Annotated in this window: 167 protein-coding genes, 5 tRNA genes and 5 pseudogenes; 92 read left to right on the top strand and 85 right to left on the bottom strand. The window is 65.8% G+C overall.

Annotated features, from left to right (window positions below; all coding sequences use genetic code 11):
• Positions 1 to 417: 417 nt before the first annotated feature.
• From GOSPT_RS05915 to GOSPT_RS05960, 10 genes are all read left to right on the top strand, one after another.
• Positions 418 to 1,476, top strand: coding sequence for an alpha/beta hydrolase (locus GOSPT_RS05915; protein WP_005204054.1), 1,059 nt, complete (start codon positions 418 to 420; stop codon positions 1,474 to 1,476).
• Positions 1,477 to 1,743: 267 nt separating this feature from the next.
• Positions 1,744 to 3,201 (top strand): nitrate/nitrite transporter, encoded by a 1,458-nt coding sequence (locus GOSPT_RS05920; RefSeq protein WP_005204056.1) that lies wholly within the window; start codon positions 1,744 to 1,746, stop codon positions 3,199 to 3,201.
• A gap of 8 nt (positions 3,202 to 3,209) precedes the next feature.
• Positions 3,210 to 5,753 carry a nitrite reductase large subunit NirB gene (gene nirB / locus GOSPT_RS05925; RefSeq protein ID WP_039854994.1) on the top strand — a complete coding sequence of 848 codons (2,544 nt, stop codon included), beginning with the start codon at positions 3,210 to 3,212 and terminating at the stop codon, positions 5,751 to 5,753.
• Positions 5,750 to 6,121, top strand: coding sequence for a nitrite reductase small subunit NirD (gene nirD / locus GOSPT_RS05930; RefSeq protein ID WP_005204060.1), 372 nt, complete (start codon positions 5,750 to 5,752; stop codon positions 6,119 to 6,121). The genes nirB (GOSPT_RS05925) and nirD overlap by 4 nt, the downstream gene beginning before the upstream one ends.
• Positions 6,118 to 7,299 carry a uroporphyrinogen-III synthase gene (locus tag GOSPT_RS05935; RefSeq protein WP_005204062.1) on the top strand — a complete coding sequence of 394 codons (1,182 nt, stop codon included), beginning with the start codon at positions 6,118 to 6,120 and terminating at the stop codon, positions 7,297 to 7,299. Before nirD ends, GOSPT_RS05935 begins: the two co-directional genes overlap by 4 nt.
• On the top strand, positions 7,289 to 8,023 hold the full coding sequence (locus GOSPT_RS05940; protein ID WP_005204064.1) for a sirohydrochlorin chelatase: 735 nt from the start codon (positions 7,289 to 7,291) through the stop codon (positions 8,021 to 8,023). Before GOSPT_RS05935 ends, GOSPT_RS05940 begins: the two co-directional genes overlap by 11 nt.
• A gap of 20 nt (positions 8,024 to 8,043) precedes the next feature.
• Positions 8,044 to 12,180 (top strand): bifunctional nitrate reductase/sulfite reductase flavoprotein subunit alpha, encoded by a 4,137-nt coding sequence (locus tag GOSPT_RS05945; protein ID WP_005204067.1) that lies wholly within the window; start codon positions 8,044 to 8,046, stop codon positions 12,178 to 12,180.
• 18 nt (positions 12,181 to 12,198) lie between these two features.
• The gene (locus GOSPT_RS05950; protein WP_005204068.1) at positions 12,199 to 12,552 is read left to right on the top strand and encodes a hypothetical protein; all 354 of its coding nucleotides are present in this window, start codon (positions 12,199 to 12,201) and stop codon (positions 12,550 to 12,552) included.
• 17 nt (positions 12,553 to 12,569) lie between these two features.
• Positions 12,570 to 15,041 (top strand): nitrite reductase large subunit NirB, encoded by a 2,472-nt coding sequence (nirB, locus tag GOSPT_RS05955; RefSeq protein WP_039855013.1) that lies wholly within the window; start codon positions 12,570 to 12,572, stop codon positions 15,039 to 15,041.
• A complete protein-coding gene (locus GOSPT_RS05960; protein ID WP_005204072.1) occupies positions 15,038 to 15,349 on the top strand; it encodes a Rieske (2Fe-2S) protein in 312 nt (103 codons plus the stop codon). Before nirB (GOSPT_RS05955) ends, GOSPT_RS05960 begins: the two co-directional genes overlap by 4 nt.
• A 27-nt stretch (positions 15,350 to 15,376) precedes the next feature.
• Here GOSPT_RS05960 and kstR read toward each other — a convergent pair whose 3' ends face one another.
• Positions 15,377 to 16,138: a cholesterol catabolism transcriptional regulator KstR gene (gene kstR, locus GOSPT_RS05965; RefSeq protein WP_005204074.1), complete on the bottom strand. Its 762-nt coding sequence runs from the start codon at positions 16,136 to 16,138 to the stop codon at positions 15,377 to 15,379.
• Between the two features lie 132 nt (positions 16,139 to 16,270).
• Here kstR and GOSPT_RS05970 point away from each other — a divergent pair, with 132 nt between their 5' ends.
• From GOSPT_RS05970 to GOSPT_RS06005, 8 genes are all read left to right on the top strand, one after another.
• Complete coding sequence (locus GOSPT_RS05970) at positions 16,271 to 18,463, top strand: acyl-CoA dehydrogenase family protein (protein ID WP_005204075.1); 2,193 nt, start codon at positions 16,271 to 16,273, stop codon at positions 18,461 to 18,463.
• A gap of 116 nt (positions 18,464 to 18,579) precedes the next feature.
• On the top strand, positions 18,580 to 19,677 hold the full coding sequence (locus GOSPT_RS05975; RefSeq protein ID WP_005204077.1) for an acyl-CoA dehydrogenase family protein: 1,098 nt from the start codon (positions 18,580 to 18,582) through the stop codon (positions 19,675 to 19,677).
• A 57-nt stretch (positions 19,678 to 19,734) separates the two neighbouring features.
• Positions 19,735 to 20,898: an acyl-CoA dehydrogenase family protein gene (locus tag GOSPT_RS05980; protein ID WP_005204078.1), complete on the top strand. Its 1,164-nt coding sequence runs from the start codon at positions 19,735 to 19,737 to the stop codon at positions 20,896 to 20,898.
• Complete coding sequence (locus GOSPT_RS05985) at positions 20,895 to 21,971, top strand: bifunctional MaoC family dehydratase N-terminal/OB-fold nucleic acid binding domain-containing protein (protein ID WP_005204080.1); 1,077 nt, start codon at positions 20,895 to 20,897, stop codon at positions 21,969 to 21,971. The genes GOSPT_RS05980 and GOSPT_RS05985 overlap by 4 nt, the downstream gene beginning before the upstream one ends.
• Positions 21,972 to 21,987: 16 nt before the next feature.
• Positions 21,988 to 22,398 (top strand): MaoC family dehydratase, encoded by a 411-nt coding sequence (locus tag GOSPT_RS05990; protein ID WP_005204085.1) that lies wholly within the window; start codon positions 21,988 to 21,990, stop codon positions 22,396 to 22,398.
• On the top strand, positions 22,398 to 23,573 hold the full coding sequence (locus GOSPT_RS05995; protein WP_005204087.1) for a lipid-transfer protein: 1,176 nt from the start codon (positions 22,398 to 22,400) through the stop codon (positions 23,571 to 23,573). The genes GOSPT_RS05990 and GOSPT_RS05995 overlap by 1 nt, the downstream gene beginning before the upstream one ends.
• 63 nt (positions 23,574 to 23,636) lie before the next feature.
• Positions 23,637 to 25,283, top strand: a complete 1,647-nt coding sequence (locus GOSPT_RS06000) for an AMP-binding protein (protein WP_005204089.1) — start codon at positions 23,637 to 23,639, stop codon at positions 25,281 to 25,283.
• A gap of 83 nt (positions 25,284 to 25,366) precedes the next feature.
• Entirely contained in the window at positions 25,367 to 26,572 is a 1,206-nt protein-coding gene (locus GOSPT_RS06005) for an alpha/beta hydrolase family protein (RefSeq protein ID WP_005204091.1), read from the top strand.
• A 17-nt stretch (positions 26,573 to 26,589) separates the two neighbouring features.
• On the opposite strand, the gene GOSPT_RS06010 is transcribed toward GOSPT_RS06005, so the two are convergent.
• Positions 26,590 to 27,903, bottom strand: coding sequence for an SLC13 family permease (locus GOSPT_RS06010; protein ID WP_005204093.1), 1,314 nt, complete (start codon positions 27,901 to 27,903; stop codon positions 26,590 to 26,592).
• A 19-nt stretch (positions 27,904 to 27,922) separates the two neighbouring features.
• On the bottom strand, positions 27,923 to 29,635 hold the full coding sequence (locus GOSPT_RS06015; RefSeq protein ID WP_005204094.1) for an MFS transporter: 1,713 nt from the start codon (positions 29,633 to 29,635) through the stop codon (positions 27,923 to 27,925).
• A gap of 159 nt (positions 29,636 to 29,794) precedes the next feature.
• On the opposite strand from GOSPT_RS06015, the gene GOSPT_RS23815 reads away from it, so the two are divergent.
• Positions 29,795 to 29,935, top strand: coding sequence for a hypothetical protein (locus GOSPT_RS23815; protein ID WP_168431241.1), 141 nt, complete (start codon positions 29,795 to 29,797; stop codon positions 29,933 to 29,935).
• A 23-nt stretch (positions 29,936 to 29,958) separates the two neighbouring features.
• Here the strand turns inward: GOSPT_RS23815 and GOSPT_RS06020 are convergent, their stop codons facing one another.
• From GOSPT_RS06020 to kstD, 3 genes are all read right to left on the bottom strand, one after another.
• On the bottom strand, positions 29,959 to 30,390 hold the full coding sequence (locus tag GOSPT_RS06020; RefSeq protein WP_005204096.1) for a DUF6918 family protein: 432 nt from the start codon (positions 30,388 to 30,390) through the stop codon (positions 29,959 to 29,961).
• A 141-nt stretch (positions 30,391 to 30,531) separates the two neighbouring features.
• On the bottom strand, positions 30,532 to 31,395 hold the full coding sequence (chsH3, locus tag GOSPT_RS06025; RefSeq protein WP_005204098.1) for an enoyl-CoA hydratase ChsH3: 864 nt from the start codon (positions 31,393 to 31,395) through the stop codon (positions 30,532 to 30,534).
• 3 nt (positions 31,396 to 31,398) lie between these two features.
• Positions 31,399 to 33,123 (bottom strand): 3-oxosteroid 1-dehydrogenase, encoded by a 1,725-nt coding sequence (gene kstD, locus GOSPT_RS06030; protein ID WP_005204113.1) that lies wholly within the window; start codon positions 33,121 to 33,123, stop codon positions 31,399 to 31,401.
• A gap of 96 nt (positions 33,124 to 33,219) precedes the next feature.
• Between kstD and GOSPT_RS06035 the strand changes: the two genes are divergently transcribed.
• The 4 genes from GOSPT_RS06035 to dmpG all read left to right on the top strand — a co-directional run bounded on the left by GOSPT_RS06035 (position 33,220) and on the right by dmpG (position 37,045).
• Complete coding sequence (locus GOSPT_RS06035; RefSeq protein WP_141630818.1) at positions 33,220 to 34,080, top strand: SDR family NAD(P)-dependent oxidoreductase; 861 nt, start codon at positions 33,220 to 33,222, stop codon at positions 34,078 to 34,080.
• Between the two features lie 146 nt (positions 34,081 to 34,226).
• Positions 34,227 to 35,015 carry a 2-keto-4-pentenoate hydratase gene (locus GOSPT_RS06040; protein ID WP_005204118.1) on the top strand — a complete coding sequence of 263 codons (789 nt, stop codon included), beginning with the start codon at positions 34,227 to 34,229 and terminating at the stop codon, positions 35,013 to 35,015.
• A gap of 51 nt (positions 35,016 to 35,066) precedes the next feature.
• Positions 35,067 to 35,972: an acetaldehyde dehydrogenase (acetylating) gene (locus tag GOSPT_RS06045; RefSeq protein ID WP_005204120.1), complete on the top strand. Its 906-nt coding sequence runs from the start codon at positions 35,067 to 35,069 to the stop codon at positions 35,970 to 35,972.
• Positions 35,969 to 37,045, top strand: a complete 1,077-nt coding sequence (dmpG, locus tag GOSPT_RS06050; protein ID WP_005204121.1) for a 4-hydroxy-2-oxovalerate aldolase — start codon at positions 35,969 to 35,971, stop codon at positions 37,043 to 37,045. The genes GOSPT_RS06045 and dmpG overlap by 4 nt, the downstream gene beginning before the upstream one ends.
• Positions 37,046 to 37,146: 101 nt before the next feature.
• Here dmpG and GOSPT_RS06055 read toward each other — a convergent pair whose 3' ends face one another.
• Together GOSPT_RS06055 and GOSPT_RS06060 are read right to left on the bottom strand one after the other, a co-directional pair.
• The gene (locus tag GOSPT_RS06055; protein WP_039855016.1) at positions 37,147 to 38,070 is read right to left on the bottom strand and encodes a type IV toxin-antitoxin system AbiEi family antitoxin domain-containing protein; all 924 of its coding nucleotides are present in this window, start codon (positions 38,068 to 38,070) and stop codon (positions 37,147 to 37,149) included.
• 120 nt (positions 38,071 to 38,190) lie between these two features.
• Positions 38,191 to 38,994 (bottom strand): VOC family protein, encoded by an 804-nt coding sequence (locus GOSPT_RS06060; protein WP_005204126.1) that lies wholly within the window; start codon positions 38,992 to 38,994, stop codon positions 38,191 to 38,193.
• Positions 38,995 to 39,129: 135 nt separating this feature from the next.
• Here GOSPT_RS06060 and GOSPT_RS06065 point away from each other — a divergent pair, with 135 nt between their 5' ends.
• A complete protein-coding gene (locus GOSPT_RS06065; RefSeq protein ID WP_005204128.1) occupies positions 39,130 to 39,687 on the top strand; it encodes a hypothetical protein in 558 nt (185 codons plus the stop codon).
• On the opposite strand, the gene GOSPT_RS06070 is transcribed toward GOSPT_RS06065, so the two are convergent.
• Together GOSPT_RS06070 and GOSPT_RS06075 are read right to left on the bottom strand one after the other, a co-directional pair.
• Entirely contained in the window at positions 39,641 to 40,057 is a 417-nt protein-coding gene (locus GOSPT_RS06070; RefSeq protein WP_005204130.1) for a hypothetical protein, read from the bottom strand. The two genes, GOSPT_RS06065 and GOSPT_RS06070, sit on opposite strands and share 47 nt — an antisense overlap.
• A 2-nt stretch (positions 40,058 to 40,059) precedes the next feature.
• Complete coding sequence (locus GOSPT_RS06075) at positions 40,060 to 41,295, bottom strand: 3-ketosteroid-9-alpha-monooxygenase, oxygenase component (protein WP_005204132.1); 1,236 nt, start codon at positions 41,293 to 41,295, stop codon at positions 40,060 to 40,062.
• Positions 41,296 to 41,545: 250 nt separating this feature from the next.
• On the opposite strand from GOSPT_RS06075, the gene hsaA reads away from it, so the two are divergent.
• From hsaA to GOSPT_RS06110, 7 genes are read left to right on the top strand one after another with little or no spacing between them, the layout of a single operon-like run.
• Positions 41,546 to 42,748 (top strand): 3-hydroxy-9,10-secoandrosta-1,3,5(10)-triene-9,17-dione monooxygenase oxygenase subunit, encoded by a 1,203-nt coding sequence (gene hsaA, locus GOSPT_RS06080; RefSeq protein WP_039855017.1) that lies wholly within the window; start codon positions 41,546 to 41,548, stop codon positions 42,746 to 42,748.
• Between the two features lie 17 nt (positions 42,749 to 42,765).
• Complete coding sequence (gene hsaC, locus GOSPT_RS06085; protein WP_005204141.1) at positions 42,766 to 43,680, top strand: iron-dependent extradiol dioxygenase HsaC; 915 nt, start codon at positions 42,766 to 42,768, stop codon at positions 43,678 to 43,680.
• Positions 43,681 to 43,700: 20 nt separating this feature from the next.
• Complete coding sequence (gene hsaB / locus GOSPT_RS06090) at positions 43,701 to 44,273, top strand: 3-hydroxy-9,10-secoandrosta-1,3,5(10)-triene-9,17-dione monooxygenase reductase subunit (RefSeq protein WP_005204144.1); 573 nt, start codon at positions 43,701 to 43,703, stop codon at positions 44,271 to 44,273.
• Positions 44,270 to 45,472, top strand: coding sequence for a hypothetical protein (locus GOSPT_RS06095; protein WP_005204146.1), 1,203 nt, complete (start codon positions 44,270 to 44,272; stop codon positions 45,470 to 45,472). The genes hsaB and GOSPT_RS06095 overlap by 4 nt, the downstream gene beginning before the upstream one ends.
• Before the next feature lie 5 nt (positions 45,473 to 45,477).
• Positions 45,478 to 46,293, top strand: coding sequence for an SDR family oxidoreductase (locus GOSPT_RS06100; protein ID WP_039854998.1), 816 nt, complete (start codon positions 45,478 to 45,480; stop codon positions 46,291 to 46,293).
• Positions 46,286 to 47,425: a sulfotransferase family protein gene (locus GOSPT_RS06105; RefSeq protein ID WP_005204149.1), complete on the top strand. Its 1,140-nt coding sequence runs from the start codon at positions 46,286 to 46,288 to the stop codon at positions 47,423 to 47,425. The genes GOSPT_RS06100 and GOSPT_RS06105 overlap by 8 nt, the downstream gene beginning before the upstream one ends.
• 9 nt (positions 47,426 to 47,434) lie before the next feature.
• Positions 47,435 to 48,061: a TMEM175 family protein gene (locus tag GOSPT_RS06110; RefSeq protein ID WP_005204158.1), complete on the top strand. Its 627-nt coding sequence runs from the start codon at positions 47,435 to 47,437 to the stop codon at positions 48,059 to 48,061.
• A 401-nt stretch (positions 48,062 to 48,462) separates the two neighbouring features.
• Here the strand turns inward: GOSPT_RS06110 and GOSPT_RS06115 are convergent, their stop codons facing one another.
• The 5 genes from GOSPT_RS06115 to GOSPT_RS06135 form a co-directional block, all read right to left on the bottom strand.
• Complete coding sequence (locus GOSPT_RS06115; RefSeq protein ID WP_051993762.1) at positions 48,463 to 49,605, bottom strand: acyl-CoA dehydrogenase family protein; 1,143 nt, start codon at positions 49,603 to 49,605, stop codon at positions 48,463 to 48,465.
• Complete coding sequence (locus GOSPT_RS06120) at positions 49,602 to 50,573, bottom strand: acyl-CoA dehydrogenase family protein (protein ID WP_005204160.1); 972 nt, start codon at positions 50,571 to 50,573, stop codon at positions 49,602 to 49,604. The genes GOSPT_RS06115 and GOSPT_RS06120 overlap by 4 nt, the downstream gene beginning before the upstream one ends.
• Before the next feature lie 3 nt (positions 50,574 to 50,576).
• A complete protein-coding gene (locus GOSPT_RS06125; RefSeq protein WP_005204162.1) occupies positions 50,577 to 51,743 on the bottom strand; it encodes an acyl-CoA dehydrogenase family protein in 1,167 nt (388 codons plus the stop codon).
• Between the two features lie 3 nt (positions 51,744 to 51,746).
• Positions 51,747 to 52,664, bottom strand: a complete 918-nt coding sequence (locus GOSPT_RS06130; RefSeq protein ID WP_005204164.1) for an enoyl-CoA hydratase — start codon at positions 52,662 to 52,664, stop codon at positions 51,747 to 51,749.
• A gap of 72 nt (positions 52,665 to 52,736) precedes the next feature.
• Positions 52,737 to 53,219 (bottom strand): hypothetical protein, encoded by a 483-nt coding sequence (locus tag GOSPT_RS06135; protein WP_005204166.1) that lies wholly within the window; start codon positions 53,217 to 53,219, stop codon positions 52,737 to 52,739.
• 254 nt (positions 53,220 to 53,473) lie between these two features.
• On the opposite strand from GOSPT_RS06135, the pseudogene cysC reads away from it, so the two are divergent.
• Positions 53,474 to 54,040: pseudogene (gene cysC, locus GOSPT_RS06140) on the top strand (adenylyl-sulfate kinase); the annotation flags it as partial.
• Positions 54,041 to 54,134: 94 nt separating this feature from the next.
• The gene (locus GOSPT_RS06145) at positions 54,135 to 54,935 is read left to right on the top strand and encodes a 3'(2'),5'-bisphosphate nucleotidase CysQ (RefSeq protein WP_005204171.1); all 801 of its coding nucleotides are present in this window, start codon (positions 54,135 to 54,137) and stop codon (positions 54,933 to 54,935) included.
• On the opposite strand, the gene eccA is transcribed toward GOSPT_RS06145, so the two are convergent.
• Entirely contained in the window at positions 54,895 to 56,685 is a 1,791-nt protein-coding gene (gene eccA, locus GOSPT_RS06150; protein WP_039855020.1) for a type VII secretion AAA-ATPase EccA, read from the bottom strand. The two genes, GOSPT_RS06145 and eccA, sit on opposite strands and share 41 nt — an antisense overlap.
• Before the next feature lie 138 nt (positions 56,686 to 56,823).
• Here eccA and purL point away from each other — a divergent pair, with 138 nt between their 5' ends.
• The 3 genes from purL to GOSPT_RS06165 all read left to right on the top strand — a co-directional run bounded on the left by purL (position 56,824) and on the right by GOSPT_RS06165 (position 60,258).
• Positions 56,824 to 59,127: a phosphoribosylformylglycinamidine synthase subunit PurL gene (gene purL / locus GOSPT_RS06155; RefSeq protein WP_005204175.1), complete on the top strand. Its 2,304-nt coding sequence runs from the start codon at positions 56,824 to 56,826 to the stop codon at positions 59,125 to 59,127.
• A 118-nt stretch (positions 59,128 to 59,245) separates the two neighbouring features.
• Complete coding sequence (locus GOSPT_RS06160) at positions 59,246 to 59,719, top strand: CD225/dispanin family protein (protein WP_005204177.1); 474 nt, start codon at positions 59,246 to 59,248, stop codon at positions 59,717 to 59,719.
• A gap of 23 nt (positions 59,720 to 59,742) precedes the next feature.
• Positions 59,743 to 60,258, top strand: coding sequence for a DUF2752 domain-containing protein (locus tag GOSPT_RS06165; RefSeq protein ID WP_005204179.1), 516 nt, complete (start codon positions 59,743 to 59,745; stop codon positions 60,256 to 60,258).
• Between the two features lie 12 nt (positions 60,259 to 60,270).
• Here the strand turns inward: GOSPT_RS06165 and GOSPT_RS06170 are convergent, their stop codons facing one another.
• The gene (locus GOSPT_RS06170) at positions 60,271 to 61,167 is read right to left on the bottom strand and encodes a glycerophosphodiester phosphodiesterase (protein WP_051993764.1); all 897 of its coding nucleotides are present in this window, start codon (positions 61,165 to 61,167) and stop codon (positions 60,271 to 60,273) included.
• A gap of 76 nt (positions 61,168 to 61,243) precedes the next feature.
• On the opposite strand from GOSPT_RS06170, the gene GOSPT_RS06175 reads away from it, so the two are divergent.
• Complete coding sequence (locus GOSPT_RS06175; RefSeq protein WP_005204184.1) at positions 61,244 to 62,353, top strand: NAD(P)H-dependent amine dehydrogenase family protein; 1,110 nt, start codon at positions 61,244 to 61,246, stop codon at positions 62,351 to 62,353.
• 4 nt (positions 62,354 to 62,357) lie between these two features.
• Here GOSPT_RS06175 and GOSPT_RS06180 read toward each other — a convergent pair whose 3' ends face one another.
• Positions 62,358 to 63,869 (bottom strand): glutamate-cysteine ligase family protein, encoded by a 1,512-nt coding sequence (locus tag GOSPT_RS06180; RefSeq protein ID WP_039855024.1) that lies wholly within the window; start codon positions 63,867 to 63,869, stop codon positions 62,358 to 62,360.
• 103 nt (positions 63,870 to 63,972) lie between these two features.
• Here GOSPT_RS06180 and GOSPT_RS06185 point away from each other — a divergent pair, with 103 nt between their 5' ends.
• The 3 genes from GOSPT_RS06185 to purM all read left to right on the top strand — a co-directional run bounded on the left by GOSPT_RS06185 (position 63,973) and on the right by purM (position 67,353).
• On the top strand, positions 63,973 to 64,359 hold the full coding sequence (locus GOSPT_RS06185; RefSeq protein WP_005204186.1) for a sterol carrier family protein: 387 nt from the start codon (positions 63,973 to 63,975) through the stop codon (positions 64,357 to 64,359).
• 154 nt (positions 64,360 to 64,513) lie between these two features.
• Positions 64,514 to 66,097, top strand: coding sequence for an amidophosphoribosyltransferase (purF, locus tag GOSPT_RS06190; RefSeq protein ID WP_005204188.1), 1,584 nt, complete (start codon positions 64,514 to 64,516; stop codon positions 66,095 to 66,097).
• 131 nt (positions 66,098 to 66,228) lie between these two features.
• Positions 66,229 to 67,353, top strand: coding sequence for a phosphoribosylformylglycinamidine cyclo-ligase (gene purM, locus GOSPT_RS06195; protein ID WP_039855026.1), 1,125 nt, complete (start codon positions 66,229 to 66,231; stop codon positions 67,351 to 67,353).
• Positions 67,354 to 67,456: 103 nt separating this feature from the next.
• On the opposite strand, the gene GOSPT_RS23060 is transcribed toward purM, so the two are convergent.
• From GOSPT_RS23060 to ygfZ, 3 genes are all read right to left on the bottom strand, one after another.
• Positions 67,457 to 67,633 carry a DUF3073 domain-containing protein gene (locus GOSPT_RS23060; protein ID WP_005204191.1) on the bottom strand — a complete coding sequence of 59 codons (177 nt, stop codon included), beginning with the start codon at positions 67,631 to 67,633 and terminating at the stop codon, positions 67,457 to 67,459.
• A gap of 120 nt (positions 67,634 to 67,753) precedes the next feature.
• A complete protein-coding gene (locus tag GOSPT_RS06200; protein ID WP_005204194.1) occupies positions 67,754 to 68,416 on the bottom strand; it encodes an MOSC domain-containing protein in 663 nt (220 codons plus the stop codon).
• A complete protein-coding gene (ygfZ, locus tag GOSPT_RS06205) occupies positions 68,413 to 69,588 on the bottom strand; it encodes a CAF17-like 4Fe-4S cluster assembly/insertion protein YgfZ (RefSeq protein ID WP_005204196.1) in 1,176 nt (391 codons plus the stop codon). Before ygfZ ends, GOSPT_RS06200 begins: the two co-directional genes overlap by 4 nt.
• A 39-nt stretch (positions 69,589 to 69,627) precedes the next feature.
• Between ygfZ and GOSPT_RS06210 the strand changes: the two genes are divergently transcribed.
• The 5 genes from GOSPT_RS06210 (at position 69,628) to cydC (ending at position 76,907) form a co-directional block, all read left to right on the top strand.
• Positions 69,628 to 70,506 carry an aminodeoxychorismate lyase gene (locus GOSPT_RS06210; protein ID WP_005204198.1) on the top strand — a complete coding sequence of 293 codons (879 nt, stop codon included), beginning with the start codon at positions 69,628 to 69,630 and terminating at the stop codon, positions 70,504 to 70,506.
• Positions 70,507 to 70,736: 230 nt separating this feature from the next.
• The gene (locus GOSPT_RS06215; RefSeq protein ID WP_005204199.1) at positions 70,737 to 72,323 is read left to right on the top strand and encodes a cytochrome ubiquinol oxidase subunit I; all 1,587 of its coding nucleotides are present in this window, start codon (positions 70,737 to 70,739) and stop codon (positions 72,321 to 72,323) included.
• A 12-nt stretch (positions 72,324 to 72,335) separates the two neighbouring features.
• The gene (cydB, locus tag GOSPT_RS06220) at positions 72,336 to 73,412 is read left to right on the top strand and encodes a cytochrome d ubiquinol oxidase subunit II (protein ID WP_005204202.1); all 1,077 of its coding nucleotides are present in this window, start codon (positions 72,336 to 72,338) and stop codon (positions 73,410 to 73,412) included.
• A 5-nt stretch (positions 73,413 to 73,417) separates the two neighbouring features.
• A complete protein-coding gene (gene cydD, locus GOSPT_RS06225; protein ID WP_005204203.1) occupies positions 73,418 to 75,148 on the top strand; it encodes a thiol reductant ABC exporter subunit CydD in 1,731 nt (576 codons plus the stop codon).
• Positions 75,141 to 76,907, top strand: coding sequence for a thiol reductant ABC exporter subunit CydC (gene cydC, locus GOSPT_RS06230; RefSeq protein ID WP_005204205.1), 1,767 nt, complete (start codon positions 75,141 to 75,143; stop codon positions 76,905 to 76,907). The genes cydD and cydC overlap by 8 nt, the downstream gene beginning before the upstream one ends.
• Positions 76,908 to 76,949: 42 nt before the next feature.
• Here cydC and GOSPT_RS06235 read toward each other — a convergent pair whose 3' ends face one another.
• A complete protein-coding gene (locus tag GOSPT_RS06235) occupies positions 76,950 to 78,575 on the bottom strand; it encodes an HNH endonuclease signature motif containing protein (protein ID WP_005204207.1) in 1,626 nt (541 codons plus the stop codon).
• A 488-nt stretch (positions 78,576 to 79,063) separates the two neighbouring features.
• Between GOSPT_RS06235 and GOSPT_RS06240 the strand changes: the two genes are divergently transcribed.
• Positions 79,064 to 79,513, top strand: a complete 450-nt coding sequence (locus GOSPT_RS06240) for a hypothetical protein (RefSeq protein WP_245548694.1) — start codon at positions 79,064 to 79,066, stop codon at positions 79,511 to 79,513.
• Positions 79,514 to 79,562: 49 nt separating this feature from the next.
• Here GOSPT_RS06240 and GOSPT_RS06245 read toward each other — a convergent pair whose 3' ends face one another.
• The 3 genes from GOSPT_RS06245 to GOSPT_RS06260 form a co-directional block, all read right to left on the bottom strand.
• Positions 79,563 to 80,228, bottom strand: a complete 666-nt coding sequence (locus GOSPT_RS06245) for a heme-binding beta-barrel domain-containing protein (protein ID WP_005204210.1) — start codon at positions 80,226 to 80,228, stop codon at positions 79,563 to 79,565.
• Positions 80,229 to 80,465: 237 nt separating this feature from the next.
• A complete protein-coding gene (locus tag GOSPT_RS06255; RefSeq protein ID WP_039855000.1) occupies positions 80,466 to 80,936 on the bottom strand; it encodes a hypothetical protein in 471 nt (156 codons plus the stop codon).
• Between the two features lie 119 nt (positions 80,937 to 81,055).
• Entirely contained in the window at positions 81,056 to 81,997 is a 942-nt protein-coding gene (locus GOSPT_RS06260; RefSeq protein ID WP_005204214.1) for an alpha/beta fold hydrolase, read from the bottom strand.
• A gap of 57 nt (positions 81,998 to 82,054) precedes the next feature.
• Between GOSPT_RS06260 and GOSPT_RS06265 the strand changes: the two genes are divergently transcribed.
• Positions 82,055 to 82,456: a helix-turn-helix domain-containing protein gene (locus GOSPT_RS06265; protein ID WP_005204215.1), complete on the top strand. Its 402-nt coding sequence runs from the start codon at positions 82,055 to 82,057 to the stop codon at positions 82,454 to 82,456.
• Between the two features lie 67 nt (positions 82,457 to 82,523).
• Here GOSPT_RS06265 and GOSPT_RS06270 read toward each other — a convergent pair whose 3' ends face one another.
• From GOSPT_RS06270 to GOSPT_RS06280, 3 genes are all read right to left on the bottom strand, one after another.
• Entirely contained in the window at positions 82,524 to 82,829 is a 306-nt protein-coding gene (locus tag GOSPT_RS06270; RefSeq protein ID WP_005204217.1) for a DUF1416 domain-containing protein, read from the bottom strand.
• 2 nt (positions 82,830 to 82,831) lie between these two features.
• A complete protein-coding gene (locus GOSPT_RS06275; RefSeq protein WP_005204219.1) occupies positions 82,832 to 83,671 on the bottom strand; it encodes a sulfurtransferase in 840 nt (279 codons plus the stop codon).
• 410 nt (positions 83,672 to 84,081) lie between these two features.
• Positions 84,082 to 85,053, bottom strand: coding sequence for an LmeA family phospholipid-binding protein (locus tag GOSPT_RS06280; RefSeq protein ID WP_005204221.1), 972 nt, complete (start codon positions 85,051 to 85,053; stop codon positions 84,082 to 84,084).
• A gap of 156 nt (positions 85,054 to 85,209) precedes the next feature.
• On the opposite strand from GOSPT_RS06280, the gene GOSPT_RS06285 reads away from it, so the two are divergent.
• From GOSPT_RS06285 to GOSPT_RS06300, 4 genes are all read left to right on the top strand, one after another.
• Positions 85,210 to 86,100 carry a winged helix-turn-helix transcriptional regulator gene (locus tag GOSPT_RS06285; protein ID WP_005204223.1) on the top strand — a complete coding sequence of 297 codons (891 nt, stop codon included), beginning with the start codon at positions 85,210 to 85,212 and terminating at the stop codon, positions 86,098 to 86,100.
• A complete protein-coding gene (mshD, locus tag GOSPT_RS06290; RefSeq protein WP_005204225.1) occupies positions 86,084 to 87,022 on the top strand; it encodes a mycothiol synthase in 939 nt (312 codons plus the stop codon). Before GOSPT_RS06285 ends, mshD begins: the two co-directional genes overlap by 17 nt.
• Positions 86,988 to 87,986 (top strand): endonuclease/exonuclease/phosphatase family protein, encoded by a 999-nt coding sequence (locus GOSPT_RS06295; protein ID WP_005204227.1) that lies wholly within the window; start codon positions 86,988 to 86,990, stop codon positions 87,984 to 87,986. The genes mshD and GOSPT_RS06295 overlap by 35 nt, the downstream gene beginning before the upstream one ends.
• Before the next feature lie 88 nt (positions 87,987 to 88,074).
• Positions 88,075 to 89,097 carry a glycosyltransferase family 2 protein gene (locus GOSPT_RS06300; protein WP_051993756.1) on the top strand — a complete coding sequence of 341 codons (1,023 nt, stop codon included), beginning with the start codon at positions 88,075 to 88,077 and terminating at the stop codon, positions 89,095 to 89,097.
• 4 nt (positions 89,098 to 89,101) lie between these two features.
• Here the strand turns inward: GOSPT_RS06300 and GOSPT_RS06305 are convergent, their stop codons facing one another.
• From GOSPT_RS06305 to GOSPT_RS06325, 5 genes are read right to left on the bottom strand one after another with little or no spacing between them, the layout of a single operon-like run.
• Positions 89,102 to 91,687 carry an AMP-binding protein gene (locus tag GOSPT_RS06305; RefSeq protein ID WP_005204231.1) on the bottom strand — a complete coding sequence of 862 codons (2,586 nt, stop codon included), beginning with the start codon at positions 91,685 to 91,687 and terminating at the stop codon, positions 89,102 to 89,104.
• Positions 91,684 to 93,000, bottom strand: a complete 1,317-nt coding sequence (locus GOSPT_RS06310; RefSeq protein WP_005204233.1) for a lipopolysaccharide biosynthesis protein — start codon at positions 92,998 to 93,000, stop codon at positions 91,684 to 91,686. The genes GOSPT_RS06305 and GOSPT_RS06310 overlap by 4 nt, the downstream gene beginning before the upstream one ends.
• Positions 92,997 to 94,148 (bottom strand): LLM class flavin-dependent oxidoreductase, encoded by a 1,152-nt coding sequence (locus GOSPT_RS06315; RefSeq protein ID WP_005204237.1) that lies wholly within the window; start codon positions 94,146 to 94,148, stop codon positions 92,997 to 92,999. Before GOSPT_RS06315 ends, GOSPT_RS06310 begins: the two co-directional genes overlap by 4 nt.
• On the bottom strand, positions 94,145 to 95,338 hold the full coding sequence (locus GOSPT_RS06320) for a 3-dehydroquinate synthase II family protein (RefSeq protein WP_005204239.1): 1,194 nt from the start codon (positions 95,336 to 95,338) through the stop codon (positions 94,145 to 94,147). Before GOSPT_RS06320 ends, GOSPT_RS06315 begins: the two co-directional genes overlap by 4 nt.
• Before the next feature lie 43 nt (positions 95,339 to 95,381).
• Positions 95,382 to 96,200, bottom strand: coding sequence for a 2-amino-3,7-dideoxy-D-threo-hept-6-ulosonate synthase (locus GOSPT_RS06325; RefSeq protein WP_005204240.1), 819 nt, complete (start codon positions 96,198 to 96,200; stop codon positions 95,382 to 95,384).
• 89 nt (positions 96,201 to 96,289) lie between these two features.
• On the opposite strand from GOSPT_RS06325, the gene GOSPT_RS24525 reads away from it, so the two are divergent.
• Both GOSPT_RS24525 and GOSPT_RS24530 read left to right on the top strand, forming a co-directional pair.
• Entirely contained in the window at positions 96,290 to 96,805 is a 516-nt protein-coding gene (locus GOSPT_RS24525; RefSeq protein WP_005204242.1) for an arylamine N-acetyltransferase family protein, read from the top strand.
• A complete protein-coding gene (locus tag GOSPT_RS24530) occupies positions 96,783 to 97,115 on the top strand; it encodes an arylamine N-acetyltransferase (RefSeq protein ID WP_005204243.1) in 333 nt (110 codons plus the stop codon). The genes GOSPT_RS24525 and GOSPT_RS24530 overlap by 23 nt, the downstream gene beginning before the upstream one ends.
• Here GOSPT_RS24530 and GOSPT_RS06335 read toward each other — a convergent pair.
• On the bottom strand, positions 97,073 to 98,287 hold the full coding sequence (locus GOSPT_RS06335) for a 4-hydroxybenzoate 3-monooxygenase (protein WP_005204246.1): 1,215 nt from the start codon (positions 98,285 to 98,287) through the stop codon (positions 97,073 to 97,075). The two genes, GOSPT_RS24530 and GOSPT_RS06335, sit on opposite strands and share 43 nt — an antisense overlap.
• A 246-nt stretch (positions 98,288 to 98,533) precedes the next feature.
• Between GOSPT_RS06335 and GOSPT_RS23070 the strand changes: the two genes are divergently transcribed.
• Positions 98,534 to 99,472 (top strand): glycosyltransferase family 2 protein, encoded by a 939-nt coding sequence (locus GOSPT_RS23070; RefSeq protein ID WP_082933763.1) that lies wholly within the window; start codon positions 98,534 to 98,536, stop codon positions 99,470 to 99,472.
• A 1,595-nt stretch (positions 99,473 to 101,067) separates the two neighbouring features.
• Here GOSPT_RS23070 and GOSPT_RS24265 read toward each other — a convergent pair.
• From GOSPT_RS24265 to GOSPT_RS06370, 6 genes are all read right to left on the bottom strand, one after another.
• A complete protein-coding gene (locus GOSPT_RS24265; RefSeq protein WP_231894621.1) occupies positions 101,068 to 101,490 on the bottom strand; it encodes a hypothetical protein in 423 nt (140 codons plus the stop codon).
• Positions 101,417 to 102,808 (bottom strand): glycosyltransferase family 2 protein, encoded by a 1,392-nt coding sequence (locus tag GOSPT_RS06350; protein WP_005204254.1) that lies wholly within the window; start codon positions 102,806 to 102,808, stop codon positions 101,417 to 101,419. The genes GOSPT_RS24265 and GOSPT_RS06350 overlap by 74 nt, the downstream gene beginning before the upstream one ends.
• Positions 102,805 to 103,629 (bottom strand): glycoside hydrolase family 16 protein, encoded by an 825-nt coding sequence (locus GOSPT_RS06355; RefSeq protein ID WP_005204255.1) that lies wholly within the window; start codon positions 103,627 to 103,629, stop codon positions 102,805 to 102,807. Before GOSPT_RS06355 ends, GOSPT_RS06350 begins: the two co-directional genes overlap by 4 nt.
• Positions 103,626 to 104,342, bottom strand: coding sequence for a DUF998 domain-containing protein (locus tag GOSPT_RS06360; RefSeq protein ID WP_005204258.1), 717 nt, complete (start codon positions 104,340 to 104,342; stop codon positions 103,626 to 103,628). The genes GOSPT_RS06355 and GOSPT_RS06360 overlap by 4 nt, the downstream gene beginning before the upstream one ends.
• Positions 104,339 to 105,328, bottom strand: a complete 990-nt coding sequence (locus tag GOSPT_RS06365) for a glycosyltransferase family 2 protein (protein ID WP_039855003.1) — start codon at positions 105,326 to 105,328, stop codon at positions 104,339 to 104,341. Before GOSPT_RS06365 ends, GOSPT_RS06360 begins: the two co-directional genes overlap by 4 nt.
• A 97-nt stretch (positions 105,329 to 105,425) precedes the next feature.
• Positions 105,426 to 106,715, bottom strand: a complete 1,290-nt coding sequence (locus tag GOSPT_RS06370; protein WP_005204263.1) for a hypothetical protein — start codon at positions 106,713 to 106,715, stop codon at positions 105,426 to 105,428.
• A gap of 179 nt (positions 106,716 to 106,894) precedes the next feature.
• Here GOSPT_RS06370 and pstS point away from each other — a divergent pair, with 179 nt between their 5' ends.
• Genes pstS through pstB form a run of 4 tightly spaced genes read left to right on the top strand, consistent with a single transcriptional unit; the run spans position 106,895 to position 110,896 of the window.
• Positions 106,895 to 108,016, top strand: a complete 1,122-nt coding sequence (pstS, locus tag GOSPT_RS06375; protein WP_039855004.1) for a phosphate ABC transporter substrate-binding protein PstS — start codon at positions 106,895 to 106,897, stop codon at positions 108,014 to 108,016.
• A gap of 35 nt (positions 108,017 to 108,051) precedes the next feature.
• Positions 108,052 to 109,140: a phosphate ABC transporter permease subunit PstC gene (gene pstC / locus GOSPT_RS06380; RefSeq protein ID WP_005204267.1), complete on the top strand. Its 1,089-nt coding sequence runs from the start codon at positions 108,052 to 108,054 to the stop codon at positions 109,138 to 109,140.
• Complete coding sequence (pstA, locus tag GOSPT_RS06385; protein WP_005204269.1) at positions 109,137 to 110,066, top strand: phosphate ABC transporter permease PstA; 930 nt, start codon at positions 109,137 to 109,139, stop codon at positions 110,064 to 110,066. Before pstC ends, pstA begins: the two co-directional genes overlap by 4 nt.
• A 53-nt stretch (positions 110,067 to 110,119) precedes the next feature.
• The gene (gene pstB / locus GOSPT_RS06390) at positions 110,120 to 110,896 is read left to right on the top strand and encodes a phosphate ABC transporter ATP-binding protein PstB (RefSeq protein WP_005204271.1); all 777 of its coding nucleotides are present in this window, start codon (positions 110,120 to 110,122) and stop codon (positions 110,894 to 110,896) included.
• A gap of 90 nt (positions 110,897 to 110,986) precedes the next feature.
• Here the strand turns inward: pstB and GOSPT_RS23820 are convergent, their stop codons facing one another.
• The 6 genes from GOSPT_RS23820 to GOSPT_RS06415 form a co-directional block, all read right to left on the bottom strand.
• The gene (locus GOSPT_RS23820) at positions 110,987 to 111,136 is read right to left on the bottom strand and encodes a hypothetical protein (protein WP_168431243.1); all 150 of its coding nucleotides are present in this window, start codon (positions 111,134 to 111,136) and stop codon (positions 110,987 to 110,989) included.
• 140 nt (positions 111,137 to 111,276) lie between these two features.
• Positions 111,277 to 111,939, bottom strand: coding sequence for a phosphate signaling complex protein PhoU (gene phoU, locus GOSPT_RS06395; protein ID WP_039855035.1), 663 nt, complete (start codon positions 111,937 to 111,939; stop codon positions 111,277 to 111,279).
• Between the two features lie 99 nt (positions 111,940 to 112,038).
• The gene (locus GOSPT_RS06400; protein WP_039855005.1) at positions 112,039 to 114,297 is read right to left on the bottom strand and encodes an LCP family protein; all 2,259 of its coding nucleotides are present in this window, start codon (positions 114,295 to 114,297) and stop codon (positions 112,039 to 112,041) included.
• A gap of 127 nt (positions 114,298 to 114,424) precedes the next feature.
• Positions 114,425 to 115,573, bottom strand: a complete 1,149-nt coding sequence (dusB, locus tag GOSPT_RS06405; protein ID WP_083837456.1) for a tRNA dihydrouridine synthase DusB — start codon at positions 115,571 to 115,573, stop codon at positions 114,425 to 114,427.
• A gap of 133 nt (positions 115,574 to 115,706) precedes the next feature.
• On the bottom strand, positions 115,707 to 116,699 hold the full coding sequence (locus tag GOSPT_RS06410) for an acyl-ACP desaturase (RefSeq protein ID WP_005204280.1): 993 nt from the start codon (positions 116,697 to 116,699) through the stop codon (positions 115,707 to 115,709).
• Between the two features lie 183 nt (positions 116,700 to 116,882).
• The gene (locus GOSPT_RS06415; protein ID WP_005204283.1) at positions 116,883 to 117,461 is read right to left on the bottom strand and encodes a nuclear transport factor 2 family protein; all 579 of its coding nucleotides are present in this window, start codon (positions 117,459 to 117,461) and stop codon (positions 116,883 to 116,885) included.
• Between the two features lie 151 nt (positions 117,462 to 117,612).
• On the opposite strand from GOSPT_RS06415, the gene GOSPT_RS06420 reads away from it, so the two are divergent.
• Both GOSPT_RS06420 and GOSPT_RS06425 read left to right on the top strand, forming a co-directional pair.
• Positions 117,613 to 119,016 carry a WS/DGAT/MGAT family O-acyltransferase gene (locus GOSPT_RS06420; protein WP_039855006.1) on the top strand — a complete coding sequence of 468 codons (1,404 nt, stop codon included), beginning with the start codon at positions 117,613 to 117,615 and terminating at the stop codon, positions 119,014 to 119,016.
• A 59-nt stretch (positions 119,017 to 119,075) separates the two neighbouring features.
• The gene (locus GOSPT_RS06425; protein ID WP_005204287.1) at positions 119,076 to 121,103 is read left to right on the top strand and encodes an NAD(+) synthase; all 2,028 of its coding nucleotides are present in this window, start codon (positions 119,076 to 119,078) and stop codon (positions 121,101 to 121,103) included.
• Between the two features lie 13 nt (positions 121,104 to 121,116).
• Here the strand turns inward: GOSPT_RS06425 and GOSPT_RS06430 are convergent, their stop codons facing one another.
• Positions 121,117 to 122,274 carry an acyl-CoA dehydrogenase family protein gene (locus tag GOSPT_RS06430; RefSeq protein ID WP_005204289.1) on the bottom strand — a complete coding sequence of 386 codons (1,158 nt, stop codon included), beginning with the start codon at positions 122,272 to 122,274 and terminating at the stop codon, positions 121,117 to 121,119.
• A gap of 34 nt (positions 122,275 to 122,308) precedes the next feature.
• On the bottom strand, positions 122,309 to 123,505 hold the full coding sequence (locus GOSPT_RS06435) for an acyl-CoA dehydrogenase family protein (RefSeq protein WP_174273024.1): 1,197 nt from the start codon (positions 123,503 to 123,505) through the stop codon (positions 122,309 to 122,311).
• A gap of 152 nt (positions 123,506 to 123,657) precedes the next feature.
• Between GOSPT_RS06435 and GOSPT_RS06440 the strand changes: the two genes are divergently transcribed.
• Genes GOSPT_RS06440 through GOSPT_RS06450 form a run of 3 tightly spaced genes read left to right on the top strand, consistent with a single transcriptional unit; the run spans position 123,658 to position 127,704 of the window.
• On the top strand, positions 123,658 to 124,794 hold the full coding sequence (locus GOSPT_RS06440) for a thiolase family protein (protein ID WP_039855007.1): 1,137 nt from the start codon (positions 123,658 to 123,660) through the stop codon (positions 124,792 to 124,794).
• A 5-nt stretch (positions 124,795 to 124,799) separates the two neighbouring features.
• Positions 124,800 to 126,485: a class I adenylate-forming enzyme family protein gene (locus GOSPT_RS06445; protein ID WP_005204294.1), complete on the top strand. Its 1,686-nt coding sequence runs from the start codon at positions 124,800 to 124,802 to the stop codon at positions 126,483 to 126,485.
• On the top strand, positions 126,478 to 127,704 hold the full coding sequence (locus tag GOSPT_RS06450; protein WP_005204296.1) for an acetyl-CoA C-acetyltransferase: 1,227 nt from the start codon (positions 126,478 to 126,480) through the stop codon (positions 127,702 to 127,704). The genes GOSPT_RS06445 and GOSPT_RS06450 overlap by 8 nt, the downstream gene beginning before the upstream one ends.
• A gap of 21 nt (positions 127,705 to 127,725) precedes the next feature.
• Here the strand turns inward: GOSPT_RS06450 and GOSPT_RS06455 are convergent, their stop codons facing one another.
• The 5 genes and pseudogenes from GOSPT_RS06455 to GOSPT_RS06475 all read right to left on the bottom strand — a co-directional run bounded on the left by GOSPT_RS06455 (position 127,726) and on the right by GOSPT_RS06475 (position 132,532).
• The gene (locus tag GOSPT_RS06455) at positions 127,726 to 128,616 is read right to left on the bottom strand and encodes a LysR family transcriptional regulator (RefSeq protein ID WP_005204298.1); all 891 of its coding nucleotides are present in this window, start codon (positions 128,614 to 128,616) and stop codon (positions 127,726 to 127,728) included.
• A 3-nt stretch (positions 128,617 to 128,619) separates the two neighbouring features.
• Positions 128,620 to 129,525: a LysR family transcriptional regulator gene (locus GOSPT_RS06460; RefSeq protein WP_005204300.1), complete on the bottom strand. Its 906-nt coding sequence runs from the start codon at positions 129,523 to 129,525 to the stop codon at positions 128,620 to 128,622.
• A 30-nt stretch (positions 129,526 to 129,555) separates the two neighbouring features.
• Positions 129,556 to 130,297, bottom strand: a pseudogene (locus tag GOSPT_RS06465) (crotonase/enoyl-CoA hydratase family protein).
• On the bottom strand, positions 130,294 to 131,412 hold the full coding sequence (locus GOSPT_RS06470; protein WP_039855038.1) for an MBL fold metallo-hydrolase: 1,119 nt from the start codon (positions 131,410 to 131,412) through the stop codon (positions 130,294 to 130,296). The pseudogene GOSPT_RS06465 and the gene GOSPT_RS06470 overlap by 4 nt, the downstream one beginning before the upstream one ends.
• Positions 131,413 to 131,581: 169 nt before the next feature.
• Complete coding sequence (locus tag GOSPT_RS06475) at positions 131,582 to 132,532, bottom strand: alpha/beta fold hydrolase (protein WP_005204305.1); 951 nt, start codon at positions 132,530 to 132,532, stop codon at positions 131,582 to 131,584.
• A gap of 53 nt (positions 132,533 to 132,585) precedes the next feature.
• Between GOSPT_RS06475 and GOSPT_RS24600 the strand changes: the two are divergent.
• From GOSPT_RS24600 to nrfD, 7 genes and pseudogenes are all read left to right on the top strand, one after another.
• Positions 132,586 to 132,768 (top strand): annotated as a pseudogene (locus tag GOSPT_RS24600) (MFS transporter); the annotation flags it as partial.
• A gap of 61 nt (positions 132,769 to 132,829) precedes the next feature.
• Positions 132,830 to 134,161 carry an MFS transporter gene (locus tag GOSPT_RS06480; protein WP_306302056.1) on the top strand — a complete coding sequence of 444 codons (1,332 nt, stop codon included), beginning with the start codon at positions 132,830 to 132,832 and terminating at the stop codon, positions 134,159 to 134,161.
• Between the two features lie 108 nt (positions 134,162 to 134,269).
• Entirely contained in the window at positions 134,270 to 135,139 is an 870-nt protein-coding gene (locus GOSPT_RS06485) for an alpha/beta fold hydrolase (RefSeq protein ID WP_005204309.1), read from the top strand.
• A 95-nt stretch (positions 135,140 to 135,234) separates the two neighbouring features.
• Positions 135,235 to 135,555, top strand: coding sequence for a putative quinol monooxygenase (locus tag GOSPT_RS06490; RefSeq protein ID WP_005204311.1), 321 nt, complete (start codon positions 135,235 to 135,237; stop codon positions 135,553 to 135,555).
• A gap of 15 nt (positions 135,556 to 135,570) precedes the next feature.
• Positions 135,571 to 138,924 (top strand): formate dehydrogenase, encoded by a 3,354-nt coding sequence (gene fdh, locus GOSPT_RS06500; RefSeq protein ID WP_197501432.1) that lies wholly within the window; start codon positions 135,571 to 135,573, stop codon positions 138,922 to 138,924.
• Between the two features lie 10 nt (positions 138,925 to 138,934).
• Positions 138,935 to 139,960, top strand: coding sequence for a 4Fe-4S dicluster domain-containing protein (locus tag GOSPT_RS06505; protein ID WP_005204316.1), 1,026 nt, complete (start codon positions 138,935 to 138,937; stop codon positions 139,958 to 139,960).
• The gene (gene nrfD, locus GOSPT_RS06510) at positions 139,957 to 141,060 is read left to right on the top strand and encodes an NrfD/PsrC family molybdoenzyme membrane anchor subunit (protein ID WP_005204318.1); all 1,104 of its coding nucleotides are present in this window, start codon (positions 139,957 to 139,959) and stop codon (positions 141,058 to 141,060) included. Before GOSPT_RS06505 ends, nrfD begins: the two co-directional genes overlap by 4 nt.
• On the opposite strand, the gene GOSPT_RS06515 is transcribed toward nrfD, so the two are convergent.
• Together GOSPT_RS06515 and selD are read right to left on the bottom strand one after the other, a co-directional pair.
• Positions 141,044 to 142,198 (bottom strand): GGDEF domain-containing protein, encoded by a 1,155-nt coding sequence (locus tag GOSPT_RS06515; RefSeq protein ID WP_005204319.1) that lies wholly within the window; start codon positions 142,196 to 142,198, stop codon positions 141,044 to 141,046. The two genes, nrfD and GOSPT_RS06515, sit on opposite strands and share 17 nt — an antisense overlap.
• A 58-nt stretch (positions 142,199 to 142,256) precedes the next feature.
• Entirely contained in the window at positions 142,257 to 143,270 is a 1,014-nt protein-coding gene (gene selD, locus GOSPT_RS06520) for a selenide, water dikinase SelD (protein WP_005204321.1), read from the bottom strand.
• 52 nt (positions 143,271 to 143,322) lie between these two features.
• Between selD and GOSPT_RS06525 the strand changes: the two genes are divergently transcribed.
• The 8 genes from GOSPT_RS06525 (at position 143,323) to GOSPT_RS06560 (ending at position 150,109) form a co-directional block, all read left to right on the top strand.
• A tRNA-Sec gene (locus GOSPT_RS06525) sits at positions 143,323 to 143,418 on the top strand.
• Positions 143,419 to 143,442: 24 nt separating this feature from the next.
• On the top strand, positions 143,443 to 144,771 hold the full coding sequence (gene selA, locus GOSPT_RS06530; RefSeq protein WP_005204323.1) for an L-seryl-tRNA(Sec) selenium transferase: 1,329 nt from the start codon (positions 143,443 to 143,445) through the stop codon (positions 144,769 to 144,771).
• Position 144,772: 1 nt separating this feature from the next.
• Positions 144,773 to 146,563, top strand: a complete 1,791-nt coding sequence (gene selB, locus GOSPT_RS06535; protein ID WP_039855008.1) for a selenocysteine-specific translation elongation factor — start codon at positions 144,773 to 144,775, stop codon at positions 146,561 to 146,563.
• Between the two features lie 72 nt (positions 146,564 to 146,635).
• On the top strand, positions 146,636 to 146,785 hold the full coding sequence (locus GOSPT_RS06540) for a hypothetical protein (protein WP_174273025.1): 150 nt from the start codon (positions 146,636 to 146,638) through the stop codon (positions 146,783 to 146,785).
• 10 nt (positions 146,786 to 146,795) lie between these two features.
• Positions 146,796 to 147,344 carry a dihydrofolate reductase family protein gene (locus GOSPT_RS06545; protein ID WP_005204328.1) on the top strand — a complete coding sequence of 183 codons (549 nt, stop codon included), beginning with the start codon at positions 146,796 to 146,798 and terminating at the stop codon, positions 147,342 to 147,344.
• A 91-nt stretch (positions 147,345 to 147,435) separates the two neighbouring features.
• On the top strand, positions 147,436 to 147,936 hold the full coding sequence (locus GOSPT_RS06550) for a MarR family winged helix-turn-helix transcriptional regulator (protein ID WP_005204330.1): 501 nt from the start codon (positions 147,436 to 147,438) through the stop codon (positions 147,934 to 147,936).
• Positions 147,937 to 147,953: 17 nt separating this feature from the next.
• Positions 147,954 to 148,376 (top strand): organic hydroperoxide resistance protein, encoded by a 423-nt coding sequence (locus tag GOSPT_RS06555; protein ID WP_005204332.1) that lies wholly within the window; start codon positions 147,954 to 147,956, stop codon positions 148,374 to 148,376.
• Positions 148,377 to 148,534: 158 nt separating this feature from the next.
• Positions 148,535 to 150,109: an HNH endonuclease signature motif containing protein gene (locus tag GOSPT_RS06560; protein ID WP_005204334.1), complete on the top strand. Its 1,575-nt coding sequence runs from the start codon at positions 148,535 to 148,537 to the stop codon at positions 150,107 to 150,109.
• Between the two features lie 102 nt (positions 150,110 to 150,211).
• On the opposite strand, the gene GOSPT_RS06570 is transcribed toward GOSPT_RS06560, so the two are convergent.
• Positions 150,212 to 150,427 carry a hypothetical protein gene (locus GOSPT_RS06570; protein ID WP_005204335.1) on the bottom strand — a complete coding sequence of 72 codons (216 nt, stop codon included), beginning with the start codon at positions 150,425 to 150,427 and terminating at the stop codon, positions 150,212 to 150,214.
• Positions 150,428 to 150,536: 109 nt separating this feature from the next.
• On the opposite strand from GOSPT_RS06570, the gene GOSPT_RS06575 reads away from it, so the two are divergent.
• Complete coding sequence (locus tag GOSPT_RS06575) at positions 150,537 to 150,779, top strand: helix-turn-helix domain-containing protein (RefSeq protein ID WP_005204337.1); 243 nt, start codon at positions 150,537 to 150,539, stop codon at positions 150,777 to 150,779.
• On the opposite strand, the gene GOSPT_RS06580 is transcribed toward GOSPT_RS06575, so the two are convergent.
• The 13 genes from GOSPT_RS06580 to GOSPT_RS06640 form a co-directional block, all read right to left on the bottom strand.
• On the bottom strand, positions 150,776 to 151,294 hold the full coding sequence (locus GOSPT_RS06580; RefSeq protein WP_005204339.1) for a GNAT family N-acetyltransferase: 519 nt from the start codon (positions 151,292 to 151,294) through the stop codon (positions 150,776 to 150,778). The genes GOSPT_RS06575 and GOSPT_RS06580 overlap by 4 nt on opposite strands.
• Positions 151,291 to 151,563: a type II toxin-antitoxin system TacA family antitoxin gene (locus GOSPT_RS06585; RefSeq protein ID WP_005204340.1), complete on the bottom strand. Its 273-nt coding sequence runs from the start codon at positions 151,561 to 151,563 to the stop codon at positions 151,291 to 151,293. The genes GOSPT_RS06580 and GOSPT_RS06585 overlap by 4 nt, the downstream gene beginning before the upstream one ends.
• A gap of 89 nt (positions 151,564 to 151,652) precedes the next feature.
• The gene (locus GOSPT_RS22795; RefSeq protein WP_005204342.1) at positions 151,653 to 156,263 is read right to left on the bottom strand and encodes a phage tail tape measure protein; all 4,611 of its coding nucleotides are present in this window, start codon (positions 156,261 to 156,263) and stop codon (positions 151,653 to 151,655) included.
• Positions 156,256 to 156,627, bottom strand: a complete 372-nt coding sequence (locus GOSPT_RS06595; RefSeq protein ID WP_005204343.1) for a hypothetical protein — start codon at positions 156,625 to 156,627, stop codon at positions 156,256 to 156,258. Before GOSPT_RS06595 ends, GOSPT_RS22795 begins: the two co-directional genes overlap by 8 nt.
• Positions 156,628 to 156,857: 230 nt before the next feature.
• Positions 156,858 to 158,318, bottom strand: coding sequence for a terminase large subunit domain-containing protein (locus GOSPT_RS06605; RefSeq protein ID WP_005204345.1), 1,461 nt, complete (start codon positions 158,316 to 158,318; stop codon positions 156,858 to 156,860).
• Positions 158,315 to 158,824, bottom strand: coding sequence for a hypothetical protein (locus GOSPT_RS06610; RefSeq protein WP_005204346.1), 510 nt, complete (start codon positions 158,822 to 158,824; stop codon positions 158,315 to 158,317). The genes GOSPT_RS06605 and GOSPT_RS06610 overlap by 4 nt, the downstream gene beginning before the upstream one ends.
• On the bottom strand, positions 158,811 to 159,098 hold the full coding sequence (locus GOSPT_RS06615) for a hypothetical protein (protein WP_005204347.1): 288 nt from the start codon (positions 159,096 to 159,098) through the stop codon (positions 158,811 to 158,813). Before GOSPT_RS06615 ends, GOSPT_RS06610 begins: the two co-directional genes overlap by 14 nt.
• Complete coding sequence (locus GOSPT_RS06620; RefSeq protein ID WP_005204351.1) at positions 159,085 to 159,717, bottom strand: hypothetical protein; 633 nt, start codon at positions 159,715 to 159,717, stop codon at positions 159,085 to 159,087. Before GOSPT_RS06620 ends, GOSPT_RS06615 begins: the two co-directional genes overlap by 14 nt.
• Complete coding sequence (locus GOSPT_RS23825) at positions 159,698 to 159,874, bottom strand: hypothetical protein (RefSeq protein WP_005204353.1); 177 nt, start codon at positions 159,872 to 159,874, stop codon at positions 159,698 to 159,700. The genes GOSPT_RS06620 and GOSPT_RS23825 overlap by 20 nt, the downstream gene beginning before the upstream one ends.
• Positions 159,874 to 160,239: a hypothetical protein gene (locus GOSPT_RS06625; protein ID WP_005204354.1), complete on the bottom strand. Its 366-nt coding sequence runs from the start codon at positions 160,237 to 160,239 to the stop codon at positions 159,874 to 159,876. Before GOSPT_RS06625 ends, GOSPT_RS23825 begins: the two co-directional genes overlap by 1 nt.
• A 518-nt stretch (positions 160,240 to 160,757) precedes the next feature.
• Positions 160,758 to 160,952 (bottom strand): hypothetical protein, encoded by a 195-nt coding sequence (locus GOSPT_RS06630; RefSeq protein ID WP_005204355.1) that lies wholly within the window; start codon positions 160,950 to 160,952, stop codon positions 160,758 to 160,760.
• A gap of 232 nt (positions 160,953 to 161,184) precedes the next feature.
• Positions 161,185 to 162,222, bottom strand: a complete 1,038-nt coding sequence (locus GOSPT_RS06635) for an AAA family ATPase (protein WP_005204362.1) — start codon at positions 162,220 to 162,222, stop codon at positions 161,185 to 161,187.
• Entirely contained in the window at positions 162,219 to 162,626 is a 408-nt protein-coding gene (locus GOSPT_RS06640) for a DUF2742 domain-containing protein (RefSeq protein WP_005204364.1), read from the bottom strand. Before GOSPT_RS06640 ends, GOSPT_RS06635 begins: the two co-directional genes overlap by 4 nt.
• A gap of 20 nt (positions 162,627 to 162,646) precedes the next feature.
• Between GOSPT_RS06640 and GOSPT_RS23575 the strand changes: the two genes are divergently transcribed.
• Positions 162,647 to 162,901 carry a hypothetical protein gene (locus GOSPT_RS23575; RefSeq protein ID WP_141630820.1) on the top strand — a complete coding sequence of 85 codons (255 nt, stop codon included), beginning with the start codon at positions 162,647 to 162,649 and terminating at the stop codon, positions 162,899 to 162,901.
• 2 nt (positions 162,902 to 162,903) lie between these two features.
• On the opposite strand, the gene GOSPT_RS06645 is transcribed toward GOSPT_RS23575, so the two are convergent.
• The 5 genes from GOSPT_RS06645 to GOSPT_RS24095 all read right to left on the bottom strand — a co-directional run bounded on the left by GOSPT_RS06645 (position 162,904) and on the right by GOSPT_RS24095 (position 164,241).
• Positions 162,904 to 163,374 carry a hypothetical protein gene (locus GOSPT_RS06645; RefSeq protein WP_005204373.1) on the bottom strand — a complete coding sequence of 157 codons (471 nt, stop codon included), beginning with the start codon at positions 163,372 to 163,374 and terminating at the stop codon, positions 162,904 to 162,906.
• Complete coding sequence (locus GOSPT_RS23830) at positions 163,371 to 163,538, bottom strand: hypothetical protein (RefSeq protein WP_005204375.1); 168 nt, start codon at positions 163,536 to 163,538, stop codon at positions 163,371 to 163,373. The genes GOSPT_RS06645 and GOSPT_RS23830 overlap by 4 nt, the downstream gene beginning before the upstream one ends.
• A complete protein-coding gene (locus tag GOSPT_RS06650) occupies positions 163,535 to 163,816 on the bottom strand; it encodes a hypothetical protein (protein WP_005204378.1) in 282 nt (93 codons plus the stop codon). Before GOSPT_RS06650 ends, GOSPT_RS23830 begins: the two co-directional genes overlap by 4 nt.
• A 63-nt stretch (positions 163,817 to 163,879) precedes the next feature.
• Positions 163,880 to 164,008: a hypothetical protein gene (locus tag GOSPT_RS24535; protein WP_269449448.1), complete on the bottom strand. Its 129-nt coding sequence runs from the start codon at positions 164,006 to 164,008 to the stop codon at positions 163,880 to 163,882.
• A complete protein-coding gene (locus GOSPT_RS24095) occupies positions 164,008 to 164,241 on the bottom strand; it encodes a hypothetical protein (RefSeq protein WP_005204379.1) in 234 nt (77 codons plus the stop codon). Before GOSPT_RS24095 ends, GOSPT_RS24535 begins: the two co-directional genes overlap by 1 nt.
• A gap of 111 nt (positions 164,242 to 164,352) precedes the next feature.
• On the opposite strand from GOSPT_RS24095, the gene GOSPT_RS22800 reads away from it, so the two are divergent.
• Together GOSPT_RS22800 and GOSPT_RS23075 are read left to right on the top strand one after the other, a co-directional pair.
• Positions 164,353 to 164,976, top strand: coding sequence for a helix-turn-helix transcriptional regulator (locus GOSPT_RS22800; protein ID WP_005204380.1), 624 nt, complete (start codon positions 164,353 to 164,355; stop codon positions 164,974 to 164,976).
• 10 nt (positions 164,977 to 164,986) lie between these two features.
• Positions 164,987 to 166,081, top strand: a pseudogene (locus GOSPT_RS23075) (site-specific integrase); the annotation flags it as partial.
• 230 nt (positions 166,082 to 166,311) lie between these two features.
• On the opposite strand, the gene GOSPT_RS06670 reads toward GOSPT_RS23075, so the two are convergent.
• A tRNA-Lys gene (locus tag GOSPT_RS06670) sits at positions 166,312 to 166,384 on the bottom strand.
• A 216-nt stretch (positions 166,385 to 166,600) separates the two neighbouring features.
• On the opposite strand from GOSPT_RS06670, the gene GOSPT_RS06675 reads away from it, so the two are divergent.
• The 3 genes from GOSPT_RS06675 to GOSPT_RS06685 all read left to right on the top strand — a co-directional run bounded on the left by GOSPT_RS06675 (position 166,601) and on the right by GOSPT_RS06685 (position 166,894).
• Positions 166,601 to 166,673, top strand: a tRNA-Glu gene (locus tag GOSPT_RS06675).
• 38 nt (positions 166,674 to 166,711) lie between these two features.
• Positions 166,712 to 166,788: transfer RNA gene (locus GOSPT_RS06680), tRNA-Asp, on the top strand.
• A gap of 29 nt (positions 166,789 to 166,817) precedes the next feature.
• Positions 166,818 to 166,894, top strand: a tRNA-Phe gene (locus GOSPT_RS06685).
• 118 nt (positions 166,895 to 167,012) lie between these two features.
• Here the strand turns inward: GOSPT_RS06685 and GOSPT_RS06690 are convergent.
• From GOSPT_RS06690 to GOSPT_RS06710, 5 genes are all read right to left on the bottom strand, one after another.
• On the bottom strand, positions 167,013 to 167,426 hold the full coding sequence (locus GOSPT_RS06690) for an ankyrin repeat domain-containing protein (RefSeq protein WP_005204382.1): 414 nt from the start codon (positions 167,424 to 167,426) through the stop codon (positions 167,013 to 167,015).
• On the bottom strand, positions 167,423 to 167,719 hold the full coding sequence (locus tag GOSPT_RS06695; RefSeq protein ID WP_005204383.1) for a WXG100 family type VII secretion target: 297 nt from the start codon (positions 167,717 to 167,719) through the stop codon (positions 167,423 to 167,425). Before GOSPT_RS06695 ends, GOSPT_RS06690 begins: the two co-directional genes overlap by 4 nt.
• On the bottom strand, positions 167,716 to 168,027 hold the full coding sequence (locus GOSPT_RS06700) for a WXG100 family type VII secretion target (protein WP_005204384.1): 312 nt from the start codon (positions 168,025 to 168,027) through the stop codon (positions 167,716 to 167,718). Before GOSPT_RS06700 ends, GOSPT_RS06695 begins: the two co-directional genes overlap by 4 nt.
• Positions 168,024 to 168,902 (bottom strand): YbaB/EbfC family nucleoid-associated protein, encoded by an 879-nt coding sequence (locus tag GOSPT_RS22805; RefSeq protein WP_005204386.1) that lies wholly within the window; start codon positions 168,900 to 168,902, stop codon positions 168,024 to 168,026. The genes GOSPT_RS06700 and GOSPT_RS22805 overlap by 4 nt, the downstream gene beginning before the upstream one ends.
• Before the next feature lie 200 nt (positions 168,903 to 169,102).
• A complete protein-coding gene (locus GOSPT_RS06710; RefSeq protein WP_005204391.1) occupies positions 169,103 to 169,642 on the bottom strand; it encodes a DUF1990 domain-containing protein in 540 nt (179 codons plus the stop codon).
• Positions 169,643 to 169,709: 67 nt separating this feature from the next.
• On the opposite strand from GOSPT_RS06710, the gene GOSPT_RS06715 reads away from it, so the two are divergent.
• Positions 169,710 to 170,771: a hypothetical protein gene (locus GOSPT_RS06715; RefSeq protein ID WP_039855010.1), complete on the top strand. Its 1,062-nt coding sequence runs from the start codon at positions 169,710 to 169,712 to the stop codon at positions 170,769 to 170,771.
• A 271-nt stretch (positions 170,772 to 171,042) separates the two neighbouring features.
• Here the strand turns inward: GOSPT_RS06715 and GOSPT_RS06725 are convergent, their stop codons facing one another.
• Complete coding sequence (locus GOSPT_RS06725; protein ID WP_005204403.1) at positions 171,043 to 171,765, bottom strand: alpha-ketoglutarate-dependent dioxygenase AlkB; 723 nt, start codon at positions 171,763 to 171,765, stop codon at positions 171,043 to 171,045.
• 163 nt (positions 171,766 to 171,928) lie between these two features.
• On the opposite strand from GOSPT_RS06725, the gene GOSPT_RS06730 reads away from it, so the two are divergent.
• Complete coding sequence (locus GOSPT_RS06730) at positions 171,929 to 174,166, top strand: MMPL family transporter (RefSeq protein ID WP_005204405.1); 2,238 nt, start codon at positions 171,929 to 171,931, stop codon at positions 174,164 to 174,166.
• Positions 174,167 to 174,203: 37 nt separating this feature from the next.
• Positions 174,204 to 174,860, top strand: coding sequence for a TetR family transcriptional regulator (locus tag GOSPT_RS06735; protein WP_005204407.1), 657 nt, complete (start codon positions 174,204 to 174,206; stop codon positions 174,858 to 174,860).
• Here GOSPT_RS06735 and GOSPT_RS06740 read toward each other — a convergent pair.
• Complete coding sequence (locus GOSPT_RS06740; protein WP_005204408.1) at positions 174,849 to 175,448, bottom strand: TetR/AcrR family transcriptional regulator; 600 nt, start codon at positions 175,446 to 175,448, stop codon at positions 174,849 to 174,851. The genes GOSPT_RS06735 and GOSPT_RS06740 overlap by 12 nt on opposite strands.
• A 93-nt stretch (positions 175,449 to 175,541) precedes the next feature.
• Here GOSPT_RS06740 and GOSPT_RS06745 point away from each other — a divergent pair, with 93 nt between their 5' ends.
• Positions 175,542 to 175,925 (top strand): DUF1304 domain-containing protein, encoded by a 384-nt coding sequence (locus GOSPT_RS06745; protein WP_005204409.1) that lies wholly within the window; start codon positions 175,542 to 175,544, stop codon positions 175,923 to 175,925.
• 67 nt (positions 175,926 to 175,992) lie between these two features.
• The gene (locus tag GOSPT_RS06750; RefSeq protein WP_005204410.1) at positions 175,993 to 177,021 is read left to right on the top strand and encodes an NADP-dependent oxidoreductase; all 1,029 of its coding nucleotides are present in this window, start codon (positions 175,993 to 175,995) and stop codon (positions 177,019 to 177,021) included.
• A 23-nt stretch (positions 177,022 to 177,044) separates the two neighbouring features.
• Here GOSPT_RS06750 and GOSPT_RS06755 read toward each other — a convergent pair whose 3' ends face one another.
• On the bottom strand, positions 177,045 to 178,196 hold the full coding sequence (locus GOSPT_RS06755; protein ID WP_005204411.1) for a pyridoxal phosphate-dependent aminotransferase: 1,152 nt from the start codon (positions 178,194 to 178,196) through the stop codon (positions 177,045 to 177,047).
• A gap of 139 nt (positions 178,197 to 178,335) precedes the next feature.
• Between GOSPT_RS06755 and GOSPT_RS06760 the strand changes: the two genes are divergently transcribed.
• Entirely contained in the window at positions 178,336 to 178,899 is a 564-nt protein-coding gene (locus tag GOSPT_RS06760; protein WP_005204412.1) for a hypothetical protein, read from the top strand.
• Positions 178,900 to 178,935: 36 nt separating this feature from the next.
• Here the strand turns inward: GOSPT_RS06760 and GOSPT_RS06765 are convergent, their stop codons facing one another.
• A complete protein-coding gene (locus GOSPT_RS06765) occupies positions 178,936 to 180,603 on the bottom strand; it encodes a DNA repair helicase XPB (protein WP_174273026.1) in 1,668 nt (555 codons plus the stop codon).
• A gap of 177 nt (positions 180,604 to 180,780) precedes the next feature.
• Here GOSPT_RS06765 and GOSPT_RS06770 point away from each other — a divergent pair, with 177 nt between their 5' ends.
• Positions 180,781 to 182,328: an MFS transporter gene (locus tag GOSPT_RS06770; RefSeq protein ID WP_051993768.1), complete on the top strand. Its 1,548-nt coding sequence runs from the start codon at positions 180,781 to 180,783 to the stop codon at positions 182,326 to 182,328.
• A 13-nt stretch (positions 182,329 to 182,341) separates the two neighbouring features.
• Here GOSPT_RS06770 and GOSPT_RS06775 read toward each other — a convergent pair.
• Positions 182,342 to 182,875: pseudogene (locus tag GOSPT_RS06775) on the bottom strand (helicase-associated domain-containing protein); the annotation flags it as partial.

Raw genomic sequence — 182,875 nt, forward strand, 5'->3', positions numbered from 1 at the left:
TCTGTTGCTGGCGCCGTCGGGCCGGTCGGTGTGGGCCGCGCGGGGCGCAGGAAGTAGGGGAAAGAATCCTTCCGCGGGTTTCGTGCCCTTTCTCGAGAAGTTGCGCGGGGAAGCGTCGACAAGTCGGGGAAGAGTTCGACGGCGCGTGGGGAGCGTCGAGGAGGGGTTGCTGGCGCCGCCGGGCCGGTCGGCGCCGCCTTCGCGGGGTGCAGGAACTAGGGGAAAGAATCCTTCCCCTACTTTCGGCCGCGGCGGATGAGGCTGTCGCCGAAGTTCGATGAGTAACGACGCCGGATAGGGCGCGATCGGCGTATGCCGTGGTCACAACTGCCTAACGACCCCACTGAGCATTTGGCGACGCTCGGCGCACGGCAGTAGCATTTGAGGCTGTTGTTATTGATGTGACTAAAGGGGCTGATGGTGCGACTTCGTGGAGTTCGGTGTGCGACGGCTCTGACCGCGCTCGCGGCTGTGATCGTCGGTGCCGCCACGATGAGCGGCATTGCCGCAGCCGACCCGACGCCCGTTCCGCCCCCGTCGAGCATCCAGACCGTCGTGCATGACACGCCGCTGCAGTCGACGCTGATCGTCTACTCGGCGTCGATGAACAAGGCGATCCCGGTCACGGTGCTGCATCCGAAGGACACCAGTAAGCCGGTAGCCACCCTCTACCTGCTCAATGGCGCAGGCGGAGGCGAGGATTCGGCAACCTGGGCCGCCAAGACGTCGTATGCACAGTTCTTCGCCGACAAGAACGTCAACGTGGTCACCCCGATCGGCGGTGCATTCTCGTATTACACCGACTGGCAGCGCGATGATCCGGTCCTCGGCCGCAACAAGTGGCAGACATTCCTGACCAAAGAACTTCCGCCGTTGATCGACAAGGAGTTCAAGACCACCAAGGCCAACGCGATCGCCGGCATCTCGATGGCCGGCACATCGGTGCTCAATCTCGCAATCGCGGACCCCAAGCTCTACAAGGCTGTCGCGGCCTACAGTGGATGTGCGCGAACCAGCGATCCGCTTGGGCTGCAATACATTCGGATGGTCGTGGGTGATCGCGGACGCGGAAACATCGTGAACATGTGGGGCGTCCCGGGTGGCCCGGGGTGGCAAGCGAACGACCCCTACCTGAACGCGGCCAAGCTGCGCGGCACCAAGGTGTACATGACAAGCGGCACGGGACTGCCCGGCCAATACGATCGGCTCGACTCGCCGCTGATCAACGGTGACCCGGTCACTCTCGCCAACCAGGTCCTGCTCGGCGGGGTCATCGAGGCGGCGGTCAACAACTGCACCCAGCAGATGGTTGCGCGCATGAAGCAGCTCCACGTTCCCAACAAGGTCCTGACCCGATCGGGCGGGACGCACTCCTGGGCCTACTGGGAACAGGACCTCCACGACACCTGGCCGATGATCGAGGCCGATCTCAACGCCAAGCCCGCACCCGCTGCAAAGGCCGCACCGAAGAAGTAAGGTCTGCGCTACGACGCCGGGCGGACAGCCCGGCTGTCGACGCTGCGCCCAACTGCTCGAGTTGGTCGTCTCGCTGCTTCTCACAGCCCGCTTCTCGTACCCCGCAGAGTTCTCACATCTCGCTGCGTCGAAAGGTGAGCAGACTGTGACGGCGGGGTCACGCACGGAAAACTTTCTGCAACAGCCGCTTCCTATCGTCGTAGACACATCACGTCGCGCCGCCGATTGTCGCGACACCTCAGCCCCATCGCAGGAAGCGGCACCCCCATGAGTTATGCGTACACCCGTAAACACCACATCACCGGATGGGACCCGGAAGACCGGCAGGCCTGGGACGCCGGCGGCGCGCAGATCGCCAAGCGCAACCTCGTCTGGTCGATCATCTGCGAGCACATCGGCTTCTCGATCTGGTCGCTGTTCTCGGTGATGGTGCTGTTCATGTCGCCGAAGTACGGCATCAGCCTCGACCAGAAGTTCGCCATCACGGCAACGGCCACCCTCGTCGGTGCCTGCCTTCGCATTCCGTATACCCAGGCAACTGCCAAGTTCGGCGGCCGCAACTGGGCCATCTTCTCCGCGATCGTGCTGCTGATCCCGACCACCCTCGTGTTGATCCTGATGATGAACCCGGGCAAGTTCGGGTTCGGCTGGTTCCTCTTCGCCGCAGCGCTCACCGGCCTCGGCGGCGGCAACTTCGCGTCGTCGATGACCAACATCAACGCGTTCTTCCCGCACCGCCTCAAGGGCTGGGCACTGGGGCTCAACGCAGGCGGCGGCAACATCGGCGTCCCGGTGATCCAGTTGATCGGGCTATTGGTCATCTGGTTGGCGTCCGACGAGCCGGAGATCGTGTGTGCCATCTACCTCGTCGCCCTCGCATTCGCCGCCATCGGTGCCGCGATCTACATGGACAACCTCGACCACCAGACCTCGAGCTACCGCTCCATGGTCGATTGCCTGAAGTACCGCGACACGTGGTTGATCTCGCTCCTCTACATCGGCACGTTCGGCTCGTTCATCGGCTTCAGCTTTGCCTTCTCGCAGGTGCTGCAGATCAGCTTCAAGTCGTCCGGCGTCGGCAATGCCGCACTCGCCGCAGCCCAAATCGCTTGGATCGGACCGCTTCTCGGTTCCATCGCGCGTCCCTACGGCGGCAAGCTCGCCGACCGCTTCGGTGGTGGCCGCATCACCTTCGTGTGCTTCCTCGCGATGATCGCGTCGGCGGCGGTGCTGGTGATCTCCGGAATGGCCGCCGACTCACACGCCCACCACAAGATCGGCACCGCTCAGCTGATCGGCTTCATCATCGGCTTCATCCTGCTGTTCCTGATCTCGGGAATCGCCAATGGTTCGGTCTACAAGATCATTCCGACCGTCTTCGAACACAAGGCTCGCAACCTCACCGGCCTCGACACGATGGGCCGTGTGGTCTGGTCGCGTAAGATGTCCGGTGCGCTCATCGGTATCGCGGGTGCGGTCGGTGCGCTCGGCGGCGTCGGCATCAACCTGGTGCTGCGTTCGAGCTACAAGGCCAATCAGTCTGCGACGGTTGCCTTCTGGGTGTTCCTCGGCTTCTATGTGATCGCCGCGATCATCACCTGGGTCTTCTACGCCCGACGCGAGATCGTGCTCGAGGAGCGCGAGACCACCGACATCGCGGTCGATTCGACGGTCGTCGACGACGCTCCCGCGGCCACCATCCCGGCAGCGGAACCCGCGAAGTGACCCCCGACATGGATTCGGCGCCAACGATGGACACGCGCACCTGTGTGGTCGTCGGCCACGGCATGGTCGGCCACCGATTCGTACAGGAACTCCGCGAACGCGACACCGCGAACCAGTACCGGGTGATCGTGCTGAGCGAAGAGCCGGTCGCCGCCTATGACCGGGTCGGGCTGTCGAGCTACGTCGGCTCCTGGGACCCGACGACGATGGCCCTGGCCGGCAACGCCTACCCCGACGACGATCTTGTGGAGGTACGCCTCGGCGAATCGGCCACCGATATCGACCGCGACGGCAAACGGATCGTCACCTCGTCGGGCAACGAGATCAGCTACGACACGCTGGTGTTGGCCACCGGCTCGTATCCGTTCGTGCCGCCGGTCGAGGGTAAGGACAATCCGCGGAGCTTTGTGTACCGCACCCTCGCCGATCTCGACTCGATCCGCGCGACCGCCGAGTCCGCGGGCTCGGGCGCACCTGGTGTCGTTGTCGGCGGCGGGCTGCTGGGACTCGAGGCAGCCAACGCACTCCGGTTGCTCGGAATGACGCCGCACATCGTCGAATTCGCGCCCCGCCTGATGCCACTGCAGGTCGACGAGGGCGGCGGTGCGTTGCTGGCATCGCTCGTCGGCGACCTCGGTCTGCATGTGCACACAGGGGTGTCGACGACGGCCATCGCCGACGCCGATGACGGTTCTCTGGCGGTCACCCTGTCGGACGGGACCGTCCTCGACGCCGCGCTCGTGGTGTTCTCCGCTGGTGTCCGACCACAGGACGCGCTCGGTCGACAGGCGGGCCTCGACGTCGGTGAGCGCGGCGGAATCATCACCGATACCGGCTGTCGCACAAGCGATTCGTCGATCTGGGCGATCGGTGAGGTCGCCGCGGTCGAGGGTCGCTGCTACGGCCTGGTCGCTCCCGGCTACACGATGGCCGAGATCGCGGCGGACGGCATCCTCGGTGCCGCCGAGGCGACGTTCCCCGGCGCCGACATGTCGACGAAGCTGAAACTGCTCGACGTCGACGTCGCGAGCTTCGGCGACGCGATGGGTGTCACCGAGAACGCACTCGAGATCGTCTACTCCGATCCCGTCGCGGGTACGTACAAGAAGCTCGTGCTCTCCGACGACGCGTCGACCCTGCTCGGCGGCATCCTCGTCGGTGATGCCGACGCCTACGCGATGCTGAAACCGATGGTGGGGCGCGAGATTCCGGGCGATCCGTCGTCGCTGATCGCGCCGGCGGCAGGTGAAGGCGGCGGGATCGGATTGTCGGCACTGCCCGACGACGCCGAGATCTGTTCGTGCAACGGCGTTTCCAAGGGAGCGATCTGCTCGGCCATCGCCGACGGTGCGTGCTCGGTCGCCGACATCAAGGGGTGCACGTCGGCGGGCACCACGTGTGGTGGTTGCGTGCCGTCGATCACCAGACTCCTCGCCGACTCCGGCGTCGAGTTGTCCAAGGCGCTGTGTGCTCACTTCACACAGTCGCGTGCCGAACTGTTCTCGATCGTGGCGGCAACCGGAATCCGCACCTTCTCCGAGTTGATCGCCCGCTTCGGGACCGGGAGTGGCTGCGAGATCTGCAAGCCGACCGTCGCGTCGATCCTGGCCTCGACGTCGAGCGATCACATCCTCGACGGCGAGCAGGCCGCGCTGCAGGACACCAACGACCACTTCCTGGCCAATCTGCAGAAGAACGGCACCTATTCGGTCGTTCCGCGGATGCCCGGTGGCGAGGTGACCGCGGATCAGCTGATCACGATCGGTCAGATCGCCAAGGATTTCGGCCTCTACACCAAGGTCACCGGTGGTCAGCGCATCGATATGTTCGGTGCGCGCGTCGAGCAGCTTCCCGAGATCTGGCGTCGGCTCGTCGACGCCGGGATGGAATCGGGCCACGCCTACGGCAAGAGCCTGCGGACGGTGAAGAGCTGCGTCGGTTCGAGCTGGTGTCGCTACGGCGTGCAGGATTCGGTGGCGATGGCGGTCCGTCTCGAACATCGCTATCGCGGGTTGCGCTCACCACACAAGATCAAGCTCGGTGTGTCGGGGTGTGCCCGCGAGTGCGCTGAGGCACGCGGCAAGGACGTCGGCGTGATCGCGACCGAGAATGGTTGGAACCTCTACGTCGGCGGAAATGGCGGCCAGAGTCCAGCGCATGCAAAGCTTCTCGCCTCCGGACTCGACGACGAGACGCTGGTGCGCTACATCGACCGCTACCTGATGTTCTACGTCAGGACCGCCGACCGGTTGCAGCGCACCGCGCCGTGGCAGGAGAGCTTCGACGGAGGGCTCGATCGGTTGCGGGAGATCGTCTGCGACGACATCCTGGGTATCGGAGGCGACCTCGAGGATGCGGTCGCCAGGCACGTTGACGGCTACCGCGACGAATGGGCCGCAGTGCTCGACGATGAGGACAAACTGCGTCGCTTCGTGTCCTTTGTCAACGCCCCGGAGACTCCCGACCCGACCATCGCCTTCGACGACTCGTCGGGCCGCAAGGTCCCGGTGCTGCTCGGAACGCCCACACGATTCAAGGAGACACCACCATGACCGCGTTGGACGACGCCGTAAGCACCTGGGTGCCGGTGTGCGCCCTCGACCAATTGACCGTCGGCCGTGGTGTCGCTGCACTCGTCGGCGGCACGCAGGTCGCGGTGTTCCGCCTGTCCGATGGTGAGGACACACTGCGCGTCGTCGACAACATCGACCCCTTCGGTCGGGCTGCGGTGATGTCGCGCGGGCTCATCGGCGACAGGAACGGCGAGCCCACCGTCGCATCGCCGCTGCTCAAGCAGGTGTTCTCGCTCGATACCGGTGCGTGCCTCGACGATGAGTCACAGGCCCTGCAGACGTATCCGGTGCGGGTGGTCGACGGCACGGTCGAGATCGGGATCATCGAGATCAGCGATACCCGATGACACCCTCCGACTCACCCACTGTCACGGCGACTCCGGACAAGACCCTGACCGGCTTCACCGTCGGCATCACAGCGGCGCGGCGAGCCGACGAGTTCGCCGCTCTGCTCACACGTCGTGGCGCCGAGGTCATCCATGCCCCTGCCATTCGCATCATCCCGCTCATCGACGACGACGAGCTTGAGCGTGCCACCGAGTCGATCCTCAAAGAACCGCCAGACGTCATGGTGGCGACCACCGGAATCGGATTCCGGGGTTGGGTCGAGGCGGCTGACGGGTGGGGACTCGCCGACGACCTCGTGGACACACTCGGTGGGGTTCGGCTGCTCGCGAGAGGTCCCAAGGCCAAGGGCGCCATTCGTGCGGCCGGCCTGCGTGAGCAGTGGTCGCCACCCAGCGAGTCGTCGAGCGAGCTCATTCGCGAGCTACTCGACGAGGGAGTCGCGGGACTGCGGGTCGCCGTACAGCTCCACGGTGCGACGACGAGTTGGGAGCCGCTACCCGACCTGTGCGACGTGCTGCGCGAGGCGGGTGCCGAGGTCGTCCCGGTTCCGGTCTACCGCTGGACTCCGCCGGACGACACCGACCCGATGGCTCGGATGATCGACGCCGTCATCAACCGCGACCTCGACGCCGTGACGTTCACCAGCGCGCCTGCGGTGGCGTCGATGCTCGGTCAGGCGCATCGCACCGGTGCACTCGAACCATTGCTGCACGCCATGCGCACCGCGGTACCTGCGATGTGCGTCGGCAATGTGACTGCGGGGCCCCTGCATGCGCTGCAGGTTCCCACGGTGCAGCCCGCCCGCTTTCGTCTCGGTGCGCTCGTCAGACTGATCGCCGAGGAACTGCCGCGTCGTGCGAGTGTGCTCCGCGTCGCCGGGCACGACCTGAGCCTTCGGGCGTCGGGCGTCGTCGTCGACGGCTGCTTTCACTCGGTGACGGGTTCGAGCATGGCGCTACTGCGCGTGCTGCATCGTGTTCCGGGACAAGTCATCTCGCGCAAGGCGATGCTCGACGAACTCCCCGGCGGAGGCACCGACACCCACGCCGTCGAGATGGCGGTCACCAGACTGCGCTCGGCGCTGGGCGATTCGAAAATGATCCAGACGGTGGTCAAGCGTGGATACCGCTTGGCTGTCGACCTCGAATATGACGAGAACGATTCCGATGAAGCCTGAACACACCGCTGCCACCCGTCCGCAACCCATCCTCGTGGCACACGGCACCCGCTCGGTTGCGGGAGTCTCGACCGTCGGACGCATCGCCGAACTCGTGGGGGAGCGCGTGGGGACGACCCGCGTGGCTTTCGTCGACGTTCTCGGTCCGTCACCGTCGGAACTGCTCGCGCAGACCCCGGGACCGGCGATCATCGTGCCTGCCTTTCTTGCCGCCGGATACCACGTCCGACGCGACATCCCGGAGCACATCGAGGCCAGTGGCCATCAGCGGGTCACATTGTGCGACAACATGGGCCCCGACCCGATGCTCGCGGTGCTGATGCTCGAGCGACTGCGCGCCGCAGGCTGGCGCGATGGTGACGCCGTGGTCATGGCCGCCGCCGGATCGTCGGACCCGCTCGCGCTGGCCGACGTCGAGACCGCCGCTCGTCAGCTCGGAGAGCTGATCGACGACGACGTGTCGGTCGGCTATGTCGCCACCGCGACCCCGCGCGTCCCCGACGTGGTGTCGGCGACGCGCAGGTCACGGCGGCGTCGGGTCTTCATCGCCGCATACCTGTTGGCGCCCGGGTTGTTTCACTCCCGCCTGAGCGAGTATGGCGCCGACGGCGTTGCCGCACCGATCGGCGCGGACCCGCGGGTGGCCGATCTGATCGTCGCGCGGCTCACCTCCGCGGGTCTGCGCGACTCACAGTCGCGACCAGCCCGTGTGAGAACCATGTGATCGACCGGTAACGCGCATTCATGGCATCGGAAACAATCGGCTCCAACCATGGAGTCATGCCCGCGACCTCCACCGTCGACTCGCTCTGTGCTTACTGCGGGGTGGGGTGCGGGATGGTGCTGCACGTGTCGACGCCCGACGGCGCAGGACTTCCGCTGGTCACCAAGACCACCGGACGTAAGGACCATCCGACGAACTTCGGGCGGTTGTGCACCAAGGGATCGACCACGTCGGACATGCTGGCCGCGCCGGGACGGATGGAGAAGGCGTCGATCCGGACCAGCCGGGACACCGACCGGGAGTCGGTCGGAATCGACGAGGCGATCTCCTTCGCCGCACGCCGGATGCGGGCGATAGCCGACGAGCACGGCCCGGATTCGGTTGCGGTGTACGTGTCGGGCCAGATGTCGACCGAGGCACAGTACCTGTCGAACAAGTTCACCAAGGGCTATTTGCGCGGCATCAACATCGAATCCAACTCGCGACTGTGCATGGCCAGCGCAGGCACCGGCTACAAGCAGTCCCTCGGCGCCGACGGCCCACCCGGCTCCTATCAGGACTTCGAACACGCCGACCTGTTCTTCGTGATCGGCTCCAACATGGCCGACTGTCATCCGATCCTGTTCCTGCGCATGATGGAACGGGTCAAGGCAGGCGCGAAGCTGGTCGTCATCGATCCACGACGCACCGCCACCGCGGCCAAGGCCGACCTCTACCTGCAGGTCAAACCCGGCACCGACCTCGCCCTGCTGAACGGTCTGCTGCACCTGTTGATCGAGGCCGACAACGTCGATCACGACTTCGTCGAGAGCTACACCGAGGGTTTCACCGCGACCAAGGAGTTCGTCTCCGAGTACACGCCAGCATTCGTCAGCGAGACCACCGGCATCCCCGAGGCCGACATCCGCACGGCCGCAACGTGGATCGGCGAATCCACGAACTGGATGAGTTGCTGGACAATGGGACTCAACCAGTCGATCCACGGCACCTGGCATACCAACGCGCTGATCAATCTGCACCTGGCCACCGGCGCGATCTGCCGCCTCGGCAGTGGCCCCTTCTCGCTCACCGGACAGCCCAACGCGATGGGCGGACGCGAAATGGGTTACATGGGGCCGGGTTTGCCCGGCCAGCGGGCGGTGATCTCCGAGGCCGACCGTGACTTCTGCGAGGACACCTGGGAGGTGCCACGCGGCACCCTGCGCAGTGAGGTCGGGACCGGCACCATCGACATGTTCGACCAGATGGCCGACGGCAAGATCAAGGCCTGCTGGATCATCTGCACCAATCCCATTGCCAGCGTGTCCAATCGGTCGCGGGTCATCGACGCATTGCAGCGCTGTGAGCTGGTGGTGGTGCAGGATGTGTTCGCCGAGAACGAGACCCTGCCATACGCCGACGTCGCACTGCCTGCCACCCTGTGGACCGAGTCCGACGGGGTGATGATCAACTCCGAACGCAACCTCACCCTCTTCCAGCCCGCCGTCGCGCCACCCGGCGACGCGCTACCCGACTGGCAACTGATCTGCCGGATCGCCACCGAGATGGGATACGGCGAAGGATTCTCCTTCGGATCGGCCGAAGAGGTGTTCGAGGAGATCAAGCGTTTCTGGAATCCCAAGACCGGGTGGGACATTCGCGGTGCCAGCTATGCGCGTCTCCGCGAGACCCCGCTGCAGTGGCCGTGCCCGCCCGACGACGACGCCGACCGCCACCCGATCCGCTACCTCAACGACGGCCGTAGCCAGACCAAGGTGGTGCGGGCCGACGGCACCACACCGGAGTTCGTCTTCCCCACCCCGAGCGGGCGGGCGATCTTCCACGCCCGACCATGCCTTCCGCCCGCCGAGATGCCCGACGACGAGTTCCCCCTGGTCCTCAACACCGGACGGCTGCCGCACCAGTGGCACACCATGACCAAGACCGGGCGGGTGGCCAAACTCAACAAACTCAACCCGTCACCGTTCGTCGAGATCCACCCCGACGATGCGGCCGCTCTCGATGTGGCCGAAGGGGATTCGGTGCGCGTCCGCTCGCGGCGTGGTGCCGCGGTGCTGCCTGCAGTCCTCACCGACCGCGTACGCCCCGGCAACTGCTTTGCCCCGTTTCACTGGAGCGACATGTTCGGTGCTGACGTCACCATCAACGCCGTCACCAACGACGCCGTCGACCCGGCGTCGCTGCAACCGGAGTTCAAGGTCAGTGCCGTGGCATTGGAGAAGGTCGCCGCAGCGCCGACCTCTGATACACCCGCATCGGCGCAGGCCCGGGCCGATGTCCCGGCGTCGTCTCTTGCTGTGACCCTGGGGCTTTCGGCCATCACGCCGCCTGCACTATCGAGCACCGAACAAGCCTATGTGGCAGGCGTGCTGGCCGGTCTGCAGAGCGAGGCGTCGGTCGCAGGCGTACCGCTGCTGCCGCCGGAGGCGCCGCTGTCCGAACAGAATCGCGCCTGGGTGAATGGTGTTCTCGCCGGGGCATTCTCACGATCGACGTCCACCACGGGCGGGCCGCTGACAGCAGCGCCGGAGGAACAGGCTTCCGCACCGACCGTCGAGGTGCTCTGGGCATCGCAGACCGGTACCGTCGAGGACTACGCGCCGACGGTCGCGCAATCGCTGGCCGCGCAGGGTTATTCGGCCGCCACCAAAACTCTCGACGAGGCCGGACTGGCGTCCCTCACCCCGGAGAGCACGGTACTGATCGTCACCTCCACCACCGGAGACGGCGATCCCCCGGACAATGCCACATCCTTCTGGGACCAACTGTCCGGCGACGATGTCCCACCGTTGAGCGGCGTGCGGTACGGGGTGCTGGCCTTCGGCGATCCCAGCTACGACGAATTCTGCGGCTTCGGACGCAAACTCGACGACCGGCTGGCCGAACTGGGAGCCACTCGTCTCCTCGACCGGGTCGACTGCGAACCCGATTTCGAGTCGACGGCACAGGGCTGGCTCGACGCCGTGTCCGGTGAACTGGCCACCGCGCTGCCGTCGGCGAGCGCCCCTGCGGAAGCTCCGCCGGCGCCGGCCGCGCCGATCTCCTACGGTCGTAAGAACCCGCTGGTGACCTCGCTGGTCCGGAACACCCGCCTCAGTGGCGACGGATCAGCAAAGGATGTGCGGCAGTTCGGTTTCGCGCTGCCCGAGAACACTCTGACCTACGATGCCGGCGATGCCCTCGGGGTGTGGCCGCGCAACAGCCCACCACTTGTCGAGGCGTTCCTGGAGACCTCGGGGCTCGACGCCGACACGGTGGTCACCGTCGGCGGGGACGACATGCCGTTGGGTATTGCCCTGCGTGAGCGTCTCGAGATCGCGAAGATCAGCCCCGGTGTCCTCGAATTCGTCTGCGACCGGGCAGCATCGGCGGATCTGCGGTCGATGCTGGCGCCGGAGAACAAGTCCGATCTCGACGACTGGCTGTGGGGCAGGCAGATCGCCGACCTGCTCACCACGTTCCCGATGCGTGCTTCGGCGACCGACTGGCTGTCGAAGCTGGCACCGATGACTCCCCGGCAGTACTCGATCTCGTCGAGTCCGCTGGAGAGCCCCGACGAGGTCCAATTGACCGTGTCGGCAGTGCGCTACAACCTGCACGGCGTCCCGCGCCACGGCGTCTGCTCGACCTACCTCGCCGACCACGCCGCCGACGATGACATCCGAATCTGGGTGCAGCGCAATGCCGGCTTCTCGCCGCCCGAGGATCCGGACGCCCCGATGATCATGGTCGGCCCGGGTACCGGCATCGCTCCGTTCCGCGGGTTCCTGCATCACCGTCGGCTACTGGGTCATCGTGGGCCGAACTGGTTGTTCTTCGGGGAGCAGCACGCGGCCACCGACTTCTACTACCGCGACGAACTCGAGACGATGCTCGCCGACGGGTCGTTGGACCGGCTCGACGTCGCATTCTCCCGCGATCAGAAGTCGAAAGTCTATGTGCAGGACCGGATGATTGAGCACGGTGAGCAGCTCTGGCGATGGCTGTCCGACGGTGCGCACTTCTACGTGTGCGGCGATCGGACACGCATGGCCCGCGATGTCGACGACGCGCTGACCCGGGTCGTCGCCGAACACGGTAAGTTGTCCGGCCCCAGCGCCGAGGCATATGTGAAAGCCCTTGCCGCCGATAAACGTTACGTGCGTGACGTCTACTGAAAGGTGCCCTGAGACCTCATGAGTGACAGCAGCACACCGCGATTTCTGCAAGGCCTGTTCGCGTTCAAGGGAGCCGGATTCGAGACCCTCGTGGTCATCGACGACTCGCTCACCCTGACCGTGCCCGACGGCTCGACGCTGCAGGCGGTCTACTTCCGTGGCGGCAACAGCAGCGATGAGATGATCACGATCGCGTTGATGCATGACGGGAAGCCGGTGCGCTACTTCCCGATTGCCGCCCAGGGCGGTACCCACGTGCCGCTACGGCTGGTGGAGGATTTTCTGGAGGGCGCGGAGATATCCCTGGCGCTGGCCGCACCCACCTCCGCGTCGGGCACCGTGGTCATCGACCTCGGCGTGGTGGAGTTCTGATGGCGCAGGAGTCTGCGATGACCCGACAATCGCTGGTGGTGGTGGGCAATGGCATGGCAGGCGCCCGCGCCATCGAGGAGATCCTGGCGCGTGGCGGAGCAGATCAGTTCGCCATCACCGTCTTCGGTGACGAACCGTATGGAAACTACAACCGCATCGCGCTGTCCCACGTGCTCGCCGGCTCCGATGCGCCCGACGACATCTACCTGAACGCCGTCGATTGGTACGGCGACAACGGAATCGATCTGCGGGCCGGGGTGCGGGTGGTCCGCATCGACCCGTACGCGAAAGTCGTGCTCGCCGATGACGGTTCGCGGGTGGCCTACGACAAGTTGATCATCGCCACCGGCAGCCGTGCCTTCTTCCCGCCCATCGAGGGGCTGTGGGTCGACGACACCACGCAGCTGAGCGGCGTATTCGGCTTTCGCAGCCTCGACGACACCACGGCGATCATCGCCCACGCCGACGACGCCCAGCATGCGGTGGTCATCGGCGGCGGACTACTCGGACTCGAAGCGGCACACGGTCTTTACGGCCGCGGTGTGGCGTCGACGGTGGTGCATTCCGGCCCCATTCTGATGAACGCCCAGCTCGACGAAACCGGTGGTGCGGTGTTGCGCAGCGCGATCGAGTCGACCGGCGTCACCGTGGTCACCGGTAAACGCACCGTCACAGCCTTCGCCGATGACGAGAATGCCATCACCGGAATCGGATTCGCCGATGGCGAGCAGATGGAGTGCGATCTGCTGGTGCTGGCCACCGGCATCCGACCCAACGTGGGGCTGGCCCGCGGTGCCGGACTGACCGTCGAACGCGCCATCGTCGTCGACGACCACATGCGCTCGATCGACGACGACGACATCTACGTGGTCGGCGAATGCGCGCAGCACCGTGGCCAGGTATACGGACTCGTCGCACCCCTGTGGGAGCAGGCCAAGGTCCTGGCCGATCACCTCACCGCAGCCAATTCGACTGCCGCATATCATGGTTCGCGGACCTCGACGAAACTCAAGGTCGCCGGCGTCGACGTCGCCCAGATGGGCGTCAAGGCACCCGAACATGCCGACGACGAGTACCTGCAGTTCTACGAGCCCCGGCACGGCGTCTACAAGACGGTGGTGATCCGGGAGAACAAGCTCGTCGGCGCCACCCTCGTCGGCGACGTCAGCAAGGTCTCGTTCCTGATGCAGGCCTTCGATCAGGGAACCGAACTCCCCGACGAACGCATCTCGCTGATGTTCGACATCGGAACACCCGACGCCGCAACGGGTGTCGAGGAACTCTCCGACGATGCCCAGGTGTGCAACTGCAACGGTGTCGACAAGGCGACCATCGTCGGGTGTGTCGCGGGCGGCACCACCTCGGTGGCAGGCGTGATGGCCGCGACCCGCGCCGGAAAGGGCTGCGGCTCATGTAAGGGTTTGGTGGCGCAGGTCGTCGAATGGGCCGCAGGCGACGCGGTCACCGAGGACCCGTCGGCCAACTGGTACGTTCCCGCAATCCCGTACGAGAAGCCAGAACTCATGCGGCTGATCCGCGAACTCAAGCTCTACTCGGTGCGTTCGGTGTTCGCTGCCCTCGCGCCGGACGGCAAGGAGGATGCGAACTCCAAGATGGGGTTGTCATCGCTGCTGGAGATGATGTGGGGTTCCGACTTCATCGACGAACGCGCCGAACGTTTCATCAACGACCGTGTCCACGCGAATATCCAGCGCGACGGTACGTTTTCCGTTGTGCCGCAGATGAAAGGCGGCGTGACCAACGTCGAGCAGTTGCGCAAGATCGCCGACGTCGCGGAGAAGTACGACGTTCCGCTCATCAAACTGACCGGAGGCCAGCGCATCGACCTGCTCGGCCTGCGCAAGGAGGATCTGCCCAACGTGTGGGCCGATCTCGACATGCCGTCGGGGTATGCGTACGGCAAGAGTTTCCGCACGGTGAAAACCTGTGTGGGAAGCGACTTCTGCCGGTTCGGGGTGGGCGACTCGACGGCGCTGGGCATTGCTCTCGAGGAGCGGTATCAGGGCATAGCGGGTCCCGCGAAGATGAAACTCGCGGTCACCGGCTGCCCGCGCAATTGTGCTGAAGCGCTGTGCAAGGACTTCGGCGTCGTCGCGATCGACGGCGGCAAGTGGGAGATCTACGTCGGCGGTGCCGCAGGCGCACACATCCGCAAGGGCGATCTCTTGGCGACCGTCGACAGTGCCGACGAGGTCATGACACTGGCCGGCCGCTTCCTGCAGTACTACCGCGAGAGCGCGAAATGGCTCGAACGCACCTACGCCTGGGTTCCGCGCTACGGCATCGAGAAGATCAGGGCCGTCGTCGTCGACGACGCGGAAGGCATTGCGCAACAACTCGATTCCAACATGCAGCGCTCCGTCGACGCCTATCGGGATCCTTGGCAGGACGGCAAACAGCCTGCAACTCCCGGGCAGTTCCGTTCGGCGCTACCGCTGCTGCCGCTCCCGCAGGTGCCGGTCCGATGAGCGAGATAGCAGTCGGCAACATCGCCGACATCCCGCAGGGCGAGGGACGGGCATTCGGTATCGACGGTGCGCAGATCGCGGTCTTCCGACTGCGCGACGATTCGCTGCGCGCACTCGACGCCGTCTGCCCGCACCGCGGCGGGCCACTGGCCGACGCACTGATCGACGACTGTGTCGTGGTGTGCCCGTTGCACAATCACACCTACGACCTGGGGACCGGTGACGAGATCGCCTTCGGCGGCAGCGGAGTCCGTGCGTACGCGGTGCGCGCCGACGAGTCGGGCACGATCACCGTCGACCTGGGCTGATCCGGTAGGTCCGCGCCGGCGGTTCGGTTACGCCTGTGCTGCGACCCTGCCCTTGAGGAGCAGTCGGACTGTGAGCTCGAGCCGGTTGGTGACGTCGGTGGCCGAGGCGCGGCGGGTGAGCCACTGCACCAGGTTCGACATCCACACATCCGACAGCACGCGTGCGATCGCGAGTTCTTCGTCGCTTGGCTCGCCCTCGTCGACGATCGCGCCTGCGAACAGTCGGTCGATGATCCCGGCGACCTGATCGACCTCGGCGGTCGCGGACGCGTCGGCGAACATGAAGGCTCTTGTCATGGCCTCGGTCAACAGCGGATCGCGCTGCATCGCGAAGGTGATCATGTCGAGGACGTGGCGCAGTCGCTCAATGGCGTTCTCGCCCTGCAATTGGGAGCGGTCGACGCGGGTCTCGACGCGCTCGAACTCACGCGCAAGCGCGGTGACCAGCAGGTGCACCTTCGACGGGAAGTAGCGGTAGAGGGTTCCCACCGCGACGTCGGCCTTCTCTGCGACGGTGCGCATCTGCACGGCGTCGTAGCCGCCCTTGGAGGCGAGGGCGAGCGTCGCGTCGAGGATGCGGCGTCGACGGTCGCGTTGCGCTGCGGAACCGCTTTCGGTCGTCGAATTGGCTGTCGTGGATGTCGCTGCGATTGACGCGGCTGTGGCTGCGGTTGATGCGGCGTCGGGCTGGGCGGGAGAGCCCTTGTCGGCGACCGACTTCGACGAGGCTCCCTTGTTCGGACTCGGTGCCGACTTCTGTGGCACGGCATCTTCAGACGACCGGGTCATGTGTAGGCGACATCCTCATCTCGTGACCGTCGACGTCGCTGGGACGTCGACAGGTCTGGTGGACAAAATCCCTTCGGACTATTAGAACAGGTTCTAATTCTTCGTCACAACCGAAATGCAGAGGATTTCAGCGTGAGCCTTGCCACGTCGGCCGAACAGATCGCCGTCTGCGAAGCCATTTCCGCGTGGGCGACGCGCCGTCGCACCACCGATATCGTACGGGCTGAACTGGAGAAACCGCGCGATCACTGGCGCCACCTGTTTCCAGAACTGGCCGAGTTGGGCGTGTTCGCTGCGCTGGTCGACGAGGCACAGGGCGGCGTCGGAGCCTCGTTCGCCGACGTCGCAGCGATGATCGAGCAGTGTGGGGCCAGCCTGGTGCCGGGTCCGATCGGCGAGACCGTCGTGGCGACCCTGGCGCTATCGGTGTCGATCGACCCCCGTGCCGCGGCGGTGCGCGACACGTTGGTGTCGGGAGAAGTCTCCGCGACGGTGCCCACCCTTACGCGGGCAGGTGGCGAGGCGGTGCTGGTCGACGGATCAGTCGATCTCGGCAGCATCGTCGGATATGTCGACAGCAGCGTAATCCTCACAAAAATTGCAGGTCAGGGTATTGATGCCAGGTGGTTTGTGATTCCTGCCGATGCGGGCGTACGCGATGTGGAGCCTGCGGCGAGCCTCGATGGCAGAGGATCGGTCGGTCGGCTGCGCATCACCGATCTGAGAGTCGACGACCTGCTCGCCGTCGACGATGGTGATCTCATTGCGGGCGCGCTGTCGGCCGCCTTCGCCGCATACGCATCCGGCGTGACGCGCTGGGCGCTCGACACCGCGGTCGACTACGCCAAGGTGCGCACTCAGTTCGGAGCGCCGATCGGCTCGTTCCAAGCCGTGAAGCACATCTGCGCCGACATGCTCTGTCGCAGCGAACAGGTCACCGCGGCGGCATGGGATCTCGCGGTCGCCGTCGACGCTGCGATTGCCGCACCCGTGGGCGACGACGACGCGGAGACCGCGCGCGAACAACTCGCGTTCTCCAGGCTCGCCGCCGATGTGCTCATCGCATCGCTGCCCGTCGCGACCACCGAGGACTGCATCCAGGTGCTCGGGGGCATCGGGTTCACATTCGAGCACGACGCACATCTCTACCTGCGGACGGCATTGGCACTGCGCGCCGCGACAGCGGCCGCGTCGACGCAGCGTGAGCAACTCGGTCGCCTCGGCATCCTCGGTGGGCGTCGACGCTTTGAGCTCGACCTGACCTCCGTCGAACATTGTCGCGCGGCGATCAGGGCCGACATCGCCGCGATCGCGGCAGCAGCACCGGATGCGCAGCGGGCTGCGATGGCCGAATCCGGTTATCTCACACCGCATTGGCCGCCGCCGCACGGTCTCGGTGCCGACCCGGCGCTGCAGTTGCTCATCGACTCCGAGTTCGAACGCGCGGACGTCGAACGTCCCGACCTCGTGATCGGGGCATGGGCGATCCCGACGATCCTCGAGCACGGAACCGCCAAGCAGCACACACGTTTCGTGCATCCGACCCTCGTCGGCGACATCATCTGGTGCCAGTTGTTCAGCGAACCCGAGGCAGGCTCCGACCTTGCGTCGTTGCGCACCAGGGCTATTCGCGTCGATGGCGGTTGGAGTCTGACCGGGCAGAAGATCTGGATCTCTCAGGCGCACAACGCGCAGTGGGGGATCTGTCTCGCCCGAACGAATCCCGAGGTGCCGAAACACAAGGGGATCACCTACTTCCTGATCGACATGGCTTCGTCCGGCATCGACATCCGACCGCTTCGGGAGTTGTCCGGGCAGGCCAACTTCAACGAGGTCTTCCTCGACGACGTGTTCGTGCCCGACGAGTGCGTGGTCGGTGAGGTCGACGGTGGCTGGCGCCTGGCCCGTACGACGCTTGCCAACGAACGTGTGGCCATGGGTGGTTCGGGACTCGGCAAGGAGATGGACGCGCTGCTGGGGCAGATCGATTCGTTGGGTCGGGAGCTGTCCGCAGGCGAGTTGGCACGGTTGGGTGAGCTCGTCGCCGATGCTCACGTCGGACGTGTTCTCGACGCCCTCGCGGTGTCGCGTCGGCTGGCGGGCCACGATCCGGGTGCGGTGTCGAGCGTGCGCAAGCTGATCGGCGTCGCGCACCGGCAATCGGTGCCGGAGTTCGGTCTCGACCTGCTCGGCGTCGACGGTGCTGGTGCCGGTGAGGCGTCGGATCAGCTCCTGCAGAACAGGTGTCTGTCCATTGCAGGCGGCACCACCCAGATACTGCGGACCGCCGCAGCCGAACGGATTCTCGGTCTGCCGCGCGGCTGACGCGTGACGAGACCCGAGAATCAGCAGATCAACCGCCAATTCGCCCACCGAGGGCGCGAAGTCTGATACAACTAGAACGAGTTCTAGTTTTGGTGTTGGCGAGAAGGGGACCGTCGGTGGATTTCGGCATGGACAGCTCCGCGGAAGCGGTCGCCGATGTGGCGCGGGATGTATTCACCCGCCACGAGTCCGACTGGACGTCGCTGTTCGGCGGACGGGTCAGGGCAGGCGAGTCGCAAGAGGATTCCGCGGCGTCGTACGACGGCTTTGATCACAACCTCTGGACGGCATTGACCGACGCCGGACTGCTCGCCCTGCCACTACCGGAAGCGCTCGGGGGTGACGATCTCGGAGTCCTCGGCGTGCTACCGCTGCTGCGGCAGCTGGGTTCGGCCGCCGCGGTGACCCCGGCACTCGGCGCACTGGTGTCCGCACTCTTCCTGCAGACCGTCGACCACGCCGCGCGCGATCGGTGGGCCGCGACGCTCACCGACGGCGGATGGCACGCGATCGCGATCGGCGAACCCGGCGATCCGTTGACGTCGACGCCGCGCACCACGTTGCGTGACGGGCGGTTGTCGGGCACCAAGAGTGGGGTGTTGCACGCCGACGGCGCGTCGACGCTACTCGTCGCCAGCGATGCCGGGGTGGTCGCCGTGGCAACCGCCGCCGACGGTGTGTCGATCACGCGAACCCCGACGTCGAGTGGTTGGGGCGAGTTCACGGTGCGGTTCGACGACGTGATCGTCGACGACGCCGACGTTCTCGCCGCCGAGATCTCGGGATTGCGAAACCTGTACCGACTCGCGGTGAGTGCGTACGCCGACGGCCTTGTCGCGGGGGCTACGCGCCTCACCGCCGATCACGTGTCCAACCGTACGCAGTTCGGCAAACCGATCGCGCTGTTCCAGGCTGTCGGGCAGCAGTTGGCCGACATCTACGTCGTCGGACGGTCGCTGAACCTCTCGACCACGGCTGCCGCGTGGCGACTCTCCGAAGGTCTTGATGCACAACAGGATCTGGGCATCGCGTCGTATTGGACGGCAGCCGAGATCCCCGCGGCGATGCGGACCATGACCCACCTCCACGGGGGCGTCGGTGTCGACCTGACGTATCCGTTGCATCGTTACTTCTCGATCGCCAAGGATCTCGCGCGACTCGTCGGAGGGGCCAACGCCCGACTCGACGAGCTCGCCGACGCGTCGAATCCATAGCGGCACCAACCTGATTCACCCGACAGCTCATACCGAATCCGCAGGGGAAGTACACCGATGTTCATAGACCTCACGCCGCAGCAGCAGCAGTTGCGCGCCGATCTGCGTGAGTATTTCGCCGATCTGGTCGACCCCACGGCAGCACACACCATGCTCACCGAGCGCCACGGCCCCACCTATCGGGATGTGATCCGACAGATGGGGCGCGACGGGTGGCTCGGGGTCGGGTGGCCGAAGGAATACGGCGGCAAGGGATTCGGAGAGATCGAACAGCAGATCTTCACCAACGAGGCGGTGCGCGCCGACGTTCCGCTTCCCGCGGTGACCCTCCAAACGGTCGGGCCCACCCTCCAGGTACACGGAACCGACGAACAGAAGAAGCTCTTCCTTCCCAGAATCCTCGCCGGCGACGTCCATTTCGCGATCGGCTACACCGAACCCGACGCCGGGACCGACCTCGCATCACTGACCACGACGGCGGTCCGCGACGGTGATCACTACGTGGTCAACGGGCAGAAGATCTTCACCACAGGCGGCCACGACGCCGACTACATCTGGCTGGCGGTCCGCACCGACAAGGACGCCCCCAAGCACAAGGGCATCTCGATCCTCATCGTCGACACCTCCGATCCGGGATTCAGTTGGACGCCGATCATCACCGCCGACGGCGCTCATCACGTGAATGCCACGTACTACAACGATGTTCGCGTTCCGGTATCGATGCGCGTCGGCGACGAGGGTGGCGGGTGGAGACTGATCACCACGCAGCTCAACCACGAGCGGGTGATGCTCGGACCCGCCGGACGTATCGAGGGACTGGCGTCGCGTGTCCGTGCGTGGGCATCGCGTCCCGGCCCCGACGGCACCGTGATCGCCAAGCATCCCGACGTCGCGCGGGCGCTCGCCCAGATCGACGCATACGCGCGGATCAACGAACTACTCAACTGGCAGGTGGCGTCGACGGGAGAGGCCATTTCGATGGCCGATGCCGCGGCGACGAAGGTGTTCGCGACAGAGCGCGTGCAGGTGGTGTGTCGCATGATCGACGAGATCATCGGCCGTTACGGGGATTTCACCGATCCCGAGACCGCAGCCCTGGTGGATTGGCTCGACGTTCAGGAGAAGAGAAACGTGGTGATCACCTTCGGAGGTGGCGTCAACGAGGTGATGCGCGACATGATCGCCACCGCCGGACTGGGACTACCGAGGGCCAAGCGATGAGCGACATCCGCACCGCCGCGCAGGCGATCATCGACGCCGGGCCGAGCGCGCCGACGCTCGGGCGCGACCCGGTGAACACCCCGATGATCAACAACTGGGTCGAGGCCATCGGCGACACGAACCCTGTCTACGTCGACGCCGAAGCTGCTCGTGCAGCGGGACATTCGGGAGTCGTCGCACCGCCCGCGATGGCGCAGGTGTGGACGATGCGCGGGCTGAACGGGCGGCGTACCGCCGACGATCCGCTCGGCAGGGCGTCGGAGCTCTTCGATGAGGCGGGGTACACCTCCGTCGTGGCGACCAACTGCGACACCACCTATCATCGCTATCTCGATGTGGGAGAGCAGGTCTCGCTCTCGGCTGAACTTCTCGACGTCGTCGGACCCAAGCAGACGGCACTGGGGGAGGGTTGGTTCTTCACCACGCGCAACACCTGGTCGGTCGACGACGAGGTGGTCGCCGAGATGGACTTCCGCATCCTGAAGTTCCGGCCGCACGACGACGCCGCCACGACCCGCGACATCGGGACCGCCGACACCGGGACCGCCGACACCGAGGCCGGTGGCGTACCCTCCGATCTCGACCCCTCACGAATGTTGCGTCCCAGCGCATCTCGCGACACCGAGTTCTTCTGGGAGGGCGTCGCAGCCCACGAACTGCGCATCCAGAAACTCGACGACGGAACGCTACGTCATCCGCCGATACCCGCGACCTGGAAGCCGCGACGACCCGACGGAACGGTGCCGGTCACCGACTACGTCGTCGCGGCAGGCACGGGGACGGTCTACAGCTACGTGGTGCACCGCGCACCCAAAGTGCCAGGGCGCGAGCTGCCTTTCGTGGTCGCCCTCGTAGAACTCGACGGACTCGACGCGGTAGAGAGCGGCGGCGACGGTGTACCGCTCTCCGCGCCCGTCCGCATGCTCGCCGAGTTGCGCGACGTCGACCCTGCCGACGTGCACATCGGACAGCGCGTCGAGGCGATGTTCGTCGACTTTCCCGCCGACGAGGAGTCGGGCACCGACGCCTGGACGTTGTACGCGTGGCGCCCTACCGCACAGGAGGCACAGTGACCACACAGGAGGCCCAGTGACCACCAGCGCGATTCCCGCTGTCGAAGTAGGAACGACGTTGCCGCCGTTGACAATCGAAGCGACACCAACGTTCATCGTGTCGACGGCGCTGGCAACCCGTGACTTCCAGGACGTGCATCACGACCGCGATCTCGCTCAGGCCAAGGGGTCCAAGGACATCTTTGTCAACATCCTCACCGACACCGGACTCGTCGAGCGATTCGTCACCGACTGGGCCGGTCCCTCGTCGCGGATTCGTTCGATCAAGCTCAAACTCGGTGTGCCGTGGTACGCCTACGACTCGTTGACCTTCACCGGCGACGTGACCGGCGTCGACGACGATCTCATCACCGTTGCCGTCACGGGAACCAATGCGCTTGGTAAGCATGTGATCTCGACGGTCACGCTCACGTGGGGAGATCGCTGATGGGGCAGCTGTCGGGGGCAGCCGCGATCGCAGGCATCGGTGCCACCGAGTTCTCCAAGAACTCCGGGCGCAGCGAACTGCGATTGGCAACCGAGGCGGTGCAGGCAGCGCTCGCCGATGCCGGCCTGACTCCCGCCGATGTCGACGGGCTGGTCAGTTTCACCATGGACACCAACTCGGAGATCGCCGTCGCCCGCGCGGTGGGAATCCCCGAGCTCACGTACTTCTCGCGCATCCACTATGGCGGAGGTGCGGCATGTTCGACGGTCCAGCAGGCGGCGATGGCTGTGGCCACGGGTGTCGCCGACGTCGTCGTGGCGTATCGGGCGTTCAACGAGCGGTCCGGTTTGCGCTTCGGACAGGTGAATTCGGCTGTGGCCAACCAGGAGAACTCGTCGGGTACCGACAACGCGTTCAGCTATCCGCACGGGTTGTCGACCCCGGCAGCGTTCGTCGCCATGGTCGCGCAGCGGTATCTGCACGAGTTCGGCGCCACGAGTGAGGATTTCGGACGCATTGCCGTCGTCGACCGCAAGCACGCGGCAACCAATCCCGAGGCGTTCTTCTACGGCAAGCCCATCACGTTGGACGACCATCAGCAGTCGCGCTACATCGCCGAGCCGTTGCATCTGCTCGATTGCTGTCAGGAGTCGGACGGTGGCGTTGCGATCGTCGTCGTGTCGGCTGACCGCGCGCGCGATCTACCGAATCCGCCTGCCGTGATCTCGGGGGCGGCGTCGGGCAGCGGCGTCGACCAGTTCATCATGACGAGCTATTACCGGGACGAACTCGCCGCGCTGCCCGAGATGGGCCTGGTCGGTCGGCAGCTCTGGGAGCAGTCGGGTTTGCGGCCCGACGACATGGACGCCGCGATCCTCTACGACCACTTCACGCCGTACACCCTGTTGCAGTTGGAGGAGTTGGGGTTCTGCGGCCGTGGCGAGGCAAAGGATTTCGTGCGAGAGCCGGGCGCGTTGGAAGTCGGTGGTCGGCTCCCGTTGAACACACACGGAGGTCAGTTGGGGGAGGCCTACATCCACGGGATGAACGGGATCGCCGAAGCGGTCCGGCAACTGCGCGGTACGTCGGTGAATCAGGTGCCGGGGGCGGAGCGGGTGGTGGTCACAGCAGGAACGGGAGTTCCGACAAGCGGTTTGGTGCTGACGGCGGCGTAGGCGCCGCGCAGGACGGATAGAGATGACGGGTCACAAGCAGTGCAGCAAGAGGAGCCAGCAGCAATGAAATTCAACCTCGCCGACGTCTTCGAGACAGTCGCCGATTCGGTCCCCGACCGCATAGCCCTCAGCTACGGCGGACGGCAGATCAGCTATGCCGAGCTCGATCGACTTTCGAGCCAGGTCGCGCACATGTTCGCCGCGCAGGGCATCGGACTCGACGACAACGTGTCACTGTTTCTCAAGAACAGCGTCGAACACGTCACCAGTCTGCTCGGCCTGCTGAAGGTCCGCGCGGTGCCGGTCAACGTCAACTATCGCTATACCAATGCCGAGCTGGGATACATCTTCGACAATTCCGACTCGCGGGGAATCGTCGTCGAAGAGCCGGAGCATCAGCGCAGCGTCGCCGCCCTGCTGTCCGAATTACCGCTCGTGAGAACGGTATTCGTCATCGGCGAGATCGTCGACGAACTGCGCGCGGCGGCCGACGATCTGCCCGACGGACGCACTGTGCAGATCGTGCCGTTCTCTGATTCGGAGAAAATGTCCGACGCAAAGGATTTCGAGCAGCGGACCGGCGACGAGCACTATCTCCTGTACACGGGCGGCACCACCGGCTATCCGAAGGGCGTGATCTGGCGCCACGACGACTTCTTCCGCAAGCCGATCTCCGGTGGCAACCCGTATGGCGAGGCGCGCAAGGATCTTGCCGAAGTCGGTGCGGCGGTGAAGGATTTCCCGTCGATCGCCTTCAATATCGCCGCACCGCTGATGCACGGCGCGGCGTCGTATTCGTTGTTCACCTTCCTCACGCTTGGCGGTCGGTTGGTGCTGATGCGCGACTTCGATCCGGCCGCAATCGTGTCGGGCATCGAGGATGAGCAGATCCAGATCATCCTCATCGTCGGCGACGCGATGGGAATGCCGCTCGTCGAGGAACTCGAGCGTCGCAAGGGCGACGTCGATCTGTCGTCGCTGTTCTCGATCACCTCCGGCGGTGCGATCTGGTCGCAGCACGTCCGTGAGCGGATGGCGGCGGTCAAGCCGGATCTGGTGCTGCGTGACAATTTCGGCGCGTCGGAGTCGGGCAACGACGGCGAGATCATGATGGACGACAACGGCAACCTTCGGGTGCAGCCGACGGACAAGATGATGGTGGTCGACGAGTCGCTCAACGAGATCACCCCTGGCTCAGGCGATGTCGGATACATCGCGCGAATCGGCAATGTGCCCCTCGGCTATTACAAGGACGAGGCCAAGTCGGCCAAGACATTTCCGACACTTCCCGACGGTCGACGCATCTCGGTGCTCGGCGACATGGGGACAGTGGAAGCCGACGGCACCATCGTGTTTCTCGGGCGTGGTTCGCAATGCATCAACACCGGCGGCGAGAAGGTCTACGCCGAGGAGGTCGAGGCGACGCTGCACGCGCACCCGGCCGTGGCCGACGCTCTCGTCGTCCCGGTTCCTGATCCCAAATACGGGCAGCGGGTCGGTGCGGTGGTCGCGGTGGCGCAGGGCGAATCGGAGCCGACTCTCGAAGACTTGCAGACGCATTGCCGCGAATCGCTGGCGGGCTACAAGGTGCCGCGCCTCGTCGTCTTCGTCGACGAGGTCAAGCGGACGCCCGCGGGCAAGGCCGACTACAAGTGGGCGAAAGCCACCGCTGCCCAGGCGCCTGCTGCCCCGGAGTCGGCAGGCGTCTGAGCACACTCGGCCCGACAGAGCGCCCGCTCGGCGTAACGCGACGCCCACTCGATCGGCCGTTTGCCGCGCGAAGGGGGCGCCGAATGTATACGGTGTTCATCGTGAGTAAGCGAAGCAGGGTCGGGCGTCGGGTTGGCGTGATGGTGTCGGCGATGGCAGTGGCCGTTGCGACGGTGTCGGCGGTGGCCGGCGCCTCGCCCGCACATGCGGCCCCGAGCGGTGCGTCGGGCACTGTGGTGTCCACCGAGCCGCTCCCGGCGCGCATCACCGTCCCCGGTGCGGTCGATGCAAAGCGAATCACCTACTGGACCAAGGGCGTTCGCGATGTGCCTGCGCTGTCGAGCGGTGCTGTCTATCTCCCGCCGGGTACTCCTCCCAAGGGTGGCTGGCCGGTGATCGCGTGGGCGCACGGTACTACCGGGCTCGCCGATCACTGTGCCTACTCCATCGGCGGTCCGGTCGCCGTCGAGCGTGACTGGGACTACCTCGGCTCGTGGATGTCCAAGGGATACGCGGTGGTCGCCTCGGATTATGTGGGGCTCGGTACGCCGGGTAACCATCCGTATCTGAACGGTCGGGTCGAGGCGCACAGCATCGTCGACAGCGTGAAGGCGGCACGGCAGGTGTATCCGCAGTTGTCGCGCAAGTGGGCGGTCGTCGGGCAGTCGCAGGGTGGCGGAGCCGCGATCACGACGGCTCGCTACGCAACCCAGTTCGGTGGCAAGGATCTGGACTATCGGGGCGCCGTCGGGACCGGCGTTCCGGCATACATCGAGAATCTCGTTGCGGCGCTTGGTCGTCCGTCGCCGGTCCGACTAGGCGGGTTCTCGCCCAACACGACGATCTACGTGATGTACATCCTCTCCGGACTGCGCACGTCGTTCCCGGAATGGAACATCAACTCGTTCCTGACCCCGTACGGGCGCTACTGGGTCGACAAGGCCGAGACCCTGTGCGACTCCGACAACGAACTCGGCGGTCTGGTCCGGTCGCAGAAGGTCGATCCCGGAAAACTGTTGAGCCGCCCGCTGTCGGACATTCCCGGATTCCAGGCGAAACTCACCGACTACATGGGCATCCCCGAATCCGGCTACGACCGACCGTTCTTCATCGGACAGGGCGGCCTCGACACCGATGTGAACACTCCCGGAGTGTTGCTCCTCGTGTCGCGACTCAAGGCGAACAACCAGCCGGTCACGTTTCGGTTCTATCCGAACCAAGACCACAGTGGCACGGTCAATGCGTCGAAGGGTGACTCGATCCCGTTCGTGGCCAAGCTCTTCGGCTGACCCGCACAGCCGAAAGCTCAGCCGAACGCTCGCAGCCCGACCCAGAGTGCGAGCACGGCTGCTACCAGTGTCAGCGGCACCGACACCAGTCCGAGTGACAGGTAGACACGCGACGACGTCGACGCCGAGTGCCGACGCATGACGTCACGCCACAGCAGATTGGCCAGCGACCCGAACACGGCCAGGTTGGGGCCGATGTTCACACCGAGCAGTATCGCGAGCACCAGCGCCGGTTGACCCGCCACGAGCGGGACGAGCAGCAGCGTCGCAGGGAGATTGTTGAACAGGTTGGCGGCGATCGCTGCGATCACCGCGGCACCCAGCAGCGCGAGAAGTCCTGCCCCGGAGGGCATCAGCGTCGAGAAGAGATCACCCACGGGGCCGTTGCGCACGGGCAGGATGATCACACCCAGCGCGGCAACGAAGATCAGGAATGGGACTCCTGCGGCGCGGACGGCGTCGACGCATGTTGCGGCCGGTGCCCGCCACAGCGACGGCAACGCCATGACCAGCGCCCCGATGCCCGCCACGGCGGCCAGCGGGACACCGAGAGGTTCTGCGACGACGAATCCCACGAGAAGCACGCCGAGCGCGGCCAACGTCAGCAGCGGCGCTCGTGGCGACTCGCCTCCTCCTGAATGGTCGTGCGCCACATCGGGTACGTCTGGTTCGGGAGGGTCGTCGACCTCACGTTGTCCACGGGGAGACCGCAGGTCTACGGCGAAGAACCACCGAAAGACGAGATATTCGACGACGATCGCCGCGACCCACGGCCACGCCATGATCGCGGCGAAGCGCGTGAACGACAGCCCGGCCGCGCCGAAGGCGAGCAGATTGGTCAGGTTGGAGACGGGCAGAAGCGTCGAGGCGCTGTTGGCCAGATGGTTGCTCGCGAAGGCGATGGGTGTGACCCGCGCGCCGATGTGTCGTGCGGTCAGCACCGCCACCGGGGTCAGCAGGACGATCGTGGTGTCGAGGGACAGTACAGCGGTCGTGATGGCTGCCACCACGAACACGATGCGCAGCAATCCGATCGCCGAACCGCGACTCCACCTGGCCAGTACCACCCCGACCCAGACGAAAACGCCTGCGCGTGCGCAGATCTCGGCGACGACGAGCATCGCCGCGAGAAACCCGATCGTCGGCAGCATGAACCGCACCTCTGCCAGGGCGGTGTGCCAGTCGACGAGACCTAGCGCGACGACGAGCACAGCCGCCGGAACGGCGACAACTGCGGCGGGGACGCGTGTGACCGATACGGTGGCGACGATGGTCACGACCATCACGACGACCGCGACCACGGTGCCGAACGCGCTGCTCGCCTCGATCACCGGAGCGAGCCTACGCTGCTCACCTTTCCGTGGAGCGTTGCCTGTCGCCGTCGGCCCAGCCGAACTCGTTGCTCCCTGTCACAGGTTCCCCCTCGCCGGTTCCGGTACCGATGTCGGTATCGGTGACCGCGACGACACGACGAGGAGCGAGCCACAGCAACACGGCTGCGCCCGCGAGGAGGACCGCTCCGAGGACGACGCACGCCTGATTCATCGGCGTGACGAACGCGTCTTGCGCGCCATCGAGGATGGCGCGTGCCAGACCGCTCGCCTGCGCGGGAAGTCTGTGTGCCACCTCGGTGGCCTCCGCCAGTGACTTGCCGATGCGAGTCGACGCCTCGTCGGCCTGGGCGAGAAGCGCCTGGCCACCCGCCGTGTCGCCGGCGGCGATGCGTTGGCGTCCGGCGGCGTCGAGTTGGTCGTGAGCGAGTGCGCTCGTCGGCCCGATTCGGGCGGAGTACCCGGCCGCGAGCAGCGACCCGGCGATGGCGATCCCGATGGCCGCACCGAGTTCGCGCGCTGTGTCGTTGACCGCCGACCCGACGCCCTGGTTGTCCAGCGGTGTATTCGACATGATGGCCGTGGTCGACGGTGCGGTCGCGAGTCCGATACCGGTCGCGATGACTCCTGTCATCGCCGCGAACACCGGGTAACTGTCGTAGTCGACGAGCCCTAGGAGCAGCATGCCGATGCCTGCGACGAGGATTCCGCCCGCGAGAACGAAACGCAGCGAGTGGAACCGCACGGCGACCCAGTTGCCCACGAGCGCGAAAGCGCTGACGCCGACGACCATGGGCATCAGTGCGAAAGCCGATTGCAGCGGGGAGTAGCCCATCACCAGTTGCAGTCGCTGCAACATCAGATAGAAGGCGCCGAAGGACGCGAAGAATTGCAATGCCACCGAGAGTGCGCCGGAACCGAAGGCGCGGTTGGTGAACAGTCGGACGTCGAGCAGCGGGTCGGTGATGCGTAGTTCCACCACGCAGAACGCGGCCAACAGCACCAGTCCGCCGATCAGGGTGAACAGTACGAGCGCGTCACCCCAACCCCGGTGCGGTGCTTCGAGAAGACCGAAGACGATTCCGGTCACGCCGAGGACCGAGAGGGCGGTACCGCCGAAGTCGAAGCGTCCGGGGTTGCTGTCGCGGGAGGTTCCGATCGTCAGGCACAGCAGAGCGGTCACGAGGGCCGATGCCGCGAAGGTGATGAAAATCGAGTGCCACGAGAAGAATTCGAGCAGCACACCGGTGACGAAGAATCCCGCGATCGCTCCCGCACCTGCCACCGCAGCCCAAATGCTCACGGCGATACTGCGCTTGTCCGTGGGCACGCCGGAGGTGATCAGCGACAGCGTGGTGGGCATGATGAGCGCCGCAGCGGCGCCTGCCAGGATTCGGGTGCAGATCAACTGGGTGGGATTGGTGGTCCAGATCGCCAGCAGCGAGGCGACGGCAAAAATGACGAGACCGACGATCAGGACCTCGCGCCGACCGAACCGGTCGCCGATGGCGCCTGCCGGAAGTAGAAGTGCCGCAAGGGCTAACGTGTAGCCGTCGACGATCCACGTCATCTCGCTCGAGTCGGCGCCGATGTCGACGGCGATGTCGGCCAGAGCGGTGTTCAGTGCGGCCATCGCCGCGACCACCATGCTGACCGCAGCGCAGGCGATCAGAATCAGCCATGCCGCACGTGTGTTCTCGCGGGTCAGTCTCGTGCGTGTCAGCCCGGCCATTTCGTCCCCGTGGGTATCGTGTCGAGGTTATTCGCGACACGCTGCCGGGAAACACCCCAAACTCCTGCACCATGTGACACATTTATCACTGTAGTAACACACCGGGAGTATTCGACAAGGTAGTTGGCGGGTGTCCCGGACGATCGAAAGTGAGAGATCATGGCCTCATCCCAGGTCGCATCTTCACGAGCAACCGACACGACGCCGGTCCGCCTGCACATCTGGCGGGTGTTGTCGATGCTGGCCGCGCTGATCGCGGTCGGTGTGGTGTTGGTTCTCATCCTCACCTCCGCGGCCTAGCGCGACCAGCCGACACGTCGGACTCAGCCCGCGTACTTCTCGACGACTGCGCCGACTCGCGGAAGTGCCGCGGCCACATAGTTTTTCGCCTTGCCGCGCAGCGAGTTGTATGCCTTCGCCAGTGCAGGCTTGGCATTCGATACCTGATCGTCGGTCACCTGAAGCAGTGCTTCGGAGGCCGCGTCGGAATTGTTCGCGAGATGATCGCCGAACGCGACTCCCGCGGGCTTGCTGTCCCAGAACGGTTGCAGCGCAGCGAGAAAGTCGGGCAGCAACTGATCGGTGGCCCGAGTCACGATGTCCGGCTTGATCTTCTGGACTGCGCCGTATGCCGCTTTGACAGCGGCTCCGCTGAGGCCCTTCTGCTCCGACACCTCGGCGTCGATCACGCCGACGAAATCGTTGACCACTGCCGGACGGTTGGCTCCGAGCAGTGACTGCAGCGAATCGCTCATCGAATCTCCTTCTTGGTCCGTGGCACGGCCACGGCAGGTTGCGGGAATGACCGTCAGTGACCTTATCGGTTCCGTCTGCGATGGTGCGCGCTGGCGGCATCCGGTCTTCGACGTCGAATTTCCGCGACTCCCGTCGACTGCTCAGCGGCGTTTGTCCACGACCACGTTCGCCAGCGCCGGGGCGTTCTCGCGGTCGATCACCGAGGCGGTCACCAGGAGCCTGTCGGCCTCGTCCCACACCGCAACGTCGAGAGTCTCACCCGGGAACACCACGCCCGCGAAGGTTGCCGAGAAGTCGGCCACCGCGATGACATCGCCGTCGAGGAGTTCGTCGACGACGGCCCGGCACACCGATCCATACGTGCACAGGCCGTGCAGGATGGGACGCGGAAAGCCGGCGGCCGCGGCGAATGCCGGGTCGGAGTGCAGGGGATTGCGGTCGCCGCACAACCGGTAGAGCAGCGCCTGGTTCGGCAGCGTGGGGACCTGCAGGGTGACATCGGGTGCTCGGTCGGGATAAGCGACTTTGCTCGACGCTCCGCGTTCGCCTCCGAAACCGCCCTCGCCCTTGGCGAAGATCGACGACCGCTCGGTCCACAGCGGTTCGCCCGTCTCGTCGACGGTGACGCCCTCGGAGATGATGACCGCCGCGGACCCCTTGTCCTGGACCTCGACAATCCGCTTGCGCGTCGTCGCCTTGCCCTCCGGCGGCAGTGGTCGGTGCGCGGTGATCTGCTGGCTGCCGTGGACGACCTTCGCCAGATCGATGTCGATGCCGGGGAAGGAGACCGTGGGAGCCTGCGTCGCGTGGAACGTCGCGGCGACCGTCGCGAACGTCGGTAGCACCTTGGGAGCGGCGTCGTCGACGTAGCGCAGGCCGGCGGCGTCGAGCGGATCACGGGCTGCTCCGACGGCGAGGTGGTAGAGCGCAACGTCGGATGCCGTCCACGAGAAGGTGACCTCGGGCAACTCTGCCCCGACTGCGACCGATGGATCGATGGGCACGGCTTACGCTCCTGCCGTCGTCGACGTCGGGGTTGCCTGCCCGGTGCGTGCGGCGGCGTCGAGCGCGGCGAGGTAGCCGAAGACGAGCGCGGGGCCGATGGTGGCGCCGGGGCCGGCATAGGTGTGGCCCATGACCGGTGCGCTGGTGTTGCCCGCGGCGTAGAGGCCCTCGATGACCGAGCCGTCCGGTCGCAGCGCGCGGCCCGACGCGTCGGTGTCGATGCCGCCCTTGGTGCCGAGGTCTCCCGGCACCATCTTGACCGCGTAGAACGGCGCCTTGCGGACCGGCCCGAGGCTCGGGTTGGGCTTGTTGGTGATGTCGCCGTAGTAGTGGTCGTAGCCGCTCTCGCCGCGATGGAAGTCGGCGTCGACGCCGGACTTCGCGAATCCGTTGAAGCGTTCGGTTGTCGTGGTCAGCGCGTCGGCAGGGACGCCGATCTTGTCGGCGAGCTCGGAGATCGTGTCGGCTTTGACGACGACCCCGGAATCAAACCACTTCTTGGGCAACGGTTGTCGCGCGTTGATCCCCGCGAAGAGGTATCGGTTGCGGCACGTCTGGTCGAAGATCAGCCAGCCGGGTACGTTCTCTCCCGGGCCGTCGCCCTGGCCGAACTCGCCGCCATACATCTGGTGCACGGCCTCCACGTAGGGCAGTGATTCGTTCATGAATCGCTCGCCGCGCATGTTGACGATGAACGTGCCGGGGACGGAGCGTTCGGAGAGTGCGAACCACGGCCCGCGCGGCAGGGGAATGGTCGGTCCCCACCAGGCGTCGTCCATCAGCGACACCGCGGCGCCGATCTTGATGCCCGCGTTGATCCCGTCACCGGTGTTCGACGGCGCGCCCGTCGTCCAGTCCGCCCCGATCGGTTCGCGCTGATATTTGCGGCGCATCTCGACGTTGCGCTCGAATCCGCCGCAGGCGAGGATCACGCCTTTCTCGGCGCGGATGTCGAACTGCTGACCGTCGGATTCCGCTCTCACCCCGACGACACGGCCGTCATCGGTGAGAAGGTCGACGAGGCCGGTGTTCAATCGCAGTGGCACGCCGGCCTGTCGAACGCCGAGCAGCAGTTCGGCGGCGAGTGCCGCACCCATCGCGATGAGCTTCTTGCCGCGCGAGCGTGCCCAGAAGAATCGACCGCCGACCTTGGCCATCCGCGCCGGGCCGCGCCAATGGCGTATACCGGTGTTGAGCCAGCGGTAATCCGATTGCAGCACAACCATATTGAGCGGCGCCTTGGTGTACTGCGGGTGCAGGGTGTCGAGGTCGTCGCCGAGTGCTCGTGCATCGAATGGCCGAGGTTCGACGCTGCGCCCGCCCAGCCGACCGCCCGGCGCTTCGGGGTAGTAGTCGGAGTAGTTCTTCACCCATTCGAGGTCGAGAGGGGCGTGCTTCATCAGGAAGTCGAGCGCCTCGGGGCCGCGGTCGATGTAGGCGTCGATGCGGTCTTCGCGTGCGTGCTCGCCGATGATCGCCTTGACGTACTCGCGGGCCCGCTCGGGTGTGTCGTCGACGCCGTCGCGCTTCAACACGGAGTTGTTCGGAATCCAGACGCCGCCACCCGAGCGCGACGTCGAGCCTCCCCAGTACGGCGACTTTTCGATGATCACCGTCGTGAGGCCCTGCGCCGCTGCGGTGATCGCGGCACTCAGCCCTGCCGCACCCGCACCCACGACGATGACGTCGTAGGTCTCTGGTTGTCCTTGCTCGCGCTCGCCTGCCATCGGGTTCCCTTCGTGCTCCGCGGTGGAACGTGTTCTATCTACGAATTAGAACACGTTTCAGAAATGTGGCGCCAGGGTGTGGGAGAGTCGGTGCGCATGGAGCATGGGCGAGTTGTGGTGGTGACCGGCGCGAGCCGCGGCGCGGGCAGGGGAATCGCGCTCGCGCTGGGCGCGAGCGGGGCGACGGTGTACGTGACCGGCCGGACCGCGAACGACGGCGACAGCGGACTACCCGGTTCGGTGAATTCGACTGCTGCCGAGGTGAGCGCTCGCGGCGGCGTCGGTGTTCCGGTGGTGCTCAACCACGCCGACGACAAGGCGGTCGCCGCACTGTTCGAGCGAGTCGGTGACGAGAACGACGGCTTCCTCGACATCCTGGTCAACAACGCGCTGACCCTGCCGGACGCATTGACGGGGAAGGGTCCGTTCTGGAGCAAGCCGCTCTCGCTCACCGACCTGTTCGACGTCGGAATGCGCTCGACGTATGTCGCAAGCCATTTCGCCGCACCGCTTCTGGTGCACCGCGGTTCGGGCCTGATCGTCAATACCTCCTCCTTCGGTGGCGCCTGCTACATGCACGGACCCGCGTACGGCGCGGGCAAGGCTGCCGTCGACAAACTGGCTCACGACATGGCCGTCGACTTCCGGCCGCACGACGTCGCCGTGATCTCGCTGTGGATGGGCCTGCTGCTGACCGAGCGCACCCGCGCGGCATTCGCCGATCACCCGGATGCGTATGCCGGTCTCGCCGCCAACGCCGAATCGCCGGAGTTCGTGGGGCGGGTCGTCGCCGCGCTCGCCGACGACCCCGATCGGATGTCGCGGAGTGGGCGGGTTCTCATCGCAGCGGAACTCGCTGCCGAGTACGGCGTCGTCGACACCGACGGTCGGCAGCCGCCGTCACACCGCGCGATGCTGGGCGACCCGCCGACGTTCAGCCCTGCGGTCATCGACTGAGTAGTGGGCGGGGGCGTGGGTGGGGCGCTGAAGGGGACTGCCGCAAAACTGGAACATGTTCTAAACTAGAACGTGTTCATGCCGTGGTGGCCTGTGTGCTCGCCGCGGTGGGTGTGATAACGTACCGACCTCGGAAGTGAGCAGAAGTGGCCGTCGACAAGGCAACTCGCGAGCAGATAGCGGCGGATTTGTGGACCGCGGAACAGACCGCGACCGCCATCGAGCGCCCGACCGACACCCATCCCGACCTCGACGTCGTCGACGCGTACGAGATCCAGCTGATCAATATCCGCAGGCGTCTCGATGCGGGTGCGAAGGTAGCCGGGCACAAGGTGGGCCTTGCGTCGGAGGCCATGCAGAAGATGATGGGCGTCGACGAGCCCGACTACGGGCATCTGCTCGACGAGATGCAGTACCACGAGTCGACCCCCATCGACACGGCTCGGCTCTGCTTCCCGCGGGTCGAGGTGGAGGTCGGGTTCATCCTCGGCAAGGACCTGCCGGGGGAGGGGTGCACCAACGACGACGTCATCGATGCCGTCGAGTGGGTGGTGCCGTCGATCGAACTCATCGATTCGCGGATCACGGACTGGAAGATCACGCTCTGCGACACCATCGCCGACAACGCGTCGTCGTGCGGATGGATTCTCGGCGAGCAGCGGGTGGCCATCGGCGATATCGATACCGGCGACGTCGACGCGGTGCTGCACCGCAACGGTGAGGTCGTCGCCAAGGGCAATTCGTCTGCGGTACTCGGACATCCGCTCAATGCGGTGTCGTGGCTCGCGCGCAAGGTCGAGGGTTTCGGGGTGCGGCTGCGCAAGGGCGACCTGATCCTTCCCGGGACCGCGACACGGGCCTTCGACGTCGCGCCCGGCGACCACGTCGTCGCCGAGTTCGCGGGACTCGGCACCGTCACACTGGACTTCGACTGAGTCTCAACAGTTTTCGTCAAGAATCATGACCACTCACCCACAGGAGGCACCGTGGCGGCAACGCTGACCGCAGCCATCATCGGGTCGGGCAACATCGGCACCGACCTCATGTACAAACTCGAACGCAGTCAGGTCATCGACCCGCGCTGGATGGTCGGTATCGACGCCGACTCCGAGGGCATGAAACGTGCCGCCGACCACGGGCTGATCACCATGAGCGGCGGCGCCGACGAGTTGCTCGCGTCGTCGGAGAAGCCCGATCTGATCTTCGAGGCGACGTCGGCCTACGTGCACCGCGAGTACGCGCCTCGCTACGAGGAGGCAGGCATCATCGCCGTCGACCTCACACCCGCGGCGGTCGGGCCCGCTGTGGTGCCGCCCGCCAACCTGCGCGAGCACCTCGACGCCCCGAACACCAACATGATCACCTGCGGTGGGCAGGCGACCATCCCGATGGTGCACGCGGTGAGTTCGGTTGTTCCGGTGCCGTATGCGGAGATCGTCGCATCGGTGGCATCGGTCTCGGCGGGGCCGGGCACGCGCGCCAACATCGACGAGTTCACGCGCACGACGTCGAAGGGGATCGAGACGATCGGCGGTGCGCAGCGCGGCAAGGCGATCATCATCCTCAACCCGGCCGATCCACCGATGATCATGCGCGACACCATCTTCTGCGCGATTCCCGAGGATGCCGACACCGACGCGATCGCCGCGTCGATTCATCAGCGCGAAAAAGACATCCAGGCATACGTTCCCGGCTACCGGCTGCTACAGGACCCGCAGTTCGATCCGCCCAGTGTGCTCAACGGCGGGCACGCGCGCGTCTCGATCTTCGTCGAGGTCGAGGGCGCGGGCGACTTCCTGCCGCCGTACGCGGGAAACCTCGACATCATGACGGCTGCCGCCACCAAGGTCGGCGAAGAAATCGCGAAGCAGAAGCTGGGGGTGTCGGCATGACCACGGCGACAACAGATCTCATGGCGCACGCGCGCAAGTACTCCAACACGCTCGACATCCGGATCACCGACTCGTCGCTACGCGACGGCAGCCACCACAAGCGCCACCAGTTCACCGTCGACGAGGTGCGGTCCATCGTCGGCGCGCTCGACGACGCCGGCGTCCCGGTGATCGAGGTGACCCACGGCGACGGGCTCGGCGGGTCGTCGTTCAACTACGGCTTCTCCAAAACCCCTGAGCAGGAACTGATCAAGGCGGCCGCCGAGACCGCGCAGCGTGCCAAGATCGCGTTCCTGATGCTGCCGGGGCTCGGCACCAAGGACGACATTCGGGCCGCGCAGGACAATGGCGGTCAGATCTGCCGGATCGCGACGCACTGCACCGAGGCCGACGTGTCGATTCAGCACTTCGGCCTGGCTCGCGAGCTGGGTTTGGAGACTGTCGGGTTCCTGATGATGAGCCACAGTCAGCCGCCGGAAGTGCTTGCCGCACAGGCGCGAATCATGGCCGATGCCGGATGTCAGTGCGTGTACGTCGTCGACTCCGCCGGGGCGCTCGTGCTCGAAGACGTGACGGTCCGCGTGCAGGCACTCGTTGCCGAACTCGGCGACGACGCCCAGGTCGGCTTCCACGGCCACGAGAACCTCGACATCGCGGTTGCCAACTCCATCAATGCCATTCGCGCAGGAGCGCAGCAGATCGACGGATCGATCCGCCGTTTCGGCGCAGGCGCGGGCAACACGCCGACGGAGGCCTTCGTCGGAGTCTGCGACAAGCTCGGGATCACCACGGGCGTCGACTTCATGAAGATCGCCGACGCCGCCCAGGACGTCGTGCGACCCGCCATGCCGTCGGAGTGCCTCGTCGACCGCTCGTCAATGATGATGGGCTACGCGGGCTGCTACAGCTCGTTCCTCAAGCACGCCGAGGGCCACGCCGAACGGTACGGCGTCTCCGCGGCGGACATCCTGCTCGAGGCCGGCAACCGTAAACTCGTTGGCGGCCAGGAGGATCAGCTCATCGATATCGCCCTTGAGCTGAGGAAGAAGGCCGACGCGAACGCCGGCGTCTGAGGGGTTCCGCGTTCGCCCAAACGCGGCCCGAACGTGTAGACGCGGCTGGTGTACCAGCCGCGTTTGCAGGTTCGAGCCGCGTCTGGAGTTCGACGATCCGCTCACGCCACGTCGAGCTGCAGTCTTGTCAGCCACTGCCGGACCGACGCCGCGACGGTGCCCCGCTCGAGGTCGGCCCAGGTCCAGCGGATCACCATGACGCCGAGTCGACGCAGTCGGTCCTCGCGCTTCTTCTCCCGGACCACGGCGTCGGTGGCGTCCTCGCCGGGCCGTAAGTACTTCTGGTACTTCACCTTTCCGTCGAACTCTCCGACGAGTAGCCCCGACCAGTCGAAGTCGCTTCGCGCGACGAACCCGTCCTGATCGCGGAACTCGTGCTGCAGGCGTGGAATGGGCAGGCCCGCCTCGATGATCTGCGCCCGACACCACGACTCACCGGGACTCTCCGCGTCGGCCGTGGCGTGTGCGAGCGCACGGCGCGCCTGCCCGACGCCCCGCCGCGTGGCCCGCAGCATCTTGCGCATCACCTTGCGGTCGGCGCCGAGGCGCAGCGCGGCGTCGAGCACTGCGAGTGCGCCCGCGAAGCCCATCGGGCTCGTGCAGGCGATGTCGACGGCTGTTCGTTCGAGCGAGCTGACCAGCACACCATCGACGTCGACTGTCTCGCTGGGCGCGACCACTCCGACGTGCGTGTGCCTGGTGGCCGTGCGTCCGCCGTGGTTGGCGTCACCGGTGGTGACGTGCAGGCGCTGGAAGTTGGGCTTGAGCATCGGCAGCCTGTGCATTGCGGCGGCCGACTGATGGGTCACCACTCCCGCGACAGTGCCGAGCATGGCCGACGCGATCACGGTCAGCCGGTGCGCGTCGTCGGGTGTGCGTTTCTCGGCGGGCGCGAAGGCGCCACGGCCGACACGGACGATCTCGCCGCGTCGGCACGCTCGGCGCAGATCGTCGTCGGTGAAGCCAGCTGCAAGCGCCGTCTTGCGGTAGATGATGCCGTGGTCGTCTGCGATGAACGGGGTCATGACAGCTCCGACGCGCGCGAGCGCCCGGCGGTTCCCCTTGCACCCAAACGCGGCCCGAACGTGCAAACGCGGCTGGTACACCGACCGCGTCTGCACGTTCGAGCCGCGTCTGGAGCCCGCCTACATCCCGGCCGGCGGGTGCCCCAGCGAGATCAGTGCGCCGTTGGGGTCGTGCACCGTGGCGAGGGTGCCGTACGGCGTGTCCGTGGCGGGCATCATGACCGAGCCGCCGAGCTCCTCGGCGCGCTTGACGGTCGCGGGTACGTCGTCGACGCAGATGTAGATCTGCCAGAAGGAGGGTAGTTCCGGCGGAAAGAGGTTGGCCGCGTCCATGATTCCAGCGTAGGCCATGTCGCCGAAGAAGACCTGCGCGTACCGCAGCGGGCTGCCCGGCTCGACGATCTCGACGGCGCTGTTGTCGATGACCGACTCGACGCGAGCGCCGACGACCTCCGGATAGAACACCACCGATTTGGTGTAGTCCTGGCTCACGCACTCGAACCAGTACGGCGCGCCGTGGACGCCCCACTCGGCAAAGCCCTTGTGCTTGTTGGCTTTCCAGAAGCCGATCACCGCGCCTGCGGCGTCGACCGCCACGGCCATCGTGCCCTCCTCGCCGACCTCCATCGGAGGCAGCATGACCGATCCGCCCGCTGCCTTGACCAGGTCGAGAGTGGCCTCGGGGTCGTCGGTGCGTAGATACGACGACCAGACGTTGGGTACCGACCCCTCGCCCATGGCGGGCATCAGGCCGGCGATGCGGTGACCGTTGAGAGTGAAGTTCTGGTATCCACCGAAGTCGGGGTTCGGCTCCTCGACCTTCCACCCGAACAGGTCGCTGTAGAAGTCGATGGCCTTCGCGGTGTCGCTGCTCATCAGGTCGAACCAGACGGGTGCGCCGGGGGGAGCGGTGTAGTCGGTCATGGCAGTAGCTCTTCTCTGTGGTCGCTGGTCTCGGACGCTGGTACTGACCTTCATCCTTGCGAAAAGTCATCGGCGGCGTCGGTGAACACCGGAGGTCGGTACGCGAGCGAGACCCGGGGTGGCACGCTTGACCCCATGACAGAACGTGCGCGCGCACTCGCATGGCCGCTTTTCGCCGTGTCCGGCCTGCTGATCGTCGCGTTCAGCCTGGTGTCGTGGGGCGACTCCAGCCAGGGGCTCAGCTCCAAGATCTCCGGTGTCGGGCGCGTATCGGTGCCCGGTGCCGCGCCGGAAGACGTCGCATTCCTGGAAGCGCACACGCAACGTCCCGGACTGATCACCATCGTGTTGGGTGCGGTGATCGCTGCCGTCGCGGCAGTGGGATGGTGGCGTCGTCGGCTGCGCCCGATCGCGCTCGCAGTGATCGGGCTCGCCGCGGTCGGAGCCGCGGTGGCCGCGGCAATCGTGGTTGCCGACCCGTCCGGACAACTGCTCGACGACGCGGTGACCAGCACCCTCGAGCTCGCACCGGGCGAACAGATCCTCCAACCGGGCGACGGCGTGATCGCGGTGCTCGTCGTCGCGATTCTGCTCGCCGTCGGCGTGGTGTTTGTCAGCGCCACAGCAGTGCTCACGAGTACGAGGCTCACCAGTACCCGTCGGGATCGGACTCCGGCGACTCCGCCGGGATGATCCCTTCTGCGACACCGTGATCGATGCTCGCCGACAGCCGCGAGCAGGTCGGGACGAGCGCCGGATTCCCGCCCTCGGCACGTATGCGGGCGAGTTCGTTGCACCGCTCTCGGGCGTCCGCGTTCCACTGCACGCTGGTGTGGTGCGAGCTGGTCTTCTTGACCAGCACGCACGCGTGGCATCCGCGGCACTCGATCTCGGTCATGCCGCCGCGAAGATAGTGTTCGCGGTCGCGTGCCGTCGACTCGTGGACCGCGGCCCGACGCTGCGGATCGTCGCCGAAGTCGGGTGCCTTCGACCACCCGGCGAGGGCGGGAGAGGTACCCCGCGGGGTCTCGCCTGTCTCCGTGCGATCGGCGGCGGTGGTCATGGTCAGACGCGCGTGTCGGTGTCGGACGAGTTGTCCGCGGAGGAATCGTCAGGAGCCGCAGCCTCTGCCGCCTCGCGTTCCTGCTTGCGGCGCAGGTTCTCGGCCACCTCGATGCTCCAGTTCTCGACGGCCTTGGTGGTGTCGATCTCGTATTCGAAGCGCTGGGTCATCTCGTCGGAGACGTCGGCCTTGTCGACGTAGAACTGTTCGTACCAGCGTCGAAGTTGGTAAACCGGACCGTCTTCTTCGACGAGAAGCGGGTTGTCGATGCGTGTCTTGTTCTTCCAGATCTCGACGTCCTGCAGGAACCCGACCTCGACGCCCTTGGAGATCTTATGGGCCATCCGCGACGCCTGCTCGCCCGTCATGCCGTCTGGCACCTTGGCCACCACGCCGTACATCAGCACGAACGAGTTGGCGTCGATGGGGTAGTGGCAGTTGGTCAGGATGGTCTCGATCTTGAAGTCGCCGTAGAACTGGACCATCGGGTTGAGCATGTACGACGGCCCGTAATACGCGGCCATCGATTCGAGGCGGCTCTCGGCATATCCGCTGCCGAAGTCGATGTCGGGTCGGCCGTGGGAGTTCATGTACTGCGCGGCGGTCTCGCCCTCGAAGACGTTCTTGAAGTAGTCGGGCAGCGCGTAGTGGACGTAGAAGAAGTGCGCCATGTCGACGACGTTGTCGATGATCTCGCGGCAGTTGGAACCCTCGATCACCAGGCGGTTCCAGGTCCATCCGGTCCAGGCGTCGCTACCGACCTCGTCGAGTTCCGGGACGACGCAGTCATCTGGTGGCGGGTTGCCCTCCGGGTCGTTGTAGACGAAGACCTGTCCGTTGCGGATCATCGTCGGCCACGAACGTGTCTTGGCGAGTTTGGGATTGCGCTTCGCGTACGGCACGCCCGCGCAACGTCCGTTGCCCTTCCACATCCAGCCGTGGAACGGGCACGCGACGTTCCCGTCGCGGATAGAGCCCTGGCTGAGATCGCCGCCCATGTGCCTGCAGTACGCGTCGAGGATGTTGACCTCGCCGTCGTGTATCCACAGCGCGAGTTTGGTGCCGAACACGGTGATCGAGTGGGGCTCGCCGTCGTCGAACTCAGACAGCAGGCCGAGGCAGTGCCAGCCGCGCGCGAACCGCGTCGGGGGTACTCCGGTGTCGATCTCGCGCACGTCACTGTCGCGTGCCGCACCGGATGCTCCGGTGTGGGCAGCGGGTCGTGGGGTGACGGTCATCTCCGATGCTCCTTGAGGTGGGGGCTGGTCTACATCGAATACTAGAACAGGTTCCAGTATTCGTGTCCACATCGACTCTGCGCTGCCCGATCGCAGCAGTACATCGGGCCAAGGTCCCGTGTTTCCGAATATCTCGACAAAAACTAGAACCTGTTCTAATCTCAGATCTGAAACCAGTGTCTCACGACCGCGAATCGACAGGTAGGAGCCGGGCCAGATGCCAGCACATGAGCCGTCAGCACAACAATCGATGGCGCCGGGCGCTCAGACGAGCGCCGATCGGGCAGACGCGGCTGCACAGGTGCTCGAGAAGGTCAACGCACTGCTGCCCGAGATCGAGCAGCGGGCGCAACAGACCGAGGACCTCCGCCAGATCCCGGACGAAACGGTGTCCAGCCTCGACGACGCAGGTTTCTTCAAACTGCTGCAGCCATCGCAGTGGGGTGGATACGAGGCCGACCCGGTCACGTTCTACGAAGCGGTACGCAGGATCGGCAGCGCCTGCGGGTCGACCGGATGGGTCTCCGGCATCATCGGCGTCCACAACTGGCACCTCGCCCTGTTCGACCAGCAGGCACAGGAAGACGTCTGGGGCTCCGATCCGTCGGTGCGCATCTCGTCGTCGTATGCCCCGATGGGTGCCGGCCAGGTGGTCGACGGCGGGTACATCGTCAACGGGTCGTGGGCGTGGTCGTCGGGTAGTGGCATCGCCGACTGGGTGTTCGTCGGCGGCCCGGTCATCAAGGACGGCAAGCCCGTCGACTTCGTCAGCTTCCTGATTCCGCGTGAGGACTACAACATCAAGGACGTCTGGAACGTCGTTGGCCTGCGGGGCACCGGCTCGAACACGATCGAGGTCAAAGACGTCTTCGTGCCCAAGCATCGCATGCTGAGCTACCGCACGATGGGGATGGGTCAGGCGCCAGGACTCGAGCGCAACACCGCCCCCGTCTACAAGATGCCTTGGGGCACAATTCATCCCAGCACCATCTCGACGCCGATCGTCGGCATGGCCTACGGGGCGTATGCCGCGCACGTCGAACATCAGGGCAAGCGCGTGCGTGCCGCATATGCGGGCGAGAAAGCCAAGGACGATCCGTTCGCGAAAGTCCGGATCGCCGGTGCGGCAAGCGATATCGACGCGGCATGGCGACAGCTGTCGGGCAACCTCGCCGACGAGTACAACTACATCCTGCGTGGTGAGGAGGTGCCGATGGAACTGCGGCTCGCCGCACGTCGCGACCAGGTGCGGGCAACCGGCCGGGCGATCGCCTCGATCGACACGCTGTTCGAGAACTCGGGTGCGCACGCCCTCGAGAACGGCACGCCCATCCAGCGCTTCTGGCGCGATGCCCACGCGGGACGCGTCCACGCCGCCAACGACCCCGAGCGTGCCTACGTCGCATTCGGCAACGGCGAGTTCGGAATTCCCGTCGGCGACACGATGGTCTGAGTGGAGTAATAGAAACGATGAGCGACAGCCCCATCAGTTCCCTCGGTTACATGCGCATCGAGGCCACCGACATGGCCGCGTGGCGCGAATACGGACTCAAGGTTCTCGGCATGATCGAGGGCAAGGGTGCAACACCCGATGCCCTGTATCTACGCATGGACGACTTTCCGGCGCGACTGGTTATCGTGCCGTCCGACCGCGACCACCTCGGCAGCACCGGCTGGGAGTGTCCGAATGCGCAAGCGCTGCAGGATGTTCGGGACCGTCTCGCATCCGCGGGCGTGATCTTCCGCGAGGGTAAAGACGAGGAACGCGCCGATCGTCGGGTCGACGAAATGATCGTCTTCGACGACCCGGCCGGCAACACCCTCGAGGTATTTCACGGTGCAGCACTGGAACATCGCCGCGTCGTCAGTCCGTACGGGCACTCGTTCGTCACCGGCGACCAGGGACTCGGCCACGTCGTACTCACCTGCGACGACGACAAAGCCGCGCTGGCCTTCTACCGCGACGTCCTCGGCTTCAAGCTGCGTGACTCGATGCGTCTGCCACCGCAGGTGGTGGGCCGTGAAGAAGGCGACGAGGTTCCGTGGCTGCGCTTCCTCGGATGCAACCCGAGACATCATTCGCTCGCGTTCCTGCCGATGCCGAACGCGACGGGCATCGTGCACCTCATGGTCGAGGTCGGTGAGTCCGACGACGTCGGGCTCTGCCTCGACAGGGCGCTGCGTCGTAAAGTGCCGATGTCTGCATCGCTCGGACGCCACGTCAACGACCTGATGCTCTCGTTCTATATGAAGACCCCCGGCGGATTCGACGTCGAATTCGGTTGTGAGGGAAGACAGGTCGACGACGGCGAGTGGGTGGCGAGGGAGAGTACCGCGGTGAGTTTGTGGGGACACGACTTCACCGTCGGATTCAAGAACCAGTGAACGAAAGGGCGAGCGCCCAGATGGCTGCGACACCGTACGGGTCAAGCGATTTCGACACACGTCAGTTCCGCACGGCGATGGGGCAGTTCTGTACCGGCGTCACCGTCATCACCACGCTCACCGCGGATGGGGCGCCGTCGGGATTCGCCTGCCAGTCGTTCGCGGCGCTCTCGCTCGATCCGCCTCTCGTGCTCTTCTGTCCGCAGAAGACGTCGCGGACCTGGCGGGTGATCGAAGAGAACGGGAAGTTCTGCGTCAACATCCTCTCCAACCGGCAGCAGGATGTCAGTGCTGCCTTCGGCGCACCGGGCGACGACAAGTTCGCGGGAATCGCCTGGGACCCTTCGCCCGCGGGACTGCCCGTGATCAGACACGGATTGACTTGGGTCGAATGCTCCGTCGAACGCGTCGACGACGGCGGCGACCACCACATCGTGATCGGTCGGGCACTCACGCTCGGAGAAGTGCTGCAGGACAAGCCACTTCTCTTCTACCGCGGCGGCTATCTGTCGACCGAGCATCCGCGGGTCACCCCAGCGCAGGCCGAGCTCGACAATTTCCTGACATGGACCGGAGGAGATACGTGGTTATGACGACGAATGCCGTCTCGCACACAGTCGACGTGACCGGTTCCTTCACCGACGCGATCACGCAGGCACAGGCGTTGGTCGCCAACGCCGACTTCGCGCGCACGGATGCCGATCTCGCAGAGGGATTCGACTATCTCGCCGGAAGTATCGCGGCAACACTGCAATTGGCGCGAGCGCGCAGTCGGACCCATCCAGGGTTCATCACCTCGACGGGACCGGCCACCAAGATGGGTCTCGACAACCCGGACACCCTCTACCTCCACGCCGACATCGAGCCGAGCGCCACGTATCGGGTCTGGGGACGCCGCGGCAGCACAACGGATCTGAGTTTCCAGGTACTGCGCGGCGACTACACACCCAGCGAGGTGCCCGGCGGCGACGACGCCTTCGACGACCGGCGGATTCCGATCAACGCCGACGGGACGTTCGAGATCACGTTCGGGCCGGATCTGTCCGCGGCGTCTGCGCGTGACGACTACTTCGCGCTCGGCGATGGCGCGTCGATGCTCGCGGTGCGTGAGGTGTACTCCGACTGGTCGCAGCGCAGGGGAGAGATCGCCATCGAGCGTGTCGACACGGTGGGCAGCGCTCCCGCCGACCTCGACCTCGCGCGAGTGCAGCGGCGGTACGCCACCGCGGGCAAGATGCTGCTCGCACGGCTGAACACCTGGTTCAACTTTCCGAAGTGGTTCTACCTCGACGAGCCGGTCAACACCTTCACACCGCCGCGGCTCACGCCCGGTGGACTGTCGACACAGTATTCGTCCGTCGGGCATTTCAGACTGCTGCCCGGCGAGGCCATGATCATCACGGTTCCGAAATCTGCTGCGCCATATCAGGGTTTTCAGCTCGGCAGCATGTGGTACATCTCGCTCGACTACGTCAACCACCAGACCAGCCTGAACTCCGCGCAGGCGCAGGTTGACCGTGACGGCATGATCCGATTGGTACTTGCGCACGAGAATCCCGGCGTCGCCAACTGGATCGAGACCACCGGTCACGAGGTCGGGATCATGCAATTCCGTTGGCAGCGAACAGATGTGCCGATCCCGCCGGAACAAGGGCCGACGGCACAGGTCGTCGACGCGGGCGACATCGCCGATCATCTGCCCTACCTCGACGACAACAGGCTCGACCCCGCGGGATGGGCTGCGCGAATCGCCCTCCGCCAGCGCGGTTTTGCAGAGAGAATGCTGGGGTGACTGACATGGCGGGTGTGGGACTCCTCGACGACAAGGTGGTCGTCGTATCCGGGGTCGGACCGGGACTGGGTCGAGCGATCTGCCTGCGCGCGGCAGCACACGGCGCTCGCGTGGTGCTCGCTGCGCGAACCGAGTCGCGACTCAAGGAGATCTCCGCCGAGGTCGACGCTGCCGGTGGCCGCTCACTCGTCGTGCCCACCGATATCACCGACGACGATGCGGTCGACCAGTTGGTCGCTGCCACGCTTGCCGAGTACGGGCGGGTGGACGTCGTCGTGAACAATGCCTTTGCGCTTCCCTCAATGAAGCCGTTGGCCCGCACCGACTTCGAGCAGATCAACGCGAGTATCGAACTGACCGTACTCGGCACGCTGCGCGTTGTGAAAGCCTTCACCGGGGCACTTGCCGACGCGGCGTCGGAGTCTTCTTCGCCGCGAGCGACGAGTGCGATCGTCAACATCAATTCGATGGTGATCCGACACTCCGAACCGCGTTACGGCAGTTACAAGTTGGCGAAGTCGGCGCTGCTGGCGATGTCGCAGACGTTGGCCACGGAATTGGGTGACAAGCGGATACGGGTGAACTCCGTTGCGCCGGGATACATCTGGGACGATCAGCTCAAGTGGTACTTCGGCGAGGTCGCCAAGAAGTACGGCATCAGCGAGGACGACGTCTACGCGCAGACCGCCGCGCGCTCCGACCTCAAGCGGCTGCCGGAGCCGGACGAGATCGCTGACGCCGTCGTGTTTCTCGCCTCCGACGCGGCCAGTGCGATCACCGGCCACACCCTCGACGTGAACTGTGGGGAGTACCATGACTGAGTCAGTCGGCAGGCGCAACGTCGGAACGATCGACGATCTGCACGAATCTGCCACGAGAACAACGGGTCTCGATGACTTCGGCGACGACGCGTACCTCGAGCCGCTCGGTGTGCTTCTCGATTCGTACACGAACGAAGCGGGCCTCACCGAGCTCGGTAGCAAGATGTTTCGGTACTTCCTCAAAGGGGCGTTGATCGCTCGACTGATGAGCGAAGCGTCGTGGCGGGCCACCCCGTCGTACGCCGACGTCGAGATCACCCGTCCGATCTTCGTGACCGGGCTGCCACGCACCGGGACCACAGCCCTGCATCGGCTGCTCGCAGCCGACCCCGCGCACCAGGGACTCGAGATGTGGCTGACCGAGTTTCCGCAGCCGCGGCCGCCGCGCGAGCAGTGGGCAAACAATCCGGTTTATCAGCAGATCGATGCCGGTATCGCGCAGCACCACGTCGAGAATCCGGAGTTCATGGGTCTGCACTATCTCGACGCCGGCGAGGTCGAGGAGTGCTGGCAGTTGTTGCGGCAGAGCATCATGTCGATCTCGTACGAATCGCTCGCCTACGTGCCGACGTACTCGAAGTGGCTCGCCGAGCAGGACTGGACACCGGCCTACGCGCGGCATCGTCAAAACCTTCAGATGATCGGTTCGAATGATCCCGGCAAGCGATGGGTGCTGAAGAACCCGAGTCATCTCTTCGCGCTCGACGCGCTGATGGCGGTGTATCCCGACGCCCTGGTGATCCAGACGCATCGCGCGCCGGAGACGATCATCGCGTCGATGTGCAGCCTCGCCGAGCACGCCACTCCGGGGTGGTCGACGGTGTTCGTCGGCGACACGATCGGCCGGACGCAACTCGACCTCTGGTCGCGTGGATTGCACCAATTCTCGCAGGCGCGTGCGCAATACGACGAGGCGCAGTTCCTCGACGTCGAGTTCGACGACCTGCGGGCAGATCCGCTCGGGACCGTCGAACGTGTGTATGCGGCACTGGGCACCGAGATCTCTGGCGAGGCGCGTGCCGCGATGGTCGCCCTCGATGCCGAGAGTGCATCAGGCGCACGTCGGCCACACCACCGGTACGACCTGTCGGATTACGGATTCACGGAGGCGGAGGTCGCCGCGGCGTTCTAGAGTCGGGGCATGGCAGCACCCGAAGGGCGACGTACCACAGAGGGTTTTCGACGGTTGATCTCGTTCGCCGATGCGGTGGTTGCCATTGCGCTCACCCTGTTGGTCCTGCCTCTTGCTGAGATCGGTAAGGAGATCGGGAGCGATACGACGGTGGTCGCGGTTCTTCGTGACCACTCCAGTGAGCTACTCGGATTTCTCATCAGCTTTTTCGTGATCTGGGTGTTGTGGCGCAATCACCATCGCATGATCGAGTATTTCGACGCCTACGACCGGGTGCTGTTCGAGTTGCACATGGTGTGGCTGTTCACGATTGTCGTGCTGCCCTTCGCGACCTCGCTCATCAGTGGTCCGACGTTGAAGTGGGGGACGGCGTTCTATATTGCGGTGCTTCTGGTGTCGGTGTCGAGCCTGGTGGCGATGAGTGAGTGGGGCAGGAGGCATCGGGAGCTGTTGGCGACTGGGCACGATGTCGACGAGTGGGTGGCGAGCGCGCCCGATCTCGGAACGGTGATTGCGCTCGTCGTGGCGCTCGTCGGGTCGCTGGTGGTGCCGCAGTGGGGGAGCTGGTGGCTGGTGCTGCTCTTCTTGGCGGGTCCCGCTGACAAGATCGTCGCGGCCGTGGCCCCGCGCAGGTAGTCTCCCGCTGGTCGAGCGGGGGCGAGCGCAGCGAGCACCCGAGTCGAGACCACTTTCTGCGGCTGGTGGTCTCGACAAGCTCGACCAGCGGTGGGGGCTCGACCGGCGGTGGGGTGGTCTCGACAAGCTCGACCAGCGGTTGGGGCTCGACCGGCGGTGGGGTGGTCTCGACGAGCTCGACCAGCGGTGGGACGCTCGACCAGCGGTTGGCGGCTTGACCGCGGTTGGGTGGGCCCGGCCGGCGCAAGCTCCCTCGCTGGTCGAGCGGGCGCGAGCGGAGCGAGCACCCGAGTCGAGACCACTTCCCGCTGCGGCTGGTGGTCTCGACAAGCTCGACCAGCGATTGGCGGCTCGACCAGCGGTGGACGCTCGACCAGCGGCGCGCTCGAGCCGCGGCTCGGCTAGCCGCGCAGGGCGTCGACCATCTCGGCGACGACGTCGTGTGGTTGGCCGAAGAGCTGGGCGCTGCCGTGGGCGCGCTTGAAGTAGAGCCCGATGTCGTGCTCGGCGGTGATCCCGATGCCGCCGTGGATCTGGATCGCCTCGCCCGCGACGGTGGCGAACGATTCCGAGCAGTAGACGTGGGCAGCCGCCGCGAGGTCGGCGGCGTTCGGGTCGTCGGAGACGACGGCCTCGATGGCCGCGCGCGCGAGCGATCGCGACGACTCGACGAGCGTGTACATGTCGGCCATGCGGTGTTTGAGCGCCTGGAACGACCCGATGATCCGGCCGAACTGCGTCCTCGACGATGCGTGCTCCACGGCGAGCCGCAGCGCGCGGTCGGCGCCACCGACCTGTTCGGCGGCCAGGAGCGCCCAGGCCAGCGTGCGCAGTCGCGCCACCACGTTGCCCTCCGCGGTGATCGCTGTGGCCGCGGTGTCGTCGAAGGTGATGCGGGCCAACGGCCGCGTCGGGTCGACCGTGGGGAGTGCCGTCACCTCGATGCCGTCGGCGTCGGCGTCGACGACGTGCAGTGTCACGCCGGACGGTGTGCCGGCGAGGACGAGCAGCAGGTCGGCGGACTCGCCGTCGATGACGAACTCTGCTGTGCCGGTGAGTAATCCGGCCTCGCTCGAAACACCGGGGTTGTCCCACCCCGTCGCGCCCGCCCAGCACAGACTCGCGATGCGTTCTCCCGATGCGATCTCGGGAAGGAACCGCGCGCACGCGTCGGTATCGCCGCTGAGCAGCAGTGCGCCGGTGGCGAGTGCGGTCGAGAAGACCGGCACGGGACTCAACGTCGCGCCGAGTTCTTCGAGCACGGTCGCGGTTTCGACGAACGACGCCCCCGCCCCGCCGAACTCTTCGGGGACTGCGAGTGCTGCCACGCCGATCTCGTCGCACAGCGTGCGCCACAGGGCGTCGTCGAACCGGCGGGGCGTGCGCATCGCCGCGCGCACCGCTGTCGAGTCGGATCGCTTGGCCAAGAGGTCGGCGACGGACTGGCGCAACGCATCCCGGTCCTCGGTGGATATCGCGCTGTCTGTTGTCGCGCCGTCTGTTGTCGCGCCGTCTGTTGTCGCGCCGTGTGTTGTCGTGCTCACAGCGACTCCAGAATCCGCGCGCGATGCTGTGCCGGCGTCCCCCACGCGCTCACCAGTGCGCGAGTCTTGGTGAGGTACAACGACAGATCGTGTTCGGAGGTGTATCCGATCGCGCCGAGAACCTGAAGAGATCGCCGGGATGCCAGGTACGCGGCGTCGGCTGCCGCGACCTTGGCCGCGGAGATGTCACGGCTCGCGTCGACGCCCTCGGGAACTCCGCCGTCGATGCCGACCGCTGCACCGTGGACGAGTGGACGCGCCATTTCGAGGGCGATCGCGACGTCGGCGAGGTGATGTTTGACCGCCTGGAACGATCCGATCTGACGTCCGAATTGCCTGCGTGACAATGCGTAGTCGGATGCGATTCGGAGCATCGTCGAGCCGAGGCCGAGTAGTTGGGCCGCGGTGGCCAGTGCGCCGAACTGTGCGGCTCGGTCGCCATCGACACCCTCTGTGATCACCTCGGCCGGGCGCACCGTGGACACCGTTCGCGTGGGATCGACCGACTGTGCCGTGTCGTCGACCGTCGCGAGCGACAACACGTCGTTGTCGACTACGTACACACGTTCGGCAGCATAGGTGTCGGCTGCGCGCGGCGATAGTGGCGCGATTGCCGCCGAACTCAGCCGCCCGGATGCCGCGGCGTCGAGCGCATCTGACTCCGTGGCCGACCGCAGCAGGATCGGCACCACCGCAACGGATTCGACGATCGGCCCGGCCAATGGGTGCCGCCCGATCTGTTCGAGTGCGACGACCATCTCGACGGCGCCTGCTCCGGCGCCACCGTGCTCCTCGTCGATGAGCAGTCCGAAGACGCCGATGTCGGCGAGCTGTCGGAAGACGCCTGCCGCGGGCGAGTGATCACCGCCAGCCCACGCCCGTGCGACGGCGGGCGTGTCGGCTTTGGTGAGGAGCGTGTCGACGCTCGACGCGAGGTCGTCGTGGATATCGGACAGTAGAAAGTCCATCGTTCACCTATCCCCGCGCGGGAGGCCGAGCAGACGCTCCGCGATCACATTGCGCTGAATCTCGTTGGTGCCTGCGTAGATCGGCCCGGACAGGGAGAAGAGATAGCCGTCAACCCATGCGCCGTCGATCTCGGCGTCGGTGCCCTGTAGTTCCAGGGCTGTCTCGTGGGCCGCGATGTCCCACTGCGACCAGAAGACCTTGTTGATCGACGATTCCATGCCCAACTGGCCACCGGCGGCGAGCCTGCTGACCGTCGCGTACGTCGACAGCTCGTAGGCCCGCGAGCCGATCCAGGCGTCGGCGACGCGTGTATCGACGCCGGAGGTCGTGGGTACGTTGTCCCGCTGTGCTTTCCACAGGTCGACGAGGCGGTCCGTGGTGGCGAGGAAGCGACCAGGAGAACGCAGCGACAGCCCGCGTTCGTTGGCGGCGGTACTCATCGCGACGCGCCAGCCGTTGTCGACGTCGCCGATGACGCCGGAGTTCGCGCGATCGGTTGGGTCGTCGGGGACGAAGACGTTCTCGCAGAAGACTTCTGCGAATCCCGGCTCGCCGTCGAGTTGGGGGATCGGCCGCACCGTGACGCCAGGGCTGCGAAGGTCGAACATGAAGTAGGTGAGTCCCCGGTGGCGTTGCGCCTCTTTGTCGGTGCGGAACAGCCCGAATGCGCAGTCGGCGAAGCTCGACCGGGAACTCCATGTCTTCTGGCCGTTGAGGAGCCAGCCACCGTCGGTGCGGGTGGCCGTCGAGCGGAGTGACGCCAGATCGCTGCCGGCTTCGGGTTCGCTCCAGGCCTGGCCCCAGATATCGTCGGCACGCGCCATGCGGGGCATGATGCGGGCCAGTTGTTCGGGATGCGCGTGCTCGAAAAGCGTTGGTGCCAAGAGGAAGATGCCGTTCTGGCTCACCCGCCCGGGTGCGCCTGCGCGGTAATACTCCTCCTCGAAGATGACCCAGTGCAGGAGCGGGGCGTCGCGGCCACCGAATTCCTCCGGCCAGCTCACCACCGACATGCGGTCGGCGGCCATTGTTCGTTCCCACTCCCGGTGCGCCTCGAAACCCTCGGCCGTGTCCATCGAGGGAAGTGGTTGTGCGGGAACATGATCTGCGAGCCAGGCGCGCACCTCGGAACGGAACTCGTCAGCGGCGTCGTCGAACGTCAGGTCCATGGGTCAGCGTCCGTTCGACGTCGAACCAGCGGATGCCTTCATCGACTTGGCGTCCATGCCGCCGAGCGAATCTCCGCCGGAGGATTCGGCATTGGCCGAATGGGCGAAATGGTGCCAACCGAATACCGAGTCCATCGCGGTGCGCATGCCCATCTGGTCCTCGCAGATGTTCACCGCCTTCTTGGACAAGAACAGTCCCTGCAACGGCATCGCGACGATGTTCTCGCAGATCGCATCGACCCTGGCGCCCAGGCCATCCCGCTCGACGACGTGGTTGACCATGCCCCACTGTTCCGCCTGTATCGCGGTGAAACGCTCGCCGGTGAACAGGATCTCCTTGGCTCGACGTGGACCGAGCACGTAGGCGTGTGCGAAGTACTCGACGCCCGGAATACCCATGCGTGCAACGGGATCGGAGAAGAACGCGTCGTCGGAGGCGACGATGAAGTCGCATACCCAGGCGAGCATCAGTCCGCCCGCGATGCATGCGCCGTGCACGGCCGCGATCATCGGCTTCGGGATCTCCCGCCACCGCCTGCACATCCCGAGGTAGACCTCGGTCTCGCGGGCGAGACGTTGATCGGCTCCCGACTTGTCTGTGTGGTCCCAGTGCAGGGCGGCGACGTTGTCGTAGTACGTGTCGAAGTCGCGTTCCGGGGTACCGATGTCGTGGCCCGCCGAGAAGTGTTTGCCGTTGGCACGAAGCACGATCGCCTTGACGCCGGGGTCGTCGACTGCCTTGCGGAACGCGGCGTCGAGCGAGTACGTCATCACCGAGTTCTGGGCATTGCGGTACTCGGGCCGGTTCAGCGTCACGTAGGCGACGGCGCCACCTGGTCCGCCGACCTCGTAGGCGACCGGCGAGGTGTCCGGGCCGAGGTCGTCGGGACCAAGTGGGGCGGGGATCACGGCGTCGCTCATGCTCACGAGCCTAACCTAGCAAATGCTTGGTTGGTAGTGTTGTGCCGTGCTGCCCAGGTTGGCGCCCGGGGTTCAGCGCACGGTGATTGTTCCGCTGCAGGCGGTGGTGGGGATTGCCCACAGCGCGTTGCGGTTGACCGCGCTGAGCGTGACCCGGACCTTGCCCGGTCCGGTGTCGAGCGCGAAGGTGGGCCCGCCGACGTAGAGGCCGATCTTTGCCGTGTTGAAGGCAGTCCCTTTGCGGTTGTTCGTCAGGTTGTGCCAGTCGAGTCGACCGACGGATTCGTAGCCTCCGCTGAACGTCCAGAAGGACGAGATGTCGCGGACAGCGGCGGTGACTCTGCCCGGTCCCGTCCCGGAGACGAACAGTCGCGCGGTGCTGTAGGGCTGGTCGACGATGTTCGGGCTGATTCCCCAACACCGTTCGAGGGGTGCGACCGTTTCGGCATGGGCGGTGCCCGAGCCGACGCTGAGCGCGGCGAATGAGGACGCGGCAATGGCGGCTGCTGCGAGTCCAGTTGTGAGGCGGGTGCGGATCGTGTGTCGATGATGCATGGTGTAGTCCTCGATCGGGTTCGAGTGCGAAGGTGTTGCATCGGGGCGTGCGGCGATGCACGGCGGTTAATTCGGGCAATTCGCCTGAACCGTTAGCCGGGATTGTGAGCTGTGACACGACCGTGACGTGGCAAGCTGACACCATTCGGCGTCAGGGGCGAGATGAAGGTGGGCGCGACGGAAGTGACGGCACGATGACGGCAGGTGGTGGCGACGGTGGGCGGCCGTCGGGCAACGAGCGCGATCTGAGCCCGAATGTGGTGTGGCAGGCCGGCAAAGTGGCTCGGGAGCAGCGCCCCCATCGTGGTGGGACCCTGTGGATCACCGGATTGTCGGGCTCTGGAAAGTCCTCTGTGGCAATCGAACTCGAGCGTCGACTCGTGGCGCTGGGGCGCCCGGCATATCTGATGGATGGCGACAATCTCCGACACGGCCTCAACTCCGACCTCGGTTTCAGCGACGACGATCGGCGCGAGAACATCAGGCGCACAGCAGAAGTCGCGGCACTGTTCGCCGATTCGGGTTCTGTCGCGATCGTCTCACTGATCTCGCCGTTCGCAGCGGAGCGTCAGCGCGCCCGCGAGATTCACGACGAACGCGCGCTGCCGTTCTACGAGATCTTCCTCGACACGTCGTTACAGGAATGCGAACGTCGCGATCCCAAGGGCCTCTATGCCCGTGCGCGGCGCGGTGAGATCAGTCACTTCACCGGTATCGACTCGCCCTACGAGCGGCCGGAGAAACCGGACGTCGTGATCAGGCCGACGGACGGGCTACCAGCGGAGACGGCTGCCGCTGTCCTTGAGCAGCTCGGGCTATGAGCGCTACGTTCTCGGTCTACGATCAGCAGGCGTCGGCGTAGTCGGCGCGCGCAGGCGCATCCCGGCGCCTGGGTGAGAGGTGGAGGGACCACGAGTGGACGACCGCAGCCTGGCCGGAGAATTGGCGACCGCAGCAGGTGAATTGCTTCTCGACATCCGTGCGAACAGCGGCCTGACCGGTCGCGCGCTCGGTGACGAGGGAGATCGACGTTCCAACGACTTTCTGCTCGCCCGCCTCGCCACCGATCGCCCCGACGACGCCGTGCTCTCGGAGGAGTCGACGGACGACAAGGCTCGGCTGATCTCGCCGCGCGTCTGGATCGTCGATCCCGTCGACGGCACACGGGAATACGGCGCTGTCGACGAATCCGGTGAGGGCCGTCGGGATTGGGCTGTGCACGTCGCGCTGTGGTCGTCGACCGGCGGCGGCACGCTCATCGCCGGTGCCGTCGCGTTGCCCGCCCTCGGCATCACCTACGTCGACGACGAGACGCCCGTGGCACCGACCGAAGGTCTCGCCGACGTTCCGCGCGGTGACGCCCCGCGCGTCGTCGTCAGTGGCTCTCGTCCGCCCGCGTTCTCGCAGGCCGTCGCCGACGCGATCGGTGGCGAGGTCGTGCAGATGGGCTCAGCGGGAGCGAAAGCGATGGCCGTGGTGCGCGGCGAGGCCGACGCCTACGTGCACGCGGGTGGCCAGTACGAGTGGGATTCCGCGGCCCCGGTGGCCGTCGCTCAGGCAAAAGGTCTGTGGTGCAGTCGAATCGACGGTTCGCCGCTGGTCTACAACCAGGACGACACGTATCTGCCCGACCTGGTGATCTGCCGACCGGAGTTGCGCGACGCGATCATCGCGGTCACGAGTTCAGAGCCAACCCCGACATCAGAGTCGCGATAGCTGCGCGTACGTCGCTTGCCTCGATCCGCATCAGGTCGTCGGCGGATAGTGCGCTCAGATCGCCTGCGGTGAGCCGATATTCGCGCTCCTCCTCGGCGGACTCGACGATGTTCCGCACGAATCGGCCGTTGCCCGCCAGGTCGATTCCCCGCCGCAACCCCGCGCCGGCTTCGCGCACGTCCTCATACAGCGGTGCACACGCCTGCTCGATTTCGGCTGCCGCCTCGGGGGTGAGTATCGAATCACGACGCCGCGCGAGGTATTCGCCGATGCGGGCCAACTCCTGCGGCGTGTACGACTCGAAGCGGATGCGTCGGGCGAATCGTGACGCCAGGCCGTCGTTGGAGGCGAGGAATCTGTCGATCTCGGCGTCGTAGCCCGCGATGATCACCACGAGCCGGTCGCGGTTGTCCTCCATGCGCGCGAGCAGGGTGTCGACGGCCTCGCGCCCGAAGGCGTCGCCACCGGAAAGTCCTTGCTGGACAAGGGTGTACGCCTCGTCGATGAACAAGACGCCGTCCATGGCCGAGTCGATCAGCGCCGCCGTCTTGATGGCCGTGCTGCCCAGATGTTCGCCGACCATATCGCGCCGGGTGGCCTCGACGACCTTGTCGGACTTGATGAACCCGAGGCCGCAATACATCTTCGCGATCACGCGCGCGACGGTCGTCTTGCCGGTGCCCGGCGGCCCGGTGAATGCCAGGTGCAGGCTGCGCGCCGACGTCGAGAGCCCGCGGTCGGCGCGAATTCTGGCCAGCGTCGCCGCGGACTGTAGTTTGGCGACCTGCTCCTTGACCGACGTCAGTCCGATCTGGGCGTCGAGCTCTGCCTGCGCAGCGCTCACCAGATCTTCCGCCGAGTGCGACACCTCGTCGGAGTTACTCGACGTGAGAGTCGGTGGAGTCGTCGGGACAGACGCGGGATCCCACGGATCGGTCCGCGCAGCGATCTCGTCGGCACTGGTGACGGTGAGTCGCGTCGCGGGCGACTGGAGAGCGTCGGCCGCCGCGGTGAGGGTGGGATCGCTGGCGAAGGCCTGCTCGAGCATCGACGTGGCCTCCGCCTGTTTGCCCTCGCCACGCAGTGTCAGCCCGTAGGTGTACATCGCACGGCTCGCACATGCGGGAATGGCGGACGACATGGCTCGTTCGAGGCGTCGAAGGGCTTCGGCGCTCATTCCGAGTTGCGCGCACGCGGTGCCCGTCAGGTAGTCGGCGACCGCGCTCATGTGCGGGTCGCGCCACTGTTCGGAGCGCGCGAGCGTCGACAACACATCCGGCCACCGCCCGGTGCGGAAGTAGAGGACGGCTTCGATGAACGTTACGATCGGTGTTCGACGCTGCGCTGCAATCGCGTCCACGACGTCACGTGCTCCGGCGAAGTCGTCGCCCGCGATCAGCGTCGCGGCGTACGCGGCCGCGGCCTCGACGGCGTCGGACAGTGGGTAGTCGAGGAACATGCCGGTGTACCAGCGCCCGACCAACGTTCGCGGCGGCAGGCCCAGCCTGCGTTGTTCCGCGCCGATGCGATCGCTGTGGCGAAAGAGCGCGAGAAGTACCTCGTTCGACGTGTCGCCGCAGGCCAGGCGGCCGAGCCAGGCGTCGGCCATGCTCGGGTCCCACTCGCTGGCGCGCGTGAACGCCTTGGTGGCCTGCGCCCTGTTGTCGACCGGGTCGGTGCCCTCGACGGGGATCCCCAGTGAGAGCACCCCGAGCTCGAAGAGCTGCCGCGCCTTGCGGACGTCGGTCATCATCCCCCCAAAAAGTCCGATTGAACCGCTTCGCGTAGATCAATCACCGTAGCCGTTGTGCCGCGCGCCGGGGCCGTGCTCGACACAGTCCGAGGTCGTTGCGGGCCGGGCGGTAGAATCTGGCAGGTGAGCGATCCTGTGGAGACCGTGTCTGTGGATTCAACGTCTGTGGATTCAATCGAACGGGCAGTCGAGAGCCCCGATCAGCCCCAGCCCTACAAGGAGCTCGGACTCAAGGACGACGAGTACGAGCGGATCAAGCAGATCCTCGGGCGCCGACCCACTGATTCCGAACTCGCCATGTACTCGGTGATGTGGTCGGAGCACTGCAGCTACAAGTCGTCCAAGGTGCATCTGCGCTACTTCGGTGAGACCACCACGGAGGAAATGCGTTCGGGCATGCTCGCGGGCATCGGCGAGAACGCGGGCGTTGTCGACATCGGCGACGGCTGGGCCGTCACGTTCAAGGTCGAGTCGCACAACCATCCCAGCTACGTCGAGCCGTATCAGGGTGCAGCGACCGGTGTCGGCGGCATCGTCCGCGACATCATGGCCATGGGTGCCCGCCCGATCGCCGTGATGGACCAACTCCGCTTCGGCAAGGCCGACGCCCCCGATACGCGACGCGTGCTCGACGGCGTGGTCCGCGGTGTCGGCGGTTACGGCAACTCGCTCGGGCTGCCCAACATCGGCGGCGAGACGGTCTTCGACTCCAGCTATGCCGGCAACCCCCTGGTCAACGCGCTGTGCGCGGGTGCGTTGCGCACCGAGGACCTGCAACTGGCCTTCGCATCGGGCACCGGGAACAAGATCATCCTGTTCGGTGCTCGCACCGGACTCGACGGCATTGGCGGTGTGTCGGTGCTCGCGTCGGAGACCTTCGACGACACCGGCGAGTCCGGCCCCAATCGCAAGAAGCTCCCGAGCGTTCAGGTGGGCGATCCGTTCACCGAGAAGGTGCTCATCGAGTGCTGTCTCGAGCTCTATCACGCTGGGCTGGTCGTCGGCATCCAGGATCTCGGCGGTGCCGGACTTTCTTGTGCCACATCGGAATTGGCATCGGCCGGCGACGGCGGCATGAAGATCGAGCTCGAGAAGGTTCCGATGCGCGCGGTGGGGATGACGCCCGCAGAGGTGCTCTCCAGCGAGTCACAGGAACGCATGTGCGCGGTCGTCACCCCGGAGAATGTCGACGCCTTCCTCGCCGTGTGTCGCAAGTGGGATGTGCTCGCCACCGTGATCGGCGAGGTCACCGACGGCGACAACCTGGTGATCACGTGGAACGGTGAGACCGTCGTCGACGTCCCGCCGCGGACCGTCGCGCACGAGGGTCCGGTCTACGAGCGTCCGGTCGCCCGCCCCGACTGGCAGGACGGTGTGGTCGAGTCGACCACGGAGGCCCTGCAGCGTCCGTCGACTCCCGACGAACTGCGTCAGACGCTGCTCGACATGCTCGAGTCGCCCGCGCTCTGCAGCCGCAAGTTCATCACCGATCAGTACGACCGGTACGTGCGCGGCAACACCGTGCTCGCCGAGCATGCCGACTCCGGGGTGATTCGGATCGACGAAAAGACCGGTCGCGGAATCGCTTTGGCCACCGACGCGTCGGGGCGCTACACGTTCCTCGATCCGTACCGTGGTGCGCAGCTCGCGTTGGCCGAGGCGTACCGCAACGTGGCGGCGTCGGGCGCAACCCCGCGCGCGGTGACGAACTGCCTCAACTTCGGTTCGCCGGAGGATCCGGCGGTGATGTGGCAGTTCCAGCAGGCCGTGCACGGGCTGGCCGACGGGTGTCGTCAGCTCGGCATCCCGGTCACGGGCGGCAACGTCAGCTTCTACAACCAGACGGGGTCGACGCCGATCCTGCCCACCCCGGTCGTCGGTGTGCTCGGCGTGATCGACGACGTGCATCGTCGTCTCCCCACCGATTTCGGTACCGAACCCGGCGAGACGCTGATCCTGCTCGGTGAGACGCGCGACGAGTTCGACGGCTCGATCTGGGCGGAGGTCGCCTATGACCATCTCGGCGGTGTCCCGCCGGAGGTCGACCTCGACCACGAGAAGCTGCTGGCCGACATCCTGACCGCGGCCTCACGCGACGGCTTGGTCTCCGCCGCGCACGATCTCAGTGAGGGCGGACTGATCCAGGCTGTCGTCGAATCTGCGCTCGCAGGTGAAACCGGTTGCCGCATCCTGCTTCCCGAAGACGCTGATCCGTTTGTGTGGCTGTTCTCCGAATCGTCGGGACGTGTGCTGGTCGCCGTGCCGCGGACCGAGGAGTCGCGGTTCACCTCGATGCTCACCGCCCGACAGATGCCGTGGACGCGCATCGGCGTCGTCGATCAGGGTTCCGACTCGGTGACCGTGCAGGACCAGTTCGAGGTGACGCTCGACGAACTGCGCGCCGTGCACGAGGGCACGCTCCCGAAGCTCTTCGGCTGACGGTTCGGTTGGCATTTGTTCGGTCTGTCGGGTCTTCGAATGGATTCGACGGCCCGTATAGGGCGACTGCGGGTCTCGTCCGTTAGGCTCCACTCGACCAAACTCGAGAGGAATCCCGATGACCAACCCGTATGACCCGCAGGGCGACCCGCAGAAGGACGGCGGATACGGCCAGGCGCCCTACGGTGGCCAGCAATACGGGCAGCCGCAATACGGCCAGCCCCAGTACAACCAACCCCAGTACAACCAGCCCCAGTACGGTGGCCAGCCGCCCTATGGCGGCCAGCCCTACGGGCAGCCCCAATACGGCTATGGACCCGCAGCACCGGAAAACAATCTGGTGTGGGCGATCCTGTGCACCGTGCTCTGCTGCTTGCCGCTGGGCGTCGTGTCCATCGTCAAGGCGACGTCGGTGAACGGTCTGTGGGCGGCGGGCGACTACGCGGGCGCTCAGCAAGCAGCCGATGACGCCAAGAAGTGGGCCATGTGGGGTGCCATTGCCGGCGGTGCCAGCATCGTGATCAGCATCGTCGCCTATGTCATCTTCGCCGTCGTCCTGGTCTCCAGCGTCCCGTCGACCAGCTCCTACTGATCTCAACGGGCCGACCGACCGCGATGACCGACCCCGCGATGACCGACGGTGTGATGACCGACGGTGCCGTGCCGGACACGCGTCCTGTGCATACTCGCATCGAGCATGCGGTTCTCGGGACGGTCGGCGCGGTGTCGCGGCATCGCGTTGCCGGACCGGCCGTGGTTGTCGCCGCGGCGGTTGGCTGTTGCACCGCGATCTGGTTCGCCGATCCCACGACGCCGGGCGGTCCGTTGCCGATGTGTCCGACGAAGGCGCTGCTGCACATCGACTGTCCGGGCTGTGGTTCGCTGCGCGCGATCTACTGTCTGATGCACGGCAATGTCGGAGAAGCGTTGCGGTACAACGCGGTTGGCGTCGTCGCGATCGCCTTGCTCGGCTGGGCGTTCGTCGCCTACTGCGTGGGGTTGTGGCGGGGGCGCCGGGTGCGTAGTTGGCAGCACCTGCGCTTCGCCCCGTTCGCGACGCTGGTCGTTGTCGGTGTGTGGGTGGTGATCCGCAATATCCCCGTCGCGCCGTTCGACGCGTTGCGGGTCTGACACCGGTCGCCGCTAGTCCGACCGCTCGGATTCGGTTGCCTCCGCGACGATGTTCGCCGCGAAGAATCCCTCCGGATCGTCGGTGGTGATCTGGTCGGCACCACGGTCGACGAGCCGCGCGAACCTCGCCACCGATGACGTATCGGCGCGCGCGAGGGTATAGACGTCGACCTCGCGGCGCATCGCGTGAAACGCCGCGATCAGGTCGGCGCCGCGATCGGCGGCGCGCAGCACGAGTTCCTGGTCGAGATAGATCATCTCGGCGCGCGGTGAGTCGCGGCACGCGCTGAAGACGAAGCCACGGAAATCCCCCGAGCTCAGCGTCCGGCCGACCGCACCGCGGTGGCATGGGTCGTAGCCCACGTGGATATCCGGCGCGGCGTCGCAGAGAGCCGTGACCGCGTCGGCGTCGCCGCACGAGAGGATCGCGTTGTCGGCGAACGGTGCGACGGCCCGCGCGAAGACGGCGAGCGCCGTAGCGTCGAGGGCCGCCGCGTCCTCTTTGAAATCGAGTTGCAGTAGGGCGCCGTCGGCGATCTCGACACCGTCGAGCCTGCTCGCGAGGTCTTCGAGGAGCACGACGCTGTCGTCGGTCTGGTTGCCGGTGTTGTCGGTCAGACTCAGTCCACGCAGGTATGCCGCGGATGCGCGCGAGACGTCTCCCTGGCCTGTCGTCGAGTGTGCGAGGTCGCGATCGTGCAGCACGGCGAACCCGCGGTCGGCATGGATGAGAAGGTCGACTTCGACGCTCGCACCGACCCGCATCGCTTCGACGATGCGCGACGCGGTGAACGGGGTGTCGGAGGGTCGCCGCCTGGCGCGGTGCCACTTCAGCCTGGTTCGACGGCCCGCGTGCGTGACCGCGATCGGAGGCGGGGTGGATGAGGTGGAGTCATCGGAGCTCGACATCGGTGCCGACATTACGCCCGGTAGCGCATTGTCCGAATGCCGTCCGCAGATGTGGAACGTGTTCTAGTTTGATGGCATGAGTCTGCGCGTGGTCGAGTGGTCGACCGGAACTGTCGGAAAGCATGCGATCGCCGGAATCGACGCCCACCCCGATCTGGAACTGGTCGGTGTGTGGGTGTCCGATCCGGCGAAGGTCGGTCGAGATGCGGGTGAGCTGGCAGGCCTCGGCCGCGAACTAGGCGTCGTGGCGACGTCGGACGTCGACGAGTTGTTGGCCCTCGCGCCCGACTGCATTGTGCACACCGCGATGACAGACGACCGCGTCGTCGAGTCGATCAACGACCTGACGAGGTTCCTCGACGCGGGGATCAACGTGGTGTCGAGCGGGCCGGTCGTGCTGCAGTTCCCGCACGGGGTCCTGCCGGCGTCGATGATCGACCAGGTTGAGGCCGCGGCAGCCCGGACAGGCGCGACGTTGCACGTCAACGGTATCGATCCGGGATTCGCCAACGATGTGCTCCCACTGTCGATGACGAGCCTCGCGCAGCGCATCGACGAGCTCCGGTGCATGGAGATCGCCGACTACTCCACCTACTACCAACCCGTCGTGATGCGCGACCTGTTCGGCTTCGGCCAGCCGATGGACAGCACGCCGATGCTGTTGACGCCGGGTGTGCTGTCGATGGCGTGGGGGAGCGTCGTGCGACAGCTCGCGGCGGGCCTGGGCATCACGCTCGACGAACCGCTTGTCGAACGCGTCGAGAGGGTGGCTGCTGATCGTGACTACTCGACCGTATCGGTCGAGATTCCGCAGGGCACGATGGCAGCACTGCGGTTCGAGGTCGCTGGACAGGTCGACGGCACCGACCGGATCGTGCTCGAGCACGTCACCCGCACACATCCCGATCAGTGCCCGGAGTGGCCGAAACCCGTGGAGGGTGACGGCTCGTACCGCATCGTCGTGTCCGGCGAACCTCAGATGCAGGTGGAGTTCACCCACCACGGCGAGAACGGCGATCACAACGTCTCGGGCATGATCGTGACGGCGATGCGCCTGGTAAATGCGGTGCCCGCCGTGGTCGCGGCGCCCGCAGGGCTTGCCACCGCGCTCGATCTCCCGCTCGTCACCGGGCGTGGCCTCGTGGCGGGCGGCACCTATGCCGTCGCCGGCGAAGCGCGCCGGTAGTTAGTCAGGAAAGCGGCCACGCGTGCACGGGTTCGCCCTCGTGCATCAACGTGACGTAGTCGGCGAGCATGCCGTGCAGCGCCGCGTCGCGACTCTCGCCCGCGGCCTCGCGTGCGGCCACCGCGCGACGTTGCCACACGGCACCCGACTGTCGGGTGATGCAGCGCCCCTCGATCACGGACAGGTAGCGCGAGCGCGCCTTGTCCGACACCCCGAACGAGCGAAGACCCGACTCGGCCAACGGAAGTAGGCGCCGAAGCGTGAGTTCGTCCGGGCGTATCCACCCGACGCTCGGCCAGTACAGCTGACTGTCGAAGCCCGACCGCGCGCCCGCGTGGAGGTTCTCCGCGGCGGCGTCGAACGACATCTGTGACCACAGGGGCAGATCCTGTTCGACGAGTCCACGTACGACGCCGTAGTAGAACGCCGCGTTGGCCATGGTGTCGACGACGGTCGGTCCCGCTGGCAACACCCTGTTCTCGACGCGCAGGTGTGCCTGGCCGTCGACGACGTCGTAGACGGGACGATTCCAGCGGTAGACGGTCCCGTTGTGGAGTCGCAGTTCGTCGAGCGCGGGGATTCCGCCTGCGTCGAGCGTTGCGAGCGGATCCTCGTCGGACGACACGGGTAGCAGCGCCGGGAAGTATCGGGTGTTTTCGTCGAAGAGATCGAAGATGGTGTTGATCCAGCGCTCGCCGAACCACACCCGGGGCCGTACGCCCTGGTTCTTCAACTCGAGCGGGCGGGTGTCGGTTGCCTGCTCGAACACGGGGATGCGGCTCTCGTGCCACAGCGCAGTGTCGGCGAGGAACGGTGCGTTTCCCGCCAAGGCGACCTGCACACCTGAAATCGCCTGTGCGGCATTCCAATGCGAAGCGAAGTCTTCAGGTGCGACCCGCAGATGCAGTTGCAGGGAGGTGCAGGCGGCCTCGGGGAGAATTGAATCCGTTGCGGTGTGCAGACGTTCGGCGTCGTGGTGCTCGTCGAGGGGGACCCCGGTGATGTCGAGCTCGATGTCTTCACCGCGTGCGTCGAAGATCTGTCGATTCAACAGGTCGTAGCGTGGGTTGGCCGAAATCCAGTGGTGTGCAAAGTGTTCGGCGCGCAGTGTGGGCAGCATGCCGATCATCACGAGGTGGCTGTCGGTGGCCGCTGCCCGCTTCTCGGCGCGATTGAGCGAGGTGCGCAGAGCCTGCTCGAGCGAGATGGTGTCGTCGGTGGTGAAGGGGCGGGGCGAGACGTTGATCTCGATGTTGAACTGGCCGAGTTCGGTTTGGTAGTCGGGGTCGGCGATGGCGTCGAGGACCGCGGCGTTGGCCATCGCGGGATTCATCTCGGCGTCGACGAGATTGAGCTCGACCTCCATGCCCAGCAGGGGTTCGGGGGGTGCGCCGTGATCGGTGAACACTCCCTCGGCGAGCATGCGCGCGATCGCCTCGGTGCCGCGCGAGACCTGACGTCGGAAACGGACCCTGTCGGCTCCCGTGAACTTCTGATCCGGCACGTCGGTTCCCATGCGGTCAATGGTGCACGAACCGGGTGCTCGGGCACCGGCCATTCGGTCAACACCCTCGGAGGCGCCGGGATCGGGGTCGACGCGGCGGGTGCATCATTGCGGGATGCCTGCGCGAAAACCGATCGATCCGGCGGCTGCCCGCGCGGCGGTCCTCGCCGTCGCGCCCTGGTTGCGCGACGACACCCTGCCCGCGCCCGCCCGAGCCGAACTCGCCGCCGCGGTGCGGCTGACGGCGCGCACCCTCGAGGACATCGCGCCAGGGAACTCCGTCGAGGTGCGGGTGCCCCCGTTCGTGGCGGTGCAGTGCATCGAGGGGCCGCGGCACACGCGGGGCACACCACCCAACGTGGTCGAGACCGATCCGAGGTCGTGGCTCCTTCTGGCCGTCGGTGACGAGGATTTCGGCGACCTGGTCGCGAGCGGTGCGGTCTCGTCGTCGGGTAGCAGGGCCGACGAGGTGGCCACCTGGATGCCGCTGGTTCGCGTGTAGATGTGCGCGTGCGCTGGCTCACATGTGGAATAACCGCAGGTGCCACGCCGCTGCACAATTGGAAATGAAGGGCTACCGGCACGTAAACTTGCCGGTGGTTACCTTCGTCACGCGAAGCCCGCGCCGCCACGTTTCAGCCCAGGGAGCCCGTCGTATGCCGGATCTTTCGATCACAAGCGCCAACCTGCTGGCTCCTACCCAGCACGCCTGTCCCGCACGGGACGCGATGGACGAACCCGAGAACGAGCCGCGCGAGGAGTGCGGCGTTTTTGGTGTCTGGGCACCGGGCGAAGACGTCGCCAAACTCAGCTATTACGGCCTGTACGCCCTGCAGCACCGCGGCCAAGAGGCTGCGGGTATCGCGGTCGGCGACGGTTCACAGGTGCTGGTCTTCAAGGACCTCGGTCTGGTCAGTCAGGTCTTCGACGAGCAGACGCTCGGAGCGATGGTCGGTCACGTAGCCATCGGCCACTGCCGGTATTCGACGACCGGCTCGACCACCTGGGAGAACTCGCAGCCGATCTTCCGCACCACAGACGCCGGAACCGGAGTTGCCCTGGGGCACAACGGAAACCTCGTCAACACTGCTGATCTGGCAAGTCGCGCCCGTGAGCTGGGAATCGCCAGCGGAGCCGCGACGTCGGATTCCGACATCGTCGGCGCGCTGCTGGCTCACGGCGCTGCCGACAGCAGCATCGAACAGGCCGCGATGGAACTCCTGCCGACGCTGCGCGGTGCGTTCTGCCTGACCTTCATGGACGAGCACACCCTGTACGCGGCCCGCGATCCGCACGGTGTGCGACCGCTGTCGCTCGGCAGGCTCGACAGGGGATGGGTTGTCGCGTCCGAGACCGCGGCGCTCGACATCGTCGGCGCGTCGTTCGTCCGCGACATCGAACCCGGCGAGCTGCTGGCCATCGACGCCGACGGTGTGCGCAGCACCCGCTTCGCAGAGCCGACGCCCCGCGGTTGCGTCTTCGAGTACGTCTACCTCGCCCGTCCGGACAGCGTGATCCACGGGCGGTCGGTCCATTCGACCCGCGTCGAGATCGGTCGACGACTGGCCAGGGAGTTCCCCGCCGACGGCGACCTGGTGATCCCGGTGCCGGAGTCGGGTACGCCCGCAGCGGTCGGCTACGCCCAGGAATCGGGTATCCCCTACGGCCAGGGACTGATGAAGAACGCCTACGTCGGCCGCACGTTCATCCAGCCATCGCAGACCATTCGCCAACTCGGTATCCGCCTCAAGCTCAATCCGCTCAAGGAAGTGATCCGCGGCAAGCGGCTCGTCGTCGTCGACGATTCGATCGTCCGCGGCAACACCCAGCGGGCACTGATCCGGATGCTGCGCGAGGCGGGCGCGGCCGAGATCCACGTACGTATCGCGTCGAGTCCGGTGCGGTGGCCGTGCTTCTACGGCATCGACTTCGCGTCGCCCGCGGAGTTGATCGCCAACGGCATGGAGTCCGAGGAACACATGGTCGAGGGAGTGCGCCAGGCAATCGGCGCCGATTCGCTCGGTTACATCAGCATCGACGAGATGATCGCCGCCACGGATCAGCCGGCGTCGTCGCTGTGCGCGGCCTGCTTCGACGGAAACTATCCCATCGAACTCCCCAAGGAGACGTCGATGGGCAAGGCTGTCCTCGAGCAGATGCTCGCCAGCGCCGCAGGTGACGGCCGCGTCGACCCGCTGACCGTGCCGAACGACAACGCCAGCGCCGTCCTGCGGCCCTGATCCCAGCCTCCGGCGCAACCGCGCCACCGTGAACCCCCTCTCGTGAACTGCTGCCTGTGGCGACGCTCTGCGCGCTCTCCGGTAGCGTGTGATCCGACCATCAGCGATTGCGAACAGGGGTGCGCGCCTACATGTCCGAGAAGGATTCGGTAGCCAACGAACCGAGTACGGGCGACTCGACGCCGACGGATGCCGGAGCGTCGTACGCGGCTGCTGGTGTCGACATCGACGCAGGTGAGCGCGCCGTCGAACTGTTCGCCCCGCATGCAAAACGTGCCACGCGGCCCGAAGTGATGGGTGGATTGGGCGGGTTCGCCGGTCTGTTCGCGCTCAAGGGAAATTACCGTGAGCCGGTCCTCGCTGCGTCGAGCGATGGCGTCGGCACCAAACTCGCGGTCGCCCAGGCCGTCGGAAAGCACGACACCGTCGGACAAGACCTCGTCGCCATGTGCGTCGACGACCTCGTCGTGTGTGGTGCAGAGCCGCTCTTCCTGCAGGACTACATCGCCATCGGCAAGGTGATCCCGGAGGTCGTCGCAGAAATCGTCGCGGGCATCGCCGACGGCTGTGTGGCTGCCGGCTGCGCGCTGCTCGGCGGCGAGACGGCCGAGCACCCAGGGCTCATGCTGCCCGATCATTACGACCTCTCGGCCACCGCTGTCGGCATCGTCGAGGCCGACCAACTGCTGTCGCCGGAACGCGTACGCGCGGGCGACGTCGTGATCGCGATGGGTTCGTCGGGGCTGCACTCGAACGGCTACTCGCTCGCGCGCAAGGTGCTTCTCGAGTGGGGCCACATGGACCTGAGCGGTCATGTGGAGGAGTTCGGGCGCACGCTGGGCGAGGAACTCCTCGAGCCGACCCGCATCTACGCGCGTGACTGCCTTGCACTCGCTGCGGAGACCGACGTGCGGATCTTCGCGCACATCACCGGCGGTGGACTCGCCGAGAACCTCTCACGCGTCATCCCCGACGGCTTGGTCGCCGAGCTGGAACGCGGAACCTGGACGCCCGCACCGATTTTCGCGCTCATCGCGCAGCGTGGCCGCGTCGAGCAGGCCGAGATGGAACGCACATTCAACATGGGTGTCGGGATGGTCGCCATCGTCGCACCCGAGGACACCGACCGTGCGCTGGCCGTGCTGACCGCGCGCCACGTCGACAACTGGGTGTTGGGTTCGATCAAGCGTTCACCGGAACCGAAGAACCACGACGTCCCCAAGGTGACGGTCGTCGGAGAGCACCCTCGCTTTTAAGAAAGTCTGGGAGTAAGCATCGTCGGTGATGCGCACGGGACTGCCGAGCGCATCACCGACGTGACTAAAAGGTCGTGCGGGTTACCGCAGGAGAAGGGACGCGTCAGGCGCGCTTCCACTCCTCCTCTTCGGCCCACTCGTCCACAGGATTCGGACGGTCTGCCGAATCGTCCGACCCCGACAGCTCGCGTTGCAAGCTGTCGAAGTCGGTGTGGGGAGTGGAGTACTTGAGCTGACGAGCAACCTTCGTCTGCTTTGCTTTCGCCCGGCCGCGGCCCATATGGGACCCCCTCGCACAATGACGGGGCGGCCAAACTAGTGGCGGCCCCGTTCTCTAGGTAGTGAATCTGTCGTGCTGACCAGTCTAGCGCGCCCAAACGGATTCTGTGGATTGCCCTGCCTACGCGCGAGCGAGTTTCTTGGTGGCCTCGCGGCGGACCTTGGGAGCGAGGTCGTCGTCGGCCAGTAACGCACGCAATGAGCCGGCGTCGGTCCCGGTGATCAGGTGACGCACCCGCACACCGTGGTCGGGGCGGAACACGACGCGGATGTCGTCGCCCGCGCCGACCGTGCCCGGGTGGAGAACCCGCAGGTACGTGCCCACGTCTGAGCGGTCGAGGAACCGTTTGATCCACTGGGGTTCGTCAGCCCACGCGGCAAAGGTGCGGCACGGGATGCGGGGAATCGTGGTTTCGAGGAGCAGCCCGTCGTCGCCGATGGCCCACTGTTCGCCGACCAGCGCGTCGGTCACCGGGAGACCGGTCACCCGGAGGTTCTCGCCGAACCAGCCGTAAGGAAGTTCACGCCCGAGCGTCGTCGCCCACTCGTGTGCCTCTGCGTGGTCGTAGGCGTAGACGGCCTGGTCGAGTCCGCCGTGGTGCTTTCTGTCGCAGACGTGATCGGTGATGAGACCCTCGTCGCCGACGGACACCCTGCCGTGCTGCGGACGCTTGTCGATGGCGCTCACGCCGACACGTCCCAGGTCGATGTCGCGCTCGGCGACGCAGACCGCCAGGACGTGCCCGAGAAGCTCCTGCGGCTGCTCGCTCGCCGATGTGCTCATCGGCCGCGCAGCTTGTCGATCGCGGCTCGGCCGGCCTGTACCCGATCGTCGACCCGGATCGAGTCGGGATCGATGCGGGCGGGCAGTCCATCCCCGACCTCGAGCTCGACGTCGGGGCCGATTCCGCTCTTGACCAGGGCAAGGGCGATCGGTCCGAGTTCGAAATGGTCGATGACGGTTCCGACACGCCCGACGGTGCGTCCGCCCGCGGTCACGGTGGCGCCCGGCTCGGGCTTGTCGTCGGCGCTGCCGTCGAGGTGTAGCAGGACGAGTCGTCGGGGTGGTTTGCCGAGGTTGTGGACGCGCGCCACGGTCTCCTGGCCGCGGTAGCAGCCCTTGTCGAGATGGACGGCGCCGAACTCGTCGGGTCCGCCGATCCAGTTCAGCTCGTGGGGGATCGTTCGTTCGTCGGTGTCGATGCCGAGGCGGGGGTGCATGCCCGCGACCCGCAAGGCGTCGAACGCCCAGCTGCCGGCGGCGCGTGCGCCCGCTTCGAGCACCGTGTCCCACCAGCTCACGATCTGCGACTCGGGGACCACCAGGTCGACCACGGGGAGTGCGCCGGATGCGTGCGGGCCCTCCGACAGCGGCGGCATGATGCGCCAGAAGCCGAGCGGTTCTTCTTCGTGGTGGGCTTCGGGGAGGTCGCCAGCGGTGTACGGCGCGGCGTCGGGGTCGATCTCGAGCACCTCGGCGATCGGTCCGCGCAATACGTCGGGGCCGATGAGGGTCAGCACCTTCATGTCGGGTCGGGCCGCGGGCGCGACGTCGGACCAGAAGACCATCTTGGTGAAGAAGTCGAGTAGCGGTGTCCCCCGATCGCCCTCGGTGTCGATCCAGGTGACCTCGTCGACGTCGGTGACGACGAAGTGGTCTTCGATGCGACCGTTGATGTCGAGGGACAGCGACTCGGCGCTGCGTCGATCGGCGAGATGGCTCACATGCTGGCTGCTGATGTTGTGCAGCCAGGTGAGGCGATCGGAGCCGGGTACCTCGATCACTGCGCGATCGGAGCGGTCGATGATGACGGCACCGCGCACGGCGGCACGCTGTTCGCCGAGAGGATCGCCGTAATGCCACGCGAGCGTCGTCGACGAATCGTCTGAGGGAGAGTGCGGGTCAGCGACCGCGCCCTTGGTGGAATACCTGGTCAAGATCGGGGAGGGCGCCACCTCACTGATTCTACGCAGCGAACGCTAGCCTCGTGGACTATGTCGCACTCGATCCTGATGACCCTCGACGGTGAGCGCCACGAGCCTGACGAACCGTTCCTGCACGCCGACGACCTTGCCGCGGTGCGGGGCGACGGCATCTTCGAGACGCTGCTCGTGCGCGGGGGACGCGCGCGGTGCGTCGATTTGCACCTCGAACGCCTCACACGCAGTGCTGCGATGCTCGACCTCCCCGAGCCCGACGTCGACGCGTGGCGTGAGCTGATCGACGTCGCGGCCAAGCAGTGGACCGCCGACGCACCGCGCGGTGCCGAGGGCCTTGCGCGCCTGGTCTATTCGCGAGGCCGCGAGAGTGCGGGCGCAGACGGTCCGCCCACGGCGTATCTGACTGTCGGGCGTGTCGCCGATCGGGTGACGGCGGTCCGACGCGACGGTGTCTCTGTTGTCACGCTCGATCGGGGTTATTCGATCGACGCCGCGGCGAGCTCGCCCTGGCAACTCCTCGGTGCGAAGACGTTGAGTTACGCGACCAACATGGCGGCACTGCGGCACGCGGCGGCGCAGGGATTCGACGACGTCATCTATCTCAGCGCTGAGGGTGCGGTGCTCGAGGGTCCGCGTTCCACTGTCGTCGCCGTCTACGACAAGACCTTGGTCACGCCTCCCACCGAGGTCGGCATTCTTCCCGGAACCACGGCGAGAGCCACTTTCGAATTGGCCGAAAAAGAGGGATGGCGCACCGAGACGCGGATTCTGCGGACAGCTGACCTGATTGCCGCGGATTCGTTCTGGCTCGTGAGTAGCGTCACCTTGGCTGCGCGAGTGACAGCACTCAACAGATACGTAACGCCCGTGGCGTCGAATACTGAGCAGTTCGCCGATTTGGTGGACCGTGCCATCTGCGATGACTCAGAATAGGCGGGTCGGCAGCATAGCTTTGTGGAGTCCCCCGCCGAGTCGCCGGCGTGAGTTTGAGACACGGCTCATAACTTCATCCTGACGACGGGACCTTTGGCTGCTTGTCCCCAGGATCGGCCCAGCGTAGCGTCGTCGACAACGAGCTACTACGTGGTGTCGTAGCAAGCTCGTGTTTTCGTACCAGGACGCGTCTCCCAGCCCGGGGGCGCGGCTATGAGATTCGAGACGCGATGAACGCTCTGGATTTGTCACGATGGCAGTTCGGAATCACGACTGTCTATCACTTCATTCTTGTTCCGTTGACCATCGGTCTCGCGCCGATGGTCGCGATCATGCAAACGGTCTGGTTCAAGACCGGGAATGAGCAGTGGTTGAGGGCCACGAAATTCTTCGGGAAGCTTTTCCTGATCAACTTCGCGCTCGGCGTCGCAACCGGCATCGTGCAGGAGTTCCAGTTCGGAATGAACTGGAGCGAATACAGCAGGTACGTCGCCGATGTCTTCGGCGCGCCGCTCGCCCTCGAGGGGCTGATCGCCTTCTTCCTCGAGTCGACGTTCCTCGGGTTGTGGATCTTCGGCTGGAGTCGCCTGCCGCGACCCATTCACCTCGCAACGATCTGGTTGGTCACGATCGGCGTCACCGCGTCGGCGTACTTCATCATCGCAGCGAACTCGTTCATGCAGCATCCGGTCGGCGTCGAGTGGAGCGATGAGCGCAATCGTCCTGCGATGAACAACTTCTGGGCGGTGATCACCAACAACACCACCCTTGCCGCGTTCCCGCACGTGATCGTCGGTGCGTGGCTGACCGCGGCAACATTCGTCGCGGCCATCGGTGCGTGGTGGATGGCTCGAAACATGTGGCGCGCCAAGAAGTTGCGCGAGGCCATCGAGACGGGCGACACCTCCGATATGCCCAAGACCACCTCGCCCAGCCAGATCGACGCCACGCCAGAGGATCTGGAACGAGATGCACGACGACTCTGGCGCCCGGTCACCCGATTCGCGTGCTGGGTGGCGATCGTCTCGGGAGTGTTGCTGATCATCACCGGCGACTACCAGGCGCAGATCATGTTCAAACAGCAGCCGATGAAGATGGCTGCGGCCGAATCACTGTGTGAGACACAGACGAATGCGGGCTTCTCCGTGCTCTCGATCGGTAGGCAGAACAACTGCGACCACATCGACCACGTGATCGAGGTGCCCGGCATGTTGTCGTTCATGGCGACGCATCGCTTCAACCAGACCCTCAAGGGTGTCAACGAGTTGCAGCGGGAGTACACCGAGAAGCTGGCAGGCACCCCGGGTGTGCCCCCGAATCAGAACTTCGCGCCGAACCTGTTCGTCACCTACTGGGGATTCCGCGCGATGATCACGTGGGCTCTCGGTTCGGTCATCGTCGCCTTCGGCGGACTGTGGTTGACGCGGAAAAAGAAGGTGATCAGTTCACGTAAGTTCGGTCTGCTCGCGCTGTGGATGATCCCAACCCCGTTCCTGGCCAACGCATCCGGGTGGATCTTCACCGAGATGGGTCGCCAGCCGTGGGTGGTGGTGCCGAACTGGCAGGACAACCTCGACCCGACGCGAATACACATGCTGGTGCAGAACGGCGTCTCCAATCACACCGCCCCGATCGTCTGGGTGACGCTGATCGGCTTCACCGTCCTCTATGGCGCACTCGGCGTCGTCTGGTTCTTGTTGCAGCGCCGCTACATCATCGAGGGCCCCGGTCCACACGACGACGTGCCGCCGGTGCTCGACAACGATGTCACCGACCACGATGCCGATGGTCCCAAGCAACTGACGTTCGCGTACTGAGGAGTGGGAGAGATGCTCGGAAATCTCTGGTTCATCATCGTCGCCATTCTGTTCGTCGGATACTTCGTCCTCGAAGGCTTCGACTTCGGTGTCGGCATGCTCATGCCGTTACTGGGACGCAGCCATACCGGCGGCGACAGCAAGGTATCCGCGGACGACGACGCCGCGGACAACGACAAACGACGCCGCGTGCTGCTCAACACGATCGGGCCGGTGTGGGACGGCAACGAGGTCTGGCTGCTGACGGCAGGCGGCGCGCTGTTCGCCGCGTTCGGCGGGTGGTACGCGACCATGTTCTCGGCGCTGTACCTGCCGCTGTTCCTCATCCTTGTCGGCCTGATCGCCCGCGTCGTCTCGATCGAATGGCGTGGCAAGATCAACAATCCCAAGTGGCGGCAGTGGTGCGACGTCGGTATCGGACTCGGCTCGTGGATTCCGGCCATTCTGTGGGGCGTCGCGTTCGCCAACGTCGTTCGTGGTCTGCCGATCGACGAGGCGCACCAGTACACCGGCGGGTTCTTCAACCTTCTCAACCCGTACGGACTGCTGGGTGGAGTCACGACGTTGCTGGTGTTCCTCACCCACGGCGCGATCTTCCTCAGTCTCAAGACCGGTGGTGTGCTGGAAGAGGATTCGAAGAAGTACGCCAAGGTGCTCGCCATTCCCACGCTGGTCGTCGCGGCAGTCTTCCTGCTGTGGACGCAGTTCGCCTACGGCAACGGCTGGACGTGGATCCCGGTGTTGATCGCGGCCGTCGCAGCGGTCGTCATGGTGATCGCCACGCAGGCCGAACGGGAGGGAATCGCGTTCACCGCCAACGCGATTGCCATCGCCGGTACGGTTGCCTCACTCTTCGCGTGTCTGTTCCCGAATGTGCTCCCGTCGACGACCGATTCGGCGTTCAACCTGACCGTGGCGAACACGGCGTCGAGCGACTACACGCTCACGGTGATGACGATCGCCGCGGTGGTCGTCACGCCGATCGTGATCGCGTACCAGGCCTGGACGTACTGGGTGTTCCGCAAGCGCCTGTCGGTTGACCAGATCCCAGAGTCGATCGGGTTGTCGTCGCTGAAGGCGTGGGAGTAAGCCCGGTGGGCGCCCCGGCCGATAGCCGGGGTGCCCCACCGGCCTCGGGGGCCAAGCGTCGCGGGGGTCCGCCTCTCGATCCTCGCCTGCTCAAGTACTCGCCGTCGACCCGCCGCTACGTTGCGGTGACCGCGATCTCGGCGTCGATCACCACTGTCGCGATGCTTGTCGCCGCGGCGATGACGGCGTCGATCCTGTCGGAGATCATCGTCGACCCCGCACGCAGGTCGATCTCGGCGCAGTCGACGCATCTGTGGATTCTGGCCTGCGCGTTGGCAGTCCGCGTGATCATGTCGTACGCGCATGACCGGTACGCGCACCGTGCGTCGGCGTCGACCATTGCGGAGCTGCGTGCGCGAGCGCTGCGTGTGTTGACCGATCCCGACCGCACCCCGACGCGAGAGTTGGTGCGACGCAGGGAACATGCGACGACGGTCCTGTTGCGCGGACTCGACGCTCTGGGGCCGTATCTGTCGGGATATGTTCCCGCGTTGATCGTGACGGTGCTGGTGACCCCGACCGTCGTGATCGTGATCGGATTGGCCGACTGGCCGTCGGCGTTGATCATCATCATCACGCTGCCGCTCATCCCGTTGTTCATGATCCTCATCGGACTGATGACCCGGGATCGTACCGAGCGCAAGCTCAAGACGATGAGCACGCTGAATTCACAAGTCCTCGACCTGATCGCAGGGCTGCCGACGTTGCGTGCACTCAATCGAGCAAAGGCGCCGGCGGAACGCGTCGCCGAGCTGGGTCGAGAACACAAGCGCAGCACCATGTCCGGGCTGCGGGTGGCGTTTCTCTCCGGTGGTGTGCTCGAGTTCTTGGCGACGCTGTGTGTCGCTCTGGTCGCGGTGGGCATCGGATTGCGGCTGGTGTTCGGCGATATGAGCCTGTACGCCGGTGTCTTCGCACTCATCCTCGCGCCCGAGGCGTATCTGCCGCTACGTCAGGTGGGTGCGCAGTTCCACAATTCGGCCGATGGGGTCGCCGCGGCGAACGAGGTGCTGGAGCTGATCGATTCCGGCGATGTCACTGCACCGTCGACATCTCGTCGAACGCGCACGTGCACCGTTGCGGGAGAACCGATCCGGCTTCTCGACGTCGGCGTCCATGGGCGTGACGGCTGGGCGCCCTACGGCCTGACGACCACCATCGAACCCGGACAGTTCACGTTGTTCACCGGCCCGAACGGCGCCGGTAAGTCGACGGCCGTCGCGACCATGCTCGGCCTGATCGCACCCGACGACGGGTCGGTGCTGGTCGGCTCGATCCCGGTCGCAGAACTCGAACCGACCGCGTACCACGAGCAGGTGATCTGGCTTCCGCAACAACCGGTCATCGTGCCGGGGACCGTCGCCGAGAATCTCGCACTCTTCGGGCAGTTGGCGCCGGAATCATTCGAAGCGGCCTCCACGGCAACAGGTTTCGACGACGTGGTGCGATCCCTACCGAATGGACTCGACACCGTACTCGGAGCGGGCGGTGTCGGTCTGTCTGCGGGCCAGCGTCAACGCCTCGCGTTGACACGGGCGTTGGCGTCACCGGCGCCGCTGTTGTTGCTCGACGAGCCGACGGCTCATCTCGACGCGGCGTCGGAAGCGTCGGTGCTCGGTGCGATCGCACGGCGTGCGTGGGCAGGCGACACGGTGGTCGTCGTCGCGCATCGTCCGGTTGCGCGTGCCTATGCCGACAGCATCGTCGAATTTCCGGAGGTGATCGGCGTTGGCTGACAACAAGACCGGCTGGCGCAGCGATCCGCTTGTGCGTGCATTGGGTTTCCTCGATCTGAGGTGGAAGCCGGTTGCGCGGTCGTTGTTGCTCGGGGTCGCCGGTGCGCTGGCGGCGTTGGGCTTGGCCGCGCTGTCTGCGTGGCTGATCACGCGCGCCTGGCAGATGCCGCCTGTGTTGTTTCTGTCGGTCGCGATCACCGCGGTACGCGCGCTGGGTATCTCGCGCGGTCTGTTCCGCTACCTGGAGCGGCTGGCGACACATGATCTGGCGCTCGGCGGTATGGCGACAGCGCGGGAACGGCTGTACCTGGCGTTGGCCACCGGTTCGCCCGCGTACTCGGTCACATTGCGACGTGGCGATCTGCTGACCCGCACCGGCGACGACATCGACGAACTCGGTAACGCACTGATCCGTGGACTGATCCCGATCGGCGTCGGATTCACCACGTCGCTCGCGGCAATCATCATCATGGCGTTCGTATCCGGTTGGGCTGCAATCGTGTTGGCGGTGGCGCTCATCGTCAGCGGTGTCGTTGCGCCGTGGCTCGCGGCGCGTGGGTCGGCGCGCGCCATCGCCGACAGTGCCGCCGCGAGCACGCGAGCCGCCGACACCGCGTCCACCGCGCTCTGGCACGCGCCGGAGCTGATCGTCGGACGGCGTCGTGACGCGGTGTTGGCCGACGCCCGTGTCGCGGACGAGGACGCCATCGTTGCTGCCGATCGTGGTGTGCGCGTTCAGTCACTGGCAGCCGCGGCCACGCCGCTTTCGCTGGGGGTCTCGCTGCTGGCCGCGTGCTTGATCGGTATCCACCTGGCTTCGTCGACGTCGGGCTCCCTCGCCGACGTCGCGAGCGGACACGGACTGACCCCGATGATCCTCGGCGTGCTGATCCTGTTGCCGCTCTCGGCATTCGAGTCGACGGCACCGCTGACCGAGGCGGGCATCCAACTGGAGCGCAGCCGCCAGAGCGCGGCGCGCGTGATGGCGCTGGTCGACGGTGCCCGTGCCGAAGGTGCCCAGGTCGAAGTTTCTGCGGATAGCGCCGACGACATCGACGTGCCGGTATACGCAGGGCCGGTGACGATGACGCTCGATCAACTGAGGTGGGGATGGCCCGCGACGGCCGACGGCACACCGCCGACGCTCGGCCCAGACGAGGGCATCTCCCAGGTTCTTTCGCCGGGATCGCGGCTTGCCGTTGTCGGCCCGAGCGGCATAGGAAAGTCGACGCTGCTGCTGACCATCGCCGGTCTGCTCGAGCCGCGTGCCGGTTCGGTGACTGCGACCGCTCAGGACGGTGCGCCGGTCGCATTGCGCTCGGCCGCATGTTATTTCGCCGAAGAAGCGCACACCTTTTCGACGACGCTCGGCGAGAACCTGCGCGTGGCCCGTGGCGACGTGACCGACGACGAGATGCGCGAGGCGCTGGCGACCGTCGGCCTCGGCGACTGGGTGGCAGGTCTGCCCGACGGCCTCGACACGGTGCTGACCGGTGGGGCGGAGGCGATCAGCGGCGGGCAGCGTCGTCGACTGTTGCTTGCCCGTGCACTGCTGCACCGGGCACCGGTGGTGCTGCTCGACGAGCCGACCGAACACCTCGACGCCGCGGACGCAGAGCAGTTGCTGGCCCGCCTGCTGACGCCGGTGGGAGGCATGTTCGGTCCCGAGCGGACCGTGGTGGTCGTGACGCACCAGCCACCCCGCGCGGAGTCTGCTGACTTCGTGCGGATCGAATGGGAACCGGTCGGCTCCCAGTAGGTGTGGCGAGTGCCAGTAGGCGAGTGCCCGGTAGGCGAGTGCTCAGTAGGGCGGCGGGTTCTCGTCGTTCCAACGTTTTTCGGCACGCTCTGCTCGACGCCGCTTGGCGTCGTGTGCGGCGTTGATTCGTCGATTGGCAGGGTGATCGGGTGGCTTCTGCCTGTGCAAGCCTCGGAAGAGGTTGAAGCCCGTGAACGCATTGCCGACGAAGGTGTGCCCGGTGGGGGAGACGAACAGAGTTGTCCCCATCACGGTCTGCAGGTCGCGCCAGTTGCCGAAGGTCTTGATCCTGTGGTGAAACCTGCACAGCGGCTTGAGGTTTGCCGCAACTGTGGCGCCTCCGGCCTGCGGGTTGCTGCGGTTGAAAGCCTCGCCGTGGTCGACGTCGGCGCGCCATACCGGGTTGCTGCACCCGGGGAATGTGCAGCACAGCTCGCCCGAGCGGATCAGGGCGTCGAGCTTCTTGCTCGGCGTGTACCGCAGTGCCGATGAGGCGGCGCGCTCGTTGATCGCCGCGGGATCCAGGAAGTCGATCTCGGCGTCCGTGAGTAGCTTTCGGATCGTCTCCGCATCGACGACGCCGTGTCCGTCGATGAATCCGGGCATGTCGTCGTGGCCATTGATGGTGGATTCGTTGACGACGACGTGGATGACCGCTCTCGGCGAAGGCGGGACCAATGGTGCCGGTGCGGCGGCGTGGTCGGGCAGGTCGTGGGACGGTTCGCCGGCGGACTCGGCGACCTCGGCCGCCGCAGCGCAGGCCTCGCATCTACAGGTGAGGTGGCTCTCGCCGTGCGCGAAGGCGGTGAGCGCGTCGGCTCGACGTTGTGCGTGAGTGCGCGGGTCGGCGTCGTGGACGGCGTCGGCCATCGAGTTGAGCCGGGCATTGATCATGACACCGGACTCGATGGGCAGCGTGCCGCTGATGCGGGACTGTCCCGGCTGGTGCCGGTCAGGCCGTACCTGCACGTCGCGGTCGTGGTCGACGAGCTCGCGCTGCCTCTTGACCGCGGGAGGGTCGAGTTGTGCGACGACGCTGTCGACGAGTGCCTTGAGTCGTGTCGTCGACATCTTGTCGCGCGCCAGCAGTGCCGAGGCGATTCGGGAGTCGACGTCGGCGATGGTGTCGGGTCCGCACAGAGCGGTGCGTGACAGGACGACGAGGAACTGGGGCAGGTCGAGACGTCCGCACGCGAGCACCGATCCGGTGAGCGGCAGGCGATAGCGGACGGCATGCCCGGCGGTGATCAGCTCACGTGCCCTGGCGGGCGAGACCGAGAGGACCGCGCCGACGTCGGCGATGGTGCGCTCGAGTCCGTCCGGACCGAACCGGGCGCGCGGGTCACCACCGGATCTGGCGAGCGTGGTCAGCGCGTGCAGATCCTCCGGAGAGGCAACGGGACCGGGGTGCGCTTCGCCGATTTCTGAGCCGTAGTCTTCCTCGTGCTCTTCGTGAATCAGACTGATAGCCTGCAGCATTCGATAATCGGCACTGGCGCGCACCGACGCGCAGTGCGCGATGATCTCGACCAGATCGGTCTTCGACAGCTCCTCGTCCTCGCACATCTGCTCGACGATCGGCGGCATCGTCGGCGCGCCGAAGAGCCCGGCATCAGACGACGCGCCGGGCGCTGCTGCGTCGGCGTCGAGAGTGGTTTCCAAGGACATGAACCAAACATACATTCGAGGTCTGACAAAAAATCTCACCGAAGATCCGACCGCGGTATGCGCATCGAAAAAGGCGTTGCGAGCACCTCGGGGCGGGCGTACGTTCGGTCGTACACGAGAAAGGAGGTGGTCTGAAGTTGTATGACATACGGACACGTGAGGTGGCCATCCGCTAACGGCGGACCGCCTGTGACTTAGGCACTTTCGCCGGCACTTGTGCTCGTTGGCGAATACCAGATGGTCACCCGACCCCCGCATCCGGCCGTCCGGCCGATGTGCCCGTCCCTGACGGGTGATGCGGGGGTCGTTCCGTGTCTGGGGGCCTTTCATCGTCGGGGTGTTTCACGATCTGAGGTAGTGCGGCTGCATCGGGTTGTCGGGCAATTCCGACAACGAGTAGTGGATTACGCATGCGGCTGCCGATGCCGAGGAGTGAACTTCGTGTCAGAAGCACTCGTTAGCCGTGATTCGTGACAGCCAGGAGGCCGATGATGAGAACAACCAGCGCGGTCAGATCTCTCCACACGCGTATGCACGCATCGTCGAATCGCACTGCGGCAGTGCGTCGCCGCTACCTCACCGCCGACGATCCGGAGTGGACCAACGACGGGCCGACCAATTGGATCATCGGGACTGTCGAGAACCTCGGCTACAGCCGACTCGGAATCGCTGGTGCCACCACAGGTCACCTGGTCTTGCTTAACGAGGGCCTCGCCGACCTGGCGATCCTGTCGACCTCAGGTCTCTGCGGCACCGACGGTGCCCTGTTCACCTATCTGCCGAGCGGTTCGTCGCGCATCCTGCCCGACAGCGAGTTCCACATCCTGCAGGGCGAGCGTCGAGGCGGGCGCCCGGTCCTCATGGGAGAGATCATCGACGACGGCCCGCTCGCGCTCCAGTTCTTCTTCGACGGTCCGCCGCCGCAACTGCGTGGGTGATGGGCAGCCGGTTCGACGATCAGCCGGCTGCCGCAGCATCGCGGTCTGACTATCCGACGAAACGACGCAGCTTGGCGGAAAGGCGGGGCGTGAGGTCGCCGTCGGAATCGACACGTTCTTCGACGTAGGCGAGGTCGCCGTCGGGAACGATGCCGTAGAGGCGTTTGGCGTTGCCCGCGGGGGCGCTCGTCTCCGAGCGCACAACGGCGTCGGTGGTGAGATTCCACGACGTCTGGTTCAGCGGCCGGCCGTAGAACAGCTCGACCCAGCCCTCGGCGTGGGCGAGGAGAAGTTCGATGGAGTCGTCCTCGGTGATGCGCCAGTAGCCGGTTTCACGCTGGTCGGGACGCAGGAAGTTGGCGTCCTCGTCGATGACCCAGGAGCGCGACTCCCAGTTCAGGAAGTTCTGCCCGTCATGACTGACGACGATCTGCTGGGCGAAGTGGTAGTCGGTGTGCGTGACGGGATCGTGTCCCTCACCCTCGCCACGCCAGACGCCGACGAGCGGTAGTAACGCGAGAAGTCCCTGGTGGAGGTCCGCGCCGAGCCGCAGGTTGGCGGTATCGGGCTTGAGCGGGAGATCGTCCCACGCGGGTACGTTGCGTTCGCGGCTGCCTGACTCGGCAGCGCGCGAATCGGCCTGGCTGATCGCCTCGTCGCCTGATCTACGGGCGGCGACGGCGTCGTCGGGCTGTGCGTCCTCCGGGGAGGTCACGATTCGTCTGTGACCAGTCGGTAGAGCACGTACAGCGCAAACCAGGTGATCAGGACGGCCGCGAGGACCAGCAAGATTTCGAAGAAGATGACCACGGCTAGATTCTAACTCCGATACGCAGGTGGTAGTTCACTGAGGTCGACCACACTCGGCTGGAGATCCGGCCACCGACCTCATACCTCGCGTTTGAGACCTCAGCGGCGGGCGGGGCGACACGGTCGCCGCGTTTGGCTGGGCTCACAGGTGCGGCGCAGGCACCGCGCCAACATCACCATTGGTGGCCGAGGCCAGAACGCGCGCCAGCTCCGGATCGGCGTACACCTCCGCGGTGTGCCGCCACGCCTCGATCGTCAGCGCCGACGGCGCCGGATTGTCCAGCGAGGCACCCACTGTCAGCGAATCGGCCAACTCCGCGGCGAACTGATCGACCTCTTCATCAGAGAGCAGCTGCGCCCATGCGAACGCCGTCACCACTGCCGCACGAAAGACGCCGGTCTCACCGGAGGCCACCAGCGCCCGCAACACCGCCGCCGCAGCCGAAACCACCTCGTGCTCCTGATCAGCCCGCGCCGCGGTCATCAAGACCAGGTCCTCGGCATCACGTCGAGTCACCCGCAACGGCCGACCACCCTCGGCGGCCAGCCACTCCGACACCGCAGCTTTGCCACGGTTCTGTAGTTCCGAGAACGGCACCTGACGAACACTCATACTTGTAAAGTAGTTTAAATTTACCGCCAAGCGCAAACGTCGCTGCATGAGCAGGGCGCAGCCGGGTCCGTAGGCAATCCGGCAGATGGTGCACTTGGCACCCGCGCCCTCGAGTCGGATCACTGTGCCGTGCCGCGTCCGCCCTGGGCTGCCGACGGTGGTGATGGGCGTCGGCTCCGACCGTGGCCCACTCGGCGACGGCGCGGTGGGGCCGGTTGCCGCGCAAGCCATGCGCGAACGGCCGCCGTCACCGCAGACGGGTGTTCGACGGGCGTGAGGTGTCCGACGTCGTCGAGGACGACAACCTCGGGGTGATCGGGGAATCTGGACTGGAGTTCATAGGCCTGCCGGAGCGGTATCCACGGATCATCCCGACCCCAGCCGATACGAACCGGGCTGCGGGTGGCTTCCAGTCGATTCGCCACAGGGCGGGTGTCGGCTGCGCTGAGTGCTGTGATCTGCCGGTAGAACGCCGCCTGTCCGATGGGGCCGAGCCACTGGGAGGCGAGCGCCTCGACGTCTTCGTCGGATAACGGCCGAAAGGCTGCTGCGGCAATGTATTCCTTGACCAGTGCTGCATGTAGATGTGCCGGGAGTTGCTCGAAGACATGTGCGTTCTCGGCAACCAGCCGGAAGAAGGGCGAACCCCACGGGTCCAGGGTGACGACGTCCCAGAGGAACACGTCTGCGTACTCGACGCCGTTGAGCAGATGTGCGCGGAGTGCGACGGCGCCGCCGATGTCGTGCGCGACGACATGTGGCCGCTGCAGTCCCCACAACTCGATGAGCGCGCCCAGTCGTACGGCTTGTGCGGCCAAGTCGGTCGTGACTGCCGCGCTCTTCTCCGACTCGCCATAGCCGGGCATATCCCAGAGAAATACTCGGTAGTCGCGACTCAAGTCGGTGGCAACGCTGGTCCAGACCTGTGACGACCATGGCGTGCCGTGGCACAGCACGATGTCGCCCGCCGAGGCCGTTGGGGGCTCGAGAGTCCTTGTCGCGATGGAGGTTCCGTTCACGGTGACGATCGAAGCGGGTGGCAGAGAATCGTGTGTCATCATGGCGACAAGGTAAAACCTCAGGTTGACCTGAGGTCAAGACGGAAGGTTGGGCGGAAAGTGAAGATCGGAGAGGCTTCGAGGCGAGTCGGCGTCGACGACCACGTGCTACGGCACTGGCACGACCTCGGTGTGGTCGTACCCGATCGCGAAGCGTCGGGCCACCGTTTGTACACGGAGGAGCACATTCGTCGCATCCGCATAGTTCAGGCCTGCCAGAGCGTCGGCATGAGTCTTGCCGAGATCCGGCTGGTGCTGCACCGCGACGAAGAAGGTCGCACGGAACTGATCGAGCAGAAGCTCCGATGGATACGTTCACAACGCGCCCAGCTGGCGGACGCGGAGAGTTTCCTCGAACACGTCATCGGTTGCAGGCATGATCTGCTCAGCCGGTGCCCCGACTGCACGCGGTACGCATCGACCTATCCGCCGAAAAAACAGGCCCGGCCACCCTGCGGGTGACCGGGCCTGATCTGCGAATCAGCAGCCTCAAAAGCGTTGCGCTACTTCGAGATTGCGACTCTTCTGTCTACTTCGAGACGGTGATGTCCTTGTCGTGAACGCCGGGGCCCTCGGGGCTGACGGTCACGTCGCCGTTGCCGACCGACGACAGGGCGCGCAGCGTCCAGGTGCCGGGGGCGGCGAAGAAGCGGAAATCGCCGGTGGGGCTTGCGACGACCTCGGCGGTGAACTCACCGGTCGAGTCGAGCAGTCGCACGAACGCTCCCGCCACCGGGTTACCGGAGGCGTCGGTGACCTGTCCGGTCAGGACGGTCTCCTTCTCGACGTCGACGCCCGCGGGCAACTTCTGTCCCTGCTTGGGTGCAGCACACATACTTACTTTCCTTCTCCCAGTTCAACCGGAACGCCGACCAGCGAACCGTATTCGGTCCAGCTGCCGTCGTAGTTCTTCACATTCGTCTGTCCGAGCAGCTCCTGCAGCACGAACCAGGTGTGGCTCGAGCGCTCACCGATACGGCAGTACGCGATGGTCTCCTTCGAGCCGTCGAGGCCCGCTTCTTTGTACAGCTCGGCGAGGTCGTCGTCGGACTTGAAGGTGCCGTCTTCGTTGGCAGCCTTGCTCCACGGCACGTTGATGGCGCCGGGGATGTGGCCGGGACGCTGGCTCTGCTCCTGCGGGAGGTGCGCGGGAGCCAGGATCTTGCCGGAGAACTCGTCAGGGCTACGCACGTCGACGAGGTTCTTCACGCCGATGGCGTCGACGACCTCGTCGCGGAAGGCGCGGATCGAGTTGTCGGGATCGGCGGCCTTGTACTCGGTCGCGGGGCGCGAGACAGCGTCGGTCGACAGCGGGCGGCCGTCGAGCTCCCACTTCTTGCGTCCACCGTCGAGCAGCTTGACGTCCTGGTGGCCGTAGAGCTTGAAGTACCAGTACGCGTAAGCGGCGAACCAGTTGTTGTTGCCGCCGTAGAGGACGACGGTGTCGTCGTTGGAGATGCCGCGCTCGCTGAGCAGCGCGGAGAACTGCTCGCGGTCGACGAAGTCGCGACGGACCGGATCCTGCAGATCGGTCTTCCAGTCGAGCTTGACGGCGCCTTCGATGTGGCCGCCGTCGTAAGCGCTGGTGTCCTCGTCGACCTCGACGAAGACGACCTTGTCGTTGTTCAGGTTCTGCTCAGCCCAATCGGCGCTGACCAGGACGTCGGAACGTGCCATGTCTGGTTCCTTCCAGAGGTGGGATTTCTCGGTGAGTGTGTCCGGTCACCGGAGTGATGAGAACCGGCCGGACGTCGGTCGAATGACGGTCGAACGATGACGGCGGCATCTGACGAGATGCGGACTTGCGATGTCACGAGCGCGCACACTGCACACACCGGCCGTCACCTGTGGTGAGCGTGCCGAGGTGGCGCGATCACCGGACTAGAGACAGCAACAGTCGGCGACGCGACAAAAGTCGATCGCCCGCCGACGGGTGAGCAGAAGCTCACGGCGCAGTTGCATGCCCACGAGGGTACAACAGCCACCCCACGACGCTTCAATAGCGGCCCCCATGATTCCGACTCGGTGGTCGAGTTGCGCTCGCGCGCGGTGGCGAGTTGCGCTCACGCGCACAATGCCGGCCGGTGTCAGAAGTCGCTCGGGCGAAGATCGCGCGGACCGGTGTCGGCGACGAGGAGTACGTCGCTTCCCTCGCTGCGCGCACCCGTGGCAGTGATTCCCCACGGGAGGGGGAGGGGAGGCAGCGTCGTCGAAAATCGTTGCAGCACTTGGGCGCGCAGCGCCGCGTTGTCGGCGCCGTCGAGTTCGGGAGCGCTCTCGTGTTCTTCCGGGCCGTCGTAGAAGTCGGTGGCCTGTAGGTGTAGCCGTCCGTCGCGGATGGAGAGGTCGACGCTGACGCTCACCTTTGCTTTACGACCCCGATATTCCGACGCCGACGGGGTGTCAGCGGGGACGGGAGTGCTCTCGCCGCCTGCGGAGGGCAGAGGACTGTCCGACGGGGGCAATGCGACGGTTCCGGTGAGCAGCACCCCGGACGATCGGTGCAGCAGGCCATCCTGTGGGCCACCGCCGCCCGCCTCGCCCTCGGGGGCGGGTGTGTTCACCGTGAGGTCGAGGATTGCCAGGAATCGGCCGAGATTCACCGAGTCCAGCCGCGTATACGCGTCGACCGACTCTGCGTGCATGGTGTCCGACGGCCCGATATTCCACCCATCGGGCACAGACAGTGTCCCCAGGCGGGCGCCGAGTTCTGCGGTACATCCGCGTCGGATGTGGCAACCGGCCACCGCGACGCCGCGCGCGGTGATGGTCGCGCCGGAGAACTCGCCACGCGCGGCATGTGACACGTAGGGGAATCCGCTGAGCGTGACCTCGGGATCGAAGCTGATCTGCGGCGAGGCCTGCAACGATCGCGACAAGCGGTACTCGCCACGCGCGGCCGCGCCGAGGTCGGCGAGAAACGCCACGACCAGCAGCACGACGACGACACAGACGCCGACGATGAGTGCGCGACGGGCGCGGAATGTGCCGTGCTCGTGGCTGCCCGACGCAGTTGCGCCGCCCCCGTCGGCTGCCTTGTTAACAGCAGAACGCGACATTGGCGCTATTCTGTCATCTATCGCGCACATGGTGGTAAGCCGACGTAAACAATGAGGTTCGTTCGTGTGTGATGCTGACGTCCCGGCGAACTTCTGCCCGGCGGTCGCAGTAGTAGTGGTGGAGTTCAGGGCGGGAAGACGAGATCGGAGTATCACGTGGATCTCTTGTTATTGACAGCCGATCCGAGTCCGGAGGCGGTGCTGCCATCCCTGTCGCTGCTCGCGCACACGGTCCGTGTGGCACCCACCGAGGTGTCGTCGCTGATGGAGGCCAGTAACGCTGATATCGCCATCGTCGACGCCAGAACCGACCTCGCCGCAGCACGCGGATTGTGCAGATTGCTCGGCAGCACCGGCTCTGCCGTTCCGGTCGCGGCGGTATTGACCGAAGGCGGGCTCGTCGCCGTCAACGCCGACTGGGGTCTCGACGAATTCCTCCTTCCGGCGACCGGACCCGCCGAACTCGACGCGCGGCTTCGACTCCTCGTCGTTCGCACCCGCGGGGTGGGCACCGAAGAAGCGTCGGGCAAGGTCACGCTTGGCGAACTCGTGATCGATGAGGGCACGTACACCGCTCGACTGCGGGGGCGCCCGCTCGACCTCACCTACAAGGAGTTCGAACTCCTCAAGTACCTGGCGCAGAACGCGGGCAGGGTATTCACCCGCGCGCAACTGCTGCAAGAGGTGTGGGGTTACGACTTCTTCGGCGGCACGCGGACCGTCGACGTCCACGTCCGGCGCCTGCGCGCCAAACTCGGCAGCGAGCACGAGTCGCTCATCGGGACCGTGCGCAACGTCGGATACAAGGCCGTACGTCCCACGCGCGGTCGCGGTGCCGGCTCAGGAGCTGCCAGCGACTACCCGGTCGACGATGACATTTCCGACGATGACATTTCCGATGACGACATTGCCGGCGGCGATATTGCTGACGGTGCAGATCTCGATGACGACCTCGATGACGGGGACGTGAACGAGGACGCCACGTCTGCGAGCGACTCGTTCGACACCTCGGGAATCGGTGAGGAGTTCAGTGCCAGCGGAAGCTGACGCGATCGGAGACACTCCGATCGTCACCGATCGACTCGACGCCGCCGGTGTTACACACGCCCGCCGCCTGGTGGCCGACGCGACCAGCGCCGACGGAGTCGCCCCGCTGTCCGAGCAGGCCGTCCTGTCCATCGACGACGCCGCCGGATCTCACGCGGAATCGGGCGTGCGTCACGTCGTCTCGACGGCCGGCTACGCCAACATCACACCCGGCCGCGACGGGGAGCCCTCGATGATCGAGGGAGTCGTCGACCCGGCACTACGACGCCGCGGGCACGGCAAGGCACTGTTCGACGTCGCATTCGACGACGCGCGTGCTGTCTCGAATCCCGACGGCCCGACGCCCCGCGCGTGGGCGCACGGCGATCTGCCCGGCGCGCAGGCGCTCGCGGCGAGCATGGGTCTGCACAAGCAGCGGGAGCTGCTGCAACTACGCCGCGACGTCGCAGCCGACGGGTCTGATCTACCACCGCTGGTCGTCGACCCGTCGATCGAGCTGCGCACCTACGCCGGGCCCGCCGACGACGCGGAGATCCTGCGGGTCAACAACGCCGCGTTCGCGTGGCACCCGGAGCAGGGCGGATGGTCGTCGGCACAGATCACCGAACGGACATCGTCCGAGTGGTTCGACCCGGCCGGACTGTTCCTCGCCTACGACGTCGACGACCCGACGACGCTGCTCGGCTTCCACTGGACCAAGCAGCAGGACGCCGGTCTCGGCGAGGTCTACATCGTCGGGGTCGACCCGGCGGCTCAGGGCCGCGGCCTCGGCCGCATGCTCACGCTGGCCGGGCTTCACTACTTTGCCGACCGTCGGATCGGGACGGTGATGCTCTACGTCGAAGGCGACAACACCGCGGCACTACACACCTACGAGAGGCTCGGGTTTGCCCGATACGCCGTCGACGTCGCGTACGGCTGACTCGGAAACGGCAGGGTCGAGTCGACTGCGCCTGGCGCTGACGATCACCGGTTGCCTGCTGGCCGCGGTCGGTCTGCTCGGGGTGGTCGCGCACGCTGTTCCGTTCGTCAGCAACACCTGGGCACGGTTGGCCGCGGGTACTCCGGTCTTGATCGTGATCGGCATTGTCGGCCTGGTCGTGTTGCTCGCATCGAGGGCGTGGATGTGTGCGATCGTCGCTGCAGTCGTCGTCGCCATCGGGATCGGTACGCAGGTACCACTTTTCATCGGAACCGACGAGGCGCGCGCAGCGTCGGACATCACGGTCCTGCAGGCGAACATCTACCTCGGACAGGCCGACGCCGCGTCGGTGGTGCGGGAGATCCGCGACAATCGCGTCGACATCGCGACCGTCGTCGAACTCACCGACGACGCGATCGGCAAGCTCGACGCCGCCGGAATCGCCGGTGCTCTGCCGTATCGGTTCGGGGTTCCGAGACGGGGCGGGGGCGGCGCCGGAATCTACTCGCGCTACCCGTTGACCGACGAATTCCGGATCGGCAAGATGGCGATGGCCAATCTGCGGGCCGTCGTCGACCTGCCCGGTGTCGGGCGTCGAGCCATATACGCACTGCATCCCATTCCGCCGTGGCCGGAGCCCGCGTGGCGGTGGGCGTACGAGGTCGATCTGCTGTCGTCGACGCTGGGTGAGGAGCGACTCCCGCTGATCCTCGGCGCCGACTTCAACTCGACCTACGACCACGCGCGCTTTCGGAGGTTGCTCGCCACTCCGCCGGGACTCGTCGATGCCGCCGATCACCTCGGGGCGGGGATCGTCGCAACGTATCCCGCCAACAGGCACTTCCCGCCGGTGCTCGCTCTCGATCGGGTGATGACGCGCGGAGGTCCGGTGCCGACGAGCTTCCGTCGAGTCGAGCTACCGGGTTCCGACCACGACGGCGTGATCGCCACGGTCAGGCCCTGACCTCGTCCGCGACGGTGCCCGACAGGCGCACGGTATCACTGTTAGGCTACCCTTACGCGGAGTGATTCTGAGGGGAGCGCATCTCGCGATGTATCAATCCGCCACAAGCCGGACCCGACTGACGATGCACGACGTGTCGGTGTCTGTTGTCGTGCCGGTCTATCGCAGCGCCGCCTACATCGAGGCCTGTGTGCGCTCGGTACTCAACCAGCAGGCTCCGGTCGACGAGATCGTGCTCGTCGACGATCGCGGGGGTGACGATTCCATCGAACGAGCCGAAAAGGTGCTCGCGGCAGGCGAGGTCGCGTATCGGGTCGTGCGTATGCCACAGAACAGTGGCGTCGGGCCTGCACGCAACGCGGGACTCGCGGCGGCGTCGGGAAACGTCATCTGGTTCTTCGACAGCGACGACATCGCCGACGCGGCGTTCACGACCAGAATGCTCGACGAACTACTCCGCAACGACGCGGATTTCGCCACGTGCACAACACGATTCGTCGACGAGATCGGGGTGCCGACGGGGGCGCTCACTCCGGTGCTGTCGGCCGGCGCACTCACGGGCGACGAGTACGCAGGCCTCTTGTTGCGCAGCAAGGCGCGGTCGTACGCCAGCGGAAAGCTGTTCCGCCGTGACGTTCTCGGCGACGATCCGTGGGGCACACGTCGGGCGTACGAGGATCTATCGGCCATCGCGCGGGTGGCGCTGGACTCGCGCACGGTGGCGACGGTGCCAGAGGCGTTGTACCGGTACCGACTTCGCGACGATTCGGTATCGCACCGCGTCACGTCCGACACACGCGCGATCTTCGAGATGGGTGACGAGGTGCTCGAGATGCTCGACACCGTTCCCGACACGAGGCAATGGCGTTCGACTGCACGATCTTTCGTGTACCGCGAGGTTCTGATCCCCGCGGCGCACATGGCGATGCGCGCAGAGCACGACGGTGGCGCAGGCCCGGTGACAGACGAACTGCTGCGCATCGCCCGTGCTCGCGTGTCGCGTCGGGATGTGCTGCCGCTGCTCGCCACGGGCGAGATACGCTCTGCCGTCTTCGCCGTCGCGATGCTGACCGCGCCGCAGCGCTACGCGAATATGCTGCGGCACAGGTGATCTGTCAGGGCAGCGCGTCGAGGAAGTGCCCCACCACCTCGGTGATGTGCGGCTCGCGCACAATCGACATGTGATCGGCCTGAACCCGGGTGATCGTGATGTCGCCCGGGGTGAGCTGATCGGTCCAGACCCGCTCGTCGTGGTTGTTGTCCGCGCCGAGTACCACAAGCACTCGGCCGTGATACGGCGCGGGGCGGTGGAATCGGCCGACGCGCCAACCGACCTGCTCCATGGCACGTGCCGACTCGACGGGCTGATCGGTCAAAAATCCGGCACGTAGCAACTGGATTCGGTTGCGCCACAACTGTGATCGAGACAATCGCACGCCCGACAGTTGGGGACGCTGGTCGCTCTCGGCGGTCGCGGGAGTCTGCGCCGTCGAGCCGACAGCACGAGCTGTCTGCTGGGGGACGAAGGTGTCGAGTGTCATGACGAGCGCGACCTGCTCGCCCGCACGGAGGAGTCGACGAGCGACCTCGAGCGCGATCAATCCACCCAGTGAATGACCAAGCAGCACATAGGGTCCGCTCGGTTGAAGGCGACGCAGATCGCGCAGATGCCTGCGTGCAGCCATCCCGACAGTCCAGTCGGGGAATCCGCGATTCTCCAGGCCGTGCGGTTGGAATCCGTAGATCGATCCGATCCGTTCGTCGCGGGCGAGGTGGTCGGCGAGCGCGACAAACACCAGCGCCGACGCGCCAGCTCCCGCGAAGCAGAACACCGTCTGCCCGTTGCCGCTACGCAGCGGCACCGTCGTCGGAGCGAGTGAATCACCCTTACTGGCAACCGAATCTGGTCGTAGGCGTGCGTCGAGCGTGTGCGCCATCGTCGCGACGGTCGGTGCCGACGCGGCGTCGGCCTGGGTGAGTGCAACGCCGAGACGTCGGGTGAGGCCGACGAGAATCTGGGCGACCGTCAGCGAGTCGGCGCCGAGTGCGTAGATGTTCTCGTCACGTCCGACCTCGTCGAGTCCGAGGGCCTCGGCCCAGATCTCCGCCACCGATGTCTCGAGGTCGCCGACGGGTGGGTCGATGTGTCGGGTCGGTGCGGGCAGTGCGGCTCGGTCGATCTTGCCGCGCGCAGTTCTCGGGAGGGCAGCGAGTTCGACGACGTGTGCGGGAATCATCCACTCGGGCAGTCGTTCTCGCAGCCTCGTGCGGATCTCGGCTGCCGGAGGGGTGCGGCCCCCGGGGACAGGCGCGACGTAGGCGAGCAGTTCGGTGCGGCCGGAATCGGGCTCCGACCGTGCGATGACCGCGGCTTCGGCGAGGTCGCCGTCGGACATGATCGCGCGGTGCACCTCCGCGGGTTCGACCAGATAGCCCCTGATCTTCACGGCGTCGTCGATGCGGCCGGTGAGAATGAGCGTGGTGCCGTCCCAGGTTCCGCGGTCGCCGGTGCGGAAGCTGAGCACGCCGTCGGTGTCGCGGGAGAAGCGGCCCTCGTCGGCGGCCGGATCGAGGTATCCGAGTGCGAGGTGGCGCGACGACACGACGACGCGACCGTCGTCGGCGATGGTGACCGACTTGTGCGGGGCGAGAACACCTGCGGGAAGCGCACCGGGGGATACGTGTTCTCCCGCGCGGAGATCGAAGTAGGCCAGCGCCGACGTCTCCGACGATCCCACCCAGTTCGTCACCGTTGCCTCGGGAGCGTGTGACAGCGCGGCCAGCGCGACGTCGGACGTCAGTGCCTCGCCGGTGGTGATGATGCGGCGCAACGATGCCCACGCCGGGTGGCCGGTCGACTCGCGCGAGCTCGTCAGCGCACGCAGCAGTGCCGGAGTGAGAAAGGTGATCTCTGCGGCGCACTCGGCGAGTGCGTCGAGTATCGCGCCTGCGGTGCGGTCACGCGGGTCGACGGCGGTGATGTCGGCACCGTTGATCAGCGATCCGATCAAGACGTTGAGTCCGGCACCGAAGCTGATCGGAAGACACAGCGCGACGCGACGTCCCGGGGTGATCGAGAATCCGGTGCGCATCAGCTCGGAATCGCAGAGCCACATGCCATTCGGGTGCAGCACGCCCTTGGGAGTGCCCGTCGAGCCGGATGTGAACTGGATGCTCGTGAGGTCATCGGGGTTGTCGAGACCCGTGGTTGTTCCGCCGCCTGCGGCGCCCTGGGTCGTGATCGCGGCGAGGTCGGTCACCGGAAGACCGTGGGCGGCAGCGACGGCGCGAGCGGCGTCGAGGTGCGCGGCGTCGGCGATCATGACATCGGCAGGGCGTCCGTGCGTCTTCAACTCGGCGAGGATCGTCGAGACACGTTCGGCCGGCAGGTGCGGGTCCAGGGCGACGATCGGATGTCCGGAGAGAAACACGCCGAGAACCAGCGCGACCGCGTCGGGCGACAACCACACCTGCACGACAACCGGATTCGACGATCCACCGGCACGTGCGGTGATCGACGCCGCGGCCGACGTGGCTCGCTCGACGAGTTGGCCGTACGTCAGGCTCTGCCCCGCCATACGGATGGCCGGACGGTCGGTGAAGCGTTGTGCGCCTGCGATGATCGCGGTGCGCACCGAGTGAACCTCGGCGGGGTCACCGGGGGCAGTGTCGTCGGGGGTGGCGTCGGTAGAAGTGGTCATCTGACGGCTCCGGTGAACGATGCGAGTGTGGTCTTCGGATCGAGGGCTTGGCGGATCAGTCGGATACCGGGTACGAGGAGGAAGAGCACGACGGCGACGTCGGCCACCAGGTAGACGTAGGCGACGCCGATGATGCCCCATCGATCGGCCGCCGCGGCGATACCGCAGACGACGACCACGCCGAAGACGATCTGTGTCGCCACAGCGAGTTTCAGCTTGCGCTGTACCCGCGCGAGGCCGCCGTAGATCACCACGAACGCCACAGTCGGCAGGGTCAGCGCCATCAGGCGGATGAGATCTGTCCCCTCACGGGCGTACTGCGGGCCCATGATCGAGAGAATCCACGGTGCCAGCGCGATCAGCAGTAGGCAACCGACGACTGCCGCGCCGCCACACAGTGCGATGAAACGCAGTGTGGTTGCCCGCAAATCGACGTCGGGCTCCGCCGAGGCCGACACGAACGGCGCGCAGGTGGCGTTGAGCAGGATGGCCGCCGTGCTGATGACCAGCCAGCAGACCGAGAAGTACGCGTTCATCTCGGTGCCCAGCTGAGCCACGATGACCAGTGGAACAACGAGCGGCACAACCACTCCCACCGCTGTCATCGCGAGCGAGCCTGCGTAGAAGTGTGCGATCTCACCGCGCCCGGGAAGCGTTCCGGGGCCCGTCATCGCGCGCGCGGTAGGGCGTACGGCGCTCACTCCGATCCAGCATGCGATGACAGCGGCGGGGATCACCCAGGCGGCGACGATGGCTGAACCCGACGCGAATGGGATCAGCAGCGCGACGAGTATCAGCTTGATTGTTGATTGCGTGACGTTCTTGAGCGCGACGGTGCGCGAGCGGCCGAGGCCGATCAGCAACTGGTCCTGCACGGCGAAAACGCCGAGTACCGCAACGATGACGGGGTACAGCCACGGTTCCGCCGACGAGGTGAACAACGCGTCGCGAGGGCCGAGTACGACGAAGCCGAGTCCGAACAGCACTGCTGTCACGATGATGACGGAGCGGCCGATCGTGATCAGGCGGTGCGCCTTGGACCCGGCGATCGGAAGGAACCGTTCGTACAGACTGCCGAGACTCAGATTCGACAGGGTCGCCATCAACGTCGCGGAGGTGATGATGGCCGACGCCCTGCCGACCTCCGCCGTCGAGTATCCGCGCGCCGCGATCGTCCAGAACACGAAACCCAGTGCGCCGGTGGCGACACTGGACGTCATCACCGCGACGATGTTGATCCCGACGCCGGTGTTGTCGTCGCGGAAGAGGTTCAGGCGTCGAGGGCCCAGGCCCCGCTTCTGCGTGGTGGTCACCGGGCAGAAGCGGCGTCGACCAGTCGCGTGCTGCGGTCGGTCGCCAGTAGCGGCAGCAAGAGCTCTGCGGTGATCTCGGCCTCGCGGGCCAGCGGCCACCCCGACAGAATCCAGATGTCGATGCCCGCGCGCTCCGCGACCGACGACATCGCCGCCGCCACATTCTCGGCGCTGCCGACGAAGTAGGTGCCGGTGCCCTTGCCCGCGATGTCGAACGGTGGCTCCGCGGCGGTCCACGTCGTCAGTCCCGCAGCCATGTTCGGTGCGAACTCCAGCAGTTCCCTGCCCGGAATCCGGCCCGCGCGCAGAGCGTCGATCCGGCCTTGAACCTGCGGGTTCTCGCTGGTGATCCCGTCGAGACCCGGGTAGCCGAAGCTGCGCAGATTGCGATCGGCGGTGGCCAGAACCGTCTCCGGTCGAGTGTGCGCGAGCTGTTCGGAGAAGCGTTCCCACGCTTGTTCTTCGGTCTCGCGGACGATCACGCTCGCGAGCACACCGAAACGTAGCGATCGGCCCCGCTCGGCTGCGGCCGTCCGGACGCGGTCGAAAAGCGTTGTGAGAGAGCTGGGTTCCGACATGAACGACAGGTAGACGTCGAGGACCTCCGCCGCGTGCGCGATGCCCTCGGTTGACGCACCGGTGCCCCAGACCTGAACGCCTCCCGGTTGCCGGGTGCCGGGGATTGCGGGCTTGTATCGCGGTCCGTACGAGAAGAATTCGCCCTGGAACGCCTCGGTGTCGTCGAGATAGAGACGCTTGACCTGGGTCCAGAACTCGGCCGACATCCGGTAGCGGTCGGCCTTCGACTCGAACCTGCCGTACCGGTGCAAGACCGGATCGGCGCCGTTGACCTGGTTGTAGATCAACCTACCGCCGGAGTACTGGTCGAACACCTGGGCTTCCTCGGCCATCAGCACCGGAGGCTTGACGCCGGGGTACTCGGGAATGAGGAAGCGAAGCTGTTCGGTGTCGCCGACGAGTGAAATCGCCTCGCGCGCAGTGGTCAGCGCGCCGTAGAAGCCGAGCCGGTCAAGGGTGCGGGCCTGCTGCCGGAGTGCGTCGAACGTCGGGGCAAAGCGGTGTTCGGGCTCCCACGGGACGTCGCCGTCGGTGGGGTTGATGTACCACAGGACGTCGGGGCCACTCATCGTTCGTCACAGAACTCGGTGATCGGCAATCCGACGTGACGTGATTCGGTAGGCGCGTAACCGAGAAGGCGATCGCCGGGCACCAGGTCGGTCACGTTGTTCACCGATCCGCCGGGGCCGAGGAGGCGCACATGCCAGTCGTCCTGTGCGATCACGTTGATGGTGCGGCCGTCGGGTGCGGTCGCGCTGACCGAGATCAGCGGGCGGCGCTCGATCTTGACTCTCCCAATGCGCACCTCGCGGACGTCACCGTTGCTGCGCACCGCGAGGATCGGCTGTCCGGCAGCGAGTTCGCTGACGTAGCGCGTGCGGTTGTCGGGCACGAGAACGTAGGAGTGCACGGCACCGGCGTTCCACCGGAACGGACGGGTCGGCATGTACGGCAGCGGGTGGGTTTCGCTGCAGGACAGAAACATTCCGGTCGAGAACGAACCGATCAGACATCCCTCGTCCTGTGCGAGCAGCGAGCAGGTGTCGATGCATGCACGTTCGCCCATGCCGATGTGCTCGACCTTGGTGACGGTCAGCTCGGTGAGTTCGATGCGGTCGGCAGACGGGCGGATGACGTCGGCGAGCGTTGCGATGTCGTCGACGCTCTGCGGGGCGAGCAGCAGCCCGTCGGAGCCGTGTTCGAGCACCAGCTTCACGATCTCGGCGTCCTCGATGTCGTTGACGACGGTCACGGTGCGGCCGCCGGAGTTCTCCGCCGCTGCGATCACGATCTCGAGGGGGATCTTGGTGGGGTCGGTGAAGGTCAGCAGTGTCCAGGGAGCGCGCCGCACGGTCTCACAGGCGTCGCGCAGCGTATCTGCGTCGGAAACGACAACGTGCACAGCGGTTTCCGCACCCGGAGCGGCTTCTTCGGAGTCGCCGTGGGCAACCAACACGATGTCGGCCGAGATCTGGCCTTCTGAGATCTCATCGCTCGAGTGGCCCGGTGCGTAGATCCGACGCACGGTGGGCGGCAGGCCGTCGAGGAGGTCGATGTCGGCGGAGATGATGCCGTCGATGCGCTGATGAATGGCCGCCTGCACCATGGCGTCGACGGTGCCCGCGGGAACTGTGCGTAGGTCGACCCAGGCGAAATGCTCACGGCCGGAATCCGACTGCGCTGCAGTGGTCGACGAACTGTCGCGATCGACGCCGAGGGGTGTGATGTCGTCGGTCACGATGTCAGTGCTGTTGCTCATGTGAATCTACCTCGATGGTGAAGGGGGAGGGGCTGGTTCGCGATCAGGCCAACGCGAGCGCGCGGGGATCGTGGTCGTGAAGGTGGGCGGCAAGTGCGCCCGCCACCTGCGCCGGGTCGTCGGCGTCGAAGATCTGACGTCCGAAACTGAGACCTGCAACGCGGGATTGTGCGACGCGGCAGCCGAGTTCGACGGCTGCGTCGTCGGACGCGGCGGAGGGGCCGCCCGCGACGAGGATGGGTAGCGGGCATGAGTCGACGACCTGATCCATGGCCTCGGTGCTGCCCGCGTAGTCGAGTTTGACGATGTCGGCTCCGAGGTCGGTCGCGATCGCGGCCAGGTGTGCCAAAGTCTGCGCCGACGTCGAAGCCGGTGAGGTGGTCGCTCCGCGCGCGTACATCATTGCCAGCAGCGGCATTCCGAGGCGATCGCATTCGCGGGCGACCCGACCGAGGTCGGCGAGTTGTTCGGGTTCGGTATCCGAGGAGACGTTCACGTGAACGCTCACCGCGTCGGCGCCGAGTCCGAGGCACTCGTCGACCGAACCCACGAGCACCTTGCCGGTGGAGTCCTGTGCGAGGCTCGTCCCGGCCGAGAGGTGCACGATCAGGCCGAGAGCGGTGAACCGGCGCGGATCGATGGTTTTCGCTCTGCCCTTGTGGACGATGAGCGCATCGGCGCCGGCGTCCGCGAGCATCGCTGCGGTCGTATCGGCGTGGTCTGCGCGTCCGAGCGGGCCGATCGTCACCGAATGGTCGATCGGCACGACCAGCGCGCGTCGCGAAGGCGACGAGAACAGACGTGCCATGCGAAGGGCTCTGCCGGACAGGGTTTCCCGTCTGTCGCCGTGGCGGTCGTGCATGCTCCGAACTCCGATCCTGATGACAGATCACGTAGCGAGTGGTGGACCACCCCCGTTGATCAAGCTGAGGGTAGCCTATCCTTTCTGCTGTGACCAAGCTGAGTGTGAGATTTCCGACGGACGCCTACCTGGCGCGCATCGGTATCGGTGAGCGGCCCTCGTTGCTCGCCGACCACGACACCGCCGAGCTCGATGTCGCTGCGGTCGATTCCCTCGCCTGTGCGCAGCATCGGGCAATACCGTTCGAGAACCTCGACATTCATCGCGGACTCGTCGTCGACGTCTCTCCGGGGGCGATCGTCGACAAGCTGATCACCGGTCGTCGCGGAGGGATCTGCTACGAGCTCAACGGCGTTCTGCTCTTGGCGCTTCGTGAGCTCGGGGTGCAGGCGCAACCCATCGGTGCGCAGGTACGCACCGAGGCGGGACTCGGACTGCCGTTGGGGCACATGGCGATCGTGGTCGGGTCGGGGTCCGCGCGCCACCTCGTCGACGTGGGCTTCGGTGGCGAGATGGTCACCGCGCGGGTTGATCTCGACGACCCGGGCACCCTGGAAGATCGCCAGTGGCGGCGGTGGATACGTGCTCGACGGCGTACCACGTGAACTCGGCGAGTTCGCCGGTATGGCGCGCTGGCACAGTACCGACGCGTCGTCGCGCTTTACTGGGTCGGTGATCTGTACCCGCGACGACGGCGGGAGTCGCTACACCCTCACGTCGCGACGCGGGGAAACGGGCTACCGCCTGGTGACCACCAGCTCTGACGGAACCCGGGTGTCCGAGCCGGTGACCATGCGAGATTCGATGACGTTGCTGCGCAACCTGTTCGGGATCAAACTCGACGAACCCGTCGCGGCTCGCGACGACCTTGTTCATGTGAAATTCCACGGAGTGGGGAACGGAAGCCCGAGGTAGACCTCGCCCAGCGCGCGCTGCTCGTCCTCGGACGACACCCATCGCTGTAGGCGTGCGCGACGCAGCTCCCAGTCGAACGGATCGTCGGAGAAGCGGTGCAGAAGGGACGTGAGGTTCCACGAGAACGATTGCGCCTGCCAGATTCTGGGAAGCGCGCGGGCGGTGTAGGCGTCGAGCTCTTCACGCTTTCCCGTGGCGTAGAACGCGCCGAGGGCGTGGGAGAGGACACACGCGTCCGAGACGGCGAGATTGAGTCCCTTTGCGCCCGTCGGAGGAACGATGTGTGCGGCGTCGCCGAGCAGGAACAGCGAACCGAGCTGCATGGGCTGCGTCACCACACTGCGCAGGGGTGCCAGGCTGCGATCGATGATCTCGCCGGTTTCCAGCGGCGGATGATCGTCACTGGCGCTACGTCGGGCGAGTTCGGTCCAGATCGCCTCGTCGCTCCAGTCCGAGAGGCGGGTGTCGGCGGGGACCTGGAGATACTGTCGGCTCAAGTGTGGTCCACGCATGCTGTGGACCGACAGTCCGTCCGGGTGGGCGCAGTACATGCCCTCCTCGGTGACCGGTGTGGAGTGCGCCAGAATGCCCAGCCAGGCAAACGGATACGTGCGTTCAAGGGTTTCGACGTACGGCGCCACCGTCGCGCGCCCGACGCCGTGGAAGCCGTCGCACGCCGCGATCACGTCGGCGTCGACGTGGTGCCGGACACCGTCGACGGTGAACTCGACCGACGGTGCGCTGCCCTCGAAATCGTGTATGGATACGTCGTCGGCGGAGAAGACGGGTTCGCGTCCGATCACACGGAGTCCGTCGATGAGGTCGGCGACGATCTCGGCCTGCCCGTAGACGTAGGCGTTGCGCGAAGACAGCCGATGGAAGTCGAGGTGGTGTGTGGTGCGATCGAGGCGGATATAGAACCCCTTGTGTACCAACGCCTCACGATGGAGCCGTTCGGCCACCCCGAGTTCGGTGAGAACGTCGACGGTCGAATTCTCGATGACACCTGCACGCACACGCGAGCGAACGTGGCCCTCGGTCTGACGTTCGAGCACCACGGCGTCGATCCCCTGGCCGGCGAGCATGTGCGCCAGCGTGAGCCCCGCGGGGCCTGCGCCGATGATCGCGACCTGAGTTCGAGTCGAATGGTGCCCTGCGGCAGACGTTCTCACAATTCTCCCCTGTTCAGCCTCATGTAGTCCGGTCGGAGGATCGGGTGGCCACTGTGAGCACGGTCGCACCGACTATCTTCCTCTTCAGGTTTCGTAAGCCTACCCTTATCTAGTACGGTTGGGCGAGCCGGGAGACCGGAATGCGGTCTGGTGCCGATACCGCGATGACGACCACGACCTCATACGAAGGGGAGATCGGTGACCGACACGTTCAACGGGGAGACTCCGCGCGCGGTAGACGACGAAATGACCGAGTTTGAACACGAATTCGAGCCGGGAACGCCTGATGGCGACGGCTCGGAAGCGTCGCGGGAGCCGACCGTGACGGTGGTGATTCCCGCTCGCAACGAGGCGCTGAACCTGCCGTACGTCGCCGAACGTATGCCCACGGTCGATGAGATCGTCGTCGTCGACGGGAACTCGGTCGACGACACCATGGATGTGGCGCGCAGGCTCTGGCCCGATGCGGTGATCATTCCGCAGACCCGCGCGGGCAAGGGCAACGCACTGGCATGTGGTTTCGCGGCCGCGACGTGCGACATCATCGTGATGATCGACGCCGACGGCTCGACCGACCCGGCCGAGATCCCTCGATTCGTCGAAACTCTCGTCAGCGGAGCCGATTTGGCCAAGGGGAGCAGGTTCTCCCATGGCGGTGGCAGTGACGACATCACGACATTCCGCCGTCTGGGAAACAAGGGTCTGAACTTTCTCGTCAACCGGATCTTCCACACCACCTTTGCCGATCTCTGCTACGGCTACAACGCTTTCTGGCGTCATCACGTAGCTGTTCTCGATCTGCCGGACACCACGCTGGCAGAAGCTCAGTGGGGAGACGGCTTCGAGATCGAGACCGTCATCAATGTGCGGATGGCACGCAGTGGCCTGTCGATCAAGGAGGTCGGCTCCCACGAGAGTTGCCGAATCCACGGGCGCAGCAACCTCACGAGAATCCCGACACCCTTGTGCTGGAACATGATCCGAAGGCGGCGCCGCGCTAGAGACCGCCCGCCACTTCGGGTCCTGGACAACGGAAGAACAAAAACGGGGCGTTCCGCGGAACGCCCCGTTTTTGTTCGGGTGAAGCGATGTTGTGCTTGGGTCAGGCAGACCGTTCGCCAGCCAGGGGTCTCGCGCATGATCTGCTCGAACTCGGCCGGTGCACCGGGACGGTATTCGCCGTAGTACTCGATGACACGTCGCGATTGCGTGGTGAAGGCGACGATCGTCGGCTTATCGGTCTCGCCGACCTTCCACTCGAGCCAACCGAGTTGCTCCGCTGTCGGGAAAGTGCCTCGCGTGTCGGCCAACTCGTAGGAGAGTGGATAGTCGAAATACGGATTGGCAAGTGTCAACGGGGCGTAGTTGTCGTTGATTCGTGCAGGCAGTCCCGCCCCGTACAGCATGATGATCCGCGTGCCGGGAGGTGCGTCGGCGGTGATGCGGTCGATCGCCTCGACCTGCGCCCTGGTCTCGACCACGGTCGGCCACAGCGCGAAATACGAGTAGGCGCCTGCCAGCGCCGCAGCGACGACAGCGAGTGCGCCCGCCCATGCGACGAGGGCGCGGCGTCGACCGGCACCGAAACCGTCAAGAGCCGCAACAATATGCGGTGCGACGAGCAGTCCGCAGCCGAACAGCGAGTACAGGTACACGCGGAAGATCGCCTCGCCGCCGTAGCTCTGGCCGAGAAGCAGCGCGAGAGGCGAGAAGGCGACGATCGCACACGCGATCACGTACGGCCGCTTGTGTTTCCAGCCCACCACCGCGGAGAGCGCGGCGAGCAGCAGCACGCCTGCCGACAGCGCTCGACATACGAGCGACGTGATCTCATTCGCGGGCACTCCGGCAGCGGTCACGTTGCTGGTTGCGTTGCTGACCGGATTGCCGCCGGACAGGATTCCGTACGGGGCAACGGCTTCGAAGTTGAGTGCCAGGTACGCACCCGTGATACCGATCATCGCCGCGACCGCCCACCACGGGCGCGCCTGACGGAAGATGACGAGCGCTACTGCCGCCGCAAGTGCCCAGAACGGTGTGAGTTGATGTGTGGGGACGATCGCGGCGAACGGGATGATGGCAAGAATGCCCGCCTGCCGGTGATGCCGTGAGGCGATCAGCATGGCGAGGAGTCCGTAGGCGATGACCAGGGTCCAGGCCTGCGGCGAGAAGTAGTCCTGCGCAACCCAGTTCACCATCTCCGCGCAGAAGGCCGCCGTGATCGCCACTCGAGTCGACGATCCGATCGTTCGGGCCGCGGAGTAGACGATGATCGCGATCAGCAGGTGAATCACGGGCGCGAAGACATGCGCCAGGGTCATCGGGTCGAGGCCGGTGACATCGGAGAACCAGGCCGTGGTGACGAAGAAAGCAGGCCACTGCGCGTAGATGTCGGTGCCGTTGGGCTGAATGAGGTCGTGTGCCAGCACGTAGCGTACGACGGCGATGTGCTTGTACGTCCATTCATAGAGCGGCACTTCGGTTCCGAGCCAGGTGGTGGCGCGCTCGACGACGATCAGTGTGAGCAGGGCGGCCGTGGCAACGGGGACGCGCCGTCGGGCGATCGCGATCACGAACGCGACGGCGACGAGAACGACAGCCGGGATGAGAAGAGCTCCGGCGCCGGAGAACAGCAGTCCGAAGAAGCTGGCGTCCACGCCGGGCAACCCGATGCTCAGCGCGACGATCCACAGGATCAGTGCGACTGCGAGGAAGACCACCGATATGTCGAGGCCGATGCTGCGCAGCGACATTCGTACGCGGGCGGCGACATCGGCGGCTCACGAACGTAGCGGTGGAAACGATCGCGCCCGCACGTACCAGTAGATGCTGCTGGCCACCACGGCGAAAGTGCCGACGACGAGGATGCCCGTCGGATTCCATCGGTACGACCACATCGCACCGATGGCCACGATAGTCGTGGCCGACATACTGAGCGTGACGACGGCAGCTGGCAGGAGTCTGCGGGGGACGTGTACCCACGTGGTGATCGCGGCACCGGGCCCGACGAATACGAATGCTGCGACGAGCACTGCGCGCACGGGAGAGGGTAGCGGGATGAGCCCGAGGAGTCCGCATACCGCCGCGACGAGCGCGGCGTCGGCGAGCCGATACGTGACTCGTTGTGGGTCAACGGTGTCGGGAGCCGAGGTCGGCGCTGGCGCGTTGTCTTTCGCGGTATGGGTCGGTGCGCTCGTTGTCATCGGATCGCACCGGAATCGACGACCGCGCGGTCGCGTGCCGCGTGGAGCGGGGTGGCGTGACGACCTGCTCGCCGTCCGCGGGCGAGGGCCAACGGACCGCGCAGGACTGAGAACACCTCGACCGACCGACCGACGCCGAGATGTCGACGAGCACGTGATCGGGTGGACGGCAGACACCGCCGTACGCCGCCGAAGCACGGGACACGGCACGGAAACGTTTGCGCAACACGGAGAACGCGAGTCGACGGTGCGCGCGGTCGAACGCGATCTTGGTCAGTACCGCGCCGAGTCCAGCTCCGTAGCCGCGCGCTTGGGAGAGCAGAGCCTCGTTGTCGCTGCGGTGACGGTGCCACACGATTGCCGCTGGCTCGGACACCAGGCTGTACCCGGCCTGCAGTACACGCAGGAAGATGTCGAGATCCTCGCCGCCCATCGTCGTGGTTCCCGCGCCGAGAGCCTCGTCGAATCCGCCGAGGCGCACGATGCGATCCCGATCGACCGCGAAATTTGCTCCGGTGCCGTAGATCCCGACCTGATAGGGGAACAGCGGGACGTCGTCGGGCGGATCGAGCAGCGAGTAGCGTCGCGCGACGATGTTGTCGGCCCAGGAGACACGCCAGTCGAAGTACGCCTGTGCCGGCGTCCGCAACTCACCGCTCGGTACCAGTCCGCATACGCACGCGACGTCGTCAGCGCGCGCGAAACCCGCCAGCAGCCCTGTGATCCACCGCTGGTCGACGACGACGTCGTCGTCGGTGAACGCCACGATCTCGTGGGATGCGGCCAGCAGGCCGGTGTTTCGTGCTGCCGAGAGGCCAGGCGTCGGTTCTGTCACCAGCCGCACGCGGGGGTCGTCGCATTCGTCGACGACCCGCGCAGTTGCGTCTGTCGCAGGCGCGTTGTCGACGACGATGATCTCGAGGTCGGGATGGTCCAGCAGCGTCAGTGATGCCAACGCCGAACGCAGATGTTCGGGACGCTCTCGGGTGCACACGACGACCGACACCGGCCTGCTCGGCGCATCGCCGTTGTCGCGTGTCTCGTCGCACGGCGGGATGGTGACGGTGGCGAGCCCGTTCTCGAGCGGGGATTCCGTGAAGCGCACCAGCACAACGGATTCGCGAATGAGCAGTCGCGCGCGCGTATAGCCGTCGGCGCCGAGAGGGCGGCAGGTGACGGTAATGTCGGCCGAGCGGTCCGCGAGGTCGAGTTCGGCGGTGTCGAGTTGACCCACCCAGGTCGCGCCGGGCCACTCGGGTCCTCCGGTCGCGGGCATGACCGGCCGCAGTTCGATTGGCGCCGTGAATAGTTCGGTCATGTGCCGGAGCTCCGTTCGGTTGTGTTCACCCGAATCCAATCGACAGTCATCGTGGCGGGGAAAGTGGTGTCGTCCGACGCGGGGCCGGGCCAATCGCCTCCGACGGCGACGTTGAGCAGGACATGGAAAGGTGCGTCGAAGACCCATTGGGCGTCGGGCGCGAGGTCGGCCGGTGTGACCGAGAACAGTTCTCGGTCGTCGATTCCGGTGACGATGCGCCCCGGCGTCTTGCGCATCCAGTACGTGCGAAACGTGTTGGCGAGTTCGAAGGGTCCCGGTCCGGATGCCGACACCGTCTGTCCACGTGTGCTGGAGTCCTGCGGCGCGTGGATTCCGGTGTGGTAATCCGCTGCGGTGTTGAGGGTTTCGATCACGTCGATCTCTCCGGCACGCGGCCAGCCCACCTGCTCGAGGGAATCCCCGAGCAGCCAGAACGCGGGATGGAGTCCCTGGCCCGATGGCATCGAGATACGTGCGGAGATCGTGCCGTAGCGCAGCGAGTACTTGCCGCGGGTCGTGAGGCGTGCCGATGTGATGGTGTCGCCGTCACGTCGCGCGGTGATCAGTAGATGTCCTTTGCCGTCGAGCCTCACGTTGCGCGTGCTGTCGGTGTAGACCTGCTGTTCGCCGTTGCCCCACCCTCCGCCGCCGATCTCGGCAGTCCACACACCCGTGACAGGGCCTGCGGGACCGTCGAATTCGTCGGAGACGACGTCGGCGTTGGCCGTCGTTGCGGGAGGTTCTGCGTCCGTGCGCGGGACGGTGCAGGCCGCGAGTGAGATGGCTAGTACTCCGATGAGCGCGCACGAGGCGAGCTTCATCCGGTGGTCACCGGACCCGGCTGTGAGACTTCTGGCCCGGCGACTTCTTGCTCGGCGACTGCGGGTTCGGTGTCGGAGGTGTGGTCGTCGGCAACGCGGACCCGACCGCTCGACACTCCCGCCACCACGACGGCGATCAGGATCGGGTAGATGATCAGTCGCTGGGTGCCACCCGACCCGAACCAGCCGGTCAAACCTGTTGCGTAAGCGATGAATGCGACGGTGGCGACCGTTCCGGCGAGGGCTGTGAACGCACGAACCCCAGCCGCCAGCCGTGTCGAACCGGAGAACCCGATCATCGCGAGCCCCACGGATGCGAGCACGAAGAAGGTGGTCAGCGCTGCCGAATGCTGTTGGTAATCGGTCTTCTCGGTGATGATTCCGGTGACGGCCAGTCCGACTCCCGCGATGGCCAGCGCGCCCGCGTGCGGGAACGTGACGATCCGACGCACCGCCCAGCTCGACGCCACCACCGCGATGGCCAGGCCGGTGAGAACGAAGCTGACATTCATCACCGGGTAGAGCGCACTGCACGGCCAACGTCCCTGTGGGCCACAGAATTCGAGGCCGAGTGGACCGATCTGGTCTGTCTGGTAGGAGTACTGTCCACGCCACGTCGCGGAGACCACCCATTCCGCGGCGAAGAACTGGAGCACGACGAGCGCGGCGACCAGCGTGATGCGCGGGTCGATCAGGAGTCGGATGACTTTCATGGGATGGTGCTGACCTCTCGGGGAGACTCATGGGCAGTGGCGGGCGCGCCACGACCAATCGATTTCAGGGTTCCGGCGCCGAACCCCGCGCATGTGACGAACAGGCCCGCGATGAGTGCCGCGACCCGCGTCGGGGTGCGACGTGAACGCCACGCGCCCTGGGGCAGTGTGCGGGTCGCGTATCCGCGCTCGGTGGAAAGTGCTGTGTCGGTTGAGGTCAGGCGCGACAGAGTCGCCTTGGAGCGGCCCTCTTCGTAACAGCGGCGCGTGAAGTAGGAGAACCGGGTGCGGTCGGGTGACACCGCATGTCGGACACGGAAATCCGTGTCGCGCAGGATCGTCGAATTCGGGAACTGTTGGCGCAGAGCGATTCCCATGAGCGTCTCTTCGCATCCGGAGGGAAGATCGGCGTGCCGACCGAGTGCCGTCGAGAAGCCTCCGACGGCCTCGAGCCGATCGCGTCGTACCGCCATCGCCGCACCGATCGGATTGCGGATCTGTGCACCGTGTCCCGGTAGGCCGCGATAGTCGCAGCCGACGACCCAGCCGAACTCCTCGGGGAACCATCTCGGCCGGGGAGCAAGCCACTGGGCATCGACTGCACCGCCCAGGGCGCTGATGTCGTCGCCGGCGAATCGCGATCGAACGGCGGCGAACGATCCGGGTACCGGCTCGGCGTCGTCGTCGATGAAGACCAAGACGTCACCACGTGCAGTGCGAGTGCCGGTGTTACGAGCCTCGGACAGTCCTCGCGGTCCCGCTGATGCGACGACGGTGACCGCGGACTGGTCAGTGGAGAACTGCGCTGTCAGTGAGGTGAGCAGGTCGTCGTTGTGATCGACCACGACGATGAGCTCGTCGACGTCGAGGAGTTGTGCGCGTGTCGCGGCGATGGCGCGCGTGAGGAGCGCTGCGCGGTCGGAGGTGTAGCAGCAGATGATCGCCGACAGGGTGGGCGCAGTGGACTGCTGATGCGGGTGCGACAACTTCGACTCCGGACGGCATGCGGGACGGCGGACCACGGTAGCCTAACCCATAAGGATTAGGGAAGGCTAACCAAACTAGTCGGATGTGATCGACGTACTACCGCGGTGCGGGGATCGTCTCTCCGAGCACCGCCAACGCCTGTGCCGGTACGTCCGCGAGTGCGGCTGCCACAGCGTCGGCTGGAAAGACGTCGTCGCGGAACGTCGCTGTGAGACACAGACTTCCGGCGACCGATGCACTCGTGACGGTGATCCCGGTGGGTGATGGAGGCTCGGCGATGCCGATGACCAATGCCTTCTCGGTGTCGGAGAAGTTCCACCGCTGATGACGTCCCGGTACGACGCCGCCCGAGGAGTGCAGTAGGTCGATCGCCGCCTCGCCCGCGGGCGCCCACGACTGTTGCCCGGTCGCCGCCACCCGTCTTCGGCGCTGTCCCCTCGCGGCAGCTCTCGACTTTGCCGCTGTCACAAGGAGATTCGCGACGGGGCGACCCATCGACGACGCCGCTGACAATTCTGCCTGCAGTGCGTCGGGCGCTGTGTCGGGGAGTACGACGAAGTCGAGGCCCGCCGCGAAGTTCGCCATGGTGCCCACGGATCGGGGGAGATATGCCCTGGCATCGAAGGGAAGTGTGACCATCGGATTCACGCGCAGCCCGGCGGCGGTCAGTGCGCGCACGAGCGCGACGGTGTGCAGCGTGAACATTCCGACGTCCGCGCCGCGCGACGTCCGGGCCGCGCGCATCAACTCGACGACGTCGCGTGGTGTTCGCGCGAACACGCTTGTCGCCTGTCGCGGCGGATCGACCGGTATGAGGGTTGACGGTTGCGGTGCTCGGTAATCGCGCGACCGATGCATGTGGGCCAGCGCGCGCAGCCGCCGTGGATTCGACAGCACAGCTGCACCCGCGATCGCGAGGGCACGCGTCGGCGTCCACCAGCGCGGAGATGCCGCGATGGTTTCGGGGATCTCCTCGCTGAGCAGAACGTCGACGATGGTGTTGAGGAGCGTGGTGTCGCCGAGGCCGTGGTCGTAGTCGATTGCCAGGTAGCGGCCACTGAGTACGACGCGCAGATGCCGAGGTGGAAGCGCCGCCACTACGTCGAGCAACGCCAGGGGATCGTCGGTCGGTGGCGCGGTGTGGACGGCGTCGGCCAACCTGTCGGGCGCGTATGACCAGGCGCGACGATCGTGTGATGGTACGAGCCCGATGCGTGTGTGGGGGCCACGCTTCGCGAAGCGGATGAGCCGTTGCGACGCGCAGTTCGCGTCCGGGAGATCGAGCGGACCGACGACGACGGCGCTGCGATGGCCACTGTGATGCGCGTCGATGGCCGCGCCGGTGAAAGTGCGCGACGCGTCGGGGGAAGTGGCTGAACTACTCATCTTCCTGATGACTTTAACAAAGGCTTACCTAATACGCGCAGGCCGCGCCGGAGATGTCCAATTCATCTTCCGTTCACCTTCGGTGCCCGGTACGTCCACCACGGCACCCTACTGTCATTGCGACCGGGCAAAGCCGCTTGGCGGGACTGCCATGTTCTGATGCTGGAGGGAACCAGAAAGTGAAATTGAGTCGTACAGGAGCCGCTGTCGCCGTGATGGCCGCCAGCTCCGCCCTCGTTCTCGGTGCGTGTAGCAGCAATGCTGACAAGGGCGGCACGAGCGCAGCGCCCGCCTCAGCGGTGACTGACATCAAGTGCGAGGGCAAGCAGTCACTCAAGGCGAGTGGTTCGACAGCCCAGGCCAACGCCATGAAGATCTTCTCCACCTCGTTTGCGAAGACCTGCCCCGGTCACGAGCTCGCCTACGGTGGCGGAGGCTCGGGACAGGGTGTCTCCGACTTCACGCAGAATCTCACCGACTTCGGTGGCTCCGACTCGCCGCTGAAGGGCGACGAGATCCAGAAGGCCGCACAGCGCTGTGGCTCGGAAGCATGGCAGCTGCCGCTCGTGTTCGGTCCGATCGCCGTGACCTACAACGTCGATGGTGTCAACGATCTCGCGCTGTCGGGTCCGACGCTCTCCAAGATCTTCAGCGGCGAGGCAAAGACCTGGAACGATCCGGCGATTGCCGCCGACAACCCGGGCAAGACCCTTCCCAGCACTGCTATCAGCGTGATCTACCGTGCTGACCAGTCGGGCACGACGGACAACTTCCAGAAGTACCTGACCGCCGCGGGCGGATGGACCAAGGGTGCGGGCAAGACCTTCAACGGTGGTGTCGGCGAGGGCAAGCAGGGCAACCCCGGCGTTGGTTCCGCAGTGAAGCCGACCCCCGGATCGATCGCCTACGTCGAGTGGGCGTACGCGCAGTCCAACAAGCTGTCGATGGCGAAGATCATCACCGATCAGGACAAGAGCGGTGTGGAGCTGAACTCTGAGACCGGCGGTAAGACCATCGCGGCGGCGACTCTCAAGAACGGTCCCGACAACCACAACATGGTCATCGACACCGAATCGTTCTACAAGCCGACCGAGGCGGGCGCGTACCCGATCATTCTGGCAACATACTCGATCGTCTGCTCGAAGTACGCCGATACTTCGGTTGGCCAGGGTGTCAAGACGTTCCTCTCGGTGGCGTCTGCACCGCAGAACCAGGGCCAGGATCTGGTCAACGCGGGCTACATCCCGCTGCCGAGCGAATTCCAGCAGAAGCTGACTTCGTCGATCAACGCCCTTCAGTAATCACACGAAAACACCGACCCGAAGCGATATGAGTTATGTCTGTGGATGACACCACCGGTGTGGGCCGGGGGAAGGCGGAGACCCCGCCCGAACCCGGCACGCAGCCTCCCGAATCGTCCGACCAGTTGCCTCCGGATTCCGAGGAGCAGCTCGAAGAGCAGCTCCACCCGGGCCTGCGCAGCCACCGCGGCGCACTCGGCGACCAGCTTTTCTCCTACCTCGCGCGGGGCACGGGTTTCTTCGTGGTCGTCCTCGTCGCCGGTATCGGCATTGCACTGATCGTCAATGCCATACCGGCGATGCTGGCGAACCACGCCAACTTCATCTTCTCGTCCCAGTGGGACGTCAGTTCGGCGAACTTCGACAACGACACGGTGCGTTTCGGCATCTGGGAGTTGTTCCGCGCGACGGTCCTGACCTCGCTGTTCGCCCTGGTCATCGCCACCCCGATCGCGATCGGCATCGCGGTGTTCCTCGTGGAGTACGCCCCGCGACAGGTCGCCCGCCCGCTCGCCGCGGTCATCGATCTGCTCGCGGCGGTGCCGTCGATCATCTTCGGTCTCTGGGGCATCTACGTCCTCGCGCCGGTGATCGCGCCGTTCGCGGAGAGGCTCAACAGCGTGCTCGGCTGGTTCTTCCTCTTCTCCGCCGGTAGCACGTCAGTCAGCGGCGGCGGCACGATCTTCACCGCGGGCATCGTGCTCGCGATCATGATGCTGCCGATCATCACCTCGATCACCCGAGAGGTGCTGCGCCAGACCCCTCCCGGCCAGAAAGAAGCGGCACTGGCCCTCGGTGCGACGAAGTGGGAGGTCATCCGGATGACCTCGTTCCCGTACGGACGCTCCGGCATGATCGCCGCGGCGATGCTGGCGCTCGGACGTGCGCTCGGCGAGACCATCGCCGTCATGATCATCCTGAGTGCCGCCGTCGGCCGCCTCAAGTGGTCGCTGTTCGAAGGCGGCGACACGTTCGCGTCGAAGATCGCTCGCGACGTCGGCGAGTTCGTCGGTAGCCAGGACACCCAGAGCGCCTACATCGCGGCCGGTCTGGTGCTGTTCCTCCTGACATTCGTGGTGAACGCGGTCGCTCGCACGGTCGCAGGCGGAAAGGTCAACGGATGAGCATCGCACTCGATAAGGGCGCAGGCGGCGGCCCGGTCAAACAACATCCGTCGGCATTCCGCGAGATCTCGCTGAGCCGTCGAATCCGCAACAACGGTGCGCGCGCCGCTTTCTTCATCTGCTTCGCGCTCGGCGTCATTCCACTGGTGTGGTTGCTGTGGACGGTGCTCTCGAATGGAGCGAGCGCCATCACCGACCCGAACTGGTGGTTCGGCGACGGCTACGCAGTCGACACCACAACCGACTACGGCGCGGGAATCGCGCCCGCGATCGTCGGTTCGATCATCCAGGCGCTCGTCGCCACGATCATCTCGGTCCCGATCGCGGTGCTCACGGCCGTTCTCCTGGTCGAGTACCCGACGTCGAAGCTGGTCAAGCCGGTCAGCTTCATGGTCGACATTCTCGCGGGCGTGCCGTCGATCGTCGCGACGCTGTTCATCTTCACGGTGTTCGTCATCGGACTCTCGATGGGACAGAGCGCCTTCATGGTCAGTCTCGCGCTCATCCTGCTGATGATCCCGATCGTCGTCCGATCGTCGGAGGAGATGCTCAAGCTCGTACCCGACGAACTGCGCGAGGCGTCGTACGCACTGGGCATCCCCAAGTGGAAGACGATCATGCGTGTCGTGATCCCGACCGCGCTGTCGGGCATGCTCAGCGGCATCTTCCTCGCCATCGCACGCATCATGGGTGAGACCGCCCCAGTCCTGATCCTCGCGGGTCCGGCGAGTTCGCTGGTCAAGACCAACCCCTTCGAGGGCGGTATGAACTCGCTGCCTCTGTTCATCAAGGACATGTGGGCGGCGAGTCAGCCGGCGTCGTCGTTCTACTACTGGGGTGCAGCGCTGACGCTGATCATCATCATCGCCATCCTCAACATCGTCGCAGCGCTGCTCGCGAAGTTCCTGGCACCCAAGTCCAGGTAAGACCGCACGCCCAGCAACAGCGTCGTACATCAACAGCACGAGAGAGTAATGCCATGGCCAAGCGCCTCGACATCAAAGACCTGAATATCTACTACAGCAAGTTCCACGCCGTGAAGGAAGTGACTCTTGCAGTGCCGCCGCGCAGCATCACCGCGTTCATCGGTCCGTCGGGCTGCGGCAAGTCGACGGTGCTGCGCACGCTCAATCGCATGCACGAGGAGATCCCCGGCGCATACGCGGTCGGCAGTGTGCTGCTCGACGGTGAGGACATCTACTCCAAAGAGGTCAACCCGACGAGCGTCCGTACGACGATCGGCATGGTGTTCCAGCGGCCCAATCCCTTCCCGACCATGTCGATCCGAGACAACGTCGTCGCAGGTCTTCGCCTGCAGGGCATTCGCAACAAGAAGCAGCTCAACGAGGTGGCCGAGCGAAGCCTTCGCGGCGCCAACCTGTGGGAAGAGGTCAAGGACCGCCTCGACAAGCCCGGTGGCGGTCTCTCGGGTGGTCAGCAGCAGCGACTGTGCATCGCGCGTGCCATCGCGGTCTCGCCGGACGTCCTGCTGATGGATGAGCCGTGCTCTGCGCTCGATCCGATCTCGACGCTGGCCATCGAGGATCTGATGGGCGAGCTGAAGAAGGACTTCACGATCGTCATCGTCACGCACAACATGCAGCAGGCTGCGCGTGTCAGTGATCAGACCGCGTTCTTCAACCTCGAGGGCGTCGGCCAGCCGGGACAGTTGGTCGAGATCGGCGACACCGAGACCATCTTCACGCACCCCACCAAGCGCGAGACCGAGGACTACATCTCCGGCCGCTTCGGCTGATCACCGGCCGGGCAACGACGCACAGGCCCACAAGCAGACAAAGACCCGCGACGAGGAATCGTCGCGGGTCTTTTGCGTTGATGGGGGCGCTCACATGTTGAGCAACAGTATGACCAGCAGAGCGACGAGCGACAGCGTCACGCCGACATAGACGAACAGCTGGCGTCGCCGGAGATGTGCTTCGGCTTCGTCGTCGGATTCGGCATTGAAATCGGGTTCTGCCGGATAGTGCACGCCCATGGCGCTCACCCTAGACTGCGCGCCTGGTGTGCGTGAAGTCAGGACGCCCTCCACGACGAGAAACGTCGGTGAATCACATCCGAAGCGGGGTGTGATCCACCGACGTCGGTGGTGGGGGTGTGTCGGGAAGCGTCTGTGCTTTAAGAAGCGTCTAGGAACTGCTCGGGCGTCTGGCCGGTGGCCTGGAAGACGACCCGACGGCCGATGAGTACGGCGTGGTCGGCGAAGCGCTCGTAGTATCGGCCCAGCAGGGTGACGTCGACGGCTGCGGCAACTCCGTGCTGCCAGTCCCGGTCCATCAGCACCGTGAACAGGTGGCGGTGGAGATCGTCCATGGCGTCGTCGTCTTCTTGTAGACGAACCGCAGCCTCGGGATCTTGCGTGTCGAGGACCTCGCGCGCGTTGGTGGCGAGCTGGACTGCCAGCCTGCCCATCTCGGCGAAGTAGCCGTTGACCTCTTCGGGCAGGGCCTTAGCGGGATGGCGTCGTCGGGCGACCTTGGCGACGTGCAGCGCCAGCGCGCCCATACGGTCGACGTCTGCGACGATCTGGAACCCACTGACAACTCCGCGCAGGTCGCCTGCGACGGGAGCCTGGAGCGCGAGAAGCGCGAACGCCTGCTCCTCGGCGCGCGCGGACAGTTCGGACAGTTTGTCGTTCTCCGACAGCACTTCCTCGGCAATGGCGAGATCGGCCTGCAAGAGGGCCTGGGTGGCACGGTCCATTGCTGAACCGGCCAGATCGCACATTTCTCCGAGCACCGCATTCAGTGAATGCAGCTGTTCTTGATACGCGGTACGCATACCCTCAAGGGTACTGTGCGTGCCGCAGATCACGATCTTCCGCGTGGTGAACACACTGTGAACGCGCGGTGAGTAGCTCTGCTCGCGCACCTGCGCCCGTCAGGAGCAGGTGGTGTCGCCCGCGTTGGTCACCGCGAGATCGTTGGGCAGATTGCTGGAGTTCGCCGCTGGAGGCAGTGCCTGCGCCGATAGCGTCTCGCCTGCGGCGGGAGCACTGGTGACGCTGCCGGCGAAGTCGCTGCCGAGAATGACCTCGACGCCCGACTTCACTGTCTTGTCGCTCTGGATCTTGGCGCCGGGGAACATCGCGGCGAGTGTCGCAGCAGAGTCCTGTTCACCCGGCCCGTAGCGCACGACGGTATCTGTGCGGTTCTCCGATGCATCCGCGACGCCGCGGACGTCGAAGCCCTGGGCGGTCAGCTGGTCGGACGCGTCGGCGGCTTGCCCGGCCTTGCCCGTGCCGTTGAGCACACGCACCCCGACGTTGCTCGGGTTCTGCGCGGTAGCCGAGACCGTCGACGGCGTCTGCGACGTACTCGTGGTGGCGCCGGCCGCCGTGGTCTGCTTCTTCGACGAACTGCTCTGCTTCTTCTTCGCGGCCTGCTCGCCGGGGAGCGGATCGTCGTCGATGATCGCGTTGAAGATGGCGTTGATGTCGTCGGTGCGCGGGATCTCGTTATTCGAGCCGTCGGTCGCCGTACCCGACGTCGGGATGGTCAGGAACGTCACGCGACCCGCCTCGATACCCTGCATCGAGTCGGCGAGTTTGAGCAGTGACTGCGTGTCGACGCCGTCGACGTAGCTGTTCTTGATGAAGGTGTTGACGATGCTGTTGAGCTTGGCCGGATTGGACAGGACGTTGCCTGAGAGCGTCGACCGCAGCAGTGACGACATGAACAATTGTTGGCGCTTGATGCGTCCGTAGTCGCCGTTGCCCTCCGTCGACACCGTGCGGGCGCGGACGTAGTTGAGCGCCTTGCGGCCGGTGATCGTCTGCTTGCCCGGCTTGGAGAGGATCTGGCCGAGTTCGTAGTCGTACACCGGCGTCGTGGAGCACACCTCGACGCCGCCGACTGCGCGCACGATCTTCTCGAAGCCGGAGAAGTCCATCCCGATGAAGTGGTTGATGTTCAGACCACTCATCTCGGTGATGACCTTGACCAGGCACTTCGGTCCACCGTCGGCGTAGACGCTGTTCAGTTTCACGTCGTTGGCCGCGGGTAGCTCGCCGTTGTAGGTTCCCGCGTCGTTGTCCCAGTCCTGGCATTCGGGCCGGTTGACCTGCAGATCGCGGGGGAACGAGACCGCGACCACGCGGCTGCGGTTGGCGGGGATGTTGACCAGGATCACGGTGTCGGAACGCGCGCCCTCTGCGTCGGCGGTGGTGCCCGCGCCGACCTTGCCGTTCTTGCCGCTGCGTGTGTCGGTTCCGACGATCAGATAGTTCTCGTCGCCGTACTGCGCGTCCTTGTTGCGGATGTTCGCGTCATCGGGGTCGACGGCGGCGATGGTGCGCCAATCGCTGTTCTTCGACTTCATGTACCCCCACACGAAGCCGGTCCCGACGAGCGCCATGACGCATGCGATGGCGACCATGATGCGACCGGTGAAAGCCACATTCTGACGTGTCGAGCGGTTGTGACGTCGACGCCCAACACTCTGTGGTCGTGAACGCAGCGCGATCGTCTCGGTGAGATCCGGCGTCGGCTCGAGCGGTGGGGACGCCGGTTTCTGACCCGCCTCGGGAGCCGACGACTCGGCGGGCGCATCGGTCGGGGCGGGGGCGTCGGGTTCGCGGTGTGACTCCTGCGCCCGCGATTCCTCGACGACCCGCTCCGTGGTCGCCCTGTCACTGAGGTCGACGACGGGCGCAGGCGCGGCACCGACGATCGGGATCTTGCGCGTGACCTCGTTGGCCCCTGGCGCGTCGGACTTCGCTCCTGGCGTCTCGGACTTGGCCCCCGGCGTCTCGGAAGGGCGCTTCGACGCGTCATCCGCGGGAGCGCGGTTGCCACGCCGTGCCCGACGAAGGCCGGAACGGCCGCCGACGCGCGGAATGGCCTCGGTCGGCGACGAATCGCCGCGCGGCTGCCTGCTGGAAGTCGACGGCTGGTCAGCACGTGGCGAGCTGTCAGAAGGGGAATCGGAGCGTGCGCCGGGATCGGCGTTCATCTGCTCCATCAACTCGCGGACGGTCATTCGACTGCGGCCGCGGACGTATCGATCGGCGGCGCGCGGCTCACGCAGCCTGCCGTCATTGGGGTTCGATGAGCGTGACGTGCGTGGAGTTGATGACGATGACGAGTCGTCCCGGTCGCCCGGCTCGTCGCCGTGCGGCTTGGGTGTCCAACGACTCACGTCACAAATCCTCGTACCCCGTGGTGAGGCTGCCGCCCGTCGGGGCTGAACGCTGCGGCGAGCAGGAAGAACTCAGATCCCGCCTTGGGACCTTCGGACATAGTACTGATAGGTCCTGAGAAGCGCCTCAGCCGCCGGAGTGCATGACCTCTGCACCCGCGGGGACAACGTCTTCGTAGGGGTCGTCGAGCCAACCGTCGGGGAGTGCGACCTTGGCGGGCGATCCCTGCCGACCACGTGGACCGTGTGCGTCCTCGGGAAATGGCGTATCGGCGGGAAGTGACCCGACGAGGTCGCGGAGTTCGTCGAGCGTCGACACCAGCGACATGCGCGAACGGATCTCCGAACCGGCCGGGAATCCGCGCAGATACCAGGCGACGTGTTTGCGCATCTCGCGCATGCCCTTGTCCTCGCCGTGGTGATCGGCGAGCAACTCGCCGTGCCTGACGATGATCTGCGCGACCTCACCGAGGTTCGGCGCAGCGGGTGCGGGCAGCCCATTGAGTTCAGCGGCGAGTTCGGCGAACAGCCACGGCCTGCCGAGGCAGCCGCGTCCCACGACGACGCCGTCGCATCCGGTCTGCGCCATCATGGCCACGGCGTCCCGGGGTTCGAAGATGTCGCCGTTGCCGAGCACCGGCACGTCGGTCACGTGCTCCTTGAGACGGGCGATCTCGGCCCAGTCAGCCTCGCCGGAGTACCGTTGCGAAGCCGTACGGGCATGGAGCGCAACAGCTTTCGCGCCCTCGGCCGCAGCGATGCGCCCGGCGTCGAGGTGCGTGTGGTGCTCGTCGTCGATCCCGATGCGGAACTTGACGGTGACGGGGATGTCGGTGCCCTCGGTCGCCTTGACCGCGGCCGCGACGATGCGTTGGAAGAGGGTGCGCTTGTAGGGGATCGCGGAGCCGCCACCCTTGCGGGTCACCTTCGGCACCGGGCAACCGAAGTTCATGTCGATGTGGTCGGCGAGATTCTCGTCGACGATCATCTTGGCTGCCTCGTAGGTGTAGCGCGGATCGACCGTGTACAGCTGCATCGACCGCGGATTCTCGTCCGGGCCGAACGTGGTCATGTGCATGGTGACCGGATGCCGCTCGACGAGCGCTCGTGCGGTGACCATCTCGCATACGTACAGACCCGACACCGTGCCGGTGCGGGCCAATTCGAGTTCGCGACACAGCGTCCGGAACGCCACGTTGGTGACGCCTGCCATCGGCGCGAGCACCACGGGACTCGCGAGTTCGATCGTGCCGATTCGCAGGGGGGAGTCACGCATAGGGGTGTCACGCAGCGGGGTGTCACGCAGCGGCGTGGCGTGCGCAGCCGACAGCGCACCGGCGCCCTCGTGGATCGTGGAGGGCGCCGGCGCTGCTGGGGTTCGGATCGTCGTCGTCAAGCCAATGGTTGCGTCAGGACGCCTGACGCTCGCGCTTCTTGGCTTCGCGGGCGAGTGCGCGGTCGCGCATCTCCTCGAACTTGATGGTGTCCTTCTCGAGCTGCTCGAGGAAGGCTGCGAGCTCCTCGCGGGTCTTGTCGCCCTCGGCGGAGAAGTCGTCGCGATCGAAGACGTTCCACTTGCGCAGGACGGGCTGGATGACCTCTTCGAGGTGCTGGCGCAGGTCGTAGATGCCGTGCTTGGCCATCAACACGCCGTGGCGGCGGAAGTTGGGCATTCCGGCGCCGGGCATCTGGAAGTTGGTGACGATGTCGGTCACGGCACGCAGCGTCTGGTCGGGAGCGATGTCCATTCCTGCGCCGCAGATGTTGCGGTAGAAGATCATGTGCAGGTTCTCGTCGGCAGCGATGCGCTGAAGCATCTTGTCGGCGATCGGATCGTTGCACGCCTTACCGGTGTTGCGGTGGCTGACGCGCGTGGCGAGCTCCTGGAACGTCACGTAGGCGACGGAGTGCAGCAGGCCCATCTCGCCGCCCTTCTCCATCATCTCCTCGACGCGGTCGCCTGCGGCGGACTCGGGTGAGTAACCGTTGGTCATGTGGACCATGCGGTCGGCCTCGAGCTGGGCGGGGTCGACGCCGCGCGTCACCGTGAGGTAGTCGCGCATGACGATCGAGTGCCGGTTCTCCTCGGCGGTCCAGCGACCGACCCAGAAGCCCCATGCCGAATCCATCGAGAAGTTGTCGGCGATCACCCGGTGGTAGGAGGGCAGGTTGTCCTCGGTCAGCAGGTTGGTGATCATCGCGGCCTTCGCGACCTCATCGAGCTGCGACTGTTCGGGGTCGTAGTCGACGCCGCCGAGCGCGGCGAAGTTACGCCCCTCGTCCCAGGGGACGTAGTCGTGCGGGTTCCAGCTCTTCGCGATCTTCAGGTGCCGGTTGACGTTGTCCTCGGCAACCGGTGCCAACTCGCGGAGCAGATCGAGCTGAGTGAGCTCACGTGCCATTGTTCGTTCCTCCGAACGGTCCACATCGAAACAGGTCGGACTGTCGTAGTCTCCGACTGTCGTCTCTGGTTGTCATGCCTGGCTCGGTGACCGACATGCATTCAAGTCAGTCAGTAAGGTTACGGCACCGAGCAGGCGTTACCCAAGTACGCACTTACGGTGTCGTAACTTGGCTCGCAAGCGCTACCCCCAAAACGCTCGGCCGAACGTCGACGCCCACGTGGCGGCGTCGTCGTCAAGGGTACCGAGTTCGCGCGCCTTGTCACACCACTGCATTGCGGCGATGCCGAACTCCAAAGGGTTGTAGATGTCCTCCTCGCACTTCCACAGACCGTCGCCGGCGTACGTGATGATCGAAATGTTGGTCGCGGTGATGACGCTTCCGTCGCCGGGATCGCACATCGGATTGTCGACTTCGAAGATCACGCGGCCGGTCGGGGCGTCGAACACCTTCCACAGATTGGGGAAGGCAACCATGTGGTCGCCGGGGAAGCGGGTCATCGTCTTCACGATCCACGGTCGGATCTCATCCCTGCCGTGCATGGTGCCGAGCGCGTGCTCGATGTAGTCGGCGTCGGGGGTGAAGAGGTCGGCGAAGCGCGCCCAGGCCGCAGGCGCCTCGGACGGCTCGGCGCGGGCATGTGCCGCGATGCCTGCGACGGTGGCCTCGAAGACGTCGAACGCCTCCGACAACTCATCGAGCTCGAACGGGGTCGGCGAGAATCGGGCATCCGCGGCAGACGCGGCGTTTTCGGTGCGCATCCGGCTGATCGTAGGGAACTACGGCGGGTGCGCGAAGCGTTATGGAAAAGGAGCGCGACGACGCACAGACGTGGTTCGATTTCATCATCGACCCGTCGACGTAGACGGGCGTGCGCGACGGCGCGGGCGAGCAGGATGCGGAGGATTTGCGATGGAGCGGCTGAGCGGTTTGGACGCCTCGTTCCTGTACATGGAGACGCGGTCGCAGTTGATGCAGATCATCGGCCTGATCGAGGTTGATCCGTCGACGATTCTGGGTGGGTATTCGTTCGGCCGTATCCGTGATCAGATGCGACAGCTCGTCCGTGCGACCCCGAAATTTCGACGCAAGCTCGACAACTCGCTGATCAACATCGACCACCCCGCGTGGGTGGAGGACGACCATTTCGACATCGACCGGCACGTGCACCGCGTGGCGGTTCCGGCGCCGGGCGGGATCGGCGAGGTCACCGAGCTCTGTGGACATCTGGCCGGGCAGACCCTCGACCGCGCGAAGCCGTTGTGGGAACTGTGGGTCATCGAGGGCCTGTCCAACGGGCGGATCATGATCATGCTGCGGATGCACCACGCCGCGGTCGACGGTGTCGGCAGCGCCGAGGTGCTCTCGCAGCTCTTCTCGCTCTCGCCCGAGCAACCCGACCTCGACGCCGATCTGCTGCATCAGACCGCAGGCGGGTCGTCGCATGCGGTGCTCGCCGCGACGGGTGCGGTCCACTACCTGATCCGACGTCCGATCGCGATGGCGCGTCTGCTGCCGGAGACGGTCGCGGTTCCGTTCGCGTGGCTGCGTCGGGCGCGCTCGCACGAGGCGATGCCCGCACCGTTCGGGGCGCCGCGAACCCGATTCAACGGCCCCATCACACCGCACCGTTCGATCGCACTGACCCAGCTCTCCCTCGCCGACATCAAGCGCGTCAAGAACCGGTTCGGAGTCAAGGTCAACGACGTCGTGCTGGCGATCACCGGCGGGGCGCTCCGTGAATATCTGTTGGCGCACAACGAGCTGCCGGACAGGCCGCTCGTCGCGATGGTGCCGGTGTCGGTTCACGGCGCCGACGACAGCGGGTTGATGGTGGAGGGCACCAACAAGGTGTCGGGCATGTTCACGCAATTGGCCTCCGACGTCGCCGATCCCGTCGAACGGATCGAGCGTGCCGCCGAGCTCTCGCGAAAAGCGAAGGCGCACCACGCCGACATCGACGCGAACATCCTGCGTGCCTGGGCCCAGTTCGCGCCCGGCACCACGATGTCGACGCTGATGAAGTTCTACGGCGACCGGAAGTTGGCGCTCAAGCACCCTCCGGTCTTCAACGTGACGGTGTCGAACGTCGCGGGCGCCGACATCCCGGTGTACTTCTGCGGCGCGCGCGTGACGGCGGTCTACCCGCTCGGGCCGATCTTCCACGGGCTCGGGCTCAACATCACGGTGTTCTCGGCCGACGGCGAGCTCAACGTCGGAATCCTCGGGTGCACCGATCAGATCCCCGATATCGACTTCCTCGCCCACGCGTTCGACGAACAGCTCAAGACGCTTCTCGAGGTGTGCGGCGACTGAGGTCTTGCGGTGATGGGGTCTTGCGGTGATGGGGTCATCTGGTCACTAAGCTTTGCCCTGTGTCCATCTATCGCCACGGATTCGCCCGAGTAGCGGGCGCGGTGCCCGTCGTCCGTATCGCCGACCCGGCGGCCAACGCGCAGGCCACCGTCGAATTGATGCGGCAGGCGGCCACCGAGGGGGCCGCATTCGTCGTGTTCCCCGAGATGGGGCTCACCGGATACAGCATCGACGATCTGGTCCAACAGGATGCGGTGATCGACGCCGCGCTCGACGCGCTCGCCACCGTCGTCGCCGCGAGTGAGGGCCTGCGCCCGCTGGTGGCCGTCGGACTGCCGCTCGTCGTCGACGCCGGGCTGTACAACTGCGCGGTCCTGCTGCGTGATGGTCGGATTCTCGGCGTCGTACCTAAGGCGTTCCTGCCGAATTACCGCGAATTCTACGACAAGCGGTATTTCAGCGCTGCCCGCGACGCACTCGCCGACACGGTGACGCTGCTCGGACAAACGGTGCCGTTCGGCACCGACCTGATCTTCGACGCCGTCGACCTGCCCGGTTTCGCACTGCATCTCGAGGTCTGCGAGGACGCCTGGGTGCCCATCCCGCCGAGTACCTGGGCCGCCCTCGGAGGTGCGACGGTTCTCGCGAACCTGTCGGGTTCGCCGGTCACGATCGGCAAGGAGTCGTATCGGAAGTCGTTGTGCACCAGCCTCTCTGCCCGGTGTATTGCCGCCTACGTCTACGTTGCGGCCGGATATGGCGAATCCACAACCGATCTCGCGTGGGACGGAGATGCGCTGATCGCCGAGAACGGCGGACTACTCACTCGCAGTGAGGGATTCGCGACGACCGAGCAACTCGTCGTCGCCGACGTCGACCTCGACCGGCTACGCCAGGAGCGCATCCGGATGGGCAGCTTCCACGATCAGGTCGGCGACCTCAAGGATCGTCTGACGTCGTTGCGCCACATCGACTTCGAGTTCGGCGACCTCGACCTCGCCGTCGACGATGATCTGCGACGCTCGGTCGCACGCTTCCCGTTCGTTCCCGCCGACGCCGCTGACCGTGACGAACGGTGCCGCGAGGTGCGCGACATCCAGGTTCAGGGCCTGGCCGCACGTCTGCGCGCCACCGGCATCGACAAGATCGTCATCGGGGTGTCCGGTGGCCTCGATTCGACGCTCGCATTGCTCGTCGCCGTCGACACCTTCGACCGACTCGGCCTGCCGCGCACCAACATCCTCGCGTACACGATGCCGGGATTCGCCACCGGCGGCGCGACGCTACGACGCGCACATGTGCTGATGGATTCTCTCGGGGTCAGCGGCACCGAACTCGACATCCGGCCGTCGTGTGAGCAGATGCTCGCCGACATCGGACATCCCTATGCCAAGGGCGAGAAGGTCTTCGACGTGACCTTCGAGAATGTGCAGGCAGGCGAGCGGACGTCGCACCTGTTCCGGCTGGCGAACTTCCACGGGGGAATCGTGCTCGGGACCGGCGATCTGTCCGAACTCGCGCTGGGGTGGTGCACCTACGGCGTCGGCGACCAAATGTCGCACTACAACGTCAACACGTCGGTCCCGAAGACGTTGATCCAGTACCTGATTCGCTGGATGATCTCGACCGGGCAGTACTCGCAGGAGACCACCGATACGCTCGCCGAGATCCTCGACGACGTGATCTCACCCGAACTCGTCCCGCCCGGCGAAGACGGCGCGATCCAGAGCACAGAGGACACCGTCGGCCCCTACGAACTGCACGACTTCTTCCTGTACTACCTCACGCGGTTCGGCTACCGCCCCGACAAGATCGCCTACCTCGCGGGCCAGGCGTGGGGCGACCGGGAACGCGGTGCGTGGTCGGAGCTGATCGCGCCGGAGCGTCGAAATCAGTACGACGCCGCGACCATTGAGCACTGGCTCTCGACGTTCCTGAAGCGATTCATGAGCAACCAGTTCAAGCGCACCGCGATGCCCAACGGGCCGAAAATCGGTTCGGGCGGGTCGCTGTCGCCGCGCGGCGACTGGCGCTCGCCGTCGGACGCCTCCGCCCGCACCTGGCTGGACCAGCTCAAGGGCAGCTGATGTCGCGGCAGCTCTAGAGCCCCAAATCCTTCGCGATGATCGTCTTCATCACCTCGTTGGTGCCGCCGTAGATCCGGGAGACGCGGGTGTCGGCGTAGAGCCGCGCGATGGGGTACTCGGTGATGTAGCCGTATCCGCCGTGCAATTGCAGGCACTTGTCGATGACGCGGCCGGCGGTCTCGGTGGCGAAGAGCTTGGCGCGCGCGGCGTCGGCCACCGACAGTTCGCCCCGGTTGTGGAGGATCAACGCCTGGTCGACGAACTGCTGCACCGCCGCGACGTCGGCCGAGCACTCGGCCAGCACGAACTTGGTGTTCTGGAACGACGCAACGGGCCTGCCGAACACGTCGCGCTCACGGGTGTAGGCGAGGGCGTGTTGCAGAGCAGCGTTCGCGGTTGCCGACGCCCCGATGGCGATGCTCAGGCGCTCCTGCGCCAGGTTGTGTGTGAGGTAGGAGAAACCCTTGCCCTCCTCGCCGAGCCGGTCCTCGACGGGCACGCGCACCGATGAGAAGGAGAGTTCGGCGGTATCGGACGCCTTGAGTCCGATCTTCTCCAGCTTCCGTCCGACGGCGAAACCCTCGGATGTGGTGTCCACCACCAGAATCGAGAGTCCGGCCCGACGATTGTCGGGATCGAACGATGCGGTGCGGCACACCACCAGAATGCGGTCGGCCAGTGCGCCACCCGTGATGAATGTCTTTGCGCCGTCGAGGATGTAGTGGCTGCCGTCCTCGGAGAGCTTGGCCGTCGTCGAGATGTTCGCGAGGTCGGAGCCGGTGCCCGGTTCGGTCATGGCGATCGCGAACATGATGTCGCCCGAGGCGAATCCGGGTAGCCAGCGCTGCTTCTGTTCGTCGGTCGCGTACTCCATGAGGTACGGCAGGATCAGATTGGTGTGTACCGACTCGCTGCCGAAGGTCACGCCCGCGAGGGCGGTTTCTTCCGACACGACAAGCGAATACGTGAAATCGTGGACGCCTCCGCCGCCGTACTCCTCGGGCACCTCGATGCCGAGCACGCCCAACTCGCCGAGTTTGCGGTAGAAGTCACGCGGCGGGTGTCCCTGCTTCTCCCATTCGGGGTGGACGGGCACGACCTCCTTGGCGATGAAGTCGCCGATCGTCTTGCGAAAAGCCTCGTGGTCTTCGTTGAATACGGTGCGCTGCACGTCTTTTCCCTCTCGTCGGATATCTGTCGGTGGTTCAGCTGGCGGCGTACTCGCGCAGCAGCCCTTTGCTGATGATCTGTTTCTGGATCTCGCTGGTGCCCTCGCCGATGAGCAGGAACGGCGCTTCACGCATGAGTCGTTCGATCTCGAACTCCTTCGAGTAGCCATACCCGCCGTGAATGCGGAACGACGCCCCGGTGACCTCCGAACAGTATTCGCTGCACAGATACTTGGCCATGCCCGCTGCGACGTCGTTGCGTTCGCCGGAGTCCTTCAGCCGTGCGGCATTGGTCATCATCAGGTGTGCCGCTTCGACTTTGGTGGCTATCTCGGCGAGACTGAACGCTATCGCCTGGTGCTCGGCGATCGGTTTGCCGAAGGTGTGGCGCTGTTGCGCATAGGCGATGGCGAGTTCGAACGCTCGTTGCGCAACACCGCACGCGCGTGCAGAGACATTGACCCGACCCACCTCGACCCCGTCCATCATGTGCGCGAACCCGCGGCAGGGCACTCCGCCGAGGATGTCGTCCGGCGATGCCCGATAGTCGTCGAAGATCATCTCCGTGGTGTCGATGCCCTTGTAGCCCATCTTCTCGATCTTTCCCGGAATGGTCAGTCCGGCAACGACTTCCCCGAATCCTGCAGGCTTCTCGATGAGGAACGTCGTCAGATTGTGGTGCGGTTTGGCCGCGCCCTCGTCGGTACGGACAAGTGCCGCAACGAGAGTCGACGACGCCCCGTTCGTCAGCCACATCTTCGCGCCGTTGATCGTGTACGCGCCATCGTCACCGAGCTTGGCCGACGTCTTGATCGCTGCGACGTCGGAGCCGAGATCCGGTTCGCTCATCGAGAACGCGCCGCGCACCTCGCCGGTGGCCATCCGTGGCAGAAACCGTTGCTTCTGCTCGTCGGTTCCGTGCTGACGCAGCATGTAGGCGACGATGAAATGCGTGTTGATGACACCGGACACGCTCATCCAGCCGCGTGCGAGCTCCTCGACGCACAGCGCGTAGGTGAGCAGCGACTCGCCGAGTCCTCCGTACTCCTCGGGGATCATCAGGCCGAACAGCCCCAGTTGGGCCATGCCATCGACGATCTTCTGCGGGTAGGCGTCGTCGTGTTCGAGTTGCTGCGCGGTCGGGATGATCTCGGCGTCGACGAATCGTCGCACCGCGGCGACGATGTCTTCCTGGGTGTCGGTGAGACCGAGCGTGCGGGCCAGACGTGCCATGACCTCCAGCATGCACCCGTGACGTAGGTGGAAGGAACGGCCGGATCGGCTAACACACCGATAGGGCGACTCAATGGGATAGGGCTTGTCTATGAGTCCGTGAACGCGAAACTACTTGTGGTCACCAGGTGAGAAGTGGTCGGCTCGAATGCATGACAGATGCAGTGATCGTCGACGCGGTACGCACCCCGATCGGACGTCGAAACGGGGCGTTGGCCGGTATCCATCCCGCTGACCTCTCGGCCCACGTGCTCGAAGCGCTCGTCGAACGCACCGGGATCGACCCCGCGATCATCGACGACGTCATGTGGGGTTGCGTAAGCCAGCACGCCGAGCAGGCGGGAAACATCGCACGCACAGCGGTGTTGGCCGCGGGGTGGCCGACCACGGTCCCCGGAACCACGGTCACACGGGCGTGCGGGTCGAGCCAGCAGGCGCTGGCGATGGCCGCGGCCGCCGTGATCTCCGGCCAACTCGACGTCGTCGTGGCTGGCGGAGTCGAGTCGATGAGCCGTGTCCCGATGGGAACCGCGGCACCCAACGGCGAGAGTCAGCCAGCAACCGTACTCGACCGCTTCGGCGTCGACCGCTTCAGTCAGGGCATCGGGGCAGAGGAGGTAGCGCGACGCTGGGGTCTGAGCCGCACCCAACTCGACGAGTACGCACTACGGTCACACGAACTCGCCGCCGCAGCAACCGATTCGGGTGCCTTCGACGCTCAGCTCGCGACGCTGCCCGGCGTACTCGAGGGGGACGAGGGCATTCGACGCGGCGGTTCGCTGGAGTCCCTCGGCAAACTCCGAACGGTGTTCGACGAGAACGGAGTCATTCACGCGGGCAACGCATCACAGATCTCCGACGGGGCGGGCGCACTGCTGGTGATGTCGAGCGAGACCGCGGCGGCCAACGGCCTGGTCCCTCTGGTGCGGATTCACACCACCGTCGTGGCGGGTGACGATCCGGTCGTCATGCTCACGGGGCCGATTCCCGCCACGGCCAAAGTGCTTGCACGTTCAGGACTCTCGATCGACGAGATCGGTGCATTCGAGGTCAATGAGGCGTTCGCGCCGGTGCCGCTGGCGTGGCAGATCGACACGGGTGCATCGGAGAAGGCGCTCAACCCGCTCGGCGGAGCGATCGCCGTCGGACATCCGCTCGGGGGATCCGGTGCCATCCTCGCGACACGCCTCGCGCATCACATGCACGACAACGGTATTCGCTACGGACTGCAGACGATGTGCGAAGCGGGCGGCATGGCCAATGCCACCATCTTCGAACTGATCGGCTGACGTCGATGACGCAATTGCATTATCCCGACGTCACTCTCGCGGCACTGCCGCCAAGCATGGCCGCCATGTATCCGCACCGTGCCGCGGTCGTCGAGGGTGACCGCACCCTGGACTACTCCGAACTCGACAGTGCCACAGCCTCGATCGCCGCGGGACTACGGGCGAGGGGTGTACGTGAGCGAGACGTCGTCGCACTCCATCTGCCGAACAGCATCGAGTTCGTGCTGGCCTATTACGGTTCGCTGCGCGCCGGCGCCACCGTGACCCTTGTGAATCCGGCACAGCCCGCCAAGGGTTTACGTGATCAACTCGCCGAAACCGACGCGGTCGGTGTCTTCACCACGCGCGACAGTCGTGAGCTCGTGACCGCCGCGGTCGACGGCACCGACGCGTCGCTCATCGTCGTGGTCGACGGCCCGACGTCGGGTGATGCCACGGCGATCTCGCTCGACGAACTCGCGGAGCCGACACACGATGGCCCGCCGCAACTGCGCATCACCGGAGACGACGTCGCGCACCTCGCGTTCACGGGCGGAACCACCGGAGTCTCCAAGGGCGTCCGAGTGTTGCACCGCAACGTCATTGCCAATGCCACGCAGATGATCGCCTGGCGCGCAGGGCATTCGGTGGTCGACGACGATCGGGGACTCGTTCACCTCGAACCGCGCGATGGGGGCAACCGTGGAGTGCGGCCGGGTGACGCGGCGACGGTGGTGGTCTCGCCGCTGTTCCATGCTCACGCATTGATCAACATGTCGTTCCTGCTGATGTGCGGGGCGAGCCAGGTTCTCGCGGTGGATTCGCGTTCGGAGGCGACGACACGACGATTCGACGCCGGGCGCATGCTCGAACTCATCGAACGACACCGTGCCACGTACGTGACCGGAAGCCCGGCCATGTGGGCATCGCTCGTGGGACACCCCGACGTCGGCAGCAGGGACCTGAGTTCGGTGCGTGTCGTGTCCTCCGGCGCGGCGCCCATCGACCGCGTCACGCTCGACAGGCTCGCGGCAGCATTCCCGTCGTGCTCGGTCGTCGAGGGCTACGGACTCACCGAGGCGACGTGCCTCGTCACATCCGCGCCGCTCGCCGACACCGGCCAGGGTGCGGGCGACTACCGGATCGGCAGTGTGGGACTGCCGACCTACGACACACAACTGCAGATCCGATCGCTCGCCGACCGCACCACGATCCTGTCAACGGGCGAGCGTGGCGGGCTCTGGGTCCGCGGACCGCAGGTGACCGCGGGGTGCCTCCATCACCCGGAGATCACAGCGCAGCAGTTCGTTGACGGGTGGCTCGATACGGGCGATATCGCCTTCCGCGACGACGACGGTCACGTCTACATCGCCGACCGCGCGAAGGACATGCTGATCTACAAGGGCTACAACGTCTACCCGCGTGAACTCGAGGAGATCCTCGTGACTCATCCCGACGTCGCGCAGGCCGCCGTCGTCGCACGGGAGGCCGGAGTGGTCGGTCAGGAGCCGGTCGCGTTCGTTGTTGCCCGGGACGGCAGGGAGGTCGATGTCGACGCTGTCATGACCTACGTCGCCGAGCAGGTGTTGCCGTACAAGAAGATTCGCGACGTCGTCGTCATCGATGCGCTGCCGACGTCTGCCGCGGGGAAGATCCAGAAGGTCGCGCTACGCACGCGGCTGCGTGAGTCAGAGGAGCTACATCATGCGTGAGGTCGTGATCTGCGAGCCGGTCCGCACCCCGATCGGACGCTATGGCGGGATGTTCCGATCCGTGACCGCGGTCGACCTCGGAGTAGCGGCACTGAGCGGATTGCTCGAGCGCACCGCTGTGCCGCACGACGCCGTCGAGGACGTGATCCTCGGCCACTGCAATGGCAACAGTGAGGCACCCGCGATCGGACGGGTCGTCGCGCTCGACGCAGGGCTTCCGACGACGGTGCCGGGTATGCACGTCGATCGACGCTGCGGCTCCGGTCTGCAGGCCGTGATCCAGGCGGCCGATCAGGTGGGTGCCGGCGACAACGATCTCGTCGTGGCGGGCGGTACCGAGTCGATGAGCAATGCGTCGTTCTACTCCGTCGACATGCGCTGGGGTGGCGCGCGAACCGGAATCGCACTGCACGACAGCCTCGTTCGGGCACGATCCACTGCGGGTGGCCGAGACCATCCGATCCCGGGCGGGATGATCGAGACCGCCGAGAATCTCCGTAGGCAGTACGGCGTCTCGCGCGACGAGCAGGACGAGCTGGCCGTCGAGTCGCATCTGCGCGCCGTGCGTGCGCAGAAGGACGGCATCCTGGCCGAGGAGATCATTCCTGTCACCGTGTCGGGCAAGCGGTCAGAGCAGGTCATCGACACCGACGAACATCCGCGGGCCGACATTTCGCTGGATTCCCTTGCCGCACTGACGCCGATCATGTCGAAGGTCGACGCCGACGCCACGGTGACCGCCGGAAATGCGAGCGGTCAGAACGATGCGGCGTCGATGTGTCTGGTGACGACCGCCGAGACGGCGCAGCGGTACGGTCTGCGCCCACTCGTACGACTGGTGTCGTGGGGTCTCGCGGGAGTGCCCCCGGAGACGATGGGGATCGGTCCGGTTCCGGCGACGCAGAAGGCGCTCGACAAGGCGGGTCTCACCCTCGACGACATGGACGTGATCGAACTCAACGAGGCGTTCGCGGCACAGGCGCTTGCCGTGACCCGTGAGTGGGGTTTCGGTCGATTCTCCACCGAGAGTGCCGATTTCGCGCGCGTCAACGTGCACGGCTCAGGCATCTCTCTCGGTCATCCCGTCGGCGCGACCGGAGGCCGGATGCTCGCGTCGCTGGCTCGCGAACTGGTGCGCGGTGGCGGGCGCTACGGCCTCGAGACGATGTGTATCGGCGGCGGACAGGGGCTGGCGGCAGTGTTCGAGCGGGTGGCCTGACCGGTCATACGTCGACCGTATTCAGTTCTCGCGGTGCAGTGTTCGAACGACGTCGACGAAAGCCTGTGCGGCGATCGATAATGCCGTCGGGTCGTACATGAGCGCGAAGTTGCGGACGAATCGCGGACGAACGGGCCGCACCGTGGTGCGATCGGCAACCGACTCCGCGACCCGTCGTTCGAGCAGCGTCGCGCCGATTCCCGCCAGCACCATGGGTAGTCGCTCCTCGCGGTCTTCGGCGAGCACCGCGATCGGTGGGCGTACGCCCGCTTCGCGCATCGCGCTCTCGATCTCGTCGGCGACCGTCCCGCCGCGCGGAACGAACACCATCGGGATGTGGGGGAGGTCGGCGATGTCGATCGGACCGTCGGGCAGGACGGTGCCCGAGGGACAGACGAGCCAGAACTCCTGCTCGCCGAGCACGATCACTTCGAGAGCATCGTCGACCGCCGTCTCGACGGGGTGAAGATGTGTGACGACGAAGTCGCAGCGACCCTCCTCGATCACGGCTGCCGCGAGTGATTCGTCGTCGAGTTCGCCCACCCTGATCGTGGCGGTGGGGTGCGCGCTGACGAATGCCGCGACCACATCGGCGATCGTGGAACCGTCGGCGAATGGTGACGCGAGGATCTCCACCCGCCCGGTGATCTGATCACTGCCGACGGCAAGCGCGTCGTCGACCGATCCGACGTCGCGCACGATCTGGCGCGCCGAGCCGACGAGTGCACGTCCCGCAGCGCTGGGCACCATCCCGCGGCCGATCCGGTGGAAGAGTTGCACCCCGAGCTCGCGTTCGAGCGCGCGTAGCGCCTGCGACACCGTCGGCTGGGTCACGCCGAGCGACACCGACGCCCCGCCGATCCCGCCGTGCTCGACCACGGCGAGGAAGTATTCGATCTGACGTAGTTCCACGGGCTACTCGAAGACCGGGTCGTCGACTTGTGCTGGCGCGCCGCATGTCTGGCGCGCGACGGCGACGAAGGCTGCGGCGGCGGGCGACGGTTGCCCGGAGCGCATGATCAGGCCGAAATCTCGTCGCAGCGGCGGGCCCAGGCTGTACGTCGTGGCGTCCGGAATCTGCTCGGCGACCGACTCCCGCGGCGCAATGGTCGCGCCGACGCCCCGGGTGACCAGCTCGCGGATGGTGGGCGGATGCGCGCAGTCGACCGCGACGTTGCGCGCACCGTCGGCGATGACGTCGGCGAGAAGGCTTTCGGTCGCCGGGTCGGAGAGGTCGAGGAGCAGGGGCAGCGCGCGAACGGACTCGCGTGCGACAACCCCGGCGTCGGCGTCGACGTTCAGAGACGGTGGCGCGGCAAGGACGAGTTCCTGAGTGCCCAGCGGCGCGGATACGAAAGTGGAATGGTCCGCGCTGGAATCGATCAGTCCTATCTCGGCGCGTCCGCTGCGCAGCGCAGCGAGGATGCCCGCCGGGCCGTCGGCGGCAAGAATTCGTACGATCACCCGATCGAAGCGCGCACGGAAATCACGCACGATCGTGACGAGGGGTGCGACTGCGAAGGCGGATTCGGTGACGACATCCACTGTCCCGGAACGCAATTCGCGAACTGCGCCAACCCGCTGACGCGCTCGCTCGACGTCGGCGAGGACTCGCCGCGCGATCACCTCGACGCGTGCGCCCGCCTCGGTGAGTTCGAGTCGACGCCCCGTGCGGTCGAACAGCGTCACGCCCAGTCGGCGTTCGAGCGTGCGAATCGCCTGCGAGAGCGACGGCTGGGAGATGTAGAGCGCCTGCGCAGCCTTGGTGATACCGCCGTGATCGATGACCGCGACGAAATAGGTGGCAAGGTGCAGGTCCACTTCTCGATCGTAGGCGAGGGGGTGCCTCGGTCAGTGGCCGGTCCACTTCGGTGCGCGCTTCTCGGCGAAGGCGCGGGCGCCTTCCTGCGCGTCGTCGGATGCCGCGCTGCTCCGCGAACAACTCGGGGTCGGTGTAGCGGATGGCCATGCTGACGACCTGCTTGGTGGCGCGCACCGCCAGCGGTCCGTTGGCGGCGATCCGTGCTGCGAGCTCACGCGCGCCGTCGAGCGCTCCACCCGACGGTGTCAGGATGTTCACCAGACCGAACTCGTGGGCGCGGACGGCGGTGATCGGGTCGCCGGTGAGTGCGATCTCCATGGCGAGTTGGTAGGGAAGGATCTTGGGGAGTCGCAGCAGACCGCCCGCTGCGGCCGCGAGTCCGCGCTTGACCTCCGGCAGACCGAATTTCGCGTCGTCGGCGGCGACGATCAGGTCGGCCGACAGTGCCAGTTCGCACCCGCCCGCCAGTGCCCAACCCTCGACCGCCGCGATCAGTGGTTTGCTCGGGGGAGCGGAGGCGATACCACCGAAGCCGCGACCCTCGACGCTGGGCAGCTCACCACGCGTGAACGCCTTGAGATCCATACCGGCACAGAAGGTTCCACCCGCTCCGGTGAGGATGCCGATGGTGATGTCATCGCGTCGTTCGAACTCGTCCATCGCCGCGGCGAGCTGTTGTGCGACCTCCTGGTTGACGGCGTTTCGCGCCTCCGGGCGGTCGATGGTGAAAACGGCTACGCCGTCGGCGGATTCGGTGCGTACCGGGGTCATCGCAGAGTTCCTCTCGTGGTTGCGGATTCGATCGTCGCGGATTCGATGTGATGGTCGGCGGGGCGGGTGTCGGTGACCGTCCAGCGCACCGGCTCGTGGCCTGTCGACGAGATGATGCCGCGCGCTTCGAGTACCAGCAGGTGCGCGTTGGTCTCCCGCAATGCCATGCGGGACAAGGGAATCGACAGATCGGAGAACGGGCGAGACCACGTGACAGCGCGTGTGACGTCCCACGCTGTCGCGCCCGGTTGGTTCCAGATCGCCTCGGCGATCTCGTTGAGCCGTTCCTCGTGGTGCGAGAGGAGATCGGTCACCCGGTCGGCGAGCCCACGGAATCGGTACTCGTGACTGGGCATGGCCTCGAGGTCGCCGATGTGCTCGGTTCGCGCGAGCGACGTCAGGTAGTCGGCCAGCGGGCTCGGCGTCTGGAAGGGATTGGTCGAGACATTCGGGCTGATCCGGGGGAGCAGATGATCGCCGGTGAAGATGACGCCCGCGTCGTCGTCGGCGAAACACAGGTGCCCCGCCGTGTGGCCGGGTGTCCACACCGCACGCAGATTCCACCCGGGAACGTTCAGCGGAACGTCGTCGTCGAGCTCGACATCCATCGTGCGACCGTCCGGGAGCCGGACGAATTCGAGGAGCCCGGTGTCCGCGACGTCGGTCGGAGCGCCGAGGACACGGAGGTCCTCCTGAGCGGCCACGAACTCACGCGCTACTTCTTGTTCGCTGTGAAACCGCAGGTGGCGGGCGTCGGCGACGTGCATCGCGAGCTGTGGGTCGGTGTGTTCGAGCAGGCGCGGGACGAGTCCGAAGTGGTCGGGGTGCAGGTGGGTGACGAAGACGTGCGAGACGTCGGCGAGGTCGTGTCCGGTGGCGTGGATTCCGTCGACGAGCATCTTCCAGCCCGTGTCGGTGTTCCAGCCGGTGTCGATGAGCGCGAGCCGGCCGTCTGCCGTCGCCAATGCGTAAACAAGGATGTAGCGCAGTGGGTTCTCGGGGATGAGGACCGGGATCGACCAGAGGCCCGGCCGGACTTCTTCGACGGGCGGCATCTCTTTACGCACCCAGGCCTCGCGCTGGCGATGGCCGGTGACCACGATCGACGTACTCATCATCTGATCCGACCACGGCGAGACCGAGCGCCACAAACACCCGTCGACTCACAGCCCGTGAGGAAACCCCTATGTAGCTGTGCACCGAAAAGATCCACCTCATCTGTTGCACGCCACCTTCGGCACTGCCGAAGGTAGATCGACACAGATGAGGTGAACTTTTCTGGTCCTACTCGCTCACGGAACTCGTCGGCGCAACCATCGCCTGATCCCAGACGGCGAGGAGTTCGTCCATCACGTCCGTCGACATCCCGAACAGGCTCAGATGGCTCTCGCCGTGCAGGCTGAACAGCTTGGCGTCGGGCAGCAGCGAGACCACGTGCTCGCCGTGCGCGTAGGGGACGATGTGGTCGCGGTCCCCGTGCCACCAGCGCACCGGGGTGGTGATGTCGGTGACCGAGAAGCCCCAATCGCGGGAGAACACCCGTACGTCGTTGAACGGTGCCTCCATGCGGTGCGACCCGCCGCTGAGGAGGTCGTCGAGGAACATGGCGCGAAACTCCGGGCGGCTGAGCAACTCGCGGTCGGCGGCGGGGGAGAGCCTGCCGTAGAGCAGGATCGCGGGCTCGGCGATCGGTCGGACGAAGCGCAGCGCGGTGCTGATCGCCTGGCCGACGGGTGCACCGAGGACCGGCAGAACGGGCGCGGCGTGGCGTGCCAACGCAACTGCGCCACCGCCGATCGCCTCCGGGCCCACCGTCGGGGCCACGCCGCCGACGATTCCGGCGACGTGGACGCGTGGACCGAACTCGTGCGCGACGGCCAGCGCGTACGGGCCGCCGCCGGAGACGCCGATGACACCGAAATCGTCGATGCCGAGCGCGTCGAGGACGTCGGTGAGGTCGGCGCAGAAGTCCCGGACGGAGTCGTAGGGGTGGGCCGTCGACGATCCGACGCCGGGCCGGTCGATGCCGATGAGTCGGACTCCGCGCGCGGCGGCGTACTCGCGGGCTTCGAGCGGAATCTGTCGTCGAGCACCGGGCGTGCCGTGGAACCACAGGATCGGGCGTCCGGACGCCGAACCGAACTCGGCGAATCCCATCCGGCGCTTCTTCTTGTCGTGTGCCTGTGTTCCGACAGCTACGGAGCCCTCGATCTTCGGGCGATCGACGTCGATCATGTGACAAGGGTCTCACGCTGTCGTTCGACGCGGAATGCGGGCATGGTTGACGCATGGCCTCCGCCTGGCAGCCCCTGAAGAGCTCGGTCTTCCGCAACCTGTTCATCGCGCAACTCGTGTCGAATGTCGGGTTGTGGATGCAGTCGGTCGGCGCGCAGTGGTTTCTGGTCGACCAGCACGCCGGACCCGCCGTGATCTCACTGGTCCAGACGGCAAGCCTCGCGCCCACTCTGCTGTTCTCGCTGCTGGCGGGCGTGCTCGCCGACAGTCTCGACCGCAAATGGTTGCTCGTGGGTGATGTCGGTCTACTCCACGGCGATCGGCGTGCTGATGGCGGTGTTGGCGTTCACCGGACACCTCAATCCCGCCACGCTGTTGATCCTGACCTTCCTGCTCGGCGCGGGCGCGGCGCTCTCGTCGCCTGCGTTCCAGGCCATCCAGCCCGAACTCGTCCCCCGCGACGAGATACCCGACGCCGCGTCACTCGGCAGTGTCTCGGTCAACGCCGCGCGTGCCATCGGACCGGCACTGGCCGGTGTGATCTTCTCGCTCGGCGGGCCAGGCCTCGTCTTTCTCCTCAATGCCATCTCGTACCTGGCTGTCGTGATCGCGTTGCTGGCGTGGAAGGGGTCCGGGCAGAGCTCGACGGTCGTGCCCGAGCGTCTCTCGGACTCATTCTGGGCAGGCTTGCGGTACGTCGCGGCAGCCCCGATCGTGCGTCGAATCCTGCTCCGCTCGGCGTTGTTCGCGATCCCGGCGTCGGCGTTGTGGGCGCTGTTGCCGCTGGTCGTCGCGCATTCGTTTCACCTCGGATCCTCGGGTTACGGTCTCGTTCTCGGGGTGCTCGGCGTCGGGGCGTTGATCGGGGTGGCGCTGATGCCCTGGATGCGCCAGCACCTGTCGTCTGCGGTGATTCTCGCGTCGTCGGCAGTCGTGTTCGCGGTGGCCACGATCGCCGCAGCATTTCTGCCTCTCTGGCCGTGTCTCGTGTTGTTCTTGTTCGCGGGAGTCGCGTGGATCGCGACGCTGACTACGCTCAATGCCGGTGCGCAGTTGACGCTCCCGCAATGGGTGCGTGCACGCGGGATGGCTGCGTATCTGCTGGTCTTCATGGGTTCCCAGGGCATCGGCGCGCTGCTGTGGGGAGCTGTCGGGTCTGCGTTGGGCACCAAGTGGGCGCTGGTGATCGCCGGAGTCTGTCTATTGCTGACCGCGGCGAGTGTGTGGCTGCTGCCGCCGTCGCCGGTCACGGGCACGCTCAGCCGTGAGCTCTCGATGGCCTGGCCCGTCCCGACGCTGGTGTTCGAGCCCGAACCCGACGACGGGCCCGTCGAGGTCAGTGCCATCTACGACGTTCCTGCCGATCGCCGCGACGACTTCCTCGCCGCCATGCCTGCCGTCGGCCGGTCACGTCGACGCACCGGCGCACGGAACTGGCATCTCTACCGCAGCGCCGACCGGGACGGCCGCTACGTCGAGCAGTTCGTCGTGCCGTCGTGGTCGGAATACCGGCGTCAGCATCGCGATCGCTGGACCGAGTACGACCACGACAACGTCGCCCGCGTGCTCGCCATGACCACAACGGGCATACCCGACGAACGGCACCTGTTCAGCACGAACATCCGATGACGCGCCGAACACAGCGAACCCGCAGCGTGTGCGCGTACCGTTGACCGGGTGAGTGCAGACGTTTCCCCGACAACCGAGGCTTCGACGCCGTCGTCGATTCAGCGGATCGTGCGCGGCGTTCGCCACGTCGCGACGCCCTATCCGGTACGCGACCTTCCGTCCGGCCGGCATGTCGAATTGCCCGGCCGTGGAACGACTTACGTGACCGACTCCGGACCGAAGGACGCCCCGGCGGTGTTCCTGCTGCACTCGGTGCTCACCACCGGACTGCTCTGTTGGTACCCGTCGATTCCGCAACTGAACGGTCGGTACCGGGTCATCACACTCGACCAGCGATGGCACGGGCGAGGTATCCAGGCCGAGGGTTTCGATCTGCGCGACTGCGCCGACGACGTCGTCGCGCTCGCCGACGTTCTGGGTATCGACCGGTTCACCGCTGCCGGGTTCTCGATGGGCGGCGGAATCGCACAGCTCGTCTGGCGTCGACACCCGGGCAGGGTGTCAGGGCTCGTGCTGTGCTCGACGGGACCGTTCTTCAGCGAACGCGATCCGAACAGGCGTGGCCGCGACGCCCGCATCGGACGAATCCTGCGCCCGATCTACGAGTCGCTTCCCCGTCCGTCCGACGACAGCCTCGACCGCCCGGCGAAACACACGAGCATCTGGGCCACCAAGCAGTTCCTCTCGACGCCGCTCTCGCACGCGGGCGATTTCGGCGAGGGCCTGGGTAACTTCGACTCCACCTCGTGGCTGCGCGACATCGACGTGCCCACCTCCGTGGTGGTCTCGACCAGGGACCACACCGTCGAACCCGAGCGTCAGCAACTTCTCGTCGACGGCATCCCCGGCGCGCGCCGATTCGACGTCGACGGCGGCCACGCGTGCTGCGTGATCGGCGTCGAGAACTTCCTGCCGCCCTTCGTCGCGGCAGTCGACGCCGTCGCGCTCGAATCCCCGGTTCTCGTGAGTGGGAACTGACGCCAAAACACCATCGCGTGTGGCGTCACCGACGTAGCGTTGTCTTCCGCGCCCCGGAAAAGTACCTGGGCGCGGAAGCCCAAGTAGGAGTGCATATGTCGCCCGTGATCGTCGTCGCAACGCTGTCGCCCAAGCCCGGACAGGAGGCCGCGGCCCGCGAGGCCGTGATCGCGGCGGTCCCCAAGGTGCAGACCGAGCCGGGTTGCCAGCTGTACGCGCTGCACGAGGCCACCGGTGATGGCACGGATCTGGTGATGATCGAGAAGTGGGAGTCGTTCGACGCCTTGGCCACGCACGGCAAGGGAGCAGCCCTCGCCGAACTCGGTGCAGCGCTGAACGACCTGCTCGCCGCACCGCTCGACATCAAGACGTTCGACGCGGTGCCCGCAGGTGATCCCGACAAGGGCGCAATCTGACGTAGGGTCTATGGCGTGCCCTCCTTCAGCCCATTGGAGTGGCCGGTCTTCCGGCAGTTGCGCACCGGCGACAGGTTCGGCCGCGGTCCGGCCGTGCAGTCGGCGCGCACCCGCGCAACCGAACCGAGGACCGCCACCGCCGACCGTGTGGTGCAGAGCGTCTGCCCGTTCTGCGCTGTCGGCTGCGGGCAGAAGGTCTACGTCAAAGACGAGCGCGTCATCCAGATCGAGGGCGACCCCGACTCGCCGATCTCACGCGGACGCCTCTGCCCGAAGGGCGCGTCGAGCGAGCAGCTGGTCAACAATCCGATGCGGCAGCGCACCATTCGCTACCGCGCGCCGTACGCGACCGAGTGGACCGATCTCGACCTGGACACCGCGATCGACATGATCGCCGACCGCTTCGTCGAGTCGCGTCGTCGAACCTGGCAGGACACCGACGAGCAGGGGCGGGTACTCCGACGCACCATGGGCATCGCCTCGCTCGGCGGTGCGACCCTGGACAACGAAGAGAACTACCTGATCAAGAAGCTCTTCACCGCGGCGGGCGCGATCCAGATCGAGAACCAGGCGCGCATATGACACTCCGCAACCGTTCCCAGTTTGGGAGCTTCATTTGGACGCGGCGGCGCAACGCAATCACTGCAGGACATGGCGAACTCCGACTGCATCGTGCTCATCGGCGGCAATATGGCCGAGGCGCACCCCGTCGGTTTCCAGTGGGTGGTTGAAGCGCGCTCGCGCGGTGCACGGGTCATCCATGTCGACCCGCGGTTCACCAGGACGTCGGCCAACGCCGACAAGCACATCTCGATCCGCGTCGGCTCCGACGTCGTGCTGCTCGGTGGGCTGATCAACTACATGCTCACCCACGAGCGGTACTTCCGTGAGTACGTCGTCGCGTACACCAACGCCGCGACGATCGTGAACGACGAGTACCGCGACACCGAGGACCTCGGCGGACTGTTCTCCGGTTTCGACCCCGAGACCGGACAGTACGACCCGTCGACGTGGGCCTACGCCGATGCCGAGGACGGCGGTACCGAATCGTCCGGCATCGAATCGCCCGGGGGCGACGAGCACGGCGAGACCGCGGCGGCGCGTGCGGCGGGCGACCAGCACGGCTCGGGCGGTCCGCCCCTCGAGCACGCGAACGTGCTCCGCGACGACTCGCTGACCGACGAGCGCACGGTGTTCCAGATCCTCAAACGCCACTTCTCCCGCTACACGCCGGAGATGGTCCGCGACATGTGCGGCATCTCGGTCGACGAGTTCACCTACCTCGCCGAGTCGATCGCCGACAACTCCGGTCGAGACCGCACAACGTGTTTCGGCTACGCGACCGGTTGGACGCAGCACACCCTCGGCGCCCAGTTCATCCGTACCGCGGCGATCCTGCAGCTGTTGCTCGGCAACGTCGGTCGCCCCGGCAGCGGCATCATGGCGCTGCGCGGACACGCCAGCATCCAGGGTTCCACCGACATCCCGACCCTGTTCAACCTGCTTCCCGGCTACCTACCGATGCCGTCGGTGGGCAAGCACGACACTCTCGACGACTACCTCGCGGGCGTCGGATCGCCACAGCAGAAGGGGTATTGGGCCTACGCCGACACCTACATGGTGAGCCTGCTCAAAGCGTGGTTCGGCGACACCGCCACCGCCGACAACGACTGGTGCTACGACTATCTGCCCAGGTTGAACGGTCCCGCCGGCACGTACCAGACCACCGTGTCGATGCTCGACGACGAGGTCGAGGGCTACTTCGTGCTCGGCCAGAACCCTGCCGTCGGATCGGCGAACGGCAGACAGCAGCGCCTGGCCATGAGCCATCTCAAGTGGCTGGTGGTGCGCGACCTCAACATGATCGAGTCGGCGACCTGGTGGAAGGAGGGACCCGAAATCACCTCCGGTGAGCTGCGCACAGAGGATATCGGCACCGAGGTCTTCTTCATGCCCGCCGCAACGCATGTCGAGAAGGCAGGCTCGTTCACCCAGACCCAACGCATGGTGCAGTGGCGGCATCAGGCGGTCGCGCCGCCGGGACAGGCGCAGAGCGAACTCGACTTCTTCTACGAACTCGGACAACGCATCCGCACGCGGCTGGCCGACTCCGACGACCCGCGCGACCGGCCACTCCTCGACATGACGTGGGACTACCCGCTCGACGAGCATGGCAACCCCGAGCCGGAGTCGGTGCTCTCGGAGATCAACGGCTACTTCACATCTGGCGATCACGCGGGCGAGAACCTCACCAGTTACACGCAGATGAAGGCCGATGGTTCGACGGCGGGTGGCTGCTGGATCTACACCGGCGTCTACGCGCACGCGACCAACATGGCGGCGCGACGCGTTCCACACGGCGGCGACTCGGTGAGCCAGCACGAGTGGGGCTGGGTGTGGCCGGCGGATCGTCGAATTCTCTACAACCGTGCCTCCGCCGATCCCGAGGGCAATCCGTGGAGCGAGCGCAAGCGCTACATCTGGTGGGATGCGCAGGCGCGCAAGTGGGTTGGCGACGACGTGCCCGACTTCCCGGTCGACAAGGCGCCCGATGCCCGCCCCGATCCCGATCGCGGAGGAGCCGAGGGACTCGCGGGCGACGACCCGTTCATCATGCAATCCGACGGCAAGGGTTGGCTTTTCGCGCCCAAGGGGCTTGTCGACGGTCCGCTGCCCGCGCACTACGAGCCGCAGGAGTCGCCGGTCGCCAACGCGCTGTACCCGCAGCAGCAGGCACCGGCACGAATCATCTTCGCGCGCAACGACAATCTCGACGCCCCGAGCGCGGGCGACGCAGGCGTCGACGTCTATCCGTATGTGTTCACCACCTATCGCCTCACCGAGCACCACACCGCGGGCGGGATGAGTCGCTGGTCGCCGTATCTCGCCGAGCTGCAACCGGAAATGTTCTGCGAGGTCTCCCCGGCACTCGCCGCCGAACGGGGACTGGTCAACGAGGGCTGGGCGACGATCATCTCGCCGCGCGCGGCAATCGAGGCGCGCGTCTTGGTCACCGACCGGGTGAAGACGTTGCGTATCAACGGACGTGACGTCCATCAGGTCGGTCTGCCCTATCACTGGGGCGTCGGCAGCGACGCCGTGGTCAGTGGCGACGCCGCGAACGATCTGATCGGTGTCACGCTCGACCCCAACGTCCAGATCCAGGAGTCCAAGGTCGGGTCGTGCGAGGTGATCGCGGGGCGTCGACCCCAGGGTCAGGCGCTCCTCGACCTGGTGCGCTCCTACCAGCAGCGCGCGGGCGTGACACCCGAGACCGACAACGTGCGCATCACCGATCCCGAGCACGAAAAGATCTATCCGCCAATCGATTCCGATGATCCGGACGGAGAGGGGTTCACCCGATGGTGAGGAGTGCGAGATGAGTCATCAGCTGTCCGGTCCCACCGATCCCAGTGCCGACGCGCACTGGGGCGACGCCGAGCGTCCGCGCAAGGGCTTCTTCACCGACACGTCGATCTGTATCGGCTGCAAGGCATGCGAGGTCGCGTGCAAGGAATGGAACCAGAACCCGCGCGACGGTGACCTGGAACTGACGGGCATGTCGTACGACAACACCGTCGCGCTGGGTGCGAGTACGTGGCGGCACGTCGCGTTCATCGAGCAGGACCGCGACCGCATCGACAAGGCACGCAAATCAGGCCGCGCCCTGGTCGGTTTGGGGATGCCGACGATGCCCGGGGGTGAGACAATTCCCGACGCCATGGACTCCGTGGGCACGACCCCGCCCGACACCACCCCGCCCGATACACCCGAGTTCCGCTGGCTGATGTCGTCGGACGTCTGCAAGCACTGCACGCACGCGGGCTGTCTCGACGTGTGCCCGACCGGCGCGTTGTTCCGCACCGAGTTCGGGACGGTCGTCGTGCAGCACGACGTGTGCAACGGGTGCGGAACCTGTGTCGCCGGTTGCCCTTTCGGCGTCGTCGAACGTCGGTCCGACGGCACCGTCGAGCCGACCACGCGCGAGGGCCAACGCAAGGGCGAGCAGCCGCCCGTGCCCGGACGTGGTGTGGCACAGAAGTGCACGCTCTGTTACGACCGACTCGTCGACGACGAGACACCCGCGTGCGCGAAGACCTGTCCGACGACGTCGATCAAGTTCGGCGACCACGACGACATGGTCGACACCGCGCGCGAACGGGTCGAACAGCTGCACGCCCAGGGGATGACCGAGGCCCGGCTCTACGGGGCGAACCCCAACGACGGAGTCGGCGGCACCGGTTCGGTGTTCCTTCTCCTCGACGAGCCCGAGGTCTACGGCCTTCCGCCGGACCCGCGCGTGTGCACGGCCGATCTCCCCACCATGTATCGACGAGCGGGCGCTGCCGCCCTCGGAATGGTTGCCGCGGCGGCGGTCTCGTTCCTGACCGGTAGAAAGCGATGACCTCCGACTACGATTCGCTGCGCCCACCCGAACCCGGTCGCCGAAAGCGGAAGGGCGGCAAGGGGCGTCGACGAGGCTTGTTCGGCCAGGGCGACGGCGCGCGTGAGATGTCGATGGTGCCCGACGTCGAGTTCGAGAAGGTCGACGTCGAGGGCTACTACGGGCACAACGTCGTCAAGCCTGCGCCCTGGGACGACAAGGTCGCGGCGTACCTGTTCCTCGGTGGCGTCGCGGGCGGGTCGGGAGTGCTCGCGGCGGGTGCGCAGTTGACAGGGCGAGAAGTGTTGCGCCGCAACGCCCGTCTCAGTGGTCTCGCCGCGGCCGGGCTCGGTGGGGTTGCGCTCATCGCCGACCTCGGCCGACCCGATCGGTTCTACAACATGCTGCGCACCTTCAAGGTGACGTCGCCGATGAGCGTCGGGTCATGGATACTGTCCGGCTTCTCCGGCGGTATCGGAGTCGCGGCTGCGGCAGAGGTGGATCGGCTTCTCCGGGAAAGACTTCCGCTCGGCCCGCTGCGTTCGGTTCTCCACGTCGTGGAGGCGCCGATGGGACTCGTCGGCGGCGCGATGGGGCCGCTGCTCGCCGTGTACACCGCGGCGCTGCTGGGCGATACGGCCACACCCACGTGGAACGCGATGCACCGCGACCTGCCCTTCGTCTTCGTCAGCTCGGCAAGTCTCGCGGCGAGCGGACTGGCGCTGGTCATTACACCGCTCGACGAGGTGGGCCCGGCACGGACGCTGGCCGTTCTCGGCGTGGTGGGCGATGTGGCGGCCACCCGCGTCATGGAAGCGCGCATGGATCCGATTGCCGCGGAACCGCTCCACCACGGTAAGCCCGGTGCGCTGATGCGCTGGGCGGAACGACTGGCGGTTGTCGGGGGAGTGGGCGCACTGGTCAGTGGTCGTTCGCGGGTCGCGTCTGCGGCGTCGGGTCTGGCGCTGCTCGCGGCCTCGGCATGTACCCGGTTCGGCGTGTTTCACGCGGGCATCGAGTCGGCGAAGGATCCGCGCTACACGATCGAACCGCAGAAGCGACGCCTCGCCGCTCGTCGAGCCGCAGGCGTCACCGACGACTCGGTCACGACTGCGGACTGATCGCGTTCTCGTCGCGTTCGCGTCGGGCGTGTCGGGCCAGTGGACGGCGGTCGTTCGATGCAGCCACCACCACCCGATTCCCGCCCTGCCGTTTCGCGAGGTACATCGCGACGTCGGCGTCTTCGAGATGTCGGTCGACGTTTGCCTTGACGTCTGGTGCGGTGACGCTGATGCCCACGCTGACGGTCACCGACGGCGAGGTGTCGGCCGCGACGCCGATGCGAATGCGCTCGGCCAGCGAGCGGGCGGTGCGCAGGTCGTCGTCGAGGATCACGGCGAACTCCTCGCCGCCGGTACGCGCTGCGACAAGGTTGCGGATGCCTGCCAGCCGGTTGCACGCCTCCATGATCCGCCCGGCTACGCGCACGAGCACGAGGTCGCCGACCTGGTGGCCGTGGGTGTCGTTGATCGCCTTGAATCCGTCGATGTCGATGATGATCACCGAGAGCGTGCGGGCCGAGTGATTGAGCCCGCCGACATATCGCGACAGGCCTCGCCGGTTGGCCAGCCGGGTCAGCGGGTCGGTCCCTGCGTCCATGGCGTTGGTGCCGAGGACCCAGAAGAAGTAGTGCATGGCGGGCAGGAGCACTGCCACCAGGGCAAGGGGGGCGATACCTTTCGACAGAGCCACCAGCAGCATCGGACGCCCTCCGTCCGCCGCCACAATAGTGACCAGAATCACGATTGCCGCAGAAGCGAAGATCGCGTGCAGTAAGTGGGCCCTCGGCGTGCAGAAGAACAGCGCAAACGAGCTCATGATCGCGAACAGCGTGACGCCTGCGATGCCGAGCATGTGATCGTGATGCCCGAAGCAGGCGGTCGCGATCACGGCGTCGGCGAACACCAGCACCAGAAGACTTTCGGCTCCTGTCGGGAGTGGGAGCAGCCACCACCGCAGCACGAGAATCGCGGCAACGACCGCTGTGACCAGCAGAATGTTCTCGACGTACGGCGAAAATCCGGAGCTCGACGACGCCGCGGCGGCCGCCGCCGCGAATCCCAACAGCCCCGCACCCAGCGACAAGACGAGCCGCTTGAGTGGCGCATTTCCGAGCTGATCGAAGAGTGGGACGCGCCACTGTAGTGGCGTTGCGTCACGCAGCCAGTCAGAGACCGCGATAGCGCTGCGACGCTGCACCTGATCTCCCCCTCGGATTCGGTGTGTGTAGCGACAATAGAGCGATCGGCGATCGATGTCAGCGAATGTCGATCCCTGCACCTGCAACGATTTCGCCGATGACCGGGTATCCGGGCACTTCGCCGACCAGCAACAGCCCGCCGGATGTCTGGGCGTCGGCGAGCATCAGGAGGTCGCTCTCGTCGACAGCGCGCCCGACCTCGAGGTGCTCGCGAACCCAGTCGAGGTTGCGTCTGGTACCGCCCGAGACGTACCCGTCGTCGAGCGCATCGCGGGCGCCGTCGACGAGTGGGACCGCGGAAGCGTCGATCACCGCGCGCACACCCGAGGCCCTTGTCAGTTTGTGGAGGTGGCCGAGCAGCCCGAATCCGGTGACGTCGGTGCCCGCTCGGACACCGGCAGCGAGCGCGGCGTCGGCGGCGTCGCGGTTGAGTGTCGTCATGACGTCGATCGCGGCGTCGAATACCTCACCGGTCTGCTTGTGCCGGTTGTTGAGCATCCCGACGCCGATCGGTTTGGTCAGGGTGATCGGTAGGCCGACGGTCGCGGCGTCGTTGCGGATGAGTGCGTCGGGCGACGCGACACCGGTGACGGCCATGCCGTATTTGGGCTCGGGGTCGTCGATGCTGTGGCCGCCGATCACCGGGCAGTCGGCTTGCGCCGCGACGGCGAGCCCGCCGCGCAGCACCTCGGTCATCAGTTCCATCGGCAGCAGATCACGCGGCCAGCCGACGAGGTTGATCGCGACGACGGGCGACCCACCCATGGCGTAGATGTCGGAGAGCGCGTTCGCGGCCGCGATGCGTCCCCAGTCGTAGGCGTCGTCGACGACCGGTGTGAAGAAGTCGGCGGTGGAGAGGACGGCGAGGTCGTCGCGGATGCGCACGGCAGCGGCGTCGTCGCCGTCGTCGAGGCCGACGAGAATGTTCTCGCCGCTCTGGCCGGTCAGACCGGCGACGGCGGCTTCGAGCTCTCCCGGCGGGATCTTGCACGCACAGCCGCCGCCGTGGGCGTAGCCGGTCAACCTGATCGTCGGGCTCTGCGAATCCGGATTCGTCTCGACGGTGCTCATGTGACTCAGGCTAATCGGAGGGATCGGGAGAATTAGGAGGTATGGTCGCCGAGGAGGCGTCTGGGTTCCTGGTGGGCCCCCCGGTCTTCAAAACCGAGGAGGTCGAGTATCTCGGTCTGGCGGGTTCGATTCCCGTCCGCCTCCGCCACAGACTGTTCTCGAAGGAGGCGCGGTGACCCGATCCGATCCCCGGCGGCGGATCCCGCGCACCGACCACCTGCTGGCCGATCCCGAGATCGCCACGGCTGCACGACGACTCGGTGAACTGGCTGTCCGCGACGTCGTCCGCGATGTTCAGGAGGCCGCCAGGCGCGGCGACGTCGATCCCGACGACGTGCAGGGAGCTATTCGGGAAACACTCGCTCGACGCCGCGTCGGCACCGGACGGTCGGTGCTGAATGCGACCGGAGTCGTGGTGCACACCAACCTCGGTCGAGCACCGTTGTCGACGGCCGCGCGCGATGCAGTCGTCGATGCGTGTGGCTACGTCGACGTCGAACTCGACCTGGAGTCGGGTACGCGCTCGCGGCGTGGCGTCGCGACCCGCGAGGCGTTGCTGCGGGCCTGTCCCGCCGCGGGCGATGCCCTGATGGTGAACAACGGTGCTGCCGCGATGGTGCTGGCCACCACCGCGCTCGCTGCCGGTCGCGAGGTGGTCATCAGTCGCGGCGAGATGATCGAGATCGGCGCGGGTTTTCGGCTCACCGACCTCATCGAGTCGACCGGTGCGCGGCTGCGCGAGGTCGGGACCACCAACCGCACCCACCTGCGCGACTACGCTGCGGCACTCGCCGAGGGTGACGTCGGCTGTGTACTCAAGGTGCACCCGAGCAACTATCGGGTCAGTGGGTTCACCGCGGAGGCGACCATCGCGGAGCTGGCGGAACTGACTGCCGCCCAGGGTGTTCCGCTGATCGCCGACCTCGGAAGCGGGCTTCTCGTCCCCGACGCCACGCTCCCCGACGAGCCGGACGCGTCGTCGGCGCTGGCCGCGGGCGCCGATCTGGTGATCGCCAGCGGCGACAAACTACTCGGCGGACCACAGGCCGGAATCCTGCTCGGCGACGCCGATCTTGTCGGGCGACTGTCGAAACATCCACTCGCGCGGGCTGTTCGGGCCGACAAGCTCGCCCTCGCGGCGATGGAGGCCACGCTCGTCGGACCTGTGCCTCCGGTGACCGAGTACCTGCACGCCGACAACGAGCGGTTACGTCGGCGGGCCGAGGTCGTCGCCGCGGAGGTCGGTGCGGACGTGGTGCCCCACGACGGCAGGGTCGGCGGGGGAGGGGCGCCCGGAGTTCCGTTGCCCGGCTGGGCGATTGCACTGGCGGAACAGGCGGCCAAGGCGTTACGCACCGGCACTCCCGCGGTGCTCGCGCGCGTGCACGACGGCGTATGTCTCGTCGACCTGCGATGTATCCCGGCGACGGACGACGAGATTCTCGCCGAGGCGCTCGCGCGTGCACTCGGTGCGGTCCGCGTGTCGGGGGCGACCGGCTGAGGTGTACGTCGTCGCGACGGCGGGGCACGTCGATCACGGGAAGAGTGCGTTGGTGCGTGCCCTGACGACGATGGAACCGGACCGCTGGGCCGAAGAGCGACGTCGAGGACTGACGATCGACCTCGGATTCGCCTGGATGACAACACTATCCGGTGCCGACATCGCATTCGTCGACGTTCCGGGCCACGAGCGGTTTCTCGGCAATATGTTGGCGGGGATCGGTCCCGCACCCGTGGTGGCGTTCGTCGTCGCTGCCGACGAGGGCTGGAGCAGGCAGTCGTCGGATCATCGTGACGCGATCGCCGCACTCGGCATCGATCGTGGCGTGCTGGTGATCTCACGCGCCGATCTCGCCGACGACGAGCGGATCGCCGACGTCGTGGCGCAGGCGCGCGACGAGCTGTCCGGTACCGGTCTCGGCGACGCACCGGCCGTGATCACGTCGGCGTTGACTGGGCGAGGGATCGACGAGCTGCGCGACACGATCGCAGAGGTAGTGCAGCGCAACCCGTTTCCCTCGGATACCGCACCCGTTCGGTTCTGGATCGACCGCGCGTTCACCATCAAAGGTGCGGGTGCCGTGGTCACCGGGACGCTGTCGGCCGGGTCGGTGGGTCGTGGAGACACGCTGGACCTGTTGACCGGCAGAGGGATTCGATCGGTCAGCGTGCGTGGTGTGCAGAGTGAGAACACGCCGCGCGAACGCGTCGGACCGGTGAGCCGGGTGGCGGTCAATCTGCGCGACGTGTCGGCGTCGGACGTCGCCCGGGGTGATCTGCTGTTGAGTCCCGGGGCGTGGCGGCTGACCGACTGTGTCGACATCCGACGTGTCAGCGGGCCTGAGTTCGACTCGATACCAAGCGATCTGAGTGTTCATGTCGGCACGGCTGCGCTGCGTGGTCGGCTCCGCCCATTCGACGCCGACCACGCGCGGATCACATTCGAGCGCGCCGTTCCGCTGATCCTCGGTGATCGACTGGTGCTCCGCGACGCGGGCAGCGGTCGGATCGGTGGGGGCGTCGTCGTGGATGCGGAGCCACCGCCGCTGCGGCGTCGTGGTGATGCAGCACGTCGAGCAGATGTGTTGTCGGACATGAGTGATCGAGGTGATGCGCGACGTGAGGTCGAACGCCGCGGTGCCGTTGCCGTCGAGCATCTGCGACGGCTCGGTGTCGTCGGAGCCGAGGCAACCCCGCCCGAGGGTGTGCGCGTGGTCGGGTCCTGGTGGGTCGATGAGCAGGCCTGGGCGGAGTGGATCGCACGGCTCCGCGACGCTGTTGATGCTGTCTATCAGCGGGATTCGCTCGCCGAGGGGTTGCCCCGCGCGAGTGTAGCGGGCGTCGTCGGACTTCCGTCCGAAGCGCTTGTCGCGCCTCTCGTTGCCGACGCCGGCCTGGACCATGCGGGCGGGTTCCTGTCGAAACCCGGTGTGGCACGCGGACTCGGCGATGCGGAGGAGGCAGTCGCTGCACTCGAGCGTCGACTTGCCGCCGATGCCTTTGCCGCGCCAGAAGCCGACGACCTCGCCGCACTCGGGCTCGGCCCCAAGCAACTGGCAGCGGCTGAACGACTCGGCCGGCTACTTCGGTTGCGTGACGGTGTTGTGCTCTCGCCCCGATCTCCCGCGTTGGCGATGCGCGTTCTGGCTGCTCTTGATCAGCCCTTCACGACGAGCGAGGCCCGAAAGGCTTTGGGCACCACGCGCCGCGTCGCCATCCCACTGCTCGAGTACCTCGACGACCGCGGCTGGACACGACGCCTCGACGCGGGGCATCGCGAGGTGGTTCGGTGATCCTGGGATCGGGTGGCGGTGTCGTCGTCCATAGCCCGCTACGAGGATGCGGTTGGCGCTCGGGTTGAGAACATGACATCCCACTTCATCAGTAGCGCGTTGCTTCTCGGACTCCCGCTCATACGCCTCGACAAGTCGATGGGACTCGACGGCCTGCTTCCCGAGGTGTGCGCCAACAGAATTGAAGCGGTACTCGGCGGTGAATGCGACACTGCAGGGTAGGAGGTGCTCGATGAGTGCTGCAACTCGATTCCGCTTCTACACGGCCACGAGTCTCGACGGCTTCCTTGCCGATACCGCAGACTCGCTCGATTGGTTGCTCAGCCAGCCGATCGACGAGGACGGTCCGATGAATTACGTGGAGTTCATCGGCGGCGTCGGAGCTCTGGCGATGGGGTCGACCACCTACGAGTGGCTCGTCGAACATGAAGTGGAACAGGGCAATCCGTGGCCCTACGAGGTCCCGACGTTCGTCTTCAGCACACGCGACCTGACTCCCGTCGCCGACACCATCCGCGTGGTGTCAGGGTCGCCTGCGGATTATCACGACGCGCTGGTCGCCGCCGCCGCCGGACGTGACGTCTGGATCGTCGGCGGTGGCGACCTCGCCGCGCAGTTCTGGGCGTCGGGAATGCTCGACGAACTCGTGGTGTCGATCGCGCCCGTGCTACTCGGCGCCGGGCGTCCACTGTTCACCGCGAGGTGCGACCTCGAACTGCGCTACCTCGCGCGCAACCAGGGATTCGTCTGCGCTCGATACGGAGTCACGGCGTTCCGCTGAACGCCCCGTGCGCGCTGATATGACGTCGCCCACAGAAACATTGCGAGCAACTATGTTGTGCACAATGTAAATCGGGCCTAGTGTTCTCCACGTGGGAAAGATTCGACTCGACGACCACCTGTGCTTCGCGCTCTACACTGCGTCGCGCGCGATCATCGCCGCGGAGCGACCGGGCTTGCGCGAACTCGGACTGACGTATCCGCAGTACCTCGTGATGTTGGTGCTGTGGGAGGAAGAATCTGTCCCGATCGGCCGGCTGGGGGAGCGTCTGCAACTGGACTCGGGCACCGTGTCACCACTGGTTCGTCGTTTGGAGTCGATGGGACACGTGGAACGTCGCAGGTCTCCCGACGACGAGCGGTCGACGATCGTGTCACTGACCGAATCGGGCGCGGCGCTCGGCGAAAAGTCTGACTGCGTGATGGCCGCCTTGGTCGACGCGTTGACCGGTTCGTCGAACGATTCTTCGGTCGACGATCCTGCGGAACCCGGTGCGGAATCCGATGCCGACTTCGACGTCGACGCGGCCGTCGAGCTGCGTGCGGCACTGCACCAACTATCTGATGTGTTGCGCGCCAACCAGGCTCGCTGAAAAGAAGGGATGTCACCATGAAGACTCTGTACACAGCCGAGGCGCTTGCGACCGGCGAAGGCCGGGACGGCCACGCCAGGACGAGCGACGGACAACTTGATCTCGATCTCGCGATCCCCAAGGAGCTGGGAGGTCCCGGCGGCGCGACGAACCCGGAGCAGCTCTTCGCAGCCGGCTACGCCGCGTGCTTCCACAGTGCGCTGCGCACCGTTGCGCGGGCCGAGAAGGCCGACGTCAGCGACTCGGCCGTTGGCGCCCGAGTGTCGTTGGGCTCCAACGACTCCGGTGGTTTCGAGCTGGCCGTCGTTTTGGAGATCTCGTTGCCGGCGCTGAGCGCAGACGACGCGCAGGCACTCACCGCTGCGGCCCATCAGGTGTGCCCGTACTCCAACGCCACGCGCGGCAATATCGACGTCACGCTGACGCTCGTCGACGAGTAGTCGCGACACCATCCGCGTGGTCTCGGGATCACGGCGTTCCGCTGAACGTTCTGGCCGCGGCGTTCCGCTGAACGTTCTGGCGGTCGAACTCCAGATTTTCTGTCGGTGCCCACCGATACTCTGATACTCGAACATGTTGTCGATTGTCAGGGGGCATCGTGAACGCCAGCAGCAGCACAGAAATTTTCGACGACGCCGACCCGTCCGGGTTGGAGTTGGATCAGATCGCAGACCGCCTTGTGGGCCACGCCAGTCAGATCGCGAGCCTCACAGGGCGGTTTCTGCTGCTGCTCTCTGAGTTCGACCGCAGGAAAGGGTGGACGGGAGAGGGGATCATGTCCTGCGCGCACTGGTTGACGCTGCGGACCGGGTTGTCGATGCGTACGGCACAGCAATACGTGCGGGTGGCGCGCACCCTCGATGGGGTGCCCCGGATTCGGGATGCGTTCGTCGAGGGCCGCCTGTCGTATTCGAAGGTTCGTGCGCTCACGCGAGTCGTGACGCCCGACCGCGAGGACGAACTGCTCAGCGTCGCGTTGTCTGCCGACGCGGCCCAACTCGAGCGGGTCGTGAGGGCGATCCGCTCGATCGATCAGCGTGAACGAGAGGCGACCGAAGGCGAGGTTGAATCGACGGCGTCGTGGGAATGGAACTCCGACGGCACGTTGTCGGTGCGGATGCGGTTGTCGGCGTTGGACGGGGCCTCATTTCTTGCGGCGACGGTGCGTGCCGAGTACGAGCGAACACGCACGTCGTCTGACGACGCTGGACCGTCGGTAGCGGATCTGGTTGCCGCGCAGATTGATTCGGCAGAGTCGCCTGACCGGGAGGCTGAGATCGAGGAAGCCGGCCTCGAGCCCGCCGATCAACGGTTGTGGCGGCATACCCCTGCCAACATCGCACCCGCCGTGGTGTTGATGGCGGAGACGATGCAAGCGGCGATCGACGTGCCGACGTTCACCCCCGGGGCAGAGGTGGTCGTGCACAGCCAGTCGTCGGAGGCTGACACGTGCGGGGCTGACCCGTACGTCGAGGGTGGGCCCGCGCTCTCGGCGGCTGAGGAGTCGGAAGCGTCGTGTGGCGGCACGAAGACCGAGGTGCGTCACGGAAATCGGGGGACCGTCACGTCGTGGGGGCGTCGGACGCGGACGCCCTCGACGCGGACGCTGCGCGCGATCCTGGCGCGCGATGGCGGATGCCGCTACCCGGGGTGCGGACGGACTCGACACCTGCACGCGCATCACGTGCGCTTCTGGTCGCGCGGTGGTGCCACGACGCCCGACAACCTGGTGCTGCTCTGTTCGTCGCACCACCGAGCGTTGCATCGCGGCGAGTTCTCGATCACGGCGCATGCGTTGCAGCAGTTCACATTTCATCGCCAGGAGGATGGGCAGCTGATCGAGCAGGCGCCGCCGATCTTGCGCCAGCCGGTTGGCGGCCTGCGGCGATCGCCGACGACGCGGTCGTCCCCGAGAATCCGGGACCTCTCGACCTGGGCTACACAACCGAGGTGCTGTACGCCGGTTGGCGGTTCAAGCAGTCGGCCGCGGCCCGCGCCGACCGACCCGCCTCGCTGGCCGCCGCGTGACGACGTTCAGCGGAACGCTCGACGGACCCGCCGCGCACGAGTGCGGACTCCGTCACGAGTGCCCCCAGTAGGGCTCGAACCTACGACCTGCGGATTAAAAGACGGAATCCGCACGGTTTGGGTGATGCGGGCGAGTGACGACTAGAGCTATTTGCGCTGGTAGGCGGCTATGTCGCCATCTTGGCAGGATCGGTGAAGTTCGGGTGGTTCTGCGTGGTGCGTGACAGCGGTGTGACCACGAAGACCGCTACTTGGCGCGGAGCCTCACGCCTTCGGAAATCTGCTGCGCCCATGATTCGAGGTCGCTTTTGCCTACCCCATTGATCCCGACGGACTTGAGCTCACGCTCAAGCGCCTTCATCACCGTGTCAACCGGTTTACCCTTGCCATTGCGTTGAGCCCTATCGAACACCTTCTGCATGGTGTCTCGGAGCTGCTTCTGGATATCTCGCTCAAGGCTCATCTGCGCATCATCTCAGAGCGCGCTCGAAGCCCGGCGATCGAATGGGCTATTTTCGCTCGACTAGGTGACAGGCCGAGACTTGTCGGTAGGGGTGCCATAGATTTCCCCCATGACCACCCGCATGACTCGCAAAGTCCTCACCATCACCGACGTCGCCGCCCTCACGGGCCGCAGCGCCAACGTGATCTACGACGCCCTCAACTCCGGTGCCCTCGACGGCAGCCACTCGATGCGCGGAGGCCGCTGGTTCATCACTGAAGCCGCCGTCGACGCATGGATCGCCCAGGGGTGCCCCCGCTACGGACAGTACGAGGCACCACCGGTCCATCAACGCATCGCGGACCTGGACTAGTCGGCCCACCGGTCGGCCAGTGCCTTCGATGCCGTGGATACTTTCATCACTAGGCGTCGCTCACGCTTCGCCACCGGGGTGAAATCAAACCGCTCGTAAAACCGCTGCGCCTCCTCATTGATGGCATCGACGACGATCAGTCGCCCACCACCCATCTCGGCCGCGCCAACAGCGCGCCCAAGCGCATCTAGGAGCAATTGTTCTCCGTATCCATTCCCCTGTATCGAGGAGTCGAGCGCGAGGCGAGCGATCAGGAACCCCGGCACCCGTGAGTACCCTCCAGCGAGACCACCACTCACTCCGTCGTCTTCACGCACTACCTCAGTAGGGCAAATTGCGAAGTAAGCACACACTTTCGACTCGCCTAGCGGTGTCCACACGTACACACGCGCAACGCCGCCGTTGTTCGCACGGTGAGCTTGTTCGGAAAGCCAATCGTTGAGTGACTCGATGCCACAGTCGAACCCTTCGATGACGTGATCGTCGTCCAGCTGGGTCGACTCAAACTCTCTCATCGGCGCTTGAACACGGCGGGCTTGCGCGCGGCTTCAGCCAGTCGAGGAGCCGCGTCGGCAGAGTCCAGGGACGACATCAACGCATCGAACTGCTCAGTCGGCATGACTGTAATCAACTCTTGTCGAAGCACCTCTTCCGCACGTGCCAACGCTGCCTTCCGAACAAACTCAGATGCGGGTTCGTGCACGACATTGGCGGCGCGTTGAATCCGATCGAGAGTCTGAGCTTCCGCTCGGACCTCGATCCGCTTGCTCTTCGTATCTGCCATGACACCCCTTTTGGCTGCGAGAATGAGGGTTTATCTACTCCAATGTACGGGAAGTGTCCGTACAAATCTACACGTCATCAGTGGCGCGTTCATCCCATCGCCGCCAAGTGGATGCCTGACTTCTTGAGCAAGTCCTGCATGTCCTGCACGGTGATGTACACCTGCTTGCCCTCCTTGACGGCCTTCTGTAGTTCGCCGATCTGGCTCGTGAGTGCGCTCATCTGGTCCGAGATGACCTGCGAGAGCACGGGTATGTCGTTGCTGCCGGTCGACGGTTGCGGCGCGAGGTCGCCGAGGGTGACCGATCCGGCACCGTCTGTGGCGAAGTCGTAGGCGATGGCGGCGTACGGTGCGATGGCGCTCGCGGCGGTGAAGCCCGCGCCCGCCCCGAGGGCCATCCAGTCCTGCCAGCTCTTCGGGGCCATCCAGTCGGATGTGTCCTCCTGATAGCCACCGAAGCCGCCGTCGGCAAACGCCTTCACCATCCCAAGTTCGCGACCCGCTTGCAGCCACAGGTTCTTCGACTTGTCGGAGCCGTTGATCGGGATGAACGCTTCACGTCCCGCTTCGCCCGCGAGGGTGACCCACGCGTTCGCCTGGTCGAGCATCTGCGCGGCGTCGGGTCCGCCCCAGCCGCCGTTGGCGTAGGCCATCAGCGGTAGCGGGTTCTTGCCCGCCTCGCCCTTGCGCTCACCCGCGCTGCTGTCGGCCTCGCGCTGCGCCTTGCGAATCTCTTCTTCGAGCGTCGTGATTGCCGACTGTGCGCTCGCGACCGCGTTGCGTGCCTTCGTCGCATCCGCGTCGGCGGTGGCGATGTCGGTGGCCGACTTGTGTTGCGCGCGAGCGTCACCGGCTTTCTTCTCGGCGTCGCGTTGCGCGGCCTGCAACTGCACGAGGTCGCGCTTAGCCTTCGCGAGTTCAGCCTGCTTCGTGATCAACTCCGACCGATCCGGAGCGGTGGCGAAGCGGTCGTGGCGCGCCTGGAGGTCGGCCATCAGGTCCCGTGAGGTTTGCGCGGTCGCCTGCGCCTCGGTGACGGCGCTGTTGGCCTTGTCGAGTTCCCCCTTGGCGGCGGCGCGGTCCTGCGGCTTGGCCGAGTCGTACTTCGTCTGCGCCACCTTCGCCGCGGCCTGTGCCTCGGTGACCGCGCGTTCAGCCTCCGCGACCGCGGCATGGCCGCTCGTGAGGTCGGAGTCGGTGGGGCGGGTCTTGTTGTCGACGTCGGGCATCTTCGTCGACGCCGACGGGGTGTCATAGCTACTGGAGAACGACGAACTCGACGACGAGCCACTACCGGACCCGAAGCTCGACGGCCAGTTCGTCACCTGCACCGGCATTCCCGTGCCGCCGAAGTCGCCCGACGCGCCCGCGCCGTCAGCGGTGCCGACCGACGGACCGAGGCGGGTCAAGAGGTCTTTGGACTCACCCTGCTTGGACTTGATCTCGCTGTAGTAGCCCTGTCGCCCACTGGAATACGCCGACGCCGCCGAGTCGCTACCCGGTGCCTGCTGTAGCCAGAACGCGTTTTTGTACGGGTCGGACTTGTCGTAGCCGGGGGACTGCTTGAGCTTGTCCATGCGGTCGTAGAAGCCGGTGATGTTGGTGTTGGGATCGTCGCGGCCCGCGTAGCTCGAATCCTGCTGGAAGGTACCGTGCCATGCGCCGCCACCGCCGATGGCAGAGTTCGACAGGTTGCTCTCTTGCATCGCGGTCGCGAGGTACGCCTCGATCTCGGCGTCGGAGTAGCCGCGCTTGCGGCCTTCGGCGATGATCTTGCGCGCCACGTCGTCGCGGGATGCGTTGGGGCCGAGCGTGATGTCGCGGATGCCGCCCTGTTGACCCTGTGCGCCCGTCTGCGCCCCGACCTGCGCCGAGAAGCGGGTGTGCACATGATCGGTGTGACCCGCGTAGTCGCTGGCGAAGTAGGAGCCGTCGGTGTCGGGTTGGCGACCGTGCCAGCCGAGCTTCTGCCCGGTCTGCGGGTTCATCCAGATGACCTGCTCGATCGACGGATCGTTGACCGCCTGACCCATCATGTATTCCGCGAACGCCTGCATGTCGGCGACCGAGCCGGTCCAGTCGATACCGCGGTTGAGGTGCTGTGGGTTCGGGGCGTAGCCCGCCTCGTTGCGGTCGCTCTCCTGGTGACCGGCGTAGGTGGCGGGCTTGACGCCGTGGGCCGCGCCGAGCTGGGTGATCCAGTCGGGGAAGCCGTCGGAGCCGGACGAGCCCGCGGGTAGCCCGTAGCCCACCTGGCCGCCGTCGGCGTAGCCGGGGATGCGGGGAAAGCGCATGTGCTGCACGTCGGACATGAACGCGTTGCCGTAGTAGTCGACAGCGTCGACGGGCTGCACCCATTCGCGGTTGGAGAGCGCGGTGAAGATGCGGTCATCCTTCGGGCCACCGGGGCCGAACACCTGCCCGCCACCAGCGCGGCCTACGAGTCGACGGCCCTGCGCATCGCGCGGTGCGCTCGCGGGAGCCGAGACGGTGTTGCCCTCGACGTCCTTGTAGGTGACCAGCACCTCCATGTGGCGCTGCTTGATGATCTCGGCGATATCGCGTTGCGCCTGTTCGGTTTTCGCCTCTACCTTGACCGAGCCGTCAGGCAGGGTCGTGACGGTGTAGCCGAGGGCTTCGAGCTTCTGCTTCGTCTCGGGGCTGTTGTCGGTGATCGTGACGGACTTGCTGTCGGGCACCCCGTTCACCGTGACGGTCAGGTCGCCGAACTTGGCGGTCGTTTCCTTCGCTGCATCACCTGTCTGCCCGATGGCTGCCGAGGCTTGGGCAGCTTTGATCCCCAGCTTTGCCGCCTCGTCACCGGCTTGGGTCATGCCCTGACCAACGCCGATCATCTTGTCGGCAGCGCCGATGGCTGCGTTGCCGGCTGTTTCGAGGTTGCGCCCGAGGTCGCCCATGGTTCCGGGAAGGTGTTTGAGGATGCCGCCGAGTGACGAGGCCATCGAACCGAACGCGCCGACGGTGTACTTCTGCATGTACCCCACGCTCGTGACCACACGACCGAGGATGTCGAGGATGCCACCACCGGCCGCGATGGTGCCACCCGCGGCGATACCTGCATATTTCGCGACGTCGAGGAAGAAGTTGGTGATCTCGTCTTTGTGTGCGCTCACCCAGTCGGTGAGCTGCTGGGCTGCGGGTCCGAAGGCGTTGGCGAGTTTGATCTGTATCTCGTCGATGGTCGCGCTGACGGTGTTCTTGAGGCCCTGGATTCCGGATGCGCCGTTGGACATCTGTTGTCCGGCACGGTCGGTCGCGTCTCCGATTTGGCCGAGTTGGTCTTTCGCGGTTGTTATGTCGAAGTGATCGAATGCCGCGCCGAGGTCTTCCCACTGGGTGCCGAACAAGGCCGCGGCGATCTGGTTCTTCTCGACCGACGGGGGCATCTCGCGGAGCTTGTCGAGGATCGAGTCGAGACCCTGCTTGGCACCCGCGCCGCCCTGAGCGAGCTGCGTCGTGATGTCCTGCACGTTGAGGCCGAGACCTTGCAATGCGGTCGAGGTGGACTCCGAGCCATCGGTGGCGCGGATCGTGAACTCCTTGATGGCATCCGCGGCTACGTCGGCGTCGCGCGCGCCATTCGCTGTGGCCTGTGAGATCAGCCCGAGCGCGTCGGCCCCGGTGAGTCCCGCCTTGCGCCATTGCGTCGAGTACTCGTTGACGGTGTCGAGCAGGTCTTGGTTCTTGTTCAATCCCCGCTGTTGTGCGGCGGTCAGCAGGTCGAAGGCTTCCGTCGAGTTGGCCACGAGGCCCGTCTTGACCATCTGGCCCGCGGCGTTCGCGGTCTCGGGGATCTCGGTACCCATGATTCCGGAGACGATGTTGAGCTTCTCGATGACTGGCTGGATCTGGTCGGCGGTCGCGTTACCGTCGATGAGACCCGCCTGTATGGCGTTGCCCGCAGCCTTGATGTTGTCGTTGACCGAGTCACCCCATGCGTTGCCGTAAGCGTTGCCTGCGGCGAGCCCCGCCTGCTCCATCTGTCCTGGGGTGAATCCGAACGTCGCGCCAATGGTGTTGCGGGCGAGCTGCTTTTCCATGCCCTGCATCACCTGATCGGCGAACGACTTGCCCGCTGCGAGGGGGATACCGACCTGCACGGCAAGTCCCGCCGCAATGGCAGCGCCCAGCGGGCCACCACCACCACCACCACCACCGCGCAGTGCAGCGGTGAACCCCGAGATGACTCCACCGCCTGCATCGTCACCGGCGTCCTCGCCCTGGCTGCCAAGGTTCGAGAGCGCTTCCGACAGTGGGCCGCCGTTGCCGAAGGTGGAGGCGATGCGCGACACCGAGTGCGAGAACGCGTTCTCGGTGCGTTGTGCCGACTGGTGCGCGGAGTCGCCGATCTGCTCGACCTCGCGACGGGCAGCCTGCGCGTCCGAGGTGATCTGTCTACGCGCGGTCGCCATGCCGTCGCCGGTGCCCGCGAGTCTCGTCGAAGTGCGTTGCGCGCCATCACCGATGTCGGAGACTGCCGCTCTGGCTTTGTCGGCGTCGGTACGGATTTCGGTAAGCCCACGGGGTGAACGCATCTGACCGGCTTGACGATCGGCACGCTGCGCTGCGTCCGCGAGGTCGGCGAACGCGTTGCGTGCTCGCGTGACGTCGCGGGTGTACTGGTCTGCGCCTTCGAGCTTGAGCTTCGCGACGAGAGTGCCGAGGTTCATGTCAGCCATGCGCTGTCTCCAATTCGCCGAAGCGGTCGATAGTAGTGCCCTCGGCGTCGATCATCACGGTTTCCTCACCATCGACGCGGTACATGACGCCAACACCTTCGCGCTGCGCCCAGTACTTCACCATGCCGAGTTCGGTTGGCGGCTCGCCGGTCGCTTTCGTGAATATCTTGCGCCGCTTGATGGCTCGCTGTCGCATGGCCTTGGTGGCATTCTCGACCGGGCTGCCGCCCGAGTAGAGCTTGCGCGCCGCGATCTGGCCCGGTGTGGAACCGAAGATCAGTGCCACTGCAACGTCATTCATCGCCACGCCTCCGTCGGCGTGCACGCGCACTATTGCGATGGGGCTGCCGTGATACTTGGCCATGAGGCGTCTCCGTTCGTTGGTCCGATTCTATCGGTCGGATGGGGGTTGCTCGTCGACCAAAACACGTTGTGGCCGTTCGGATTTGCGCCATTCGGTCACTGTCGCCTGCCAGTGGTCGAGGCACGCTGTCAGGTAGATTTCTTCTCGCTCGGGCAAGCGCCCACGACGCGATGCGCGCGCTAGTCCGAATAGGCGATGAGTGAGTTGCGAATAGTTGTCGGTGTCAGCCATCAGACGAGCTTTCCTCCTCGGAATAGCACCGGATCGTGTGCGATAAAGCCCGGTCGCACAGGAAGTTTCGTGCCACGGTCAGTGGTGATGATGGCTCCCTGTCCGTCGCGTTGTTCGCCGTAGGATTCGTTGCGCAGAGTGTTGATCGCCGAGACCGCCTGCATGAGTGCCATCGCGAGGTCGTCATGCCCCGCGGACTCGGGTACCGAGATCTTGAAGTGGCCCATCTCGGTCTGCTCGAAGGTCAACGAGTGCAGTTGCTTGAGCAACTCGGGGTGGCGCGGCAGGATGAGCCGACCGCGTTGGAGCAGCATCTTGATCCGTCCGAACCCGCCCGACTTGCGGCGCGTATCGGTAACCACCCCGCTGACCATGGTTGTCGAGTCCTGCTGCAGTAGACGGCGCAACTCCTGGGTGGGCATCTGCCCGACACCGTTGGTCTCCGACATGAACCGCACGACATCGAATCGGTTGGCGTGCTGCACAAGTTGGGCGATGAAGTCGGCGTACTCCATGCGGAAGTGGTGTTCGAGCCACGGAATCCAGAAGATCGGCTCGTCGCCATGCTGAGCACGGTTGAGTTCGACGTCGCCGAGCGCGGCCAGGTAGACCACGCAGTTCGCGTCGTGCGCGTGACCCCAGTCGATACCGCCGACGACCATCGACCCGCTCATGACGCGCCGCGGTTCGATGAGTTCGTAATCGGCGACGGCGGTGTCGATTTCGGATGTCGTGAAGTACGCACCCGACTCGTCGGTCCACTCCGCGAGGTACTCGCGGTTGAAGTAGTGCGACGGCTCGCGCTCGCGGATCGCTTCGAGGTCGTCGGCAGACACCAACGGGTTCATCGACGACGGCCAGTGGAACGAGGCGTAACGCGCATCGGGGCTCGTCATCCCGCGCTGCCAGAGGCGGCGGAAGAAGTGTTCGAGTCCGCCCCATGGCGACGACGACAGGATGATCCTCGCACCGGGGCGCGCGATGATCGCCGGTTCGGCAGCACGCCAGATCTCCTCGGCCACGAAGCCCGCCTCGTCGATGATCAGCAGGTCGACCGGCCATCCTCGAATCTGCTTGTCGGAGGCGGGGACCGAGACGATCCGCGAGCCGTTCGACAGCGTCAGTTGCGCCTTCTGCTCGTCGACCACCGATCCGCTCAACAACGGCGACCCGACGGCCAACGCGGTGCACTCTTCGAGGAGACGACGCGAGGCCACCTCGCCCGCGGAGATCAACAACACCAATGCGCCAGCTTGCGTGAACGCTTTGTGCAGCGCCTCCACGGCCAAGGTTCTCGACTTGCCGACCTGACGGCCGGCGCACATCACGCGGATACGCGCCGTTGATGTCGCCATCTCCAACTGATGGGGCCACAGGGGCGCGCCGACGAGCTTCTCGGCGAAGACGTCGATCCGCGACACGGCACTACGTAGTGCCGACACCTCGGCAGCCGTCGTCATGCCGCACCATCCTCTGACTCGACCTCGCCGTCGATCGACGTGGGTTTCGACGCGTCACCGGCGAGGATCTTGGCGATGTCGAGCTGAGCCGAGGTCGTATCCTTGCCCAGCCGAGCGCGGGCCAGCGGGGTTATCCCTAGGCGGTCGGCAAGGTTGAGTAGGTGCTTGCGGGTGCGCAAGAGCAACACGGTTGCGCCCGTCGGTTGCCCCGCGTCGTCGAGTTCGCCGTGCTCGTCGACCCACATCTGTAGGCACTCAACCTGAGCGTCTACGCGCGCGTACTCCAACGTCGCTTCTTTGAATTCGCGAAGATGGGGATGGGCTTCCACGAGATCGTTGCCGATCTGAGCGGCCATCGGAGTGATCACACGCTCTGAGTACGCGCCATGCTTGAGGCTCTTGGTGTTGTTGGCGACGAACGGCTCCCACGAGTAGTTCCGCGCGGGTAGGCCCGACGCGGGTCGCGGGCGAGCGTGCGTGCCACCATCCGGCTCAGCCGCCGACACTGGACTCCACCTCCCGAATCGAGTGCGCTTGCAGGCGCAGCCCTTCGGCGATCTCTGCGTCGTTGAGCTCGGGGTGCAGGAGGTACGCAAACCCCACGGCCAGGCCGATGACGGCACGCACGAACTCGACGGTGTCGTCATCGGCCCGGACCACCACACGGCCGTCGTCGCGGGGGTCGACGAACTGCGCGACCGCGTCGAGAGCTCGGGCGATCACCAGTTGCGGGATCGGTCGCTGGCAGGCGGCGTCGGGGCACCCGTCAGGCGTCGACATCGGCCACCACCCGCCGTCCGAGCTCGTCGGTCACCTCGGTATTGGCCATGAAGCGCTCGTGGCGTTCACGGTCGAGTTTCTCGGCGCGCTGTGCGGCTGCGGCGAACTCGGCGCGGCGCTTGTCGTCGTGCAGGGCGTGGGCGTGAGTGAGGACGTCACCGCGTGCCTCCTTGATGGCGCGGTTGATGTACGACTCGCCGCCACCGTCGACGACTCGCTCGGAATCCCAGAACGGCAGGTCGACGCCGGCCATGCTGGCGCGCGCTTGCAGTGCCGCGCGGGTGTCGCGAAGTCCGTTGGCCTCGGCGGTCAGGGTGCGCAGTGCCGCCACCGCGGCGGCGTACGCCTTGCGTGCCTTCTCCGACCCCTTCCCGGTGAGGTGCTCGAACTCCTGGCGCACCACGTCGGCCTCGTGGGCGCGGGCGGCCTCGGCGGTGCGCTGCTCGGCGCGCTCGGCAGCTTCGAGCCGGAGTTCAGCCGTGCGGATCTCGGCGGTGGCGTCGGCCAACTGCGCCGCGGTGATGGTGTCGTTGCCGTCGCGGATGGCGTCTTCGAGTTCGGCGTGGTGGGCGCGGGCTGTGGCGAGGGCGTCCTGCGCCTCAGTCGTTGTCGTCGGCATGTGCGTTCTCCTGGCTGTAGTGGTGGGTGATGGCGTCGCTGAGCGACGATCCAGCTGGGGGTGGGGTCTTGGGTGCCGAGGGCGGCTTGGGGCGTGTGGAGGCTCTCAGGGCCTCGCCGAGTGCGGCGCTGAGTTCCTCGAACGGTCGGCCGGCCATCAGGCACCGTCCGCCACGGTGAACACGGTCAACGGCAATGCGTCGTACGCGTCGGGGTTGGCGTCGTAGGTCGCCTGGTAATCGCTGTCGACGGAGTGACGACCGGAAGCCGTGTTGCCCGCCGAGTCCTGCCCGTCCTGTGAGCCGGGGCCGAAGCGGAGAGTCCCGTCGGCCTGCACGATCACCAGCCGTGTGCCGCTCTCGCGGGTGCCGTCGGCGCGAACGAGGTAGCCCGCTGCCTGCACGGTCCGCCCATCTCGGAAGCGGTAGACGCCGTTGCGGTCGACGTAGCCGAGGTTGGCGATGCGGTTGCCGCCTCGTCGGGTGCTGATGCGGTGGACGTTGCTGGGTGGGGTGTAGGGCATGGTGACTTCTCCTTCTGTGATACCTGCGGATTGTGTATCCGCTGGGGTGTTGAGTTGTATTGCGCTGCAACGAGAGTCGATGCAGTGGTCACACGTTGGTCACATCACCTCGCGCCGACGTGACTGCGATCTTCGAGGCCCTGCTCGCACGCGCACGCACAACGTTCGGGCCATCGGGACGTGAGGCAGCACGAGGTGGGTTGGGCGACGTGAGGCAGCACGAGGTGGGTTGGGCGGGGTTAAAGCGGGGGGAGAATTTGCCCCCCACCCCCGACTCGCACGTGCGCGCATCGATTCCGCACACAGCACGCGAGCCACGAGCAGGTGGGTTGGGCTGGGTACTGAGGCTCGGAGTCATCGCTTCTTCTCCTTTCGAAAGTGGAAGGGCTTTCGCAGTTGCGCCCTCTGTCGTGATCCCTTGGGCCAGGCGATGGCGATGCATGTGGCGTGTTCCCCACGGTCGATGTCTTCGGGGAAGCTCATCGGGAATCGACACATTTCGCAGAGTGGCTGGTTCCTCATGCTTGGCTGATCGCGAGGACTGACGTGAGAGGCCCCGAGATCTCCTCACTGCCCGTGAGGAATGAGAAGCCGAGAGCGTCTGCCGGATTCCAGGGTTCGATCTCGAAGCTGTTGTGGAGAACCTTGTGCCAGCCATCGGGCAAGAGCACAGCGGTGATCCGGTTGGAGTGTTCGGGATCGTTGAGGTCCATCCATTTCTCCTGTTTTCAGAGGCCCCGGAGAGCCTGATTTCGGCCCCGCCACGTCGCCCTGGGGTCTCTAAGAGACCCCCCAGGGCGTGATTACGTGGGTGCGTGATACCCGTGATTGGAACCGTGATTGCCTGACCTGCGGCTTTGGGTTGTGCCGTGATTGATTGGAGGGCGCGTGATTTATCACGCGGCGAGAGGCCGCGTGATTGGAAACGTGATTGGATTTCGGGGGTCATGACGCGAGCCCCTGACAGGTCGCCGCGACGTAGGTTGTGGGGCTCGGCTTACCCGGCTCTGTGGCGTACAGCCGTCCGTTTCGTACCAGTGCGGTGAGCTTGCGGCGCGCCTTCTCGATCTGGTTTCGGTCGGGGTTGTCCACCTCGAAGAGCAGCCGTGCGGCACCTTTCACGGTGATGCCACCGATGCGGGCTGCGACGGCCTCGATGTCGACCTGACCGTGGATGGTGACCGCACCGCTCTCCTGGTCGTGCAGGAGACTCCAAGGGCCGAGCTCGCCGACGGGCTGCTTGACGTGGTGCATGTGAACCACGGGGTCGCCGGGGTTGCCGTTGAGCAGTAGCACTGAGCCCGCTCCCGAGGTGATCCACGTCGAGCCGTACACGTCGGCGATATCGGGCTTCTTGTCCGAGGGGATCTTCTTGATGTGGTGCAGTTCGAGAAGGTTGCGGCCACTGGCCAGCAGTTGTTGGCGGGCGCGGTTCCACCCGGCTCCGACCTCGTCATCCGATAGACCCAGCGCGGCATCTTTGAGGCTGTCGACGATCACGATGTCGGCGCAGGCAGACTCGGCAAGAGAGGTCAGCACACCTGTGTTCTTCGCGAGGTCGTAGGGCGGCGGTCCCTTCCAGAACGTGATGCGTTGTGCGAGGTAGTCACGGTCTCGATGCCCGAGTTGTCGGCGCAGCGCTCGCGCGGCCTGCCGAGGCCGGTCCATCGCGAGGTAGAGAACATGCGGCACCGGGTTTACGGGAAGGCCGAGTACGTCGGTGGGTCGTTCACCGATCAGCGACGCCAACACATTCGAGGCGAGGGTCGTTTTGCCTACGCCTTGGGGACCGCAGACGATGAGTGCTTCGCCATCCGCCCAGAGCACACGATCGCCCTTACCCCACACTGCGGCAACACCTTCGGGCTCGTCGTGGATGAACGTGCCTCCGTCGACGATCTGGTGCGGAACCTCGGGTTCGCCACCGTTGATCGGATGCACGTTGTCCTCCTGGGCTGTGTCGTAGTGGCGGTTGCGCGTCATGCCGGCCTCCGCATTGCCCAGGGATTGGCCTGTAGCCACCGTTCGTGTTCGAGCTGGCGTTGAGCTTCGGCGGACCGGCTGATCGAGATCTCCCGCGAGGCGTCGATGATCGCGGAGGTCTGGTTTTCGAGGTGTAAGGCCCACTGGTCGGCGGCGAGATAGATCGCCCCGACGCGTCGAGGGTCGGAGGTGGGCAGATCGAGCCAGTCGTGTGTACCGATCAGTGGTAGTGCTCCGACACGCAAGGCGCGCTCGACGATGGGCCAAAGCGCCTCGTGCGCAAGGGACCACGAGACTTCGCGGCTGGTGTGGGTGAGCGCGACAATGCGGGTGGGAAGGCGCGCGGCCTCACCCCGCGTCGACTGGTTGTCAACGCGGGGTGAGACGGGCTGGGTAGGAATCATGCGGTTGGTTGAATCCCTCCGTGCTCAGAGACGCGGCTGATGAGGCGAAGGGATCGACCACCACGCCGCCAGATGCCGCGGGCAACCTCAGCGGGCACCATGGGCGTCAGACCCAGGTGGCTGAGCGTGGCAAGGGTGTCCTCCCACGCATCGAGGTCGCGGGGTGCCGACGCGTGTATCCCGCAGGTGTGCGACCAAGGGTCGGCGTAGGTGCTGCGACATTCGGGGCACCACAGCGGTTGCAGCCGTTCGGACGCTTCGCGTCGGCCTCGTAGGGTCATCTGACAACCTCCAACTGTGGAGTGGGCGGCAGATCCTCGATGCGGACGGCACACGGCCCGTCGTCGACCCACACGCGGAATCCGCCACGGTCAGGCTGGCCCGGGTCGACAGGTAGTCGGCCCTCGGATGCCAGTCGCCAACGGCCATCCCAAGTCATCCCCTCGTGCAACGCGTATTCGGCGGCAGCCCAGGCGGGGTCGGCTGGCCACAGCACGATGAACGTGACACCAGGAGTGATCGGGACGTGGGATCTGATCGGCCGGCCGTCGCTGTAGCGGGTGAAGGCGCGCACTGCGCGTCCAATCGGTCCGGTCGCATCGGAGATGCGAGACAGCTCGACGCTGTCGTCGGTCTCGATTTCGTCGTTCATCGCGATCCGGTCGATGCCCCACTCGATCGACTCGATCGCATTCCAAGCCGATTCGAGGAGTTCGTCGACGGCGCGGTTGGGCGAAGTCGCGGTCATCGGACGACCTCCAAATGCGGAACCCGAGGCAGCTCTTCGGATTTCACACCGCTGAACGATTCGAGCAGCACGGTCAGGGCGAGGAGCTGTTCGTCGCTCAACGCGCTCGACTCGAACGTGTTGAGTTGGTGGCAGAGTCGATCGGCCACGGCTTCGCGGTTCATGCGGCGTCACCACTCTGCGACTCTGTTACTACGTCGTCGACCTCGCCGAGCATCTCGGCGTGTGCGTTGAGTTCCGCTGCGTCGAGCGCTCCGACGATCGACGAGACGTTGTGGCCAGCGTCTGCGCGGTCCTGGAATTGCCAGATAGCGTCGCGCAGTCGGTCGCGGGTCTCACCGGCCGGCGACTGGTGCCACACCGTCCACGCGGCATCGGTGCGGGCGGTCACGACGCGTCGGTCTGTCCGCCTGTCGCTCGGGTATGTCAGAATGAGTTCCATCAGGGTCTTTCCTTTGTCGAGGTGGTTTCTGATTCGACCGGTCTGAGGTGGTGCTCAGGCCGGTCATTTCTTTTCGGTCTGTGTGCCCTGCTCCGCGAGCACGCGGCGGGCGATGACTTTGAGGTCTTCGATACCGGAGAAGTCGATACTCCGGGGAGAGCGAGCCGGGGCGATACCCGGTGGGGCAGTCATCAGGCCGACTGCCGTTCGGGTTCCGTCGCCGGGATGTCCAGTGCGGCAAGGAGTCCCGCGACCGGGACGATGTAGCGTTTGCCAACTCGGAGAGTCTTGACTGGATACTCGCCGCGCTGAATGAGCTCGTAACCGACCGATCGGCTAATTCCAAGCACGCTGTTCGCGGTCTCAAGATCGGTCCGGACGCCCAGCTCCCTCACTGCATCCGGTGTCCAGTGGGGGTTCGTCATTTTTCAAAGGCCTTTCCTGAATTGGTTCATGCTTCCCAAATCGGGGAGCCGACTCAGACGGTACTACGTAACCTTGACGAACACAACCCACTGCGGGATGATATTCCTACTATGGGAAATGAAGAGGGAATCTCGCACGACATCGCGCGACGCTTCGTCAACCGCGTTAAGGCTGAGCGAAAGCAACGAGGCTGGTCACAGGCCGACTTGGCTGATCGTCTCGTCTCCGCAGGGCTACGAGCTCACCCGACGACCATCGCGAAGATTGAGGCCATGGACAGAACAATCCGGCTCGACGAAGCCGTGGTGCTGGCGTCAGCTTTCGACTTGACCCTCGACGAGATGATCGCCAGCCGCAGCTACGACCAACGTGCCGCGCTTGATGCCTTCATCTCGCTCGCCAGTCGTTCGGCTGACGACGTCAACATCGTGGCAGACCAGATCTGGGACGCTACAGAGCGATTGAACGCGGAACCGGCTGATCTCGTAAAGCGTAGTTACGACTCGAACGATGTCGAAATGTCGTTGGACGTTGTGCGGTCTCATCTCGCAACGAAGCCTGCGATCAAGGCGGTCTCCAGCCTCGTAGAGGCGCGAAATCAACTGCGCGAGGCTGTTTCAGCTGCATCGGAACGGGATAGTGAGGTCGAGAAGATTGTTGGTGGAGTTACGCCCGACGCCGTGCGTACGTTCCTCGAAGCGTTCCTCCCTCCGGATCACTTCAATAAGGAATAGGTGAATCCTGATGCGCGGTAGCGTCAAGAACTCGGGTAGTTCCTGGGGATATGTCGTTGATCTCGGTCGCGACCCGGCGACAGGCAAGCGACGCCAGGAGCGCAAGCGAGGATTCCGAACCAAGCGCGAAGCCGTGGAGGCGCTCGACGAGCGGCTGGGCGAGATCCGCACCGGAGTTGTCGCGGTGGATCAACGACTCACACTCGCGCAATACCTCGAATCATGGCTCGCAGCAAAGGAATCCGCTGGGGTGCGCCCGACGACGCTGCGTAGCTATCAGCAGCATGTCAACGCCTACATCGTGCCGACGATTGGCAATGTACGACTGCGGGATCTCCGAGCTACACACGTCGAGCACATGCTCCGTGAAATCGCCAAGCCGCCAACGAAACCTGCCGAGGGGGCGAAGATCGGTAAGGGTCAGCGGCGCAACCCCAAGCAGCTCTCGCCAGCTACGCAGCGCCGCGTTCATGCCACGCTGCGTAGTGCCCTCACGAGCGCGAAGCGCAAGCACCTGGTGAGTTTCAACGCCGCCGCCGATATGGAGTTGCCGCGTGCCGCCCGCCCGAGGGTGAAGCCCTGGACGCCAACGGAACTCGGAACGTTCCTCGATCGCGCGGGATCGCACCGCCTGGGTGCGTTGTTCGAAGTCCTCGCGCTCACTGGACTGCGTCGCGGCGAAGCTGTCGGTCTCCGATGGGATGACATCGCCGACGGGGTCATCACCGTCCGCCAGCAGATCGTCGAGGTCGATGGGACCGGAATTGAGTGCCGGTTCTGCGGAGGTGAGCACCGGCAGTTCCAGTTCGGTGCGCCGAAGACTGCGTCGGGGGACCACCGCACCGTCGAACTCGATGCGATGACGATGCGGACGCTGCTCGCACACCGGGCGCATCAGGAGATCGAGCGTGCCGAGTGGGGCGAGTTGTATTGCGACCACGGATTGGTATTCAGCCGTGAGGATGGAAGCCCGATCCCGCCCGCCGACGTGACGAAGTTGTTCCACGACCTCGCCGACGAGGTCGGCTTGCGGCGCATTCGGGTGCACGATTTGCGCCACGGTGCGGCGTCGTTGCTGTTGGCCGCTGACGTGCCGCTCGCGATCGTTTCCAAGCGGCTCGGGCACAGCTCGATCAGCATCACGAGCGACACCTACTCGCACTTGCTGCCGGGTGTGGAGAAGGGCGCAGCCGAGGCGGCGGCACGTCTCATCCCGCGGGCAGGGCGTGACACCGAAAGAACTTTGCAAAGCAAAGGTGATCAATCGGTGACAGATCAGACCGACGAAACAGATTCAGGCGACCCATCTTTCGATGAATCGCCTGATCAGGGAAGTGCCCCCAGTAGGGCTCGAACCTACGACCTGCGGATTAAAAGTCCGTAGCTCTACCAACTGAGCTATAGGGGCGGACGCCTCGGCGCTGTGGCCGACGCAGGAAGTGAGTTTACAGGTCGGCCGCGCGGCGATGCATCGACGGTGGGCTTGGAATTGTCGATGCCGTCGACGTCGGATCCGGGTATGGTGTTCGGAGGGCACCAACTCGTGCGAAATGCAGTCTGACCAGCCGATTTGTGAATTGCGCGAGCGGTGTCCTAAGCTGAGTCGGCTCCCAACGGAGAACCGGCCCCCTTCGTCTAGCGGCCTAGGACGCCGCCCTTTCAAGGCGGTAGCGCGGGTTCGAATCCCGTAGGGGGTACAACTGATCCTCTACGGGGGAGCAGGAAAATTGAAGATGGCCCTGTGGCGCAGTTGGTTAGCGCGCCGCCCTGTCACGGCGGAGGTCGCGGGTTCGAGTCCCGTCAGGGTCGCCAAAGGTTTCCGGTTTCGCACCGGACCTTCTGGCCAGGTAGCTCAGTTGGTACGAGCGTCCGCCTGAAAAGTGGAAGGTCGTCGGTTCGATCCCGACTCTGGCCACCATGGGAGAATTTCCCATCTCAGACAGAGATTTCTGTCTTCTAGCCCGGCTCGGGCGATTCACTTTTGGACCCACGCAAGTGGGCCACTAGTGTGCCGAGAACTGTGGCCGCGACTGTCTCTACCGCAGGTATGGCGCGAAGAGGCTCTTCTCTTCGTCTGTGCCGTAGCGCTCGATGTAGATGGCGGGGCTGTAGTGGTTTGTTCCTTCGTGGTGGGGATCGCTTCCCGCGGCCAAGAGGATGGATTCGATTGCCGGTGACAGTGACGACGCGACAGCGACCATCAGCGGACTCCGCCCCAGGTTGTCCAACGCGTTGGGGTCCGCACCGAGCTCGAGGAGAAGGCGTATCGCTTCTTCTCCCTCGTCGTACTGGGCGGCAATGTGCAGTGGCGTGAGTCCTTCGTGGTCTTTGGCATTCGGGTCGGCACCGGCTTCGAGAAGGCGGCGCCCCTTATCTAGGTCACGGTTGGCGTTGACGGCGTAGTGCAGAGGCGTTCGGCCGGCTCGATCGCGATCGTCGACCGTGCTCATAGGCCGTTGAGCATCTGGGCGTTTGCGCGGAAAGCGCGGTGATAGTTGGTGATGATCATCTCGCCCACTGCCCGCAACCGCTTGAGTTCGTCGCGAGACTCTTTGGCTGCCGCGGTCCAGTCGGCTGACTCGTCGAAGAACGCGTCGGCGGTGGTGCCTTCCCAGGATTTCGGCAGGTCCGTGGTGATCTTGGCCAACTCAATCTCGGCATCCTCCAGGGCTTCCTCGAAGCTCGCCATGAGTCTGACGACACGATCGAACTGGTCGAGATCGATTCGATGAATTCGCGTCATGGCTTGAGTTCCTCTTCGTCGGCGGTACTTCCGATGTCAGCCGCGCTCTCATTGTCGGCATCGGTGGACGCGTGGCACGCATCACCGAGCAGCTCGCCCATGGCTCCCAGGCGGGCCACCAATGCATCCGCGCCGTTGAACCACTCCTCGAACTCGGGCCCCCACTTGTCGGCGGATCGTCCGATCCAATAGTCGAGATGTATGTCCCCCTGCTCGCGTAGCTCCTTCTTTTGCTCGGCGAGAGCAACCGCGGTGTGCGTCAACGTGTCGGCGGCCGATTCGAGCGCGTGCTTATCTATCGCGGTCACGAGTCGGGCTCCTCCGTGGCGCTGTCGCCGTTCGTCATCGCCTCCGGCGAAAAGCTACTGAGCAAGGCATCGGCGAACTCGACGCTGCGGGCGTCGGCAGGTGAAATCTCTGCCAGAATCTGGCCGACCTGGCGAGCCAGAGCAATCACTTTTGTACCGACGTCGCCGATCGCGCGCCGGCTGCAGTCAACGATCTCTTGTTCGAGGGCACTCACATCAGTTGTCGCCGACTCGGGGATGTGTACGGAGACGAGATGGCCCTCGCTGGTGACCTGAACTTTTACCCCCGAGTGAGACGACGCGCTCCCGCGAAGTGCGTGCACCCTCTCGGCGTGCATCTCCCTGAGTTGCTGACGCTTCTTCTCGGCCTCGCTGACCGGGTCAACGTCGGGTTCCTCTTCGGTGTCCCACTCCGGTTCGCGCCAACTGTCGTAGTCGATCGACATCGTGCCCTTTCCTACCGCATGTACCGCGAAGACATTCTTCTCCTCGCCTGTGCCGAAGCGCTCGATGTAGTTGGCTGGGCTGTAGTGGTTTGTTCCTTCGTGGTGGGGATCGCTTCCCGCGTTCAGGAGTATGGATTGGATTAGCGGCGACTTTGAGGACGCGACTGCGACCATCAGCGGATTCCTTCCCAGGTTGTCCAACGCGTTGGGGTCCGCACCGGAGTCGAGGAGAAGGCGTATCACCGCTCCGGTGTCCGTGAGCTGGGCCCCGGCGTGCAGTGGGGTAAGTCCTTCGCGCTCTTTGGCATTCGGATCGGCGCCCGCCGCGAGGAGATTGCGCACCTTCTCCAACTCGTTATCCGCAACCGCGTAGTGCAGCGGCGTTCGGCCGGCTCGATCGCGATAGTCGTGTCGCTTCTCTGACATCATCTATTCGCCTTCCCGGTCCTGTTGGTCACGAGCCGTGCTGCGAACGCACACTAACGGCTAAGCAAGCGGTGGCCGCCCGCGGGTGACCCCGGGCCCGTAGCGCTCCGCCATTCCGACAAGCCATTCCGCTCCGACGGGGTTCGAGGTGTGCACGCGCACGATCGGAGGCCATCGGCCATGCTCGGACAGGTAGAGCGCGCTCATCCGCCCGAGCCGCACCCGCGCCCGAGTCGCGCCATCGCGGCCAAGTACCGCCGGGTCATCAGCCGCTGGGCGAGACGCGCGACCGGACCGCCGAGTCGGGTGTACCAGCGGCCAGGACGAGAGAAGGCGCAGATCGTCGCCACCACCGAGCCGTCGGCCCGCAGTTCGACCGCGAACAACTCCTCGCCACTTTCCGGATGCCCGGGAAGTGTGCCGTAGGCGAATCCGGCACGACCTGGTTCGTCGATGACGTACACCACCCGGCAGGGAATGCGAACCGGCCCGAGGAACCACGCGCTGAGCACGATGACGGTGCCGACCTGCGCCGACGTCGTACTCGCGTGAACCCGCAGCCCGGCGCCTCGCTGCATGCCGTACCGGAGAACCGCGTCGCTGATCGTATGGAAGTCAGACTGGCCGTGACCGACGAGCCGCTCTGCCCGTACGACGTGAGCACTCGCAGGAGGCGTGCCGTGGGTCGCGCCGACCTCGTCGTACGTGAACGGCTCAAGCTCCCAACGGCCGAGGTCGGACATCACGCCATTCTAGTGACCGTGTCCGATTTCGAACTCACGCTGCACCGTCACGCGCAACAATCGCCTCATGTCGGCTCGGCAAACAACCGTCCTGGTGCGCAGCGTCTACGGAACCGCGGCGGTGCAGTGGTTCCTCATCTTCGCGATCGGCACGATCCTCGTGACGCGTGCCTACCTGCGTCTGACCGGCTACCCGCAGATCGGAAACGGCACGCTGCACATCGCCCACGCACTGTGGGGCGGGGCGCTCATGATGCTCGCGCTGGTCTTCGGTTGGCTCCTGCTCGGTTCGACGCCTCGCGTCGTCGCGGTGGTGATGGGTGGTATCGGATTCGGTCTGTTCCTCGACGAAGTGGGCAAGTTCGTCACCAAGGACAACGACTATTTCTACGGTCCATCGGCCGAGATCATGTACCTGCTGGTGGTGCTGATCCTGCTGATCAGTCGGTTCGTCCGCGACCTCAAGCGACCATCGGTGCCCGAGGCGATCGCGAACGCAGCGGTGATCGCGGCCGACGGTGTGGCGCACGGACTTCCGGAGAGTCGACGCCGACAGGCCACCGACCTCCTCGATTTCGCCGAAGCACGCGACGCCGATCCTGCACTCGTGACGCATATTCGCGGGTTACTCGACGCGAGTGTCCACACCCCGGACCGGCTGACCCGGCTACGCGCGCGGGCACTCGCGTTGATCCCGAGTTTCTTCCGACGACGCTGGTGGTTGACGCTGATCGGCTGGCTGCTGGTCATCAGCTCCGCGCTGACGGTCATCGTGGGTGCGCTCGCGCTGTACGTGAATCACCGCGACTACGGGATCTATCTCGAACTGAGCCGCGACCCCACCGCCGCGTGGATTCTGTTCATCAGCGGCGTGCTGACGCTGGCGTGCTCGGCGTCGGCGATGATCGGTCGCCGCTACACCGATCGCGTCTGGCCGCTGCGCGCATTGCGCATGGCAGCGCTCATCTTCACGATGTCCAACGCCCTCGTCGACTTCGCGCTCGACGGTTTCGGGGCGCTCTACAACCTTGCGCTCGGTCTGTTCGCGCTGGCGATCATCGACTATCACCTACGCGCGGCAGTCGCGCGGGCGACGGCGCAGCACGAGCACGGACAACTGCGGGTCTAGCGCCCCGACCCACCCATGCTGCGCGCATAGAAGTTCAACCCCGGGCGATTACTCAGCACGGCGAGAAGGACCAGGACGATGAGAGTGACAACGATCGTGGACATGATCTGCCTTGTCTTGGAGGAGGTTTCGGTTCGCGGGTGTATCAATGGTGGCCGATCGTCGTGACGGAGAAAAGGTTCGCCGGTGCAGATCACGAGCGAGTCGCCGGTGTGTGTGCGGGCACATCGGTTAGCGATTCTTCGACCGTGGTGAACTGAATATGTGACATCTATCGATCGCACGATCGCCACTGATCGCATCGCGGCTCTCGAACGTCGCGTCGTCGACGATCCTGATGCCAGGCCCGCCGCCGTCGCCATCGTGATCTCGAATCAAGCCGACCGACAGGGAATCTGGGTTCTGCGTCGGCCACTGACCATGCAGGTACCGCGTGCTCCCAGGTGCGCTGACAACTCCCGCCCATCACCAACAGATCGCCCGCCGACAACGTGAATTTCAACGACGCTCCGCCGCCGCGCGGCCGCAACGCCAACGGGCGCGGAGAGCCGAGAGAGACGATCGCGACCATCGTGTCGTGGGTGGCGCCGCGGCCGAACCGGTCGCCGTGCCACGCAACCGAATCCGACCCGTCGCGATACAGGCAGAGACCCGCCGTCGCGAAGCCCTCGGGTAACTCGTCGCGGTAGTGCGCGGTCAAGGCGGCGCGTGCGTCGACGAGTAGCGGGTCGGGGAGCTCGTCACTCGCCTGGTAATTGCAGACCAGACGCGGGACGTCGACAACTCTGTCGTACATCCGACGACGCTCGGCCCGCCACGGAACGTCGTCGCGCAGAGCGTCGAACAGGTCGGTGCTGCCCGCGATCCATCCGGGCCGCAGATCGACCCACGCGCCGTTGGTCAGGACTCGACGTTCGACGTGCGATCCGAGATCGCGCAGCCGTGGTGACTCGGCGTCGAGGTCGAAGATCGATCCCTGGACTCCTGCGCTCATGGACGACAGCCTACACCGATATCGAACATGCGTTCGCAAAGCGGGTGGCAGGACTCGCGTGGGACGTCGCTCACAATCGCGGCTCGGAGGTGGCACACCGACGTCGCCCATCGGTATACCGGAGCACAAGTGTTAGCCACTAACAGTTCCTAGGAGTTCGCTGATGGCGTCGTTGTTGTTTCGGGTGGGACGGTTCTCGTTCCGCCACAAGTGGTGGGTGATCGGGGCCTGGGTGGTCATCGCCGCGCTGCTCATCGGACTCGTGGGTGCGTTGAACCCCAAGTTCGCGAAAGACTTCGAACTCCCCGGAACCGACTCCGGAACTGCGACCTCGCAGGTCGAGGAGTATTTCCCCGAGGCGATGAAGCAGCAATCGGAGGCCTCGACGAGCGTCCTCGTTGCCGCGGACGACGGGCTGGCCGCCCATTCCGCACAGATCGACGCACTCGTCGCCGACCTGCACACCTTGCCCGAGCTGACCGACAAGGCGACGGTTCTGAACCCTGTCACCGTCGCCACGGCCAAACCCGAGCTCGCGTCGTCGGTCCTCGGTGACGGTGGCAAGGTCGGTTTGATCCAGGTGCGGCAGAACATCGAGCTGACCGACCTCACCGTCGAGAACAAGAAGCAGCTGACCGACATCCTCGAGAAGCATCGGGGCAACGGTCTGCAGGTCGAGGCCACGGGCTCGCTGATGAGCGTGATGGAGGCGGGCGGTAAGGCTGAGTTGATCGGCTTCGCCGTCGCCTTCGTGGTGATGATCGTCGCCTTCGGAGCGCTCGTCGCCGCGTTCATCCCGCTGATCACCGGCCTGATGGGCGTGATGATCACCATCATGCTGCTGCGGCTGAGTGCCGAGGTCATCACGGTCAACGAGACCGCCACCGCGATCGTCACCATGCTCGGCATCGCCGTGTCGATCGACTACGCCCTGTTCATCGTCTCCCGCTATCGCGGCGAGGTGAAGCGCGGCGGTGACAGAGCCGACGCCGCGGGTCGAGCGGTCGGTACGGCCGGCTCCGCTGTGGTCTTCGCCGGGCTGACCGTGATCATCGCGGTCGTCGCGCTGATGGTGGTCGGAATCCCGCTGATCACCCAGATGGGTGCGGGCGCCGCCGTCGCGGTGTTCATGGCAGTGATCGCCGCGCTCACCCTGATCCCCGCGCTGCTCGGTGCCGTCGGACGTTTCGCGTTCACCCCACGTATCCCGTGGATCAAGCACGCAGAAGAATCCGACACCGCCGACACCAACGGAGTTCGCTTCGGCCGCATGGTGGTTCGGCGACCCATCCCGTTCATTGTCGCGGGTCTCGCGGTGCTGGTACTCGCGGCGATCCCGGTCGGCAAGCTGCAACTGGGGCTCTCGCTCTCCAGCGACGACGAGGCTCCCGCACAGGCACTGCTGCAGCGCGGCTTCGGCGAGGGCATCAACGGCCCGCTGCTCGTCGTGCTGCACTCCGAGAACGGCACGGTCGAGAAGGCGGCCACCGAGACCGTCGCGCACATCAAGACGCTGCCCGACGTCGCCAACGCGTCGACGATGACCTGGCTGGGCAACGGCACACCGCAGCCGAACGTCGGAGCAACCGCCGCGCTGATCTCGGTGACGCCCAAGAGTGCGCCGTCGGATCAGGCGACGCACGACCTCATGGAGCAGATCCGCGACTTCAGTCCCGAGGCGCAGCGAGCAGGGTCGGAACTGCACGTCGGTGGTCAGACGGCCATCATGTCCGACCTCTCGGCCAAACTCGACAAGGCGTTGATCCCGTATCTGATCGTGGTGGTCGGGTTGGCGTTCCTGATCATGATCGCGGTGTTCCGGTCGATCTGGGTGCCACTGATCGGAACGATTGGCTTCATCTTCTCGGTCCTCGCGACGTTCGGCGTGACTGTCGCGATCTTCCAGGAGGGCTGGTTCGGTCTGATCGACAACACCAAGCCGATCCTGTCGTTCCTGCCGATCTTCCTGATCGGCGTGGTGTTCGGCCTCGCGATGGATTACCAGGTGTTCCTGGTGACGCGAATACGCGAGGAGTACATCCACGGCATGACCGCGAAGGAGGCGATCATCGCCGGCTACCGGCATGGCGCGCGTATCGTCACATCGGCGGCGATCATCATGATCAGCGTGTTCGCGGCGTTCATGCTCTCCCCGGACACGACGGCCAAGATGCTCGGCTTCTCGCTCGCGATTGCCGTGCTGTTCGACGCCTTCATCATCCGGATGATCGTGGTGCCCGCTGTCATCGCATTGCTGGGCGATCGGGCGTGGGGTCTGCCACGATGGCTGGACAAGCTGGTTCCCAATCTCGACATCGAGGGCGAGAAGGTGCGCGACCGCGGTATCCCGCAGGCGAGCGTCGACGAAACCCGCGAGGTCGCCGCCGCGGCGTCGAGTTGAGCGGACTGGATAAAGAGTAGATAGGGAGAGCAGTGCGATGACCGAGGCGACGAGTACGGCAGCGATGGCTACCGCGCCCGCCTCGGTCTCGCATGCGCCCGACGCCCCCGTACGCCCGATCGGGTTGCGCGAGAAGCACAAACGTCGCACCAGGGCGGCAATCCGCGCGGCGGCGATGGAACTGTTCGACGCCCAGGGGTACGCACAGACGACCGTTGCGCAGATCGCCGAGGCTGCCGACGTCTCCCACACCACCTTCTTCCGCTACTTCCAATCGAAGGAACAGGTCGTCATCAACGACGACCTCGACGACGTGTGGCAGGAGGCGCTCACATCGATCCCGCCCGGGCTCGGACGATTCGATCTCCTGCGCGAGATCGTGCGCAGACTCGTCGGCCTGGTTCTCGCCGACGACTGGGCCTCGGACCCGGCGCGGATGAAACTCATCCAGTCCGAGCCGGCGCTGCTGGTGGTCAACCAGGTCGAATCCGACCGCGCGATCTCCGAGGCCGCAGACTTCATCGCCGACTACCTCGGTGTCGACCGGGACAGCAGCCGGTTGCGGGTGTTCATCGCGGCGGTGGGCGGGATGATGTTCCACATCGCCAACGGGATCGACGATCCCCGCGACGGCAGGTTCCTCGACACGCTTCTCGAGGCGATCGACCTCCTGGAGGCGGGGCTACCCCTCTAGCGCTGCGGCGGCGTTCAGCGCCTCGGCTGCCGCGTCGAGCGTGCGCGCGGCCTCGGCCGTGTCGATGCGGGCCAGGCATTGTGCTGCGATGATCGCGGCCACGGTCAGCCGCGTGTGATGGTCGACGACGCTCGGTGTCGCATCTGGAAGCAGAGCCCGCACGCCGCGGAGAACCGCGGACGCGAGTTCGGCGCGATAACTCTCGATGACGGCGTGCACAGTCTCGTCGGAGCCGATCGGTGTGGCCGACGCGGTGAGGATCAGACATCCCGCCGGAGCGCCGCCCGTCTGCGCGATCGTGAGAATGGCGTCGCGGAGACCCGCGAGGTAGTCGATGAGCGCATCGGGGGAGACGTCGTCGGCGACGAGGCCGGCCAGGCGCGGTCGGACGACGGCGTCCAGGTAGTCCTCGACTGCGGCGTCGAACAGTCCGCGCATGCTTCCGAAGGCGTGGTAGATGCTCGACCGTCCCACCCTGGTCGCCTTCTCGATGTCGGTCACCGACACCTCTCCGAAGCCGCGTCGCCAGAACAGATCGCGTGCGACGCCGACGAGCTCAGCTCTGTCGAAGGTGGCGGTGCGGCCCACGGCTGTCTCCTCGTTCGAGAATTTATTGCAACAACCATTCTACTATGCTTATAGTGTAACGACCAGTGCACAATCGGAGGCAGGGAGAGTCGGATGATCGTGGCCGCAGTCGTATTCGTGGGTGTGGCCGTCGCGCTGCACTGCTACATCTTCGTCATGGAGTCGCTGCGATGGACGGCGCCGGCCACCAGGCGCACCTTCGGACTCTCGGCCGACGAGGCCGCCAACACTCGTGACATGGCCTTCAACCAGGGCTTCTACAACCTGTTCCTCGCCGTGATCGCCACGGTAGGGGCGGTGCTCGTCTTCACCCAACGCGACGTCGGTGCTGCGCTGATCTTCGCGGGCTGCGGCTCGATGGTCGCTGCCGGCGTGGTTCTGCTTCTGTCGTCGCCGACGAAGGCCCGAGCGGCACTGACCCAACTCGCGACACCGCTGGTGGCGGTCGTTCTGTTGGCCGCGGCACTCATCGCATGATCCGAACGTCTGGTCCCATACCCATGCAACAGAACTCATGTAACCGAAATACGAGGAGAGTGGAGATATGAGCACAACGAGCACGCAGATCCAATTGGTGAATCGCCCGGTCGGCTGGCCGAAGGACTCCGACTTTCGCACGGTGCAGGTGACTCTCGACGACCTCGCGCCGGGCGAGGTCCGCGTGGCAAACGAGTTCGTCTCCGTCGACCCGTACATGCGCGGACGCATGATCGACACCCGCAGTTACGTCCCGCCCTTCAAGCTCGACGAGACGATGACGGGGGGTGCGGTCGGGCGGGTCGTCGAGTCGCGTTCCGACGACGTGCCGGTCGGCGCGTTGGTGCTGCACCAGCTCGGTTGGCGCGATGTGGCGCAGGGCCCGGCGAAGGCGTTCACGGTGTTACCGGAGCCGCCCACAGATGCCAACGGCGACAAGGCGTTCGACTCGTCGGTCTACCTCGGTGTGCTCGGCATGACGGGGCTGACCGCCTACGTGGGCTTGACCGAGATCGCGGAGATGAAGCAGGGCGACGTCGTGTTCATCTCCGGCGCGGCGGGCGCCGTGGGGACCGCGGCGGGACAGATCGCCCGACTACTCGGCGCCAAGGCGGTCATCGGATCGGCCGGGAGCGCCGAGAAGGTCGAGTTGCTCACCGGGCGTTACGGATTCGACGTCGCGCTCAACTACAAGGACGCACCCATCCGCAAGCAACTCCGCGCTGCGGCGACCGACGGCATCGACGTCTACTTCGACAATGTCGGCGGCGATCACCTCGAGGCGGCGCTCGACGTCTTCAACGACGGTGGGCGTGCGGCGCTGTGTGGCGCGATCGTCGCCTACAACTCCACCGAGCGGATTCCCGGACCCGACAACATGTCCAACATCATCACGCGGGGACTGACTCTGCGTGGTTTCACCGTGGGTCACCACTTCGACAAGGCGCCCGAGTTCACCGCGAAGATGTCCGACTGGCTGGCGTCGGGCGAGGTGGTTTATGACGAGACGGTCGTCGACGGCATCGACCACGCGGTCGATGCCTTCCTCGACATGATGCGCGGCGCGAACGTCGGAAAGATGGTCGTGCGCCTGTAGGTGACGGTCAGTAGGGCGAGGAGTCAGAGTGTCCGCAGCCGCCGCGCGGCCTCGGCGATGACGTCGTCGCGTTTGGCGAATGCGAAGCGCACCATGTGTTTCCACGGCTCCTTGTCGTCGGCGAAGACGCTAACCGGCACCGCCGCGACACCGATCCGCTCGGGTAGCGTCCGGCAGAACTCGACGCCGTCGTCGTATCCGAGAGGCCGCGGGTCGGCGCAGGCGAAATAGGTTGCCTCGCTGCGATGGACGCCGAACCCGGAGTCGACGAGCGCGGAGGTGAGCAGGTCGCGCTTGGCCTCGAGCTCTGCCGCAGACGTGCGCACCCAGTCCATCTCGTTGTCCAGGGCGAAGGCGACGGCGGGCTGGAAGGGTCCCGAGCCGACGTAGGTCATGAACTGCTTCGCCGCACGCGCCGCTGCGACCAGTTCGGCGGGTCCGCTGATCCACCCGACCTTCCAGCCGGTGCAGTTGAATGTCTTTGCCGCACTGGAGATCCGGAGCGTGCGCTCACGCATGCCCGGCAGCGTGGCCAACGGGGTGTGGGTGCGCCCGTCGAACAGCAGGTGTTCGTAGACCTCGTCGGTGACCGCGACGACGTCGTGTTCGATACACAACCGGGCGATCTCGGCGAGGTCGTCGTCGGAGAGCACGGTTCCGGTCGGATTGTGCGGCGAATTGATGAGCGCCACCGCGGTTTTCGGTCCGAAGGCGTCGGCGAGCCGTTCGCGATCGAGGCGGAAGCCGTCTCCGTCGGAGACGAGCGGGACGACGCGGCGCACGCCGCCCGCCATGGCCACGGTCGCCGCATAGGAGTCGTAGTAGGGCTCGATCATGACGACCTCGCGACCCGGTTCGACCAGTCCGACGATCGCGCCCGCGATGGCTTCGGTCGCGCCGACGGTGACGAGGATCTCGGTGTCGGCGTCGTAGTCGAGGCCGTAGTGCTCGCGCTGGTGCCGGGCCACCGCGGTCCTCAACTCGGGAACACCGATCCCCGGTGGGTACTGGTTGCGTCCCGCGGAGATCGCGTCTTTCGCCGCCGTCAGCATCGACGCGGGGCCGTCGGTGTCGGGGAATCCTTGCCCGAGGTTCACAGCGTCGTGCTGGACCGCCAGCGCCGACATCTCGGCGAAGATGGTGCTCGAAAACGGTCGGAGGCGCTCGACGGTCATGGCTCAAGGCTGTCACATGTCGGATGTTCGATGCACTTGTATGTGCTCGATCCCAAGTCGACGACAAGAACCCCGCAAGCGGGCGGAGTGACATTTGCGGTGGCGCCGACAGACGGCGCAACACCCGAGAGGATCCACCATGTTCACTTCGTCCGGCATTCATTTCCTGCACGGCCCGCTCTGGCGCATCGGCTGGCGTGCCGTGGTCGTCGCCGCCTGCATGGGCCTGACCCTCGTCGCCGCGTGCGGGGTGTCGGTCGGCGACGACATCGTCGACGACGCGGCCGACATCGACGTCGGGCAATGCGTCACGATCGGCGCGTCCACGGTCGACGACGGGAACGTGAAGGCGACGCGCACCGACTGCGGCGGTGACGATCTCACGTTCTACGTCGCTGCGAAGGTTCCGTCCGATGCAGGTTGCGTGAGCAAGAACAGTGCAGGTCTGACCTTCGACAAGGGCGACCAGAAGCTCTGTATGACACCGAGTTTCGTAGCCGGACAGTGCTATCAGGTTCCGCTGCCCGGCGGTCGGCTCGTGGACTACCGCGAAGTCGACTGCGATGCGACGGCACGCACGTCGACGATCGTCGCGCGAACGGTGCAGCGAGCCGATGGCGAGGTGCAGTGTCCTGACGACCTCACCACCTGGACGTTCACCGAGCCGCGCCCGATCGGCTACTGCCTCGAGGCGCTGGTGTGAGCGGGCGCGGTGCGCGGGGGCCCTGCACGAGCAGGATCAACCTGCGGACTCCTCGCCGATGGCCGGGCCGAGCAGGTCGTCGGCGTCGGTGATGCGATACGCGTAACCCTGCTCGGCGAGGAAACGCTGCCGGTGGGCGGCGTAATCGGCGTCGAGGGTGTCACGCGAGACCACCGAATAGAAGTGCGCCTGACCACCGTCCTTCTTGGGGCGCAGCAGACGACCGAGTCGCTGAGCTTCCTCCTGACGAGACCCGAACGTGCCCGAGACCTGCACTGCGACCGACGCCTCCGGCAGGTCGATCGAGAAGTTCGCGACCTTCGACACCACGAGCGTCTGCAACTCACCCGAGCGGAAGCGGTCGAACAGCGCCTCGCGCTCCTTGTTCTTCGTCGAACCCTGGATCACCGGGGCGTCGAGTTCACGCCCGAGTTCTTCGAGCTGATCGATGTACGCGCCGATGACCAGCGTCGGCGAGCCCGCATGCTTGGCCAGGATCGACTTCACGACGTTGACCTTGGTGTGCGCCGTCGAGCAGAGCTTGTACTTCTCCTCGTTCTCGGCGACCGCGTACTGCAGACGCTCCTCGTCGGTGAGTGTCACGCGAACCTCGACGCAGTCGGCAGGCGCGATCCAGCCCTGCGCCTCGATGTCCTTCCACGGGGCGTCGTAGCGCTTGGGTCCGATGAGGCTGAACACGTCGCCCTCACGGCCGTCCTCACGCACGAGGGTCGCGGTCAAACCGAGTCGACGCCGCGACTGCAGGTCGGCGGTCATGCGGAACACGGGCGCCGGCAGCAGGTGCACCTCGTCGTAGACGATGAGGCCCCAGTCGCGGGAGTCGAACAGATCGAGATTCTTGTACTCGCCCTTCGACTTTCGCGTCATCACCTGATAGGTGGCGATGGTGACGGGACGAATCTCCTTGCGCTCACCCGAATATTCGCCGATCTCCTCTTCGGTGAGCGACGTACGTGCGATCAGCTCACGCTTCCACTGGCGTCCCGCAACGGTATTCGTCACCAGGATGAGCGTTGTCGCCTGTGCCTTGGCCATCGCCGCAGCGCCGACCATCGTCTTGCCCGCACCGCACGGCAGCACGACGACACCCGAGCCGCCCGCCCAGAACGAGTCGGCTGCCATCTCCTGATAGTCGCGCAGATGCCACTCGTCCTGTTCCAACGCGATGGGATGTGCCTCGCCGTCGACATAACCCGCAAGATCCTCCGCGGGCCAACCGACCTTGAGCAGCACCTGCTTGAGCCGACCCCGCTCCGACGGATGTACCACGACGGTGTCGTCGTCGATCCGCGCACCGAGCATCGGCGCGACCTTCTTGTTGCGCAGGATCTCCTCGAGGACCGCACGGTCGAAGCTGACCAGGGTCAGCCCGTGTACCGGACTCTTCACGAGCTGCAGCCGCCCGAACCGGCCCATCGTGTCGACGATGTCCATCAGCAGCGGCTGCGGGACGGCATACCGCGAAAACGACACGAGAGCGTCGACAACCTGCTCGGCGTCATGCCCCGCGGCGCGCGCATTCCAGAGCGCCAGCGGCGTCACCCGATAGGTGTGGACGTGCTCGGGAGCGCGCTCGAGTTCGGCAAAGGGGGCGATCGCACCGCGCGCTGCCGCGGCGTCGGGGTGATCCACCTCGAGGAGCAGCGTCTTGTCGGATTGCACGATCAGGGGTCCATCAGTCACCCGCGCCATTGTATAAGGGTTTATCTGCCCGGCTCGTGGATGTGTTTTTTGCGCGGCTGGTGTCCGCTATGTCCGTTAAATTCCACTGTCCCGCGCGAGCATCGCGGCGTAAAGTAAGCGGAGCAAACCTCCGGATATCTCCGGGGTACTACGACGCAAGTGGGGATCTCACTCTTCATGTCAACTTCCGAGAAGCCATCTTCTGGGTCGTCAGCTTCCGAGACGCCAACTCTGTCCGCGGAGCCCGACCCCCGGCGCTGGAAGGCGCTCGTCTTCATCTGCATCGCGCAGTTGATGGTCGTGCTCGACGGTACCGTCGTCCAGATCGCGCTGCCCGACGCCAAGGTCGATCTCGGCATCAGCGATGCCAATCAGCAGTGGGTGATCACGGCGTATGCGCTGGCATTCGGCGGTCTGCTGCTGTTCGGCGGACGCATCGCCGACCTGTGGGGGCGTCGTCGTGCACTGATGGTCGGCCTCGTGGGCTTCGCGCTGGCGTCCGCGCTCGGCGGAGCCGCGGTGAACCAGGGGATGCTGTTCGGCTCGCGCGCGCTGCAGGGAGCATTCGGTGCGCTGCTCGCTCCGGCCGCGTTGTCGCTGCTGACGGTCATGTTCACCGCGCCAAAGGAACGTGCGAAGGCGTTCGGCATCTTCGGCGCGATCGCGGGCGGCGGCGCGGCCGTCGGTCTCCTGCTCGGCGGATTCCTCACCCAGGTGCTCGACTGGCGCTGGACGATGTACATCAACGTGATCTTCGCCGCGATCGCGCTCTTCGGCGCGATCGTCGAGATCAAAGAACCTCCACGCGCCCACAATCACGCACCCGGCCTCGATGTGCTCGGAGTGATCCTCGGTGGAGGCGGACTCGCGCTCGTCGTCTACGGATTCAGTCGGGCTGCCGAGGAGGGCTGGGGCGACACCGGGACCGTCATCTGCCTGGTCGCCGCGGTGGTGTTGTTGGTCGCGTTCGTCGCGTGGCAGGCGCGCAGCAGTCATCCGCTGCTCCCACTGCGTGTCGTTGCGAACCGCGCGCGTGGCGGCGCCTACCTCACCGTCGCGTTGTCGGTGGTCGCGATGTTCGGAGCGTTCCTGTTCCTCACGCTGTACATGCAAGTGGTGCACCACTATTCGCCGCTGATGGCCGGTGTGGCCTTCCTGCCGATGGTCGGCGGCATGCTGGTCGGCTCGACCCAGATCGCGGTGCGCCTCATCACGCGAGTGCCGCCCCGGTTCCTGCTCGTGCCGGGCGCGCTCCTCGCAGCCTGCGGGATGCTGCTGCTCAGCCAGATCTCCGCCGAGTCGACGCGGTACTGGAGCGTGGTCTTCCCCGCCCTGTTCCTCCTCGGCATGGGCATGGGCACCGTCTTCATGACGTCGATGAACCTGGCGACCTACGGCGTCGAGCCGCGGGATGCAGGCGTGGCGTCGGCCATGGTCAACACCTCCCAGCAGGTCGGCGGCGCGATCGGCACCGCACTCCTGAACACGATCGCGGCAACGGCAACCGCGTCGTTCGTGACCGCGCACATGGCATCGGTCCATGGACCCGCCGACGCAAAGGCCGTGAAGGCACAGGCGCTGGTGCACGGGCAGAGCACCGGGTTCTACGTCGCCGCAGCCATACTCGCGGGCGTCGCGGTGCTCGCCGGCCTGCTGATCAACGTCAAGCGACCGATCGGCGACGCACACGATGCCGAGCCGGAGGCTGCTGCGCTCGCCGGGTGATTCGTGACCAGCGTCAGTTGTCGAGCAACTCGACGCTGGTCACGCGGTGCAGGGTGAAGTGCTGCTCGTCGTCGGAGCCCTCTTCGGTGCCGACGAGTTGTCCGGCACCGAGCAGCCGCGGGGTCACGACGTGCCTGCTGGCCGAGCCGTGGGCGTCGACGTAGCCGACGAGTAGACGTCGATTCGCCCGAAGCGCCAATTGGATGAGGGCAGTGGTGGATTCGCCACCGCCGACGGCGCGCACCGGTGCGGCGTCGGACTTTCCCGCAGTCGCCGGAGTGGCCCGCGTGGCCCTGTCGTGCGAGCGCATGCGGCTCACCACCGACTGCAACTGGTCGGCGGTCGGCGTCGAGCGGCGGGGTGTCGGTCGACGCCGACCCCGTCCCGACGACACGCGACTGCCGCGCTCGCGCAGGTCGACGAGTGAGCCGGACGAATCCTCGCCCGCGGGAGCAAATCCCGCGTCGCGGAGTCGATCGATCACCGTGCGGACCTCCGACGGCGAGATCGCCACCGTCGGCGCGAGCGCGCGCAGCGCGAGGTGTTC

Source organism: Gordonia sputi NBRC 100414 (assembly GCF_000248055.1).
Classification (GTDB): domain Bacteria; phylum Actinomycetota; class Actinomycetes; order Mycobacteriales; family Mycobacteriaceae; genus Gordonia; species Gordonia sputi.

What these genes read in the sequence shown, in the direction of transcription:
- GOSPT_RS05915 (WP_005204054.1), top strand. Translation starts at nt 418, where the DNA reads ATGGTGCGACTTCGTGGAGTTCGGTGTGCGACGGCTCTGACCGCGCTC.
- GOSPT_RS05920 (WP_005204056.1), top strand. Translation starts at nt 1,744, where the DNA reads ATGAGTTATGCGTACACCCGTAAACACCACATCACCGGATGGGACCCG.
- nirB (WP_039854994.1), top strand. Translation starts at nt 3,210, where the DNA reads ATGGATTCGGCGCCAACGATGGACACGCGCACCTGTGTGGTCGTCGGC.
- nirD (WP_005204060.1), top strand. Translation starts at nt 5,750, where the DNA reads ATGACCGCGTTGGACGACGCCGTAAGCACCTGGGTGCCGGTGTGCGCC.
- GOSPT_RS05935 (WP_005204062.1), top strand. Translation starts at nt 6,118, where the DNA reads ATGACACCCTCCGACTCACCCACTGTCACGGCGACTCCGGACAAGACC.
- GOSPT_RS05940 (WP_005204064.1), top strand. Translation starts at nt 7,289, where the DNA reads ATGAAGCCTGAACACACCGCTGCCACCCGTCCGCAACCCATCCTCGTG.
- GOSPT_RS05945 (WP_005204067.1), top strand. Translation starts at nt 8,044, where the DNA reads ATGGCATCGGAAACAATCGGCTCCAACCATGGAGTCATGCCCGCGACC.
- GOSPT_RS05950 (WP_005204068.1), top strand. Translation starts at nt 12,199, where the DNA reads ATGAGTGACAGCAGCACACCGCGATTTCTGCAAGGCCTGTTCGCGTTC.
- nirB (WP_039855013.1), top strand. Translation starts at nt 12,570, where the DNA reads ATGACCCGACAATCGCTGGTGGTGGTGGGCAATGGCATGGCAGGCGCC.
- GOSPT_RS05960 (WP_005204072.1), top strand. Translation starts at nt 15,038, where the DNA reads ATGAGCGAGATAGCAGTCGGCAACATCGCCGACATCCCGCAGGGCGAG.
- kstR (WP_005204074.1), bottom strand. Translation starts at nt 16,138, where the DNA reads ATGACCCGGTCGTCTGAAGATGCCGTGCCACAGAAGTCGGCACCGAGT.
- GOSPT_RS05980 (WP_005204078.1), top strand. Translation starts at nt 19,735, where the DNA reads ATGTTCATAGACCTCACGCCGCAGCAGCAGCAGTTGCGCGCCGATCTG.
- GOSPT_RS05985 (WP_005204080.1), top strand. Translation starts at nt 20,895, where the DNA reads ATGAGCGACATCCGCACCGCCGCGCAGGCGATCATCGACGCCGGGCCG.
- GOSPT_RS05995 (WP_005204087.1), top strand. Translation starts at nt 22,398, where the DNA reads ATGGGGCAGCTGTCGGGGGCAGCCGCGATCGCAGGCATCGGTGCCACC.
- GOSPT_RS06000 (WP_005204089.1), top strand. Translation starts at nt 23,637, where the DNA reads ATGAAATTCAACCTCGCCGACGTCTTCGAGACAGTCGCCGATTCGGTC.
- GOSPT_RS06005 (WP_005204091.1), top strand. Translation starts at nt 25,367, where the DNA reads ATGTATACGGTGTTCATCGTGAGTAAGCGAAGCAGGGTCGGGCGTCGG.
- GOSPT_RS06015 (WP_005204094.1), bottom strand. Translation starts at nt 29,635, where the DNA reads ATGGCCGGGCTGACACGCACGAGACTGACCCGCGAGAACACACGTGCG.
- GOSPT_RS23815 (WP_168431241.1), top strand. Translation starts at nt 29,795, where the DNA reads ATGGCCTCATCCCAGGTCGCATCTTCACGAGCAACCGACACGACGCCG.
- GOSPT_RS06020 (WP_005204096.1), bottom strand. Translation starts at nt 30,390, where the DNA reads ATGAGCGATTCGCTGCAGTCACTGCTCGGAGCCAACCGTCCGGCAGTG.
- kstD (WP_005204113.1), bottom strand. Translation starts at nt 33,123, where the DNA reads ATGGCAGGCGAGCGCGAGCAAGGACAACCAGAGACCTACGACGTCATC.
- GOSPT_RS06035 (WP_141630818.1), top strand. Translation starts at nt 33,220, where the DNA reads ATGGAGCATGGGCGAGTTGTGGTGGTGACCGGCGCGAGCCGCGGCGCG.
- dmpG (WP_005204121.1), top strand. Translation starts at nt 35,969, where the DNA reads ATGACCACGGCGACAACAGATCTCATGGCGCACGCGCGCAAGTACTCC.
- GOSPT_RS06055 (WP_039855016.1), bottom strand. Translation starts at nt 38,070, where the DNA reads ATGACCCCGTTCATCGCAGACGACCACGGCATCATCTACCGCAAGACG.
- GOSPT_RS06060 (WP_005204126.1), bottom strand. Translation starts at nt 38,994, where the DNA reads ATGACCGACTACACCGCTCCCCCCGGCGCACCCGTCTGGTTCGACCTG.
- GOSPT_RS06065 (WP_005204128.1), top strand. Translation starts at nt 39,130, where the DNA reads ATGACAGAACGTGCGCGCGCACTCGCATGGCCGCTTTTCGCCGTGTCC.
- GOSPT_RS06070 (WP_005204130.1), bottom strand. Translation starts at nt 40,057, where the DNA reads ATGACCACCGCCGCCGATCGCACGGAGACAGGCGAGACCCCGCGGGGT.
- GOSPT_RS06075 (WP_005204132.1), bottom strand. Translation starts at nt 41,295, where the DNA reads ATGACCGTCACCCCACGACCCGCTGCCCACACCGGAGCATCCGGTGCG.
- hsaA (WP_039855017.1), top strand. Translation starts at nt 41,546, where the DNA reads ATGGCGCCGGGCGCTCAGACGAGCGCCGATCGGGCAGACGCGGCTGCA.
- hsaC (WP_005204141.1), top strand. Translation starts at nt 42,766, where the DNA reads ATGAGCGACAGCCCCATCAGTTCCCTCGGTTACATGCGCATCGAGGCC.
- hsaB (WP_005204144.1), top strand. Translation starts at nt 43,701, where the DNA reads ATGGCTGCGACACCGTACGGGTCAAGCGATTTCGACACACGTCAGTTC.
- GOSPT_RS06095 (WP_005204146.1), top strand. Translation starts at nt 44,270, where the DNA reads ATGACGACGAATGCCGTCTCGCACACAGTCGACGTGACCGGTTCCTTC.
- GOSPT_RS06100 (WP_039854998.1), top strand. Translation starts at nt 45,478, where the DNA reads ATGGCGGGTGTGGGACTCCTCGACGACAAGGTGGTCGTCGTATCCGGG.
- GOSPT_RS06105 (WP_005204149.1), top strand. Translation starts at nt 46,286, where the DNA reads ATGACTGAGTCAGTCGGCAGGCGCAACGTCGGAACGATCGACGATCTG.
- GOSPT_RS06110 (WP_005204158.1), top strand. Translation starts at nt 47,435, where the DNA reads ATGGCAGCACCCGAAGGGCGACGTACCACAGAGGGTTTTCGACGGTTG.
- GOSPT_RS06120 (WP_005204160.1), bottom strand. Translation starts at nt 50,573, where the DNA reads ATGGACTTTCTACTGTCCGATATCCACGACGACCTCGCGTCGAGCGTC.
- GOSPT_RS06125 (WP_005204162.1), bottom strand. Translation starts at nt 51,743, where the DNA reads ATGGACCTGACGTTCGACGACGCCGCTGACGAGTTCCGTTCCGAGGTG.
- GOSPT_RS06130 (WP_005204164.1), bottom strand. Translation starts at nt 52,664, where the DNA reads ATGAGCGACGCCGTGATCCCCGCCCCACTTGGTCCCGACGACCTCGGC.
- GOSPT_RS06135 (WP_005204166.1), bottom strand. Translation starts at nt 53,219, where the DNA reads ATGCATCATCGACACACGATCCGCACCCGCCTCACAACTGGACTCGCA.
- eccA (WP_039855020.1), bottom strand. Translation starts at nt 56,685, where the DNA reads ATGACCGACGTCCGCAAGGCGCGGCAGCTCTTCGAGCTCGGGGTGCTC.
- GOSPT_RS06160 (WP_005204177.1), top strand. Translation starts at nt 59,246, where the DNA reads ATGACCAACCCGTATGACCCGCAGGGCGACCCGCAGAAGGACGGCGGA.
- GOSPT_RS06165 (WP_005204179.1), top strand. Translation starts at nt 59,743, where the DNA reads ATGACCGACCCCGCGATGACCGACGGTGTGATGACCGACGGTGCCGTG.
- GOSPT_RS06170 (WP_051993764.1), bottom strand. Translation starts at nt 61,167, where the DNA reads ATGTCGAGCTCCGATGACTCCACCTCATCCACCCCGCCTCCGATCGCG.
- GOSPT_RS06175 (WP_005204184.1), top strand. Translation starts at nt 61,244, where the DNA reads ATGAGTCTGCGCGTGGTCGAGTGGTCGACCGGAACTGTCGGAAAGCAT.
- GOSPT_RS06180 (WP_039855024.1), bottom strand. Translation starts at nt 63,869, where the DNA reads ATGGGAACCGACGTGCCGGATCAGAAGTTCACGGGAGCCGACAGGGTC.
- GOSPT_RS06185 (WP_005204186.1), top strand. Translation starts at nt 63,973, where the DNA reads ATGCCTGCGCGAAAACCGATCGATCCGGCGGCTGCCCGCGCGGCGGTC.
- purF (WP_005204188.1), top strand. Translation starts at nt 64,514, where the DNA reads ATGCCGGATCTTTCGATCACAAGCGCCAACCTGCTGGCTCCTACCCAG.
- purM (WP_039855026.1), top strand. Translation starts at nt 66,229, where the DNA reads ATGTCCGAGAAGGATTCGGTAGCCAACGAACCGAGTACGGGCGACTCG.
- GOSPT_RS23060 (WP_005204191.1), bottom strand. Translation starts at nt 67,633, where the DNA reads ATGGGCCGCGGCCGGGCGAAAGCAAAGCAGACGAAGGTTGCTCGTCAG.
- GOSPT_RS06200 (WP_005204194.1), bottom strand. Translation starts at nt 68,416, where the DNA reads ATGAGCACATCGGCGAGCGAGCAGCCGCAGGAGCTTCTCGGGCACGTC.
- GOSPT_RS06210 (WP_005204198.1), top strand. Translation starts at nt 69,628, where the DNA reads ATGTCGCACTCGATCCTGATGACCCTCGACGGTGAGCGCCACGAGCCT.
- GOSPT_RS06215 (WP_005204199.1), top strand. Translation starts at nt 70,737, where the DNA reads ATGAACGCTCTGGATTTGTCACGATGGCAGTTCGGAATCACGACTGTC.
- cydB (WP_005204202.1), top strand. Translation starts at nt 72,336, where the DNA reads ATGCTCGGAAATCTCTGGTTCATCATCGTCGCCATTCTGTTCGTCGGA.
- GOSPT_RS06235 (WP_005204207.1), bottom strand. Translation starts at nt 78,575, where the DNA reads ATGTCCTTGGAAACCACTCTCGACGCCGACGCAGCAGCGCCCGGCGCG.
- GOSPT_RS06240 (WP_245548694.1), top strand. Translation starts at nt 79,064, where the DNA reads ATGATGAGAACAACCAGCGCGGTCAGATCTCTCCACACGCGTATGCAC.
- GOSPT_RS06255 (WP_039855000.1), bottom strand. Translation starts at nt 80,936, where the DNA reads ATGAGTGTTCGTCAGGTGCCGTTCTCGGAACTACAGAACCGTGGCAAA.
- GOSPT_RS06260 (WP_005204214.1), bottom strand. Translation starts at nt 81,997, where the DNA reads ATGATGACACACGATTCTCTGCCACCCGCTTCGATCGTCACCGTGAAC.
- GOSPT_RS06270 (WP_005204217.1), bottom strand. Translation starts at nt 82,829, where the DNA reads ATGTGTGCTGCACCCAAGCAGGGACAGAAGTTGCCCGCGGGCGTCGAC.
- GOSPT_RS06275 (WP_005204219.1), bottom strand. Translation starts at nt 83,671, where the DNA reads ATGGCACGTTCCGACGTCCTGGTCAGCGCCGATTGGGCTGAGCAGAAC.
- GOSPT_RS06280 (WP_005204221.1), bottom strand. Translation starts at nt 85,053, where the DNA reads ATGTCGCGTTCTGCTGTTAACAAGGCAGCCGACGGGGGCGGCGCAACT.
- GOSPT_RS06300 (WP_051993756.1), top strand. Translation starts at nt 88,075, where the DNA reads ATGTATCAATCCGCCACAAGCCGGACCCGACTGACGATGCACGACGTG.
- GOSPT_RS06305 (WP_005204231.1), bottom strand. Translation starts at nt 91,687, where the DNA reads ATGACCACTTCTACCGACGCCACCCCCGACGACACTGCCCCCGGTGAC.
- GOSPT_RS06315 (WP_005204237.1), bottom strand. Translation starts at nt 94,148, where the DNA reads ATGAGTGGCCCCGACGTCCTGTGGTACATCAACCCCACCGACGGCGAC.
- GOSPT_RS06320 (WP_005204239.1), bottom strand. Translation starts at nt 95,338, where the DNA reads ATGAGCAACAGCACTGACATCGTGACCGACGACATCACACCCCTCGGC.
- GOSPT_RS06325 (WP_005204240.1), bottom strand. Translation starts at nt 96,200, where the DNA reads ATGCACGACCGCCACGGCGACAGACGGGAAACCCTGTCCGGCAGAGCC.
- GOSPT_RS23070 (WP_082933763.1), top strand. Translation starts at nt 98,534, where the DNA reads ATGACCGAGTTTGAACACGAATTCGAGCCGGGAACGCCTGATGGCGAC.
- GOSPT_RS24265 (WP_231894621.1), bottom strand. Translation starts at nt 101,490, where the DNA reads ATGACAACGAGCGCACCGACCCATACCGCGAAAGACAACGCGCCAGCG.
- GOSPT_RS06350 (WP_005204254.1), bottom strand. Translation starts at nt 102,808, where the DNA reads ATGACCGAACTATTCACGGCGCCAATCGAACTGCGGCCGGTCATGCCC.
- GOSPT_RS06355 (WP_005204255.1), bottom strand. Translation starts at nt 103,629, where the DNA reads ATGAAGCTCGCCTCGTGCGCGCTCATCGGAGTACTAGCCATCTCACTC.
- GOSPT_RS06360 (WP_005204258.1), bottom strand. Translation starts at nt 104,342, where the DNA reads ATGAAAGTCATCCGACTCCTGATCGACCCGCGCATCACGCTGGTCGCC.
- GOSPT_RS06370 (WP_005204263.1), bottom strand. Translation starts at nt 106,715, where the DNA reads ATGAGTAGTTCAGCCACTTCCCCCGACGCGTCGCGCACTTTCACCGGC.
- pstC (WP_005204267.1), top strand. Translation starts at nt 108,052, where the DNA reads ATGTCTGTGGATGACACCACCGGTGTGGGCCGGGGGAAGGCGGAGACC.
- pstA (WP_005204269.1), top strand. Translation starts at nt 109,137, where the DNA reads ATGAGCATCGCACTCGATAAGGGCGCAGGCGGCGGCCCGGTCAAACAA.
- pstB (WP_005204271.1), top strand. Translation starts at nt 110,120, where the DNA reads ATGGCCAAGCGCCTCGACATCAAAGACCTGAATATCTACTACAGCAAG.
- GOSPT_RS23820 (WP_168431243.1), bottom strand. Translation starts at nt 111,136, where the DNA reads ATGGGCGTGCACTATCCGGCAGAACCCGATTTCAATGCCGAATCCGAC.
- phoU (WP_039855035.1), bottom strand. Translation starts at nt 111,939, where the DNA reads ATGCGTACCGCGTATCAAGAACAGCTGCATTCACTGAATGCGGTGCTC.
- dusB (WP_083837456.1), bottom strand. Translation starts at nt 115,573, where the DNA reads ATGCGTGACTCCCCCCTGCGAATCGGCACGATCGAACTCGCGAGTCCC.
- GOSPT_RS06410 (WP_005204280.1), bottom strand. Translation starts at nt 116,699, where the DNA reads ATGGCACGTGAGCTCACTCAGCTCGATCTGCTCCGCGAGTTGGCACCG.
- GOSPT_RS06415 (WP_005204283.1), bottom strand. Translation starts at nt 117,461, where the DNA reads ATGCGCACCGAAAACGCCGCGTCTGCCGCGGATGCCCGATTCTCGCCG.
- GOSPT_RS06420 (WP_039855006.1), top strand. Translation starts at nt 117,613, where the DNA reads ATGGAGCGGCTGAGCGGTTTGGACGCCTCGTTCCTGTACATGGAGACG.
- GOSPT_RS06435 (WP_174273024.1), bottom strand. Translation starts at nt 123,505, where the DNA reads ATGGCACGTCTGGCCCGCACGCTCGGTCTCACCGACACCCAGGAAGAC.
- GOSPT_RS06440 (WP_039855007.1), top strand. Translation starts at nt 123,658, where the DNA reads ATGACAGATGCAGTGATCGTCGACGCGGTACGCACCCCGATCGGACGT.
- GOSPT_RS06445 (WP_005204294.1), top strand. Translation starts at nt 124,800, where the DNA reads ATGACGCAATTGCATTATCCCGACGTCACTCTCGCGGCACTGCCGCCA.
- GOSPT_RS06450 (WP_005204296.1), top strand. Translation starts at nt 126,478, where the DNA reads ATGCGTGAGGTCGTGATCTGCGAGCCGGTCCGCACCCCGATCGGACGC.
- GOSPT_RS06470 (WP_039855038.1), bottom strand. Translation starts at nt 131,412, where the DNA reads ATGAGTACGTCGATCGTGGTCACCGGCCATCGCCAGCGCGAGGCCTGG.
- GOSPT_RS06475 (WP_005204305.1), bottom strand. Translation starts at nt 132,532, where the DNA reads ATGATCGACGTCGATCGCCCGAAGATCGAGGGCTCCGTAGCTGTCGGA.
- GOSPT_RS06480 (WP_306302056.1), top strand. Translation starts at nt 132,830, where the DNA reads ATGTCGGTCTACTCCACGGCGATCGGCGTGCTGATGGCGGTGTTGGCG.
- GOSPT_RS06490 (WP_005204311.1), top strand. Translation starts at nt 135,235, where the DNA reads ATGTCGCCCGTGATCGTCGTCGCAACGCTGTCGCCCAAGCCCGGACAG.
- GOSPT_RS06505 (WP_005204316.1), top strand. Translation starts at nt 138,935, where the DNA reads ATGAGTCATCAGCTGTCCGGTCCCACCGATCCCAGTGCCGACGCGCAC.
- nrfD (WP_005204318.1), top strand. Translation starts at nt 139,957, where the DNA reads ATGACCTCCGACTACGATTCGCTGCGCCCACCCGAACCCGGTCGCCGA.
- selD (WP_005204321.1), bottom strand. Translation starts at nt 143,270, where the DNA reads ATGAGCACCGTCGAGACGAATCCGGATTCGCAGAGCCCGACGATCAGG.
- GOSPT_RS06540 (WP_174273025.1), top strand. Translation starts at nt 146,636, where the DNA reads ATGACATCCCACTTCATCAGTAGCGCGTTGCTTCTCGGACTCCCGCTC.
- GOSPT_RS06545 (WP_005204328.1), top strand. Translation starts at nt 146,796, where the DNA reads ATGAGTGCTGCAACTCGATTCCGCTTCTACACGGCCACGAGTCTCGAC.
- GOSPT_RS06555 (WP_005204332.1), top strand. Translation starts at nt 147,954, where the DNA reads ATGAAGACTCTGTACACAGCCGAGGCGCTTGCGACCGGCGAAGGCCGG.
- GOSPT_RS06570 (WP_005204335.1), bottom strand. Translation starts at nt 150,427, where the DNA reads ATGAGCCTTGAGCGAGATATCCAGAAGCAGCTCCGAGACACCATGCAG.
- GOSPT_RS06575 (WP_005204337.1), top strand. Translation starts at nt 150,537, where the DNA reads ATGACCACCCGCATGACTCGCAAAGTCCTCACCATCACCGACGTCGCC.
- GOSPT_RS06580 (WP_005204339.1), bottom strand. Translation starts at nt 151,294, where the DNA reads ATGAGAGAGTTTGAGTCGACCCAGCTGGACGACGATCACGTCATCGAA.
- GOSPT_RS06585 (WP_005204340.1), bottom strand. Translation starts at nt 151,563, where the DNA reads ATGGCAGATACGAAGAGCAAGCGGATCGAGGTCCGAGCGGAAGCTCAG.
- GOSPT_RS22795 (WP_005204342.1), bottom strand. Translation starts at nt 156,263, where the DNA reads ATGGCTGACATGAACCTCGGCACTCTCGTCGCGAAGCTCAAGCTCGAA.
- GOSPT_RS06595 (WP_005204343.1), bottom strand. Translation starts at nt 156,627, where the DNA reads ATGGCCAAGTATCACGGCAGCCCCATCGCAATAGTGCGCGTGCACGCC.
- GOSPT_RS06605 (WP_005204345.1), bottom strand. Translation starts at nt 158,318, where the DNA reads ATGACGACGGCTGCCGAGGTGTCGGCACTACGTAGTGCCGTGTCGCGG.
- GOSPT_RS06615 (WP_005204347.1), bottom strand. Translation starts at nt 159,098, where the DNA reads ATGTCGACGCCTGACGGGTGCCCCGACGCCGCCTGCCAGCGACCGATC.
- GOSPT_RS06620 (WP_005204351.1), bottom strand. Translation starts at nt 159,717, where the DNA reads ATGCCGACGACAACGACTGAGGCGCAGGACGCCCTCGCCACAGCCCGC.
- GOSPT_RS23825 (WP_005204353.1), bottom strand. Translation starts at nt 159,874, where the DNA reads ATGGCCGGCCGACCGTTCGAGGAACTCAGCGCCGCACTCGGCGAGGCC.
- GOSPT_RS06625 (WP_005204354.1), bottom strand. Translation starts at nt 160,239, where the DNA reads ATGCCCTACACCCCACCCAGCAACGTCCACCGCATCAGCACCCGACGA.
- GOSPT_RS06630 (WP_005204355.1), bottom strand. Translation starts at nt 160,952, where the DNA reads ATGGACCTCAACGATCCCGAACACTCCAACCGGATCACCGCTGTGCTC.
- GOSPT_RS06635 (WP_005204362.1), bottom strand. Translation starts at nt 162,222, where the DNA reads ATGACGCGCAACCGCCACTACGACACAGCCCAGGAGGACAACGTGCAT.
- GOSPT_RS06640 (WP_005204364.1), bottom strand. Translation starts at nt 162,626, where the DNA reads ATGATTCCTACCCAGCCCGTCTCACCCCGCGTTGACAACCAGTCGACG.
- GOSPT_RS06645 (WP_005204373.1), bottom strand. Translation starts at nt 163,374, where the DNA reads ATGACCGCGACTTCGCCCAACCGCGCCGTCGACGAACTCCTCGAATCG.
- GOSPT_RS23830 (WP_005204375.1), bottom strand. Translation starts at nt 163,538, where the DNA reads ATGAACCGCGAAGCCGTGGCCGATCGACTCTGCCACCAACTCAACACG.
- GOSPT_RS06650 (WP_005204378.1), bottom strand. Translation starts at nt 163,816, where the DNA reads ATGGAACTCATTCTGACATACCCGAGCGACAGGCGGACAGACCGACGC.
- GOSPT_RS24535 (WP_269449448.1), bottom strand. Translation starts at nt 164,008, where the DNA reads ATGACTGCCCCACCGGGTATCGCCCCGGCTCGCTCTCCCCGGAGTATC.
- GOSPT_RS24095 (WP_005204379.1), bottom strand. Translation starts at nt 164,241, where the DNA reads ATGACGAACCCCCACTGGACACCGGATGCAGTGAGGGAGCTGGGCGTC.
- GOSPT_RS22800 (WP_005204380.1), top strand. Translation starts at nt 164,353, where the DNA reads ATGGGAAATGAAGAGGGAATCTCGCACGACATCGCGCGACGCTTCGTC.
- GOSPT_RS06690 (WP_005204382.1), bottom strand. Translation starts at nt 167,426, where the DNA reads ATGAGCACGGTCGACGATCGCGATCGAGCCGGCCGAACGCCTCTGCAC.
- GOSPT_RS06695 (WP_005204383.1), bottom strand. Translation starts at nt 167,719, where the DNA reads ATGACGCGAATTCATCGAATCGATCTCGACCAGTTCGATCGTGTCGTC.
- GOSPT_RS22805 (WP_005204386.1), bottom strand. Translation starts at nt 168,902, where the DNA reads ATGATGTCAGAGAAGCGACACGACTATCGCGATCGAGCCGGCCGAACG.
- GOSPT_RS06710 (WP_005204391.1), bottom strand. Translation starts at nt 169,642, where the DNA reads ATGTCCGACCTCGGCCGTTGGGAGCTTGAGCCGTTCACGTACGACGAG.
- GOSPT_RS06715 (WP_039855010.1), top strand. Translation starts at nt 169,710, where the DNA reads ATGTCGGCTCGGCAAACAACCGTCCTGGTGCGCAGCGTCTACGGAACC.
- GOSPT_RS06725 (WP_005204403.1), bottom strand. Translation starts at nt 171,765, where the DNA reads ATGAGCGCAGGAGTCCAGGGATCGATCTTCGACCTCGACGCCGAGTCA.
- GOSPT_RS06730 (WP_005204405.1), top strand. Translation starts at nt 171,929, where the DNA reads ATGGCGTCGTTGTTGTTTCGGGTGGGACGGTTCTCGTTCCGCCACAAG.
- GOSPT_RS06735 (WP_005204407.1), top strand. Translation starts at nt 174,204, where the DNA reads ATGACCGAGGCGACGAGTACGGCAGCGATGGCTACCGCGCCCGCCTCG.
- GOSPT_RS06745 (WP_005204409.1), top strand. Translation starts at nt 175,542, where the DNA reads ATGATCGTGGCCGCAGTCGTATTCGTGGGTGTGGCCGTCGCGCTGCAC.
- GOSPT_RS06750 (WP_005204410.1), top strand. Translation starts at nt 175,993, where the DNA reads ATGAGCACAACGAGCACGCAGATCCAATTGGTGAATCGCCCGGTCGGC.
- GOSPT_RS06755 (WP_005204411.1), bottom strand. Translation starts at nt 178,196, where the DNA reads ATGACCGTCGAGCGCCTCCGACCGTTTTCGAGCACCATCTTCGCCGAG.
- GOSPT_RS06760 (WP_005204412.1), top strand. Translation starts at nt 178,336, where the DNA reads ATGTTCACTTCGTCCGGCATTCATTTCCTGCACGGCCCGCTCTGGCGC.
- GOSPT_RS06770 (WP_051993768.1), top strand. Translation starts at nt 180,781, where the DNA reads ATGTCAACTTCCGAGAAGCCATCTTCTGGGTCGTCAGCTTCCGAGACG.